The organism is Algoriphagus zhangzhouensis, from assembly GCF_900148515.1.
GTDB classification, from domain to species: Bacteria; Bacteroidota; Bacteroidia; order Cytophagales; family Cyclobacteriaceae; genus Algoriphagus; species Algoriphagus zhangzhouensis.
Genome location: NZ_FRXN01000001.1, coordinates 230,687 through 461,372, shown reverse-complemented (window position 1 = coordinate 461,372; position 230,686 = coordinate 230,687). Strand labels below are relative to the sequence as shown.

The 230,686-nt window shown below is 39.7% G+C and carries 212 protein-coding genes, 2 pseudogenes and 1 riboswitch (2 of these 215 cut by a window edge); of the genes and pseudogenes, 120 read left to right on the top strand and 94 right to left on the bottom strand.

Annotated features, from left to right (window positions below):
* Positions 1-414: the 5' portion of an electron transfer flavoprotein subunit beta/FixA family protein gene (locus BUF13_RS01995; RefSeq protein WP_073570071.1), read on the bottom strand. The gene continues 324 nt to the left of window position 1, outside the view; only the first 414 of its 738 coding nucleotides appear in the window; the start codon lies at positions 412-414; its stop codon lies beyond the left edge, outside the window.
* Positions 415-488: 74 nt separating this feature from the next.
* Between BUF13_RS01995 and BUF13_RS01990 the strand changes: the two genes are divergently transcribed.
* On the top strand, positions 489-821 hold the full coding sequence (locus BUF13_RS01990) for a tetratricopeptide repeat protein (RefSeq protein ID WP_073570070.1): 333 nt from the start codon (positions 489-491) through the stop codon (positions 819-821).
* On the opposite strand, the gene BUF13_RS01985 is transcribed toward BUF13_RS01990, so the two are convergent.
* Positions 822-1,997, bottom strand: coding sequence for a patatin-like phospholipase family protein (locus BUF13_RS01985; RefSeq protein WP_073570069.1), 1,176 nt, complete (start codon positions 1,995-1,997; stop codon positions 822-824).
* Positions 1,998-2,081: 84 nt separating this feature from the next.
* Here BUF13_RS01985 and BUF13_RS01980 point away from each other — a divergent pair, with 84 nt between their 5' ends.
* Positions 2,082-2,570, top strand: coding sequence for a hypothetical protein (locus tag BUF13_RS01980; protein WP_073570068.1), 489 nt, complete (start codon positions 2,082-2,084; stop codon positions 2,568-2,570).
* Positions 2,571-2,746: 176 nt separating this feature from the next.
* On the opposite strand, the gene BUF13_RS01975 is transcribed toward BUF13_RS01980, so the two are convergent.
* The 3 genes from BUF13_RS01975 to BUF13_RS01965 all read right to left on the bottom strand — a co-directional run bounded on the left by BUF13_RS01975 (position 2,747) and on the right by BUF13_RS01965 (position 6,101).
* Positions 2,747-3,745, bottom strand: a complete 999-nt coding sequence (locus BUF13_RS01975) for a zinc-binding dehydrogenase (RefSeq protein ID WP_073570067.1) — start codon at positions 3,743-3,745, stop codon at positions 2,747-2,749.
* Position 3,746: 1 nt separating this feature from the next.
* The gene (gene dnaB, locus BUF13_RS01970) at positions 3,747-5,330 is read right to left on the bottom strand and encodes a replicative DNA helicase (protein ID WP_073570066.1); all 1,584 of its coding nucleotides are present in this window, start codon (positions 5,328-5,330) and stop codon (positions 3,747-3,749) included.
* Between the two features lie 87 nt (positions 5,331-5,417).
* Positions 5,418-6,101, bottom strand: coding sequence for a lycopene cyclase domain-containing protein (locus BUF13_RS01965; protein WP_134204298.1), 684 nt, complete (start codon positions 6,099-6,101; stop codon positions 5,418-5,420).
* Between the two features lie 134 nt (positions 6,102-6,235).
* Here BUF13_RS01965 and BUF13_RS01960 point away from each other — a divergent pair, with 134 nt between their 5' ends.
* Positions 6,236-7,591 (top strand): UDP-N-acetylmuramate--L-alanine ligase, encoded by a 1,356-nt coding sequence (locus BUF13_RS01960; protein WP_073570064.1) that lies wholly within the window; start codon positions 6,236-6,238, stop codon positions 7,589-7,591.
* Position 7,592: 1 nt separating this feature from the next.
* Positions 7,593-8,399 (top strand): 3'-5' exonuclease, encoded by an 807-nt coding sequence (locus BUF13_RS01955; RefSeq protein WP_073570063.1) that lies wholly within the window; start codon positions 7,593-7,595, stop codon positions 8,397-8,399.
* A gap of 516 nt (positions 8,400-8,915) precedes the next feature.
* Here BUF13_RS01955 and imm31 read toward each other — a convergent pair.
* From imm31 to BUF13_RS01935, 3 genes are all read right to left on the bottom strand, one after another.
* On the bottom strand, positions 8,916-9,197 hold the full coding sequence (gene imm31, locus BUF13_RS01945) for an Imm31 family immunity protein (protein WP_073570061.1): 282 nt from the start codon (positions 9,195-9,197) through the stop codon (positions 8,916-8,918).
* A gap of 30 nt (positions 9,198-9,227) precedes the next feature.
* Entirely contained in the window at positions 9,228-9,653 is a 426-nt protein-coding gene (locus BUF13_RS01940) for a hypothetical protein (RefSeq protein WP_073570060.1), read from the bottom strand.
* A 76-nt stretch (positions 9,654-9,729) separates the two neighbouring features.
* Complete coding sequence (locus tag BUF13_RS01935) at positions 9,730-10,524, bottom strand: M48 family metallopeptidase (RefSeq protein ID WP_455423376.1); 795 nt, start codon at positions 10,522-10,524, stop codon at positions 9,730-9,732.
* 151 nt (positions 10,525-10,675) lie between these two features.
* Between BUF13_RS01935 and BUF13_RS01930 the strand changes: the two genes are divergently transcribed.
* Positions 10,676-11,122: a DUF4442 domain-containing protein gene (locus tag BUF13_RS01930; RefSeq protein ID WP_243839679.1), complete on the top strand. Its 447-nt coding sequence runs from the start codon at positions 10,676-10,678 to the stop codon at positions 11,120-11,122.
* Here the strand turns inward: BUF13_RS01930 and BUF13_RS01925 are convergent.
* Entirely contained in the window at positions 11,119-11,853 is a 735-nt protein-coding gene (locus tag BUF13_RS01925; RefSeq protein ID WP_134204296.1) for a peptidase associated/transthyretin-like domain-containing protein, read from the bottom strand. The genes BUF13_RS01930 and BUF13_RS01925 overlap by 4 nt on opposite strands.
* A gap of 67 nt (positions 11,854-11,920) precedes the next feature.
* A complete protein-coding gene (locus tag BUF13_RS01920; protein ID WP_073570056.1) occupies positions 11,921-12,592 on the bottom strand; it encodes a DUF6503 family protein in 672 nt (223 codons plus the stop codon).
* 41 nt (positions 12,593-12,633) lie between these two features.
* Between BUF13_RS01920 and BUF13_RS01915 the strand changes: the two genes are divergently transcribed.
* Positions 12,634-13,503 (top strand): glutamate--tRNA ligase family protein, encoded by an 870-nt coding sequence (locus BUF13_RS01915; protein WP_073570055.1) that lies wholly within the window; start codon positions 12,634-12,636, stop codon positions 13,501-13,503.
* Positions 13,504-14,220: 717 nt separating this feature from the next.
* Here BUF13_RS01915 and BUF13_RS01910 read toward each other — a convergent pair.
* The 4 genes from BUF13_RS01910 to BUF13_RS01895 form a co-directional block, all read right to left on the bottom strand.
* Complete coding sequence (locus BUF13_RS01910) at positions 14,221-15,702, bottom strand: S10 family peptidase (protein WP_073570054.1); 1,482 nt, start codon at positions 15,700-15,702, stop codon at positions 14,221-14,223.
* Between the two features lie 70 nt (positions 15,703-15,772).
* Complete coding sequence (locus tag BUF13_RS01905) at positions 15,773-16,471, bottom strand: potassium channel family protein (protein WP_073570053.1); 699 nt, start codon at positions 16,469-16,471, stop codon at positions 15,773-15,775.
* Position 16,472: 1 nt separating this feature from the next.
* Positions 16,473-17,270, bottom strand: a complete 798-nt coding sequence (locus BUF13_RS01900; protein WP_073570052.1) for a PhzF family phenazine biosynthesis protein — start codon at positions 17,268-17,270, stop codon at positions 16,473-16,475.
* Complete coding sequence (locus tag BUF13_RS01895) at positions 17,267-17,785, bottom strand: DinB family protein (protein ID WP_073570051.1); 519 nt, start codon at positions 17,783-17,785, stop codon at positions 17,267-17,269. The genes BUF13_RS01900 and BUF13_RS01895 overlap by 4 nt, the downstream gene beginning before the upstream one ends.
* 67 nt (positions 17,786-17,852) lie before the next feature.
* On the opposite strand from BUF13_RS01895, the gene BUF13_RS01890 reads away from it, so the two are divergent.
* The 4 genes from BUF13_RS01890 to BUF13_RS01875 all read left to right on the top strand — a co-directional run bounded on the left by BUF13_RS01890 (position 17,853) and on the right by BUF13_RS01875 (position 22,238).
* Positions 17,853-19,199, top strand: a complete 1,347-nt coding sequence (locus BUF13_RS01890) for a M28 family metallopeptidase (RefSeq protein WP_073570809.1) — start codon at positions 17,853-17,855, stop codon at positions 19,197-19,199.
* A gap of 101 nt (positions 19,200-19,300) precedes the next feature.
* Positions 19,301-19,849: a ferritin gene (locus BUF13_RS01885; RefSeq protein WP_073570050.1), complete on the top strand. Its 549-nt coding sequence runs from the start codon at positions 19,301-19,303 to the stop codon at positions 19,847-19,849.
* A 224-nt stretch (positions 19,850-20,073) separates the two neighbouring features.
* Complete coding sequence (locus BUF13_RS01880) at positions 20,074-21,063, top strand: hypothetical protein (RefSeq protein ID WP_073570049.1); 990 nt, start codon at positions 20,074-20,076, stop codon at positions 21,061-21,063.
* 80 nt (positions 21,064-21,143) lie between these two features.
* Complete coding sequence (locus BUF13_RS01875) at positions 21,144-22,238, top strand: formylglycine-generating enzyme family protein (protein WP_073570048.1); 1,095 nt, start codon at positions 21,144-21,146, stop codon at positions 22,236-22,238.
* A gap of 241 nt (positions 22,239-22,479) precedes the next feature.
* On the opposite strand, the gene BUF13_RS01870 is transcribed toward BUF13_RS01875, so the two are convergent.
* Positions 22,480-23,076: a riboflavin synthase gene (locus tag BUF13_RS01870; protein ID WP_073570047.1), complete on the bottom strand. Its 597-nt coding sequence runs from the start codon at positions 23,074-23,076 to the stop codon at positions 22,480-22,482.
* Between the two features lie 104 nt (positions 23,077-23,180).
* Here BUF13_RS01870 and BUF13_RS01865 point away from each other — a divergent pair, with 104 nt between their 5' ends.
* From BUF13_RS01865 to BUF13_RS01845, 5 genes are all read left to right on the top strand, one after another.
* Positions 23,181-23,843 carry a protein-L-isoaspartate(D-aspartate) O-methyltransferase gene (locus BUF13_RS01865; RefSeq protein ID WP_073570046.1) on the top strand — a complete coding sequence of 221 codons (663 nt, stop codon included), beginning with the start codon at positions 23,181-23,183 and terminating at the stop codon, positions 23,841-23,843.
* Positions 23,844-23,951: 108 nt separating this feature from the next.
* Entirely contained in the window at positions 23,952-24,479 is a 528-nt protein-coding gene (locus tag BUF13_RS01860) for an acyl-CoA thioesterase (protein ID WP_073570045.1), read from the top strand.
* Positions 24,480-24,546: 67 nt separating this feature from the next.
* Entirely contained in the window at positions 24,547-25,122 is a 576-nt protein-coding gene (locus BUF13_RS01855) for a hypothetical protein (protein WP_073570044.1), read from the top strand.
* Between the two features lie 12 nt (positions 25,123-25,134).
* Entirely contained in the window at positions 25,135-25,446 is a 312-nt protein-coding gene (locus BUF13_RS01850) for a DUF3817 domain-containing protein (protein WP_073570043.1), read from the top strand.
* A gap of 1 nt (position 25,447) precedes the next feature.
* The gene (locus tag BUF13_RS01845; protein ID WP_073570042.1) at positions 25,448-26,470 is read left to right on the top strand and encodes a hypothetical protein; all 1,023 of its coding nucleotides are present in this window, start codon (positions 25,448-25,450) and stop codon (positions 26,468-26,470) included.
* 2 nt (positions 26,471-26,472) lie between these two features.
* Here BUF13_RS01845 and BUF13_RS01840 read toward each other — a convergent pair whose 3' ends face one another.
* From BUF13_RS01840 to BUF13_RS20585, 4 genes are read right to left on the bottom strand one after another with little or no spacing between them, the layout of a single operon-like run.
* A complete protein-coding gene (locus BUF13_RS01840) occupies positions 26,473-27,060 on the bottom strand; it encodes a Maf family nucleotide pyrophosphatase (protein WP_073570041.1) in 588 nt (195 codons plus the stop codon).
* The gene (locus tag BUF13_RS01835; RefSeq protein WP_073570040.1) at positions 27,029-28,339 is read right to left on the bottom strand and encodes a DUF1015 domain-containing protein; all 1,311 of its coding nucleotides are present in this window, start codon (positions 28,337-28,339) and stop codon (positions 27,029-27,031) included. Before BUF13_RS01835 ends, BUF13_RS01840 begins: the two co-directional genes overlap by 32 nt.
* Positions 28,340-29,839: an acetyl-CoA carboxylase biotin carboxylase subunit gene (locus tag BUF13_RS01830; protein ID WP_073570039.1), complete on the bottom strand. Its 1,500-nt coding sequence runs from the start codon at positions 29,837-29,839 to the stop codon at positions 28,340-28,342.
* On the bottom strand, positions 29,799-29,951 hold the full coding sequence (locus BUF13_RS20585) for a hypothetical protein (protein WP_166669803.1): 153 nt from the start codon (positions 29,949-29,951) through the stop codon (positions 29,799-29,801). Before BUF13_RS20585 ends, BUF13_RS01830 begins: the two co-directional genes overlap by 41 nt.
* Positions 29,952-30,022: 71 nt before the next feature.
* Between BUF13_RS20585 and BUF13_RS01825 the strand changes: the two genes are divergently transcribed.
* Both BUF13_RS01825 and BUF13_RS01820 read left to right on the top strand, forming a co-directional pair.
* The gene (locus BUF13_RS01825; RefSeq protein ID WP_073570038.1) at positions 30,023-31,273 is read left to right on the top strand and encodes an aminotransferase class I/II-fold pyridoxal phosphate-dependent enzyme; all 1,251 of its coding nucleotides are present in this window, start codon (positions 30,023-30,025) and stop codon (positions 31,271-31,273) included.
* A gap of 102 nt (positions 31,274-31,375) precedes the next feature.
* Positions 31,376-31,552 carry a histone H1 gene (locus tag BUF13_RS01820; protein WP_073570037.1) on the top strand — a complete coding sequence of 59 codons (177 nt, stop codon included), beginning with the start codon at positions 31,376-31,378 and terminating at the stop codon, positions 31,550-31,552.
* A 73-nt stretch (positions 31,553-31,625) separates the two neighbouring features.
* Here the strand turns inward: BUF13_RS01820 and BUF13_RS01815 are convergent, their stop codons facing one another.
* Positions 31,626-33,476, bottom strand: coding sequence for a M1 family metallopeptidase (locus BUF13_RS01815; protein WP_073570036.1), 1,851 nt, complete (start codon positions 33,474-33,476; stop codon positions 31,626-31,628).
* Between the two features lie 180 nt (positions 33,477-33,656).
* Here BUF13_RS01815 and BUF13_RS01810 point away from each other — a divergent pair, with 180 nt between their 5' ends.
* The 3 genes from BUF13_RS01810 (at position 33,657) to BUF13_RS01800 (ending at position 39,339) form a co-directional block, all read left to right on the top strand.
* A complete protein-coding gene (locus tag BUF13_RS01810) occupies positions 33,657-36,785 on the top strand; it encodes a VPS10 domain-containing protein (RefSeq protein WP_073570035.1) in 3,129 nt (1,042 codons plus the stop codon).
* A 116-nt stretch (positions 36,786-36,901) separates the two neighbouring features.
* The gene (galK, locus tag BUF13_RS01805) at positions 36,902-38,071 is read left to right on the top strand and encodes a galactokinase (RefSeq protein WP_073570034.1); all 1,170 of its coding nucleotides are present in this window, start codon (positions 36,902-36,904) and stop codon (positions 38,069-38,071) included.
* Positions 38,071-39,339, top strand: coding sequence for an APC family permease (locus tag BUF13_RS01800; RefSeq protein ID WP_073570033.1), 1,269 nt, complete (start codon positions 38,071-38,073; stop codon positions 39,337-39,339). The genes galK and BUF13_RS01800 overlap by 1 nt, the downstream gene beginning before the upstream one ends.
* Before the next feature lie 11 nt (positions 39,340-39,350).
* On the opposite strand, the gene rfbB is transcribed toward BUF13_RS01800, so the two are convergent.
* The 7 genes from rfbB to BUF13_RS01765 all read right to left on the bottom strand — a co-directional run bounded on the left by rfbB (position 39,351) and on the right by BUF13_RS01765 (position 44,755).
* A complete protein-coding gene (gene rfbB, locus BUF13_RS01795; protein ID WP_073570032.1) occupies positions 39,351-40,403 on the bottom strand; it encodes a dTDP-glucose 4,6-dehydratase in 1,053 nt (350 codons plus the stop codon).
* The gene (locus BUF13_RS01790) at positions 40,396-41,460 is read right to left on the bottom strand and encodes an NAD-dependent epimerase (RefSeq protein ID WP_073570031.1); all 1,065 of its coding nucleotides are present in this window, start codon (positions 41,458-41,460) and stop codon (positions 40,396-40,398) included. The genes rfbB and BUF13_RS01790 overlap by 8 nt, the downstream gene beginning before the upstream one ends.
* Positions 41,461-41,499: 39 nt before the next feature.
* On the bottom strand, positions 41,500-42,666 hold the full coding sequence (locus BUF13_RS01785) for a glycosyltransferase family 4 protein (RefSeq protein WP_073570808.1): 1,167 nt from the start codon (positions 42,664-42,666) through the stop codon (positions 41,500-41,502).
* 85 nt (positions 42,667-42,751) lie between these two features.
* The gene (locus BUF13_RS01780; RefSeq protein ID WP_134204294.1) at positions 42,752-43,585 is read right to left on the bottom strand and encodes a hypothetical protein; all 834 of its coding nucleotides are present in this window, start codon (positions 43,583-43,585) and stop codon (positions 42,752-42,754) included.
* 90 nt (positions 43,586-43,675) lie between these two features.
* The gene (locus BUF13_RS01775; protein ID WP_073570029.1) at positions 43,676-43,876 is read right to left on the bottom strand and encodes a helix-turn-helix transcriptional regulator; all 201 of its coding nucleotides are present in this window, start codon (positions 43,874-43,876) and stop codon (positions 43,676-43,678) included.
* Positions 43,873-44,382 carry a hypothetical protein gene (locus tag BUF13_RS01770; RefSeq protein ID WP_134204292.1) on the bottom strand — a complete coding sequence of 170 codons (510 nt, stop codon included), beginning with the start codon at positions 44,380-44,382 and terminating at the stop codon, positions 43,873-43,875. The genes BUF13_RS01775 and BUF13_RS01770 overlap by 4 nt, the downstream gene beginning before the upstream one ends.
* Positions 44,336-44,755 carry a hypothetical protein gene (locus BUF13_RS01765; RefSeq protein WP_073570027.1) on the bottom strand — a complete coding sequence of 140 codons (420 nt, stop codon included), beginning with the start codon at positions 44,753-44,755 and terminating at the stop codon, positions 44,336-44,338. The genes BUF13_RS01770 and BUF13_RS01765 overlap by 47 nt, the downstream gene beginning before the upstream one ends.
* A 184-nt stretch (positions 44,756-44,939) precedes the next feature.
* Between BUF13_RS01765 and proC the strand changes: the two genes are divergently transcribed.
* Entirely contained in the window at positions 44,940-45,740 is an 801-nt protein-coding gene (gene proC / locus BUF13_RS01760) for a pyrroline-5-carboxylate reductase (protein ID WP_073570807.1), read from the top strand.
* 444 nt (positions 45,741-46,184) lie between these two features.
* Here proC and BUF13_RS01755 read toward each other — a convergent pair whose 3' ends face one another.
* From BUF13_RS01755 to alaS, 3 genes are read right to left on the bottom strand one after another with little or no spacing between them, the layout of a single operon-like run.
* Positions 46,185-47,297 carry a TlpA disulfide reductase family protein gene (locus tag BUF13_RS01755; RefSeq protein ID WP_073570026.1) on the bottom strand — a complete coding sequence of 371 codons (1,113 nt, stop codon included), beginning with the start codon at positions 47,295-47,297 and terminating at the stop codon, positions 46,185-46,187.
* 2 nt (positions 47,298-47,299) lie between these two features.
* Positions 47,300-48,760, bottom strand: coding sequence for an Asp-tRNA(Asn)/Glu-tRNA(Gln) amidotransferase subunit GatB (gene gatB / locus BUF13_RS01750; protein ID WP_073570025.1), 1,461 nt, complete (start codon positions 48,758-48,760; stop codon positions 47,300-47,302).
* 17 nt (positions 48,761-48,777) lie between these two features.
* Entirely contained in the window at positions 48,778-51,402 is a 2,625-nt protein-coding gene (gene alaS / locus BUF13_RS01745) for an alanine--tRNA ligase (protein ID WP_073570024.1), read from the bottom strand.
* Positions 51,403-51,957: 555 nt separating this feature from the next.
* Here alaS and BUF13_RS01740 point away from each other — a divergent pair.
* Positions 51,958-53,067: an alanine racemase gene (locus BUF13_RS01740; RefSeq protein WP_073570023.1), complete on the top strand. Its 1,110-nt coding sequence runs from the start codon at positions 51,958-51,960 to the stop codon at positions 53,065-53,067.
* A gap of 71 nt (positions 53,068-53,138) precedes the next feature.
* Here BUF13_RS01740 and BUF13_RS01735 read toward each other — a convergent pair whose 3' ends face one another.
* Together BUF13_RS01735 and BUF13_RS01730 are read right to left on the bottom strand one after the other, a co-directional pair.
* On the bottom strand, positions 53,139-54,539 hold the full coding sequence (locus tag BUF13_RS01735; RefSeq protein WP_073570022.1) for an arginine decarboxylase: 1,401 nt from the start codon (positions 54,537-54,539) through the stop codon (positions 53,139-53,141).
* A 128-nt stretch (positions 54,540-54,667) separates the two neighbouring features.
* On the bottom strand, positions 54,668-55,105 hold the full coding sequence (locus BUF13_RS01730) for a hypothetical protein (RefSeq protein WP_073570021.1): 438 nt from the start codon (positions 55,103-55,105) through the stop codon (positions 54,668-54,670).
* A gap of 158 nt (positions 55,106-55,263) precedes the next feature.
* Here BUF13_RS01730 and rocF point away from each other — a divergent pair, with 158 nt between their 5' ends.
* The 6 genes from rocF to BUF13_RS01700 all read left to right on the top strand — a co-directional run bounded on the left by rocF (position 55,264) and on the right by BUF13_RS01700 (position 60,944).
* The gene (rocF, locus tag BUF13_RS01725) at positions 55,264-56,214 is read left to right on the top strand and encodes an arginase (protein WP_073570020.1); all 951 of its coding nucleotides are present in this window, start codon (positions 55,264-55,266) and stop codon (positions 56,212-56,214) included.
* 100 nt (positions 56,215-56,314) lie between these two features.
* Entirely contained in the window at positions 56,315-58,105 is a 1,791-nt protein-coding gene (argS, locus tag BUF13_RS01720) for an arginine--tRNA ligase (protein ID WP_073570019.1), read from the top strand.
* A 2-nt stretch (positions 58,106-58,107) separates the two neighbouring features.
* Entirely contained in the window at positions 58,108-58,698 is a 591-nt protein-coding gene (locus BUF13_RS01715; protein WP_073570018.1) for a glutathione peroxidase, read from the top strand.
* A 12-nt stretch (positions 58,699-58,710) separates the two neighbouring features.
* On the top strand, positions 58,711-59,619 hold the full coding sequence (locus tag BUF13_RS01710) for a 1,4-dihydroxy-2-naphthoate polyprenyltransferase (protein WP_073570017.1): 909 nt from the start codon (positions 58,711-58,713) through the stop codon (positions 59,617-59,619).
* Between the two features lie 72 nt (positions 59,620-59,691).
* Positions 59,692-60,543 (top strand): universal stress protein, encoded by an 852-nt coding sequence (locus tag BUF13_RS01705; protein WP_073570016.1) that lies wholly within the window; start codon positions 59,692-59,694, stop codon positions 60,541-60,543.
* Positions 60,544-60,590: 47 nt separating this feature from the next.
* Entirely contained in the window at positions 60,591-60,944 is a 354-nt protein-coding gene (locus BUF13_RS01700) for a translation initiation factor (RefSeq protein WP_073570015.1), read from the top strand.
* Positions 60,945-61,012: 68 nt separating this feature from the next.
* Here the strand turns inward: BUF13_RS01700 and BUF13_RS01695 are convergent, their stop codons facing one another.
* On the bottom strand, positions 61,013-61,246 hold the full coding sequence (locus tag BUF13_RS01695; protein WP_073570014.1) for a DUF5808 domain-containing protein: 234 nt from the start codon (positions 61,244-61,246) through the stop codon (positions 61,013-61,015).
* Positions 61,247-61,572: 326 nt separating this feature from the next.
* Between BUF13_RS01695 and hisG the strand changes: the two genes are divergently transcribed.
* From hisG to BUF13_RS01670, 5 genes are all read left to right on the top strand, one after another.
* Positions 61,573-62,433, top strand: coding sequence for an ATP phosphoribosyltransferase (gene hisG, locus BUF13_RS01690; protein WP_073570013.1), 861 nt, complete (start codon positions 61,573-61,575; stop codon positions 62,431-62,433).
* Between the two features lie 22 nt (positions 62,434-62,455).
* A complete protein-coding gene (gene hisD, locus BUF13_RS01685) occupies positions 62,456-63,751 on the top strand; it encodes a histidinol dehydrogenase (protein WP_073570012.1) in 1,296 nt (431 codons plus the stop codon).
* A complete protein-coding gene (gene hisC / locus BUF13_RS01680) occupies positions 63,748-64,812 on the top strand; it encodes a histidinol-phosphate transaminase (protein WP_073570011.1) in 1,065 nt (354 codons plus the stop codon). The genes hisD and hisC overlap by 4 nt, the downstream gene beginning before the upstream one ends.
* Positions 64,809-65,906: a bifunctional histidinol-phosphatase/imidazoleglycerol-phosphate dehydratase HisB gene (gene hisB / locus BUF13_RS01675; protein WP_073570010.1), complete on the top strand. Its 1,098-nt coding sequence runs from the start codon at positions 64,809-64,811 to the stop codon at positions 65,904-65,906. Before hisC ends, hisB begins: the two co-directional genes overlap by 4 nt.
* Positions 65,907-65,991: 85 nt before the next feature.
* Positions 65,992-66,789 (top strand): tetratricopeptide repeat protein, encoded by a 798-nt coding sequence (locus BUF13_RS01670; RefSeq protein ID WP_073570009.1) that lies wholly within the window; start codon positions 65,992-65,994, stop codon positions 66,787-66,789.
* Here BUF13_RS01670 and BUF13_RS01665 read toward each other — a convergent pair.
* The gene (locus BUF13_RS01665) at positions 66,786-67,658 is read right to left on the bottom strand and encodes an ATP-grasp domain-containing protein (RefSeq protein ID WP_073570806.1); all 873 of its coding nucleotides are present in this window, start codon (positions 67,656-67,658) and stop codon (positions 66,786-66,788) included. The two genes, BUF13_RS01670 and BUF13_RS01665, sit on opposite strands and share 4 nt — an antisense overlap.
* 96 nt (positions 67,659-67,754) lie before the next feature.
* Between BUF13_RS01665 and BUF13_RS01660 the strand changes: the two genes are divergently transcribed.
* Entirely contained in the window at positions 67,755-68,528 is a 774-nt protein-coding gene (locus tag BUF13_RS01660; protein ID WP_073570805.1) for a polyprenol monophosphomannose synthase, read from the top strand.
* Here the strand turns inward: BUF13_RS01660 and BUF13_RS01655 are convergent.
* Positions 68,485-69,699: an ABC transporter permease gene (locus BUF13_RS01655; protein WP_073570008.1), complete on the bottom strand. Its 1,215-nt coding sequence runs from the start codon at positions 69,697-69,699 to the stop codon at positions 68,485-68,487. The genes BUF13_RS01660 and BUF13_RS01655 overlap by 44 nt on opposite strands.
* A 48-nt stretch (positions 69,700-69,747) precedes the next feature.
* Between BUF13_RS01655 and BUF13_RS01650 the strand changes: the two genes are divergently transcribed.
* From BUF13_RS01650 to BUF13_RS01620, 7 genes are all read left to right on the top strand, one after another.
* Positions 69,748-70,920: an exo-beta-N-acetylmuramidase NamZ family protein gene (locus BUF13_RS01650; protein ID WP_083586341.1), complete on the top strand. Its 1,173-nt coding sequence runs from the start codon at positions 69,748-69,750 to the stop codon at positions 70,918-70,920.
* Positions 70,921-70,963: 43 nt separating this feature from the next.
* Complete coding sequence (gene fmt, locus BUF13_RS01645) at positions 70,964-71,890, top strand: methionyl-tRNA formyltransferase (RefSeq protein ID WP_073570006.1); 927 nt, start codon at positions 70,964-70,966, stop codon at positions 71,888-71,890.
* 91 nt (positions 71,891-71,981) lie between these two features.
* On the top strand, positions 71,982-72,905 hold the full coding sequence (locus tag BUF13_RS01640) for a DUF4412 domain-containing protein (RefSeq protein ID WP_073570005.1): 924 nt from the start codon (positions 71,982-71,984) through the stop codon (positions 72,903-72,905).
* A 108-nt stretch (positions 72,906-73,013) separates the two neighbouring features.
* The gene (locus tag BUF13_RS01635; RefSeq protein ID WP_073570804.1) at positions 73,014-73,514 is read left to right on the top strand and encodes a dihydrofolate reductase; all 501 of its coding nucleotides are present in this window, start codon (positions 73,014-73,016) and stop codon (positions 73,512-73,514) included.
* Positions 73,511-74,302, top strand: coding sequence for an SDR family oxidoreductase (locus BUF13_RS01630; protein ID WP_073570004.1), 792 nt, complete (start codon positions 73,511-73,513; stop codon positions 74,300-74,302). Before BUF13_RS01635 ends, BUF13_RS01630 begins: the two co-directional genes overlap by 4 nt.
* Before the next feature lie 4 nt (positions 74,303-74,306).
* Positions 74,307-75,563, top strand: a complete 1,257-nt coding sequence (locus BUF13_RS01625; protein ID WP_073570003.1) for a competence/damage-inducible protein A — start codon at positions 74,307-74,309, stop codon at positions 75,561-75,563.
* A gap of 86 nt (positions 75,564-75,649) precedes the next feature.
* Complete coding sequence (locus BUF13_RS01620) at positions 75,650-76,954, top strand: dihydrolipoamide acetyltransferase family protein (protein ID WP_073570002.1); 1,305 nt, start codon at positions 75,650-75,652, stop codon at positions 76,952-76,954.
* A gap of 43 nt (positions 76,955-76,997) precedes the next feature.
* Here BUF13_RS01620 and BUF13_RS01615 read toward each other — a convergent pair whose 3' ends face one another.
* Genes BUF13_RS01615 through BUF13_RS01595 form a run of 5 tightly spaced genes read right to left on the bottom strand, consistent with a single transcriptional unit; the run spans position 76,998 to position 84,944 of the window.
* Entirely contained in the window at positions 76,998-79,838 is a 2,841-nt protein-coding gene (locus BUF13_RS01615; protein WP_073570001.1) for a PAS domain-containing hybrid sensor histidine kinase/response regulator, read from the bottom strand.
* Positions 79,838-80,845 carry a PDC sensor domain-containing protein gene (locus BUF13_RS01610; protein ID WP_073570000.1) on the bottom strand — a complete coding sequence of 336 codons (1,008 nt, stop codon included), beginning with the start codon at positions 80,843-80,845 and terminating at the stop codon, positions 79,838-79,840. Before BUF13_RS01610 ends, BUF13_RS01615 begins: the two co-directional genes overlap by 1 nt.
* Positions 80,846-80,865: 20 nt before the next feature.
* A complete protein-coding gene (locus BUF13_RS01605; RefSeq protein WP_073569999.1) occupies positions 80,866-81,105 on the bottom strand; it encodes a hypothetical protein in 240 nt (79 codons plus the stop codon).
* Complete coding sequence (locus BUF13_RS01600; RefSeq protein WP_073569998.1) at positions 81,102-81,515, bottom strand: OsmC family protein; 414 nt, start codon at positions 81,513-81,515, stop codon at positions 81,102-81,104. The genes BUF13_RS01605 and BUF13_RS01600 overlap by 4 nt, the downstream gene beginning before the upstream one ends.
* 51 nt (positions 81,516-81,566) lie before the next feature.
* Complete coding sequence (locus BUF13_RS01595; protein WP_073569997.1) at positions 81,567-84,944, bottom strand: methylmalonyl-CoA mutase family protein; 3,378 nt, start codon at positions 84,942-84,944, stop codon at positions 81,567-81,569.
* A gap of 221 nt (positions 84,945-85,165) precedes the next feature.
* Between BUF13_RS01595 and BUF13_RS01590 the strand changes: the two genes are divergently transcribed.
* The 5 genes from BUF13_RS01590 to BUF13_RS01570 all read left to right on the top strand — a co-directional run bounded on the left by BUF13_RS01590 (position 85,166) and on the right by BUF13_RS01570 (position 91,766).
* Positions 85,166-86,458: an acetyl-CoA hydrolase/transferase family protein gene (locus BUF13_RS01590; RefSeq protein ID WP_073569996.1), complete on the top strand. Its 1,293-nt coding sequence runs from the start codon at positions 85,166-85,168 to the stop codon at positions 86,456-86,458.
* Positions 86,459-86,518: 60 nt separating this feature from the next.
* Complete coding sequence (locus BUF13_RS01585; RefSeq protein WP_262710356.1) at positions 86,519-87,886, top strand: sugar porter family MFS transporter; 1,368 nt, start codon at positions 86,519-86,521, stop codon at positions 87,884-87,886.
* Positions 87,876-88,751 (top strand): carbohydrate kinase family protein, encoded by an 876-nt coding sequence (locus tag BUF13_RS01580; RefSeq protein WP_073569994.1) that lies wholly within the window; start codon positions 87,876-87,878, stop codon positions 88,749-88,751. The genes BUF13_RS01585 and BUF13_RS01580 overlap by 11 nt, the downstream gene beginning before the upstream one ends.
* 99 nt (positions 88,752-88,850) lie before the next feature.
* On the top strand, positions 88,851-91,157 hold the full coding sequence (locus BUF13_RS01575; protein ID WP_243839678.1) for a TonB-dependent receptor: 2,307 nt from the start codon (positions 88,851-88,853) through the stop codon (positions 91,155-91,157).
* A 6-nt stretch (positions 91,158-91,163) separates the two neighbouring features.
* Positions 91,164-91,766 (top strand): hypothetical protein, encoded by a 603-nt coding sequence (locus tag BUF13_RS01570; protein WP_073569993.1) that lies wholly within the window; start codon positions 91,164-91,166, stop codon positions 91,764-91,766.
* A 62-nt stretch (positions 91,767-91,828) separates the two neighbouring features.
* Here the strand turns inward: BUF13_RS01570 and BUF13_RS01565 are convergent, their stop codons facing one another.
* Positions 91,829-92,338, bottom strand: a complete 510-nt coding sequence (locus tag BUF13_RS01565) for a hypothetical protein (protein WP_073569992.1) — start codon at positions 92,336-92,338, stop codon at positions 91,829-91,831.
* A gap of 315 nt (positions 92,339-92,653) precedes the next feature.
* Between BUF13_RS01565 and BUF13_RS01560 the strand changes: the two genes are divergently transcribed.
* Positions 92,654-95,113 (top strand): ligase-associated DNA damage response DEXH box helicase, encoded by a 2,460-nt coding sequence (locus BUF13_RS01560; protein WP_073569991.1) that lies wholly within the window; start codon positions 92,654-92,656, stop codon positions 95,111-95,113.
* On the opposite strand, the gene BUF13_RS01555 is transcribed toward BUF13_RS01560, so the two are convergent.
* The 4 genes from BUF13_RS01555 to BUF13_RS01540 form a co-directional block, all read right to left on the bottom strand.
* The gene (locus BUF13_RS01555; RefSeq protein WP_073569990.1) at positions 95,110-96,558 is read right to left on the bottom strand and encodes a TrkH family potassium uptake protein; all 1,449 of its coding nucleotides are present in this window, start codon (positions 96,556-96,558) and stop codon (positions 95,110-95,112) included. The two genes, BUF13_RS01560 and BUF13_RS01555, sit on opposite strands and share 4 nt — an antisense overlap.
* Before the next feature lie 3 nt (positions 96,559-96,561).
* Entirely contained in the window at positions 96,562-97,908 is a 1,347-nt protein-coding gene (trkA, locus tag BUF13_RS01550) for a Trk system potassium transporter TrkA (protein WP_073569989.1), read from the bottom strand.
* Positions 97,909-98,049: 141 nt separating this feature from the next.
* Positions 98,050-99,294, bottom strand: a complete 1,245-nt coding sequence (locus BUF13_RS01545; protein ID WP_073569988.1) for a DNA recombination protein RmuC — start codon at positions 99,292-99,294, stop codon at positions 98,050-98,052.
* Positions 99,284-100,297, bottom strand: coding sequence for an alpha/beta fold hydrolase (locus tag BUF13_RS01540; RefSeq protein WP_073569987.1), 1,014 nt, complete (start codon positions 100,295-100,297; stop codon positions 99,284-99,286). The genes BUF13_RS01545 and BUF13_RS01540 overlap by 11 nt, the downstream gene beginning before the upstream one ends.
* An 81-nt stretch (positions 100,298-100,378) precedes the next feature.
* Here BUF13_RS01540 and BUF13_RS01535 point away from each other — a divergent pair, with 81 nt between their 5' ends.
* From BUF13_RS01535 to BUF13_RS01520, 4 genes are read left to right on the top strand one after another with little or no spacing between them, the layout of a single operon-like run.
* The gene (locus BUF13_RS01535; RefSeq protein WP_243839677.1) at positions 100,379-101,611 is read left to right on the top strand and encodes an Nramp family divalent metal transporter; all 1,233 of its coding nucleotides are present in this window, start codon (positions 100,379-100,381) and stop codon (positions 101,609-101,611) included.
* A 53-nt stretch (positions 101,612-101,664) separates the two neighbouring features.
* Positions 101,665-102,210, top strand: a complete 546-nt coding sequence (locus BUF13_RS01530) for an RNA polymerase sigma factor (RefSeq protein WP_073569986.1) — start codon at positions 101,665-101,667, stop codon at positions 102,208-102,210.
* Positions 102,211-102,244: 34 nt separating this feature from the next.
* Entirely contained in the window at positions 102,245-102,607 is a 363-nt protein-coding gene (locus BUF13_RS01525; RefSeq protein WP_134204290.1) for a hypothetical protein, read from the top strand.
* Positions 102,604-103,050, top strand: a complete 447-nt coding sequence (locus tag BUF13_RS01520) for a hypothetical protein (protein ID WP_073569984.1) — start codon at positions 102,604-102,606, stop codon at positions 103,048-103,050. Before BUF13_RS01525 ends, BUF13_RS01520 begins: the two co-directional genes overlap by 4 nt.
* 45 nt (positions 103,051-103,095) lie before the next feature.
* Here BUF13_RS01520 and mscL read toward each other — a convergent pair whose 3' ends face one another.
* Positions 103,096-103,521 (bottom strand): large-conductance mechanosensitive channel protein MscL, encoded by a 426-nt coding sequence (mscL, locus tag BUF13_RS01515; protein ID WP_073569983.1) that lies wholly within the window; start codon positions 103,519-103,521, stop codon positions 103,096-103,098.
* 169 nt (positions 103,522-103,690) lie between these two features.
* Between mscL and BUF13_RS01510 the strand changes: the two genes are divergently transcribed.
* The 6 genes from BUF13_RS01510 (at position 103,691) to BUF13_RS01485 (ending at position 110,391) form a co-directional block, all read left to right on the top strand.
* Positions 103,691-105,742, top strand: a complete 2,052-nt coding sequence (locus BUF13_RS01510) for a S9 family peptidase (protein WP_073569982.1) — start codon at positions 103,691-103,693, stop codon at positions 105,740-105,742.
* Positions 105,743-105,856: 114 nt separating this feature from the next.
* Complete coding sequence (locus BUF13_RS01505) at positions 105,857-106,231, top strand: methylglyoxal synthase (protein WP_073569981.1); 375 nt, start codon at positions 105,857-105,859, stop codon at positions 106,229-106,231.
* Complete coding sequence (pfkA, locus tag BUF13_RS01500; protein ID WP_073569980.1) at positions 106,231-107,217, top strand: 6-phosphofructokinase; 987 nt, start codon at positions 106,231-106,233, stop codon at positions 107,215-107,217. The genes BUF13_RS01505 and pfkA overlap by 1 nt, the downstream gene beginning before the upstream one ends.
* An 85-nt stretch (positions 107,218-107,302) precedes the next feature.
* On the top strand, positions 107,303-107,812 hold the full coding sequence (locus BUF13_RS01495; RefSeq protein ID WP_073569979.1) for a hypothetical protein: 510 nt from the start codon (positions 107,303-107,305) through the stop codon (positions 107,810-107,812).
* Positions 107,813-107,883: 71 nt separating this feature from the next.
* Positions 107,884-108,988 (top strand): peptide chain release factor 2 gene (gene prfB, locus BUF13_RS01490; RefSeq protein WP_134204288.1). Its coding sequence is split into 2 segments (ribosomal slippage): positions 107,884-107,943 and positions 107,945-108,988, totalling 1,104 coding nucleotides; the frame shifts between segments, so codons are not numbered across the junction.
* 227 nt (positions 108,989-109,215) lie between these two features.
* Entirely contained in the window at positions 109,216-110,391 is a 1,176-nt protein-coding gene (locus BUF13_RS01485) for an MFS transporter (RefSeq protein ID WP_073569977.1), read from the top strand.
* Between the two features lie 36 nt (positions 110,392-110,427).
* On the opposite strand, the gene BUF13_RS01480 is transcribed toward BUF13_RS01485, so the two are convergent.
* The 5 genes from BUF13_RS01480 to BUF13_RS01460 form a co-directional block, all read right to left on the bottom strand.
* Complete coding sequence (locus BUF13_RS01480; RefSeq protein ID WP_073569976.1) at positions 110,428-111,774, bottom strand: M24 family metallopeptidase; 1,347 nt, start codon at positions 111,772-111,774, stop codon at positions 110,428-110,430.
* A gap of 71 nt (positions 111,775-111,845) precedes the next feature.
* On the bottom strand, positions 111,846-113,189 hold the full coding sequence (locus BUF13_RS01475) for an MATE family efflux transporter (protein WP_073569975.1): 1,344 nt from the start codon (positions 113,187-113,189) through the stop codon (positions 111,846-111,848).
* A 2-nt stretch (positions 113,190-113,191) separates the two neighbouring features.
* Positions 113,192-113,734 (bottom strand): NUDIX domain-containing protein, encoded by a 543-nt coding sequence (locus tag BUF13_RS01470; protein WP_073569974.1) that lies wholly within the window; start codon positions 113,732-113,734, stop codon positions 113,192-113,194.
* Positions 113,735-113,791: 57 nt separating this feature from the next.
* Entirely contained in the window at positions 113,792-114,274 is a 483-nt protein-coding gene (locus BUF13_RS01465; RefSeq protein ID WP_073569973.1) for an Lrp/AsnC family transcriptional regulator, read from the bottom strand.
* Between the two features lie 210 nt (positions 114,275-114,484).
* Positions 114,485-115,642, bottom strand: a complete 1,158-nt coding sequence (locus tag BUF13_RS01460) for a tol-pal system protein YbgF (RefSeq protein WP_394345358.1) — start codon at positions 115,640-115,642, stop codon at positions 114,485-114,487.
* A 116-nt stretch (positions 115,643-115,758) separates the two neighbouring features.
* On the opposite strand from BUF13_RS01460, the gene BUF13_RS01455 reads away from it, so the two are divergent.
* The gene (locus tag BUF13_RS01455) at positions 115,759-116,409 is read left to right on the top strand and encodes a sulfate ABC transporter permease (RefSeq protein WP_073569971.1); all 651 of its coding nucleotides are present in this window, start codon (positions 115,759-115,761) and stop codon (positions 116,407-116,409) included.
* 62 nt (positions 116,410-116,471) lie between these two features.
* Here the strand turns inward: BUF13_RS01455 and BUF13_RS01450 are convergent, their stop codons facing one another.
* The 4 genes from BUF13_RS01450 to BUF13_RS01435 form a co-directional block, all read right to left on the bottom strand.
* Positions 116,472-116,807, bottom strand: coding sequence for a rhodanese-like domain-containing protein (locus BUF13_RS01450; RefSeq protein ID WP_073569970.1), 336 nt, complete (start codon positions 116,805-116,807; stop codon positions 116,472-116,474).
* 83 nt (positions 116,808-116,890) lie between these two features.
* On the bottom strand, positions 116,891-117,130 hold the full coding sequence (locus tag BUF13_RS01445) for a hypothetical protein (RefSeq protein ID WP_073570801.1): 240 nt from the start codon (positions 117,128-117,130) through the stop codon (positions 116,891-116,893).
* Positions 117,109-117,987 carry a sterol desaturase family protein gene (locus tag BUF13_RS01440; RefSeq protein ID WP_073569969.1) on the bottom strand — a complete coding sequence of 293 codons (879 nt, stop codon included), beginning with the start codon at positions 117,985-117,987 and terminating at the stop codon, positions 117,109-117,111. The genes BUF13_RS01445 and BUF13_RS01440 overlap by 22 nt, the downstream gene beginning before the upstream one ends.
* Positions 117,987-118,793 (bottom strand): sulfite exporter TauE/SafE family protein, encoded by an 807-nt coding sequence (locus BUF13_RS01435; protein WP_073569968.1) that lies wholly within the window; start codon positions 118,791-118,793, stop codon positions 117,987-117,989. The genes BUF13_RS01440 and BUF13_RS01435 overlap by 1 nt, the downstream gene beginning before the upstream one ends.
* 205 nt (positions 118,794-118,998) lie before the next feature.
* Here BUF13_RS01435 and BUF13_RS01430 point away from each other — a divergent pair, with 205 nt between their 5' ends.
* Entirely contained in the window at positions 118,999-119,802 is an 804-nt protein-coding gene (locus BUF13_RS01430) for a universal stress protein (protein WP_166669802.1), read from the top strand.
* 34 nt (positions 119,803-119,836) lie between these two features.
* Here BUF13_RS01430 and BUF13_RS01425 read toward each other — a convergent pair whose 3' ends face one another.
* A complete protein-coding gene (locus tag BUF13_RS01425; protein ID WP_073569966.1) occupies positions 119,837-120,493 on the bottom strand; it encodes a Crp/Fnr family transcriptional regulator in 657 nt (218 codons plus the stop codon).
* A gap of 207 nt (positions 120,494-120,700) precedes the next feature.
* On the opposite strand from BUF13_RS01425, the gene BUF13_RS01420 reads away from it, so the two are divergent.
* From BUF13_RS01420 to BUF13_RS01390, 7 genes are all read left to right on the top strand, one after another.
* The gene (locus tag BUF13_RS01420; RefSeq protein WP_073569965.1) at positions 120,701-121,963 is read left to right on the top strand and encodes an NAD(P)/FAD-dependent oxidoreductase; all 1,263 of its coding nucleotides are present in this window, start codon (positions 120,701-120,703) and stop codon (positions 121,961-121,963) included.
* A 106-nt stretch (positions 121,964-122,069) separates the two neighbouring features.
* On the top strand, positions 122,070-122,708 hold the full coding sequence (locus BUF13_RS01415) for a hypothetical protein (RefSeq protein WP_073569964.1): 639 nt from the start codon (positions 122,070-122,072) through the stop codon (positions 122,706-122,708).
* Positions 122,709-122,812: 104 nt separating this feature from the next.
* Positions 122,813-123,034 carry a FeoA family protein gene (locus tag BUF13_RS01410; protein WP_073569963.1) on the top strand — a complete coding sequence of 74 codons (222 nt, stop codon included), beginning with the start codon at positions 122,813-122,815 and terminating at the stop codon, positions 123,032-123,034.
* A gap of 4 nt (positions 123,035-123,038) precedes the next feature.
* Positions 123,039-125,174, top strand: a complete 2,136-nt coding sequence (gene feoB / locus BUF13_RS01405; protein ID WP_073570800.1) for a ferrous iron transport protein B — start codon at positions 123,039-123,041, stop codon at positions 125,172-125,174.
* Complete coding sequence (locus BUF13_RS20900) at positions 125,096-125,293, top strand: FeoB-associated Cys-rich membrane protein (RefSeq protein WP_483188885.1); 198 nt, start codon at positions 125,096-125,098, stop codon at positions 125,291-125,293. The genes feoB and BUF13_RS20900 overlap by 79 nt, the downstream gene beginning before the upstream one ends.
* Before the next feature lie 49 nt (positions 125,294-125,342).
* Entirely contained in the window at positions 125,343-126,818 is a 1,476-nt protein-coding gene (locus BUF13_RS01395; protein WP_073569961.1) for a lipopolysaccharide biosynthesis protein, read from the top strand.
* Between the two features lie 416 nt (positions 126,819-127,234).
* Positions 127,235-128,155: a universal stress protein gene (locus tag BUF13_RS01390; RefSeq protein WP_073569960.1), complete on the top strand. Its 921-nt coding sequence runs from the start codon at positions 127,235-127,237 to the stop codon at positions 128,153-128,155.
* Here BUF13_RS01390 and ypfJ read toward each other — a convergent pair.
* Positions 128,152-129,045, bottom strand: coding sequence for a KPN_02809 family neutral zinc metallopeptidase (gene ypfJ / locus BUF13_RS01385; RefSeq protein WP_073569959.1), 894 nt, complete (start codon positions 129,043-129,045; stop codon positions 128,152-128,154). The genes BUF13_RS01390 and ypfJ overlap by 4 nt on opposite strands.
* Before the next feature lie 164 nt (positions 129,046-129,209).
* Between ypfJ and BUF13_RS01380 the strand changes: the two genes are divergently transcribed.
* Positions 129,210-129,968, top strand: coding sequence for a 3-keto-disaccharide hydrolase (locus tag BUF13_RS01380; protein WP_073570799.1), 759 nt, complete (start codon positions 129,210-129,212; stop codon positions 129,966-129,968).
* A gap of 99 nt (positions 129,969-130,067) precedes the next feature.
* Here the strand turns inward: BUF13_RS01380 and BUF13_RS01375 are convergent, their stop codons facing one another.
* From BUF13_RS01375 to BUF13_RS01350, 6 genes and pseudogenes are all read right to left on the bottom strand, one after another.
* Positions 130,068-130,469 carry an energy transducer TonB gene (locus BUF13_RS01375; protein ID WP_073569958.1) on the bottom strand — a complete coding sequence of 134 codons (402 nt, stop codon included), beginning with the start codon at positions 130,467-130,469 and terminating at the stop codon, positions 130,068-130,070.
* An 85-nt stretch (positions 130,470-130,554) separates the two neighbouring features.
* Positions 130,555-130,875: pseudogene (locus BUF13_RS20780) on the bottom strand (energy transducer TonB); the annotation flags it as partial.
* A gap of 216 nt (positions 130,876-131,091) precedes the next feature.
* Positions 131,092-131,451: pseudogene (locus BUF13_RS20775) on the bottom strand (M56 family metallopeptidase); the annotation flags it as partial.
* 371 nt (positions 131,452-131,822) lie between these two features.
* Complete coding sequence (locus BUF13_RS01360) at positions 131,823-132,197, bottom strand: BlaI/MecI/CopY family transcriptional regulator (protein ID WP_073569957.1); 375 nt, start codon at positions 132,195-132,197, stop codon at positions 131,823-131,825.
* Between the two features lie 88 nt (positions 132,198-132,285).
* On the bottom strand, positions 132,286-133,113 hold the full coding sequence (locus tag BUF13_RS01355) for a DUF4249 family protein (RefSeq protein WP_073569956.1): 828 nt from the start codon (positions 133,111-133,113) through the stop codon (positions 132,286-132,288).
* Positions 133,113-135,512 carry a TonB-dependent receptor gene (locus tag BUF13_RS01350; RefSeq protein WP_073569955.1) on the bottom strand — a complete coding sequence of 800 codons (2,400 nt, stop codon included), beginning with the start codon at positions 135,510-135,512 and terminating at the stop codon, positions 133,113-133,115. The genes BUF13_RS01355 and BUF13_RS01350 overlap by 1 nt, the downstream gene beginning before the upstream one ends.
* A gap of 144 nt (positions 135,513-135,656) precedes the next feature.
* Here BUF13_RS01350 and BUF13_RS01345 point away from each other — a divergent pair, with 144 nt between their 5' ends.
* The 8 genes from BUF13_RS01345 to BUF13_RS01310 all read left to right on the top strand — a co-directional run bounded on the left by BUF13_RS01345 (position 135,657) and on the right by BUF13_RS01310 (position 142,631).
* Positions 135,657-136,622 (top strand): vWA domain-containing protein, encoded by a 966-nt coding sequence (locus tag BUF13_RS01345; RefSeq protein WP_073569954.1) that lies wholly within the window; start codon positions 135,657-135,659, stop codon positions 136,620-136,622.
* Positions 136,622-137,266, top strand: coding sequence for a hypothetical protein (locus BUF13_RS01340; RefSeq protein WP_073569953.1), 645 nt, complete (start codon positions 136,622-136,624; stop codon positions 137,264-137,266). Before BUF13_RS01345 ends, BUF13_RS01340 begins: the two co-directional genes overlap by 1 nt.
* 1 nt (position 137,267) lies before the next feature.
* A complete protein-coding gene (locus BUF13_RS01335; RefSeq protein WP_073569952.1) occupies positions 137,268-137,876 on the top strand; it encodes a hypothetical protein in 609 nt (202 codons plus the stop codon).
* Between the two features lie 129 nt (positions 137,877-138,005).
* Positions 138,006-139,184, top strand: a complete 1,179-nt coding sequence (locus BUF13_RS01330; protein ID WP_073570798.1) for an acetyl-CoA C-acyltransferase — start codon at positions 138,006-138,008, stop codon at positions 139,182-139,184.
* 48 nt (positions 139,185-139,232) lie between these two features.
* Positions 139,233-140,321 carry a toxin-antitoxin system YwqK family antitoxin gene (locus tag BUF13_RS01325; RefSeq protein ID WP_083586336.1) on the top strand — a complete coding sequence of 363 codons (1,089 nt, stop codon included), beginning with the start codon at positions 139,233-139,235 and terminating at the stop codon, positions 140,319-140,321.
* Between the two features lie 58 nt (positions 140,322-140,379).
* Entirely contained in the window at positions 140,380-141,321 is a 942-nt protein-coding gene (locus tag BUF13_RS01320) for a phosphoribosylaminoimidazolesuccinocarboxamide synthase (RefSeq protein ID WP_073569950.1), read from the top strand.
* Between the two features lie 15 nt (positions 141,322-141,336).
* Positions 141,337-141,717 (top strand): STAS domain-containing protein, encoded by a 381-nt coding sequence (locus tag BUF13_RS01315; protein ID WP_073569949.1) that lies wholly within the window; start codon positions 141,337-141,339, stop codon positions 141,715-141,717.
* A complete protein-coding gene (locus BUF13_RS01310) occupies positions 141,714-142,631 on the top strand; it encodes a ribonuclease Z (protein ID WP_083586335.1) in 918 nt (305 codons plus the stop codon). Before BUF13_RS01315 ends, BUF13_RS01310 begins: the two co-directional genes overlap by 4 nt.
* Before the next feature lie 4 nt (positions 142,632-142,635).
* Here the strand turns inward: BUF13_RS01310 and BUF13_RS01305 are convergent, their stop codons facing one another.
* From BUF13_RS01305 to BUF13_RS01295, 3 genes are read right to left on the bottom strand one after another with little or no spacing between them, the layout of a single operon-like run.
* Positions 142,636-143,745, bottom strand: coding sequence for an efflux RND transporter periplasmic adaptor subunit (locus tag BUF13_RS01305; protein ID WP_073569948.1), 1,110 nt, complete (start codon positions 143,743-143,745; stop codon positions 142,636-142,638).
* A gap of 52 nt (positions 143,746-143,797) precedes the next feature.
* A complete protein-coding gene (locus tag BUF13_RS01300) occupies positions 143,798-147,067 on the bottom strand; it encodes an efflux RND transporter permease subunit (RefSeq protein WP_073569947.1) in 3,270 nt (1,089 codons plus the stop codon).
* A gap of 9 nt (positions 147,068-147,076) precedes the next feature.
* Positions 147,077-148,456, bottom strand: coding sequence for a TolC family protein (locus BUF13_RS01295; protein WP_073569946.1), 1,380 nt, complete (start codon positions 148,454-148,456; stop codon positions 147,077-147,079).
* A gap of 361 nt (positions 148,457-148,817) precedes the next feature.
* On the opposite strand from BUF13_RS01295, the gene BUF13_RS01290 reads away from it, so the two are divergent.
* Both BUF13_RS01290 and BUF13_RS01285 read left to right on the top strand, forming a co-directional pair.
* A complete protein-coding gene (locus BUF13_RS01290) occupies positions 148,818-149,609 on the top strand; it encodes a queuosine precursor transporter (RefSeq protein WP_073569945.1) in 792 nt (263 codons plus the stop codon).
* Positions 149,610-150,055: 446 nt separating this feature from the next.
* Positions 150,056-151,813: a DEAD/DEAH box helicase gene (locus tag BUF13_RS01285; RefSeq protein ID WP_073569944.1), complete on the top strand. Its 1,758-nt coding sequence runs from the start codon at positions 150,056-150,058 to the stop codon at positions 151,811-151,813.
* Between the two features lie 212 nt (positions 151,814-152,025).
* Here BUF13_RS01285 and BUF13_RS01280 read toward each other — a convergent pair whose 3' ends face one another.
* A complete protein-coding gene (locus BUF13_RS01280) occupies positions 152,026-154,632 on the bottom strand; it encodes an FtsX-like permease family protein (protein ID WP_073569943.1) in 2,607 nt (868 codons plus the stop codon).
* Positions 154,625-154,963, bottom strand: coding sequence for a PadR family transcriptional regulator (locus BUF13_RS01275; RefSeq protein ID WP_073569942.1), 339 nt, complete (start codon positions 154,961-154,963; stop codon positions 154,625-154,627). Before BUF13_RS01275 ends, BUF13_RS01280 begins: the two co-directional genes overlap by 8 nt.
* 189 nt (positions 154,964-155,152) lie before the next feature.
* Here BUF13_RS01275 and BUF13_RS01270 point away from each other — a divergent pair, with 189 nt between their 5' ends.
* The 3 genes from BUF13_RS01270 to dprA all read left to right on the top strand — a co-directional run bounded on the left by BUF13_RS01270 (position 155,153) and on the right by dprA (position 157,396).
* Positions 155,153-155,857, top strand: a complete 705-nt coding sequence (locus BUF13_RS01270; protein ID WP_073569941.1) for a 16S rRNA (uracil(1498)-N(3))-methyltransferase — start codon at positions 155,153-155,155, stop codon at positions 155,855-155,857.
* Positions 155,858-155,943: 86 nt separating this feature from the next.
* Positions 155,944-156,297: a MerR family transcriptional regulator gene (locus BUF13_RS01265; protein WP_073569940.1), complete on the top strand. Its 354-nt coding sequence runs from the start codon at positions 155,944-155,946 to the stop codon at positions 156,295-156,297.
* Positions 156,269-157,396 carry a DNA-processing protein DprA gene (gene dprA, locus BUF13_RS01260; RefSeq protein WP_073569939.1) on the top strand — a complete coding sequence of 376 codons (1,128 nt, stop codon included), beginning with the start codon at positions 156,269-156,271 and terminating at the stop codon, positions 157,394-157,396. Before BUF13_RS01265 ends, dprA begins: the two co-directional genes overlap by 29 nt.
* Positions 157,397-157,433: 37 nt before the next feature.
* On the opposite strand, the gene BUF13_RS01255 is transcribed toward dprA, so the two are convergent.
* The 10 genes from BUF13_RS01255 to BUF13_RS01210 all read right to left on the bottom strand — a co-directional run bounded on the left by BUF13_RS01255 (position 157,434) and on the right by BUF13_RS01210 (position 172,639).
* Positions 157,434-158,969 (bottom strand): tetratricopeptide repeat protein, encoded by a 1,536-nt coding sequence (locus tag BUF13_RS01255; protein ID WP_073569938.1) that lies wholly within the window; start codon positions 158,967-158,969, stop codon positions 157,434-157,436.
* A 95-nt stretch (positions 158,970-159,064) separates the two neighbouring features.
* A complete protein-coding gene (locus BUF13_RS01250; protein WP_073569937.1) occupies positions 159,065-159,670 on the bottom strand; it encodes a Uma2 family endonuclease in 606 nt (201 codons plus the stop codon).
* A 46-nt stretch (positions 159,671-159,716) separates the two neighbouring features.
* A complete protein-coding gene (locus BUF13_RS01245) occupies positions 159,717-160,265 on the bottom strand; it encodes a PepSY-associated TM helix domain-containing protein (protein WP_073569936.1) in 549 nt (182 codons plus the stop codon).
* On the bottom strand, positions 160,262-161,119 hold the full coding sequence (locus BUF13_RS01240; protein ID WP_073569935.1) for a hydroxymethylglutaryl-CoA lyase: 858 nt from the start codon (positions 161,117-161,119) through the stop codon (positions 160,262-160,264). Before BUF13_RS01240 ends, BUF13_RS01245 begins: the two co-directional genes overlap by 4 nt.
* A 38-nt stretch (positions 161,120-161,157) precedes the next feature.
* A complete protein-coding gene (locus BUF13_RS01235) occupies positions 161,158-161,895 on the bottom strand; it encodes an energy transducer TonB (RefSeq protein ID WP_073569934.1) in 738 nt (245 codons plus the stop codon).
* Positions 161,896-161,993: 98 nt separating this feature from the next.
* The gene (metF, locus tag BUF13_RS01230) at positions 161,994-162,947 is read right to left on the bottom strand and encodes a methylenetetrahydrofolate reductase [NAD(P)H] (protein WP_073569933.1); all 954 of its coding nucleotides are present in this window, start codon (positions 162,945-162,947) and stop codon (positions 161,994-161,996) included.
* On the bottom strand, positions 162,944-165,634 hold the full coding sequence (gene metH, locus BUF13_RS01225; RefSeq protein ID WP_073569932.1) for a methionine synthase: 2,691 nt from the start codon (positions 165,632-165,634) through the stop codon (positions 162,944-162,946). The genes metF and metH overlap by 4 nt, the downstream gene beginning before the upstream one ends.
* 14 nt (positions 165,635-165,648) lie before the next feature.
* Complete coding sequence (locus tag BUF13_RS01220) at positions 165,649-166,701, bottom strand: homocysteine S-methyltransferase family protein (RefSeq protein WP_073569931.1); 1,053 nt, start codon at positions 166,699-166,701, stop codon at positions 165,649-165,651.
* Positions 166,702-166,763: 62 nt separating this feature from the next.
* A riboswitch (SAM riboswitch) is annotated at positions 166,764-166,863 on the bottom strand.
* 96 nt (positions 166,864-166,959) lie between these two features.
* Positions 166,960-168,285, bottom strand: coding sequence for a hypothetical protein (locus BUF13_RS01215; RefSeq protein WP_073569930.1), 1,326 nt, complete (start codon positions 168,283-168,285; stop codon positions 166,960-166,962).
* A gap of 64 nt (positions 168,286-168,349) precedes the next feature.
* Entirely contained in the window at positions 168,350-172,639 is a 4,290-nt protein-coding gene (locus tag BUF13_RS01210; protein ID WP_073569929.1) for a PAS domain S-box protein, read from the bottom strand.
* 206 nt (positions 172,640-172,845) lie between these two features.
* Between BUF13_RS01210 and BUF13_RS01205 the strand changes: the two genes are divergently transcribed.
* Positions 172,846-173,166 carry a YbjQ family protein gene (locus BUF13_RS01205; RefSeq protein WP_073569928.1) on the top strand — a complete coding sequence of 107 codons (321 nt, stop codon included), beginning with the start codon at positions 172,846-172,848 and terminating at the stop codon, positions 173,164-173,166.
* A gap of 1 nt (position 173,167) precedes the next feature.
* Here BUF13_RS01205 and BUF13_RS01200 read toward each other — a convergent pair whose 3' ends face one another.
* The 4 genes from BUF13_RS01200 to BUF13_RS01185 are packed head-to-tail and all read right to left on the bottom strand — an operon-like array spanning position 173,168 to position 176,040.
* Positions 173,168-173,428: a (2Fe-2S) ferredoxin domain-containing protein gene (locus tag BUF13_RS01200; protein WP_073569927.1), complete on the bottom strand. Its 261-nt coding sequence runs from the start codon at positions 173,426-173,428 to the stop codon at positions 173,168-173,170.
* Positions 173,428-174,681 (bottom strand): DUF819 family protein, encoded by a 1,254-nt coding sequence (locus BUF13_RS01195; protein ID WP_073569926.1) that lies wholly within the window; start codon positions 174,679-174,681, stop codon positions 173,428-173,430. Before BUF13_RS01195 ends, BUF13_RS01200 begins: the two co-directional genes overlap by 1 nt.
* A gap of 56 nt (positions 174,682-174,737) precedes the next feature.
* Entirely contained in the window at positions 174,738-175,373 is a 636-nt protein-coding gene (locus BUF13_RS01190; protein WP_073569925.1) for an NUDIX hydrolase, read from the bottom strand.
* 1 nt (position 175,374) lies between these two features.
* Positions 175,375-176,040 (bottom strand): hypothetical protein, encoded by a 666-nt coding sequence (locus BUF13_RS01185; protein ID WP_073569924.1) that lies wholly within the window; start codon positions 176,038-176,040, stop codon positions 175,375-175,377.
* Between the two features lie 407 nt (positions 176,041-176,447).
* Between BUF13_RS01185 and aceK the strand changes: the two genes are divergently transcribed.
* The 4 genes from aceK (at position 176,448) to BUF13_RS01165 (ending at position 182,001) form a co-directional block, all read left to right on the top strand.
* On the top strand, positions 176,448-178,172 hold the full coding sequence (gene aceK / locus BUF13_RS01180; protein WP_073569923.1) for a bifunctional isocitrate dehydrogenase kinase/phosphatase: 1,725 nt from the start codon (positions 176,448-176,450) through the stop codon (positions 178,170-178,172).
* Positions 178,173-178,251: 79 nt separating this feature from the next.
* Positions 178,252-179,355, top strand: a complete 1,104-nt coding sequence (locus BUF13_RS01175; protein ID WP_243839676.1) for an alpha/beta hydrolase — start codon at positions 178,252-178,254, stop codon at positions 179,353-179,355.
* A gap of 2 nt (positions 179,356-179,357) precedes the next feature.
* Positions 179,358-180,779, top strand: a complete 1,422-nt coding sequence (locus tag BUF13_RS01170; protein WP_073569921.1) for a leucyl aminopeptidase family protein — start codon at positions 179,358-179,360, stop codon at positions 180,777-180,779.
* A 4-nt stretch (positions 180,780-180,783) separates the two neighbouring features.
* The gene (locus BUF13_RS01165; protein WP_073569920.1) at positions 180,784-182,001 is read left to right on the top strand and encodes an ATP-grasp domain-containing protein; all 1,218 of its coding nucleotides are present in this window, start codon (positions 180,784-180,786) and stop codon (positions 181,999-182,001) included.
* On the opposite strand, the gene BUF13_RS01160 is transcribed toward BUF13_RS01165, so the two are convergent.
* From BUF13_RS01160 to BUF13_RS01145, 4 genes are all read right to left on the bottom strand, one after another.
* The gene (locus BUF13_RS01160; protein WP_073570796.1) at positions 181,998-182,765 is read right to left on the bottom strand and encodes a TIGR02757 family protein; all 768 of its coding nucleotides are present in this window, start codon (positions 182,763-182,765) and stop codon (positions 181,998-182,000) included. The two genes, BUF13_RS01165 and BUF13_RS01160, sit on opposite strands and share 4 nt — an antisense overlap.
* Positions 182,765-183,319 (bottom strand): hypothetical protein, encoded by a 555-nt coding sequence (locus tag BUF13_RS01155; RefSeq protein WP_073569919.1) that lies wholly within the window; start codon positions 183,317-183,319, stop codon positions 182,765-182,767. Before BUF13_RS01155 ends, BUF13_RS01160 begins: the two co-directional genes overlap by 1 nt.
* 638 nt (positions 183,320-183,957) lie before the next feature.
* Positions 183,958-184,560, bottom strand: coding sequence for a DUF6992 family protein (locus BUF13_RS01150; protein WP_073569918.1), 603 nt, complete (start codon positions 184,558-184,560; stop codon positions 183,958-183,960).
* Positions 184,561-184,700: 140 nt separating this feature from the next.
* Positions 184,701-185,855 carry a LysM peptidoglycan-binding domain-containing protein gene (locus BUF13_RS01145; RefSeq protein ID WP_073569917.1) on the bottom strand — a complete coding sequence of 385 codons (1,155 nt, stop codon included), beginning with the start codon at positions 185,853-185,855 and terminating at the stop codon, positions 184,701-184,703.
* Between the two features lie 214 nt (positions 185,856-186,069).
* Here BUF13_RS01145 and BUF13_RS01140 point away from each other — a divergent pair, with 214 nt between their 5' ends.
* The 8 genes from BUF13_RS01140 to BUF13_RS01105 all read left to right on the top strand — a co-directional run bounded on the left by BUF13_RS01140 (position 186,070) and on the right by BUF13_RS01105 (position 194,155).
* A complete protein-coding gene (locus BUF13_RS01140; protein ID WP_170865135.1) occupies positions 186,070-187,419 on the top strand; it encodes an NfeD family protein in 1,350 nt (449 codons plus the stop codon).
* 25 nt (positions 187,420-187,444) lie between these two features.
* Entirely contained in the window at positions 187,445-187,822 is a 378-nt protein-coding gene (locus BUF13_RS01135; protein WP_073569916.1) for a globin domain-containing protein, read from the top strand.
* Positions 187,815-188,543, top strand: a complete 729-nt coding sequence (locus BUF13_RS01130; RefSeq protein ID WP_073569915.1) for a lysophospholipid acyltransferase family protein — start codon at positions 187,815-187,817, stop codon at positions 188,541-188,543. Before BUF13_RS01135 ends, BUF13_RS01130 begins: the two co-directional genes overlap by 8 nt.
* A 4-nt stretch (positions 188,544-188,547) precedes the next feature.
* Positions 188,548-188,835: an Asp-tRNA(Asn)/Glu-tRNA(Gln) amidotransferase subunit GatC gene (gene gatC, locus BUF13_RS01125; protein ID WP_073569914.1), complete on the top strand. Its 288-nt coding sequence runs from the start codon at positions 188,548-188,550 to the stop codon at positions 188,833-188,835.
* Complete coding sequence (locus BUF13_RS01120) at positions 188,835-191,615, top strand: tetratricopeptide repeat protein (protein ID WP_073569913.1); 2,781 nt, start codon at positions 188,835-188,837, stop codon at positions 191,613-191,615. Before gatC ends, BUF13_RS01120 begins: the two co-directional genes overlap by 1 nt.
* A gap of 70 nt (positions 191,616-191,685) precedes the next feature.
* The gene (locus BUF13_RS01115; RefSeq protein WP_073569912.1) at positions 191,686-192,402 is read left to right on the top strand and encodes an ABC transporter ATP-binding protein; all 717 of its coding nucleotides are present in this window, start codon (positions 191,686-191,688) and stop codon (positions 192,400-192,402) included.
* 58 nt (positions 192,403-192,460) lie between these two features.
* A complete protein-coding gene (locus tag BUF13_RS01110) occupies positions 192,461-193,015 on the top strand; it encodes a cob(I)yrinic acid a,c-diamide adenosyltransferase (RefSeq protein WP_073569911.1) in 555 nt (184 codons plus the stop codon).
* A gap of 72 nt (positions 193,016-193,087) precedes the next feature.
* Positions 193,088-194,155 carry a branched-chain amino acid aminotransferase gene (locus tag BUF13_RS01105; RefSeq protein WP_073569910.1) on the top strand — a complete coding sequence of 356 codons (1,068 nt, stop codon included), beginning with the start codon at positions 193,088-193,090 and terminating at the stop codon, positions 194,153-194,155.
* Between the two features lie 129 nt (positions 194,156-194,284).
* Here the strand turns inward: BUF13_RS01105 and BUF13_RS01100 are convergent, their stop codons facing one another.
* Positions 194,285-195,499: an arginine deiminase gene (locus BUF13_RS01100; RefSeq protein ID WP_073570794.1), complete on the bottom strand. Its 1,215-nt coding sequence runs from the start codon at positions 195,497-195,499 to the stop codon at positions 194,285-194,287.
* Between the two features lie 232 nt (positions 195,500-195,731).
* Between BUF13_RS01100 and BUF13_RS01095 the strand changes: the two genes are divergently transcribed.
* From BUF13_RS01095 to BUF13_RS01060, 8 genes are all read left to right on the top strand, one after another.
* A complete protein-coding gene (locus BUF13_RS01095) occupies positions 195,732-196,457 on the top strand; it encodes a DUF4197 domain-containing protein (RefSeq protein WP_073569909.1) in 726 nt (241 codons plus the stop codon).
* Positions 196,458-196,633: 176 nt separating this feature from the next.
* Positions 196,634-197,611: an SAM-dependent methyltransferase gene (locus BUF13_RS01090; RefSeq protein ID WP_073569908.1), complete on the top strand. Its 978-nt coding sequence runs from the start codon at positions 196,634-196,636 to the stop codon at positions 197,609-197,611.
* A gap of 132 nt (positions 197,612-197,743) precedes the next feature.
* Positions 197,744-197,980 (top strand): putative signal transducing protein, encoded by a 237-nt coding sequence (locus BUF13_RS01085; protein WP_073569907.1) that lies wholly within the window; start codon positions 197,744-197,746, stop codon positions 197,978-197,980.
* Positions 197,970-198,470, top strand: coding sequence for an SRPBCC family protein (locus BUF13_RS01080; protein WP_073569906.1), 501 nt, complete (start codon positions 197,970-197,972; stop codon positions 198,468-198,470). Before BUF13_RS01085 ends, BUF13_RS01080 begins: the two co-directional genes overlap by 11 nt.
* Positions 198,471-198,635: 165 nt before the next feature.
* The gene (locus BUF13_RS20770) at positions 198,636-199,460 is read left to right on the top strand and encodes a cupin domain-containing protein (protein ID WP_243839675.1); all 825 of its coding nucleotides are present in this window, start codon (positions 198,636-198,638) and stop codon (positions 199,458-199,460) included.
* Entirely contained in the window at positions 199,457-201,076 is a 1,620-nt protein-coding gene (locus tag BUF13_RS01070) for a sulfatase family protein (RefSeq protein ID WP_083586333.1), read from the top strand. The genes BUF13_RS20770 and BUF13_RS01070 overlap by 4 nt, the downstream gene beginning before the upstream one ends.
* On the top strand, positions 201,073-201,585 hold the full coding sequence (locus BUF13_RS01065; protein WP_073569905.1) for a hypothetical protein: 513 nt from the start codon (positions 201,073-201,075) through the stop codon (positions 201,583-201,585). The genes BUF13_RS01070 and BUF13_RS01065 overlap by 4 nt, the downstream gene beginning before the upstream one ends.
* Before the next feature lie 107 nt (positions 201,586-201,692).
* On the top strand, positions 201,693-202,001 hold the full coding sequence (locus tag BUF13_RS01060) for a hypothetical protein (protein WP_073569904.1): 309 nt from the start codon (positions 201,693-201,695) through the stop codon (positions 201,999-202,001).
* A gap of 131 nt (positions 202,002-202,132) precedes the next feature.
* Here BUF13_RS01060 and lysS read toward each other — a convergent pair whose 3' ends face one another.
* Positions 202,133-203,839 carry a lysine--tRNA ligase gene (gene lysS, locus BUF13_RS01055; protein ID WP_073569903.1) on the bottom strand — a complete coding sequence of 569 codons (1,707 nt, stop codon included), beginning with the start codon at positions 203,837-203,839 and terminating at the stop codon, positions 202,133-202,135.
* Positions 203,840-203,975: 136 nt separating this feature from the next.
* A complete protein-coding gene (locus tag BUF13_RS01050) occupies positions 203,976-205,154 on the bottom strand; it encodes a proline dehydrogenase family protein (RefSeq protein ID WP_073569902.1) in 1,179 nt (392 codons plus the stop codon).
* Between the two features lie 593 nt (positions 205,155-205,747).
* Here BUF13_RS01050 and BUF13_RS01045 point away from each other — a divergent pair.
* From BUF13_RS01045 to BUF13_RS00970, 16 genes are all read left to right on the top strand, one after another.
* Complete coding sequence (locus BUF13_RS01045) at positions 205,748-206,845, top strand: chorismate mutase (RefSeq protein ID WP_073569901.1); 1,098 nt, start codon at positions 205,748-205,750, stop codon at positions 206,843-206,845.
* A 74-nt stretch (positions 206,846-206,919) separates the two neighbouring features.
* The gene (gene aroB, locus BUF13_RS01040; RefSeq protein ID WP_073569900.1) at positions 206,920-207,954 is read left to right on the top strand and encodes a 3-dehydroquinate synthase; all 1,035 of its coding nucleotides are present in this window, start codon (positions 206,920-206,922) and stop codon (positions 207,952-207,954) included.
* Positions 207,955-207,978: 24 nt separating this feature from the next.
* The gene (locus tag BUF13_RS01035; protein WP_073569899.1) at positions 207,979-209,208 is read left to right on the top strand and encodes a 3-phosphoshikimate 1-carboxyvinyltransferase; all 1,230 of its coding nucleotides are present in this window, start codon (positions 207,979-207,981) and stop codon (positions 209,206-209,208) included.
* Positions 209,198-210,019 carry a prephenate dehydratase gene (locus BUF13_RS01030; RefSeq protein ID WP_073569898.1) on the top strand — a complete coding sequence of 274 codons (822 nt, stop codon included), beginning with the start codon at positions 209,198-209,200 and terminating at the stop codon, positions 210,017-210,019. Before BUF13_RS01035 ends, BUF13_RS01030 begins: the two co-directional genes overlap by 11 nt.
* Positions 210,019-211,161: a pyridoxal phosphate-dependent aminotransferase gene (locus tag BUF13_RS01025; RefSeq protein ID WP_073569897.1), complete on the top strand. Its 1,143-nt coding sequence runs from the start codon at positions 210,019-210,021 to the stop codon at positions 211,159-211,161. Before BUF13_RS01030 ends, BUF13_RS01025 begins: the two co-directional genes overlap by 1 nt.
* A gap of 5 nt (positions 211,162-211,166) precedes the next feature.
* Positions 211,167-212,015, top strand: a complete 849-nt coding sequence (locus BUF13_RS01020) for a prephenate dehydrogenase (protein ID WP_073569896.1) — start codon at positions 211,167-211,169, stop codon at positions 212,013-212,015.
* A 283-nt stretch (positions 212,016-212,298) separates the two neighbouring features.
* The gene (locus BUF13_RS01015) at positions 212,299-213,264 is read left to right on the top strand and encodes a Kelch repeat-containing protein (RefSeq protein ID WP_073569895.1); all 966 of its coding nucleotides are present in this window, start codon (positions 212,299-212,301) and stop codon (positions 213,262-213,264) included.
* 115 nt (positions 213,265-213,379) lie between these two features.
* Positions 213,380-213,589, top strand: a complete 210-nt coding sequence (locus BUF13_RS01010) for a heavy-metal-associated domain-containing protein (protein WP_073569894.1) — start codon at positions 213,380-213,382, stop codon at positions 213,587-213,589.
* A gap of 111 nt (positions 213,590-213,700) precedes the next feature.
* Positions 213,701-214,114: an HYC_CC_PP family protein gene (locus tag BUF13_RS01005; RefSeq protein WP_134204284.1), complete on the top strand. Its 414-nt coding sequence runs from the start codon at positions 213,701-213,703 to the stop codon at positions 214,112-214,114.
* Positions 214,115-214,192: 78 nt separating this feature from the next.
* Positions 214,193-218,026, top strand: coding sequence for an efflux RND transporter permease subunit (locus BUF13_RS01000; protein WP_073569892.1), 3,834 nt, complete (start codon positions 214,193-214,195; stop codon positions 218,024-218,026).
* Positions 218,027-218,029: 3 nt separating this feature from the next.
* A complete protein-coding gene (locus BUF13_RS00995; RefSeq protein WP_073569891.1) occupies positions 218,030-219,316 on the top strand; it encodes a TolC family protein in 1,287 nt (428 codons plus the stop codon).
* Positions 219,317-219,328: 12 nt separating this feature from the next.
* On the top strand, positions 219,329-221,104 hold the full coding sequence (locus tag BUF13_RS00990; protein ID WP_073569890.1) for an efflux RND transporter periplasmic adaptor subunit: 1,776 nt from the start codon (positions 219,329-219,331) through the stop codon (positions 221,102-221,104).
* Positions 221,105-221,114: 10 nt separating this feature from the next.
* Positions 221,115-221,690, top strand: a complete 576-nt coding sequence (locus BUF13_RS00985; protein ID WP_073569889.1) for a DUF3347 domain-containing protein — start codon at positions 221,115-221,117, stop codon at positions 221,688-221,690.
* Positions 221,691-221,850: 160 nt separating this feature from the next.
* The gene (locus BUF13_RS00980; protein ID WP_083586332.1) at positions 221,851-222,282 is read left to right on the top strand and encodes a CHY zinc finger protein; all 432 of its coding nucleotides are present in this window, start codon (positions 221,851-221,853) and stop codon (positions 222,280-222,282) included.
* A gap of 24 nt (positions 222,283-222,306) precedes the next feature.
* A complete protein-coding gene (locus tag BUF13_RS00975) occupies positions 222,307-223,002 on the top strand; it encodes a PepSY domain-containing protein (RefSeq protein WP_073569888.1) in 696 nt (231 codons plus the stop codon).
* A gap of 101 nt (positions 223,003-223,103) precedes the next feature.
* The gene (locus BUF13_RS00970) at positions 223,104-223,940 is read left to right on the top strand and encodes a hypothetical protein (protein ID WP_073569887.1); all 837 of its coding nucleotides are present in this window, start codon (positions 223,104-223,106) and stop codon (positions 223,938-223,940) included.
* On the opposite strand, the gene BUF13_RS00965 is transcribed toward BUF13_RS00970, so the two are convergent.
* On the bottom strand, positions 223,937-226,210 hold the full coding sequence (locus BUF13_RS00965) for a TonB-dependent receptor (RefSeq protein ID WP_073569886.1): 2,274 nt from the start codon (positions 226,208-226,210) through the stop codon (positions 223,937-223,939). The genes BUF13_RS00970 and BUF13_RS00965 overlap by 4 nt on opposite strands.
* Positions 226,211-226,337: 127 nt before the next feature.
* On the opposite strand from BUF13_RS00965, the gene BUF13_RS00960 reads away from it, so the two are divergent.
* Positions 226,338-227,015 (top strand): metal-dependent transcriptional regulator, encoded by a 678-nt coding sequence (locus BUF13_RS00960; protein ID WP_073569885.1) that lies wholly within the window; start codon positions 226,338-226,340, stop codon positions 227,013-227,015.
* 41 nt (positions 227,016-227,056) lie between these two features.
* Here BUF13_RS00960 and arfB read toward each other — a convergent pair whose 3' ends face one another.
* Positions 227,057-227,482 (bottom strand): alternative ribosome rescue aminoacyl-tRNA hydrolase ArfB, encoded by a 426-nt coding sequence (gene arfB, locus BUF13_RS00955; protein WP_073569884.1) that lies wholly within the window; start codon positions 227,480-227,482, stop codon positions 227,057-227,059.
* A gap of 211 nt (positions 227,483-227,693) precedes the next feature.
* On the opposite strand from arfB, the gene BUF13_RS00950 reads away from it, so the two are divergent.
* Together BUF13_RS00950 and BUF13_RS20495 are read left to right on the top strand one after the other, a co-directional pair.
* Positions 227,694-228,719, top strand: a complete 1,026-nt coding sequence (locus BUF13_RS00950) for a sugar phosphate isomerase/epimerase family protein (RefSeq protein WP_073569883.1) — start codon at positions 227,694-227,696, stop codon at positions 228,717-228,719.
* A gap of 130 nt (positions 228,720-228,849) precedes the next feature.
* Positions 228,850-229,026: a Lacal_2735 family protein gene (locus tag BUF13_RS20495; RefSeq protein ID WP_134204282.1), complete on the top strand. Its 177-nt coding sequence runs from the start codon at positions 228,850-228,852 to the stop codon at positions 229,024-229,026.
* Positions 229,027-229,043: 17 nt separating this feature from the next.
* On the opposite strand, the gene BUF13_RS00945 is transcribed toward BUF13_RS20495, so the two are convergent.
* The 3 genes from BUF13_RS00945 to BUF13_RS00935 all read right to left on the bottom strand — a co-directional run.
* Positions 229,044-229,496 (bottom strand): COG2426 family protein, encoded by a 453-nt coding sequence (locus BUF13_RS00945; protein WP_073569882.1) that lies wholly within the window; start codon positions 229,494-229,496, stop codon positions 229,044-229,046.
* Between the two features lie 172 nt (positions 229,497-229,668).
* Positions 229,669-230,568 carry a fatty acid desaturase family protein gene (locus BUF13_RS00940; protein WP_166669801.1) on the bottom strand — a complete coding sequence of 300 codons (900 nt, stop codon included), beginning with the start codon at positions 230,566-230,568 and terminating at the stop codon, positions 229,669-229,671.
* Between the two features lie 7 nt (positions 230,569-230,575).
* Positions 230,576-230,686, bottom strand: the final stretch of a protein-coding gene (locus tag BUF13_RS00935; protein ID WP_073569880.1) for a DUF3419 family protein. It continues 993 nt past the right edge of the window; only the last 111 of its 1,104 coding nucleotides appear in the window; the start codon falls outside the window, past its right edge; the stop codon is at positions 230,576-230,578.

Sequence of the window (230,686 nt, the reverse complement as noted above, 5' to 3'; positions counted from 1 at the left end):
AAATGAAGGCATTCCCAAAATCTCTCCAACCATTCCATGGACCATTCCGCCATTGAAATCGATTGATTCTCTACCCATCAAAATCAAATCATATCCTCCTTCTTTTGCATAGTGAGCGATTTGCTCAGCTACGAAAAAAGAATCCTTTGGACTGGCATTAACTCGGATCGCCTCATCGGCACCGATTGCCAAGGCTTTTCTTAAAGTAGGTTCCGTTTCAGATTCACCTACATTCAAAACCGTTAATTTTCCACTGGTTTGATCTCTCAATTCCACAGCTCTCGCCAAGGCATAATCATCATATGGTCCAATAATGAACTGAACCCCAGTCGTATCAAATTTGGTATTGTCGGCAGTAAACTGAATCTTGGAAGTAGTGTCCGGCACATGGGTTATACAAACAAGAATCTTCATTGGTTTCGGATTAGATTATTTTAGTTTTATTTCGCGTGAAAATAACAGTCATCCCTTAATTAAAAAAACAATTCATGGGCAATTTAGACCGGATAGAGCTACTCCGACAATTTATTTCAGAAGAGCCAGAAAACCCTTTCAACATTTATGCATTGGCCCTGGAGCTTCAAGAAAGTGAACCTAAGGAGTCTCAGAATCTATTCGAGAAACTCTTGATTGAATTCCCAGAATACCTTCCAACTTACTATCCAGCAGCACATTTCTTTGCAGAATGGGATGATTTAGAAAAGGCGCAAGAAACCTTCGAAAAGGGTATCGAATTGGCTAAAACCAAGCTAGAAACCAAGACGTTACAGGAGCTAAACAATGCATATCAAAACTTCCTTTTTGAAAACGACCTAGACTGATCAAACTTTGAATTGCTCAGGAAAATGCTTTGGTTTCAATTCTTGAGCTCCAGCCTGAAATCCCAAATCAAATAACTGCTTGCAGTTCTTGGCATTATCCATTGCAGCCAGATTTTCAGCATCTTTCTGCGTATAGGGTTTCTCTGGTTTAAAGCGCTCATTCAAATCCACCGGATCCAAGAACACATTATAGCGCAGGTAGTGGATCAATCCTTTCTTTCTACCTGGTTCATCACTCAAAATATCATCTTCCAAAGCGGTGACCTCGGAATCAATTTCAACACTGGTCGGTGAATTGGAAAGCCACTGGAGTATTTGTTGGTTTTGCCAGCTTGCATCCTGCATAAACATCTCAGGAAGATTTGCAGCCCAATTCAGCAAAGTGCTTTTTCCAATATTTTTGGGAAGCTTTTTCCAGCGAGTCATTCCTGTTCCAACAGAGACGATCATCAGATTGTCCTCTCCCATTTGCCATCGGTAAGGAAATCCTTTCAAAGTCGCCACCATCAGGCATTGGAGAGCTGGATTATTGGCCATACTGACACCTCCATCCACAAAGGCAGCAAACCCGTTATCTCCTCCTACTTCAATGGATTGCGGCAAAAAGTAGGTTGGCGCTGCAGCACTGGCCCTGACACATTTCCAAATGGGAATGGCCTTGTTATTTCCATTGCCAGAATCGTAAAACTTGCCTTTTGGATGATTATTAAGTGGCCAGACTGAATTTGTATCCGCTCGTTTGGCAACAATTACCAAGGCGGTCTTGACTGCTTCCTGATCTCCCAATAAAGTATCGCCAAACACGTTTTGAAGTTCCTTCACCAATGCCTTATCATCATACTTTGCTTTCAGCAAATCATCAATTTCAAAGATCCTGTACCACTTATATTTCTTTCCAAAAATCTTGGTTCCCAATTCAAAATACTTGTCTTTGATTTCATCTACACTCATTCCTTTAGCCAAAGCCGCAGCAATAATTGACCCTGTACTTGTCCCTCCAATCATATCAAAATATTCACAAAGCAACATTTCCGGATTGTCATGTTGCTTTCTGATAATATCCTCTAGATGCTTGAGATACCCGAGTGTCAAGGCTCCCCGAATTCCGCCTCCATCCAATGCGAGAATCCTTTTCTTTCCTGTTTTTGCATCAAATTTTTCAGCCAGAGTTTTCATAAAAATTCTTTTAAATTGGTTAAAAATTATTCCTATTCAATTTAGTAAATTGAATTTCAGTACTTTAATTCAAAGCCAATTTTTATGCAAGTTTCTCAAAAACAGATGCTGGAGCACTTCCTTCCAATTTTTAAAAGTCAAGGGAAGCAATACCAAAAAACTTCTTTGATCAAAGCCAAAAAGGCGATTGAAGGTGAAACCATATTGACTAAAACTTCTGATGGTGTAGAAACCAAAAACACGGCTCGAAAGGGAGATTACTTGGTAGAAAATCAGACTAGTTCTTCTGAATTGTATTTGGTCAGAGAAAACTCTTTTGAGAAGCGCTATGAAATGAAAGAAGCTTTGGAAAAAGGTTGGGCCACTTATCAATCCAAAATCACCATCTGGGCCATTGAAATTTCAAAGGAGGATATTGCCAAATTGGGTGAAAATGAAGAAATCTGTTTTGAAGCCTCTTGGGGCGAATCAATGATCTTAAAGCCAGGTGACTTTTTGGTGACTTCACCGGATTTTGATGAAGTCTATAGAATTGCCAGAAAGGAGTTTGGAGAGACTTATAGAGTGGTTTAGTTCCTAATCTCCCTCGTTCATGCCTTCACGAACGATTTGTTACTAAACAAGGTCAGAAACCCACTTGTTTATTTGAGCTCTTTGGTCCTAAAATGATCCGTGGAGACCTACCTTCCGTAGGCAGGCACAGATCAGGACGAAGGTACTTTTTGTATTTAAAAAGTACCATAAGGTCTTTAAGGAACTAATACAATCTTACCCATTTGCTTACCATCCCTCATTTTATCAAAAGCTTCTTCAGCCTTTGCGAAAGGAAAAATGGCATCTACTATGGGCTTGATTTGATAGTTTTGAACGAAAGTCAACATATCATCAAAGTCTTGATCAGAGCCCATGGTGCTGCCCATGATTTTAATCTGATTCCAAAAAATTCTCCGAGCTTCTAAGGTACTTGGATTACCTTGAGTTGCTCCATAAATCACAATTCTACCCCCTGGCTTAGCTACTTTGATCAAATCATTCAATCCATCGCCAGAAGCACCATCGATGATTACATCAAAACCTCCAACCTCAGCATTGGCATTATCAACCCATTGGGAATCTCTGTAGTCGAAACCACCCTTTGCACCCAATGAAATTGCTTTTTCCAATTTCGCAGGACTACTGGTTGTGATATAAACTTCAGCTCCTAGCCCCAATGCAAATTGAGCTGCAAACTGGGCTACTCCTCCCCCAAATCCTGAAATCAGGACTTTTTCAGTGGCTTGGGTTTTGGCCTGGTACATTATGGCTCGATAAGCAGTCAAGCCTGCCAAAGGCAATGCTGCTGCTTCCTCAAAATTCAGATGATTGGGTTTCGCATGAACTCGGTCGGAAGCAACTACCACTTCCTCCGAAAGGGTCCCGTCATGTGGCGTACCCATGATCAAAAAATCCTTCGATTGAGCCTCTTGGTTTTCTCCCCAATTCATCGCAGGATTGATGATCACCTCCTGACCTATTTGAAATCCTTTCACATCAGATCCCAACTCAATAATTACTCCAGACCCATCCGAACCCAAAATCACTCCAATGGTCAGATTGGGATATTTCCCCTGTCTACACCATTCATCTCGGTGATTTAATGCCGCAGCTTTGATTTGGATACGAACCTGATCCGTCTCTAGAGATTTGGAAGGGACTTCCTGGTATGAAATTTTACTTTTTGAATCTAGATCGAGGACTATTCCTTTCATTTTAAAAATCAGTTGGCTTTGATTCCGAATTTAACAAATCATCCAGGTCATCATTGGCTTTAGATTGCATTTTGATGGTTCTTCCTGAGTCAAAATCTCCAGCTCCGCTGGATTGTGACGCAAATTTATTCCCATACATAGGCTCTGCTGGATTCATGGCTGGAGCTCCAAAACCACCGAAATTATCCAAATCTGTAAATCGTGTAAATCGACCGATAAAGCGAAGTTTTACTGTATCCAAAGAACCATTTCTATGCTTGGCGATGATAACTTCGCCGACTCCTTGAGTTGAGTTATGCTCTTCATCCTCAGTGATACCATAGTATTCCGGACGATAAAGGAACATTACCATATCCGCATCCTGCTCGATGGCTCCTGATTCCCTCAAATCCGATAGCTGAGGTCTCTTATCTCCTCCCCTGGTTTCTACCGCACGGGAAAGCTGAGAAAGTGCAATCACAGGAATCATCAATTCCTTGGCGATTTTCTTCAGGGCTCGGGAAATACTCGCGATTTCTTGTTCACGGTTTCCACCTCCGCTACTTTTTGAGTCTCCGGACATCAACTGCAAGTAGTCAATTACAATCATTTGAATATCGTGCTGGGCTTTTAGCTTTCTAGCCTTAGCTCTCAATTCCAAAATGGACAATGCCGGTGTATCATCAATGAAAAGCGGTGCTTTGGAAAGCTTGGCGGTTTTATGTACCAATTGAGCCCATTCATGCTCTGCCAAAGATCCTTTTTTGATTTTTTCAGAATCCAATTCAGCTTCAGATGAAATCAAACGATTCACCATCTGAACTGAGGACATTTCCAAAGAGAAGATAGCAACAGGCTTGTTGTGATCAACAGCGGCATTTCTCAAAACCGAAAGTACAAAGGCCGTTTTACCCATCGCAGGACGGGCAGCGATGATGACCAAATCTGCTTTTTGCCAACCGGAAGTCACCCTATCCAATGCAGTAAAGCCTGAAGGAACCCCTGTCAAACCATCTTTTTGATGCTTCTTGGATTCCAATTCTGCAAATGCTTCACGCATGATGGATTTCATATCCGCATAGTTTTTACGGATGTTTTTCTCAGAAATCTCAAAAAGTGACTGTTCCATTTTATCCAAAAGTTCAAAGACATCTGTGGTATCCTCGAAAGCGTCTTTTTGGATTTCGGAAGCAATACTAATCAGTTCACGCTTAATTGCCTGCTCGGTAATGATTCTTGCGTGATATTCGATATTGGCCGCTGAGGCAACTTTCGAAGTCAATTCGGTCACATAGAATGCTCCACCGGCTACCTCCAAAGTACCATTCCTTCTCAACTGTGCAGTTACAGTCAACAAATCGATCGGTTGAGATTCGGTAAAAAGGTCCAAAATGGCCCTAAAAATTACTTGGTGAGCGTCTTTATAGAAAGATTCTACCTTCAGAATATCAATTACATTGGTCAAGGCATCCTTTTCCAACATCAATGCGCCCAATACAGCTTCCTCCAAATCAACCGCTTGAGGTGGTACTTTTCCCATGCTATTGGGTGCACTGTAATTCCCTTTTTTTCTATTGTTTCTCTGAAAGTCCGTCTTCTCGCTCATACAACAAATGTATCTCCTTTAAGTCAAGAGTTTTAAACAAGTTTTACAATACTTATCAACAAAAATCAATCCGATTGATACTCAGGATCATTTATAATATACGCCATTTCGATATCCACGGAACATCGAGCACAGCATGGCCCAGCTAAAGTGCCACAACATCTCTGAAAGAGGAATATTGGCGATTTTAAAACCCAAAATAGGCTCATCCAACATTCCATATTTGTCCCAGAAATCAGGAAAAAGAATATTAAAATTGATGTAATAAATCAAAAAGGATATCGCTAGCGTAGCAAAACCTGAAATCAAGGAAAGGCCAATCAAATCAGGTCTTTGAATCCAGATATAAACAGAAAGCAAAAAGAAGGTCAAAAAGGTCACATAACCGGAATGAATCCCAAGACCGATGCTAAAAAGGGTCAAACTTCCACAACCCAATAAAAACAGGACAAAGAAATTCCAGTTTTTGGCAGGAGTTTGCTTATCGTAATTAATCTCCTTTTTAGTAAAAGAAGAATGGATATACCCTCCCACTCCAAACAAGGCAAAGCCGATGATATAATCTTCGATCCCGACCATACCTTCTCCAAACAGCGTCGGAGGTCTCCAATAATCCCTGAAATACCAAACCTCAGCTATCACTCCCATAATCCCACCAACTGCACACACTTTGATCATTCCGCTCTTCCACGGGTTTTTCCAATAAACAATCGCCCAGGCGATCATATATAAAAGTGATAAGATTAGGTAGGCGTATTTGTCTGGCAGCATTCTTGAAAAATTAAATTCGCATGCGAAAATACAGAAAATGACAAGGCCTCAAAAAATTGGGAAGCAATTCAGCTTTTTCCAAATTCGGCCGTTTATTATTTTTAAGTTTGAACCCAGAATACCAAACCAACACCATGAAAAATTTCCATTTTATCGCAATTGGAGGTGCTGTGATGCACAATCTAGCTTTGGCACTTGTCCAAAAAGGATATCATGTCACAGGATCTGACGATGAAATTTACGAACCTTCCAAAACCCGATTGAATAAGGCAGGAATTCTTCCTGAAGAATTTGGCTGGTTTCCTGTAAAAATACACGAAGGATTGGACGGGATTATTCTGGGTATGCACGCCCGAATCGACAATCCTGAATTGGTAAAAGCCAAAGAACTGGGGATTCCGGTTTATTCTTTTCCTGAATTCATCTACAATCAAAGCAAGGATAAAAAGCGCGTAGTTATTGCCGGATCACACGGTAAAACCTCCATAACTTCCATCATCTTGCATGTTCTGAAAGATCAGGGAGTGGATTTTGACTATTTGGTAGGTGCGCAGATCGAAGGTTTTGATCTGATGGTACGTCTCTCTGATGCACCTGTTATCATCATCGAAGGAGATGAATACCTAACTTCTCCCCTTGACAGACGCCCTAAATTCTTCCATTACAAGCATGATATTGCTTTGCTTTCTGGGATAGCCTGGGACCACTTCAATGTTTTCCCCGATTTTGATGAATACAAAAATCAATTCAGACAATTGATTGATATGACACCTGAAGGCGGTGAATTGATTTACTGTGAAGCAGATCCTTTGGTCAAAGAAGAATCTGAAAGCAGTGAAATGAAAGGAAAAAAGAATCCATATCAGGCTCATCCTGCTGAAATCCGAAATGGAAAAACAGTTCTATTGACTTCACAGGGAGAAATCCCGATTCAAATATTTGGAGAACACAATCTTCAAAACCTGTTGGGTGCCAAAAAAGTATGCGAAGCTTTGAGTTTGACCGAAAGTCAATTCTATGATTCAATCCAGTCTTTTAAAGGTGCTGCCAAAAGAATGGAATTGATTAAAGCGAAGGAAGACAGAGCTTTATATCGTGATTTTGCCCACGCCCCATCCAAATTGAAAGCAACAGCGAATGCTGTCAAATCCCAGTTTCCGGAACGCAGGTTAATAGCGGTTCAGGAACTCCATACCTACTCATCTTTGAACAAGGATTTCCTTCCCAATTACGAAGGCACGATGGACTCCCCGGATGAGGCAATTATCTACTTGAATCCACATGCAGCAGCCATGAAAAGATTGGAATTGATGGATGAAGAAACACTGAGAAATGGATTTAAAAGGAAGGATTTGAAGCTATTTACTGATAGTCAGGCTTTAAAATCGTACCTTTTGGAAAAAGATTATACTAACACGAATCTGCTGTTGATGAGCTCCGGAAACTATGACAACATGGACTTGGAAGGCATCAAAGCAAAATTTGAATAAAATGGATTTAAACTTAAAGAACGCAATTGCATTTTTCGATCTGGAAGCCACTGGTACCAATGTGGGAACCGACAGAATCGTCGAGATTTCCATCGTCAAGGTTCATCCAGATGGCGGACAGGAAATATATACTAGACGAATTAATCCGGGAATTCCTATCCCTCTGGAGTCCTCTTTGATCCACGGGATTTATGACAAGGACATCAAAAACGAACCTACTTTCAAGGACTTGGCCAAAGATATCCATCAATTTATCGGGGGAGCTGATTTGGCAGGTTTTAATGTCTTGAAGTACGATATCCCTTTATTAGTTGAGGAGTTCTTGAGAGCTGGAATTGATTTCGATCTGGACAAACGAAATCTTTTGGATGCCCAGAAGATTTTCCATTTGATGGAAAAAAGAAATCTGACCGCTGCCTACAAATTCTATTGTGGTAAAAAGTTGGAAAATGCCCATAGTGCAGAAGCTGACACTTTAGCTACTTTGGATGTTTTCAGAGCGCAAGTAGAGAGATATATCGGAGAAGAAGCAGAAGACTTGCAGGGAAATAAGCTTGGAGTTTTTGAAAATGATATGAAGAAAATCCATGATTTGGTCAATGAAAAAATGGTGGATTTGGCCGGTCGTTTCATCTTCAATTCAGAGGGTGTGGAAATCTTCAATTTTGGCAAGCACAAAGGCAAACCAATCGAGCAGGTTTTCAAAGAAGAACCAGGTTATTATGATTGGATGATGCGTGGCGATTTCCCATTGGATACCAAAAGAAAACTAACTCAAGTGAAGCTAAGAGGCTTTAATAACAGGTAGTTATCTTTAAGTTATTTGATATTAAGCTATAAAGTACAAAGCCGTAATCTTGATAGATTTCGGCTTTTATTTTTATAATTGCTGTTAAGGCAAATTGAGAGCTGTAGTTATTCAGGAGGAACTAAACTATTGAAAATTGCCGAGGAACAAATCATTTTAGCTAAACTCAAATTTTATTAGGTCACTCCAATATAGTGCATAACTATTGAACCTAAAATCATTAAAGCATAGAATCTTGCCCACCACACTAACCTAGAGGACTTATAATACTTATTATAAAATTGAGAAAATACCCAACCTATTAGACCAGATGCTATAAATTGAAAAACAACACCACCAAATGCTTTTGAAAGATCGTCTATATTTAAATATACTTGTACAACAATTGAAAAGAAAGTTAAAACTATTATATATCTAAATTTCTTCATTATCGATCTCTTTTTTTAAATACCCCTTTAAGAAAGATCAAATTTCCTATTTCGATAGAAAAAAACAAATTGGATGTAGTCAATTAAACTAATCATCCGTTTCGCCTTTCCCATTTTTAACTTTTACTTGGACACTATTTCCATCATAAAAATCTTCTTTTGATGAAAAATGACCTGTGCTTTCTAAAAAATCTTCGTCCAAATCCCAAACCTCTTCTAATTCAAAAAGATAAATAGCATACCCCCAAACATCATTTTCGTTCTTTGATTTTCCCAAAACTAGGCCCGTTAATCCCATAATACCTTTACTTTTAGTAAAAGAAGAATCTTTTAACAATACGATTTCATAATAATCAAATCTAGCCTTCAATTTTACTTTTCAATTTTAATAAACAAAAATCTAACTTCTCTTCTTTTTAGGCTTCAAATAATCAGGAATAGTCTCCCAACCATTCTGAGGAGGCATTACGGAAGAAGGTACCTTTATATCATAAAGAATTCCAAAAAAGGAGGGGTCATCAACAAAGTAATAACCCAATCTCCTTTCCCCTTTTTGAACTTGTTTACAATCAAATGAAAAACACACTTCTTTAATTGTTTCTCCATCTACCAAATAAAAAACTTTCATTCCAGTACCTTTACTATCATAATACTTCTCATAGAAATTAATAACAGTATATCTTATTTCCGAGGTATATCCAATGTAAGCTTTATAACAGAGATTCCCGAAAGCCCATGCTAATAACAATCCAAAAAATAAATAGGCCCATCTTAACTCTTTTTCTGGAACCTTATAATTCTGTAGGCCGTTCTGCTTTCTTATCATAACATGATTTAAAGATATAATTGAAAAGCCGAAATCTTCTCAGACTTCGGCTTTTCGCTTTGATAGGTTCATTTGATTATTGTGGATTATAGTATTTCAATGCCTTATCCATATTGGCATTCAATCTTTCGATTCTTCTATCTGGACCCGGGTGAGTAGAAAGGAATTCAGGTGGCGCTTCTCCCCCAGCTGAAGACATTCTTTCCCAGAAGATCGGTGCTTCACGAGGATCATATCCAGCCATCGCCATAAATATTAATCCCAATTCATCAGCTTCCAATTCGTGCTTTCTGGAGAAACTCAACATTCCCAACTGAGAACCCATACCCACAGATTGTAGAAAAATTTGCTGGGTCATAGTTGGATTTTGTCCCATTGCAGTAGACAAAACACTAAGCCCCATATTGGCAATCAAGCCATTTGACATACGTTCTCTAGCATGGGAAGCAACCGCGTGTGCTACCTCATGGCCCATAACCACAGCGATTCCAGTTTCATTCTGAGTTACCGGCATGATACCCGTGTAGAAGGCAACCAGACCACCAGGCATACACCAAGCATTGACCTGATCCGACTCCAAAAGGTTAAACTCCCACTCAAAGGTTTCCACCAATTCTTGGTAGCCTTCTTGGATCAAAAAGGCCTCTACGGCAGCAGAAATGCGTTTTCCTACCCTTACGACGCTTTGACCGTCTGCGGTATTTGTCACGACTTTGTTCTCTTTCAACACTTGATCATATTGCTCCTCCACCAAAGGCATGATTTCGGCATTATCCACCATAGCCAATTGATTTCTACCTGTTAAAGGAACTTTTGCACAGGAATAGACCACTAAACCTGTCAACAATAGGATGATGATTTTTTTCATGATTCTAAATTTTATTTGCTTTTAAAAATCCAAAAAGGATACCAGCTTCATGATGCCAAGCAAAAATTCGTATTTTAAATGATATTATTATTCTATGGAAACTAGCGTAACCACCACAAAATTGACAAAAGAAAGACTGGAATACCAGAAGAAAATGACAAATCCACTAATTTTTTGGTTTGCCATGCTTTTCAAACTTCCGTCAGCGGTTTTCTGGAGATTGAAAATCAAAACTTTGGATCAAAATAAGTGTGAGGTTAGCATCCCCTATTTCTGGAGAAGTCAAAATCCTTTTCGTTCGATTTACTTTGCCGCCTTGGCTGGTGCAGGTGAATTAAGTACCGGGGCCTTGTGTCAAATGGCAATTGCAGGAAAAGGAAAATTCAGCATGTTGGTAGTAGATTTTAAAGCAGAATTCCACAAGAAAGCTGATCAAAAGATATTGCTCACCTGTGATCAGGGACAAGAACTCTTTGCTTTGATCGATTCAATGGAAGTCAATGATACAGCGACGCTGACAATGGTTTCAACTGGGAGGAACCCTTCTGGTGAAATGGTTGCCAGATTCTTTATCACCTGGTCTTTTAAAAGAAAATCCTAAAAGGAGAACTCGGTTTCAAAACGAAAAAACTCATCCAAACTTTTCTTGACTTTGGCTTCTGACCAATCTAAAAATTCGTGACTCTGGTGAAACTGATTGAATTTGATCACTAAATCATCCCATTCCTGAGAATCCAAATCGTACTTTTCCATCATTTCCTGCTGAACAGAATCTGATTCAATCACCTGATAATATCCTTCACGTCTGGAATGCCAGATTTTCTTCTTTTCGTATTCCCGGGCTTGTCTAGCCTTCTTGGTGAAATAAGAAATTGGTCCACTGATCACCACCCCGCCATTGGGGTCATCCTCTTTGAATCCAGCCAAAACCTCTCCCTTTCTAGAAGGCAAATCAGCTTCGTTTTCATCTTTGAGAACCAATCGGCCATCTTTCATTCGGTAAGAATAAACATTCCCCTGAACTTCAAATGTGGGTAGAAAACGTGCCATATCCTGTAATTGGATCATGAGGAACCTCTCACTTCCCAAAACTACTTTTTGCTCAATAAAGCCCGGAAAACTCAATCTAAGTGTATCTCCTAAAGTGGCTTGGATGGAAAAATATCCTCGTCCATTGGACTTTACGGTTTCTTTTCCACCTATAACTTGCACATCTACACCTTCCAAATAGCCCTTATCACTGCTATCCAGGATATTCCCTGAATAGGTAGTTTGCCCATAAAGGCAAAACCCAAAAGTCATAAAAGCAAAGAGGAAGATGATTTTTTTCACGCTCAAAAATAGAGAATGCTGAGTTTTTGGAATTCTTTTTCAGGTTAAAAGACCTTAATCGAGAAATTTATTCGACACTTTTCAATTGATCAGTTCCTAAAAATTCTGGTTTCTCAGTTCTATACCAGGTTCTATTGCTTGGGATCTTCATTCCATTGGTTTCTGTCAATCCTTCCAAATAAATAATCTCTCCTACCTGATTGGGTTCATCTTTATAAAATTTATAGGCTTCCATTTGGAAGGTTTCTGGATCTAAATAGAAATACCAGATATCCTCTTCATAGGGAACGCGCACAACCTTATAGGTTTTGCCCTTAATTTCTTCTTCAGCGACCTCAGAATCGATTTGCGTACCCGGATCTTGCAATTTCATAGGAAGACCCCAGAGATAGGTATAGTAATTTCGCATTCTCAGTGCTCTTGCATCCTCAACCTCACCTTCAAGCACAGAAACAGAATCTTTGATCACCTCATATTCCAATCCTTCGATCCAGTATTTCATCTTTGATTTTGAGTTATCCAGAGTGACCTTATAAAATCGGGAATCTCTTCCTGGAGGTAGACTATCCTGAAAAACGAATGTTCCTTCAAAACTCCCCCAATTGCCTTTTGGGTCATGAAATTCAATAGATTTCTTGATCAACTCAGGTCCAGTCAATACTCTATCTGAGTCAGATTGGCATGAGCTAAATCCAAATGCTACTATCAATGAAAGAAATATTTTGAAGGTCTGCTTCATTGTGATGGTTGTTTTTTTTCCAATCTACTTAATTTGGCGCAATGAATCCGACCCTGACGCGTATTGCTCCTACTCCGAGTGGTTTCCTCCATTTGGGAAATGCCTATTCTTTCTTATTAACCAAAGCATTGGCAGAAAAAACGGGAGCAAAAATTTTATTGAGAATTGACGATCTGGATCAGGAGAGATATAGACCGGAATTTGTTGAGGACATTTTTGAATCTTTGGATTTTTTAGAAATACCAATCGAGAAAGGGCCCAAAAACAGGAAAGAGCTGGAAGAAGAATGGTCTCAAAAATTCCGGATGGATAGCTATGAATCCGCTTTGGACCAACTCCGAGAAAAAGGTATTCTATTCGGATGTAATTGCTCCCGAAAGAAAATCTCGCAAATGAATTCCTCCGGTTATTATTTAGGACATTGTTTGGGAAGAAATCTTTCATTGGATAAGCCAGAAATAACTTGGAGGATTAATTCCCTTGAAAGTGATTTGGTCAGTATCATTCAATACCCCGACAAAAAAGTTTGGGAAGTGATTCCTCAGGATTCTTCTTTTTTTATTGTGAGAAAAAGAGACGGGCTTCCCTCCTTTCAATTGACTTCTGTGATTGATGATTTAAGGTTTGGCGTTGATCTGATCGTTCGTGGGCAGGATTTATATGGATCCAGTTTGGCTCAGAGTTTTTTAGCCGAAACGCTAGGATTACCTGATTACCAAAAAATTCAATACTTCCACCATCCTATTCTCAAAGGGCCTAAAAAGAAAAAACTATCCAAATCCGATGGTTCTACCTCTCTTCAGTTTTTACGAAAAGAAGGAAAAAGCCTGAATGATGTCTATCAACTCATTGGAGAATTTTCAGGAAAACCCATTGAGAAGTTTGAAGATTTCCAGGAGTTGATTCCGTAAATGGGAGCTTTTTTGAATAGCGATAATCAGTCTGGCAGTGTATATCAAAATTCACTAAAATTAAACTAGTATAAGACTGGTAAAAAAATTTATTGGACTTTTGAAAGACCAAAAGTCCACAAAAGTCTTTTGCCTGAATTGGCTTGAAAATGCCTGCGGACATTTTCTGCCGAATTGGTTCAAACGCTAAAAATCGCCGGATTTCCGAACAAGTTCGGAACTAGTCGATTTTCTTAACGCTTGTTGACCTCAATCCGTCACCAGCCACTTCAAGGCATATCGTCCAGTTAATATCACGTGTTAATTTTTAGACTATTAGAGAAACGGATCAACTTAATTTAAATCGAGAACATCAATTTTAGTCTGGATCCGCCTTCCAGTTTTGGGTGTTAAAAAATCAATTGTGAGAAATGGAAATTAGGAGGCTTGTTTGACGAAAATTTTGTTACTGCAAACTTCAAGTTTAGACAAGAGTCAATGCAAAATTGAGGAGTTTGCCGACGTGTGGGGAGGAAATTGATTTTAACCCAAAAATGGACAGCGGTGGGTTTTTTGGTCCTTTTTCACCTATAGGAAAAAGGACGGAAAAATATAGTTAGATGCATGTCATTTCAAAGAATAATACCTACTGAAAAAAGTGGTAAAGGTATAGCCGTGAAACACAAAAAAAGCCCCGAATTGCTTCAGGGCTCAATTTTTTCATTTTCAGAAAGATTATTAATACTTAGCTGGCTGATCAGGCTTAACCATTGAGTTTTGGATGAATTGACGGATATCTTCATTGGAAGTAGCCAAGTCCTCTGCTCTCAAATACATCATATGACCTGAACGGTACCCTTTAAATGAAATTCTATCCTTCAACTTACCATTTGAATCGATTTGCCAAGTGCTATACTTCGCATTGAAGAAATCTGTTCCTCCATCAAAGTATCCAGACTGTACCATCAAGTTCAAGTAAGGATTTTGTCTCATAGCTGTACCCAAATCATAACCAGTTCTTTCATTAGATCTATCCCAAGGGTGAACAGGGCCGAAAAGGTTATAAGTCAAATCAGTTTCGAATCCTAAAACCTCTCTTGCATACATGTTGAAAGCTGGTGCAAAAGCGTGATTCCAACTAGTCAATGCAGGATCAAAATCGTAGCGATCACCTGCATCCATGCTATCAAAACCTTTGTATCGGCTATCCAGACGACCTACAGTCATTCCTTCATCGCGAAGCAATTCTTTCCAGAAGAAACTGGTAGGAACCATCAAATTATGAGCTAAGATTGATTCTTTGCTGATACCAGAATAACGAGCCATTTTAGCTGCAATCGCATCTTTTTCAGAATCAGAAAGGCTACCTCCTTTGGTCATCGCAGGAAGGATCTCATCAACAGCCATCTTTTCAACCACTGAAATAATATCATCTAAATCCTGACTTTGAAGGTCAGCTGGCAATTGACCATGATACCATGCTGTAGCAGCATAATAAGGCCAGTAATTTGCCATTTTCACAGGACCATCTCTATCAATACCCATATCGGTCGGAGACACTAAGATGACTCCGTTGAAGTACATCCAATGTGCATTTTGCAACTGGGAAACCAAACCAGCAACTCGAGTGGTACCATAACTTTCACCAATCAAATATTTTGGAGAAGCCCATCTACCAGCACGGGTTACAAAAGTGTTAACCCAATCAGCCAGGTATTTGATATCTGAATTGATTCCAAAGAAAGTGGATCTTGGAGTTTTCTCAGGATCCAAAATTCTTGAATAGCCAGTATTAACCGGGTCAACATAAACGATGTCAGCCACATCCAAAATGGAATTTGGATTGGATTTGTAACCATAAGGCTGCACAGGATAACCTTCATCGTCGATGTTCAAAATAACCGGTCCAGTATAAGCCAAGTGCATCCAGATAGAAGCAGATCCAGGACCTCCATTGAAGGAAATCACCAATGGTCTGGTTTCCTTATTGGACACGTCCGTTCTTTCATAATAGGTATAAAACAAAGATGCGATAGGATCTCCATTTTCATCCCAAACAGGCTGGGTTCCTGTGATTGACTTATAAGGGACTTTTTTACCCTTTATTGTCGTTTCGTGGGTTTTCTCAATCTGAGTTTCTACTGGAATCTTTCGATCTTCCTGAGCCATTGCCACAGTCATTCCAAGGAGAAACAAAGCGGATAAGTAAATTTTTCTCATACAGTTTAGTGATTTTGAGGAAAGCTAAACTGAATGCCTAAAAAATGCAGGTGCTTTTACACCAATGGGGCTAACTTTTGCTCTCTGAAACCAATCTGGCAATCACCACCGCTGGATATAGTATTCCGATGGTACTTAAAAATACAGCAAGCATTCTGGACATCACATTGACTGGGTAAAGTTCACCAAATCCAACTGTCGTCAATGAAACCAAACTGAAATAAATGTATTGACTGAAGTCCTCATCTAAGCCCTTTAAGTTCAACTCTCCTGAAATACTATGACCTACAGTCAGATGGATAATTTCAAAAACAAAAGCTCCCAGAATAGCCAAGCAGAGATAGACATTAATGGCACCGATGACCCTGTAAACATTGATTTCTCGATCCCTAAACAGGAGTCTGATATTCAAAAAAATAAACACCATCATATTGGCGATCCCCACTATCCTTTCGGTTAGGTAAAACTCCACAGGGAAATTTGAAAACCTCAAAATCCTGAGGATCAATTGCGTAACAAACAGACCCGTTGTCAGAAAAACCAAGAATTTTTCCCTCGTAGACCAGATTCCTGTGAAGAATAAGAAAAGGAAGACCATATTGACAAATACCATGTCTATATGGCCATATTCAATCATAATGGGTAAGACAAAGACTGTAAAAAGTAAAATCAATAGCAATAAACCGAAACTGGCATCTGTGAGCCAATAATCGGTAAAGTGCTTAAAATACCTTCCGTAAGTCCTCTTTTTCCCTAATCTTTCTACCATATTAATCCAATGTCATGGTACCTGTTAAAACTGAAACTGCCTTTCCTCTCAATATCACGCGATCATCCTGTTTTTCCAAATCCAACTTCCCTCCTCTATTACTAGCCTGAAATGCTTTTAAGTGAAGTTTTCCGGTTTTTTGATACCAATAATCCATCAAGGCACAATGTGCAAAACCAGTGACTGGATCTTCAGCAATACCTACATTCGGACCGAAAAATCGAGAAACTATATCAAATTCACCATCTCCAGCAGCAGTGACTATAAAGCCTTCCTCACTGTTATCGGCAATTTCCTGCATAACAGGCTCTAAGGTTTTCACAGCATCTTCTGACTCCAATTCAAAAATCCAATTCTTTCTCAATTGAGCGGCAGCAAGGATTTTCTTCCCAAATAACTCATCCTTGAAAACTGGATGTGTATCCGTGAAAGTTGGAAGCAAAGGAAAATTCATCTCCAGCTGATCTCTATGGCTTTTCACTTGAAGTTCGCCACTGAGAGTATGAAAATGGATCGTTTCACCCGACTGAGCCCAATTGTTTCGTAGCATCCAAAATGCAGAAGCAAGTGTTGCGTGTCCACAAAGATCAATTTCCAAAGTTGGAGTAAACCAACGAAGGGAAAAATGACCTGAAACTTCCTTTTTTTGCACGAATGCAGTTTCACTCAGATTCATTTCCATGGCAATTTTCTGCATGGTTTCAGCTGACAAGTCTTGTTCTAAAAGACAAACAGCTGCTGGATTTCCGCCGAAAACCTCATCGGTAAATGCATCAACTACTCCAATTTCTAGTTTCATGAGTATCTCTCTTTTAGAATATTCAAATGATGGATAAAGTGACCCGGAATAATCCAAAACAAGGCTCTAGGAGTGATTGGAGAACCATTAGCGGTTCCTTCATTGTCCAAAACATCTTCTCTCAATGTCTTAATCATCGTTACCAAGGCTTTCCTTTGAGCGGCAAAATCTTCCAAAAGCAAATCAATCTCTACCGAGCCGAATCTAGCATTTAATACATAGGGATCTTGATCAAACCCCGGTAAAGAAGAGCGTTCACCACGAGCAAAACACAAAGCTCTGAAGGTCATGATTCTCTCTGTATCTATCACGTGACCCAAAACCTCTTTCGGAGACCATTTTCCTTCTTGGTAAGGTTGATTTTCCCAATCTTCAGGTTTTTCTGCAAAGAGATCTTTCAGCTCCTGAACTTGAGAATCTATTAACTCACAATAATCGGTATCGGTGATCAAATCTAAGTAAGTGGAATAAAAGGCAGGGTAATCGCCTTTGTTGGGGGTTAAGAAGGTATTCATGTAAAAATCGAATGATTGTTAATTTGACTGGGATAAATTTAGCTTTATGCAACTAATCAACCTTACTATGCGCAAAATTTTATTCACCCTAAGTTTAGGTTTGCTCAGTCAATGGACTTTTTCTCAGACTATCATCAATAGAAACCCTGAAATTGATGCGATGGTCAAAGAAGTTTCCTCAGATTCATTGGAGTCCTATGTTCGCAAACTCGCCTCTTATAATTCCCGACATACCCTCAGTACAGATACCCAAAATGGGATGCCGGCGGCACAAGATTGGGTACTTTCTAAATTCAATCATTTTGCCCAAAGCTCCAATGGCAGAATGACTGCTGAAATCGAAAAATTCACCATTCCGGGCGATGGAAGAAGAATTGAACAAGATTCACCCGGAGCCAATGTAGTGGCCACTTTGAAAGGTACAGATCCCAATGATGACAGGATTTTCATCCTTTCTGCTCACATGGATTCCCGAAACAAAAATGTCATGGATGCGGATAATTTCTCCCCAGGAGCAAATGACGATGGAAGTGGTACGGCCGCTGTCATAGAATTAGCCAGAGTCATGGCTTCTCATTCATTCCCTGCTACCATTAAATTCGTCGCTTTTACGGGTGAGGAACAAGGATTAAAAGGAGCTACCTACATGGCTGACAAAGCCAAAGAAGAAGGATGGAATATCGCTGCAGTGCTCAACAATGACATCATAGGAAACAGTGAATCTTCAGGAACACTTCTCAAAGACAATTTGAAAATGAGAGTTTTCTCAGAAACTATCCCTGTAGCTGAAACAGAGGAAGAAGCTAGAATTCGTCGATATACTGGAGCTGACAATGATTCAAAATCCAGACAATTGGCTCGCTATATCAAAGAATTGGGTGAGCGATATGTCGATCAATTTGAAATCAAGCTGATTTACAGACCTGACCGATTCCTAAGAGGTGGTGATCAAACTTCTTTTGCCAGAAATGGATTCACGGCTGTTCGCCTTTCTGAAATGAATGAAAACTTCCCTCACCAACATGAAAATGTAAGAGTCGAAGATGGAATTCAATATGGAGATTTACCAGAATTCATGGACTTCGAATACTTGAGAAAAGTATCCGGAATCAACTTGGCCTCTTTGGCGACACTGGCTAGTTCTGCTGGTCAGCCTGAAAACGTCCGAATCGATGTGAGAGGATTGAGTAATCACTCGATTTTGAGTTGGGAAGCCCCCAAATTTGGTAAAGTAAAAGGCTATTATGTATTGATGAGAGAGACCTCCTCCCCTGTTTGGGAGAAAAAATTCTTCACAACGGATACCAACTTGACTCTTCCCTATTCCAAGGACAATTACTTCTTTTCTGTTCAATCTGTTTCAGAAAATGGATCGGAAAGTCTCTCTGTATTCCCCACACCTTTAAGTAGATAAGTGTTTCATTTTAATTAAACCTATTCTAAATTTGGTAAGAAGGGCTCCAAATCGGAACCTCTGCCCCTAGAAATAGTTATTTTGGTGTAAACACTTTTGATATGAAACAAAAAGAAATAGTCACACTTCAGAGATCTCTGTTGCATGACACCGAGGAATTATTGAATAATCAGATTGAGATGGAAGGTAAATCTTCCGCATACTATCTTTCCATGGCTTCCTGGTGTCACATGATGGGATACGAGAATGCTGCTAAATACCTCTACACCCATGCAGATGAAGAGCGTATGCACATGATGAAGATTTTCCAATATGTCAATGAAGCTGGGGGGCACGCTATCCAACCAGAAATCACAGGAATTCGACATCATTTCAATTCATTGAGAGAGGTATTTGAATTGATCTTGGAGCATGAAATTTTGGTAACCAAATCCATCAATAACATTGTTGATCATGCCTTCAGCGTAAAAGATTTTGCAACGTTTAGCTTCATGCAATGGTATGTAACCGAGCAAAGAGAGGAAGAAACCATGTCCCGAAGAGCTGTTGAATTATTCGATATTATCGGTGAAGAAGGAGTTGGACTTTGGACAATCGATCAGGAGCTTGGAAAATTACATTCAGCAGCAGGAGCTGGTGCTGGGGAATAAGTTTTAAAGAGAAAAATCATTATTAAAAGGCAGTTCGAGACTGCCTTTTTTTGTTTAACCCATTATGTGACTAAGAAAGGCTTTCAAATAAATAGATAGTAATCAGATTTTCAGCATGTTGAACCTAATTTTTTTCAACACTTGAATAAAGAATCATTCACTTTTTCTATTTATATTTAATTAACCCCAAATTGTATTTTGCCAATTTAGCTTATCGCCAATTGATGGATATTCAAGCCAACTTTTTTCAAATAATCAAATCATCTATCCCCTCCTATTCTTCCTTGGTGGATGAGATTTCTGACACTTTGAATATCAGTCAAGACAGTGCTTATAGAAGAATCCGAGGAGAAAAGTTGCTTGATTTCAAAGAAATTGAACTTTTAGCATCAAAATTCAATATTTCAATTGATCAAGTTTTGGGCTCCAATTCGAACACAATCGTTTTCCAAGGAGCCCAAAATTCCTTTGATGATGGTAATTTTTTGAATTGGATGAAGAATGTCCTGGCACAACTGGAAATGGTACAAAGCTTCTCCAAAAAACATATTTATTTTTTACTAAAAGATATCCCTCCTTGGTACCATTATTACCATCCTGAATTAGCCTCATTCAAATGTTTTTTCTGGATGAAATCCATCCTTTTTAATGAAAGTTTGAAAGGGCAACGATTTTCCATTGAGAAGTCAACCTTCCCTGGCTTGAGTGAGTTATCTCAAAAAATTCTCAAAGCTTCCAACAACATCAATACTACGGAAATTTGGAATCTGGAGGGAATTAATACCACACTGAGACAGATTGATCTTTACCATGAAATGGGGATCATTGAAAAAAAAGAGGATACTGTAAAGCTCTATCAATGCATGATTGAGGTAGTAGATCATTTGGAAAGAATGGCAGAACATGGAAAAAAATTTATGCCCAACAGCACCGTAACCGAAGAGATGGCGGATTATCATTTTTTCGTAAATGAATTTGTCCTAGGTGACAATACATTTTTTGTAGAAATAGATGGCAAAAAGATTACCTATTTAAATTACAGCGTCATCTATTTTGTAGGTACCACAGATCAAACCTTTAATGAAGGAATGCATCAAAATCTCCAAAACTTGATTCAAAAGTCAAGTCAAATTAGCAAGGTTGGCGAGAAAGATAGGAAGCAGTTTTTCAACAAACTCAGATCGAAAGTTCAACGAAGAATTGACCTCTTGTAAGCTGATATTTATCAGAATAGGACTCAAAACCTTCTTTTCTAATGGATTCTTCTTAATTTTCCTATTGAAAATAAGCGCCAATGTCTAACAATAAACACATACATATTCTTCTTGGAGCAGCTTTGCTGGTTTCAACCTTTTCATGTGAACAGAAAAATGAAACTGCTTCCGAAGAAGAAAAACTAACTGTAGCAGCTACTCCGAAGCCTGACAACCAACCAGATGGAATGGCCTGGATTCCCGGAGGTAAATTCACCATGGGAACCAATGAGGCAGATGCCTATGAAGCTGAAAAACCAGCTGTCGATCTTCAGGTGGACGGTTTTTGGATGGATACTCATGAAGTTACCAATGCAGAGTTCGCCAAATTCGTTGAGGAAACGGGTTATGTAACTGTTGCTGAAAGACCTATCGATTGGGAAGAATTGAAAAAGCAATTGCCTCCGGGCACTCCCAAGCCTGATGACTCCGTTTTGGTACCTGGATCTATGGTATTTACTCCTCCTCCCTATCAAGTTCCCCTACAGGATATTTCACTTTGGTGGTCTTGGGTCAATGGAGCTTCTTGGAGACATCCAAGTGGACCTGAGAGTGATTTAACTGGAAAAGAAAATCATCCTGTGGTTCATATTTCTTATGAAGATGCTACTGCTTTTGCAGAATGGGCTGGAAAAAGGCTTCCTACCGAAATCGAATGGGAATTTGCAGCTAGAGGTGGAATGAATGGAAAAAGATTCGCTTGGGGTGATGAATTGACTCCAAATGGACAATATTTAGCAAATACTTTCCAAGGAAATTTCCCAAATGAAAACTTGGGTGAAGATGGATTTGTAGGAACTAGTCCAGTAAAATCATTTGCACCAAATACATTCGGATTGTATGACATGATCGGAAATGTATGGGAATTGACCAGCGATTGGTATGACGCTTTGAAATTTGCTCGTTTGGCTGGTCAGGCTCCAAAATTGGATGCTAATATGAATCCTTGCTACAATCCTGACAATCCTTTCGCACAAGAACGTGTGATCAAGGGAGGTTCTTTCCTTTGCGCGGCTAATTATTGTGTGAATTACCGACCATCTGCTAGACAAGGGCAAGCATTTGATTCTGGAACTTCCAATGTCGGTTTCCGATTAGTTAAAGATCCAGAGAATAAGACTTTAAGCTTAAAATAAACACCATCCCACAACCCGAAATATGCATTAGCAATTCTATTTCATCCATTAATTACTTCAAAATCAGTCATTACATTGCTATTTTCAACTTCACCATAGCGGTGCTATGCATCAGTTTCCAAACAGCCTGATTTTCTTGCAATTAATGCCTTCATGACGAAACCTATTGCATAATCCGGGTTAAATCATAAAAAAAGCGGCAAATAAAAATTTGTCGCTTTTTTTGTTTTCGATTTTCGAATCAATCAGCTGTATACCCCCGAATGATTCTCTGAATGTATTTCCCAACAATATCAAACTCCAAATTCACTGTATCTCCAACCTGTAATTGATGGAAATTTGTATGTTCAAAAGTATAGGGAATAATTGCAACTGAGAATCTTCCATTTTTGGAATTAAAACAGGTTAAACTTGTCCCATTGATCGTAATGGAGCCTTTTTCAACCGTCACATTTCCTGATGCAGGATCAAATTCAATGTCAAAAAGCCAAGAACCGTCTTCATCGCGAATGTATTTGACCACTCCAGTTTGATCCACATGTCCCTGTACAATATGACCATCAAACCTTCCGTTTGCAGGCATGCATCGTTCCAAGTTCACTTTCTTTCCTATTTTCCAACCAGACAAATTGGTCTTTTGAATCGTTTCATCAATGGCGGTTACCCTGTAAGATTCTGGACTAGTTCTCACTACTGTCAAACAAACTCCGTCATGGGCCAAGGATTGGTCTATTTTTAATTCTCCAGCCAAACTGGATTCCAAATCAAAATGAAAATTACTTCCCTCCTGGGTGATATTTTGGATTGTTCCAAAACCTTCAATTATTCCTGTAAACATAAAATTTGCTTTCTACTGGCTTTCAAAGGATAAGCAAAAATTGCCCTTTTCAGTTTCAAATTAAGCCAAAATATCGGTTATCTTCGATCGAAATTCAATTTCTAATGCCACTCCTTAAACTCGAAGACACTTACTTACACAAGGGAAAAAGAAAAGCCCTAGTTGCCGAACTCAAAAGCAAGGGAATCCATAGCCAGAAGGTTTTGGATGCAATCAATGCACTTCCGCGACATTTCTTTTTTGATTCAGCACTGATTTCCCATGCTTACGAAGACAAAGCCTTTCCAATTGGAGAAGGGCAAACCATTTCACAACCCTATACCGTGGCTTTCCAGACACAATTGTTGGATATCCACCCAGGTGACAAGGTTTTGGAAATAGGCACCGGATCGGGTTATCAGGGAAGCATCCTACATTTATTGGGAGCAGAGGTATTTACTATCGAATACCAAAAGAAGCTGTTTGAAGGAACTTCCAAGTTTCTCAAAAGACTCGGCATAGAAATGAATCTGTTTTACGGAGATGGCACTGGAGGATTACCTGCACATGCTCCATATGACAAGATTCTGGTGACCGCAGGTGCTCCTATCATTCCAGAAGCCTTGGTTCAACAATTGAAAACTGGTGGAATTTTGGTAATCCCAGTTGGTGATAGACGAAGACAGAGCATGGTCAAAATCACCAAAAAGGCAGGTGGCAAATTGGAAAGAGAGGAATACGATAATTTCGCATTTGTGCCTCTTTTGGGAAAAGACGGTTGGAAATGATTCTTCACAACAACACTTTTTCATATTTTTCAGAATAAAATTTTGACAAAAACGACGTAAATCAAGTTTAGAAGAATTTTATTTCTATTTTTGTTCAAAATCAACAATATGGCAAAGAAGAAATTTGTAAAGGAATCTGCAACAATCATGACGGAGATGGTACTCCCAAATGATACCAATACGCTGAACAACCTAATGGGGGGACGCTTGATGCATTGGCTGGACGTAGTCGCTGCCATCGCAGCTCAAAAGCACTCCAATCGCATTGTGGTAACCGCCTCTGCAGATAGCATTTCTTTCAAACAGCCCATTTCTTTGGGAAATGTGGTTACACTTCATGCCAAAGTAACCCGGGCTTTCAATTCCTCCATGGAGGTTTTTATCGAGGTGACTGCGGAAGACATTCCTGCAAGTAAAAAGACAATCACTCACAGAGCTTTTTTCACTTTCGTAGCGGTAGATCAGAACGGGAAACCAATAGAAATCCCAGAAGCTATTCCAGAAACGGAAGAAGAAAAAGAATTGTACGATGGAGCTTTAAGAAGGAGACAACTTCGATTGGTTCTGGCAAAAAGAATGAAACCAGAAGATGCCGTGGAGCTGAAGTCAATTTTCAACATGGATATCACAAAATAATCAAAAGGGAAGGCATAAAGTCTTCCCTTTTTTTGGCTTAAGAGGAATTTTTAGGCAATTTTCAGGCATGGATAAGAGCACACTGGGTGAACTGAAATATATTCTAAATGAGGATATTTTTTTATTTGATGAGGACAAGGATTCTTTGGCTAAAGAATCAGGATTTCATGCTGGAAACACTGATTTGAACCAAGTTCAAGAGCCTGCCTCTCCAGGGCTAACTAAAATTGAAACTAAGCAAGAAACTGCGCCTGAGGTAGAATTAGAGCCAATTCAAGTTCGTGGCAAGTTCGAAAAAGGCATTTTAATCCTTCACGAAGAGGAATCGTTAAATGCTGAAATCATGGATATGCTGGTCAAAATTCTTCAGGCTGTTGGGCATTCCATGAGTGAGGTAGGTTTATTGAACTCTCAGGAATTGGAAGGAAGAAGCTTGGACGAGTTTCATGCAATCAATGCCCATGTGGTCCTTAAATTTGGAAGAATCAAACACCCTATCAATGCCTTTCCGATTTTGGATTATCACATCCATGCCGAAAACGAAACAGAGTACCTTTTTGCAGATTCTTTAACTTCAATTTTTGAAGACAGCAATTTGAAAAGGAAACTTTGGACGACCTTGAAAACGCTATTTAATATCTGATAATCAATTACCATGACCCCCGAACAACATACCTGGGCCAAACGATTCAAGTGGATCAGTTTAATAGAAGGAGCTTCCTTCTTGATTTTGTTATTCATTGCAATGCCTTTGAAATACATGTTTGATATGCCAATCGCAGTGAAATATGTAGGCTGGGCACATGGAATCTTGTTTATCCTTTACATCTACACCGTCTTCCCTACTGCCTCTAAGCTAAAGTGGAATTTTAGCAGAACTCTTTTTGCTTTGATCGCTTCTGTTTTGCCTTTTGGACCTTTTATTTTCGACAGAAATTTGAAGAAAAGCCAACATGTAGATTTCTAAAATGGCTCTGATCAGTAAAAAAAAGAAGGTTTACCCCATCAGTCCTGCACTGAGAAAATATCTCGTTGAAAATTCGCGAGAAGTCGATATTCCCATTCATTATCATGAATTGCTCCGCTATAGTAATTCGGTTGCGCTTTATGATTCCAAGGAACAAGACACTTTTTGGGAAACTGTTTTTTACGATCAATCAGACAGGGAAGAAATTCACTTGAATGTCAAAAGAATCTACGCCATTCTAAAAGCAGGAGGCGATATGAGTGTAATGGAACACTTGTATGTGGATAGGATTGACTTGTGCATTTATGGAAATACCCAACCCTTTCGTGTTCGGATTGTAAACCGGATCAACGATAACTTTGACTATTTCTACATCAAAAACGCCGATGCTTCTCGGGTTTATGGATTGGAACTGGAGCACCTTCTCTCTCCAAACAGGATCAGTTATTTGGTTCATCAAAACACCTTGATTGAAGAACATATAGCTGGGATTCCAGGTGATAAATTCATGCGGCTTCACATGTCTGACCCTCACCTGAATCCTATTCGTTTGGCAAAAGAGTTCGTCAAATTCAATGAAAGATGCTTCGTTCGATTATTGGGAGACATGCATTCCTCCAATTTTGTGATTGATGTGACACCTGACTTTGAGGAAACCCATTATCGGATTCGGGCAATCGACTTTGATCAGCAGAGTTATGAAGGGAAAAGGTCCATTTACCTTCCCCAGTTTTTCAAAGAAAACAATGTACTGATTCAGTTGGGAATGAAACATATCACACCCGAATCAATGCGTCAATATCAGAGGGAAGAAAGGGCTTTAATTGCCACAAGAGTCAGATCCTCCCATGATGAGATTCAAGGGATTTTGGATGCCATGGATCAGGACCAAATCGCACCATTAGAAAATATCGATTCTTTGAGAAAAGAGCTGGCAAGACATTATAAAAACCAGAAGTTTATGTCTTGCCAAACTATGGGGCAGATATTACGAGTAAGTCTAGAGCAACTTCTGAAGCAGTAAGCCTACCACTTTTTCAATTGCTCATATACCAAGTGAAGCGGGAAACCCATCACATTGTAGTAGGAACCTTCAATACTGGAAACGCCTATAAAACCAATCCATTCCTGGATTCCATATGCTCCTGCTTTGTCAAAGGGCTTGTATTCACGGATATAGTGCCAAATCTCTTCTTCCTCCAGAAATCTGAAAGTCACTTTTGTTTCATCTTCCAGAGTGATTCTTTTCAGACGATCCATGATGGTCACAGCGGTCATTACTTTGTGGGTGGCACCCGACAAACTTTTAATCATATCAAAAGCCTCATCCTCATTGTTTGGCTTACCCAAAACATGCCCATTTTGAACCACCACAGTGTCAGAAGTGATCAAAATCTCATTTTCCTGCAATTCATCTGGGAAAGATTCCGCCTTCAATTTGGATAAATAGGCAGCAACATAATCTGCCGGAATATCACTTGGAATAGATTCATCCACGGAATTTACTTTAACTGTAAACTCCAATTCCAATCCTTTCAAAAGCTCTTGTCTGCGAGGAGAATTGGATGCTAAAATCAATTTTTTATCCTTCAGTTTGGTTAAAAAAGGCGTCATAAGGGTAGTTAAATTCTTCTTGATTGAAACTCGCAAAAAGCAATCCACCTAATGCTTTTGGATAGAAATAAGTAGACTTTTGAGGCATTAAATGTCCGGAATGACAAACCTTCAAAACCTGCTCAATTTGAAGCTCGCGAGTGATGATAGCAAAGGTCGCCTTTTGAGAACGAACTTCCTGAATACATCGTGAAAAATTTCGCTCATATACTATTTGATTGCTATTCCTCTGATCCTGCTGGTTCAATCCCAAAATCTGGTGAAAAAGGACTTCATGCAATGCCACCAGATCCAACTCTTGTAGAGCTTTTGGTAATTCTAGATCCAATTCCTTGAATTTTTCTTCCTTTAATTTCAGAAAATAGGACTCCTCTCCTATGACCAATCCATATGTTTTGGAAACATGGAAAGCATAAGACCCCAATTCATCTGGATCTGGAAACTTCTTGATATCAAACCAATCCGAAAGCTTTTCAAGAAATTCCTCTTTTACCATTTCTAAACCATAGAAAAGTCGATGGGTGGGCAAGATCTTTAAGTCTTTTCCAAGCGCATTGGTCAAATACATCAAATGATAATCGTGAGCTTTCCATTTTGCCTCTAAAAACTCACCTTTCATAGAATTCTTATAGGCAATTGCTCCTTCGAAGCGATGATGACCATCAGCTAAAATCAGCTGTTTCTTTGCAATGAAATCTATAAATTTCTTGATGATTTGTGCATCATGAATGACTGCCAAAACTTCTCGAACACCTTGATAATCTTCCAATTCATAAATCGGAGAACCAATAGCTGCATCCATATAAGGCTCCAACTCAAACTCAGCATCTTCATACAATCCATGAGTGGGACTAGCTTGAATTTGCGCGGACTTTAAGAGTTCAACCCGATCATTGACGGCTGAAACAATCGTATTCTCATGTCTCAGAATCTGTTTTTCCTCCCAATCATAAGCTTTGACCTGAATGATAAAACCTTTTCTGCATCGCTCCTTCTGCTCTCCGGGTAGTCTGAAATACTGATAATAAACATAAATTCCAGGGATCAAATCTTGTTTGACAATCCCTTGATCTTTCCACATTTGTAGGGTTTTTCTTGCATTTTCAGCAGGAATAGGACCATTGGGAACAGATAAATGAATGCTGTTCAAGGGGTTTTCATAGAGCTTTTCTCTCTGCTTTTCAGAAACCACATCAAAAAGCGGCGCTGTCAATTCCTCTATCTGAGGGCTTAGGTAATCAGCATATCTCCATGCTTTTAGAGGTAATATTTCCGCCATTTATTTCAAACGATTTCTCCAAGCTCCAGAAGTTGTAGGCGCAGCAGCTGAAACAGAACCGGTTTTCTTTCCTTTTTGGGAATGAAAAAACTCCACGGCCAATACCGCCAAAAGCTCCTCTTCTTCTTTCGAAAGGCTTTGATCTAATACCTCAGGTTTGAAATACTTCTCAACGAATTTAGTATCAAAATTACCACTGGTGAAAGCTTCGTGTTTTAAGGCAAATCGACAAAAATCCAAAGTCGTCTGAATCCCTGTGATCTCATAATCATCAATGGCCCGAAGCATTCTATTGATCGCATCCTCACGGGTTTCAGCATGCGTGATCAACTTGGCAATCATTGGATCATAATAAATCGGGATATCCATTCCTTCTTCAAATCCATCGTCCACTCGAATTCCAGGTCCTTGAGGCCTTCTATAAGTAATCAATCGTCCAATGTCTGGAAGGAAATTGGTTCGAGGATCTTCGGCATATACACGAACTTCTAATGAGTGTCCATTAATTTTCAAATCCTCTTGGAAAAAGCTCAAAGCTTTCCCCTCAGCAACCCAAATCTGTTCTTTCACCAAGTCTTTACCTGTAATCATTTCAGTGACTGGATGTTCTACCTGAAGACGGGTATTCATTTCCAAGAAATAGAAGTTCAGCTTGTCATCTACGATAAACTCCACAGTACCGGCACCATAATAATTACAAGCTTTTGCAACTCCCACTGCAGCCTCTCCCATTGCTTTTCGCATTTCTGGACTTACTACAGCTGACGGAGCTTCTTCTATGACTTTTTGATGTCTCCTTTGGATGGAGCATTCTCTTTCAAACAGATAAACAGTATTCCCTTGTTGGTCTCCTAGAATCTGAATCTCAATATGACGAGGAGAAGTAATAAATTTTTCAATAAATACCGCTCCATCTCCAAAAGCAGATTTCGCTTCAGATACTGCTCGCTGCATTTGCTCTTCAAATTCAGCTTCGGATTCTACGATCCGCATTCCCTTTCCTCCTCCTCCAGCACTGGCTTTGATGAGAATAGGATAACCGATTTCTGCAGCTTTTTTCTTTGCTGCCTCAATGTCAGAAATCGCTTCTTCAGTCCCTGGAACCAAAGGAATATCATATTGAGAAACGGCCTGTTTAGCAGCTAATTTACTACCCATAACCTCGATGGCATGGGGCGATGGACCAACGAAAATCAACCCAGCATCAGTTACTTTCTTAGAGAAATCTGCATTCTCAGAAAGAAATCCATAACCAGGGTGAATAGCATCTACATTTAAATCTTTACAAACTTCAATGATTTTATCCCCCAACAAATAAGATTGACTAGAAGGTGGTGGTCCCAAACAAACAGCTTCATCTGCAAATTTGACATGGGGAGAAAGTCGATCTGCTTCAGAATAGACAGCCACTGTCCTGATTCCTAGCTCTTTGGCAGATCTCATGATTCTCAGGGCGATTTCACCCCTGTTGGCTACTAAAAGTTTGTTGATTTTTGCCATCCTCTATCGTTTCTTTTGGGTCTTTTAATTTGTACTTCCCTAAATAAGGAAAATATTCTGAGGATTGGGAAAGAACCATCATCCTTCCTTCTGTTTTTTGCTTGGTAGCCATTTAAGTTTTATTTTTGGCGGATTTTCAAATACTAATTTTCGAAAATCGCATTCACTTAAATTCATTAAGCTTTGGATCTATTTGCAAAACTCCACACGAACCTAGGCCCCTTGGGCAAACACTCTCAGTATTCAGATGGATATTATATGTTCCCAAAACTCGAAGGAGAAATTTCTCCTCGTATGCAGTTTCAGGGAAGAGAAGTGTTGACTTGGTCATTGAATAACTACCTAGGTCTCGCCAATCACCCAGAAGTAAGAAAAACTGATGCAGAAGCAGCAGCAAAATGGGGAGCAGCATATCCAATGGGAGCCAGAATGATGACTGGACAAACATCCCTTCATGAGAAGTTGGAAGACGAACTAGCTGAATTTGTAGGCAAAGAGAAAGCTTACTTGTTGAACTATGGATATCAAGGGATCATGTCTGTGATCGATGCGCTATTGGATAGAAAAGACGTAGTAGTTTACGACTCAGAATGTCATGCTTGTATCATTGATGCACTTCGCATGCACATGGGTAAGCGTTACGTTTTCCCTCATAATGATATTGAAAATTGCGAAAAGCAATTGGAAAGAGCTACCAAATTGGCAGCTGAAACTGGAGGTGGTATCCTAGTAATTACTGAAGGTGTATTCGGTATGACAGGTGACCAAGGAAAGTTGAAAGAGATCTGTGATCTTAAAGAGAAATTCGAATTCCGTCTTTTGGTTGATGATGCTCATGGTTTCGGTACTTTGGGAAAAACCGGTGCTGGTACTGCTGAAGAGCAAGGCGTAACCAAAGAGGTGGATTTGTACTTCTCTACTTTTGCGAAATCTATGGCTTCTATCGGAGCATTTATCGCAGGTGATGAGAAAGTAGTTCACTATTTAAGATTCAACATGCGTTCTCAAATCTTCGCTAAATCTCTTCCGATGCTACTAGTAGAAGGTGCATTGAAGCGTTTGGAGCTATTGAAAACACAACCAGAATTAAAGGATAACCTTTGGAAAATCGTGAATGCATTGAGAAATGGCCTTCATGAAAACGGTTTTAGCACGGGTGCCTCCAACTCCCCTGTAACCCCAGTTGTATTGAATGGAACTGTTGGTGAAGCAGCGGCACTTTCTCACGATTTGAGAGAGAACTATAACATTTTCTGTTCAGTAGTGATTTACCCAGTGGTACCTAAAGGCATGATTATCTTGCGTTTAATCCCGACTGCTGTCCACACCTTAGAAGATGTTCAAGAAACCTTGACAGCATTTGCTGCCGTGAAAGACAAGTTGACCTCTGGTCAATACAGAAATTCAGAATTGGCAGTAGCCTTTGGCGAATAAAAAAAAATCCAAAAAAAAGGCCCTCAGGATTGAATTAGCAAGTATTTGGGCTATATTGGATCAAAATAAACTTATCATCAACCTAAAAAACGCACTTTTACTATGAGCAGATTTAGTGAAGTTAAAGATCTTGTATTGGGACTAGAGGAAGATTTCGTAAAGTTCTATGAAAAAGGAAATCAAGCCGCTGGTACGAGAGTAAGAAAAGGAATGCAAGACCTTAAAAACATTGCGCAAGATATCCGTAAAGAAGTACAGGATAAGAAAAACGCTGGTTGATCCAACGACACAACAAATTAAAAAAGGTGGCCTTAAGCCACCTTTTTTTTGTCTTTAGAATAAAAGTGGAGTCTCAAAACTCCACTTTATTATTTTCTTCATTGACATCAGCCAATCGCTTACTTGGATCGATTTCAATGGACTTGATTGTTTCCATTTTTCTATCCAATACAATTGTCTTCTCAAGATTTACCCAAGGCCAATCCTGAGTCAAGATTCTTATAGGCATTCCAGCTTCTTCAGCTTTTTCGCCTCTCATAATCACAAGAGGAAGGTATACTAATTCTTTGCTTCCATCCTTGTATGTAATTACAACATCCACAGGCATTGGCATCAAGCCAATTCTTTTCAAAGAAATAGTCGTTTGATCGCCACTTGGATGTACTTCTCCGATGGCATAATCGATGGTTTTGGTTGAATAAACCCAGTATTCTTTATACCAGTCAAGCTCAAGCCCACTCTCCTTTTCCATAATTCTCACCACATCATTCACATTAGGGCTCTTGAATTTCCAAGTATTGAAATATCTCAATAAGCCTCTATCTCTAACCTCATCGCCAATGATATACCCCATTTGAGCCATGAAAACAGCTCCTTTAGAATATGCTGCAGAACTATAGGCTCTATTGGTGTGGTAATGATCAGAATGAGTAGACATAGGTTCTTCCAAACCTGACTTAGCCAAGCTGAAATAGCCTCTATAGCTCCCAAAGTGAACATTCGGGTTTTGGTTTTCTCTTGGGAAAATACTAGCCATCGTTAAGCTAGAGGCATAACTTGTAAATCCTTCATCCATCCAAGGATAAAGAGACTCGTTAGTTCCCAAGACACCTTGATACCAACTGTGAGCTAATTCGTGAGCCATTACACCAACCAAACTAGGAAGACTTCTTCCACCAGTCACCAAGGTAGACATAGGATATTCCATACCTCCATCACCTCCTTGAATAACTGAAAACTGCTTGTAAGGATACTGACCAAAGTGCTCAGACATATATTCGATAGCCTTTGGAGTATATTCTTTTAATAGGCCCCAGTTTTTAGAAGTTTCCTCACTTGGGACAAATAAATGGTGAACTGTGATCCCATTGTCCATTTGGATTTTATCATGCTGATAATTTGGATCTGCAGCCCACATAAAGTCGTGAACCATTGGAGCTTTGAAATGCCAAGTCAAGGTATTTCCAGTAGGAGCTTGTACTGAAACTCCCTCATCTTCATAACCATGACCGATTTCATTTGGATTTTGAACATATCCAGTACCACCAAGTGTATAGGTTTTATCAATTGTGATTTTCACATCGAAATCACCCCAAATTCCATAAAATTCTCTTCCGATATAAGGATTTGCATGCCATCCTTGCTCATCATAGTTAGCCATCTTAGGATACCACTGAGACATTGAATAGCGAACACCATCTTGAGAATCTCTTCCAGATCTTCTGATTTGAACAGGAACTTGACCTTCAAACTCCATCGCAAAGGATGCAGAAGAATGGGGAAGGATTGGTTCATCCAATTTCACTTCTAGGATCGTTCCTTGTTCCATAAACTGGACATCACTTCCATTTTGAGTCAAAGATTTGACATGCATATAGCCAATCTCATCTGGTCCCAAATTGGAAATTCTATCACCTACTCTTCTATCTGGATCAGCGATGGTTCTAGAACGAACGTCCATCATACTGCCAGGTTGGAATGCATTATAATAGAGGTGATAGAACACCTTGTCCAAGGTATCCGGAGAATTATTGGTATAAGTCAACAACTGAGTACCTGTGTACTTGTTTGTTTTGACATCCATGGAAACATCCATTTGATAATTGACGGACTGCTGGAATCTACCAGTCTGAGCTGATGCAAAATTTGCAGCGATCAGACAAAGAAAAAGCCCTGCGACAGGCTTTAAATACTGACTCAACATAGGTATTTAATTTTTTTGCCAAAGAAAGCCAAAATGACCTGCCTTGACAAACCATCGGTCAAATTTTAAGAATACCAGAATCTTAACTTTTTACGGATTTTCTTATCCATTCCCATAAAAAAGACCCCTCACTTTAAAGAATTCCCGTAGTTTCAGAGCATAAATGTCAATCACACTCTTATGAAAAAAATCTACTCACTGATCTTGTTGGTGCTTTTGGGCTTTTCTGCCCATTCCCAACAAGTCGACATGGACTTATTCAAGTCTATGAAAACCAGAAATGTAGGCCCATCTGGCATGAGTGGAAGAATCACAGCCATTGATGCGGTGGATGCTGAGCCTTCTATTATTTATGCCGGTTCTGCTTCGGGAGGTTTATGGAAATCCACCTCTGGAGGAATCAATTGGGAGCCCATTTTTGATGAACAAAAAGTTCACTCTATTGGAGCAATTTCTATTTATCAGAAAAACCCAAATGTCATCTGGGTTGGAACTGGAGAAGGAAACCCTAGAAACTCTTTGAGTTTGGGATATGGTGTCTACCGTTCCTTAGATGCCGGAAAAACTTGGGAATTAATGGGATTGGAAAACACCCGAGCTATCCACAGAATTATCGTTCATCCAGATGATCCCAACACAGTATATGTAGGGGCAATCGGATCTCCTTGGGGAGAGCAGGAAGATCGTGGGTTGTATAAGACTTCAGATGGTGGTAAAACATGGGAGAAAATCCTCTACATAGATACCAAAACGGGTGTTGGGGAAATGATCATGGATCCCAACAATCCTAACAAATTGTTTGTCAATATGTGGCAACATAGACGCTATCCATGGTTTTTCGAATCAGGAGGTGAATCAAGCGGATTGTATGTCACTTATGATGGTGGAGACAATTGGAAAAAACTTGATGAAACCAATGGTCTTCCAAAAGGTAATTTGGGAAGAATGGGATTAACCATTTCCGCTGCTAACAGTAATAAAATCTATGCACTAGTAGAATCCAGTAGAAATGCCCTTTATGTTTCTGAAGACGGAGGTGAAAAATTCTCAATGATCAATGCAGGTGGAGATATCGGAGACAGACCATTCTACTATTTTGAGATTCATGCAGATCCTCAAAATGAAAACAGACTGTATACACTTTACTCAAGGGTTGGTATGTCTGAAGACGGAGGAAAGTCTTTTCGACAAATCCTTCAATATGCTGGTGTTCACCCAGATCACCATGCATTTTATGTAAACCCTTTTGATCCAAAGCTTTTGATAGATGGAAATGATGGTGGATTGAATATTTCTCGAGATGGTGGAAAAACTTGGTATTTCGCAGAAAAACTGCCGGTTGGTCAGTTTTATCATGTAAACGTAGACAATGAGCTTCCTTATAATATCTATGGAGGAATGCAGGATAATGGTTCTTGGACAGGACCTGCATACGTTTGGAGAAGAGACGGAATTCGAAACAGCTATTGGCAAGAAGTATCTTTTGGTGATGGTTTCGATGTAGTTTCCCACCCTGCGGATTCTCGCTATGGATACACCATGTCCCAGGCTGGTAATCTTTCACGATTTGATAAGGAAACCGGTCACAACAGAAATATTAAACCAACCCATCCTGACAAAGACGTATTCCTAAGATTTAACTGGAATGCAGCTATTGCTCAAGATCCGCATGATGCTAACACTGTCTACTATGGATCACAGTTTCTTCATAAATCCACAGACAGTGGCGAAACTTGGGAGATCATTTCACCAGATTTGACTACGAATGATTCTACCAAACAAAGACAACAGGAAACTGGTGGTTTGACCTTTGATATCACTGGTGCCGAAAATCATACGACAATCATTGCTATTGCACCTAGTCCAATTGATCCTAATGTCATTTGGGTTGGAACAGATGATGGCAACCTTCAAGTGACAGAAGATGGCGGTGAAACTTGGACCAATTTAGCATCCAAACTACCAGGCCTTCCAAAAGCTAGTTGGATTCCACAGATCCAAGCTTCAACTTATGATGCTGGTGAGGTTTGGGTCATTGCTAATAATTATAGAAACAATGATTTTACTCCATATGCCTATCACAGCAAAGATTTTGGAAAATCATTCACCAGAATCGTAGACGACTCTAAAGTTTGGGGATATACCCTATCCATCAAACAAGATACTGAGGAACCTAATTTGGTTTTCTTAGGTACTGAGTACGGTCTTTATGTTTCCTTTGACAAAGCAAAAACCTGGAACAAGTGGGAAAATGGCTATCCAAAGGCCGTTTCCACATACGACATGGCCATTCAAGAAAGAGAAGCTGATTTGGTGATAGGAACATTTGGACGATCCATGTGGGTGTTGGATGATATTCGTCCACTTCGAATTTTTGCTGCAAACTTTGGGGAAGCTCCAGAAGCAAAAATTACCGCTGTTCCTGCTCCAGACGCTTATCAGGTAGAAATCCAACAACCATCAGGGGAAAGATTCCCTGCCGACGGGAAATATGCTGGTGAAAATAGAGAAACAGGAGGCCGATTGAGCTTTATCATCAATGATGACAAAGAAAAACTAGACACGGTTACGGTCAATATTTATGATGCTAACGGAGAACAAATCAGAACTTTGAAAACCGTTCCAGAAAATGGTGTCAATCGAATCAATTGGAGATTGGACAGAAAATCTACTGCTGAGACATCTGGTGGAAATCGCGGAAGACGAAATGGATTCTTTGAAGCGGGTGGAAATGATGCATTGCCTGGAACTTACAAAGTTGAATTCGTCTATGGTGATGAAAAAGCCGAAACAAGTATCAAGGTATTTAGCGACCCTAGAATCGAAACTACTTTGGCGGACCTGAAAGCTAGAGATGATTTCATGAAACAAATGGAGGCTATGCAGACAGAAATGAGCAAAGCAACAGAACAGATGTCCGATGTTGAGAAAACAATTCAAAAAGTAGAAAGCATTACCAAAGATGTGGATACTGAAGAAGTTAAAGAACTTCAAAAAGCGACAAAAGACATCAAGAAAAAGCTAGATAAGGTTAAGGAAGCCTTTAATGGACCTGAAAGAGAAGGTCAGGGAATCATCCGAAACCTTTACCCTACTACTATGACCATGCAATTTGCTCCTAGAAGATATGTCAATTCCTCATATAAAGCACCGGGAGATACAGAAAAGCGTCTTTTAGAACATGCAAAACAAGCTGCTGATGAAGCTTATGCAGTTTTGAATGAGTTTATCAATGGAGATTGGAAAACCTATGAAGAAAAGGTAAAAAGCACTCCTATCGACTTATTTGAAGCAGTGAAGAAAGACTGATCCTTTAGAATTCTAAGTTATAGGCTGGCTTTAATCAAGTCAGCCTTTCTTTTTTCTCACTTTCTCTATCACATTCTCTATATTCAGGTTCTTTTTCTCAAACCTCAACCTTATCAATGAATACCCCCAATTATAGCCTCAAGGCAGTTGAAGAATTTCAATCACGATTTCAAAAAAAGCCCCAAGTTTACCGTTCTCCAGGAAGAATCAATTTGATCGGTGAACATATAGATTATAATAATGGATGGGTGATGCCAGCTGGAATCGATAAGGAAACGACTTTTTGTTTTTTGGAGAATGGGAATGATACATTCAGGATTTACTCCATCAATCAGCAGGAACAGGTTTCTTTTACCTTGGAAAACTATAGTAGTATTACTACTTCCTGGGCTAAGTTTATCATTGGAGTGATCGACGAGTTTTTGAAAAAAGGAGCCAAAATCTCTGCATTTGATGCTGTATTGGAAGGAAATGTTCCTTTTGGTTCAGGACTCTCCTCCTCTGCTTCTCTGGAATGTGCTGTAGCTTTCGGTCTCAACGATCAATTTGACTTGGGGTTTTCACGTGTTGAATTGGCACAATTGGCTCAGGCAGCTGAAAACAATTATGTAGGAGTCAATTGTGGGATCATGGATCAATTTGCTTCAGTTTTTTCCAAAGAAAACCACGTTTTTAAATTGGATTGTGATACGCTGACTTTTGAGTATTTCCCATGTGACTTGGGTCAATACACCTTGGTTTTGGCGAATAGTCTGGTTCATCACAGTCTCGCGGATTCTGAATACAATACCCGTAGAATGGAATGTGAATCGGCTCTACAAAAGCTAGGAAATGGGAAAAAGATCAATTTCCGTGATTTAAAAAAAGCAGAATTAGAAGAATACAGAAAGCATTTAACCTCTATAGAATTCAATCGTATTCAATTCGTTTTGGAAGAAATTGATAGAGTTCACGAAGCTGCGAAAGCATTACAAAACCAAGATTTTGAGCATTTGGGGCAATTGCTTTATGGATCTCATGACGGACTACAGTATTTGTATGAAGTAAGTTGTCCTGAGCTAGATTTCATGGTGGATTTTGCCAGAGGATATGAAGGAATATTAGGATCAAGGATGATGGGAGGTGGTTTTGGAGGCTGCACTATCAATTTGATCGAGGAATCTCTGTCAGAGAAGTTTATGGATCAACTCTCCAAAGCTTACCAAGCCCAATTTGGAATCAAGCCAGAGTTTTACCCAGTTAAAATCGGTGAAGGAAGTTCTAAAGTAGAATTAGAATCTCTCTAATGAAGAAAATCTCCTGGATCACAGCTGCAAGCCTTGTTGTCGCCAATATGATTGGCACAGGAGTTTTTACTAGTTTAGGTTTCCAGCTCCTGGAAGTTCAGAATACCTGGACCATTCTGATTTTATGGATTGTTGGTGGAATCATGGCTTTAATTGGGGCTTTGGTTTATGCTGAACTGGGCACCTACTTCCGCAAAACTGGTGGTGATTATATTTTCCTTTCGGAAACTCTTCATCCATCTATTGGATATCTCTATGCCTGGATTTCATTAACTGTAGGTTTCTCGGCTCCTATTGCCATTGCGGCAATGGCGATGAACGATTACATGAACCCGATTTTCAATGCCGGGATCTTTCCTGGACTAATATTTTTAGTATTGATTCCAATGGTTCATATGGTTTCTGTCCATCGCTCTGGACAATTCCAGAATCTGTTTACCCTTTTTAAAATCCTCTTTTTACTTTTTCTAATTGGATTGGGATTCTTCTTTTCCTCTTCAGTTGAAAATCCTTCATTTGATTTTTCGGACACCTGGAAATCAGAAATTTTGCTACCCGGATTTTCTGTATCCTTGATTTATGTATTCTATGCCTATACGGGATGGAATTCTGCAGCCTATATTCTAGAGGAAATCAAAAATCCTCAAAAAGACCTTCCAAAAGCTTTGATTGGAGCTACTTCGCTAGTTTTGATTCTCTATGTTTTATTTCAATGGGTAGTCTTAAAGCATGCAAGTGTTGATGAACTATCAGGCCAAGTGCAGATAGCCGAGATTGCTTTTCACAACTTATTAGGATCTGAATGGGGCAAATGGATCGGCATCTTGATCGGGTTCCAATTGATCGCGACCATTTCTGGATATGCATGGATTGGTCCAAGAATCACCTACGCTATGGCCAAAGATTTCAAATTTTGGAGTCCTTTGGCAAAGCTGAATTCTAACCAAATTCCTGTTAGAGCTATTCTATTAAATACCTTGGTAAGCTTAATCTTATTCCTTTCAGGTTCTTTTGAACAGGTGATGATCTATGCAGGTTTTGTATTGCAAGTTATGGGTACTATCACTGTTTACTCTTCTTTGAAAGTGAAGGAAACTTCAGGTTTTAGGACGCCCTTCAAGCCTTACCTCCAATACATTTACATCATTTTTAGCACAGCTATTTCCATTTATATCTTTTGGGACAAACCCATGGAAAGCTTGGCAGGAATCGGATTGATGGTTTTGGGATTGGTGATTTATTATTTTGATAAAAAAAACCAGCGCTAGGCTGGTTTCATTTAAGCATTATAAAGCTCTTTGTAATATTCTTGGTAAGATCCGGATGTGACATGATCCAACCAGTCTTGATTAGACAAATACCAATCTATGGTCAGCTCAATTCCTTCTTCAAACTGTAAGCTTGGCTCCCAGCCCAATTCATTTTTGATTTTGGAAGAATCAATCGCGTAACGAAGATCATGACCCGCTCTATCCTTCACAAATGTGATCAATTGCTCTGAAGTACCAGCTTCACGTCCTAATTTCTCATCCATCTTTTGACATAAAAGTCGGACGATATCAATGTTTTTCCATTCATTAAAGCCACCGATATTGTAGGTTTCACCAGCTTTTCCTTTGTGAAAAACGGTATCAATAGCTCTTGCATGGTCTTTTACAAACAACCAATCTCTCACATTCTCCCCTTTTCCATAGATAGGAAGCGGTTTGTTGTTTTTGATATTGTTGATGCAAAGCGGAATCAACTTCTCTGGAAAATGATTCGGCCCATAATTGTTGGAGCAATTGGAAACAACCGTTCTCATCTTATAAGTATTTGCATACGCTCTTACAAAATGGTCAGAAGCTGCCTTGGATGCAGAATACGGGGATTGTGGATCATAAGGAGTGGTTTCCACAAAGAAACCTCCATCATGCAAGGAACCATACACCTCATCTGTCGAAACATGATAAAAAAGATGATCCTGAAGGTTTTCCTTCCAGAATTCCTTTGCCACATTCAACAGGTTTACTGTCCCAAACACATTTGTTTTCACAAAAGCCAAGGGATCAGTGATCGATCTATCCACATGAGATTCAGCAGCCAAATGGATTACATCTGTAATTTGATGCTTTTCAAAAATTTCTTTTAATAAATCAGCATCTTGGATATCCGCCTTTTCAAAGAAATAATTGGAAGCCTCTTGTACAGATTTCAAATTTTCCAGATTCCCTGCATAAGTCAAAGCATCCAGATTGATGATTTTATAATCAGGATATTTATCTACAAAAAGCTGAACCACATGGCTTCCGATAAAACCGGCACCTCCTGTGATAAGGATTGATTTATGCATCGAGATTTACTTTATAATAATCAGAATACCAATCTGTAAAAGCTTTAACACCATCTTCGATTTTTGTGTCGGGCTTATATCCTGTGTCTCGGATCAAATCACTTACTTCTGCATGCGAGGCAGGCACATCACCTGGCTGTAGCGGAAGCAGTTCCATTTCGGCTTTTTTTCCTAATCCTTTTTCTATCGCATGGATATAGTCCATCAATAGAACAGGAGAAGAATTTCCAATATTGTAAACTTTATAAGGTGCTCTTCCGCTTCCTGGATCAGGATTCATTGGATCAAATTCAGCATTTGGTTGAGCTGGCCTATCGGCAACTTTGATAATTCCTTCCACAATATCATCTATGTACGTGAAATCCCGTTTCATTTCACCATAATTGAAAACCTTGATAGGTTCACCTTTTAAAATAGCTTCTGTAAATAGGAAAAGAGCCATATCTGGTCTACCCCAAGGTCCATAAACTGTAAAGAAACGAAGTCCAGTAGTCGGAATATTAAACAAATGGCTATAGGTGTGGGCCATCAGTTCGTTTGATTTTTTTGAAGCTGCGTAAAGCGAAATTGGATGATCTACAGAGTCAGATGTCGAAAATGGCATCTTTTCATTTGCTCCGTAAACAGAGCTAGAAGATGCGTAAACCAAATGTTTTACCGGATTGAATCTGCAGCATTCCAAAATATTCAAAAATGCGATAATATTACTCTGGATATAAACCTCAGGATTCGACAGTGAATATCTAACACCTGCTTGTGCTGCCAAATGAACTACAACATCAAATTTTTCATTTTGAAATAGCTCAGATAGCGCCTCTTTATTTACTAAATCCAGTTGAATAAAAGAATAAGAAGGAATCGTGGTAGACTGAGTCAATTTCCCCATACTGATCGAATCTTTGGCAATTCCCATTGATTCAAGTCGGGCATACTTCAAATTGATATCGTAATAATCATTGATTACATCCAGCCCAACTACCTCATCTCCTCTTTCTAATAATTTTTTTGCCAGGTGGAATCCAATAAATCCGGCAGTACCGGTCACAAGGTATTTCATAATGAAAAGTAAGGGTTATTTACTCGCCCCAAATATAAGCTATTCACCCTTGCCAGCCTCATCCAAAAGCCGTTGATAATTGGAAAAAATCTCTTTCTGAATAGTTTCTCTCTGGTAAAACTCTGTAACAATCTCATATAAAGCTGCAGCCAGCTTCAACATGGCGTCTCTTTTTACAAATGCAAATTCCATCGCTTCCTTGAGAACTCCTTCATCTTTAACAGGGAAAATCAAACCTGTCTGTTGTTGGGAAATCAAATCAGTATTCCCAGGAATGTCTGAGCAAATCACTGGTAAATTCATGGCTCCTGCCTCCAATAGCACATTCGGGAAACCTTCTCTATGCGATGGATGAACCAAAACATCAGCTAAGGCCATGTAATGAGCCACATGATCTGACCAGTCAATCTGAACGATTCTTGGGTGATCTTGGATAGTTTGGATCGTCTCCGGGGATAAAGGATCCAACTCTTGCTCAAAAGCTCCCAAAAGCACCAATTTGGATTGATTGACAATCTTGGAATTTAAAAAAGCGCTGACTAACTCCTCAATACCTTTGTCCTTGACAAGCCTACCAACGGACAAAATGATGAAATCGTCCTCACCCGGAAGAATTCTCATAGTAGCAGCTACCAGATGATTTTCTTTCAGCGCATTGCGATTGAATTTCGATAAATCGATCCCATTTGATGATCCATGGGCGATAACTTTCAATTTTTCTTTGGGACAAAAACCTTGCTCTAAGACAAATTTTTCTAAACCAAATGAATTGGGCCAAACCTCGGTAGCATTGTTATAGGTCCACTTTTCAGCAGCCTCCAACATTCCCTTTTTACTTCCTTCTGCAGCCATCGCTGGCATTCCTGCCAACGTATGAACACGAGTATTTACTCCTGCAAGATTTGCGGCGATCATCCCCAGCAAACCGGCCTTTGGTGTATGTGTATGGACTATATCAGGTTTTTCACGCTTCAAAAGTTTGTACAACTTCCAAATACAAATCAAGTCCTGAAAAGGTGTAATTTTTCTAGTAAAAGGAATGACCTCATGTCTCACTCCTTCGGCCTTCATGATTTTGGGAACCTCTCTCCCATCAGCACTTACCATGACCACTTCCCAACCTTGCTCTTTCACATATCTCATTTGCCCAGCAAGCAATTGTTTCAATGAAAGTGGTACAGTGGTTATTCTAATCAGTTTGGGCATCAGCAAATTTCTATTAAAAACGCAAAGGTAATTTATTCCCTTCAAAGCACATGGCATTAAAGGCAATAGCTGGACCAAAAAACGACTAGAGTAACTCCAAAGTTCTAACTTCTACCTTTGTTTTTTGAGCAGAACTGGTAATTCTTTCTTCTCGAGAACAAATTGGCCAACCAGCATCATTGATTTTGGACTCATTTTTCAATGAAAAGTTTACAAGCGTGGTTTCATCAGTTCCCTCCAGTTTGTTGGAGTTTATCAAATCGAAATCACAATTAGAGCTAAAAGACATTTCATTTGTTTTTTGATTTAGTTCATGAAAATGGACTTTCAATTTTTCTCCCTCCCTATTTTGTCCCAAACTAACAGGAATTTCTACTTCCTTATTTATCTCATAGCTTCCGCCATGCAGGCGAAAAAAAGTATGGAAATCATCATAATCATTAGATGAAAATGGATTTAAAGCTCCCTTGGCAATTCCAAGTGCCATTCCTGAATTTGTACGAACTTGATAATTGTTGACCATATGCTCTTTGATTTTTTCAAAAATATTGGCTTCAAATTCTGCGATTTCCTCCTCATTTTTCAAACCTAAATACGCACCAGATTTGTCAATTTCAAATTGAATTTGATTCCCATCTAAAAGATCAAAAATCTCCCCAAATATGTCCGAAAATGAATGTTTGGGTTCCGAAATTTCATTCACAAAATTTTTATAAGTCCACTGAAGAAGTAAATCATTGGAAGTGTTATCCAGAACTTTCATTTCTACTTGATAAGAAACTTTGTTTCTAGAAATAGTATCACCATCAAAAAGCTCAAAACTCTCACTTATGAATTGATAGCTCTTTTCTTCATTTATTTCCCATTTTGGAAGAATCTGGACTTTGGAATCGGGCTCTAAACTTTGATTAAGGTTCATCGTCATGAAAAGACAAAAAAGGAAATTGAAAAAGATCACTTGCATGTCTCAAAATAATAAAAATCAGAACTAAATTCTTCAAATAAGAAATTAATCCCCTTCCTCCAATTCAAATATTTCCTCCAAGGCAATTTCAAAGACTTTGGCGATTTTCAGCGCCAATACGGTTGAAGGCACATATTTCCCTGCTTCAATGGAATTGATCGTCTGCCTAGATACCTGAACTTTTTCTGCCAAATCCTGCTGAGTCAGATTATGCCTGGCTCTTTCTACTTTAATCGTGTTTTTCATCCTTCAGCCAGATTTACAAATTTATTCTGTTGCCAAAGAACCCATCTAAATCGAATGATGAATATTACCTGTATTGTAAACATATTATATCCCATAAACTCCAGATAGGCGAAGCCATATAAAAATATAGTACCTATGATCAGAATGAATGTATTGAAATAACAGGCTATCAATAGGGAATCCAATCTGAGTTTCTGAATATACTCATCTTCATTTTTTTCCTTTGAAAATGCAATGAAAAATAGGGATATGAAAATTCCGATCAATGCGATTTCATCAGTGAAATTCTCACCTAAAAAATCAAACAACTTACCCGTTTCAAATTGGAAGTTTAGAATCTCGGGGCTGAAGTCAAAATAAGTATTGAGAATAAGTAAAAAAGAAAATGGTAAAATCATCCACCATCCTATTTTTTGAAACCGATGTGGCAATAGTAATTTGGTCACCTGCGAAGTCATATCAATTTTCTTTTCGGGATTTATATAGCTGCAACTGAAATGCTGCATAGATGTAAAGATTCAAAAGGAACAAGACCAAATAGGCTGTAAAGATCTCTGAAGTAAGACGATCATACCTTACATAATTAATCAGCATCAGGGCTGCTAGACCCCAAATCAGCCAATAGAACCCTGTTTGAAAAGCCTGAAGACGAAATCTTTGAATCATTTCATCCTCTTCTTTTTCCTTGGTCAGATTTAATATTCCAAAAGCTATAGCCCAAAAGCCATAGATTACCTGTGCCGCTTCATTAGGATCGATGCCTGTTCTGGCAAAAGCCAATCCAATGACAAGAATTGCTGGCAATGGAAATAAAGCTATTGCTACAAATCTCCATCCTCTGGCCAGCAAAGGAACTTTTAAGATTGAATCATTTTCCATAAGTCAAATTATTTTTACCAAATGTAAAGCAAACTTTACTTTATGTCAAAATATTTTTCCAATTATTTCATATTTAGACATTTGATCAATTTGAATTTTACGTTTTGAGGATTTCAATAATTCAAAAAAAAACTTCCTTTTCTTTACCTTTATTCAATTGACTTTCAAACCTTTTAGAAAATTGATGATTACTGACTCAAAAATTGCAATTATCGGATGCGGCAACCTAGGCACATCTATCGCCAATGGTTTGCTTTCCATTCCTGGCTTTGACCCAAAAAACCTAACCTTAACCAAGCGTAATACAAAATCCCTAGCCAGCTATGAAGCACAGGGAGTTCATGTGCATCCCGATAACCTTTTGGCTGCACAATACGCTGATTTAGTTATTCTGGGAGTAAAACCATACAACGTCACTCCTATCCTTAATGAAATTAAGCCGGCGCTTGAGGCTTCAAAGCAAATAATCATATCTCTTGCCACAGGAGTTACTTTAGAAGAAATGTATCAGGTTTTAGAGCCAGATACCGTTGCGTTTCGGGCTATGCCAAACATCGCAGCAGACATTCAAGAATCCATTACTTGTATCTGCTCCAAGAACGCTGTTCCTCAGCAGGTAGAAACTATTCAAGAACTTTTCGATTCAATAGGTTTTACCATTCCAATTGATGAAAGCTTGATGGAGGCGGCCACTGTCTTAGGTGCCTGCGGAATTGCCTATGTCTTGCGTTTTATGAGAGCAATGATCCAAGGGGGAATTCAAATTGGATTCGATTCGGTGACAGCAAGTAAAATCGTAAACCAAACAGTCAAAGGAGCCGCTGAATTGATGATTCAAAAAAACATGCACCCTGAGGCTGCTATAGACAAAGTAACAACTCCAAAAGGATGCACAATTGTTGGATTAAACGAAATGGAACACCAGGGATTCAGCTCTGCAATGGTCCGAGGAGTGATAGCCAGTTATGAAAAAATCGAGAAATAAATTCAACTTCACTAAAATTTTAAGCCAAGGTAAATACCTTGGCTTTTTTATTACCGGCAATTTTCGTCAAAATGGATTTTAACAAAAAAATAATGCATTTCAGAAAAAGCCCTTCCATTTGCTCTAAAACGATTTTTTTAAATTAAAGTACAATTATTTCTAGGTATTTTCTTATTACTTGGAAATAGAATTATTTAAGGGTTGTTTTTCTTTTGAATCTTTTTATTAGTTTTGTCTCGGGTGATAAACAACTTTTGCTATTCCTTTTTAACTGAAACGACTTTTAAAGGAAGGACTGTTTGGTACTTTTTCTTCCTTCCTTTTATTATTTGCAAAAAATTTCTGCTCATAAAACCTCTTGACTGAAAAGTCGGAGGTTTTTTTATGAACGAAAAAACCCCGCCTTTTTCAAGACGGGGTTCTTTAATTTATCTTCCTTAGAACTTAATCGAAAATCTCAGCAAGCTTCCTTTCTAAGCTTGGGCCACGTAAATCTTTGGCAAGAATATTTCCATCAGGATCTATCAAATAGGTAGCAGGAATAGCATTGATTTGGTATAGCTCCGCTGCCTCCGAATTGAAGTATTTCAAATCGGAAACCTGAGGCCAAAGCAGACCATCATCTTGGATAGCTTTAACCCAGTCCTCTCTTGTTCTATCCAAAGAAACACCTAGCACTTCAAAACCCTTAGGATTGTATTCCTTATAAAGACGAACAACGTTTGGATTCTCCTGTCTACAAGGCTTACACCAAGCAGCCCAGAAGTCAATCATCACATACTTTCCTTTAAAGTCTGATAATTTGATCAATTCACCATTTGGATTGGTCAAAGCGATCTCAGGAGCAGGTTGCCCAACAGATAAAACTCTCAACTCATCCAATTGCTGCTTCAATTGCATGATAGACTTAGTATTTGGATAATTGGTATTCAATCGAGCCACTAACTCATCCATGAAAGGAAAATCTGTCTTTGGATTCAATAAACCAATGGCTGCCAAAGACGCAAAGCTATCCCCCATGCTAGTGATCATATCTTTCACTTTTTCAGCCTGATTTGCTTCCAATTCCAATGCTTTGGTTTGTATTGCCTTGATTTCACCAGAATTGTTATTGCTCATCGCCTCATAATAAGCCTCATTCAATTGATTAACTTCCTCTTGGTAAGCATTCATCAATTCCTCCAATTTGAGCATCTCTTTAGAGTCCTGTGATCCTTCAATTGTAACCTTGTCTGGATCATTGAAATCATAATTGACTTCTACATCCTCGTCTAACAAGGCTAAACGGACCGCCTTTTCTCCATATAAATACAATTGATAGAAAGTAGGCTCATTGACTTCCAAATCATAGGAAAACTCGCCATTGGGAGCGATATCCAAGGTATCAATGATCTTGGGTCTACTATCAGTAAATTGTGAAAGTACTACTACTCCTTCAGGAGCATTTGAAATCTTTCCGCTTACATGGACTTTTCCATCTTCTACTTTTTCGGTTCCTCCACAGGAGAAAAGAAGTAACAGTGATAATGAGAATAGTCCTGTCATTGGGTTTTTCATATTTATTGGTTTAGTAATTCTGTGAGAAGCTTGGTCGCAACTTTTGGATCAGCTTTTCCTTGGGACTTTTGCATGACTTTACCCATAAACATCCCAATCAGGCCTTTTTTGCCTGATTTATACTCGGCAACCTTAGCTTGGTTTTCTGCCAAAACACTTTCTATAATTGGTTTGAGTGAAGAAGCATCACTTTCCTGAATCAAATTCAATCGCTGGGCTACCTGTAAAGGTGTCTCATGATTTCCTTTGAGCATTTCAGGATAAATTTTTTGAGAAGCTATGGAAAAACTCACTTTTCCATCATCGACCAATTGAATCAAACCTGCCAATTCTTCCGGGGTGATCGGAAATTCATTGATTTCAATGCTTGAGTCATTCAAATAGGACTTAACCGGCCCCATCAACCAATTAGACGCAGCTTTATAGTTTTTGGTTTTCTCGCAGAGGGAATTAAAATACAAAGCCATTTCTTTTGCCTCGGTCAAAACCCCTGCATCATAATCAGGAAGACCAAATTCAGTAATGAATTTCGCTTTTAATTCTCTTGGAAGAAGAGGCATAGTCTTCTGCACGGAATTCAACCATTCATCAGAAATGACAACCGGGCTCAAATCAGGCTCTGGGAAGTACCGATAATCGTTCAAATCTTCCTTGGTACGCATACTGGCGGTTTTACCTGTATTGGCATCAAATGTCCTTGTTTCAGAAATCACTTCTTTCCCCGCTTCCAATAATTTGATAATGCGATTATGTTCGTGCTCGATGGCTCGCCCTACATTTCGGAAAGAGTTCATGTTTTTGACCTCTACCTTCTTTCCATACTCTTTGGCGCCTTTGAGCATGACAGAGACGTTGGCATCACAACGCATGGACCCTTCTTCCATGTTCCCGTCACAGATATCCAAGTATTTGACCAGTTTCTTAATTTCTGCCAAAAAGACCATGGCCTCTTCAGCAGTTCTCAAATCCGGATCAGTTACGATTTCAATTAAAGGAGTACCTGCTCTATTAAAATCCACCAAAGTATCTGTTTCACCAGCTAGGTGAATGGATTTACCAGCATCTTCTTCCATGTGAACTCTGTTCAAATGGATTTCCTTTTTCGTGCCGTCACTCAATTGAATCGGAACGATTCCTCCCACACAAATTGGCCCCTTATCTTGGGTAATCTGATAACCTTTTGGAAGGTCAGGATAGAAATAGTTCTTTCTGGAAAAGATATTCACTCGAGTAATTTCAGAATTACAGGCCAATCCCATTTTAATGGCATATTCCACAGCCTTTTTGTTCACCTTAGGCAAAGTGCCAGGATGACCCAGTGTAATTACTGAAATCTGTGTATTGGGATCATTCCCAAACACGGTTGAATCAGAGGCAAAAATTTTACTCTCAGTTGCTAATTGGGCATGGACTTCCAGGCCAATTACCAACTGATACTTACTTTTAATTTCTTCGCTTACCATTCTATGCAATTCAGCGATTATAAAAACATTTCTTTTGCCTTGGCAACCACATTATCTAAGCCAGCCAAATTCTTTCCACCTGCGGTAGCAAAGAATGGTTGACCTCCTCCACCACCTTGGATTTCTTTCGCCAAATCTCTAACAATCTGACCGGCGTTTAAGTTTTTGGACTGAACCAATCCCTCATCCAAAATCACAGCAATCTGTGGCTTTCCATCAATTTCTGCAGCCAAAATAGCAAAAGCTGAATCCACTTCGTTTTTCAACTCGTAAGCCAACTTCTTCAAAGAATCAGAATTTGGCAATGTCACTTTCGCAATCAAAGTATTCACTCCGTCCCCAGAAACAAACTGATTCAATAGCTCAGTTTTCACTCCAGCGGCTTTCTCAAGATGAAGTCCTTCGATTTCTTTCTTCAAGTCATTTCTTTCCTGAAGCAAAGTTTCAACAGCCTTTTTCAAATCTTTAGGATTCTTCAACAAATCCTGAATCTCCTTCAAAAGACTTTCTTGTTCCTTCAAATATTTTTCTGCTTCCACAGAAGTGATCGCCTCAATTCTTCTAACTCCTGACGCTACAGATCCCTCAGAGGTGATTTTGAATAATCCTATTTGAGCAGTAGAAGGAACGTGTGTACCTCCGCAAAGCTCAACAGAATAGTTGGGATCAAAAGTGATCACGCGCACATAGTCGCCATATTTCTCTCCGAAAAGGGCGGTTGCACCCATTTTCTTAGCATCCTCGATTGGCACATTTCTCTTTTCTATCAAAGGAATATTTTCGCGGATTTTCGCATTCACGATATCCTCTACTTTGGAGATGTCCTCCTCAGTCATTTTAGAGAAGTGTGAAAAATCAAATCTCAAGACATGATCATTTACCAAAGAACCTCTTTGCTGCACATGGTCACCCAAAACTTCTTTCAAAGCAGATTGTAGCAAGTGAGTAGCCGTATGGTTATTCATGGTCAAGTTTCTTTTCACTTGATCCACCTCAGCAGAGAATCTCGCTTCAGGATTTGAAGGAATTTTCTCCACAAAATGAACAATCAGATCATTCTCTTTTTTGGTGTCGATCACTCTGATTTTCTCAGAATCAGAAACCAAATATCCAGTGTCTCCTACCTGTCCACCACTTTCTGCATAGAATGGAGTCTTGTCCAACACCAGCTGGAACTTATCTCCTTTCTTATCCTTTACAACACGGTACTTAATGATATGAGAATAGGATTCTAAGAAATCATATCCGATGAATTCAACTCCTTCATCTTCATGAACAAATACCCAGTCTCCTGTTTCAGATTCAGAAGCAGCTCTAGACCTGGATTTTTGCTTTTCCATCTCCTCAGCAAAGCTTTTCTCATCCAAAGAAAATCCGTTTTCACGGGCAATCAAAGAAGTTAAATCCAATGGAAAACCATAGGTATCATATAAATCAAAGGCAGTTTTTCCAGAGATAACTGTCTCATTCTTGGCTTTCAACTCTTCCTTAATCTGATCAAGCATTTTCAAACCATTATCCAAGGTTCTTAAGAAAGAAGCTTCTTCCTCTTGAATTACTTTGGCAATGAAGTCTTGTTGTTGCTGAACTTCAGGGAAAATCTGCCCAAAGTTCTCTGCAATCAATGGAGTCAACTCATACAAGAAAGGCTCGGTAAAGCCCAAGAAGGTATATCCGTAACGCACAGCTCTTCTCAAGATTCTACGAATCACATAACCTGCTTTATTATTGGATGGCAACTGGCCGTCTGCAATCGTAAAGGAAATAGCGCGGATATGATCGACAATCACTCGGAAAGCGATATCTGTTTCCTCTGATTTCCCATAACTTTTACCGGACTTTCCTTCCAAGTATTGGATAAAAGGCTGGAACAAATCGGTATCGTAGTTAGAATGCTTGTGCTGGATCGCACGAACCAATCGCTCAAAACCCATCCCTGTATCCACATGCTTGGCTGGTAGCTCTTTCAAGCTTCCATCTGCTAAGCGATTGAATTGCATAAATACGAGGTTCCAAATCTCAATCACCTGCGGATGGTCCATATTTACCAAATCCTTACCAGCGACAGTATTTCTCTCTTCTGATGAACGTAAGTCAATATGAATTTCTGAGCAGGGTCCACAAGGTCCTGTATCACCCATTTCCCAGAAATTATCCTTTTTGGATCCCATGATGATGCGATCTTCAGGAACGATAGCTTTCCAGAAATCATAGGCTTCTTGATCCAAACCAAGATTATCTCCTTTGTCTCCTTCAAAAACAGAAACATACAATCTGTCCTTATCCAATTTGTAAACTTCAGTCAAAAGCTCCCATGCCCATGCGATTGCCTCTTTCTTGAAATAATCTCCAAAAGACCAGTTCCCCAACATCTCAAACATGGTATGGTGGTAGGTATCAACCCCTACTTCTTCCAAATCATTGTGTTTTCCACTCACACGAAGACATTTCTGAGAATTGGCTACACGTGAATATTTGGCCACCTCATTTCCCAAAAATGCATCCTTGAACTGATTCATACCTGCATTGGTAAACATCAAGGTTGGATCATTTTTGACCACAATTGGTGAAGAAGGAACGTAATGGTGTTGCTTGGATTGGAAAAACTCAATGAAGGTACTCCGGATTTTCTTTGCTTCCATGAAGTGTATACTGCGCTTTATTTATTCTATAGGTCGATTTTGGCTGCTAAAATCAGCCTTTTTTATCGGGACACAAAATTAGCAGATTTGGTGGCAAAAAGGCATTCAAAGTAAGAAATTCTGGAGCTTGCAAGGGTTCAGGCAAACAATTCTATTGAAAAGGAAAGCAAATACATCCTCAGAAAGCATTCATTCAACATTTCATCCACTCAATCCGACTAGATTCCTCTCAAAATGGAAGGGGATTCATAATTCTTTGTTACTTTTCAAAAAATTTAAAGGAAGTTTTCTTTATAAGTCTGCAAAGTCATAAAGACCATATTTAAAGAAAACTTGTCCATAGTTGAAAGTCCATAGTCCATGGTAGGAATATTTGGATAACAGTATCAACAAAAATCTTACTTTGGTAGATTATTGGATTGAATTTGAGGACTCCCTTTGAAGTTTGAATGAAGCAAGCTTCGGCCATCCGTCATCGGTCTTCCATCCAATTGTTCAATTATGGTTTTTCCTCAAAAAATAAACATTCACTAAATATTATATCACTTTTAATCTATGTCATATTTATCCCAAATCACCTCTCCCACTTTACTAATCGATGAAAAAATCTGTCGCGCCAATATCAAGAGAATGAGCGATAAGGCTGCTAGACATGATATGAAACTCGTTCCTCACTGGAAAACTGCGCAGTCACATATCATCGGAGATTGGGCCAAAGAGTATGGAATCAAAGAAGTAACGGCCTCTTCCATCAAAATGGCAGAATATCTCTGTGGACAAGGTTGGGATAACATCCACATCGCTTTTCCATTCAATACTCTTGAAATCCCGAAATTGAATGAATTGGCAAAAACCCAGTCTTTATCAGTTCAGGTGATCAATCCTGTCACTGCTCAAAAATTGGTAGACGGGTTGACTGAAAAAGTGGGATTTTTTATTGAAATCGATGCAGGGTATGGCCGAACGGGAGTTCATGTATCTGATTTCGGATTGATTGAAGAGATACTTTTGACTGCTAAAAAGTCCGATAAATTGTATTTCAAAGGATTCTACCTTCATGCTGGACATTCCTATTACATGCCAGATATTCCTGCCCTTTATGAGCAAACTCGAGACGCGTTGGGAATGTTGAAAGCCAAGTATCAATCCGAATATCCCGAATTGGTGACTAGAACCGGTGACACTCCAGGCTGTGCCGTGATGGAGGATTTTGGAGATATTGATGAAATGGGGCCGGGAAACTTCGTCTTCTTTGATTTGATGCAAGCAAATTTGGGCGGATGTGAGAAATCTGAAATCGCTGTTGCATTAGCTGTTCCTGTAGTAGATATCAACAGAGACAGAGGTGAAATCCTCGTCCATGGTGGCGGTGTTCACCTTGCAAAAGATGTTTTGGTGGATGAAAATGGAAATAAAAACTTTGGAGAAATCGTCTATCTGAACGAATACGGTTGGACGATCCCAGATCATGAAGATCGTTCCTATTTGAAAAGTATTTCTCAAGAACACGGAATTGTCAAAGCTTCTAAATCACTTTTGAATTCAGTTCAAATCGGAGATTTACTGGGTGTTCTTCCTGTGCATTCTTGTATGACTGCTGATTGTATGGGAGCCTATTTAAGTCTTGATGGAAAATGGATTGATCATGCCGAGGGCTGCCATTGATCGATTTAGACCTAAAAAGAAAAGGAGTGAGATTGAATCCCACTCCTTTTTTATTTCAGTTTTATCAAGGTTTACTTTTTATACCCCAAGGTTTTCAACATGCTCTCTTCAGTTTGGTCCTCTGCAAAAAGCCAATGCTTAATGCTTCCGTCAGGATTTCTATCTATCAGCACATGCTTTGGTGCAGGAATCAAGCAGTGTTGAATTCCTCCATATCCTCCCAAAGATTCCTGATATGCTCCTGTGTGGAAGAAACCGATGTATTGCTGCTTTTTCTTCTCTTTTTCAACTTTAGGTAGATAAATATTGAATTGATGCGCTTCTGAATTATAGTAATCCATACTATCGCATGTCAATCCACCTAAGTTGATATTGTGGTATTCTTCATCCCAATTGTTAACCGCAAGCATGATATACTTTTGGTTCAACCCCCAGCTATCTGGCAATTGGGTAATAAAAGATCCATCGATCATATACCAAAGCTCTTTGTCATTTTGCAGTTTTTCCTCCAAAATAGAATACAATACAGCTCCACTCTCTCCTACTGTATAGCTTCCAAACTCGGTGAAGATATTGGGCTCCGTTGTATTGTTTTTAGCACACATCCATTTGATATTCTTCACGATTTGATCAGCCATATACTGGTAATCGTAATCAAAGAACACGTTGGTTTTAATCGGCCAACCACCGCCAATATCCATGGTATCTAAGCTTGGAGCGATCTTTTTCAAATCCACATACTTCTGGATAAATCGGGTCAATTCAGACCAATAATAGGCTGTGTCACGAATACCAGAATTGATGAAGAAATGAAGCATCTTCAAACTTACATTCGGATTGTTTTTGATTTTTTCCTCATAAAGTTTGATGATATCATTATATCTCACTCCTAACCTGGAAGTATAAAAACCGAATTTAGGTTCTTCGTCAGCTGCGATTCTAATCCCAACTTGGAAGGGAACATTTACATGCTCCAAATAATAATCAATCTCACTTAGGTTATCCAAAATTGGAACGCAGTTTCTAAAACCGTCATTCAACAATTCGGAAATATATTGTTTGTAAAGATCTCTTTTGAAACCGTTGCAAATGATATAGGTGTCCTTGGTAATCTTTCCTTCTGCATACAGACTTCTCACCAATGGAATATCAAAGGTGGACGAGGTCTCAATATGGATATCATTCTTTAGCGCCTCATTCAAAACAAAGCTGAAATGGGAGGATTTTGTACAATAACAATAGGTGTATTTCCCCTTGTAATCATGCGCCTCCATTGCATTGCCAAAATAGGTCTTTGCGTTTTGGATACTTTCAGAAATCTTGGGCAAATAGGTCAATTTCAAAGGTGTTCCATAAGTCTCGATGATTTCCATCAAGTTGACACCATTGAATAAAAGTTCGTTGTTTTCAACACGAAACTCTTTGGTTGGAAAATCAAAGGTCTGTTGAATTAGATCAATGTATCGATTCATTGGCCGATGCTGTTTTTGAATGAGTTGAAAGTACTTGCAAAAATTGAACAATAATGGCGGATTTCAAATGAAAAAAGGACAAAACCTGATGGCTTTGTCCTTTCATTTTAATTCAATTCCTGATTTTCTTAACTCCTGGCCTTGATGCCCAAAGATGCGCTCAATAATGCTTGCTCTGCTAAGAATCGCTTTTTATTAGTAATCAATTGATTAAGGGAGGACTTAAACTGGAGTTCTTTATCTAACAATTCATGAATGGAATTCAATAGTTTATCGACATTATCCACCTCATCTTTTGGAAAAAGAAAATAGAATGATTTTTCATCTTGGGAATAATTCACCACTAACCAAGATTTAGTTCCTAATCGAACCAAAGAATTGAACAAAGGCATCAAAAAACCATAAGAAGGCTCGAAACGACATATTCCCTGCATGTACTCTCCGGACTCCTGAAAATAGAATTTCATCAATTCTTTGGAAGGAATGGATTGTTGAACTTCTGGGTCAGACTGTACGGTCCAAACACCAAATGTCGAAGCTTGAGATAGGGAATTCAATGCGCTCATTTTCTTTTTGGTTTTGATTAACGGCTTCAAAGGTAAGTCAATTTTTTACATTTCCTATATTCCCTATCTTTTTTATAGGGTTTAAGTAATAATTTTTTCCACAGTCTCTTTTAATTAGTTTTGTTCACATTAAACCCAATTCAATTTTTAGAATACCAATGAGAAATATCAAACTCGTAGAAGTAAGATCGGAACTAGCTGCAGGAACCAGAGGAGCCAGCATGGGAGTAGATGCCATGAAGGTAGCTTCATTGGATAAAAAGTCAGATTTCTTCACCCAATTCGAGCCAATAAGTGTCCAAGATGCCAATAACTATCTATGGAAAGGCAATAAGTTCACACACGCAAAATACATTGATGGTGTCTATCAGGTACTAAAGAATGTGTACAGTACAGTTGAATCTCTTCGATTGGAAAAGAAGTTCCCCATCATCCTGGCCGGAGATCATTCTACTGCGGCTGGCACAATCATGGGAATCAAGGCCGCAGACCCTCAATTAAGATTGGGAGTAATTTGGATTGATGCCCATGCTGATTTGCATACCCCGTATACAACTCCTTCTGGTAACATGCATGGAATGCCTTTGGCCATGGTTTCTCAGTTGGACAACCTGGATTGTCTACAAAATCAACCGGATGAGGAGACGATTTTGTATTGGGAAAGAATTAAAAAAATCGGTGGAGATAATCCTAAAATTGATCCAAAAGACATAGTTTTTATCTCCGTCAGAGATACCGAAAAGCCTGAAGATTACCTGATCCAGAAATATGGAATTACCAATTTCAAAACTAATCAGGTTCGAAAAGATGGAATGGCTTCTATTGCTAGGCAAACTTTGGAAATTTTAAAGGATTGCGATCAAATCTATATTTCATTCGATGTAGATAGCATGGATAGTTCGATCTCAGTGGGTACAGGAACTCCAGTTCCTAATGGCTTGACAGTCCAGGAGGCAATTGACTTAAATGCTGAATTGATCAAAGACAAAAGAGTTTGCTGCTGGGAGATCGTAGAGGTCAACCCTACTCTGGACACCGAAAACACCATGGCTGAAAATGCATTCGAAGTACTGGAAGTCACCACCAAATCGCTTGTAGACAACTTCTGATTTTGAAGGAAACCTCCATGTAATTACTAATCCTAAAGGCCCCCATTCTCTCTAAAAATAAATCTTTGCGTATCTTTGCGCCCTTTGTGGTTTATATATAATGAATATTCAAGAAAACATCATCCAAGGCATCCAATTAGCCTTTCAAAATATCTTTAATCAAGATCTTTCCTTAGATCAAATCAGTCTTTCTCCTACCAGAAAAGAATTCGAAGGAACTTACACCTTTGTTGTTTTTCCTTTTCTAAAAGTATCGAGAACTACTCCAGAAAATACAGCCAATCAAATTGGTGAATATCTAAAGGAGAATGTTGCAGAGGTTGCAGATTTCAATGTGGTCAAAGGCTTTTTGAATCTGGTTTTGAATGAGAATTCCTGGCTGGATGTTTTTGCCAAGATTTATACAAACCCAAATTTTGGCCAGCTGCCAGCAAATGGCCAGAAAGTAATGGTGGAATATTCTTCCCCTAATACCAACAAGCCATTGCATCTAGGTCATCTAAGAAATAACTTTTTGGGTTATTCGGTTGCTGAAATCCTGAAAGCAAATGGCTACGAAGTTACCAAAGCCAACTTGGTCAATGACCGTGGAATTCACATTTGTAAATCCATGGTGGCATACCAGCATTTTGCAAATGGAGAAACTCCAGAATCTTCAGGTTTGAAAGGAGATCATTTGGCTGGAAAGTATTATGTGCTTTTTGACCAAGAATATAAAAAGCAGATCAAGGAATTGATGGCTGATGGTCAAAGCGAGGAGGAAGCTAAGAAAAATGCCCCTATCCTATTGGAAGCACAGGAAATGCTTAGAAAATGGGAAGCTAACGATGAGGCTACCGTTTCTCTTTGGAAGCAAATGAACGGATGGGTTTATGAAGGTTTCGATGCGAGTTATAAGCGTATGGGAGTTGACTTTGACAAAACCTATTACGAATCCAACACCTATTTATTAGGAAAAGACATTGTAGAAGAAGGATTGAAGAAAGAGGTCTTCTTTAAGAAAGACAATGGTTCTGTTTGGGTAGATCTTACCCCAGATGGATTGGATGAAAAACTGGTTCTTCGTGGAGATGGAACCTCGGTCTATATCACTCAGGACATGGGAACTGCCGATTTGAAATATGATGATTTCAAAATCGACAAGTCAGTTTATGTAGTTGGAAATGAGCAAGATTATCACTTTGATGTTTTGTTCAAAATCATGCAAAAACTGGGTCGTCCCTATGGTCCGGGTTTGTATCACCTTTCCTACGGAATGGTAGATTTGCCAACTGGTAAAATGAAATCTCGTGAGGGCACCGTAGTGGATGCCGATGATTTGATGCAAGAGATGGTAGATACAGCTGCTGCTCACACCAAAGAATTAGGAAAAATTGAAGGATTCACTCCTGAGCAAGCCACTGAATTGTATGAAATATTGGGGTTAGGCGCCCTGAAATACTTCCTGTTGAAAGTGGACCCTAAAAAGAGAATGCTTTTCAATCCACAGGAATCCATCGAATTCCAAGGAAACACAGGACCATTCATTCAGTATTCACATGCACGTATTGCATCCATTTTGAGAAAAGCCGATCAATTGGGTGTGGATTACTCCAACTTTGATGGTAAGGGAATCGAAAAAATAGAAGAATCTGAGTCTTCTTTGATTTTCCTACTCAATGATTTAGAAAAGAAAATCAAGCAAGCCGGAGATGATTACTCTCCGTCCATTTTGGCTCAATACCTCTTCGATTTGGCTAAGGAATACAATCGTTTTTATGCAGATTTGCCTATCTTCAATGAAAATGATCCTGCGATTCTCGCATTCCGAGTTGCTCTTTCTGCCCTAACTGCCAAAACAATCAAGAAAGGAATGAGTTTGCTAGGTATCGCAGTACCTGAACGTATGTAAGCATGAAAAATCTAGCCTTTTTAGCACTTCTTTTAGTTTCATTTGCCTGTGGCAAAACCTTGGAAAGACCAGAACATTTGGAAGCTGGTATGTTTTCTTTAACCTCAAACAAAATGGAAAGCAGCTTTTATGATTTCAAAATGAAGGACTTGGATGGGAAAGAAATTGATTTCAGCCAATACAAAGGAAAGAAAGTCCTTTTAGTAAATGTTGCCTCCAAATGTGGTTATACCCCACAGTACAAAGCCTTACAGGAATTGTATGAGAATTATGGAGACAAGATGGAAATCCTTGCCTTCCCTGCTAATAATTTTGGGGGGCAGGAACCGGGTTCCAATGAAGAAATCAAAGAATTCTGTACCGCAAACTATGGTGTTACTTTCCCTGTGTTTGAAAAAATCTCCGTGAAAGGATTTGATAAACATCCTTTGTACAGATGGCTTTCTGATGAAAAGTTGAACGGCTGGAACAATCAGGAACCTACCTGGAATTTCTGTAAATATTATGTGAATGAAAATGGGGAATTGATGAAATTCTTCCCATCTGCAGTAGCTCCATTGGATGAAGAAATCCTGGAGATTGTAGGAGCATAAATTATTCTTTTAGTGAAACAAGAAATAGCAACAAAAAAAGAAGCCTGGCTGCACGCAGTCAGGCTTCGTACTTTGCCTCTAGCTTTAGCGAGCATTTTTGCAGGATCTTTCCTAGCTGCCTGGATGGGTGAATTCAGATGGGAAATATTGCTTTTGGCATCGCTGACTACCATTTTTCTTCAGATTCTTTCCAATCTTTCCAATGATTATGGAGACACAGTCCATGGAGCTGATTCAGCTGAAAGACAAGGTCCTGTCAGAGCCGTTCAGTCTGGTTTGATTTCCTTAAAAGAAATGAAAAATGGCATGTATCTTTTTGGTGCCCTCTCTTTAGTTTCCGGTTTACTTTTGCTTTTTGTAGCCGTTCAGGATTGGGTTCTATTTGGCGTTTTCTTGATATTGGGACTTGCTGCGATTTGGGCATCTATTTCTTATACCTCCGGTAAAAACCCCTATGGTTATGCTGGTTTAGGTGATATTTCAGTGTTTATATTCTTTGGACTACTTGGTGTTTTGGGCACCTATTTCTTGCATACACTAAGCTTTGAACCTTTAGCTTTAGGAATTGCGGTTTCTTTGGGCCTTTTCAGTGCCGCAGTTCTGAATATCAATAATATCCGAGATATTGAATCGGATGTAAAAGCAGGTAAAAGATCTATTCCAGTTCGAATTGGAAGAGCAAAAGCTGTGCAATACAACTGGACCCTAATACTTGGAGGAAATGCTATACTTCTTGGTTTCGCGATCTATACCGGAAATTATTTTACTTTAATGGCTTTGATTCCTGCCATCTTGATGATTCAGGTTGGCAAAGGGGTACAAGGAGCAAAAAGTTCTCAAGAAACTGACCCTTTCCTTAAAAAAATGGCCATGAGTACTTTGCTTTGGGTGATCCTTTTTGGAGTTGGATTGCTTCTTTGAGCAAAAGGTGATAAAAGTCCTTTTTTGGTCTGTATTTTATGCTAATTTGCCATAAGCAAAAACATTTTTACCATGACAAAAGTATTAGTCCCTTTCGATTTCTCAGAACAGGCACAATATGCGCTTGATTTTACAACTGCACTAGCGGAAACTGTTGACAACGTTCAAATTGAAGTTCTCCATGTATTGGAAATCCCACCTTTGGATACTATGGGTACCATGGGAGGCGGAGTCGAGTATCCTGACTACGAAAATCAGATTTACTTTATCGAGCTGACCAAGGTCAAGAAAAAGCAAATGGCGGAGCTTGAGGAAAAATATGCTGACAAGAATTTTACCTTGAGTACTAAAGTGGTCTTTGGTAATGCTTATCAAGGTATCAGTACCTTCATTTCTGAAGAGGATCCTGACATCGTTGTCATGGGTTCCAAAGGAGCTTCTGGAATCGAGGAAGTATTGATCGGGTCGAATACTGAAAAAGTGGTTAGAAACTCAAAATGCCCTGTATTGACTATCAAATCTCCTGTTAAGCCGGAGGAAGTAGATAAGATCGTTTTTGCAAGTGATTTCAGAGATGACTCTGATGAAACAGTCAAAAACATCAAAAGCCTTCAGAAGTTGTTTAACGCTGAGCTATACTTGGTGAATGTTAACACTCCTGGAAGCTTTGAAACTACAAGAGATTCTATTTCTAGAATCAAACACTTCGTGAAAAAATATGCCTTTGAAAATGTTAAGGCAGAAATCTATAATTCTACTTCAGAGGAATCTGGAATCATTGAATTTGCAGAAGATATAGACGCGGAAATGATCGCGATGGCAACACACGGACATACTGGCTTCTTGCATTTGATCACAGGAAGTATCGCCGAAGATGTCGTCAACCATGCCAAAAGGATGGTCTGGACTTTCCGAGCCAAGTAAATCTCCTTAAATTGCCTGCCGAACGCAGGCTTTTTTATTTAAAAACCATGGGAAGAAAAAATAACGATTGGAAGAAAAGAGATGGGGTGGTTTATTCCACCAGTGATGAATTTGATTATAGCTATGACTCAGATGAAGACCAAGAGACTCTCCCTCCTTCTCAGCAAAAGCTTAAAGTGATGCTGGACAAAAAAGCCCGAGGTGGAAAGCAAGTGACTTTGGTGGATGGTTTTATCGGAACTGAAGATGATTTAAAAGAACTGGGTAAAATGCTCAAGACTAAATGCGGTGTGGGCGGTTCGGCTAAAGATGGAGAAATCCTGATTCAAGGTGATCACCGAGACAAGGTCGTTCAGGTTCTCCAAAGTGCCGGATATCAGGCAAAAAAATCTGGTGGTTAATTCTCTGAAGAAACATAAAAAAGGCTGTCAGTTTTATTCTGACAGCCTTTTTTATGTTAAAGGTTGACTTATTTCGAGTTTTTCAGAAGAAAACTAATTCCGATAATACCACCCAAAATCAAAACAAAAAGACCAATTGAAAAAGGATTGGCAAAATTAATTGTCCAGCCCATCATCCTGTTTCTTTTGGGTGGCATCAGCCTTTTATCCTCATGATTGAAGTAAAAAATCCCCCAGATCCAATTATCCGGATCCTGATTCCATTTTCTGAGTTGCTCTTTGCTTGGGTTTTGAGATTCCATTATTTTCAAAAAAAGACATTCTATTAAATATAGTAAAATTGAATGGAGTGCCTCAATTCAATCAAAACCAAATAAATTATCGTAAAAAGAAAGTTAAGCTTGGATGTTTTATTTCACTTGTTAACTTTGTCGCAAGAAATGAAAAACAACGCACTACATAGTATTTTTTCTACAACAGGCCATCAAAGGCATTTGTTGCATCATTTCCATCATTCCTCTTGAGAGGAATATTTTTACACACCCATCCGGTGACGCCGATGACAGGGATTCGGCCTTTCACCAAAATTTCATTCAGCCTTTATTACTTCTTAGCGTAACTTGCTATCATGGAAAAAATAATCCGTATTGCCGTCCAAAAAAGCGGTAGACTATCCGATGACTCACTTAGCCTAATCAAGGAATGTGGCATCAAATTTTACAATGGAACAGGGAAACTCAAATCCACTTCCACTAACTTCCCCATTGAGTTTTTATTTCTCAGAGATGATGATATTCCTGGCTATGTAGCCGATGGAGTAGCTGATTTGGGAATTGTTGGGGAAAATGAACTGGTCGAAAAAGACAAGGATGTTCAAGTATTGAAAAAGCTTGGATTCTCCAAATGTCGCCTTTCTTTGGCTATCCCAAAAGGTCAAAATTATCCAGGAATCGAGTATTTTGAAGGTAAAAACATAGCTACCTCCTATCCAAAAATCCTTGGTGACTATCTCAAATCCCAAAACATCAATGCCGAAATCCATGAGATTTCAGGTTCTGTGGAGATTGCTCCAAGCATTGGTCTCGCAGAGGGAATTTGTGATATCGTCAGTTCAGGTTCCACCTTGATGATGAACGGATTGAAAGAAGTCGAAGAGATTTTCAAATCTGAGGCTGTTTTGATCTCCAATCAAGAATTAGAAGACTGGAAAAAGGAGATTGTAGAAAAGCTTTTATTCAGAATGAATGCTGTTCAAAAAGGAAAAAGCAATAAATACGTCCTTTTGAATGCTCCCAATGAATCCATTGAGAAAATCATTAGCTTGATCCCTGGAATGAGAAGCCCTACTATCCTCCCATTGGCGCAGGAAGGCTGGTCTTCGGTACATTCAGTACTGAGCGAAGATCAATTCTGGGAAAATATTGAAGAATTGAGAGCGGCTGGAGCGGAAGGAATTTTAGTGATCCCTATTGAAAAAATGGTGATTTGATAGACCCTAAAAGCAAAGAATCATGAAAATGCTTGTCAACCCAGGGGAATCATCCTGGAAAAAAGAACTGGCTAGACCAGTTTTCAAAACCAAGGCAATCAATAAAATTGTCAAGCCCATCCTTCGAAAAGTCAAAAAGAACGGCGATAAGGCACTTTTTAAATTTGCTCATGAATACGATCATGTAGATTTGGATTCTCTTTTGGTAGAAGAAGTTGAAATTCAGGCTGCGGCGGCTGCTTTGTCTCCTGAATTGAGAGAAGCTATCCAAACTGCTAAAAACAACATAGAAAAATTCCATGCTGCCCAAGCCACTCCCGAACTGATCGAAGAGGTCATGCCAGGAGTAGTTTGCCGTAGGAAAAGCATGCCTATTCAAAAGATAGGGCTATATATTCCTGGAGGAACCGCTCCCCTTTTCAGTACAGTTTTGATGCTGGGAGTTCCTGCAAAACTGGCAGGATGCAAAGAGATCGTTCTCTGTACGCCTCCAAATCGTGAAGGAAAAATCCACCCAGCTATTCTGTACACTGCCGAATTGATTGGCATTACTAAAATCATCAAATCAGGCGGTGCTCAGGCTGTTGCTGCATTGACATTTGGAACCGAATCAGTTCCTGCTGTGGATAAAATCTTTGGCCCGGGAAACCAATTTGTTACCGCAGCCAAGCAAATGGCAACCAAATATGGTGTTGCCATCGATATGCCAGCAGGACCTTCAGAGGTTTTGGTGTATGCTGATGAAACCGCCAATCCGTCTTTCGTGGCAGCTGATTTACTTTCTCAAGCGGAACACGGAGTTGATTCCCAAGTGGTTTTGGTTAGTCCTACAGAAAAAGTGGCAAGGAAGGTTAAAAAGGAAGTAGAGAAGCAATTGGAAGAGCTTCCTCGAAAAGACATTGCCCATAAAGCCCTGAAAAACTCAGTAGCGGTTGTGATGGAGGATCCCCAATTGGCAATTGATCTAATCAACTTCTACGCACCTGAGCACCTGATTATTAGTGTAGCAAATGAGGAGGATGTGGTTGATCAAATCGTAAATGCTGGTTCTGTATTCATCGGTAATTTCACTCCAGAATCTGCAGGGGATTACGCTTCTGGAACCAACCACACCTTGCCTACCTATGGTTATGCTAGAAATTACTCTGGGGTGTCTCTAGACTCCTTTGTCAAGAAAATCACCTACCAAAAAATCTCCCCTGAAGGTTTAAAAACCTTGGGACCTGTCGTTGAGATTATGGCAGAAAATGAACTTCTGGAAGCTCACAAAAACGCAGTAACTGTCCGTCTTAATTATCTGAAAAAGAACAAAATATGAGCTTTGATCTAAATTCATTATTAAGACCTCATATCGCTCAGCTCCAACCTTACACTTCGGCGAGAGATGAGTATACCGGCAAAGAAGGAGTATTCTTGGATGCCAATGAAAACCCTTATGGATCAGTTACCGATGCAGATTTCAATCGTTACCCAGATCCCTATCAAAGTGCTTTGAAAGAAAAGATTGCTTTGATCAAAAAAGTAAGACCCAGCCAAATCTTTTTGGGTAATGGATCTGATGAGGCAATCGATCTTTTGTATCGTGCATTTTGCAGGCCCGGAATAGATAATGTGATTCTGCTACCTCCTACTTACGGGATGTATGAGGTGAGCGCATCCATCAATGACGTGGAGACTAGAAAAGTCTCTTTGACTTCGGACTTTCAACTACAGCCGGAGAAAATCTTTGATCAAATCGATTCAAATACCAAAATCATCTTTGTTTGTACTCCAAATAATCCAAGTGGAAACAAAGTAAACAGAGCTGATGTGCTTTTACTTTTAAAGCATTTTAAAGGCTTGGTGGTGGTAGATGAGGCATACATAGATTTCAATGACGAGCCTAGCTTTACCACACATTTGGACGAATATCCAAACCTCTTGGTGATGCAGACCTTTTCCAAAGCTTGGGGCTTGGCGTCTTTGCGTTTGGGGATGGCTTTTGCCTCCGAAGAGTTGATCAAGATTTTAAACAAAATCAAGCCTCCCTACAATATTTCCGGGCTGACCCAAGAAACAGTTCTTGCTGCTTTGGGAAACCAGGAAAAGGTTGAAAAAATGATTCTAGAGATTCTAAAGGAAAGAGAATTCCTCAAATCAGAATTGGAAAAGCTGGATTTTGTCAAGAAAATTCATCCTTCTCAAGCCAATTTCCTTTTGGTTCAGGTTCCTCAAGCTACTCAGATCTACAATGATTTGATTGATCAAAAAATCATCGTCCGAAACAGAGCAAAAGTTCTTCTCTGTGAAGATTGCCTGAGAATCACTGTTGGGACCAGAGAGGAAAACACAGCCTTTTTAAAAGCTTTACAAGCTGTAGTCAAACCTATTCAATCATGAAAAAGAAAGTATTATTTATAGATCGTGACGGAACGATCATCAAAGAACCACCTACTGATTATCAGGTAGATAGCCTAGAAAAACTAGAATTTATCCCTAAAGCAATTTCAAACCTAAGAAAGATTGCAGAAGAGTTAGAATATGAGTTGGTGATGGTAACCAATCAAGATGGATTGGGAACAGATTCATTTCCTGAAAAAGACTTTTGGCCTGCACAGTTCAAAATGTTGAAAACCCTAGAGCAGGAAAACATTTTCTTCACTGAAATCCACATTGATAAGACTTTCGAGCATGAAAATGCTGAAACCAGAAAACCTCGAACAGGTCTTTTGACTCAATATTTTTCAGAAGAATATGATTTGGCCAATTCATTTGTAATCGGCGATAGAGTGACTGACATTCAATTGGCAGACAATCTCGGTTCTAAAGCGATTTTTATTGGTGATTTTCAGGAAACCGCCAGCCTTTCTACCAAGGATTGGGACGAGATCTACACATTTCTAAAAATGCCTCCTCGAAAAGCAGAGGTGAAAAGAACTACTTCTGAAACTGACATCCATATCAAATTGAATCTGGACGGATCAGGGCAGTGCAAAATCAAAACAGGATTGCACTTCTTTGATCATATGCTGGAGCAATTGGGCAAACATGGATCAACAGATCTGGAAATCACTGTCAACGGTGATCTGCATATCGATGAGCATCATACCATAGAGGATACTGCTTTGGCATTGGGTGAAGCCTATTTGAAAGCTTTGGGAGATAAAAAAGGAATCTATCGCTATGGATTCTTACTTCCAATGGACGATGTCTTGGCTCAGGTTGCCATTGACTTTGGTGGAAGACCTTGGTTGATGTGGGAAGCAGATTTTAAGCGTGAAAAAGTTGGTGACATGCCTACTGAAATGTTTTATCATTTCTTCAAATCATTCTCTGATACTGCTAAATGCAATTTAAATATCAAAGCTGAAGGGGATAACGAGCATCATAAAATAGAGGCTATTTTCAAGGCTTTGGCGCGTGCAATCAAGATGGCAGTCCAAAGAGATCCACGAAATATCAATCAGCTACCAAGCACCAAGGGAGTTCTTTAACTCTTAAAGTTTGTTAAATCAGGGGTTTAGGAAGTTTTTGAAGGAAAACATTTCCTTTACCCCTTATTTTTTTGTTTATTTAGGTATGCTACGAAAAATAAGTAAACCGACTTTTATCCTCCTATTTTTTTGGATAACCTCTTGTGCCTCTGATCTTTTTCAAGCCGAAGACCTATTTTATCAAAAACAATATGAAGCAGCTATTTCAGAGCTCAATAAATATTTGTTTTTGCATGTCACAGATGTGAAGGCTCTCCATCTTAGAGCTCGTTCTTATGAAGAATTGGGAAAAATGGATGAAGCAATCGAAGACTACGAAAAAATCCTTTCAATAGATGGCAATTATGCTCAAGCAATGGCGGGAATAGGCAAAATCTATTTTAATGAAAAGGAATTTGAAAAAGCCGAATTAATTTTATTAAGGGCAGCTAAAACAGATCCTGAAGATTATGAAATTCTTTTTCTAACAGGAAGAGCTCTCCTTCAGAACCAGGATTATAAACTAGCGAACAATTTCTTCGAGAGAGCGAAAGAAATCAATGATGATGACCCTGAAATATACTTTTATCAAGGAATGGCCCGGGCATATATTGGTGATGCTTATGGTTGTGCTGGTTCCTTCAATATGTACGTAAGCAAACAACCAGACAATATGGTAGCAGTTTACAATCGAGGTTTTGCCTACATGCATTTGGGATATCTGGAATGGGCCCTTGAAGATTTTGACAACGTGTTAAAGAAAAACCCAACTCACATGGAAGCCTTAGCCAAAAAAGGCATCTGCATGGCAAAATTGGGTGATACGGATGGCTGTAATTACATTCAAAGAGCTGCAAATATGGGGTCTGACTACGCTCAGAGCAATTTGGACATCTGTTCTTAAAGCAACCTTACTTTGAGAGCCTGCTTGTAATTGGGGATAGCATTTTGGCTAAGACCAAGAAACAAATATGGCTCGATCAGTTCCAATTCCATCAAATGGAAAATCCCATTAATTACAACACCGTCTACTCTGGCGTAAAGCGTATTTCCAGCAAATTCTCTCATGATCCTTTTCGCAGATTCAAGCATAGAATCAGAAGGCTTAACTTCTTGTATGGTTCCTCCAAAATAATGCTGAACTCTAAAATCCTCTTGGGCTGGAGTTTTCAAAACTGCATGCGAAAAAACTCCATTAAAGAATAGAAGAGAGTACTCTCCTACTTCTGCGACCTCAGAGACAAAAGGCTGGACCAAAAATGCCTCATCTTCCAATAATTTAGAGATTTTTTCCTCATATTGGGACAGTTCAGAAATGTGGATTTTAAAGGTATTCTTCGCTCCCCCACTCACTAAAGGCTTGACAACAACCGTATCAGATTCTAGGCTGATCGCAGCTTTATTAAGATCACCTTTTTTGGTGATTATTTTTCCAGCAATTGTGGGAATCCCTCGCTCCTGAACCTCCAACAAATAAGCTTTGGTGCTATTCCAACGAATTGTATCCAGATCATTTAATGCAGGAATCCCCAATTCTTTCATTTTTTCGATCCACTCCAAAAATTGAGGATAATAATCAAAGTAATCCCAAACTGACTTAATCAATAAGCAAGAAAACCCCTCCCAATCGACCTTTGGGTCCGACCACGCTACAACCTGGTTTTCTATGCCTAATTCAGTAAGGATATTGGATAAGATTTCATCTTCATTGATCGAGTTGGCATCATAGGCTCCAACAGAAAAATACGAAACGATGGCTACTCTAGGGTTCATATCAAATTTTTCCCAAAAGTACTCTTTCGCTAAAAATTGCAAAGCCATTCTTCAAATACCATCAGGAAACCTTACTTTTGGGCTTTCACCCAAAATATGGACCACAGAAAACTCGTTATCATCCCCACCTACAATGAGATCGAAAACATCTCAGACATGATCCAAACTGTGATGGATCTGGAGGGTAATTTTGAACTTTTGATCATAGATGACGGATCTCCTGATGGTACAGCCAAAGTTGTCATCGATCTCCAGGACAAGTTTCCTGAAAGACTTCATTTAGTTCAAAGAAAGGGCAAATTAGGATTAGGAACAGCCTATATCAACGGTTTCAAATGGGCTTTAAGAAAAGGCTATGATTACATTTTTGAAATGGATGCCGACTTTTCCCATAATCCCAATGACTTGATCAGTCTATATAAAGCTTGCGCTGAGGAAGGCTTTGACATGAGTATAGGTTCGCGCTATATCACGGGTGTCAATGTTGTAAACTGGCCAATGGGACGTGTTTTGATGTCTTATTTTGCCTCTGTTTATGTGAAATTCATAACTGGACTTCCTATCAAAGATGCGACAGCAGGTTTCAAATGCTATCACAAATCAGTCCTTCAAGGCATCAATTTGGATGAAATCCGATTTATTGGTTATGCTTTCCAAATTGAGATGAAATTCACCGCCTGGAAATTGGGATTCCAGATCAAAGAAGTTCCGATTATTTTTACCGATCGAACCAAGGGAACTTCAAAAATGAGCAAAGGAATCTTTAAGGAGGCTGTTTTTGGAGTGATTTGGATGAAAGTCAAAAGTATCTTCTCCCCTTACCGAATCAATCAAACCGAATCGATTGAATTGGATTCACCCTTGAAATAACCAAGACAGGGATCCATAGCACTGCCGCTGTCAATGCTGCAATTCCTATATTAATTGCAATAAAAATTGGCCAATTCCAATCTATGGGAACATAGCTCATATAGTAGCTTTCTGGATCCAAAGGAATCAAATGGAATAAGTCTTGAAAAATCCCAAAACCAAGCCCTATCGCATTTCCGATTAACAAACCTCTTCCAAGGATTCGCATTCCATTCCAGAAGAAAATCTTACGAATCTGCTGATTTCTTGCGCCTAGAGCCTTCAAAAGGCCTATCATTTGGGTTCGCTCCATGATGAGGATAAATAGGATTGCCGCCATATTGAAAATGGCAACAAAACCGATCAATCCTATAAATACATAGACATTGGTATCCAAAAGTTTGAGCCAATCGAAGATCTCCAGAAATTTATCTTGCGAATCGATCAGCTTAAGGTCCAGGTCCAAATTTTCTTCAATGGTCTCAAAAACCTTTCTGGTTGGCTTTTTATTTACAAAAATCTCTAAGCCACCGATTTCATCTTTTGCCCAACCATTCAGGTTGCGGATAGTCTGTAGTTCCCCGATGATGATTTTTTCATCAAAATTTTCGAGATAGGTCTCATAAATCCCTACAAGTTCTACTCTTCTGTATCGGGGTGGATCCTGTACGAAATAGAGAATAATCCGATCACCGACTTTCAGTTGAAGTCGATTTGCAATCACCGAACTAACCATTAATTCATTGGATGTTCCTTCCTCTGGAATCCGGATCAACCTTCCTTCCTTGAGGTAATTTTTAAAAGTCAGAGTATCAAAGTCTTGCCCCACTCCTTTCATCAACACTCCTTCCACTTCCTGGTCTCCTTTGATCAGAGCGGCCTTATGGGCAAAAGATTGAACCCGATCGATCACGGGAATTTGGCTATAATTTTGTGCAAAGTCGCTCTGAAGGGAAAAAGGGCTCTCCTCAAAAGCATTGCTCATGGTAAAACGCTGCACCTGATATTGACCGGTAAAGCCATATACTTTGTTTGCAACAGTCTTTTGAAACCCTCCCAACACCATAAAAGAAAGTATTGACACTGCCAGGCCTAAAGCCAAACTGCCAACAGCAATCAAGTGGATCGTTGATGAAAATCCACCTGTTTTTCTAAAACTGATTCTTTTGGCTATGAAATAGGAAAGGTTCAATGGAGTGATTTAATTTGTCCAATTACTGCGCAAAATAGCATGAAGCACATGAAAAACTTATTCTTAGTCATTTTTTTGAGCGCCTTTTTAGGTCTCTTTGGATTGTTTAATTCTCAAACACAAGGCCAAATCATTATGGGTGATGAGAGACCTGAGCTCTATCTCCCTATGCTTCAAGGGAAAAGAGTCGGAATCGTAGCCAATCAAACTTCCATTATGCCCCAAAAGGAAAATAAACACATTGTGGACTTTTTGTTGGAGCAGGGAGTTGATCTCAAAAAAGTATTCGTTCCCGAGCATGGGTTCCGTGGCACTGCAGATGCCGGAGAAAAAGTAGATAATAGCGTAGATCAAAAAACTGGATTGCCGATCGTTTCACTTTATGGTAAAAACAGAAAGCCCACGGCAGCTCAGGTTCAGGATTTAGATGTCATACTTTTTGACTTGCAGGATGTCGGAGTCAGGTTTTATACCTACATCTCCACAATGCATTATATCATGGAGGCTGCTGCCGAAAATGGTAAAAAAGTGATCATTTTTGATCGGCCTAATCCAAATGGAGATTACATCGCTGGACCGATTTTAAAGGCAGGTTTCGAGAGTTTCGTTGGAATGCATCCAATCCCGATTGTGCATGCCTTGACTGTTGGAGAGTTGGCACAAATGATCAATGGAGAAAAGTGGCTTAAAGGAGCAAAAACCTGTGAATTGGATATCATTCCGATGGAAAACTGGACTCATACCACTTCCTATGCAATTCCCGTAAAACCTTCTCCAAACCTTCCAAACGATCTTTCTATCAGATTATATCCAAGTACCTGCCTATTTGAAGGAACCGTCATTTCTTTGGGAAGGGGAACCTATTTTCCTTTCGAGGTATACGGATACCCAGACCCCAAATTCGGCGATTTCACATTCACTCCTGTTAGTATTGATGGGATGTCCAAAACCCCTCCTCATCAAGATAAACTTTGTTACGGTAGAGATTTGAGAGGTGAATCGATGGACCATCACTTCACCTTGGAGTATCTGATGGAAGCTTATCAAAAGTCTGGGATGAAAGAGAAGTTCTTCAACAACTATTTCAATACGCTTTTGGGAACTGATGAAATCAAAAAAGCCATGCTTGCCGGTAAATCAGGTCAGGAAATAGAGCAATCTTGGAAATCCGGAATTGAGGCTTACAAAGTCATGAGGAAAAACTACTTGATTTATCCTTAATCTTCTGATTACAAAAGTTTTACCCCCTTAGAATTACACCATTATGTCAAATAAAGATTTGAAAATCATATACATGGGAACTCCTGAGTTTGCGGTTCCTTCCTTGGATAAATTAGTAGAAAACGGCTGGAATGTCGTAGCAGTGATCACTGCTCCTGACAAACCAAAAGGAAGAGGTCAAAAACTTATTCCTTCTCCAGTCAAAGAAGCCGCTTTGAAGCATGAGATTCCCGTCTTACAACCTACCAATTTAAAGTCCCCAGAATTTCTGGAAGAACTGAAGTCTTACCAGGCAGACCTTCAGATTGTAGTTGCTTTTAGGATGCTACCAGAAGTGGTTTGGAGCATGCCTCCTCTGGGCACTTTCAACCTTCACGCATCATTGCTACCAAATTATAGAGGTGCAGCTCCTATCAATTGGGCGATTATTAATGGTGAAAAAGAAACGGGAGTTACTACCTTTTTCTTAAAGCATGAAATTGATACTGGATCAATTATTCATCAGGAAAAAACTCCGATCCTTCCGGAAGAAAGTTTGGGTGAGGTATATGAAAAATTGATGAATATCGGCTCGGAATTGGTTGTCAAAACAGTTGAAGACATTGCCAAAGGAGAAGTCAATCCACTTCCTCAAGACGAAAGCAAGGCGCTTCATCACGCTCCGAAGATATTCAAAGAGACATGTAAAATAGATTGGGAAAACTCTGCTGAATCAATACATAATTTGGTAAGAGGACTTTCTCCCTATCCTGCAGCTTGGACTGAATTGGAAGGAAAAGTCTGTAAAATCTACCAATCCAAAGTATTTAAGACTGACCTTTCAAGTATCCCAGGAAAGATCTATACCGACGAAAAAACCTATTTGAGAATGGGAACCTCAGCCGGACAGTTGGAAATTTTGGAACTTCAATTGGAAGGTAAGAAAAGGATGAAAACTGAAGATTTTCTACGTGGCTATAAGTTCAGCTAATCTTTTAAAATACATATTTTTGCACTTTATATTTTTGACTGTTCTCTATTTTTTTAGAACTTGTCTCCTGACTTACAAACTTTTACACTCTATGAAAAAGATAAACACTTTGATATTGCTTCTACTTTTTTCTTTAACCTTTGAGGCAGAAGCACAATTCATCAAAAAAATCCAAAAAGCAGCTGAGAGAGGGGCGCAAAATGCGATAGAAAAACGCGCAGAAAAAGAAGCTGAGAAGATGGTCCAAAAGCAACTTGAAAAACAGTTGGGTAGTATCTATGGAACAGATGATGACGGAAACCCTATAAATATTGATATGGAGTCCATTCTATCTGGAATGGGTGAAGATGTCGCAATTGCAGATGAGTATAATTTCCTTGGGTTTATGGTTCTTCAATTAGATGCCACTGAAAAAAATGGAAAGAAAGACGATCCAGTTTTCATCAAATCATTGATGGGTTCAAGTACTGATTTCACAGGTATGGAAATTCAGGATCCTAAAAATCCGCAAGTAGTTACCACCATGGTTTTTGATACACCAAATCAAGCCAGTGTATTATTTATGGATAATGATGGTGAGAAAAGCTCATTTGCATACAAACTTGACCTAGATGGTATGACAGATATGACCGATGAGGAGATTGATCAAAACATTGAAGAAAAAGATGTGGTTTTAGAAAAAACCGGAAACACAAAAGACATCCTTGGTTATACCTGCGAAGAGTATCATGTAAAAAGTGAAGATGGAGAAGGCTATTATTGGACTACTACTGAACCTATAGATGGAGTAAATTCATTTTGGGGTATGAATAGCCCATTCATGAAGCAAGGAGCACAGGAAAAATATCAAAAGCATTTCAAAGACATTCCTAATGGGAATTTTATGGAAATGACCTATACATCCACTGATGGATCCAAGGTAGACATGAAAGTCATTGAAATAGAACCTGATAGTCCCAAATCATTTACTTCGGCGGATTATCCCAACGTCATGCAAGCCATGAAACAGCAATAAAAACGAAAAAAGGAGGTTCAAACACCTCCTTTTTTTATATCCAACTTATCAAACAAAAGCTTTTTTTAACCATCATACCCCAGTAAATTCAGGCTCAGCTATACAATGATGGAAATAATATTAATCGCTGCAGTCGCTAAGAATAGAGTTATTGGAAAAGGCAATGACCTTGTGTGGAAGCTCCCTGAGGATTTCAAGAGATTCAAGGCTATCACTTCGGGAAACTATATTCTGATGGGAAGAAAGACCTTTGAATCACTAGGTAAACCTCTACCCAACCGAACTCACCTAGTCATCACTCGAGATTCAAGCTATTCGGTGCCTGAAGGTCACCACACTTTCTCCTCCATAGAGGATGCAGTTACTTATGCTCAAAAAGCAGATGCTGGCAAATTATACGTCATCGGAGGGGGAGAAATCTACAAACAATCTCTTCAGATAGCTGATAAAATGAACCTGACTGAAGTTGATGCAGAGCCAGAAGGCGACACCTATTTCCCTGAATTCAGCAAAGAAAATTGGAAGGAAACCTTTAGAGAGTTTCACCCAGCAGACGAAAGGCATGAGTATTCATTTTCCTTTGTAGACTACGAAAAAGTGAAAAAATGAACACTTCCAAAGAGGTAATCTGGATTACTGGGGCATCTTCTGGAATCGGTGAAGCATGTGTTTATCTTTTTAATTCCAAAGGATATAAAGTCATTCTTTCGGCTAGAAATGAAAAAGAGTTGACTAGAGTTAAAGAAGCTTGCTCAAATCCCCAAAACGCTAAGATTTTACCTTTAGATCTTTCTCAAACTGATAAAGCAACTGAATTAGTCCACGAGGCTGTTCAGCTTTTCGGAAAAGTCGATATTCTATTTCAAAACGGAGGAATAAGCCAACGATCCTTGGTGACAGAAACTCAATTGGAAGTTGACAGAAAACTTATGGAAGTCAATTTCTTTGGCACTGTAGCTTTGACTAAGGCCATTCTCCCTTATTTCATAGAAAATAAAAAGGGTCATTTTGGAGTTGTAACTAGTCTAGTAGGAAAATTTGGAACCCCTTACCGATCTTCCTATGCCGCTTCCAAACATGCCCTTCATGGCTTTTTTGAATCATTAAGAGCTGAATGCTATGAAGATGGGATATTGGTAACGATGATTTGCCCAGGCTTTATCAAGACACAGGTTTCAGTCAATGCCTTGACCGGAGATGGCACTGCTCTGAACCAAATGGATGATGCACAAGCGAATGGGATGGAAGCGAAAGAATGCGCGGAGCAAATTTTTTCAGCAATTCGCAAACAAAAAGAGGAAGTATTGATTGGAGGTAAGGAGATCTTTGGTGTTTATATCAAAAGATTCTTCCCTTCATTATTTACCAAATACTTAAAAAAAGCAAAAGTCAGATAATCATATGAAACTGATCAAAGCAGAAATCATAGCCATTGGAGACGAGCTCCTATATGGACAAATCATGGATACCAATAGCCACTGGATCTCCCAACAATTGGATTTGAAAGGCGTAAAAGTCGCACATAAAACAACAGTCGGAGACAATAGGAATGATATCCTAGATGCTTTTTCGCAAGCTGAAAAGAGAGTCGATTTGATTCTAATCACAGGAGGTTTGGGTCCAACTCAAGATGATTTGACCAAACCCCTAATGGCTGAATATTTTGGCTGTCCCATCGTGGAAGTTCCGGAAGCGGTCTCCGCAATTACCGAGTTTTTCAAAAAAAGAGGAAGAGAAATGACCCCTTTGAATACGCTTCAAGGTCACCTTCCTGCTTGTTGTGAATATGTACCAAATCCAGCTGGAACAGCCCCAGGAATGTGGTTTGAAAGAAATGGAACCTATTGGATGTCTATGCCAGGGGTTCCTCATGAGATGAAGCGATTGATGAATGATTTTGTTCTACCGAAACTTCCTGAGATTTTTGAGCTTCCTGTGATTTATCACAAAGTGGTCAAAACTGTAGGAATTGGTGAGAGCTGGTTAGCAGACTTAATTGCAGACTGGGAAAATGCATTGCCAGATCATATTCGTTTGGCATATTTGCCCTCTCTAGGACAGGTGAAATTAAGGCTAACAGCTTTTGGAACTAATCTCATTGAACTTCAGGAACAGGTAGAGCAACAGATCAGCTTAATTTTCCCAAGAATTGGTAAATATGTTTTCGGATACAATGAAGAAACCCTCGAAACAGCCATTGGAAAGCTTTTGAAGAAAAGCGGGAAAACCCTAGCTTTGGCAGAGAGCTGTTCCGGAGGATATATTTCCCATTTGATTACCTCAGTCCCTGGAAGCAGCAATTATTTCCAAGGTTCTATCGTCCCATATCACAATCAATTCAAGCAGGAAATATTGGGAGTAAAGGCCGAAACATTGGAAAAATATGGAGCTGTCAGTGAAGAAACGGTTCATGAAATGTCTGAAGGGGTTCGTAAAATTTTCCATTCAGATTTTGGACTAGCTTCAAGTGGAGTCGCAGGACCTGATGGTGGATCAGAAGAAAAACCTGTCGGTACAGTCTGGATTGCTTGTGCAGGAGAGAATGGAACGGTTACAAAAAAACTCCAATTGACCCAAGATAGATTGCTGAATATTCAATTAACTGGCGTTGCTGTTTTAAATTTATTAAGAGTTCAGCTTTCCAGTGATGACAAATAAAATTTTAAACCATAGGTTTGTTTGATAGTTTTATAAAATTTAATTTTAAAACTTAAACATTAACCCAATTAAATACCAAAGATAGTATGGCAAGTGTAGAAATGCTTATGCCCAAAATGGGAGAAAGTATCATAGAAGGGACCATTCTCACCTGGTTGAAAAAAGAGGGAGACAGCATCGAGCAGGATGAATCTGTCTTGGAAGTAGCTACTGATAAGGTAGATACGGAAGTTCCTGCCACACATGCAGGTGTCCTCAAAAAGATCTTGGTGAAAGAAGGCGACGTCGTCGCTGTGGGTGCTCCTATTGCCATTATCGAAGCGGAAAATGGAAGTGTAGAAGCTTTACCGGCATCAAAGCCTGAAGAAAGCGCTAACACACCAAAAGAAGAATTAATTGCTTCAGCTCCAGCAAACACATCTGCTATCTTGGAAGAAGCTCATGCTTCTCCAGCTTCAAACGACTCTAGGTTCTATTCGCCTCTTGTTAAAAGCATAGCTAAAGAGGAAGGAATTGATGCCAATGAACTGGCTAAAATTCCTGGAACTGGGAAAGAAGGTCGAGTGACCAAGCAGGATATGTTGAATTACTTGGATAACAGATCACAAAAAACGGTTGCTGCTCCAGTAAATACACCCGCACCTTCCATTGCAGAACCAAAAGTTCAAGTCAGTATCTCAGCAACTGATGAGATCATCGAAATGGACAGAATGCGTAAGATGATTGCTCAAAGAATGGTCGATTCCAAGCGTATTTCTGCACATGTGACTTCTTTTGTAGAAGCCGACATGACGAATATTGTTCTTTGGAGAGAAAAGAGCAAAACTGCTTATCGCGCTAAATATGGTGAGTCCATTACCTATACTCCATTTTTCATTGAAGCAATAGCTCGTGCTATTCGTGACTTCCCAATGATCAATATCTCAATAGACGGAGATAAAATCATCAAGAAGAAAGATATCAATGTGGGAATGGCAGTGGCATTACCATCCGGAAATCTAATCGTTCCTGTGATCAAAAATGCAGACCAACTGAACCTGGTTGGAGTATCCAAAAAAGTAAATGACCTGGCTAATAGAGCTAGAAACAATAAATTGACTGCAGATGATTTAGCAGGTGGAACATACACCGTTTCAAATGTCGGTTCATTTGGTAACGTCATGGGTACACCTATTATCCCACAGCCTCAAGTAGCGATCATGGCTGTTGGTGCAATCGTGAAAAAGCCAGCAGTTGTCGAAACTCCAACTGGAGATGTAATTGCGATCCGCCATAAAATGTTCTTATCTCATTCCTATGATCACCGAGTAGTGGATGGATCATTGGGAGGTATGTTTGTAAGGCGTGTGGCCGATTATCTCGAAGCATTTGACATGAACTCAACGTTCTAAAAAATGAAAGCCCTCAAATGAGGGCTTTTTTATTGCTCTTTCCTTAGGCTCTTTCCCTGATTTTTTTGGAATAGAAATTCAACCTATCTGCCAATACTGCTAGTCGAATCGGTTTGGTCAAATAATCATCCATTCCGGCCTCAATAGCTTTCATATAATCATCATCAAAGACATTTGCTGAAAGCCCAATGATGATCAAATCCCTTTTATTTGGGAGTTTTCTGATTTCTGTAGATGCCTCAAGTCCATTCATGACAGGCATCTGAACATCCATAAGAACTATATCGAATTCGCTTGCTTTGACTTTTTCCAAAGCGTCTTTTCCATTCCTCGCAACTTCATGTTTGAAACCTAGCTGATCCAACATCAACAGCATCAATTGAAGATTGAGATCATTATCTTCTGTCAATAATATTTTCAAAGGATTATTCTTTCCACTTTCTTTTATCTCAGCCCACGAAGGCTCTTTAGAAACTGGTGAAATATCATTCTCATTAACTTTTTGAACTAAAATAGAAAATTGAAAAACAGAACCGACCCCTTCTTCACTTTGGATTTCCAATTCACCTCCCATCATTTCCAAAAGCTTCTTGGCAATTGCCAAACCTAAACCAGTTCCTTGATAATTCCTTGTTGCGGAACTATCAATCTGGTAAAATGGATCACTCAATTTTTCTATCAGGTCGTTAGAAATACCTATTCCGGTATCTTTGACTGAGCAATTCAAAAAGTAACTATCACCATTAACCTGATCGATTGATAACTCCACATCCACTTTCCCATTCTCTGGAGTAAACTTAATCGCATTCCCGACTAAATTCAAAAAGATCTGGTTCAGCTTTATTTTATCACCTTCTATTAAAAATGGGGATTCAGAAGGTTTTTTGAAGGAAAATTCAATTTGCTTTTGGGAAGCTAAGCCAAGAAGAGTTTGAGATTGACTTTCCAATTCCTTTATCGGGTCAAATACTTCTTTCAGAATCTCTATTTTACCAGCTTCAATTTTGGAGTAATCTAAAATATCCTTGATAATACCTAAAAGAGTATTTCCTGAGTTTTTGACAATATCAACATACTGTTTCTGGATTTTACTCAAATTGGTTTGTTCCAATAAATCGATGATCCCCAATAAACCATTCATTGGAGTACGGATTTCATGACTCATATTGGCCAAGAATTCTGATTTAGCCTTAGAAGCTTGATCTGCCGCGTTCATTGCATCCATCAGTCCTTTTTCCCAAATCTTTTGGCCAGTAATATCTTTGGAAATGGACATCATTCGCTCAGAATCCAAAGGAAAAAATCTCATTTCATAATGCTTTTCCCTTGATGAAGTAGCCCACTTTACATTGATAGTCTGTATAGTTTTACTTTCTCTGGCATCATTGAAAGTATTTCTTATCGAATCAGTAAGTGAAGGCTGAACAAAATCCTCCAATTTTTTCCCTAAAGGATCCTTACCGATATCATCTATATTTTCCTTCTCAATACCATGATAATCAATCACAACACCTTGATTATCATATATAAAAATAGGATCTGGAATATTACCGATTAAAGTTCTAAGGCGAGTTTCACTTTCTTGAAGATGAATCCTAGATTGGTATTGCTCAGTGATATCCGTACAGATACCCATTCCTCCATTGAATCGGCCTATCTTATCAAAAAGCAGTTTTTCAAATAGTTTAAGCCTAATTTTCTTTCCGTTTGGTTTTACAAAATCATATTCCAGATCGATCAAATCTCGACCTTCTTGAAGGGCAGCTAAAATTTTCTCTTTGACATCAATCGCTCCTGGGTGTGAAAATTCATTTTGGAAGACAGCCATAAATTCTTGCTGAGAATGGCCTAATGTTTCTTCAACCTCTTTACTAACACGAGTCATATTTCCTTTATAATCATGAAAGAAAAAGAAGCCCCTCAATTCATGCAGCAACAACCCTTGCTGATCAAATAAATCCTGAATTTCTTTAATGTTTTTATCCTGAACTCGTTGGAAATCCAGGCTATTTTTGAGCGATACTACAAAGAACCCAATAGTCGCAACTAATAAGAAAACAAAGCCTAGAAATAGAAAAAAGTAGGTTTTATAGATACCGCTGGTAAGGCCCTCTGTAGGAACAGCAAAAATCAAGGTACCACTCCTATTTGAAAGAATAAAGCTAAAAGGATATTGTGCTATTATTCCAGTAATTTCCTCCCCCTTATTTTTCCAAGAGGCTTCATAGAATCCTTTTAAGCCCAAAGCCATATCCTCGATCAAAGGCTCTATTTGTTCATGATTTAACTCAATGGAGGTATTGCTTAGAGGGACAAGCTCCTCATCAAAAATCATAAACTTCCCACCACCGGGATTAACGTAATAATTGGATATATAGCTTTTGGTATATGAGATCAAATCTAGCGAATACAGCACCCTAAAGCCTTTTTTTCCAAGAATCAGGTTTGAAAACTCTTTATTTTCTGACATCGGAAATGACTCTTCCGACTGGGTTCTAAAAAAGTCATTTCGCTCATTCATGGTAAAAACCAAAACCGAATCCTGCATATCTACCCAGATGGAATCCAGTAAATTAGGGAAGGCATAAAAGAGTCTCCGTGCAGTGTAAGTAAACTCTTCATCATAGTCATCCAACTCATGCCCGGGATCTTCGAGGTAAGTAATGATTTCTTTGGACTCATCCTCAAACCTTCTTACTTCCAACTCAAGCCCTCTTGCAGCTAGCTCTGTTTGTTTGTTCAAAAAGTCTTTTCTGGAATCTATTTGGGTATTGAATATTGCGGTGAAAAAGCTCAATCCCAAAATGATAACCAAGAGAACCAAAACTGAACCTATGACCAAGGTCAGCCAAAAATCATTTCTTATGGAATAACTTTTCCTCATTAATTGTCAAAATTGATTTTTATGGCATACCAATCTATTAGACTAAATCGCATACACATGGCATTCGTCAAGAACCCTTCCTCTATAAATTCAAAATTATCCTGATTCTCCAATAGGAAAGCCTTCGCCATTGCCCTTACTTCTTTGCTTTTGCTGCTGAATAGGTTAAAATCAGAAATTCTAAAATTATCAGATTGAATGGTCTCTCTATAAACATGATTTTTAAGAGGAGGCATACTTAAAGCCTCGATTGCCGTAGCATTGCCTCCAACAATGTCCCCCTTTCCAGTTACTATTAAATAATCACCATTTAAATCCTCTAAAAATTCCTGAATAAAATTATCAATGGTAATATCTAAGCCAACAACAGCTGAAAGGAAATCTTGGTCATATATAGGATGCACTAAAGACAATATCCAACCTTTTCCGGCAGGGTCAACATAAGGATCTAATATCCATTTAGAGCCTTTGCTGGGGTTATGTTCTAAATCTGCCTCATAGAAAAAATTAAAGGCTGTCACATCCAAATCTGGATCCAAAATATTGGCAACATCATACGCGGGAAAAACCCTAGAAATTTGGCTTGCAGAATTGGAATAGAGCTGAGTTATTAAATCGTATTTATAATATAGGTCTGCAAAAGCACTATCTAAACCGTTGGTATATCGGACCTCATCTCTCGCTTTATTAAAATCAGGCGTAGTTGTCAGGATTATAACAGAACTTAATAATGAATCTGAGTCTGGTGTATTGTTAGAATACACTCCTGAAAACTGGTATTTATCCTTTGTTATTTTCTGTAGGATATTCTCCTTATTAAGGACCAACGAATCATAAAAATCTGCAAGTAAATCCATCTCTTCCATTAAAACATTGCCTTGTTTTTCTATGGAAGAAATTAATACTGTCAATTTTTCTTTGTCTTCAGATAATGAATGAGTTTTATCCTCAGAACAAGAAAAAATTAAAAGAAGAAAAATAATAAATGGGATTAATCCGGGTTTCATTGCCAGTGCTTTGGTGGAAATTAAAGATTTTCCACCTGAGCACGAAATGAATTCCCCATTTCATCAAATCTTTGTTTCACTTTTTGAAAAAATTCACCTTCCAAAAAGGCATCTAATTCACTCTCTTCTATTACGTCCAATTCATTCAATTTGAATGTTTGTTCCATTGGACCCAATTCATATTTGATGATGTATTTATTGTTCCAGGAGAAAATGCTCACACGCACTTCCCCCTGAATCAATTCCTTGACGACTCTCATGGTCTTTGAATCTCTGAGCTATAAGTGATATTTGACTTCAAAGATGAAGCTACAGAGCAATATTTATCAACCGAAAGCGCCACTACTTTGGCAAACTCTTCCTCTTTGGAATCTGGAGAGACCAAGATGAATTTCAAATGAATATCTGTGTAAAAAGCAGGAACTCCATCATTTCTATCTCCCTCTACCTCCACTTTCATATCCACTACTTCACGTCTTTTCTTTTTCATCATCAACACAGCGTCAACAGAGGCACAGCTTCCCAAAGCAGTAAGTAGCAAATCCATCGGGGACTGAGCTTTCTTTTCAGCTGGATCATACATGTCGATTTGAACAACATTTCCCTGAGGATTCACTGATTCATACTCATAATCCGCCTTCATTGTGACGGTCACATTTCTTTTTGCCATTTCTTGATTTAATTAATTTATCACTAAGCCATTTCGGCCTAATAAAGTTCATTACATATTTCTTCTATATTGCCCACCAACCTCATACAAGGCATTCGTAATCTGTCCCAAAGAGCAATATTTCGCTGCATCCATTAGTTTTTCAAAAACATTTTCATTGGAAACTGCTGCTTTCTTCAAAGCCATCAATTGTGCTTCTTCTTTGCCTTTGTAAGCCTGATGAAGACTATTTAATGTTTGAATTTGGGCTTCTTTCTCTTCTTGGGTTGCACGGATCACTTCACCAGGAATGATTGTAGGCGATCCTTCACTAGAGAGGAATGTATTCACACCAATTATCGGATATTCCCCTGTATGTTTTAGCATTTCATAGTGAAGGCTTTCTTCCTGGATTTTTCCACGCTGATACATGGTTTCCATAGCACCTAACACTCCACCTCTTTCAGTGATTCTATCGAATTCAGCATAAACAGCTTCCTCCACCAAATCTGTCAATTCTTCAATAATAAAGGCCCCTTGAAGCGGGTTTTCATTTTTCGCCAATCCCAATTCCTTATTGATAATCAACTGAATTGCCATCGCCCTTCTAACCGAAGCTTCGGTCGGAGTTGTAATCGCTTCATCATAAGCATTGGTATGAAGAGAGTTACAGTTGTCATAAATCGCATACAACGCCTGAAGCGTGGTACGGATATCATTGAAATCAATCTCCTGAGCGTGTAATGATCTACCAGAAGTCTGAATATGGTATTTCAGCATCTGGGATCTTTCATTCGCTCCATATTTCAACTTCATTGCCTTCGCCCAGATTCTTCTTGCCACTCGACCGATCACAGCGTATTCAGGATCGATACCATTTGAGAAAAAGAAAGAAAGATTTGGCGCAAAATCATTCACATCCATTCCTCTGGAAACATAGTACTCTACATAGGTAAAGCCATTGGAAAGAGTTAATGCCAACTGGGTAATTGGATTGGCTCCAGCCTCTGCGATGTGATATCCAGAAATAGAAACTGAATAGAAATTTCTGACTTTGTTATCAATAAAATATTGCTGCACATCCCCCATCAATCGTAGAGAGAACTCAGTGGAGAAAATACAAGTATTCTGCGCCTGATCTTCTTTCAAAATATCAGCCTGAACGGTTCCTCTTACTTTGGCGATTGTCTCATGCTTGATTTTGGAATAAACATCAGCAGGCAAAACCTGATCTCCTGTCACTCCCAAAAGCATCAAACCCAAACCATTATTTCCTTCAGGAATAACTCCTTGATAAGTTGGTCTTGGAGTGCCTTTTTCTTTATAAATAGCCTCAATTTTGGCTTCAACTTCTTCAACCAACCCATTTTCTTTGATGTAAACTTCGCATTGTTGATCAATAGCAGCATTTAAGAAAAAGGCTGTCATGGTTGCTGCAGGACCATTAATGGTCATGGATACGGATGTCAATGGATCTACCAAATTGAAACCTGAATAAAGCTTTTTGGCATCATCCAGACAACAAACGTTCACTCCGGAGTTTCCTATCTTACCATAGATATCAGGTCTATAATCTGGATCTTCACCATAAAGAGTCACTGAGTCAAAAGCAGTAGAGAGACGCTTTGCAGGCATGTCTTTAGAGACATAGTGAAAACGTTTATTGGTACGCTCCGGACCACCTTCACCGGCAAACATCCTAGTTGGGTCCTCTCCTTCTCTTTTGAATGGAAAAACACCTGCTGTAAACGGAAATTTACCAGGAACATTTTCTCTCAAGCCCCACTTCAACAATTCACCCCAAGCTTCATATTTTGGAAGTGAAACCTTCGGAATTCTGCTTTCAGAAAGGGAAGTATGGTAAGTTTTGATTTTGATTTCCTTGTCACGAACTTTGAAAACATAATAATCCTCAGAATACCTAGCTGCTTCCTCAGACCAGTCCTCTAGCCATTTTTTATTCTTTGGATCCAAATTCAACTCTACTTGAGCATAAACTTCATCCAATTCTTTAATCAAACGATCCTTATCCGCCACAGCGGTATTCAAAATTGCCTCTTTGGACTTTTTGATTGAATACAATTGCTGGGCTATTTCCTTTTGCTCTTCAACCCAACGATCGTAGCTTCTGTTATTTTCAGTGATTTCACTGAGGTAGCGTGTTCGAGCTGGTGGGATGATATAGATTTTCTCAGAAGTTCCCCCAGACAATTCAAATGAAGACTCCCAACCACCAAACTTAGAATCAACTTCCGCGATGATAGCTCGATAAAGCTGATTCATTCCAGGATCATTGAACTGAGATGCGATGGTACCAAATACTGGCAAATCCTCTTCTTTGGCATCCCAAAGATTATGGTTTCGTTTGTATTGCTTTTTGACATCACGAATTGCATCCAAAGCTCCTCTCTTGTCAAACTTGTTTAGAGCAATAATATCAGCAAAGTCTAGCATGTCGATCTTCTCCAATTGAGAAGCCGCTCCATATTCTGGAGTCATGACATACAAGGAAAGGTCAGAATGCTCAATGATTTCTGTATCAGATTGACCGATTCCAGAAGTTTCCAAAATCACCAAATCAAAACCTGATGCTTTTACAGTATCTACTGCATCCTGAACATATCTGGAAAGAGCCAAATTTGATTGACGAGTTGCCAATGAACGCATGAAAACCCGAGGATGATGAATAGAATTCATTCGGATTCTATCTCCCAAAAGTGCTCCACCCGTTTTTCTTTTTGACGGATCTACTGAAATAATAGCTAGCGATTTATCCTCAAAATCCAACAAAAACCTTCTCACCAATTCATCTACCAAAGAGGATTTCCCTGCTCCACCTGTTCCTGTAATTCCAAGGATTGGTGTTTTAGAAGCTTTGGATTTATCTCTTACAGACTCCAATAGCTGAGCAGACTCTTCAGGGAAGTTTTCAAAAGATGAAATCAATCTAGCTACGCCTTTTTTGTCATCTTTGGAATATTCTAGATCCAAAGGAGTATCTTTTCCAACAGGAAAATCAGCTCGGCCCACCAAATCGTTGATCATGCCTTGAAGTCCCATAGATCTTCCATCATCTGGAGAATAAATTCTGGAAATCCCATAGTCATGAAGTTCTTGAATTTCCTCTGGAAGAATCGTTCCTCCTCCTCCACCAAAGATCTTGATATGCTCAGCCCCTTTCTCTTTCAAAAGGTCAAACATGTATTTGAAAAACTCCACATGGCCACCTTGATATGAAGTAATGGCAATAGCCTGTACATCTTCCTGAATAGCACAATCGACAATTTCCTGAACTGACCTATTATGCCCCAAATGGATCACCTCACATCCAGTGGACTGAATGATCCTTCTCATAATATTAATAGCAGCATCATGCCCGTCAAAAAGGGATGCAGCTGTTACGATTCTAATGTGGTTTTTGGGTTTATAGATCTCCGCTTGGGTAGTCATACTTAAGGGTTTACACTTTCCATCATTTCTGCCCTAGGGCTTTCCAGAGGGCATTTTTACACCTGCGAATATAGCAAAATAAAAGGTGGGCAAACTCATTTATTCTACACAAAACAAAATATTCTTTGGCAAGCAATCAGAGAAATCAATCTGGCACTTGATTTTTGTCAGGTTTATTTCTGAACTTAAGAAGGATCTTTGAAAAAAATAACGCTACCACCATGATCAACTATACCAGTCCTGAAGAAGCTGTAAAAATAATTGAAAGTCACCAGCGAGTCTTTATCCATGGAAGTGCTGCCACACCAACCACCTGTATCAATGCTTTGGCTGCGCGGAAAGACGAACTGAAAAATGTAGAGATTGTAGCCATCACCACTTTAGGCGATATGCCTCTGGTCGCTCCCGAATGCAAAGGGAGTTTTTTCATGAATTCTCTGTTCGTTTCTGCCAATGTCAGAGAAGCGGTCAACTCTGATCAAGGTGGCTATGTTCCTATCTTTTTGAGTGAAATTGGGCATTTGTTTAGAAACAAGATTCTATCGGTAGATGTAGCCATCATTCAAGTTTCTGAGCCTGATGCTCATGGGTTTTGCTCTTTAGGAACATCAGTGGACATCGCTCGACCAGCAGTTGACACTGCTAGATTTATCATCGCCCAAGTCAACAAGCAAATGCCAAGAACTCATGGTGACGGTCATGTCCATTGTTCCAAATTCACCTGCGCAGTTTATGTGGATGAGCCGCTGCCGGAAGTAAATTATGCGGAGAAAATCACCGAAAAAGAAATTCAAATTGGGAGACACATCGCCTCATTAATTGAAGATCGGTCCACCCTCCAAATGGGAATTGGGGCAATTCCAGATGCAGTTTTAAATTCCCTTCATCATCATAAGGATTTGGGGGTCCATACAGAAATGTTTTCCAATGGAATTCTAGACCTGATGAAATCCGGTGCAGTAACCAACGCTTTTAAGAAAAAACATCCGGGAAAAGTTGTATCAGCTTTTACAGCAGGTTCCCAACAACTCTATCGGGAAATCCATGACAATCCGGAATTCTCTTTTCATGAGGCTGCTTATGTCAATGATACTGCAGTCATACGTAAAAATCCGAAAGTAGTCTCCATCAACTCCTGTGTCGAAATGGATTTAACTGGACAGGTTTGTGCTGATTCTATTGGCAGTTATCACTATTCAGGAGTAGGCGGACAAATGGACTTTATGAGAGGTGCAGCTCTTTCTGTAGGTGGAAAACCGATTATGGCATTGACTTCTACAACCAAGAGAGGCGCATCCAAAATAGTCCCTTTCCTAAAAGAAGGTGCTGGAGTCGTAACCACAAGGGCTCACATGCAGTATGTAGTCACCGAATTCGGAATAGCCAATCTTTATGGGAAAAACCTCCGTCAACGTTCTTATGAACTGATGCGAATCGCCCATCCTGACCATCAGGAGATGTTGGAAAGGGCCATAGTCGAACGCTACGGAAGCTTTATCTATCCTTTTAGATGATTCTTTGGCTTTTTTAATTTTTGGATTTTGAAATATTCTCCTTCTCATTAGTTTAGCAGAATATTCAAACCCAAAAAACCTATGTCTTCTAATAGATACGTCTTTTTCATCTCCATCACGGCTGCACTTGGTGGCTTCTTATTCGGCTTTGATACAGCTGTAATTTCAGGTGCAGAGCGCGCCATCCAGGAAGTTTGGCAACTCAGCGATTGGATGCATGGACTTGCAATTGCTTCGGCTTTGTATGGAACAGTAATCGGAGCTTTATTGGGAGGAATTCCGGCAGATAAATTTGGGAGAAAGAAAAGCTTACTTTGGATTGGGATTTTTTATCTTATTTCAGCCGTTGGTTCAGGGCTTGCTTGGGATGTGACCTCATTCACTATGTTCCGATTTATCGGAGGTTTGGGAGTTGGAGCTTCCTCGGTGGTGGCTCCTATGTATATCTCTGAAATAGCTCCAGCCAAAAATCGTGGTTTACTGGTAGCTCTTTACCAATTCAACATCGTTTTTGGAATTGTGATTGCCTATCTATCTAACTTTTTGATAGGAACTGCTGATTTGCCAGAAGATTGGAGATGGATGCTAGCCGTGGAAGGAATTCCGGCTTTGATTTATTCTGCGATGATATTTAGAATCCCAGAAAGTCCACGCTACTTAATTGCCAAACTCAATCAGGAAGCTGAAGCTAGGGCCATTTTGATGCGAACAGATCCTGAGGGTGTCGAGGAAGCTATTCAATTGGCAATTGAAGAAGAAAAGCAGGTCAAAGCCAAAGCTGGTTTTGGTGTATTATTCAATAAAAAATACCTATCCAGTACCATGCTGGCAGTTATGATTGCCTTTTTCAATCAAGTTTCGGGAATCAATGCGATCATTTACTTTGCTCCACGGGTTTTTGAAATGGCTGGAATTTCTACAGAAAACGCTCTGATTTCAACAATTGGGATTGGCTTGGTCAACCTTGCAGGAACATTTTTGGGCCTCTATCTAATCGATAGATTAGGCAGGAAGAAACTCATGTACATCGGATCTGTAGGATATATCATTTCCCTTTCCCTGATGGCTTATAATTTCTTGGGACCTGGCATTCCGACCTTTTGGTTACCTATTTTCGTCTTTGGATTTATCCTATCCCATGCAATTGGACAAGGCTCTGTGATTTGGGTATTCATTTCTGAAATGTTCCCCAATGAACTTCGAGCCTATGGGCAATCTTTAGGTTCATTTACGCATTGGATTTTAGCTGCTGTCATTGCCAATGTTTTCCCATTCTTCGCAAACCAATTTGGTCCAGGTTACATTTTCGCATTCTTCATGCTCATGATGGTTTGGCAGCTACTTTGGGTTAAATTTAAAATGCCAGAAACCAAAGGAAGATCTCTAGAGGAAATTCAAAAAGAACTACACCAAAACTATGGCACATAAAGTAATTGTATTTGGGGAAATGCTTTGGGATTGCCTTCCCTCGGGTGCAAAACCCGGAGGGGCTCCTATGAATGTCGCGCTTAATCTTCATCAGTTAGGGATAGATACTCGGCTGATATCTGCAATCGGAAATGATGAGAATGGTAAAAAGCTCCTATCTTATTATAAAAGCTTTGGAATAAGTGAAGAACTCATTCAAATCAATCCAGATCATGCCACTTCCCAAGTATTGGTGGATAGTTCGGATCCAGAAAACATCAAGTACACGATTCTTCCTGATGTTGCCTGGGATTACATTACAATAAAAGAAGATGCTAAAACAGCTGTAGGATCCTCTGAAGCGTTTGTTTTTGGAACGCTTGGTGTTAGAAATAAAACCAGCCTTCAAACACTTTTAGAGCTACTGCATCAAGCAAACCTAAAAGTCTTTGATGCCAACTTACGGCCTCCTTTTTATGACTTCGAGATCATAGAAACTCTTCTTGGTTTCACTGATATTCTAAAAATCAATGAGGATGAGCTGGAAATATTTGCTGACTATTTTAACACTGATCCTGAACCAAAAAGCCTTTGTCAGTTCCTCGACAAGAACTTTCCAATAGATATCATCTGCATCACTCTTGGTTCCAAAGGCGCGTTGATTTATCAAAACGGATCTATTTTTCACCACAAGGGGTATAAAATTCAAGTTAAAGACACCATTGGTGCGGGAGACGCATTCCTAAGTGGTTTTATTTGGAGCCTCCTAGAAAAGAAAAGTCCTGAACAAATTTTGGATTTCGCATGCAAAATCGGAGCTTATATGGCAACTCAAGAAGGTGGTGCTCCTAAATACAAAAGATCAGATATCGAAAAAATTACCTAAAGCAATCCCACTTCTTCAAGGATATTACCATTTATCCCTTTTTGCAACTTTGTTTCACTTTTTCTAGTTTAATGCTCTGAAGGACTCTATTTTTGTGTCGTGAAGAAAATTAAACACCCTTTTCTACTCCTACTCATCGCCATTGGACTATCGAATGTCTTAATGGCTCAAAATTGTAATCTATCCATCCGTGGGAAGGTGATTCATTTGGAAAACAATGAGTCAATTCCCGGAGCCTATATATGGATAGAGGAAATCAAAAATGGAGCAGTCACCGATCTAGACGGAAACTTTCAGGTGAAAAACCTATGTCCAGGAACCTATACCATCAGAATACAATACCTTGGACATGAAGACATTAACGACACCATAAATATTCAAAACAATTCTTTCAACAAAACTTACCGTATGAAAGAAGGTTCCTTGGATTTATCTGGTGTTGAAGTCCACGGCCACAAGGATGCAGTACAAACCACAACAGCTATCACCGCTCTTTATGGAGAAGATCTTCTTGAAGCACGTGGCGAATCTCTTGGAGAAAGTTTGAAAAGAGTGGCTGGTGTCACCACTTTTTCAACAGGAAACAGCATCGCAAAGCCCGTGATCCACGGTATGCACTCCAACAGAATTATGATCTTGAATAATGGGGTAAGATTGGAAGGTCAGCAATGGGGTGCCGAACATGCTCCTGAAATTGATCCATTCTTAGCCGATGAAATCACTGTGATCAAAGGAGCTGAAACGGTCCGATTTGGTCCTGAGGCTATGGGAGGAGTTATTTTAGTAAATCCTGGTGCTTTACCTACCAAAAAGGAAAGCACAACAGACCTATACCTGGTTGGTGCAACCAATGGAAGAATGGGGAATATTTCTGTCAAACATCAAGGTGGATCTGGGAAAATTCAAGGACTGGGCTATAGAATCCAAGGTTCTGCCAAGCGAGCTGGAAATATCCAAAGCCCTGAATATTATCAAAGAAATACCGGTTTAAGCGAATTGAATTTCTCTGGAACTTTGGGATATACTGGTAAAAATCTCGGAACTGAACTCTATTACAGTTATTTCAATACCGAATTGGGAATCCTAAGTGATGCACACACTGGAAACCTAACTGATTTGGAAGCAATCATTGCCAATGGAAGGCCATTTGTTGAAGGAGATTTTACCTACGATATCATCAATCCCAAGCAAAAAGTATCTCATCAACTTCTCAAATTCAAATCTCACTACCATATCAATTCCAACTGGAAAGCAAACCTTCAATATGGTTTTCAATCCAATCATAGACAGGAATTTGACAAAAGAAGAGGTGATTTGAATGAGCAGGCTAGTCTGGACTTGGAGTTATTCACCAACACCCTGGATCTTTTTGTAGATCATACGCATGAAAATAATTTCAGTGGTACCTGGGGTGTCAATTTGATTCAACAAGCCAATAGTAATGTTCCCGGAACCGGTGTGACTCCATTGATTCCAAATTACGATATGCTCAATGCAGGAATCTATGGAATGGAGAAGCTTTCCAAAGGTCCTTTGGAGGTGGAAGCTGGTGCCCGATTTGATTATAGAACAGTATCTACAGCCAGATACATTGGAAATGATCTGCAGCAAAGTGATTTAACCTATAAAAACTTTACAGCATTCCTCGGGGCCTATTATCAGATCAGCAATAGCTTCACCATTTCTTCCAATTTAGGTTCTGCCTGGAGACCACCTAATGTTAATGAGCTTTTCTCTCAGGGACTACATCACGGAGCAGCTGCTGTGGAAATAGGTGATGAAAACTTATTGTCAGAAAAGTCTCTGAAATGGGTCAATTCATTAGAGTTTTCAGATCAAAAAGCGAGTTTTGAGTTAACCGGATACCTGAACCGGATTCAAAATTACATTTACCTGAATCCTACAGGTGATACCTATGTAAGCTTAAGAGGCACATTTAATGTCTATGAATATTTACAGGCCAATGCCTTTTTCTACGGAGTTGATTTCTCTGGAAGCTATGAATTCAACAAGAAATTCAGTGGCTATTTGAAAGGCTCCATTATCCGAGCCAGAAATACTGAAGACGACACTTATTTCCCTTTTATTCCATCAGACCGAATGGACTGGGGATTGGCTTACAAAGTCGGTGAGGATGGCAAATCTCATAAATTCACCTTGAGCAATATGTTAGTGGCCAAGCAAACCAGAGTTCCTGATTTTGATTTGGCCCCAGCCCCACCAGCTTATGCGCTATTTAACTTTAGTTATCTAAAAGCTATGCCTGTTGGTGAAAACAAATTGAATCTAGGCTTACAGGTCCAAAACCTACTGAATACCAACTATAAAGAATATATGAATCGCTTCCGTTACTTCACTGATGATATCGGAAGAAACATCACAATTAAAATCAATTATCAATTTTAACACTCTATGAAAACTTACCAAAAACTACCTTTTTTAGCCCTTTCTGCTGCAGTTATCTCAATGAGTTCTTGTTCTTCTGAAGATCCGGTTCCTGAAAATGACGGTGAAGTGATTACCGATGTGACACTTGTATTCACAGAATTAGATGAATCAGGAGCTACTGTTGGAAGCCCATTTAGCTTTTCGGCATCTGATTCTGAAGGAATCGAAGTGGGCACTTCACCTGAGGTCGATGATGTGACTTTGGAGGCAGGAAAAACCTACCAAATGGAAATCGAAGTAGGGAACTCCATCGCTGGTGAAGACATCACAGAAGAAATCCTTGAAGAGTCTGACGAGCATCAATTCTTTTTCTTAGGTTCTGCATTTGTAGGTACCACAGCTCCACTTTCCTACAGCTATGATGACGAAGGCGGTATCAACCTGGGAGTAAAAGGGATTGTCGTTGTAGAAGCTAGCCCTGCATTAAATACAGGAAACCTTAGAATAGTCTTAAGACATGATTTGAATAAAGACTTTGAAGGTGCTGACAATCCAAGTTTCGAGAATTTTGTCAATGCAGGCGGAGAAACTGATTTAGATATCACTTTCCCTTTGATATTAAACTAAGCCAACCAATCACAAAAAAGGGGGATGAAATAATTCATCCCCCTTTTTTTATGTTTTTTTCTTTAAAAGTCCTTTCCACAAATAGCCATTTGCTCCCGATCAAACTCCATGGAATGTCCCAAAGCTCCGATATTTCCTGCAACAAGAATAGTCTCATAATCTGGGCCATCACTTGCAAGGTGAACTTTAACATGGCCTTTGAAACCTAAAATTTCATCATATAACAACCTGTTCCCATCTGTTAGTTGTTCCAATACCGTGGTACTTTCCAGATCATGGGCATCTACTGGATTTAGCATAAATGCTATTTGAGCATTGGGAGTATCATAACCTCCAAAATGTAAATGGGCAGGATATTGAGTATCGCGATCTCCTCTTTCACCTTCCATTCGGATACTAAGCTCCAAATTCCCTCCTATCAATTCTTTGATCGTGACTAAACCAGTATAATTAAAGTCAGAAGCCTGAAACAACTGATATTGTACCTGGTTGCCCGTATATTTATCTGAAGCTGTATCGGTGCAGGAAAAGAATCCTATTGCAACGATCAGCCCAAGCAACAACTTTTTCATGGTTTTGGTAGATTTCTGACGTATAGGCTATTATTTATATTTCTCTAAGATTAATATTCAAAAGCGATGAAACTAATCTTTTGATATTTTTCTACAAAATAATTCATTATAAGCACTAAATCATTGAATTTCCAATAATTAACATTTAGCGCATAAACATGTTTTATTTTTTAAACTATAGTTTAGTCGTATATGTGATGCTTATTTAATACTCCATTAACGAAAGAAATTGTCAATTTGCGACAATCTTATGTAGGTTTCTATATTCCACTTTATCTTCAACAATAGCTTCATAAAATTGTATACTTCCAATCAATGTTGGACCCAAGATTACAAATAGGACTTTCTTATTTTCAGAATAAAGGCTGGGAAGCATTCCCATTCCAAATTCAAGCTTGGAATGATTATCTAGATGGAAAATCTGGTCTTTTAAATGCTCCTACCGGTTCTGGAAAAACCTTCGCTCTTTGGTTTCCGGTCCTCATGGATTTTATCAATCAAAATCCTCAATATTGGAAAACAAAGAAGAACAATGGGCTTCAACTAATTTGGGTGACTCCTCTTAGAGCTTTGGCTCAGGATATCCAAAAAGCCATGCAAGAAGTCTGCGATCAGATTGGTTTACCTTGGCGAGTGGCCGTTAGGAATGGAGATACAGATGCAAAAACGAGAGCCGCATTAAAGGCAAGACCACCCGAAGTTTTGATCACCACTCCGGAAACATTGCATATTCTGATCTCACAAAAAGGGCATCAAGATTTGTTTCAAACTCTCCAAACAGTAGTGGTGGATGAATGGCATGAATTGATTGGAAACAAACGAGGTGTTCAGGTTCAATTAGCCCTAGAATACATTCAAGACCTCTGTCCAAATCAATTTAGACGCTGGGCTATTTCTGCAACGATTGGCAATTTGGAAGAAGCTGCAAAAGCCCTTTTAGGAAAAGATCTTCCCATTCATATCATCAAAGCAGATCTGGGTAAGGAGATTTTAATAGAGTCAGTATTTCCTGATGAAATTGAAAAGTATCCATGGTCAGGACATTTGGGAATTCGGCTTTTGGACAAAGTGATTCCTATTATAGAATCGGCTAAAACAGTTTTGCTTTTTACAAACACTCGGTCCCAGACAGAGATTTGGTACCAAAAAATTCTGGAAGCAAGACCTGATTGGGCCGGCTGGATTGCCATGCATCACGGATCCTTGGATATGACAGTAAGAAGCTGGGTTGAACAATCGCTTCATGAAGGCAAACTGAAACTGGTGGTTTGTACATCAAGTTTGGATTTAGGGGTGGATTTTCGTCCTGTAGACAAGGTGATCCAAGTAGGAAGTCCCAAAGGAGTAGCTCGATTCATTCAACGTGCCGGACGGGCAGGTCATCAGCCGGGTTTACCCTCCAAAATCTACTTTGTCCCCACCAATTCCTTAGAATTGATTGAGGCAGCTGCACTTCGAAAAGCAGTTGAAAAAGGAGAAATGGAATCTCAATTTGCCCCCCTCCTTTCTTATGATGTCTTGATCCAGTTTTTAGTCACTCTCGCAGTTGGTGAGGGTTTTACGCCGGATCATATTTTCCCTATCGTTCAAAGGACTTATTCTTATTCAGAACTAAAAGTGGAAGAAATGAATTGGGTTATGGAATTTATAACTGTGGGTGGTAGCACATTGGGAAATTATGAAGATTTCCTGAAAGTGATTTTGGATGAAGATGGAATCAACCGGGTAAAAAACAAGAAGATCGCCATGAAGCATCGGCTTTCAATGGGAACCATCGTTTCCGAGGCCATGATGAAGGTCAAGTTTAAAAACGGGGCCTATCTGGGAAGTGTAGAGGAATATTTTATTTCTAAAATGAAAATTGGAGATCGCTTCTTCTTTGCTGGAAGATCATTGGAGCTTTTACAAATCCGGGACATGAATGCCATAGTCAAAGTCAGTGAAAAGCAATCTAAAAATGTAGTCTCTTGGATGGGGGCACGAATGTCTCTTTCTTCCATGCTTTCTGAACAAATCCTAAAAATTCTAGAGGCCTACAATTTGGGGATTCATGATTCAGAAGAAGTCACTCGAATCCTTCCCATTCTGGATCTTCAAAGCAAGCTTTCGATTGTGCCAGATCGAAATACTTTCCTGATAGAGTCGCATCAAAGCCAACAGGGATATCATCTTTTCTTTTATCCCTTTGAAGGAAGAATGATGCATGAATTGATGAGTGCATTGATTGCTTATCGGATATCCCAAAGTCAGCCTATTTCTTTTAATATGGCAATGAATGACTATGGTTTTGAACTGCTTTCTGATGTTCCAATTGCTATTGAGGAAATTTTGGAAGAGGATATTTTCTCACTGAAAAATCTAGAAAATGATGTCCTTCAATGTGTCAATGAAAGCGAAATGACTAGAAGAAAATTTAGAGAAATAGCCAGTATCGCTGGATTGGTTTTTCAAGGATATCCTGGCAAACCGACGACTTTCAAGCACATTCAGGCAAATTCCAGCCTACTCTTTCAAGTTTTCGAACAGTATGATCCACAAAATCTGTTGCTCAAACAGGCCCACAATGAGGCTTTGAACCAACAGATGGATCAGGATAAATTTATCAAGGCAATCCAGAAGATCAATAGAAATCGAATTGTGGTCAATCGGCCGGTTCAGTTCACTCCGTTTTCATTCCCAATCATGGTGGATAGATTGAGTAGAACCAGTATCACCTCAGAAAGCTTAGAGGACCGAATAGTAAAAATTCAGGCCCAATTCGCAGTTCAGGATTAATTGGCTCTCCAGAAGAAAGGAGTAAATAAAATCAGGATTGTAAACAGCTCCAATCTTCCCAAAAGCATGATAAATGATAGGAATACTTTAGCAGAGCCTGAGAAAAAGGCAAAATTATCGACAGGACCAACATTTCCTATTGCCGGACCGACATTCCCCAAACAGGTAGCAACAGCTCCCAAGGAAGTTGGTAAATCATATCCCATCAAGGAAAGTACCAAAGCCCCAATCACAAATGTTAGCAAGTAGATCAACAGGAAGTTCATTATGTGTGTGATGATTCTTCCAGTAACTCTGTCACCGTTGATAATCAATGGAACCACCGCCCTAGGGTGAACCAATCGCTTAAATTCAAGCCAGGAATTCTTCACGAAAGTCAGATGTCTTACAAACTTGATCCCACCTGCAGTAGATCCAGCAGATCCCCCCAAAAAGAGAAGCATAAAAAACACGAAAGTAGCCCCTTGACCATATTGGGTATAATCGTCTGTCACAAACCCAGTGGTAGTAACCAGAGACACAACTTGGAACATGGACTTTCGGAAGGCCAGCTCATAATCTACGCCTCCTTTGTTGATGATCGGATAAAACAAAATGACTGAAAATGCCAACAAGGCAAAAGCGTAGGTTTTAAACTCATCACTTTGTAAAACCCTTTTGAATTTCCCGATCAATCCAAAATAAATGACTGTAAAATTTGTACCGGCCAAGAACATAAAGAATATGGCCACATACTGGATAAATGCCGAATCATAATAGGCCATGGATGAGTTTTTGGTTGAAAACCCTCCAGTAGCCATTGTCGTCAATGCATGATTGATCGCATCAAAGAAAGTCATTCCCCCTACCCAATAAAGCAATGTTGCAGCTACTGTCAAGCCTACATACAAATACCAAAGCCTTTTAGCTGTTTCTGAAATTCTTGGATGAACTTTATCGGAAGTTGGTCCAGGAGATTCTGCAACAAAAAGCTCAATCCCACCGATTCCCAACAATGGAAAAATAGCAACGGTCAAAACGATAATTCCCAAGCCTCCAATCCACTGAGTCATACTTCTCCAAAAGAGAAGCCCCTTGTCCATTGCCTCAATATCAGTTAGAATACTCGCACCAGTAGTAGTCAAACCTGACATCGTCTCAAAAAGAGCGTCTTGAAAGGATTTGATCTCAGCACTCAAAATAAATGGCAACATCCCAAAAAGGGTCATAAATACCCAACTGAGCGCCACAATAAGATATCCTTCTCTTTTACGGATATTCTGATCTTGCTTGGAAAAGGAGAAAAAGAAAATACCACCAACCACTGAGGAAATACACATGGATACCAATATTGGCCATGGATCTTCCCCAAAATAGATTGAGAAAATAACAGCAGGAACCATCAAAACCGCGATGAGCAACAAGAGTGCTCCCATGATTTTTGCTATCTCCTTGAAGTGAATCATATACTAGTGAAAAAGTTTTTCCAAAGGCCCTTTGGCTTGTGGAAGTGCCAGAACAATTGCTTTATCATTCATTTGAAGCTCAAAATCTCCATCAGGAATAAACACATCCTCTCCACGGATTACCCCCGCTACAATGGCTGTATCCGGGAAATGAAGATCCTTCAAAGCATATTTGGTCAGTCTATTGTTTTTGCAAACTGAGTATTGAATGAATTCTGCATCTACACCGTAAATTCCAGATACAGCTTCCACTGTTCCTTTCTTCAAATATCTTGAGATCTCATTTGCTGCAACCAACTTCTTGTTGATCAAAGAATCGACTCCGATACTGTGGGAAATATGAATGTATTCACGAGTATCCACATGGGCGATCGTTTTATAAACCCCATGATTTTTAGCAGACAAACTCGTAATAATATTGGTTTCGGAGGATTCTGTCAAAGCCAAAAAGGCATCCATCTGCTCCAAGCCTTCCTCAATCAGCAATTCAATGTTTTTATAATCACCATTGATAATCAATGTATTAGGAAGATTCTCAGCCAACCACTTACATCTTTCCTTATCCTTATTGACCAAGGTAACACGGAAATGATCTTCCAACTTCAAGGCAGTGGTCAAAGCCATATCATCTCCACCGATGATCATGATATTTTTGATAGTTCGCTTCTTTTGACCTATCAAATCCAAGATACTTTCTGTATGCTTCTTATTAGAGATAAAGAATACATGGTCATGATTTCTAATGATGGTGGAGCCTCGAGGAATGATTGTTTTCAGATCCCTCAGGATTGCGATGATTCGGATATCCTCAAAAATCGGATTGAGTTTCATATCCATAATCCTTTGATTCACCAAAGGATTGGTTTGATCCAAAGTCACTCCAACAATATTCAACTTCCCTCCTTCGAAATCGAATACCTCAGTAAAAGAGGAGTTTTGAATCATATTGAAGATCTCACGACTACAAAGCATAGTCGGTGAAATCAAATTGTCGATTCCTAAATTCTGAAAGTAATTGATGTTTTCATTGTTCAGGTAAGAGTGGTTCCTTACCCGGGCCATCACTCTTTTTGCACCTAATTGTTTGGCCAAAACTGCCGCAACAATATTAGTCTTTTCAGAGGTCGTAACAGCCAAGACCATGCTTGCACTTGAAACATTGGCTCTTTGAAGGATATCAATAGATGTGGCATCTCCTAAAACTGTCAATACATCCAGCTTGGAAGAAACATAATCCAAAACTTCACGCTCTGTATCAATCAGCGTAATGTCTTTATTATCATAACTTAATTGCTCGGCAAGGTGGTAACCCATATCCCCTGCTCCTGCAATTACAATGTGCATCCCCATAGGTATTGTTCTGGTGATAAAACAAGCTACAAAAGTAATATCTTTCTAAATGGTAATCAGCATTTAAGAATATTCTTTTGCGAAGCTAGGCTAAGTTAGCAAAGGGCAATGGGATTTAAGAAGATTTCTTTTGATTTTTAACTAATCATCCAAGACTTGTCTACTCTTAATTGCCGGAAGCTCTTCTACATCCTTCAACTTCCTTTGTATGGCTCTTGTTCGAACCCCCACTAACTTATCCAATTCGGAATTGGCCTCATTAAGTTTCTTCTGGGTCTTTTCTATTAAGTCTCCGAATTTGCCAAATTCAGTCTTAATAGCACCTAAAATTTGCCAGACCTCAGAACTTCTTTTTTGAATTGCCAAGGTTCTGAAGCCCATTTGAAGGCTATTTAGAATGGCAGAAAGCGTCGTAGGGCCTGTGACTAAGACTTTGTAATCCTGTTGAATTTGCTGGGCAAGTCCCGGTTCACGAAGGATTTCAGCATATAGACTTTCAACAGGTAAAAATAAAATTGCAAAATCTGTCGTATACGGTGGATGGATGTATTTATTCTGAATGTCAGAAGCCGCCTTTTTTACCGCTTTGATCAATTCAATTCGATTGGCTTCAATGGCCACTTTATCTACTGATTCGTAAGCATCAACTAATCTTAGAAATGATTCCTGAGGGAATTTGGAGTCCATTGGCAATAAAACAGGAGCATCCTGACCTGGCATTTTCACTGCAAATTCCACTCGCTCACGGTTTCCTTTTCCTACATCCGCATTGAACACGTATTGATCAGGGGCCAATTGGTTTTCCAAAATTGCCTGTAGTTGGTATTCGCCCAAAACTCCTCGACTCTTCACATTGCTCAACACTCTTTTCAGATCTCCAACTCCATTTGCTAGGCTTTGCATTTCTCCCAACCCTTTTTGAACGGCTTGCAATTGATTGCTGACCATTTCAAAGGACTGCCCCAGACGAGTTTCAAGAGTCTTTTGGAGTTTTTCATCTACCGTTTCACGAATTCTTTCCAGCTTCAATTCTGTAGCTTTCATCAATTCTTCCTGACGGCGATTGAGTTCACCCAACTTTTCTCTTTGCACACCATTAAAATCCTGAACATTTTGGCGAAAGACCTCACCAAATGACTTGAGGGCTTCTTTTTGATCCAAAGCACTAGATCTCAAAGAATTGAAAACCAATTGAAATTGAGAGTTCAAACTCTCTCTGGATTCTTTTCTTGCCATTGCCAGACCTGATTCCAATTCTCTTTTTAACTCAATGAGCTGTCTTTGAAGCTGCTCTGAACCTGAATTCCTTTTTCTATCCAAAAGAAAAACAACCAGGAAAATCACCTGGATCAATAAGACTAGTCCAATTAAAATTTCAATCTGCATAGGTCACGAATTTGGGTTGCTGAAGGTAGTCTTTCCTAATCTCCACTCCCAGAAAGGATAAGTACTCCGCGACAGATTCCGTCGGAATTTCTTCCATAGGCACATGTCCTGCTCCTTCAAAAACCACCAAATGAGCTTCTGGCATTACTTTTTTAAATTCTAGAGCATTAGAAATCGGTATCCATCGATCCCTGTCTCCCCATTGAATCAAAACAGGCATAGTAATCCTTGAGAATTCTTTGACATAATCTCTTGGCAACGCAAACCTTTCCAAGGTAGCCTGGCGATTTCCTTCACGGAGCATCAAATCGAAATAGCGATCAATAGTTTTTTCGTGCACCTTTTCCGGGTCGCCATATACCTCTTGTATATTCTTGGTAAATAAGAACTTTGGAGTGCATTTTAGCAGAATCTTGGAGAAGACTGGATTCTTAATCAAATCAAAAATTAAGGGATTACTTTTCGTACTTGTAGAATCTGAATCCAATTGCCTTGGTTGAATCTGGGGGGCTCCAGCAGCATCTATCAAATTCAAAGAAAGCACTTTATCAGGTCTAGTATCTGCAATTTTCAAAGCCACTGCCCCTCCCATCGAATTCCCTGCTAAATGAAATTTGTTAATATTTAGTTTTTCAGAAAGCCTTAGGACAAATTGGCTATAATCTCCAATGGTATATCTCTGGAGTGGATCAGGCCCTGTCAATCCATGTCCCGGTAAATCCACTGATATGGTCAAAAAATAAGGACTCATCTCTCTTTGCCATTCATCCCAAGTATGCAATGAAGAAAAGCTTCCATGCAGCAAAATCACAGGCTCACCACTTCCAACGAGCCTCACATGCAGCGTTACACCATCAATTTCTATAAAATGGGATTCTGGATAACTGTACTTTGCAAGCAATTCCTCTTGAGGAATATCACTTTTAAATAGCAGCAAAAGAAAAAACACCAATGACAAAAGTATCACCAATACTATTTTCCCAATTCGGCGCATAATTGCCATAGGTATGATTTTTTGAAAATGGAACCGCTTCGAAGTAGCAAAAATTCTTCCCAAAACCTTATTTTGGCAAAAAACTACCTCTTGAATCTAATAAAACTCTTTCAAAATATCGGTCCTGGTCCCATTGTAGCAGCAGCTTTTATTGGTCCGGGAACAGTCATGGTTTGCACCTTGGCTGGCTTCAATTTCGGCTTTTCACTTATTTGGGGAATGGGGCTTTCCATCCTTGCCACCATTATTCTTCAGGAAATGAGCGGTCGAATCGGGTTGGCAACAGGCAAAGATTTGAGTCAGTTGATCCGAAATCAGAATACTGGATTATTCTTCAAGATCATCCAGATTCTATTGGTGCTTTCTGCCATCGTTTTGGGAAATATTGCCTACGAATCTGGTAATATCACAGGAGCAAACCTGGGATTGGGGGTATTTATCGAACTACCGGTCTTCAATCTTGGGCCACTAACAATTGATTCTGGAAATTTATTATTGGGCTCTTTGGCCTTCTTAATTCTTTGGATAGGGAATTCCAAAGTCCTAGAAAAAGTACTAGTTGGTTTGGTCATTTTTATGTCATTGGCATTTTTGCTTACCGCCATTTTGGTTCAACCTGATTGGGGTATGGTCTTCAAGGGATTTATCCCTAGTCTATCTTCAGAGCAGATTCCAACTTTAGTTGCTTTGGTCGGTACTACCGTAGTGCCTTATAATCTTTTTCTTTACGCTAGTTTGGCAAAGAAAAAATGGAAAAGTCCCGACTCTATTCCTGCGATGCGTAGAGACATTATCTTATCGGTACTTCTGGGAGGATTAGTTTCAATGGCAATCGTGATTGTCGGTTCTGTGAATGAGAGTTTGAGTATTTCCTCAGCCAAAGATGTAGCAGCTGGGCTAGAGGGAGTATTTGGAAAAGCAGGAACCTATATGATGGGATTTGGGCTTTTGGCCGCAGGATTGACTTCGTCGATTACCGCTCCTTTGGCTGGAGCTTTGGTTATTTGTGGGATCATGAATTGGAGTCAAGATCATCAATCTAAGCCGATGAGGTTATCATTTCTGGTAATTGTTGGTTCTGGGTTGATTTTTGCCTCTTTTGGAATCAAGCCAGTTCAATTGATTTCTTTGGCTCAATTGGCCAACGGGACTCTCCTACCTCTGATTAGTGCTTGGTTAATCTGGGTTGCCAATCAAAAATCCTGGATGGGGGAACATAAAAACCCACTTATCATAAATCTTATTTCAATAGGAATTTGGGTAATCACCTTAGGATTAGGACTTAAGAGTATTGGCAATGTTTTGGATTTTCAAATTTTCTAGAAAATTCCGCAAATTCACTAAACCCTTCGCGCCTATCGGAGTCTAAGAAAACAATGCATAGTAGTGATCAGGAAATCCTTCAACTCATTCAAAGTCCTCTCGGAAAAGAGATGGGGTTTCGTAAACTGATTGAAAAATACCAAAGCCGTGTTTATCAAGTCATCCGAAGAATGGTATTGATTCATGAGGATGCCGATGACCTGACTCAAAGCACCTTCATCAAAGCCTTTCAGCATATTGGCAAGTTTCAGGGGAATTCAAGTTTATTTACCTGGCTGTATCGAATAGCCACCAATGAAACGCTGACATTTTTGGATAAAAAGAAAAAGCGGTATTTCTTCTCTATTGATGATCATCAAGAGAAAATGGAATCCTATTTGGATCAATCTGGAAGTATGGATGGAGATGAAATCCAAAAAAAGCTTCAAAAAGCCCTTTTGACTTTGCCCGAAAAACAACGCTTGGTCTTTCATATGAAATATCAAGATGATTTGACCTATGATGCTATATCAGAAATCACTGGAACTAGCGTAGGCGCTTTAAAGGCATCTTATCATCATGCAGTAAAAAAAATTGAAGATTTTCTAAAAGAAGAATAAACCTATCTATCTCAACTTAGTCTAATTAATAGCTATGTCACCCATACCAAAAATAAAGCCCTTTAAAGAACCAGATGGTTATTTTGATTCCTTGCCGGATCAAATTATGGCCAAAGTTCAACCTAAGCGTCAAATTGCTTGGGGAAGGTGGGCTGCAGCAGCAGTGATCATTATTTCAGTAGGGATCTACCGTTTCTATCCAAGCAATTCAGAAGATGAATTGCTTGTAATGGATGAACAGGTGAATCTCATGATTGATGCAAATTACTGGACAGCAGAGGATATTTTGGGAATGAGTGACAATCCAGATGAGCTATTGGATGGAATAATCGAAGAGGAACTTCCTATCGTCGATGAACTTTGGATCCAAGAAGACCCTTATCTAATAGAACTATGAAAAAATCTATCTATTCCTTGTTGATTCTAATTTTCTTTAGTCAAATAGCTTTTGCTCAAAGAGAGGGTTCATTTGATAAAGAAAAGCTAAAAGATGCTAGAATCGCCTTTATCACAGATCGATTGGATCTAAGCAGCCAACAGGCAGAAAGATTTTGGCCTATTTTCAATAAATACTCAGAAAGTAGAGAAGCCAATTTAAGAAAAATGGCAAGTCTCAATCCAAGAAGAGAAGAAGGAGAGATCAGTGATTCACAGGCAAAAACCATGATCACTGAAAGATTTAAACTCCAAAGACAAATGGTAGCAGACGAAGAAAAATTCGTACAGGAAGTATCTTCAGTGATCTCCTACTCCCAGATTCTTCAACTTAATGGGATTGCAAGAGATTTCACCCGAATGATCTACCAAAGACATAGAAGGCGTGATGATCAGAAACCATAAAAAAGAAAGCTCTCCATTAGGAAAGCTTTTTTATTTGAAGACCAATTAATCTTTCTTCAGCAAATCTCTGATTTCTTCCAAAAGAACTTCAGATTTTGGTGGTGGAGGTGGTGGAGCAGCAGCTTCTTTCTTCTCCTCTTTTTTGTTCATTTTGTTGATTCCTTTAATAGCAAGGAAAATCACAAAGGCGACAATTGCAAAATCAACTACGTTTTGGATAAACATCCCGTAATTGATTGTAACTGCATTAGTAACAACCTCTCCGGCAGCATCCAATTCAGCTTCTTTTAGCACATAGGCCAGTTTTTTAAAATCCATACCGCCCAATGCAAGTCCGATTGGAGGCATGATTACATCATTTACCAAGGAAGCTACAATTTTACCAAAAGCTCCGCCGATGATGACGCCGACCGCCATATCAACGACATTGCCTTTGACAGCAAACTCCTTGAATTCTTTAATCATTCCCATAATTAAAAGGTTAATGGTTGAAAATTCTTAGTGAATATTTAGATAATTATCTGTTTTAACAATAGACTTAGTCCAAATCTTTGAATTTTATTCAAGTTTTCTCCATTTCGACCGATTGCATACGTTTCCAATGGCTTTTTAGTAACATTGCAGCCAAATTCTGAATTTCATGAAAGCCCCTATAGCAGCAAAAAGAGATCATATTATTGAAACTCACGGACATTCCCGACAGGATCCATACTATTGGATGAATGATCGTGAAAATCCTGAAGTCATCAATTACCTGAATGAGGAAAATGACTTTACCAAAGAGGTCATGAAGTCAACAGAGACTTTCCAAGAGGATCTTTTCCAAGAAATGAAAGGTAGAATCAAGGAAGATGATCAATCTGTCCCCTATTTCAAATCTGGTTATTTCTGGTATTCCAGATATGAAAAAGGCAGCGAATACCCTCTTTATTGCCGCAAAAAGGAAAGCTTAGAAAACACTGAAGAAATCATTCTTGATGTCAATGAATTGGCTGAGGGGAAATCCTTTTTCCAAGTCGGAGGAATTGCGGTAAGTAGTGACCAAAACATACTGGCTTTCGCTTTTGATGAGGTAGGAAGAAGAATTTACTCTATCAAATTCAAAAACTTGGAGACTGGAGAAATTCTCGATTTTGAGATTCCAAAAACCACTGGAAACATGACCTGGGCAACGGATTCCCATGTTATTTTTTATTCCAAACAAGACGCTGAAACACTTAGATCCAACCAGATTTATCGCCATCAATTAGGTGATTCTTTGAATCTATCGACTTTGGTTTTTGAAGAAAAAGATGAAGAATTCACCTGTCATGTCCATAAATCCAAATCCCAAGAAATTGTTTTTATTCATTCTGAGAGCACAATCTCATCAGAAATGAGATTTATCGATGCCAAAAAACCATTTTCTGATTTCAAGGTGCTGCAGGAACGTATTCCCAATTTGGAATACGCTGCAGATCATTATCAAGATCATTTTTGGATCAGAACCAATAAAGATGCTCAAAACTTCCAAGTTGTAAAGGCCCCTGTTTCTGCACCACAGCTTGAAAATTGGGAGGATTTTATTCCGCATAGAGAAAATGTTCTCTTTGAGGATTTTGACATATTTCAAGACTTTTTCGTCTCTCAGGAAAGAAGCAACGGTTTAACTCAAATCAGAATCCAACCTTGGGATGGTAGCCAGGCACATGAACTGGAATTTGATGAAGAGACTTATACGGCTTGGATTGGAAACAATCCTGAGTTTGATTCAGAAATCCTTCGATTCGGTTACAATTCATTGGTTTCTCCTTCCTCTACCTACGATTATCATATGGTAACTAGAGAGAAGACTTTGCTCAAGCAACAGGAAGTTTTGGGAGGATACAATCAAGAGGAATACCAGTCAGCGAGAGTTTGGGCCAAAGCATCAGACGGAGTGATGGTTCCTATTTCTTTGGTCTATAAGAAGGATCTATTTGAGCCAAATGGAGAAAATCCCTTACTACTTTATGCCTACGGCTCCTATGGATACAGCATGGATGCTTACTTCTCCAGCACAAGATTGAGTTTATTGGATAGAGGATTTGTCTATGCCATAGCTCATATCCGTGGCGGTGAAGATCTCGGTAGACATTGGTATGAGGATGGAAAACTTTTGAAGAAAAGAAACACCTTTACTGACTTCATTGCATGCGCTGAACATCTTGTTGAGGAAAAATATACCAGTCCAAAGCACCTCTACGCAATGGGGGGAAGTGCCGGCGGGCTCTTGATGGGAGCTGTGATGAATATGAGACCGGATCTTTTCAATGGAATGGTTGCCGCTGTTCCTTTTGTGGATGTGGTGACGACTATGTTGGATGAAAGTATTCCTTTGACAACAGGTGAATTCAAAGAATGGGGAAATCCAAAGGATCAAGAATACTATGATTACATGCTTTCCTACTCCCCTTATGACAATGTGGAAGCGAAGAATTATCCTAATTTATTGGTCACTTCCGGCCTTCATGATTCGCAAGTTCAGTACTGGGAACCAACCAAATGGGTTGCTAAACTTCGTGATATCAAAACCGATTCCAACCTACTTCTTTTGTACACAAATATGGAAGCAGGACATGGAGGAGCCTCAGGCAGATTTAATGCTTTGAAGGAACTCGCCTTAGAGTATTCATTCCTTTTTAAATTGGAAAATTTAGTCCCTGAAAAATGAACGTGATTTTCACTTCATTTTATTCATGGAAAAATAAACTACAAATCAAGGCGTAAAAAGAGCGAAAAATGGAATTTTTTCTAACTTTGGCGCCAACCTATTAACTCACTATTCATGAAAATTGCGCTAATCGCCCATGATGGTAAAAAAGCCGACATGGTACATTTTTTAAGTGGCTTCAAAGACCGTCTTCACCAAAAAGATGTGGAATTGGTAGCTACCGGAACTACTGGTTCTCATATTGAGAGAGCTGGGTTCGATGTACAGAAGCTTCTATCTGGCCCAATAGGTGGCGATGCGCAGATAGCTGCAATGGCTGCACAAAAGGAATTGGACATGGTAATCTTTTTTAGAGATCCACTGGACAAGCACCCACATGAACCTGATGTGCAAATGTTGATGAGAATTTGTGATGTTCACAATATCCCATTGGCGACAAACCCCGCCTCTGCAGATTTAATGTTTAAGGCTTTAACTCAAACCCTATAATGGAACCTAAAACCATCAAAAAAATCGGAGTATTGACTTCAGGAGGAGATTCTCCTGGTATGAATGCTGCCATTCGAGCAGCAGTCCGAGCAGGATTTTATTACAACCTTGAAATGTACGGAATCTACCGTGGCTACGAGGGAATGATCCAAAACGACATTAAAAAACTCGATTCCAAAAATATCACTCACGTTTTGGAAAGAGGCGGTACCTTTTTGAAATCAGCTAGAAGTGCGGAATTCCGTACTCCTGAGGGACGTCAAAAGGCATATGACAATTTGAAAAGCCATGGAATCGATGCATTGGTTGTGATCGGAGGAGATGGTTCATTGACTGGAGCCCATTTATTCTACAAAGAATTTGGTGTACCGGCAATCGGTCTTCCTGGAACAATTGACAATGACCTTTCTGGAACAGATTCTACCATCGGATTTGATACCGCTTGTAATACTGCCATCGAAGCAATTGATAAAATCCGCGATACAGCAACTTCTCATGACAGACTATTCTTCGTAGAAGTAATGGGTCGTGATGCCGGTTTTATTGCTATCAATGCTGGAATTGGATCTGCAGCCGCGGCTATTTTGATCCCTGAGAAGAAAATGCCGATCGAAGAATTGGTTGATAAATTGAAAGTACGTAGCAAAGCCAAAAAGTCTTCCAACATTGTAATTGTTGCAGAAGGAGGAAAAAGTGGAGGAGCTGCTGAAATCGCTGAGAAGGTGAAAAAATTCCTTCCAACCTATGACATCAAAGTAACCATCTTGGGTCACTTGCAGCGTGGTGGAGCCCCTAGCTCTTATGACAGACTACTTTCTTCCAAATTAGGGGTTGCTGCTATCGAAGGATTAATTCAAGGCAAATACGATGTGATGGCGGGTTTAATTAACCACAAGGTGGTTTACACCCCTATCAAACGAGCCATCGTTGATGATAAAACCTTAGATGAAGATGATTTCAGAGTCGCAAAAATTTTATCGACTTAAATAAATCTTAAAAACGGGTTGGAAATTAATTTCCAGCCCGTTTTTGTTTAATATTACTTAAGATTCCCGCAACCCAATTTGGCCGATGAAATCAACCATTATATTTTTATTTCTGTTTCCAATTTCCATTTTCACTTTTGCTCAGTCAAAGGATTTCTTACTTCTAAAAAGAGGTGCCAACGTTCGTTCTCAAATTCGATTTTATCCTGGAGAACAGATCACTTACAAAAGCGCCAAACTCGGGTATTATGTGACTGATGTGATCAAGGAATTCAGTGATGATTACGTTTATTTGAGTGAGAACATCCTCTCTTTGAATGACATAGAGGCTATTGCAATTCGGAAAAAAGACAGAAGAAACGGCACTTTAACTGCATTCAACAGTCTAATTTTGGGCGCTGGCGTGATTCTTTTGACCGTGGACGGATTAAATTCAGTATACCATGAAGGAGAATTTTCCATAGATAAGGGCGTAGGAATAACAGGTGGTATTTTGGTCGCCACCGGCATTGCCATGCTTCCATTGCGGTATAAAACTTTTAAAAATCAAGGGAGAAACAAATTGCAGATCATCCGCATGAGGATGCCTGACTGATTCCCCAAATACTTAGCAAATCCAGATTTTTTTTCGGACTTTTGCAGCTTAATTTTCACAAACATAACATCATGACTTCGGACCAACTGAAAGACTTGAAAGCTCGCACCTCGGCTTTAAGGAGGTATCTTTGACTACGATCGGAAGAAAGCAGAAATCGAAGATCTAGAGGCTGTTTCAGCCCAGCCTGAATTCTGGAATGATCCAGAAGAGGCAGAAAAAACAATGAAACAAATCCAGGTTCGTAAAGGATGGACCAGTTCATTTGAAAGCTTGGATCAGATTATCCAAGACTTGGAGGTTTTGTATGAATTCTACTCGATGGATGAAGTCGGGGAAGATGAAATCAAAACTGAATACGAAAAAGCCAAAACAACTGTCGAGGAGCTTGAATTGAAGAAAATGCTTTCTTCAGAAGAAGATCAACTCAATGCTGTATTGGAAATCAACCCTGGTGCCGGTGGTACTGAAAGTAATGACTGGGCATCTATCTTGATGAGGATGTACATCATGTGGGGAGAGAAAAACGGTTATAAGGTGAAGGAAGTTGACGTTCAACCAGGTGAAGTTGCAGGTATTAAATCTGCCACTTTGGAATTTGAAGGTCCTTTGGCATATGGATTCTTGAAATCCGAAACCGGAGTTCACCGTTTGGTTAGAATCTCACCGTTTGACTCTGGAGGAAGACGCCATACCTCATTTGCATCAGTATATGCTTATCCTGAAGTTGATGATACGATTGAGATCGAAATCAATCCTGCCGATGTGGAACTTCAAACTTCCAGATCAGGTGGTGCGGGTGGACAGAACGTAAACAAGGTGGAAACCAAAGTTCAATTGACTCACAAGCCAACAGGAATAGTGGTTGTTTGTCAAATTGAACGTTCTCAGCTTGCCAACCGTGAGAAAGCCATGCAGATGTTGAAATCTCGATTGTACCAGATGGAATTGGAAAAGAGAAATGCTGAATTGGCAAAAATCGAATCTTCCAAATTGCGTGTGGATTTCGGATCTCAAATCAGAAACTACGTCCTTCACCCTTACAAGCTTGTCAAGGATAACCGAACGGGCTTCGAGACATCTGATACACAACATGTGTTGGATGGAGGCTTGAACGAATTTATGAAAGCCTTCTTACTTGCCCAGAGCGAGGAAGAAGCAAATAAAGACCAGTAAGCTATCCACGGTGATCAGTTTGCAGTGGTCACCATCAGAATTTCAAAAAGCCAGGATTTGATCCTGGCTTTTTTTGTGGTTGATCATTAGCATTCCGATTTTCCATCGATTTGGGAATTCAAAGCCATTTCTTCAACTCCTTTCCTTTTGGATCTTGACTCTTGATTCTTGGTTCTCGAATCTTGATACTAGATACTTAAATCTGATTAATTATTTTTGCATCATTCATGCGACTACTCCCCTCCTTTTTCAGTCTCAATTTCTTCCTTTTGTGCCTGAGCTCCTTTTTGTTTTTCTCATCATTCAATATGATCATTCCTGAGCTTCCAGCTTACCTGACTTCTTTGGGAGGTGAGGAATATAAAGGATTGATTATTTCTCTTTTTACCCTTTCGGCAGGACTTTCAAGACCCTTTAGCGGAAAGTTGGCTGATAAAATCGGAAGGATTCCAGTAATGATAGTGGGAACTTCCATTTGCTTCATTGTTGGCCTACTATACCCAATTCTCAACTTTGTCAGTGGCTTTCTGTTTCTTCGATTCATCCATGGATTTTCTACAGGATTCAAACCGACTGGAACTTCTGCCTACGTTGCTGATATCGTGCCTTTCCAAAAACGTGGTGAAGCCATGGGAATCCAATCTCTTTTTGGTTCACTCGGAATGGCCGCTGGGCCAGCTATTGGTGGTTGGATTGCGACGCATTGGGAGTTGAATGTGCTCTTCTACACCTCAGCATTTACTTCAATCTTTTCTATTTTGATTTTAGTCCGGCTCAAAGAAACACTTCCAAATAAAGAGAAGTTTTCATTGAATCTCTTTCGCCTAAAGAAAAATGAAATCATCGAAAAAAGAGTTTTGGTACCATCAACTATCCTCTTCCTGGCCGTTTTCTCTTTTGGAGTAGTTCTGACCATTATACCAGATTTATCTGAGCATTTAGGGATAGAAAACAAAGGGCTTTTCTTTGCCGTTTTCACCCTTTCCTCTTTAGGAATCCGATTATTGGCAGGCAAAGCCTCTGACAAGTATGGGAGAGTTCCTGTATTGAGAGTGGCTATTTTCTGTTTGATTTTGGCTATGATAACAATAGCCTCTGCTCAATCCAAATCAACATTATTGGCTGCTGGTGTTTTGTTTGGTTCAGCTGTTGGCATGTATAGTCCTACCACATCTGCCTGGGTAGTCGACCTTTCCTTAAATGATTTTAGAGGAAGAGCTTTGGCAACTATGTATATTTTCCTGGAGGCTGGAATTGGCTTTGGAGCCTTGGTTTCTGGCTGGATTTATGGAAATAATCCAGACAATTTCAGGTGGGTTTTCTTGACCAGTGCTGGAATGGCTTCTTTGGCTTTTATCTACCTCATTTTTATCAAAAAAGGAAAATATCAGGTAAGTCATTAAAAAAGGGTCTGAAAATTCAGACCCTTTGTTTAGAATTTAATTCCCTAAATACTCGCTCGTTCGAGGTATGGCAAATAATTTCTTTTGACGGCCATTGTAATAAGTTACTTTTTTCCCATCGAAATAAGCACCTTCCTCCAACATGATTCTGACATCTTTGTTCCATTCTTTGACGTGGACAACGGCATTTAGCTCAATTGCATATCCTGTACTAGCATGAAGTGGGAAGTCACCAGCTCCAGGAGTATCTCCCTGATTATCCCACATCCCAATAGTTGGGCCGGCAGAGTGACCATAAAAACCCAATGGATGGGTATAGATACTTCCATTGATTCCTTCAGATTGCATTTGGGTTCTTGATGCTTTTAGGATCTCATTACCAGTTTTCCCTGCAACATAATTGGAGGTCAAAATATCCTGCAATCTATTTCCTACTTCAAATGCTTTTTGCAGATATTCAGGCACTTCAGTTTCACCTGGTTTAAGAACATAAGCCATTTCCTGAGTATCGGTATTCAATCTCAAATAGGTGATCCCGAAATCAATATGGAGCAAATCACCAGGCATAATGGTCGCATCCGATGGTCGGGAAGCAAAAGATCTCTTGGAAGCCTCAGAATCAGCATCTGCTCTTTGAATATCTACTGATGGATGAAACCAAGTATCCAGTTTCAATTCTTTTATCTTCTCTCTATACCACCAAACCACATCGTCGGTTGTAGTGACTCCAGGAGTGATTACAGCAGAAGAAAGACCTTCCTGTACAATTTGATGAGCAATTTCCTGAATATGGCGATAGGTTGCCATTTCTGAAGGTGTACGGGTTTCAATCCATCTTACAGCTAGAGTTTGAGCTGAAACCACATTTTTCTGAAGGTTCTCAGGCAAATAATCCATAAAAACTCCATATTCATTATGAGTCAATCCGTCTGCATGACCATAATCTTTGGCAAAATCCAATCCGATCTTTTTCGGGTTTTTAGAAGCGATTAACTTCATCAAAGCATCCCATTGATCTGGTTGTTCTTCAGGATTCCAGGCTCTTTTAAATGATTTACCTACGTCATACCTAGCCACAGCATAAGTCTCTACAGCTTCATTTGGACTTGGTTGATACATAACTAGAATCGTCCTTCTCCTTGCAGCCATCCATGTGGCGGGCAACATCGTGCGGATAATAGGATCCTCGTTGTATTCTCTAGAAATGACCACCCACATATCGATTCCTGTTTCAGTCATCAATTCGGGTAGTAAATTCTCAATTCTGTCCTCTAGCCAAGAATCTATGACTTTGGCTTGGTCTCGCAAGGGCAAAACCGCCAAGTCCTGAGCATAGGAAATGGAGGAAATAAAGAGAAAAAGAATAGGTAGTAGTTTTTTCATAAGGGAAGGGGGTGGTTTTAAACCTTGAATATAAGCTTCCTCTCCTCAACCAATACCTATTTTGTTTGAAACTAGATTCTTTTTTCTTGAATGGCTTTTTTGCTAAGAATATGAAAGCGATAAAATAAAACCACAGCAGTGATAGTCAGACCTATCAAAAGTCCATACCATATTCCTCTTTCAGCCATTCCCATCTCAAAAGCAAGGAAATAGCCCAATGGCAATCCCAAAACCCAATAGGCAATTAAGGTGATCAAAGTAGGAAATTTGACATCCTCCATACCACGTAAAACACCCAAACCAGCCACCTGCACTCCATCGGATAACTGGAACATTCCAGCTATAATCAATAAAGTAGCTGAAGTCGCAATCACCTCAGGATCGTCGATATAAAGAGATGGAAGGAAATTTCTAAAGCTGACAAAAAGCAATGCTGTAATGGCCATAAATATCAGAACCATTGCAAAAACAACCATTCCGGCTTCTCTCATCGCTTTAAAGTTTCCTTTACCTATTTGATTACTCACCCGGATCATACCAGCGGTACTCAATCCAGCTGCCATCATATAACTAATGGACGCCAAATTCAAGGCGATCTGGTGACCCGCTAAAGCATTTACTCCGATCCAACCCATCATAATAGCCGCCGATCCAAAGGCACTTACTTCAAAAATGTATTGAAACCCTGTTGGTATCCCTACTTTCAAAATCCGATTGATCATGGGAAAACTGAATTTCTTAAGGCCTAAAGAAAGTTTGAACTTTGTATATCTCTTTGACCCCAGAATATACCACCCCAATAAAATCGGCATCATTATCCTGGAAATCAAAGTTGCAAGGCCTGCCCCTACCAATCCCATTTCTGGAGCTCCCAAATTCCCGAAAATCAACACCCAGTTTAGAAAAACATTCACAAGGTTGGATAAAATGGTCACCCCCATTGCTTGCTTCGTCTGAGAAAGTCCTTCTGCCAATTGCTTGAATGTTTGGAAAAACATAAAAGGAAAAAGCGAAGCAGTAATGATGAACAGATAAGGAATCGCCAATTCAACGACTTCTTCTGGTTGGTTCAGAAAATGTAAACCTTGGGATAATCCCAAGATAATCATGGTCAAAATCACAGCCGTACCCATATTAATCCAAAGCCCATGTTGAAAAAGTCTTCCAATCCTATTTAACTTCCCTTTCCCTTCGGCCATGGAAACCAATGGAGTAATACCCATGGAAACTCCCATTCCAAACATCAAAAGCACAAAAAAGATAGAATTGGCCAAAGAAGCTGCTGCCAAAGGAACAGCCCCTAACCTACCTACCATCATACTATCGGCCACACCCACCATTACTTGTCCCAACTGACTCAGAACAACCGGATAGGCCAATTTGTATGTAATCTGAAAATGATCTTTAATCGTCATCGCTATAAGCCCAAAATTCGGGCAACTTTTAAAATTCCTGCAATACTGATAGAATCGGTAATTTCGCCACGCATTACCATCTCTACCACTTCCGAAAATGGAAGCTTTTTAATTTGGAGAACTTCTGTTTCTTCAAACTCTGTTTCTCCTTGAGTTAAATCTTGGGCTAAATACACAAACCCCTCTTCGTCGGTAACTGAATTGGAAGTATGAATCCGAAGAACTTCAGTCCATTTGGCTGCTGTAAGCCCTGTTTCCTCTTTCAGTTCCCTTTTGGCACTTTCTAGTAAATCCAGTCCAATTGGTCCTCCACCCATTGGAATTTCCCATGAATACTCATCCAAAGCATAGCGATATTGCCCCACCAACCAGGTATTTCCTTCTTCATCTACAGGGACGATAGCCATGGCTTTATTCTTAAAATGAAGCTTTCCATAAATCCCTTCTTTTCCGGCAGGAGTTAACACATCATGTTCCTCCAAATGGATCCAAGGGTTTTGATAGATTGATTTTTTACGAAGGGTTTTCCAGGGATTTTCAAACATAACACACAAAAAAAAGGGGTGACATTGCCACCCCTTTCGATTTTAATATAAAATAGTTTATGCCGGGATAGGCAATACTTTAGAATCTTTGAATGTGGACAAAATTACCATGGATTGCATAGAGTCTACCTCTTTAATCTCAGAAACTTTTTCCAACATCAGCTTTTGGTAAGCCGTGATATCTTTTGCAATGATTTTCAAAATGAAATCACCTGTACCAGTGATGTGGTGACATTCGATCACTTCAGGAATGCCATTGATTTCTTTCATAAAAGCATCGATGTTTGCTTTGTTGTGGCCAATCAAACTAACCAATACAAATGTGCTTACACCCAATCCGATTTTTTCAGGATCAAGCTTCGCATGGTAGCTTTTGATGATTCCAGACTGTTCTAATTTCTTCACACGTTCCAAGGTTGGAGCTGGAGAAAGTCCTATATCTTTAGAGAGTTGAGCGTTTGTAATTTTCGCATTTCCCTGAAGAATTTCGAGAATCCTGCGATCAATTTTATCAAATTTAATTCTTACGCTATTATCCATGATTTCTTGCTTTTACAAAATTTTCTGTGGTGCAAATTTATAATAATTAAGGAAAGTTTTAAAACTATTAAAGATATTTTAATAGACTAAAATCAAAATAATCTTTAGAAATGAAGGGTGTTTAGCAAAGATTCCTTTCAATTTAGCTTTCTCAATTCCCAAATTTCAAATTATCTCCTGTATTGATTGCTAAAAACGTAAACTTTTCGCTTAAAGTTTATTCTTTTTGATAAAATCTCTTGCCGCCTGATGAGCGGGGTGTTTTCGCTTTGCGTATTTCTTTACTTTCTTAAAATATTCTTTTGCCAGAGGTTTATTATTCTCGTCCATGGCGATTTTGCCAAGTTCAACTAAAGAGAAAAGATAATATCCACTTTCTTGGGACTCTGATTCTTCACCGTAAGAAAGCGTTTTCAAATAATATCGCTTGGCTTGAGCCTGATCTCCGATACGGTCATTATACTGAGCCAAGTAAAAAGCAGCATACCTTCCGCTGTTGGCTTCATAACCTTCTTGCTTGGCATCGATTCGATCCAATATCTGCTTGGACTGCTCCATAGACTCGGTCCATCTGCCCACTGTATATAAATGGCGGGCATAAGATCTATGGAAATAGGGATTGTCAGGAAACTTTCCGTGTAGATATTCGGAGATTCTAAGGGCTTCATAGGGTTTCTTTTCTTCCGATGCATACAATCGGAATAAAAAGTACATCGCCTCTATCCTTGTGTAAAAAGCATTTTCAGCCACTTGTTCCAGCTGCTGCAATCCTAGCTCTTTATCACCTTTTGGAAATAGTGCCATTACAGGTTTCAACAGTGGATAATTTTCCGGTATCCATTCGGAAAAATAATTGAACAAGGCATCTCCCAACAACAATTCAGGATTAAACTCCTCTTCTCCCCTACTTTTCTCCATGTATTTCAGAGCATTCTTTCCAGCCCAAGCAGCTTTTGTCCAGCTTTTTCTTTCTGAAAGCAATCGACCTTGAAATCCATAGCCAGCAGCTAAAAAGAAAGCTGCCTCCTTATTATCTTCACCCTCATCATACATCTTTTCGGCCTTTTCATTGGCTCTGTCAATGTAGGCTAGAAAAATATCATCATACTTTTCATTGGTAACATCCACTTCAATCCTCCACCAATAACTCAAGGCCATCAAAAAATCAGGTAATGGATGATCGGGGTATTGATAACTCAACACTGCAAAATCATGTTCTGCAGTCTTGAAATCAAAATTATACATGCTATTGATGGACTTGGTCACGCGGTATTGTAAGCCGCGATCCAAAAGCAGATAGGGAGACGATTTTACAGTCAGACTATCTGCAGGCAAAGATTGAGCATCCAAAGGACGAATACTCATCATCAATAGCGTGAAAATATATATCAGGGTCTTTTTATTCATAGTTATACTCCAATTCTATACAAAATTATACCATATCTCTCACTTTCGATTAGATTTGAATAAGATTGATAAGAAACATGCCCAAAGAACTCAGTACAATAGCTCAACGTGTAAAAAGCCTTTTGGATTTCGATAAGAGACTCTATTTTTTCTTAATTCTGATGTTGTTTTGGGTGATTCGCTATTTGACTAACACAGTTATCATCCAAGCAATTCCCGACGGGGAAAATTTAGATGCTCGTGGTGATTTGATGATCTTCCACGTATTCAACACTTTAAACTATATCTGGACACCATTTGCACTCCTTTGGAAATTTACAGTGATCTCTTTTTTGTTTTGGCTGGGTGGCTTTTTTCTGGGATACAAACTTCCCTTTAAAGAATTATGGAAATTCGCTTTAGTGGCAGAAGGCGTATTTATTCTCCCAGAACTGATCCGGTTTTTAGTCTTTTTAAAACCAAGTTCCTCTACCACTTTTTTGGAAATCCAAGAGTATCAACCTTTCTCAGTTTTATCATTCCTTGGATTCAATTCGGTACCAGAGCGATGGTGGTATCCATTAGGCACCTTGAATATCTTTGAGGTGATCTATGCTGTTCTATGGATTTACGGCTTTCACGCTATTAGCAATAGAAGTATGAAAGAATCCGTGATAGCAGTTTTGGTTTGCTATGTATTCCCATTAATCGTTTGGTTGACGTGGTTTGTGATGGTTTATAGAGACTAGCAATAAAAAACGCGGGCTGAAACAACCCGCGTTTTTTATTTAAACACACCTATTCTAATTCATTATACTACTTCGAAAGGCCATCTTCCGATACCTCCCGACATATTTTTCAAATTGGTAAATCCCATATTCGCCATTACTTCGCAAGCTTGCCCACTTCTATTACCACTTCTGCAGTAAACTAAGTAGGTTTTATCTTTTGGAAGGTTTTGAATTTGAGTTACAAAATCTCTAGACATAATGTCTATGTTTCTTGCTCCTCTCAATTTTCCACCTGAGAATTCTCCGGCAGTTCTAACGTCCAATACAACAGTATTGGGTTGAAGCATAAGATCATGAAACTCTCCAACTGGGATATCTTCGTAATTTTTTGGTTTTGCTTTTAGGAAATCAAACATGGTCGTTCTGGTTTAAATTAGTATTACAAATTTACCAACCTTCACATCCTCAATCAGTACTTCTTGTCACACAAGAAACTTGATTATATTTTTCCCATTATCTTCAAAACGATCAATCTGACCAATAAAACCCATGGAAATCCATGAAGTGCCAGATCGAACCAATCCATCATTTGCATCCCATGCGCCCCTCCTGCTACCCATTTGATTTTTCCCCAAATGTGTGGTTCTGGCGTAAAGGGCATCAAACCCAGTGTTAAACAGATCAAAATCACAGGGCCCAAACTCAAATTGGACCTGTTTATTTCTTTTTTTTCAGCCATGGATAAGTGATTTGTGACCAAAAGCTATGCGGGAATTCTTCAATATTTTCAAAACCCAACGGCTCGTCTTTTCCATCATTTGGGATATACGCCGTTCCAAAAAGGTAATCCCATAAACTCAGGGAAATTCCATAATTCACACCATGACTACCCTCAGGAAGATGCTTGGCATGGTGCCAAGTATGCATGATAGGGTTATTCAAAATGTATTTTAGGGGACCATAAGAAATCTTCACATTGGCATGATTCAAGTGACCGATCAATATGGTTACGATGTGCAATACAAAAAAATCATCCAGCCCAAAACCGATCATCGCCAACGGAATATACTGAATGGACTTATAGACGATCGTTTCCATCCAATGGTATCGTAAATGCGCCGCAAAGCCCATTTGCTCCACCGAATGATGAACCTTATGAAATTCCCAAAGCCATGGAACATAATGGAGCAATCTGTGGACATTCCATTGGATAAAGTCAGCCACAAGGAACATCAATAGGAATTGACCCCAAACGGGCCAGGAATTCACTTCTATAGCCACGAGATTGGTAACCCCAAACAATCCCAGAAAATCATTAAATGCCTCTACAAACACATTTGAAATGGAATTATAGAGGATTAAGGAAAAGAGAAAGAAGTTGAAAAACATATAAAATGCATCCAACCAAAAATCTTTCCGAAATAAAGGCCGGTCTTTTCTCCAAGGGAAGATGATTTCTAGTAACCAAACTCCTATAGAAAGTCCCAAAAGCCAATAAAAATAATTGTGCCATGATGGGTACAGAATCTCTGAAGTCAGATAATTCCAGTACCCATAATAGCCATCTAGAAATATTTTAAAATACTTTTCAAGCATTATGCACCGAATAATTCTTTACCGATGATGTAAATACCCATAATCAATACAAACCATCCGAAGCCTTTCTTCAAAGCTTTATCATTGATCTTCTTAGAAAGTGCAGATCCGATGAATATACCAACTACAGAAAGTCCCGTGAAGATCAACAACATGTTCCAATCAATAGTTTGATTACTGACGTCTCCCAAGAATCCAATCAAGGATTTTGCTGCAATGATCAAAAGAGAGGTCCCTACAGCTAGTTTCATAGGAAGTTTAGCCAAAATCACCAAAGCCGGAATAATCAAGAATCCACCACCGGCTCCTACGATCCCAGTGATCAAACCGACAACTGAACCTTCTAATGCGATCATTGGAATATTGAACTTCACTTCACTTTCTTCGTCACAATCTTTACACTTCTTGCTACGAATCATAGAAAATGATGCTGCTAACATGATAAGCGCGAAGAAAACCATGATCCCCATATTTTTGCTGACTATCGTTTCTCCTACTGTAAACAACGGATCAGGAAGCCATGGAACTAGGAATTTTCTAGTCAAGAACACCGCAATAAAAGAAGGGATTGCAAATACAAGGGCCGTCTTATAATCTACCAAACCTTGTCTCATGTAATTTCCCGCCCCTACCAAAGAAGTGGAACCTACGACAAATAAAGAATAAGCCGTTGCCAAAACTGGATCTACACCTAAAATGTAAACCAAAACAGGAACGGTCAAAATAGAGCCGCCCCCACCGATAAGTCCTAAACTCACACCAATTATAATTGCTGCTGCATATCCGATAAGGATTAATACATCCATAATTTCAATTTTTTAAGTTTTACCCTACAAAAGTAGCTTGGCGAGCTCCCGGTAAGCAGTAACAATTGTCACATGCGTTATTCACTTTTAGAAAATTAATTCCAACTGCTTCATTTACTGCCTGATTAAATTAGTGAAGAGATTGATTTTTATCATGGTTTTCTGTTTTTCTTTCCAATAAATTGAAATCGATAAATAAATGACCATGAAAATCCTCATCCCAATTGATTTCTCAGACAATTCCATCAAGGCACTAGAATATGCTATTGGACTTGCAGGCCCTAAAAAGTATAGCATCACTTTGGTGCATGTCGTAGAGATGGTTTATGATTTTGCTGCACAAACAGCTGTGGCAATTGATGGCATGCATCAAGATGCAAGAGAATCTTTGATCAAACTGATTCATAAGTATGATCATACCAATATTGACTTTCATTCCAAAACCTTAGAAGGAACCCCGTCCATTCTTCTTGCAAAACTGGCCGAAGAGGAAGATGCAGATTTGATCATCATGGGAACTCATGGAGTCTCTGGAATCAAAAAAGTGATGCTTGGATCTACAGCAGTTGAGGTAGTCAAAGAATCTACCAAACCGGTTTTATTGGTTCCAGTAGAAGGAAATATCACCTTCACATCCAAAATCACTCTGGCCTTAGAAATAGCCAATCATGAGGAGCCTTTCATTGAAAGAGTGATCAAAATGGCTGAATTCTGGGATCTGGATTTGGAAATTTTACACCTTCAAAGCAAAATAGATTTCAAAGAAAAGCTATCTGTATTGGGGTTACAGGCTTATCTCAAGGAGAAATTCCCTAAACTAATCAGCGAAGTAATTACCATTCCTACCATAGAAATAGGGAAAGGACTAGATGCCTATTTTGAAGATAATGAAGATGCGATTTTGACCATGTGCCACCATCATAAGACTTTCTGGCAACAGATTACAAGCAAAAGCAGATCGCTTGAAATGGCCTATCATACAAAAGTGCCTCTCTTGATTATGCTATAAATCTAGAGAGGCACAATTTAAATTCTTAAGGTTTTTATTTACTCATCAATTCCTCGAAATCATCGCGGATGTAAATCACATTTCTACCTAATTCAATCCACTTTTTCTTCTCTAGCTGTTTTAAAAGTCTAGAAATCACCTCGCGAGAGGTCCCCAATTCTGTGGCTATTTCCTGATGGGTTGTATGCAGCTCGTTGGTTTTGTGCTGCTTCATTTTGGTTACTATGTAGCGCATCAATCGCTCATCCATTCTTTTGAAAGCCACTGCATCCAGTGCAATTAGCATTTCTTGAAATCTACTTTGATAGGTGGAAGAGACAAAATCTTTCCATTGCTTAAACTCATCGGATAATTGCTCGTGAAAGGCAATTGGAACACTCAACATCACAGTGGGCTCTTCTACAACTGCCTTGATTTCACTTGGTTTGGAAGCCGAGCAGCAAGTCAAGGATAAAGCACAAGTTTCCCCTGCATCCAAGTAATACAAAAACAGCTCTTTGCCATCTTCATCCATTCTCATTATTTTAATAGAGCCTTCCAAGACTACTGGGACCATTTTGATGAATTTACCTGGTTCCATTAAGACTTTTCCAGGTTCCAAATGCATGATTTGTCCTTTATCCAAAAGGATTTCCAAGAGTTTAGGATCTGTGAAATTGGGAAGTGCTGATTTGAGTTCTTCTATTGTCATGATTCTTTTAAAAGCTGCAAAAGTATTTTTTGGTTCCTCTGCAATAAGTGATAATTATCACAAGGAAGCAATCAAAAAATGAGCATGTAAAGGCAATATTTTCTATTAATTTTTTAGTGAATACAAATTTAATACTGAGAAGTGACGTAAGTCACAAAATTTTATTTTAATTAATAATACCTTTTGACCAATAAAAAGATCCAAACTATGAACCATTTTGAAATAGTAATTATTGGAGGTGGCACTGCAGGAATAACCGTAGCAGCACAATTGAAGAGAAAAGATAAAAACCTTCAAATCGCGATAATCGAGCCTTCAGAAAAGCATTATTACCAACCAGCTTGGACTTTGGTTGGGGCAGGTACTTTTGATTTTAAGGACACCGAAAGAGATGAGGCGGATTACATCCCGCACGGTGTGGAATGGATAAAAGATAAAGCCACGGGAATTGACCCAGCAAAAAATGAGGTAAGCACAGAATCATCTGGTCCAGTCACTTATGATTATTTAGTGGTAGCCCCTGGATTGGTTATGGCCCCTGAGTTATTGCCAGGCCTTCAGGAAGCCATGGACAAAAAGGTGGTTTGTAGTAATTATACTGACCCAGAGCATACTTGGGAGGTTTTGAAAAACTTCAAAGGTGGAAATGCAGTATTTACCCAGCCCACTACTCCAATCAAATGCGGTGGAGCACCACAAAAAATCATGTATCTAGCTGAAGATTATTTTAGAAAGGCAGGTATTAGAGATAAAACAAATGTAGTATTTGCCACACCTGGAACAGTGATATTCGGTGTGCCGGATTTTGCAAAAACTTTGAATAAAATTATTCATGATAGAAATATCATATTCAAACCTTTCTATGCTCCGGTTCGGATAGATCCCGAAAATCAAATCATTTATTTCAAATATGCCAAACCAGGTGAAAGCAATTGTACGATCATGGAAGGAAATGTGATTGGCGAAGAATTAAGTGGAGATACTGAAATCAAAATTCATTTTGACATGCTTCACTTGGCACCACCTCAAGCAGCGCCAAAATTCATCCAGGATAGCATAGTTTCCATTCAAGAAGGTCCAGGCAAAGGTTGGGTTGATGTTGATATACATACACTTCAACATAAGCGTTTTCCAAATATTTTCTCTTTAGGCGATGTAGCCCATCTCCCAACAGCAAAAACCGGTGCAGCGATCAGAAAACAAGCTCCAGTTGTAGTAGCAAACTTATTGAAACTGATTCAAACTCAAGAAGCGGGAAAAGAATCCTATTCCGGATATTCCTCCTGTCCATTGGTAACTGGATATGGAAAAATGGTCTTGGCAGAATTCAAATATGATAATGTCAGAGATAGTGATCCATTGATTTCCAAATTTGTAGATACGACTAAAGAGCAATACAGCATGTGGCTACTGAAAAAATATGGTTTACCATTTATGTATTGGAATCTGATGCTGAAAGGAAAAGCGTAGCATTTTTTCTTCATAGACTGGGAGCCCAAGCCGAATATTGGTTTGGGCTTTTTTGTAGCATATCCAATTACCTTTTCGTTGGGTAAAAAAAGGCTATTTTTATACCATGCAGTTCAATTCGAAAAAGACACTTCTTACACTCGCAATTTTTTCCGGGATGGCCTTGCTTCCCTTAAGTTGTAATATTGTGGATCCTTTTTGCAATAGCTCATGTGGCTGTGGATCTACTCCTACTGTCACTGATTTTCTCATTCAAGATTTTGAAATACAAACTCTGCAATCCAATGGAAATGAGGCAGATTCAGAAAGTTTTTATCCCTTTGATCAACTTTCTAAAGTAATCACTTTGGGAGAAGTTGAGTATCTAGCTTTGGAAACTTCCTCAAGTTCAAACGGAATTCCGGGCCTTGCATTTGCTTGTAGTATTGCTCCGCCAAAATCTGCTAACAAATTGAAAAACATCCAGATTTTCAATACAGAAGAAGTTAAGTTGGAAAGTGGCGAAGTCCTAAAGGTCGGTGATAACATCAGCCATCTATTTGGGCTTAATTATTACCACAATCAAGGGCTGGAAAGTATTGCCGATTTCATTGAAAATGGAGTGGAAATTTACTTGGATGATTCCTTCAAACTCCAGTTTCAAAACGATCCAAAAAAGGAGCTGAAACTATCTTTTAGCATCCAAATCCAACTCGATGGAGGGCAAGAATTTAACTATCAAAACGAGGTTTTGAGGATTAATTAACAAGGATCATTTTAAAACCTGATAAAAATCTTTTTTATTTTTCTTTAGATTCATTCCAAATAAATTATTTTTGCATTCCGAGAATAGAAATTACCGGAATCCTTATGACTGCAGACCTAATTCCCTTATCAAAAAGTGCGATAATTAAAGACATCGCAAATTCCCCTTTAAAGATCAATTTGATGGAGTTGGGATTCCTGCCAGGTAAAACGATCACCCTCCAACACATCGCTCCTATGAACGGCCCTATGGCTTTTCGTTTGGATGAAACGATTCTTGCTCTTCGAAAGACTGAAGCAGCTCTTTTGGATGTACAAATCCTCTGATTACATGTCTGAACCAACTCAAACTCCCCTAGTAAAACCATTGAAGATCGCCATTATTGGAAATCCAAATGTGGGGAAGTCAACCATATTCAACCAATTAACTGGCCTCAATCAGAAAATTGGAAATTATCCTGGAGTGACTGTCGATAAGAAAACCGGGGTGATGACTCACCAAGGCAGCACTTACGAGATAATCGATCTTCCGGGAACCTATTCTCTTTATCCAAACTCTGAAGATGAAATCATCGCTCATAGAGTTTTGAATCAATTGAGTGAAGTGGAGCGTCCGGATTACGTATTGATGGTCGTGGATTCACTCCAAGTCTCAAGAGGTCTCTTTCTCGCTTCGCAGCTGATTGATTTGGGATTAAACTTGGCTTTGGTATTGAACATGGCCGACATGGCCGAAAAGCAAAGGTTGGAGATCAAAGGTTATGAGCTTTTCAAGTCATTGGGAGTTCCGATCTTGAGTACTGATGCCAGGGGAGCAAAAGGCATCGAACAGATTCGTGAGCTAATTCATCAGAAGAATTTTTCAAAATCCAGTGAATTCCTTTCTGTCAGCGAATATCTGGACACACAGATCCTATCTGATGTCAAAGAAAAATTCGAGGTTAAAAATGATTATCAAGCCTACCAAATTCTTCGATTTGGATTGAAAGACAAAGGTCTTTCTCAGGAAAAAAGAGATTGGATTGCTAATAAATTAAAATCGATTCACGTGGATCTTCCAGCAGCTCAGTTGGAAGAGACCAAATTGAGATATAGGAAAATCACAGGGATCATTGAAAAAGCCCTGAATAAGAAAGAAATAAAGGAAAGAAGATCTTCTGCGATCGATAAAATCATCCTACACCCTGTTTTCGGATATTTGATTTTTGCTGCAATCCTATTGGTGATGTTCCAGGCTATTTTCGCATGGGCATCCGTACCAATGGACTTGATCGATGGATTCTTCGCTGATTTAGGAGCTTGGGTAAGCACGAGTCTCCCTGATGGCCCATTGACAAGCTTATTGGCAGATGGAATTATTCCAGGCATTGGTGGTGTGGTAATCTTTATCCCTCAAATCGCCATGTTATTCGGCTTCTTAGCCATTTTGGAGGACACGGGATACATGTCACGTGTAGTTTTCCTAATGGATCGCTGGATGAGACCATTTGGTCTTCATGGCAAAAGTATCGTTCCTCTTGTTTCCGGTGTTGCTTGTGCCATTCCTGGAGTCATGGCGGCAAGAAATATTGGAAACTGGAAAGAAAAGATTATCACCATCATGGTCACTCCTTTGATGAGTTGTTCTGCCAGGCTTCCAGTTTATATTATTTTGATTGGATTGGTAGTACCAAATGAAACGGTTCTTGGCTTTGTCAATATGCAAGCATTAGCCTTGTTGGCCCTTTATTTATTGGGAGTTGTTGGCGTTTTGGTAACTGCTTTTGGATTGAAAAACATCCTAAAAACTGCTGAAAAGAGCTTCTTGATGGTAGAATTGCCTAGTTATAGAACACCAAGATGGAAGGACGTGGTTATCACCATGTACAACAAATCCAAAACATTTGTAACTGAAGCAGGAAAAGTCATTTTAGCGATTTCTGTTATTCTTTGGGTTTTGGGTTCCTATGGACCACCTTCCAAAATGGATGAAATCCGTGCCGCTAGCGAATTGAGATTGGCCGAGGTAAATTCGGATGAAGAAATCGAAACTATTGAAGCAGAAACTTCTTCACTTTTGTTAGAAAATTCCTTCATCGGAATCATGGGAAGAGCAATCGAGCCTGCGATCAGACCTTTGGGTTATGATTGGAAAATTGGAATCGCATTGATCACTTCATTTGCTGCAAGAGAGGTTTTCGTATCAACTATCGCAACTATCTACAGTATCGGAGGAGATCCGGAGGACGATTCTACGATACGGGAAAAGTTGGATTCACAGATCAATCCAGTAACTGGAGATAAGGTCTTTAATAAAGCTACCGCATTCTCATTAATGGTTTTCTATGCCTTTGCTATGCAATGCATGAGTACGCTGGCTGTGGTTTACAGGGAAACTAAAGGTTGGAAATGGCCGTTAATTCAAACAGTATACATGACTGTTTTGGCCTATGTATCTGCACTGATTACTTATCAAATATTCTCCTGATTATGTGGCAAGAAATTATCGTTGGAATAATCGTATTGGCGGCCTTGGCCTATTTGGGAAGAAGATTCTTCTTCCCTGCTAAAACCCAGCCTGGGTGTGACAAGTGTGCCAAACCTTGATTGTTAAATCAAGTCATTGATTTTCCTGATTTTTTGATAATTTCAACGCATGGGCAAAGTTGCCAGCCAAAGTATTCAGACCACCATTTTTTCCTACATCGGAGTAGTCATTGGCTATTTCAATGTGCTTTGGCTTTATCCCTATGCCTTAGAGGCAGCACAATTGGGTACTTTCCGCACCATTCAGGACCTAGGGTTACTTTTTGTTCCTTTTGCACAGTTAGGCTTGGGACATGGAATCACTAGGTATTTTCCCAAGCTAAAAAATGGTCAATCGGCTTTTCTAAGCTTCAGTTTGCTCTTGGCATTTATTGGTTTTCTGATCGTCAGTTCGATGTTTTATATCTTTCGGGAACAGGTCATCGGGCTATTTTCAAAAAATTCACCTGAGGTCATCAACTACCTTTGGATAGTGCTGATGATCACTTTTTTGGCATTGGCAAATTCCATTTTGGATGCCTATAGTCGCTCTTACCTGAAAGTGGCAATTCCTGCTTTTTTCAGGGAGGTTTTACTTCGTCTATTGACAGGACTATGGATTTTATCTTTCCTGGGTGGTTGGATCAATTTTGACCAGTTGATGGCTGGATTGATTCTAGTCTATGGAATACCACTTGTCGGGATGCTTGTCTACCTGATTTGGTTAAAAGTACTCCGTTTAGATTTCAATTGGAATTCATTTCCGGAAGGTTTTCGTTCTTCTTTTTTGAAATTCAGCCTGATAACTTTTTTAGCAACAGCTGCTTCTACTTTGATTTTGAAGATCGATAGCATCATGGTCAGCTCCATGGTCAGTTTGGAGGCTAATGCCATTTATACCATTGCTTTTAGCATGGCCTTGGTCATAGAAATGCCCCGAAGAGCCATATCACAAGTGGTTATGCCAGTGATTGCCGATCACTTTTCAAAAAATGAAATATCAGAAATCAACACTCTTTACAAGCAAGTATCTCGAAGACAACTATATATCTGCCTCTTACTTTTCATTGGCATTTGGGCAAATATTGATTCGATTTATCATTTCATACCAAACCGGGAGATCTATGAAAGCGGCAAATGGGTGGTATTATTTATTGGAGTGGGAAAGCTTTTTGATGTGGCATTTTCAATCAATGGCGAAATTTTAGTTTTCTCAAACTATTATCGATTCAATCTGATTGCCACCGTCATCATGAGCGGGATGATTATTCTATTTAATTATCTGCTGATACCTATTTACGGAATCGAAGGAGCAGCCATCGCATCAGCTCTAGTGATGTTGCTTTTCAACTTGGTGAAATTCATTTATTTGAAAATCAACTTAAAGCTCAACCCTTTTGATCTGCACAGCTTAAAAATTTTAGGGGCCGGCTTACTTGTTTTATCATTGGCTAGCTTCCTACCAGTCATGGAAAATCCATTGATCAATATGGGAATTAGATCAATTTTAATAGTAGTATTATATTGGATGATCGCTTTGTCAGGATTCTCTGGAAAAGAAGAGCTGGAATGGATTAGGCAAAAAATTAAAAAGCCCGGATCTTAGAGTGTTACAAACCTCCTTATAGACAAGATTTGAGCTGCCTGAGAACCGCAAACTTCCACTGTTATCCTGCCGAATGGCGAGGCCCCAATAGCTATCGGGGTGAGGCCTGTTTTTGGAAAGGGCTTCACTCGGTATTTTGTTAAATTGTGAAGTTTGAACATGTCAGCGACCCGGACTCCTGCAAATATACGATATATTCATCGAGGGGTTAAGGATACTGAAAGAAATTAAAATAAAATGTTAATCCTGTTTTTAAACAGATCATGAAATAGAATTTTATTTGGATATTAATTGCAATAATTCAATACCTAAATAAATATTAGATTAAAACTAAATAAAATCAAAATTTTATACCGATACAGAACTTTAAATTTCCTTTTTAACTTTAACTTTGCGAATCCAAATCCAGGAAGACTATGTACTTGATTAAAAAACTGATTGTTTGTCTTGATCAGACCACTTTGGATAAAACTCTGATCCAATATGCCTCTTTTGTTGCAAAAGTAAACCAGACTAAAAAGGTTTATTTCGTCAACGTAATCAAGAATTTATCGGTACCTAAAGAAGTCCTGGAGGAGTTTCCAAATTTGGTCGAAAACATGATCAATGAAAGACAAGAAGCCATGGAAACTGTCGTTAAAGAGAACTTTGGAAATACGAAAAACATTTCATTAAACTACATCGTCAAAGAAGGTTCGCTTTCAAAGAAGGTCCTCAAATTAGCAGAAGAAAAATCTGCTGACATGATCATAATCGGTAGAAAAGTTGATTTACCTGGAACTGGAGTCGCTTCCCTGCGATTGGCAAGAAGAGCTTCCTGCTCTTTGATGATTGTTCCTGAGAACTCAGTTGCCAAGTTGAGCAAAATCTTAGTTCCTTCAGATTTTTCAGAATACTCCAAAGATGCCCTTGAAGAAGCAATCATGATTGCCAATAAGCACGGAAATGTTGAAATCGTCTGTCAAAACGTATTCACCGTACCATCAGGTTATCACTTCACAGGCAAAAGTTACGAGGAGTTTACTCAGATCATGCAAATGCATGCTGAGATCAATTACAAGAAGTTCATCCGTAAAATAGATACAAAAGGAGTCAAAATCACTCCTATCTATACCAAAGACGAGGATGATGATCCAGTACAAGAAATTGTCTCCAAGGCTATGGAAATCGAAGCTGACGGAATCATCATTGGCGCTAAAGGCCGTACCGCAGCAACAGCTCTTTTCATTGGAAGTATGGCAGAAAGATTAATCCAATACAATGACAGCATGCCTCTTTTGGTAACTAGACCAAAAGGAAAGAATGCCGGAATTCTGGATTATATTCTTGAAATCTAAAGTGTCTCTGCACTGAAGGTATCTCCCTGTCTTAAATCTCCAGTATCAAATCCTTTCTTAAACCATCTCATACGCTGAGCGGAAGTTCCGTGCGTAAATGAATCAGGAACTACCCTACCAGTGGCTTGTTTTTGAAGTCGGTCATCGCCAATGGCATTTGCAGCATTGAGTGCTTCTTCCAAATCTCCTCTTTCCATCATTCCACTGGTTTTTTGACTATGATGAGCCCAAACACCTGCTAAAAAGTCTGCCTGCAGTTCCAATTTGACAGAATACTGATTGTATTCCTTTTCGCTGACTTGACCTCGGAGATTGTGGACTTCATCAGTTATTCCCATGATTTTTTGAATATGGTGCCCTACTTCATGGGCAATTACATAAGCTTGAGCAAAATCTCCGGGAGCATTCAATCGGTTTTCCATCTCTTCAAAAAAGCTTAGATCAATGTATAACTTTTCATCGCCAGGGCAGTAAAAAGGTCCGGTTGAAGCACTAGCATTCCCACAGGCAGAAGAAACAGAGCCCGTAAAAAGAACAAGAGTTGGTTCTCGATAATTTTCGATTAACTGGTTCCAGACGATTTCAGTATCACCTAAAATGATTGTACTAAATTCGGCCAAACGATCTTCCTCAGCCGTTGGCGTATAATTGGTTTCTGTGGTAAAACCCTGGCTTCCTCCTCCTAAGAATCCACCGATGAAATTCAAGGGATTTGTACCGGTTACCACAGAGAAAACAATCACAATCCCAACGATGATTAGACCAGTTTTGGAAAATAAGATTTTCAGCAAAGGACCAATCAGCAAAGGATTGAATCCTCCACCTCCGCCTCCACTTTGTCCCCTTCTATCTTCAACATTTTGACTTTTTCTACGGCCTTCCCATTTCATAATTATTCGTATTAGTGTAAAAATCCTAGCCTTTTAGGGCATTCCATGGAAAATAAATTTTTCGCTTTCCTAAAATTAACCAAATTGACAAAAAAGTATCGAATACTTACTAAATCTTTCTTTAAACCCTTAAACCTATGAATCGCAATTTTTCCCAGATAAAAATGAAATCAATTTTAGTAGCCCTGTTTCTAATCGGAAGTTACTCTTTCTCTAATGCCCAAGTTGGTGTTGGAACTCCACCTATTGAGGGTGCAGAACTGATGCTTGACGGCAGTAAAAAAATGCTTTTGGACAAATGGGAGTATTGGAAAGGCCCTCGATTCAAAGCTGAAGATCCAATCAAATGGGCTGAAGTAAAAGATCCTGTTACCGGAGGAAAAGCAATCAGTTCCAATGACCCATCAGCAGCTGGAGGCCTTTATGGTGCAGCAGATATAGTAACAAAGAAAAAATTAAAAGACTTCAGAGCTCATGTAGAGTTTTTGATCGAAAAAGAAGGAGGTAACAGCGGTGTTTATCTTCAAAATAGATATGAAATCCAAGTTCTTGATGGAGATTATGGACTTCATGGCATGGCTGCAGTGATTAATGAACACCTTCCAAAAGAAGAAGCCTATAATGGAATTGGAAAATGGAATTCTTACGATATCGTATTCAAAGCAGCACGTTTTGAAAATGGAAAATTGGTTGAACAACCCAAAGTGACCATTTATTTCAATGGCAAAAAGATCCATGAAGACGTGAGTATCCAACAAGTTTGGGGTGGTCCCAACTCAGGACTTGATGGTGGAAATGAAGGCGGAAAAGGAATTACAGATACTCCAGGTGGTCTAAAACTTCAAGCTGAAGGACATGATGTCCTGTATCGAAATGTCTGGATCAAGGATTTGAATTTGGATGGTAAGTCTACAGATTTTTAATGATTGAAAAAGCAGGCTTTTGGCCTGCTTTACTTTTTTATCGAAATAAAAAACTCCACTAAAAAATGGAGTCTTTAAAAAATTGAATAATCTAAAAAATCAACTTAATTTAAAATTAATAGGGAGCCTCATTTCAGTTCGGACTTTCTTCCCATCTTTTTCTCCTGGAGTCCAATCTTTTGATTCTTTTATTACCCGCAAAGCCTCTTGATCGCAGCCGGCTCCAATTCCTCTGAGAATCTCCACATTAGAAACCGAACCGTCAAGTTCTACTACAAACTTCACAGCCACAGTCCCTTCAATTCCTTTTTCTTTCGCAGCTTCAGGGTATTTTAGATTTGTAGACAAATAAGTAATCAATCCATCCATCCCTCCTTTGAATTGAGGAATTTTATCCAATTCCTGAACCTCATTTGCTTTAATTGTTTCTTGAGCTAAAGAGATTTGAGATAGGCCTATAGTTAGGAATAGGACCAAAGAAAGTACACTTAATTTTTTCATGTTATTTTATGGTTTAGTTTTCAAAAAAGGGCAAAAAAAGACTCCCCTGAAACCGGGGAGTTTTTCAAATAATCACCCCTAGATTTTAGCTTAATTTAAATCGGATTGGAAGTCGCATTCTTGTTCTTACCTCTCGATTTCTCTGTTTTCCAGGTTCCCAATTAGGTGCATTTTGAATCACCCTTACAGCTTCTGCATCACATCCTGCTCCAACCCCTCTTAATATTTCAACATCTTGAATGGAACCATCTGTATTAATGACGAAAGCTACAATCACAGTACCTTCTATTCCCATTTGTCTAGCTTGAGCTGGATAAGTCAGGTTGGAGGCCAAATATGCATTCCATCCTTCCATTCCACCAGGTGGTAGCGGTTGAACTTCTACAATATCAAAAATTTCATCTGCAGAAATTTCAGTAACACGGCCATTGACTAATCCTTTCAAGTCAGTAGAACCATCTTCATTGACAACTTCTACAATTTGATCGGGCTTGATTGGTTCATCATCCAAATTCTGCTCACAAGCAAATACAAATACCATCAATGCCAACATCGGCACTACGAGCAGAAATCTACTCTTCTGCGCCTCATTAGATTTTGTTTTGTTCATCATCACAATTCGTTTTTTGGTTTGAAACTGGTTGAAAGAATTCATCAACTGCCATCCTTGGTCCTGAGCGACCAGTTTTACAAGCAATCTTGAATAATCAATCTGGGAATACGATTGAGTCACCCCCTGATCTGCCTGATATTCATGCACTTCTCGAAGCGATTTTTCAAAGCTGTAAACCAGTGGATTGAACCAAAAAACAGCTTTACATAATTGGATCAAAATCAAGTCCCAGGTATGCTTTTTGGACACATGGATAGACTCATGCAATAAAATTTGCTTCTGATCTGGATCTTCTGGATCATACTTTGGCAAAAGAATATAATTGAAAAAAGAAGCTGGCTCAAAGCTTGGATGCACTGCCAGTTTCATCCCTTTGTAATCGTATTTTTCGACCAGCTGCAATTGAAAAATCGGCTTTGCAAGACCTAATGAAAATTTCACCAAGCCCACAAACAAGCCTACCAAATAGACTCCCAAAAGTGCCTCTTGCCAGGTAATACCCGATTCGGTTTGTACACCTTGCCCTACTTGAAAAGTTGGCATGGTATATTCCAACATAGCGGAATCAGGATTATTTAATTTGAAGGATAAAAACGGGAGAACAAGAACCATTGTCAATAGGCTCAATAAGACTGTCCTATTCCAATCAAAAAATGTCAGTCTTTCCAAAACAAGTTTAAAAAAGACCCAGCCTATCGCCAAGATCAAACTCCCTTCTAGGAGAAAATTGAAGAGGATTTTCATTTCTTACCTTTCTTTTCGTAGTCATCAATCAACTTTTGTAAGTCTTCCACTTCATCTTTGGAGATCTTTTTTTCTTTGACCATAAAAGAGAGGAAATTTCCAACAGAACCTTCAAAGAAATGCTTCACCATATGGTTAATGCTTGACTTTGAGTACTCTTCCTGGCTCACTGTGGGAATATACATGTGAGTCGTACCATAAACTTTATGAGTTAAATACCCCTTTTTCTCCAATAATCTAATCGTAGAAGCCAAAGTGGTATAAGGTGGCTTAGGTTCTGGCAATTCATCCAAAACATCTCTAACCAAAGCTTGTCCTTTTTTCCAAAACAAACGCATGACGCGTTCTTCCTGCTGCGATAATTCTTTCATATCTCTAATGTAAAATGAATTTTTTAAACTTCCTATTAAATTTTCGTAGATCTACTTCAAAAAAATAAGAAGAGTAATCAAACTCCTCTTATTCTCGTATCAAAACAGTCTCTGAAAGCACTGGACTAACCATGAAATACCCCAATACATCTCCTCCGCCTTGCTGGATTCGAATATTGTTATCTGGATTTTGAGGTGGCGGGCTAAATAAACCTCCATCATTATACAGGAGTCCGACTAGTTCGGTGAAATAGTTATAAACATCCCGATTCATCCGAAACAATTCCATTCTCACCCTATCCCCTTCATCAAATGCATAACCAAGTTCCAATCCTTCTTCAAAGAACTTTAGGCCAAAAGTGTCATCAAATAACAAATAATCATCCCTGCTATTTTTCAAGGAATCATTTTCGATAACCCGAATTCGATAATAATTATCGTCTTCAAAAGGGATTTTGCCATAGGCTTTAATAAAATAACCCTCATCAAAAAAAAGACGCTCCTCTTTAAATTCATAAGTCAAACTATCCAAAATTGGCGGAGCGAGCATAGTGCCTGAAGAGACAAAATATTTATCCTGCCACGCAACATGAAGCTCATAGGTTCTTCCTATTTCAGCGACCACTTGATTGTCCGAGCTTTTATAGGACTCCGTTTCTGGATAATAGGTCAATTTTATAACCATATCCCTTTCTGGAGTCATCACAAATACTTCTGCGTCAGAAATAATCGGTCGGGCTGTAGTATCAAAATAGTTCTTGGCCAGGGTAATTTTCACTTCATTATAATAGTCTTTGTCAGTCCACACTCCTTCGATGACGGGAATCGCTTCATCTATGGTCGCCAAAGGCAAATCCACCTCCTCCTGACAGGAAAACAATGCAATCAATACCAAAAAGGAAAAGTATCTTTTCATCAAAACTGGAAATTATAGGTTACTGAAGGGAGGAATGTAAATAGATAAGTCATGACGATCCCCTGTTTGGTAGATGTGATTGGTCCATCGTCTGCACCGTAACGGAAATCATCATTATAAATCTCTCTAAACTCATAAGCGAATGGATTTTTTCGTCCATATAAATTGTAGACGCTGAAATTCCAGCTTCCTCTCCACTTTCTACCCTTATTTGGGTTCTTTAAAGTGACCGAGGCATCCATCCGATGATAATCTGGGAATCTATCTTGATTTCTATATTTGGAATAAAGGGGCAATTCTTGATTATCCACTGGATAAGTGCCTATTGGAAAAGAAACCGCTTGACCTGTCGAATAAACAAAAGTCACCCCAGCAGACCATTTGGCATTAAACTCATGATTCAGCACCAAAGTGACATCATGAGGCCTATCGTATCTAGGATTATACTTTTCGCCCTCAGAAATCCCTTCAATTTGTCTCCAGGTTCTTGACCAGGTATAGGCTAGCCAACCCGTGGTATTCCCCACATTTTTCCTTAATAAAGCTTCAACCCCATAGGCCCAGCCTTTTCCAGTCAAGATTTCCGTTTCTACATTGTCTGAAAACAAAACTTGGGCACCATTCCTTAAATCAATGATATTTTGAAGGTCTTTGTAATAAGTTTCTATGGAAAGCTCCCAACGGTTTTCATCAAAATTCTTAAACACACCAACTGAGACCTGATCGGATCGGATAGGCGGAACATATGTCCCTGCCAAAATCCATCTGTCAATCGGAAGTCCCGCAGAGCTGTTGGAGGCAATTTGAACATATTGGTAGTTGCGGTTATAGGCTGTTTTGATGGACAATTCCTCATTGATCAAGTAACGAAAAGCAACTCTTGGCTCCAATCCCTGATAAAACTGCATATTTTCGAATCTACTGTATTGAATAGAATCAAGCACCTCAGCCTCTGGTGTAGGAATTCCTCCTTCATAAATATAGTCCGTGCCTGCCCCCATCTGATTGTACAAACCCCATCGTAGGCCGACTTCCGTACTCAGTTTGGGAGTAAAGTGATACGTAGCTCCAGCGAAAACATTGTTCAACAAACCATTTTTAGAACTGGTAGTAATCGCTTCAAGACCGCTATTCTCCAAGGGTAAAAGCTCAATCGGTGTAAACCGATATAATTGACTATGAAAACCCCAATATGTCTGCAAATTGGAGCTTTTAGAGAAATTCCATTGGGCCTTCATTCCCGATTCAGAAAGTTTATTTTTCCACTCAAATCCATTATCTGGATCGTTGATTTCTATCTTGTAATTGTAATTGGAGTGATAGGCATCCAAGTCAAAGAAAAGCTGATCTGAAATATTTCTGGACCACTTGGCAGCTGTCACCCAATTACTCCATCCCAATCCAAATTCATCATTGACTCCCAAAAAGTCCCTGCCTTGATAGCTTGAAATGGTGATCTTATCTCTGTCAGAAAGTCTAAAGGACAACTTTCCACTCAAATCATGAAAATTCAATTGATTGTCGCGGATATCCTCATTACCAAAAACTTTGAGAAAAACGTCAGCATAGGTTCTTCGTGCAGAGATCACAAAAGTGGACTTGTCTGAAAACAAGGGGCCATCTAAAGTAACTCGGGAAGAAATAGTCCCGATCCCTCCTTCTCCATGGATTTGATCCGTATTTCCCTCCTTCAGCGATACATCAATCAATGAAGACAATCTACCTCCAAACGATGCTGGCATATTACCTTTGTACATCTCTACCTGATCCAGGGCATCTGGATTGAAAACAGAGAAGAATCCAAAAAAGTGAGAGGGGTTATAAACAGGTGCGCCATCAATCTGAACTAGATTTTGATCAGCCGATCCACCCCTTACAAATAAGCCAGTCGTTCCCTCTCCTGCAGTTTGCACCCCAGGTAAAAGCTGAAGACTTCGCAGCAAATCCACTTCTCCGAATAGGGCTGGAATATTTTTGATCGTCTCTATAGGAACCCGAGCTTTTCCAGTTTCCAAATTTCTCACATTTTCATCGGGTCTTCTTTCCTGAATAATCACCTCCTGAAGGGACATTTCTTCAGGGTTCAAAAAGAATTTCAAGTCTTTATCCAGGTCCTTTTGGGTGATATCCCGAATGGAGGTTTCATACCCTATAAAGGAAATCACCAGCCTGGCAGGTAAATCTAAAACTGCGATAGAAAAAGTACCATCAGTTTGAGTTACAACACCTGATTGTGGATTCTTTTCCCAATAAACATTGGCTCCAGGAAGTGGTGAAGAGTTTTCAACATCAATGACGAGTCCCTTAAAAACTCCCTTTTCTTGGGCAAAAAGGTTTTGGAACAAAAACGAAGAGAAAAGAAATAGAAAAGCAAAAAATGCCTTGGTAGAAAATCTCATGGATTGAAATTAGACCCTGTAATTTATAGCCTACACGTGATCTAAAAATTAATGTTTGTTAATTCTTTGAATAAGCTTTCTTTACAGCTTGACCGTTGGTGGTAATTTTCTTTTAAAGTAAGCTTTATTTTATAATTTCAAGCCATGATTTGGGCCTATCCTGATTACAAGTTAATAGCATTACTCAGCGGAGTTTTTATTCTCCTCTATCTCATTTATTTATACCGTTATTGGTCGATCAATAGACGTCTGAAAGTTCAAAAAAGACGCCTTTTCACCAAAATGGTATTGAGAACCCTGTATTTCATTCTGTTCCTGATTGCTTTCGCAGGACCGTCTATCGGCTCCTCTACCAAGGAAATCAAAGAAGAAGGAAAAGACATTTTCATTGCCGTGGACCTTTCCCAGTCCATGAATGCTCAGGACATAGGGCCCAATAGACTTCAGCGTGTAAAGTTTGAATTGAAAAACCTGATCAAAAGCTTTCCTTCTGACAGAATAGGATTGATCATTTTCTCTTCTGAGGCCTATATGCAATGTCCTTTGACCTTTGATCAAAATGTTCTTCAATTATATATCGATGGCTTGAATACCGGTTTGGTGCCCAATTCAGGAACTGATTTGAACGGACCTTTGAGAATGGCTTTGGATAGATTTGAAAATGAAGAAAGCCAGGAAGTCAAGTCCAAATCAATCATTTTGATTTCTGATGGAGAAAACTTCGGTGATGATCTGGAAGAAATTGGTTCTCAGCTTAATGATTTGGGAGTAAAAGTATTTTCCCTTGGAATTGGTACGGATCAAGGAGCTACTATCCCAAGAGGAAATGGGGTCATCATTGATCCTGACACGGGAAAACCAGCTGAAACCTATTTGGACAGAGCTCCACTTCAGCAGATCGCTTCAGAAACCAATGGGCAATATTTCGAGATTTCGAATGAAGCCCAGGAATTGGGTGATTTGACTGCTGCTTTGGAAAGATTGGAAGGCGGAACTGTTGGAACTCGCCAAATCGAAACCTCCTCTAATAAGTACTTCTATTTTCTTTTAGCAGGATTGGTTTTATCTTTATTAGATATGATTTTACCCATCAAAACCATCAAATTGTAATGAGCTGGAGCAAAGTCATTCTATCCGTACTTCTATTGATCCCAGCTTCTTGGACTCGAGATTCCAGAATGAATTCAGCTATTGATGTGGCAGCTGAAAGCTATGCAAAGGGAGAATATGAGCAATCTATTAAGGACCATTTAGCCATCGTAGAACAATTCCAGGTTCAAAGTCCAGAACTAGATTATGATTTGGGACTATCCTATCATTATGCAAAGCAAGATGATGAGGCAGCAAGCTATTTTGATAAAGCCACTATAGCTCCCAATAAGGTATTGTCTTCTTTTGGGTTTAATCAGGGAGGAGTTATTCTTGGTAACAAGAAAGAATATGAGGCTGCTTTAAGCAAATTCAAATCTGCCCTTATTCAAGATCCATTCAATGAGGTAGCACGCCATAATTACGAGCTGCTCGCCAGATGGATGCAAAGAGATCAGGAGCGTCAAAATGAAGATCAAAACAAGCCTGAACCATCAGAATTTGCGAAGCGTAAAAAGGCCGAAGCAGATAGACTAGTTGAACAATTTAGGTTCCAAGATGCGTTACAGGTAATGTCGGAGGCCCTTCAGCAGGATGAAACTGTCGCTGCTTATCAAGAATTTATCGGAAGCCTCCAGGAGATCACCGAAATAGACAAACAATAACATGAAATACTTATTCAGCCTCTTATTGATGCTTGCTGCCTGGACTGTTCAGGCACAATCCGCTGGGGATTATTTCAACCGAGCGGCCCGCTCCTACGTCAAAACTGAGAAAGAGGATGCGCTGAAGACTGTGAACGACGGCCTCACCAAATATCCTCAGGATAATAAGCTAAAAGCTCTGAAGGAAAAACTGGAGCAAGAGCAGGAACAGGAGCAAAACCAAAATCAACAGCAGCAAAACCAAGAAAATCAAGAGCAACAAAAACAGGAGCAGGAAAATCAAAGCCAAGGTGAAGAGGGAGAGCAACAAGACTCCAAAGATCAAGGCGAAAAAACTGAAGAGGATAAAGCCAAAGAATCCCAATCTGGAGATCCTCAGGACAAAAGTGAAGATCCTGCTGATGAAAATGCCAATGATCAGATGGATGCAAACCTAGCCGAAAGACAAAAGGCTATGGAAGAGTTCAAGGAAAAATTGAAAGCCATGAATTTGACACCGGAACAAGCTGCTCAGATTCTAGAAAGCATGAATGCTGCAGAGCTCAGGTACATTCAGCAAAACAAAAAGAAGCCAACACAAAGACCAAAAAGAGGGATTCCTGATTGGTAAAATCGGTTGAAAGTTGGAGGTTCGGATGAAGCAAGATCGGTTTCCTCTCATTTAAGAAAAAACTCTTTGTATATGGTATTTTGGACATAGTGCTTTGTACAATTGTAAAAATAAACCCAAATACACATGATTAAAGAAGTATATATCGTTTCCGCTGTCAGAACACCACTCGGAAGCTTTGGAGGTAAACTCTCCGGGCTTACAGCAGTTGAATTAGGAAGTACAGCCATCAAAGGAGCCTTAAACAAAGGCGGTGTGAAAGCCGAATCTGTTCAAGAAGTCTTCATGGGCAATGTTATTTCTGCAAACCTTGGACAAGCTCCAGCTAGACAAGCTGCAATCGGAGCCGGAATCGGATACCAAGTTCCTTGTACAACTGTCAACAAGGTATGTGCTTCTGGTATGAAAGCTGTCATGTTCGCGGCTCAATCCATTATGTTAGGCATCAACGATGTGGTAGTGGCTGGAGGAATGGAAAGCATGTCCAATGTTCCTTTTTATGTCCCTAAAGCTAGATTTGGATACAAATACGGCAATGCTGAATTCGTCGATGGCTTAGTAAAAGACGGACTATTCGAAGTTTATTATAAGTTCCCAATGGGAAACTGTGCAGATAATACTGCGAAGGAAATGAATATTTCCAGAGAGGAACAAGATGCATATGCCATCCAATCCTATCAGCGTTCTGCTGACGCATGGGCTAAGGGAAATTTCAAAGAGGAAGTAGTTCCTGTTGAGATGAAAGGTCGCAAGGGAGAAACCATTGTGATCGATGAAGATGAGGAATACAAGAATGTAATGTTTGAAAAAATCCCATCTCTTCGTCCTGTTTTCGATAAAGAAGGAACCGTTACTGCAGCGAATGCATCTACCATGAATGACGGTGCTTCCGCATTAGTTTTAGTAAGCAAAGAAAAATTGGAAGAATTAGGCCTGAAACCGATAGCAAAAATCCGAGGATTTGCAGATGCAGCGACTGATCCACTTTGGTTTACAACCGCTCCTGCCCTAGCCATTCCAAAAGCTATCAAACATGCCGGAATCACTGCTGCTGATGTTGATTTCTACGAAATAAATGAAGCCTTCTCAGCCGTTGCTTTAGCAAATCAAAAGGAACTGAATCTCGATCCAGAAAAATTAAACGTATATGGAGGAGCCGTTTCTTTGGGTCACCCACTAGGCGCCTCTGGAGCCCGAATCATTGCAACCTTAAATTCAGTACTTCATCAGGAATCTGGCTCAATTGGAGTAGCAGGAATCTGCAATGGAGGTGGCGGAGCCTCTGCAATGGTTATAGAAAAAGTCTGATAAAGCTATTATCTTGATCTGCGGTGAAACCCACCGCGGATCCATTTTATGAAACAAACCCTACTTTTAGCTTCATTCATGCTAGCGGCATTTTTCTCAAATGCCCAAGACACCATCAGAACTTATTATGATGAGGAAGAAACTCTTATGAAAGAGTTGTATTTCCGAGTAAATGGATTGGCTGAGGGTGAAATCAAACGTTTCGATGAAGAGGGTAATTTGATTCAAATTGGTCATTTGAAAAATGATCAGCGCAATGGAGTCTTTTTAGATCTAGATCCCAAAACTGGAGACACACTACGAATCACCAACTTTCTAAATAATGAAAGGCAAGGCTTGAGCAAAAGCTATTTCGCTGGAGGAAATCTTCAGCAAGAGCTTTATTTCGACCAAAATAAAATTGAAGGTAAAGTCACCACTTATTTTCCTTCAGGTCAAGTACAGGATATTACTGAATTTCATAATGATAGACCAAATGGTCCCGGTGAGTCCTATTATGAAAATGGAAAACTTGAATTCCGTGGTGCATTCCAAGACGGTGAATACGAAGGGCTGCAAGAAGAATTTGCTGAGGACGGACAATTAATAAGGTCGGCAACCTTTTCCAAAGGAACGTTAGACGGAATTGAGACTACCTATTTCCCGAATGGATCTCTTCAATCCTCAATTGGATACAAGAAAGGGCTCTTGGATGGAGAGTATATTTCAAATTTCGAGGGAGAAAAACCCCAACGAAGAGGTCTGTATAAAAATGGACTTGCAGAAGGAGAGCAATTGGAATACTTCGAAGATGGAAGCATTCGATCCAAAATCACCTACAAAAAAGGAATTCCTATCACCCCTCTCCTTACTTATTACAATGATGGAACTCTCGCTTTCAAACGGGAGTTTGTTCCCAAAAGTAATTTTCCATTGACCGAGACTACCTTTTTCAGAAATGGACAAGTAAATTTGATGGTCAATTATGAAGATGGGGAGGCTGTGGGTGAAGTAAAGGTCTATCGTGAGGATGGTACCTTATCTGAAATCAGAAACTTTTCAGCAGGGAAACTCCATGGAAAAAGGGAGTTTTATGACGAGTCGGAAAAGTTGATAAAGACTGAATTTTACGAGAAAGGAAAGTTAAACGACAAATAATCTATTTTAGAAAAGCATTAAGGAAAAGCTTTTTCTATTTTTGCCAAAAATCAAAAGCATGAGTCAAGCGATCAAAGAAACACACTTTTCTTTCCCTGGTCAGCAGGGGTTCTACAAAGGAAAGGTTCGAGATGTATATATTTTTGAAAAAGAGCTGGTTGTAGTCGCTTCTGACAGAATATCGGCTTTCGATGTGGTTTTGCCACGGCCGATCCCCTTCAAAGGACAGGTTTTGAATCAGATTGCTTCCAAGTTTTTGGCAGCAACTTCAGATATCGTCCCAAACTGGGTGAGCGCTACTCCTGATCCGAACGTAACGATCGGAAAGAGATGCGAGCCTTTCAAAGTTGAGATGGTAATCAGAGGCTATATGTCTGGACATGCAGCCAGAGAATACAAAACTGGAAAACGATTGCTTTGTGGAGTACCTATGCCGGAGGGAATGAAAGAAAATGACGCTTTCCCAACTCCTATCATCACTCCTACTACCAAAGCGATGGATGGCGCACATGATGAAGATATTTCCAAAGAAGATATTCTTGCAAAAGGAATTGTCACTCCTGAGGATTATGCGGTTCTAGAAAAATATACGAGAGCACTTTTCCAAAGAGGACAGGAAATGGCTCAAGAAATGGGATTGATATTGGTGGACACCAAGTATGAATTTGGTAAGTTTGGAGACGAGATTTATCTAATTGATGAGATTCATACTCCAGACTCTTCCCGATATTTCTATGCAGATGGCTATGAAGAAAATCAGGCCCAAGGATTGCCACAAAAACAACTCTCCAAAGAGTTTGTAAGACAATGGTTGATCGCCAATGGATTCCAAGGAAAAGAAGGACAGACAGTGCCTGAAATGTCTGATGAAATTGTAGAAAGTATCTCAGATCGCTATATTGAGCTCTTCGAAAAGATCACCGGAGAAAAATTCCAAAAAGCAGCAACAGACCAATTGGAAAGCAGAATCGAACAGGCAGTTCTTTCTTACCTTTCCTAAAAACCAACACAGACTATGAAATACAGTATCGATAAAAAAGAACAATACGTAATATTCACTCCATTGGAGGATAAATTGGATTCTCTATTGGCTCCAGTTTTGAAATCAGAATTGTTAACCGTTCACGCTGAAGGTTATGAAAACCTAGTTTTGGACATGAGTGAAGTAAAATACGTTGATTCAAGCGGATTGAGTGCCCTTTTGGTAGGAGATCGTGAATTTGGTAAAAACGGTGGAATCTTCTTGATTTCAGGTGTACAGGATCACGTGATGAAATTGTTGAAAATCTCCATGTTGGACAAAAAACTCAACTTGGTCAACTCTCTGGAAGAAGCTTCTGAAGCTATCTTCATCCATGCAATCGAAAACGGAGCTGAAGAAGAAGAGGAAGATTGATTAGAGATTTTGAAGTAACCGTACTCGGAAACACCTCTTCCATTCCAGCGCATGGAAGAAATCATACATCACAGGTGATCCGAATAGGTCAGGATTTAGTACTTCTGGACTGTGGGGAAGGAACGCAGATTCAACTCCGCAGATTCAAGGTCAAAACTTCAAAAATCTCCCATATTTTCATTTCGCATTTACATGGGGACCATTACCTGGGACTGGTTGGATTGCTTTCGAGCTATAACCTGTCCCGGCGTAAAAGTCCCCTTTTTTTATATGGTCCTCCTGGATTGGATGATATAATCACCACCCATTTCAGACATAGTCACACCGAATTATCTTATTCTCTTCATTTTACTGCCACTGATCCAAGTGGCATGATTCAGCTGGTAGATCATCCTAATTTTAAGGTATTCAGCTTTCCTTTGCTTCACAGGCTCCCGACGACTGGTTTTCTGATTAGAGAAAAACAAGGGTATAGAAACCTGATCAAGGAAAAACTCCAAAAGCAAAAGCTTCCATTGGAAGCCATTCATTCATTGAGAAAGGGAGTGGATTATGTGGGTGCTGATGGAGATTTTTACTCAGTAAGGGAATATTGTCATCCTGCTCCACCTGTAAGATCCTATGCTTATTGTTCGGATACAATATACCATCCAGAAATCATCAAATATTTCCAAAATGTAGATTTACTCTATCATGAGTCGACCTTCTTGGAAGCAGATAATGCCCGGGCAGCTGTTACCTTTCATAGCACAGCCAAGCAAGCAGCAGACATAGCAATGCAATCAGGTGCTAAAAAGTTGTTGTTGGGACACTTTTCCTCCAGATATGGGAATTTGGAACCTCTTTTGGAAGAGGCCCAAACTGTCTTCCCAGAAAGTATCTTAAGCGTGGAAGGCGACACCTACCCTATTTAAAAGACTATTCAGCTAGTTTGACATTTAAAGCAGATTGATTTCTGATCTCTTCACTTGGATGAACCAAAATCGTATCTCCAGCAGCAATCTTTCCAAAGATCTCAATTTGATCCAGACTTTTCTTACCTAAAGAAACATCGATCCAATCTGCTTTATCTCCAGACTTTTTGATCACATAAGTCCCAGTAGTTGAATACAAAACTGAAGCTGCAGGAATCACTAAAGACTTTTCGCCTGATTCAATCGGTAAAGTAACTTCAGCGACCATTCCGGGTAGGAACAGACCATCAGGGTTGGGAACATCCATTTCTATATACTCTGCTCGAAGCCTGTCATCCAAAGCACCGGCTTTTCTGGAAATCTTGGCTGCAAACTCTTTTCCTGGAAGGGATTGAACAGTGAAGGTCGCCAAATCCTCACTTTTCAAATTTGCAGCATACAATTCAGGAACTTTCACTACTAACCGCAATAGGCCCAATTCTTTAAGGGTAAAAATCGGAAACTCAGACCCCTTACCAGAAGGTCCAACATATGCTCCCAAGCTGACATTTCTCTCTGTAATCACACCGGCAAATGGTGCCCTAATCTCCAAATAACCCTTGGTATCCATGATTTCTTTAAAAGCAGCTTTGGCCGATTCCCAATTAGCCAAATCCGACTCTTGCTTGGCATAGGCCATTTCCAGGTCATTTTCACTGACTGTTCCGGGAGTTTCACTGGTTCGTTTCAATCGGTCATAACTGGCTTTGCTTGCCAAATAAATTGCCTCAAAGGATTTCAATCTAGATTCAGCACCAGCTAATCTGCTGCTGATTTCAGGTGCCTCAAGCGTAGCCAACAATTCTCCTTTTTTGACTTGAGATCCGACATCTACCCGTAGCTTTTCAACAAAGCTACTGACCTTGGCATACAGATCCACTTCTTGGTAGGCAATCAATTCTCCAGGAATCCTAAAATCTGTCGCAAGAGTTTCATTTCCTATAATCATTCCCGCTTGGGTGATCTCCTCTGATGTTGGGTTTCCTTCAGAATGAACTTCTTCTGATTTGGTTTCACAGCCATAAATCAAGGCTGCAGCAATACAGGGCATCCATATTTTTTTGGAAATGAACATCTTATTTTTTGAGTTGATTGAGTTATAAAAAGAAAACATAACGGGTCGAATTTTAAGAATGTGCATGGGAATGAGGGACATAGTGGATACTTTCTTCGTCCTCAGGATCCAAGGACACACTTTGAGTACTTGTCTTCCCTTGCGCCCATGAAAATGTCAAAGGAAGAATAAATAAAGCTGCAATAGTAGAGGCTGCAAGTCCCCCTACCACTGCCCTACCCAATGGGGAGGTCTGATCTCCGGCTTCTCCAAAACCGATTGCCATTGGAATCATCCCTACAATCATCGCCAAAGCAGTCATCACTATCGGTCTCATTCTTAAGGATGCAGCTTCTTTTGCAGAAAGCAAGGCATTGCCATTTCTGATTCTAAGTTCTTCTGCATTGGTGATCAAAAGAACCGCGTTGGAAATAGAAACACCTACTGACATGATAATCCCCATGTAAGATTGAAGGTTCAACGTAGATCCTACAGAAACCAACAAAACAAGAGATCCTAATAACACGGCAGGAACAGTTACAAGGACTACTCCTGAGACTTTGAATGATTGGAAATTGGCAGCCAGCATCAGGAAAATCACAATAATTGCCACAACCAAACCACTTTCTAGACTTGCCAGAGTTTCTATTAATGTAGAGCTCATTCCGATCAAATCCACGCTCAATCCTCTTGGTAATTCACCCAGATCGGCAATCGCTTTGTCCACTTCGGCTGCAGCCGTTGCCAAATCAACACCATGAAGATTGGCTGTAACGGTTAACATAGGCATAGTCCCCAAGTTATTGATCTCCCCTTCAGTGACTCCTTCCTTAAATGTGGCAATATCACTAAGAATCGGACGTGCTTGATTTCTGACCAAAGGAATTTCTCCCAATTCATGAAGGCTATTCATGGTTCCTTCTGGTACTTGAATTTGAACACTATAGGTATTTCCTATTTTTTGATCTATCCAAGTATTTTTCTCAACCAATCGGGAGGATGAAATAGAGGCTATTAGTGATCTAGAAACATTTTGTACGTCTATTCCCAAGCGTGCTGCTTTTTGTCTATCAATATTGATTTTGATGGTCGGATAATTCACAGATTGTCCCAATTGTACATCTCGGAGAATCGGCAGTTCTTTCAATCGGTCAATCAATTTTTGAGCATATTCTCGGTTGTTCGCTTTATTTCTTCCCGATAGCCTTACTTCAATTGGAGTTGGAGATCCCTGACTCAAGATCTTATCCGTTAATTCAATCGGCTCAAATGAAAGTCTCATTTGGGGATTTATCTGCTTGGCTTTGGCCCTAATCTGATCTTTCAGCTCATCCAGATCAAAATCCACTTCTCCCTCCATGGCAACCATCATCGCCGCTTCATGAGGCCCCTGCATCCACAGGAATACCGGGTTGATTGAATAAGTCTGAGGATGCAAACCGATGTAAGTCGAAGAAACTACTTTCACATCGTCTCCCACCAATTCCTGAATCCCATCCAATAATTTGATAGTCTCCAATTCGGTTTTTTCCATTCGAGTTCCATCCGGCAATCTCATTCTCAACTGAAATTGGCTACCATCTACTTTTGGTAATACATCTCTTCCTATTCCAGCTACCAAAAGCCCGACTAAAAGAATACTTACTACCAAATAGATACTGACGATAGGCTTTTTATAAGGCATCATCTTATCCAAGGTGGATAAATATCGCTGCCTCATTCGTTCAAACATATCAATCTTTCCATCCTGATTGATATCCTCACGAGTTGCCATTTCTTCTTTCTGATGCCAGGTTTCCTCTTCTTCCTCCTCTAAGGTTGGAGGTTCGGAAGTGATGCTATTCTTCTTTTCTTCAGGATGATGATGGGTTTTCATGATCCAGTTTGCCAGAACAGGAACGAAAGTCTGGGACAAGAAATAAGAAGCCACCATACTGAACCCAATTGCTAAAGCCAAAGGCAAAAACAAAGAACCAGGAATGCCTACCATACTGAATGCTGGCGCAAAAACAGCCAAAATACAGAGTAGGATCAATAATTTAGGAAAGGCAATTTCCTTACAGGCATGCCATATAGCCAAAGCTTTGGGCTTGCCCATATCAAAATGCTGGTGGATATTTTCTATGGTCACCGTACTCTCATCCACCAGAATCCCGATTGCCAGAGCCAATCCACTCAAGGTCATGATATTGATGGTCTGACCAAAGAGATTGAGGAACAGCACTGAAATAATGATAGAAGTAGGAATGGTCAGAATCACAATTAAAGCGCCTCTCACATCACCTAGGAAAAGGAATACCATCAAGCCTGTTAAAATGGCTCCAATGATTCCTTCGTGAACCAAACTTTCGACTGAGTTTACCACATATTGAGATTGGTCAAATTCCAAAGTCAATTTGACATCCTCTGGCAATTGTTCCTGAATGCCCGGAATATTTTTCTTCAGATTTTGAAGCACATCCCAAGTAGAAGCATCGGCACTTTTCGCAATGTTCAGGTAGGCAGATCTTCTCCCATTCACTAAGGCGTAGCCGGTCACGATATCTGCTCCGTCTTCCACTTTGGCTACATCCTTCATATACAAATTATGAACGTCTCCTTCTTTGAAAAGAGGAATATTTTCAAAATCCTCAACTTTTTCTAAAATGGTATTGGATGGCGTAATGTAATTTTTATCGCCTATCCTGATATTTCCGGAGGGTGTCGTGATATTATTGACCCGCATAGCCTCGACCAACTGATCCGGGGATAGGTTGTATTCCCTGAGCTTTTTGGGATCCACACTGATAACCACTGTCCTGCTACTACCTCCATTGGGTGGAGAAGAAACCAATCCGGGAATAGAAGTAAATGTAGATCGAACATAAATATTTGCGATATCCAGCAACTCATTGTTTGTTCTTCGATCACTACTCAAAACCAACTGAGCCACCGGTAAGGTCGACGCATCAAACCTAATGATAAAAGGTGGGTTGGAACCAGGGGGAAAAACTACCTGAATCCTGTTGGAAAAAGCTGAAACTTCGGCAGCGGCCTGAGCCATGTCTGTTCCCGGATAAAACTCAATTTTCATCAGCATTAAGCCCTGAATATTCTTGGTCGTGATTTGTTTGATCCCGTTGACAAACAAGAAAATATTCACATAAGGCTTTGCATAAAAAGCCTCCATTTGCTCTGGCATGTAACCCCCATGTGGGTGGGAAACATAAAGAACAGGCAAATCCAATTGGGGAAAGATGTCAATTTTAATAGAATTGACAGCTTTTATTCCAAAGAACAGCAAACCCAAAACTAATACTAGTATGGTGATGGGTTTCCGTAATGCAAATCGTATTAATTCCATGAAAGGAGGTTAAAGTTCGTTTTCGAAAATGTCAAAATCACCCACTGCAGCGGATTGGTAGAGCAGAGCCTGCCAAACATTGTTCTGAGCAATCGCCTGGTCAGTTTCTGCTCTGATCAGTAAATACAAGGCTTGGGTTACATTGACTAAATCTGATAATCCGTTTTCATACATGACTACTTGGCGCTGGTATGCCTCAGTGGCTGCTTTCACCTGTATGGGAGCTTCCAAGGCATTGGAAATGGCATTTTCCATTTTGGTCTTTGCCAAACTCGCATTTTGGCTTAATTCCAAATAAGCCTGATCATACTCTTTCTGGAGTCCCAAAACCACTTCATTTTGTGCTGAAGTTTGCTTTGATATTCTGAGCAAATCAGTCAGATTCCAAGTCAATCCAAACCCAAAAAGGTAATTGGAACGAGTAGGTTTGACACCTTGTAAATAGTCGTGAGAGTAATCTGTTGGGTCTTGATTAAAATTGCTTCCAAAGCCTGATGCCCGAGATTGAAAAACCCCCACAAGTGTCAAAGCTGGAAATTTTAGCGTGCTGATATAGGCCCTTTGTTGCTCTCCGGTAATAATTCTTTGCTGTCTCCATGCCAAGGTAGGGTGACTAGACAGCGTTTCTCGGGGATCAACAACTCTAGGAAACTGGGAAACAAATAAGGTATCAGGAACAAATTCCCCAATGGTTGTTCCAGTAAGGATGGTCAATAAATTCTGGGCTTCCTGCTTTCTATTAAGTGCATTGGTCCAAGCTATTTTCGCATTGGAAAGTTCTGCATCCGCCTGAGATGAATCAGCACCGGGAATCAAACCATTTCTAGCTCGGGTCTTCACTATTTGCTGGAAGGTTTCTGCCCTTTCTAGATTTTTCTCAAATGACTCAGTTAACTGATGGGCCGCCAACAGATTTAAATAGGCACTGGCAACTTTTACTTTATGCTGAAAAACCTCTTGCTGCAAATCTCCTTCACCCTCAATTGCTCTGGAGTTTGCTAGAGCAATCTTTCGATTACTTCTTCCAAAGGCAAAAACATTCCAGTTAACATTGGCCAAATACAAAGCTCCAAAAGCTGCTTCCCAAGTCTGGGAATCGCGCGGTAAACCCGAAGAGGCTGCATTGAGCCCAAAACCATACATGGGACCAAGCTGACCATTGACTGTACCATAGGTTTGCTGGGCACCCAAGTTAAAATTGGGCAAGTAATCTCTTCTGGCCTGATCTGAGAGTAATTGAAATGATTGGGCATAGTGTTCCTTGGAAGTGATGGATCCGTAATTGGAAACTGCCAAACTTAAAGCCTCTTGAAGGGTCAAGGTTTCTTGGGCCTGAAGGCCACTCCCAATCCATCCAATGGCAATAAGTACTAAAAGAAGTTTTCGCATAAACCTAAACTGAATAACAAATATGATCTTCCATCTGAGCTTCCTCATTAGAGAAATAAACAGATAGAAAAAGGCCAGTTTGGGTTGTGGGATTTTAAAGAGTTGAATGAAAAATCTAAATGGTAAGCTTTTACATTCCCATGCATATTACTTCATTAGACTGATCATTTCCTATGTATATACATGATAGTCGTATACTTGTTATTAATGGAAAATGACTTACAGGAAAGAATATTAGCGCTATCGATCTAATTCCCTCCAAAGAATTATCAAGTAAATATCCTTTTAATTGGGTTATTTTAAATTGCAAAAATCAAACAATCCTCTCCTTTTTCAGCTTTTATAGTCTATTTTCGAACTTATGAACCAAAGTCAGCAAGCCAAAAAAACCAATCTTTTCCTTGTATTAGGATCCATCTTTTTGACCAATGCCATCTTGGCCGAAATCATTGGGGTGAAAATCTTCTCTGCTGAAAAAACCTTGGGTTTCGATCCGGCCAATATCAATATCTTGGGTGACTACGTCCTGGATTTCAATTTGACTGCTGGAGCAGTGATTTGGCCAATTGTATTTATCACTACCGATATTATCAATGAGTATTTTGGAAAAAAAGGGGTAAAAAAAATAAGTTTTATTACAGCCGGGTTGATCGCTTATGTGTTTTTGGTGATTGGTGTTGTAACTGTTTTGACACCGGCAGATTTTTGGTTGGATGTCAATTCTCAAGGTCCGGATGGAAGTCCATTCGATATCAGTTTCGCATTTAATACCATATTCAGACAAGGTCTCGGGATTATTATCGGTTCCTTGACAGCCTTTCTTTTGGGTCAATTGATTGATGTCTATGTTTTTCAAAAGCTCAGGTCCCTCACAGGAGCCAAAATGATCTGGTTAAGAGCTACTGGATCCACATTGGTTTCCCAGTTTATTGATTCATTTGTTGTTTTAGGGATCGCATTTTATGTTTTTGGCAATTGGGATTTGAGCCAAATCATAGCTGTGGGTATCATTAATTACATCTATAAGTTTACCGTAGCCATCCTGCTGACTCCTCTGCTTTATGTAGGCCATGGAATCATTGATAAATATTTGGGAAAAGAATTAGCTGAAGAAATGATTGAAGAAGCTTCGGATAATGAAGCTTTTCAATGATCTGAAAAGAGAAAGAAGGCAAAAGAATTGGAGATTCGTGATTTGGAGATTTGAAATTGGGAGAATAGAGATTAAGAGATTGGAGAATAGAGAATGAAGACAGGAGATGGAAGGCAGGAGACAGTATAAAATTTAAAGCATGCAAAATCGTCCATCCCAACCTAATGATCAAGGATGTTAAGTATCAGGTTTAGATCTAACAAATTGGAGATGTTACTGTCAAAACCTCGATTATTCGAGTTCAACCAAATATATTTTTATCAAACAGCAGATTTTTTAAAGAATATTCTAAAAACTTTTGAATAGTATTTGGTTTCCAAATAAATTACTTCTACTTTTGCACCGTCAATAAGACGAAGAACATTTTTCTGAGCCGTGAAATCCTTTACTGTCGCTTGTCGTGGGATAACACTTGGAGTACATGGCAAGAAAAGTAAGGAAACATCATGGAAAACAACACAAAATTCTCAGACCTGGGGATTTCAGCAGAAATCTTACAGGCCGTGGAAGAGATGGGCTTTACCCAACCTTCCCCTATTCAAGAACAAGCTATTCCTTTCGTACTAGAAGGTAGAGATGTCATCGGACAGGCTCAGACCGGTACTGGAAAAACAGCTGCTTTTGCTATTCCAATCATTGAACTGGTTGATCCAGACTTCAACAGACCTCAAGCAATCATTCTTTGCCCTACTCGTGAACTTGCTGTTCAAGTGGAAGGTGAAATCCAGAAACTAGCCAAATTCCACAGAAAAATCAATTCTGTTGCCATCTACGGTGGTGAGTCTATTGATAAGCAGATCCGTGTTTTGAGAAAAGGCGTTCAGATTGTAGTAGGTACTCCTGGTCGTGTGCAAGATCACATCAACAGAGGTACTTTGAAGTTGGAAGATGCTGGAATCATCGTATTGGATGAGGCAGATGAAATGCTAGACATGGGCTTCAGAGATGATATCGAAGCCATCTTGCAGGAAATGCCTGAAGAAAGACAAACTGTATTCTTCTCTGCTACTATGGCTAAGCCTATCATGGACTTGACCAGAAAATACCAGAATGATCCTCATATCATCAAGGTAGCTAAGAAAGAATTGACTGTAGATAGAATCGAGCAGGTATTTTATGAAGTGAAGCCTTCCTTGAAAATGGAATTGATGGCTCGCTTGATGACTGTAAACAACTACGCTCTTTCTGTGGTGTTCTGTAACACCAAGAGAATGACAGATGAGGCTACTGAAGCTTTGGGCTCTAGAGGAATTGTCGCTGAAGCACTTCACGGTGATCTATCTCAGGCTCAAAGAGATAAAGTAATGAACAAATTCCGTAAAGGACTTTGTACTGTCCTAGTAGCTACTGACGTAGCAGCAAGAGGTATCGACGTGGATAATGTGGAAGCAGTATTCAACTTTGATTTGCCTTTGGACGAAGAATATTACGTACATAGAATCGGTAGAACAGGTCGTGCGGGTAAATCCGGAACTGCGATCAACTTTGTGACTGGCAGAAGAGATTTCATGAAAATCAGAGATCTTGAAAGATACACCAAAGCTACCATCACCAAAATGGCTCCTCCTTCAGTTTCTGAACTGATCGACTTGAAAAAAGCACAATTGGTGAAAGATGTGAACAGACAATTGAGCAAAGAAGATGACAATCAGATCTTCGAAGACACCATTGGCCAAATGTTGGCTGAAGGCATGAGCTTGGAGCAGATTGCATTGGGATTGCTTAAAATGAATATGGGTGAGGCAGTGAAAGAAATGAGAGATCAGGACTTCGGATTGCCATCATTCAACGAAAGAAGAAGAGAAAGAGACGGAGGTCGTGGTGACAGAGATGGAGGCCGTGGAGACCGAGGTGGAAGATTCGACAGAGGTGGAAGATTCGAGAGAGGCGAAGGAAGAAGAGACAGACGCGAAGGTGGAAGAGGTGACAGAGATGGAGGCAGAAGACCAGAAAGAGGTCGTGATGCAAACATGGCTCGTCTATTCTTGAACTTAGGTAAGAAAGACAGAATCCGTCCAAATGATATCGTAGGAGCTATCGCTGGTGAAGCTGGAATCTCCGGAAGAAACATCGGAAGTATCGATATCTATGACAACTTCTCATTTGTGGATGTGCCTAAAGGTGATGCAGATCAAGTCATCAAGGCAATGAAAAACAACACCATCAAAGGGAAGCCTGTCAATTTAGAACATTCAAAAGGTTAAGGTTTTAGTTTATAGGTTAATTTGGTTATTAAAGGCGCACTTCCACAGGGAGTGTGCTTTTTTTATGCCATATTCTAGAATTGATTTTTATGTTCACTCCAAATTGATCCGTGGAGACACGGATCAGGACAGTGCACCAATGTTCGTGTCTCTACGAACATTTTTAATTAAACTAGAATTTCTATATATCGAGGTTGAATGTTTAAAAGCCCCTACTCCGACTTCAAAATCACAGCCGGATTGGCTTTGATGACTTTCCAGATCTGAGAGGCTACGGTTCCGATGATCAGTCCAAATAAAACCAAAAGTGCCGAACCAATTGGAACTATCCCTACCCCGGAATGGAAGGCAAAAAAGCTATCAAGAAAGGTGGAAATCAAGAAACTGGATACTACTGTTCCAACTACAGCCGCCGCTCCCCAAATGATCACATACCTTTTGAGTAGCTTTTTGGAAAGATCACCAACATTGGCCCCAAAGACCTTTCTAATGCAATAATCCTTGATATGAGCAGCCATATTCAAAGAAACCAAACCAAAGAGTCCAAGTAAAGCAAGGATCACAGACAAAGTAGCTGAAAAAAGAATCAAGCGAGTGATTCCATTGACATCGGCGATTTCTCTTTCAAAGACTTCAGTTTGCAGCTTTCCATCGAAAAATCCTCTAGGAACCGTTTCATGCCATATTTTCTTGACTGATTCCATAGACCCTTCCGCAGAACCTGGATTCATTCTCAAAGTCAAATAGTTAAAGGTCGTATCCGGAGATGCACGAATCACCATGGGTTCAATAGAATTGCTAAAAAAAGTGGTATGAAAATCATCTACCACTCCCACTACCCGAAAATCCACACTGTCGATACTAACTTCTTGCTCGAACGGAAAGTCCAATCCCACCTGATCCAAAAAAGTTTGATTGACCAAAATGGATTCTTGGGTATCGGTGATGAGTTCCGGATTAAACATCCTCCCCTGCTTCAGCTCCAAATCCATCATTTCTGGATAGTTGGCCTCCGCTGTCAAAAAGTTTACTTCGTATTTATCATCTCCCAGAAACACTTCTTTTTCTCGGATCCAGCTCCCTACATAATCCTGACTTCCACTCACTTCTACCACCGAGGAAAGGGCTGAAAGCTTATTTTTAAGCGGAATATAATCTTTGGATTCCGGTACATTCACGATGATCTTATCATCTGAACTATAACCCCAATCCCTTTGGGCATTGATATAATTGGTTTGGACGAAGGCGATACCCGCAACCATGCTGATAATGGCCAAGGTAAATTGGAAAGAAAGTAAAACGCTGGTAAATCCACTTTTGCTTCCGATTTTTTGATTCCCCTTGAGAATGCTGATCGGTTTGAATGAAGACAAATAAGTGGCAGGGTACAAACCTGAAATCAGAGTGATCGCCAGCAGCATTCCTCCTAGGAAAATCCAGATATTTTTATCCCTCAACAAATCGATTTGGAGGTTTTTGGAAGCTATTTCATTGAAGCCTGGAAGGAATATAAATCCTGCCATCAGACAACCTAGAAATATGGCAAAAAAGCAGATCAGCAGGTTTTCACTTAGAAATTGGAAAATCAATTGGCCTCTTTTACTCCCGATCACTTTTCTCACACCGATCTCTTTGAGTCTTTTGGAAGCCATCAATACGGACAGGTTGATATAATTAAAAACAGCCAAAAGCAGGATAAACAATCCAATTGTACCTAATAGGATTTGAGGTCCAATACCCAAGAAATCCCTTACTCCTCTTTGGATTTTGCCCACGTTATAAATGATCTCCGGATAAGGAATCAGGCCCATTTTTGCATAGGGTTTGTCTGGATTGACTTGATTTTGAATTTGTGTAAACTCAGCCAATTCTGAATCAATTCGAGCCAAATCAGCCTCTCCTTCCACCTGAATAAAAGTCCACAATTCCCTACTCCAGGTATCTTTCAAAGGGATATCAGGCTTGATATTCGGATGTGATTCCAAATTGACCAGCAGGTCAAAGGTAAACATGTCCATATCCTTCAAATCCGCCAATACTCCCCCAACCTTATAAAGTCTTTCTTCTCCATTCACTACAAGAGCCAGCTCCTGCCCGATTGGATGCATATCTCCAAAAAGCTTTTCAGAAAGCTGCTTGGTTAAAATCACCTGATCTGACTCATTCAAAGCTCCTGGATATCCGAAGTCCATCCTATACTCAAACATTTCCATATAAGAAGGATCGACATACAAAGAGCGCTGGTAAAAGCTTTCATTATTTTGAATCAGCAAAGGAAACTCAAGCAATACCTGAGTTTGATTTTTGACTTGGTTCAGATTATCAGGAATAAGTTCGGCAATGGGTTCTGCAACCGTCCCATAAGTCACCATTCCCTCTGCCTCTTCTGCACTATAAACCAACTGATAGATTTCATCTTTATGGGGTTGATTCAAGCCTTTGAACCAGATATTGGCTATAAACAAATAAGCAACAATGCAGCAACCCACAGCACAAGAGAGCCCAAAAACTGAAATAAAGGTGGTGCCTTTTTGCTTGAGGATATTTCTCCAACCGATTTTAAAATAACTTTTGATCATAGCTCCATTTGTTGATTTCTGATTCATGAATTTGCTTAAGCCTATGTTTCTCCATTTGAAAAAACTGAACACATGGAAAATATATCTCCATCGAGCATAAGCCAGACCTTTTCCTTCCAAATCCATGTAAAAAATCTCGTAGGCATCACCTTGGATCTGCTCCAAAAGCTCTGGCAGGCAGTAAAACTCCAAAAAGCGATCTGCTAGCTTAGGTGGATAATATGTTCGATTCTTATCCATGAGAAAAATCTAAAGCCAATGGAGGCAACTGATCATAAAGTCGATTCCTCACTTCTTTCACCTCATTGATTGCAGCTCTTCCACTTGCTGAAAGACTAAACAGGCGTTTTCTCCTTCCTCCTCTTTCTTCGGTAGCTCCTCCCATCGCAGAAGTAAGTAGGCCCTTTTCTTCCAAGCGATTCAATACTGTATGAATAGCGCTAATATTTACTTTTCTACCGGTTTGACCTTTGATTTCTTCTACAACCGAAACTCCGTACGCCTCTTGATTTAGAATTCCCACAATCAATAAAACCAGCTCCTCCAACTCCCCTAGATGATAGCCTTTCATACCCAAATTATTACATTTACAAATATGAATCTAATGTATTTATTTCACATTTGTAAATTAAATACAGATTTCTTTTTTACAGAGATGAAATGAAAACCATCCGATTCAATCATCCAATCCTATCCTAATTGATTAGAAATTGATTTCAGGAGTGCTTTGTCAAAGAATAAATTTTAATTTTGGACCTTCATGCAGCTCTTTTTTCAACAACATATCAGTCCTCCAACGATCACCTTGGAGCCAGAGGAATCCAAGCATTTGACTCGAGTACTTCGAAAGCGTGAAGGAGACACCATTCATATCACGGATGGAGAAGGTAATTTGTATGAATGCAAGTTGACAGATGCTAACCCTAAGAAGTCCATTCTCCAGGTTGTTTCAAGTGAGCAAGTGCCAGCAGATGATTTTTATATCCACTTAGCCATAGCTCCTACCAAAAGTCCTGATCGTATGGAATGGATGATTGAAAAAATCACAGAAATCGGTTTTCATGAGTTGACTTTGCTTTCAACTATGAACTCGGAAAGAAGCTTTTTGAAGACCGAAAGACTGCATAAAAAGATGATCTCTGCTTGCAAGCAAAGCTTAAAGTATCACACCCCAAAAATCAATCAAACTATTGATTTTAAATCACTTATAAATAATTCTGAATTTGATGATTTTGAGAAATTCATCGCTTATGTAGATGAAAACCATGATCATCATTTATTGGACTTAGCAAAGCCGAAAGGAAAATATGTGATCTTAATTGGTCCTGAAGGAGATTTTGATCCCAAAGAAATTCAGGAAGCAATGGATCAAAACTTCCAGCCCATTTCCCTTGGGAAAAGCCGTTTGAGAACTGAAACAGCCGGATTGGCTGCTATTCAGATGCTTCAAATACTGAATCGATAAATTTTTCGTTGAAAACCAAAAGACCTCAAGTTTTACTTTAGGAGAAAGCTATATTTTCATTAATTTAGAGTAATAAAGAAAATCCAGTGCCGTACAAAGAGAGAGAAATAGAGAAGAAATATTATTCCATTGGGGAAGTAGCTCAGCAGTTTAAAGTTGCACCTTCATTGATTAGATATTGGGAGGGAGAATTTGATATCATTCGGCCGAAAAAGGATAAAAAAGGAAATCGTCGCTACACCAAAGACGATATCCAAAAGATTAAATATATTTTTCACCTAGTCAAAGAAAAAGGTTACACCTTGGAGGGCGCCAGAGAGGTCATTGCTCAAGGAAAAGAGCAAGGATTCAATAAGGTTGAGGCGGTTCAAAAACTCCAGGAGATCAAAGACTTTTTAATCAATTTGAGGGATGAGTTCCAGTCCAAATCCCAATCATGAGTCCTTTAGATACTTTTTAGCTTTAGCATTAGCCCCAAAAGTCGGCCCGAGTATCTTCAAAGCCATCGTAGCTTACGCTGGTTCTGCGGAAGGATTTTTCCAAATCACCAAAGGAAAAGCCTCCAAAATCCCCAGAATTGGCTCCCGTTTGCTTGAAATCCGAAATTCAGAGGAGACTTTGCTTCGAAAGGCAGATGAATTGATCCAATCTGCAGAAAAGAAGCAATTCAGGATCCTGACTCTTTTTGATCCAAACTTCCCACAGAGACTCAAAGCTCAGGAAGACGGGCCAGTTCTGCTTTTTGTCAAAGGAAATGCCGATTTCAACCCTGAAAAAACCATTGGAGTAGTCGGTACACGAAGTGCCACTACTTATGGCAAGGCAGCTACCAAAAAATTGATTACAGATTCTTCCATTTACAAACCGACCATTGTTTCAGGACTGGCTTATGGAATAGACATAGAAGCCCATCGGGAGAGTTTGACAGCAAACCTGCCTACCATAGGAGTCTTGGGCTCTCCTATCGATCAAATCTATCCAGCTACTCACAGAAAAACAGCAGAACAAATGATGGAAAATGGAGCCATCATCAGCGAATATGCTCCGGGATCTAGGATGGTTCCCGGTAATTTCCCTGCTAGAAACAGAATCATTGCTGGATTTTCAGATGCATTGGTAGTCGTGGAAGCTGCCGCGAAAGGTGGAGCCTTGATCACGGCAGAAATAGCCTACAGCTATGACAAGGAGGTCTTTGCAGTACCCGGAAACTTGCAATCCCAATACAGTGAGGGCTGTAATCACCTGATCCGAAAAATGAAAGCAAATATCTACACAGGTCCTGAGGATATCGCTGAGGCACTTTTCTGGAGCAAAGAGGGAGAAAAAACTATTCCCAAACCAAAATTGGACATTTACCAAAGAGATGAAGAAGAGAAGGCAATCCTAAATCTGCTTTTGGAGAAAAAGGAAATGGAAATCGATCAGATATCCTATCAGACAGAGATTCCTTTAGGGGTACTTTCTTCTAAACTTTTGGCAATGGAATTTGAGGGAATTATTAAGTCACTGCCAGGAAAGAAGTATAGATTGTTGGTTTGATCCTTTCCACCGTTATCCTGATTCTCCAGAAGCCGGGTCAATTCTCTAACTCTTTTAGTCTCTGAATTGCATTCTGATTCTCAGGATAAAGTTTTAATGACTTCTTAAAGCTTTCAATGGCCTTTTCTTTTTCCCCCATATAGTAGTAGCCTTCCCCTAAACTGTCATATAGATTCGCTGAATTGGGAAAAAGCTTTGTTCCAAATAAAAACAGATTAATACCCTTTTGGGATGTTTCTGGATTGAAAACCAATTGCAAAGCCATTTGATTTAAGCTTCCTTCCGGGATCTCAAAATCAGGGTGGTCCTTTACCACGGACTCATACAAAGTGAAAAGGCCGTCATATTTTTGTTCGGAAGCCAAATCGTTGAAATCCTGAAAAGTAAAAGCTCTCTCCTCTGCCTTTTTGGTTTTGAAGCTGATCAAATTTTCTAGAATCCCATTTTCAACTGGATTAGCGGAGAGGAATTCTGTCGCAGTCGTATCCTTTTCCAATGTTGATCTCAAGAAATTTAATACATATTTGGAAACAAGCTGATAGGATTCCATGATCTCCAAATCACTTTTATCTTGCCTCAAATCCCTATTCTCAAAGAGAACACCAAGAGTACTAAAGTAGCTATGAGATAGATTGTTCATCTTGAGTTGATAGGCTTCACTTCTAGTCAGGCTATCATACAATTGAAAAATGGAATTCAATTCTGGATCAATTTCATCTTCCTTCAAGACTTGATCAGGGAAATCTTTTTGTGCAAAATGGATGTATGGAACGTCTACCTTATCTGGATTAAAAAACGGGGACTTTTCGAGCAATTGATATTGGTATCTCTCAGTACCATCCAAACTTACAACCGCTTTGACTCGATCATTTCGATTTTGGACAATGATATTGGCGAGTCCTCCGAAACTAAAACCCATCAAAGCAATTTTATCCAAATCAGCATTTGCAATTTTATTCGCCTCATTCATCAAAAACTCCACATCTCTAACTTGAGTTTCTATTTCCATGGGGAAGTTCCCAGTAAACCAACGAGTCTTTGTTCCACGGCTGGGACTGGAGATCACCACAAATCCATGACTGGCCAAATATTCAAAAAGAGCAAAATTTTCAATGGAAGATGCTTGAAAGCTAGAAGCATAAATAATCAGAGGAAACTTTCCTTTTCGGAAAGGGGCATTCGGAAAAGCAGAAGTGATTTCTTCAAGGTGTTTCTGATTTTCAGGAGTATTGGAATAATAAAACCAATTCAGGATCTGATCATCAGGTAAGTGCTCCCACTCTTCTTCTTGTGTAAGAATTCTCATATAATCCAATATATCTAAAGCTTCAGATCCATCTATTGATTCGGCTGGATACCATATACTTATAGGAATAGGCCTTGCAGTTTTCCGAGTAGAAAAATCATAGAATTTGCTGTAAGTTCTACTACTATCAAAAGTAGCGTAGTGCTTAAAACCTACTGGATTAGGTCCATTTTCAATATCTATTTCTGGTAAGGAAGTTTGCGAACTAGCTAAAAAAACATTCCCAAAAATCAGGGATAAAATTACGAACACTTTCAATTTCATCATGCTTACAAAAGATATCAGAAGCATGAAATACAAAAAACTGCCCCTATACTAAACAGATGAAGGATCGTGGAAAAAGGTTGCATGTGGGAGAATAATCAGCTCTCAAAGATTTCTACCAGATTCACTTCGAAACCTTCAATACAGTCTGATTTAACAATATCTCCCGAGACAAATAATCTCGAAGCCTGATATTTCCCATCAATTAGGCGGTAAATCAACAGAGTCTGTTCTACAGGATGGATTACCCAATATTCTTGAACTCCAGACTCCTCATACACCTCATATTTCAGTCGAAGTTCTTTTTTATTATTTCCAGGAGAAAGAATCTCTACTACCAAATCCGGGGCTCCCAAACATCCATCTTCGTCTAATTTGCTTTCATCACAAATCACAGAAATATCTGGTTGTAATACGGTATGAATCTGGTTGTTTTTATTGGACTTTATGGGTAGTCTAACATCAAATGGAGCATGAAAAACCTGGCAAGGCTTTCCTTTCAAATAATCAAAAATTTTATTGGTTAACCTAACTGAAACCTTTTGATGACTCAATCCAGGAGCAGCAGCAGCCCATTTATAAACTTTGCCACGAATCAACTCGACCATATCGTCGATTTGCCAAGTCAAATAGTCTGCATAGGAGTAGTTTCCATACTCCATATCAGGTTCTTTCACCAAATTAGATTTCTCCTCTCCTTTCATAGTTAAAATTTAGCGATTAATCGACTAAATAAATAATCAATGAGCACTAAGCCTTCTTCAATCTTCTGATCAACTTGGGATAATACCACAAGTAAAAACCACTGAAGGCTAAGAAAAGTAAACCCAAAGCTGTCAAAGTAGAATAGGTCAACTTCGCGCCTTCTTCTCCAGTCCAATAAAAATCGATAATGCTACCATCGTGAACCTTTTCGATCCAATCCGAATGACGCGTTGAAACAGAAAGTACCTCACCGGAATATCCATCTACCTGCACTTCGGTAAAATGAGTTTTGAAAGTCACTTTAGCAATGCCTTTATCAGGTCGAATATCCAATCGATCTACTTCCGGATCCTCTCCGATCTTGACCATTTCTTCCTCTCCGATCTTGACCATTTCAGATGGCAAAATCCAGGTTCCATTTTCAACTTTTGTTTTCTGGGTTGGAGGCAAAAGCTCCACCTTCTTCTTCCAAGCCAACAAAATGGAGGTCACTCCCACTACCAAAAAGAAAATAATCAAAGGAACCCCGATCCATTTATGAAGGGTCCTGTATAAGCGCAGGGCTTTTACTTTTGATTGAACTGATTTACTCATAAAGGTGATTGAAAAACGTAATTAGCCAATTTCACCGCCTCAATCAATTCTCTTTTATTCAGGTCAAGCTGATATCCTTTGGACTCTAGAGTATCTATCATGATCTCTGTATCCATATTCCCAACCAATTCATCCTTGGCCATGGGACATCCCCCAAAACCTTTCAAAGCGCCATCAAATCTCCTGCATCCTCCCTCCAAAGCTGCTTCTACTTTTTCAGAAATACTTTCTGGTCTACTATGCAAATGCGCTCCGAATTCTATCTCCGGAAAAGCTTCAAATTGCACTTTAAACAATTCTTTAATCAACTTATTATCAGCAAGTCCTACTGTATCACTTAAAGAAATTATTTTAATTTCTAAATCATCCAATTTTTGAACAAACTCCGCTACCAATTCTGGAGAATAAGGATCCCCATACGGATTCCCAAAGCCCATGCTTAAGTAAACCACCATCTCTTTTCCTTTGGTCTGACAAAGGTTCTGGATAGTCTCCACTGTCTCCAAAGCCTGAGCAATACTAGCATTGGTATTCCTTTGTTGGAAAGTCTCAGAAACAGAAAGTGGAAACCCTAAATAATCAATCTCGGGAAAATGAAAAGCATCCTCTGCTCCTCTTAGATTGGCAACAATGGCAAGCAGTTTTGACTTTGATCTATGCAAATCCAACAAACTCAACACCTCCTCTGTATCTCGCATTTGAGGGATGGCTTTTGGACTGACAAAGCTTCCAAAATCAACTGTGTCAAATCCGATCTCCAATAATTGATTGATATAGGCAGCTTTGATAGCAGTGTCAATAAAATCCGGCATCCCCTGCATGGCATCTCGGGGACATTCGATGAGTTTAATCATACTCGAAGGTAGGGAGATCTTAGATAAAAGAGGAACCGCTAGGATAATTTGAAGCGAACTGGAAATCTAAAAAATGATTCTACCACTTCTCCATCTTCCATCGCTGGAGTAAATTGATCCGGATATTTTTCGATTAACATTATTGCCTCTTTTTCAAGAGATGGATGGTATTCTCCTTTATTAATTATTTGAGGATCTTTAAGATTGCCCTCTTTATCCACCAAACAAATCACGATGATGGTTCCTTCGGCTCTTGCGGATCTAGCAGCTTGAGGATATGAAAGATTCTTAATCATATAATTTGTCCACCCTTCCTTACCATCCTCAGGAATCGCTTCTCTACTTTCTAGATATGATATACTTTGCCCCTCTTTATCAAAATAAGCCTCATTTACGAGCTGGCCATCCCGAAAAAATTTCTGGCTTTTGACATCACCACTTTCATAATATCTGATTTTTTCGATTTCCCTTTTGGATTTGTCTTCTGAATAAACAAACTCGCTTTTCCCAGATTCAAACAAGTCCCTTTTTCTAAATCCTTTTACATTTCCCAGACTATCAAATAGAGTTGTTGATTCCGAAACTTTGACTGAATCCTTTCTAAAGCGTTCAATTTTTACTGCTTGACCAAACTCCCGAATTATCTCGAAATATGTAAAACTAGTCCCTGTAGTGTCAGTGACTTCCAAATCGTACCGATCCACAAAACGGACATATTGGGCGTTACAGAAATCATAAATGAATAAAAAAGCAAAAAGCAATAATAGGGGTCTCATTTCAACAAGGTAAAATAATTCAACTAAGATAGTGTTTTAAAAAAATTAGGCTCAACTCTATAAAAAGAATTGAGCCTTTAACTTGAACCATGGTAGGTTTAAAACACCTCTTTCGCTATGGCATAAGTAGCACTTGCTTTACTCATTGTATAAAAATGAAGGGAAGGCACATTGGCTTTTACCAGCTCTTTGCATTGCTGAATCGCCCATTCGATCCCAACTTCTTTCACTTCTGCATTGGTCTTGCACTTTTCAAGTTCATCCATTAATGGATCTGGAAGATCCAGGAAGAATGTTCTTGGAAGCATGGTGATTTGATTAACAGAGGTTATTGGTTTGATTCCAGGAATAACTGGAACGTCTAAACCCGCTTCTCTTACTTTGTCTACAAATTCAAAATATTTCTGATTGTCAAAAAACATCTGAGTGACAATGTATTCCGCACCTTTATCTACTTTTTCCTTCAAGTATTTCAAGTCAAATTTCATACTTGGAGCTTCAAAATGCTTCTCTGGATAACCTGCTACACCCACACAAAAATCTGTATGGAAACTAGTTTCAGTTTCTTCATGTAGGTATTTCCCATTGTTCATCCCTACGATTTGCTCCACCAATTCACTGGCATAATGATGCCCATCCAATTCAGGCACAAACTTTCCTTCAGTTTTTGGAGCATCTCCTCTCAACGCCAAAACATTGTCCACGCCAATGAAATTGAGGTCAATCAGTGCATTTTCAGTTTCCTCCTTATTAAATCCTCCACATAACAAATGAGGCACAGCATCAATGTGAAACTTGTTCATGATCGCTGCACAAATCCCTACTGTTCCCGGACGTTTTTTGGTAGAGATTTTCTCCAAAAGTCCATTCGGATGCTTCTTATAAATAAACTCCTCTCTGTGATAAGTCACATCTACAAAAGGAGGCTTGAATTCCATCAAAGGCTCTATCCCTTCCAAAAGGTCTTTCAAACTTTGGCCCTTCAAAGGCGGAAGGATCTCAAACGAAAACAGGGTTTTGTCTGCGTTGGATAGATGTTCGGTTATTTTCATGAGTTTTCTACTTCTTTCGATTTATTAGGTTGATAGGCAAGATTTGGGGAAAGCAAACGTTCTGCTTTCTCTAAAGTGATTCCTTTTCTTTCTGCGTAACTGGCAACTTGATCTTCAGCGATTTTACCCAGACCAAAGTATTTGGATTCGGGATGACCGAAGAAGAAACCAGAAACGGAACTCGTAGGAATCATGGCATAACTGGAAGTCAATTTGATACCTGCAGTGTTTTCCATATCCAAAAGCTCAGAAATCATCTCCTTCTCGGAGTGTTCTGGACATGCTGGATATCCTGGAGCAGGACGAATCCCAGCATACTCTTCACGGATCAGGGAATCATTCTTCAAACTTTCATTTTTGGCATATCCCCAGTCCTCCTTCCTTACTTTTTCATGAAGATATTCAGCTGCGGCTTCTGCCAATCGATCCGCCAGAGCCTTGAAAAGGATATCATTGTAATCATCTCCAATTTTCTGGAATTCGGCCAACTTAGCTTCCATGTTCAATCCTGCTGTCACCGCAAAACATCCCAAATAATCAGTTTTATCCGGATGAAGGTAATCTGCTAGTGATCTATTTGGCACCCCTTTTCCTTTTTTACCTTGCTGGCGCAAAAAGTGAAATTTTCCTATCTGTATATTCTCATCATTTGGTTCAAAAACCTCCGCGTCGTCTTCGGTCCTTTTGACAGGATATAGTCCAAAAACTGCTTTAGCTTCTAACCATTTTTCTGAAATGATCCGATCCAGCATAGTGTTAGCGTCTGCAAAAAGCTTTTTCGCTTCATTTCCGACCACTTCATCTTCTAGAATCTTCGGGTATTTTCCGCTTAGCATCCAAGTTTGGAAAAATGGAGTCCAGTCAATGTATTTTCTCAAGACATCAAGATCCAAATCTAATACTTGTCTTCCCAAAACTTCTGGAACTGCCGGCTCATAACCTTCCCATTCGATCTCAACTGGATTTCCTTTTGCTTCCAAATAAGAAACCATCTGCTTTACAGCTTGCTTGGCCTCATGTTCTTCTCTAAGCTTTTGATAGGTTTCCTTGATCTGTAAGTGATAGCTAGCTTTGGTTTCCTCAGAAATAGCCTCTCCTGCGATTGGAACAGACTTACTCGCATCAGTCACATGAACGACTGTTCCAGAATAAACTGGATCAATCTTCACAGCTGTATGAATTCGAGAAGTTGTGGCACCACCGATCAACAAAGGAATCTTCAATCCTTGTCTCTCCATTTCAGAGGCTACATTGACCATTTCATCCAATGATGGAGTGATCAATCCACTCAAGCCGATGATGTCTACTTTATTTTTGATGGCCTCATCTATGATCACCTGAGCATCCACCATCACACCCAAATCAATGATTTGGTAAGAATTACAAGCCAAAACCACTCCCACGATATTCTTTCCAATATCATGGACGTCTCCTTTGACAGTTGCAAGCAATATTTTCTTCAGATTAGAACCTTCCTGACCTTCTTCCGGAAGTGGCATAAACGGTTCCAAATAGGCAACAGCCTTTTTCATCACCCTTGCGGATTTTACTACCTGAGGAAGGAACATTTTCCCTTCACCAAATAGATCCCCAACCACATTCATTCCATCCATCAATGGCCCTTCGATCACCTTCAAGGGGTTCTCCAACTCCAATCTAGCCTCCTCAGTATCCTCGACAATAAAGTCCAAAACACCCTTCACAAGCGCATGTTCTATTCTTTTGGAAACAGGTTCATTTCTCCACGCTTCACTGACAGCTTCTTTTTTACCAGAACTTTTTACGGTTTCTGCGAAATCAAGCAATCTTTCAGTTGCATCATCTCTTCTATCAAAAAGCACATCTTCCACACGTTCCAAAAGGTCTTTTGGGATATCATCATAGACTTCCAACATTGTCGGATTCACGATACCCATATCCATTCCATGATGGATTGCATGGTATAGGAATGCAGCATGCATGGCCTCTCTCACAGGATTATTTCCCCTGAAAGAGAAGGACACATTACTTACTCCACCACTAACTTTAGCTCCTGGAAGGTTTTCTTTAATCCATTTTGTACCCAAGAAAAAATCCAACGCATTTCTTCTGTGCTCTTCCATCCCTGTCGCAACCGGGAAGATATTGGGGTCAAAAATGATATCCTGAGGATTGAATTTGACCTGATCGACTAATATTCTATAAGATCTTTCACAGATTTCAACACGACGATCATAGGTGTCTGCTTGGCCCTTTTCATCAAAAGCCATGACAACTACCGCTGCCCCAAATTTCTTGATGGTCTTGGCTTGAGAAATAAACTCCTCTTCCCCATTCTTCAATGAAATGGAATTCACTATTCCTTTCCCTTGAATACACTTCAAGCCCGCCAAAATGATACTCCACTTGGAGCTGTCAACCATTATGGGAATACGGCTAATCTCAGGCTCAGAAGCAATCAGGTTCAGGAAACGAACCATCGCTGCTTCCCCATCTAGCATCCCCTCATCCATGCAGACATCCAGCACCTGGGCCCCACCTCTTACTTGGTCAAGTGCCACTTCCAATGCTTCATCGTATTGCCCATTAAGGATCAGTCGGGCGAATTTTTTCGATCCTGTGATATTGGTTCGCTCTCCAATGTTGACAAAATTCAAATTGGGAGTAAACACCAAAGGCTCTAGGCCTGATAATTTCAAATTGTCCATGATTTTATCCTTCCTCAGTCTGCAGTTTCGATTACTTCTTCACTTTCAGTCTTTCTAGGCTGAAATTCTGAAGCCATTTTTGCCAAAGCCTTGATGTGATCTGGTGTAGTTCCACAGCATCCACCGACAATATTGAGCATCCCTTCTTTCATAAAGTCTCTTACCTGATCTGCCATTTCATTGGCTCCTTGATCATAAGCGCCAAATTCATTTGGAAGGCCTGCATTAGGGTATGCAGAAACAAAGAATGGAGCTTTATTGGACAATACTTTTAGATATGGTCTCAGTTCTTTGGCTCCCAAAGCACAATTCAATCCAACAGAAAGTAAAGGAACGTGAGAAACAGAAATTAAAAATGCCTCAGTGGTTTGTCCTGAAAGTGTTCTTCCAGAAGCATCGGTTATGGTTCCAGAAATCATAATTGGAATACCTCCTTCTCTTGGGTCCAAAGGAAGTCCTCTCTCTTCGAATACATCCTGAATCGCATATAAAGCAGCCTTTGCATTCAAGGTATCGAAGATGGTTTCTACCAGAAGAATATCCACTCCGCCATCCAACAAGCCTCGAACTTGCTCGGCATAGGCCGTAGCTAGCTCATCAAAAGTCACAGCTCTATAACCTGGATCATTGACATCAGGAGAAATAGATGCTGTACGGTTAGTTGGTCCCATCGCACCTGCTACAAAGCGAGGTTTTTCAGGGTTCTTGGCTGTAAATTCATCAGCCACTTCTCTTGCCAATTTCGCAGACTCAAAATTGATGGCATAGGCCAATTTTTCCAATCCGTAATCTGCTTGGGCGATAGTAGTTCCCGAGAAAGTGTTGGTTTCAATGATATCTGCTCCAGCTTCAAAATATTCAGCATGAATTGCCTTGATAATATCTGGGCGACTTAGAGAAAGTAAATCGTTATTGCCTTTGAGAGCTTTTGGGTGATCTTTTAATTCAGGAGTTCTGAAATCCTCTTCGGTCAGGGTATACCGTTGGATCATGGTACCCATAGCACCATCCAGTATCAATATACGTTCCTGAAGTAATTTGAGAAGAGTTTCCGTTCTGTTTTGCATAATTGTAATTTTCAAAAAGCTAATCGAGCAAAACCACGGAGGAAAGTACAAAGTACCTATTCCGCTCATCTGTTTCCGGTTTTTCCAGAATGGGAGTTAGCACCTTGAGGACAGGTTGCTAAGACGTCTTTGGGCCCTTCCCTCGGTCTTTCTCGATAAGCAGACCAAAGGTAACAGCTATTTTAGAATAAAACAGCCCGTAGATTGGAATTTTCAATCAATATTATCAAAAGAATCAACTGAAATTGGCTCAAATAATCAAGGTCTCACTCCAATGCCAAACATCAGGTAAGGAGCAGTCATATAATCCGCCATATCCAATTCGCCCAATCGATAATTTGCCAAGGCTAATTCATACCCAGCAGCGGCAGTAAAAACAAGATCAAAAAGCTTCATTTTAGTCATTGGAATCGCATATTCCACAAAAACTTCAGGCTTAGCCATTAGTCCCGAATTTTTTAAATAGCCATCAAATTTTCTCTGTTCGAAAAGCTCAGGAAAGTCTGGTTTATCATTTTTCAAAATAGTATAACGCAGGTTTCCATATCCAATTCCTCCTGTGGCACCCAATCCGAAGTTTTTATACTGGAGAGCCTTATATCCCAGATTTCCATAAACTCTCAAGCTGTTTAAGGAGTGAGTTTGGGTACTGGATGCATCTCCTTTCATTGACAAATTATAAACCTCTGCACCGTAAAGCAGCTTTTCATTCTCACCTTGGATTTTCAATCCCAAATTTGAAGGCATTCCATCCAACTCATCATATCCATGATCAGACAAAATAGAATTGAATTTTTTTGGAGAAGTAAAATGAAAACCTGTAATCAGATGGGCAGAAATAGAAGCGTCTTTGTAAAAGAAATTTCTATCCGGAAGTGAGATTCCTGCTCCAACTCTGAAAAAAGCACCACTTTGTGTATTATCAAAAGAAAGCCCATTCATTTGCCATTTTCCTTCAAACGGACTAAAAGAATAACCCATTTTTGCGATTACAGAAACAACCTCTTCCCTACCTGGCACATCAAAATCATAACTCAACTGAAACCCGATTTCAGTCAAAAAATCTCCATAGTTTGTCGTGCCTTTTTGAATATCATTTTTTCTTAGGATAAATCCCCTTTCAGGATCCTCCAGAAAAGATTCCAGACCGGGCGGTTTTTCAGATGGAAGCATTTGAAAATTCAAAAAGCCGACACCTAAGGACATGTAGTGAATCAATTGAAACTTAGATTCCTCTGTGAACGCATAGCCGATGTTTACCAAAGCCCTAGATGTTCTAAAGCCCATTTTGTAGCCGTCAAATTCGCTGTAGGAACCTCGATTGTGGATCAGTTCCATTCCAATCACAAAATCATTGATTCTACTCTGGTAACCTAAGCCTACAGAATGGTATTTATTCCTCAACTCTGAAAGTCCCCTATCCTCCAGCATTTGATTAAACTGGTTCAATTTTGCTCCACTCACACCCATATAGGTATAAAGCGTTGACCTTTTCGAATAGAGCTTTTGGGAAAACGCTTGATTTCCCAGCACCAGAAATAGGAATAAAACGAAAGGAATTCTGAAAAAATCAGCTTTTATCATGGTAGGACTCGAGGCAATTGGCTTTTATTCCTGCCTCTCAGGCAAAATTAATGCTAAACATGCTTTAGGTCTTTTCTTTTAGCCCTAGAAATTTCACCATTTTGGAATAAAGTACCTCTGGAGTAAATGGTTTTGGTACATATCCATCTATACCCGACTCTATCAAACTTTCTTTTACTTCATGAAAAGATGACGCAGTCAAGGCCAAAATTGGAACCCGCTTTTTATGAATATCAGGAAACTCCCTGATCATCTTTGCAACAGTAAACCCATCATAAATAGGCATTTGCAAATCCAACAAAATCAAATCAAAATGTTCTTTTTCAAAACATTCTAAAGTCTCTTGTCCATCAGAAGCTACTACTACCTTTCCGGTTTCCCATTTTTTGAGAAATTTCTTGATCAAAATCTGATTGACCATGTTATCCTCTGCCACTAATACAGAGGCGCCACTCAAAGACTTTGGAGCAGGCTTTCCGTTTTCTTGGAGTTGATCTATTTGCTCTTTTTCAACCTCAAACTCCAATGTAAACTCAAAAATACTTCCTCCTAAAGGGTTGGCCTTGTATTTAATTTCTCCTCCATGCAACTCAATCAATCGCTTGACAATCGCCAAGCCCAATCCAGTCCCTCCATATTTCCTTGTTGTTTCGGATGAGGCCTGAGTAAATGCTTCAAAGATGGTTTCCAGCTTTTCATCAGGTATACCTATTCCTGTATCCTCAAATCCAAATTGAATAGAAGTAATACCATCCTGAGGTTTCGATTTTTTGGAAAGTTTGATTTTCACAAAGCCCTTTTCGGTAAACTTGATGGCGTTGGAAAGTAGGTTATTCACGATCTGACCGATCCTTACAGAATCTCCCAAAATACCCTTTGGAATCGTTTCATCAATCTCAATAAATAGCTCCAGAGACTTTTCATTAGCCTGGAAACTATGCGAATGTACGATCCTCCTGATCAGATTTTTGAGATCAAAAGGCATTTTTTCCAACTCTACTTTACCAGAGTCAATTTTATTATAATCCAAAATATCATTGATCAGAGCCATCAAACTCTCAGCGGAGAATTGAAGAGTTTTCAGATTCTCCAATTGATCAGCCCGAGGATTATCCTCCATGAGAAAATGAGCCAATCCAATCACCGCGTTCATCGGAGTTCGAATTTCATGGCTCATCACAGATAGAAACTGAGACTTAATCAAAGATGCTTGTTCAGCGCGCTCTTTTGCTTTGACCAATTCATTTTGGGCCTCCTTGAGTTTGGAAATATCTCTTGCAATCCCGGTATACATTCTAGTTTTGCCATCCTTATCCAAGACCATCTGTCCGTTGGTATTGAATACTCGGTATTCTCCATTCTTATGCCTCAGTCGGAATTCTAGGTATTGGTTTTTGGCCAAAAAGTCTGTGTTTTCCTCTAAAATTCCCTGAAAAACTTCCAGATCATCTGGATTAATGAATTCAAAAATGTTTTTCCCAATTACCTCGGAAGCCTCATACCCCAAAAACTGATTGATATTTGGCGAGAGGTAATCTAGAATAAATGATTCAGACAAAGAGAAAATCACCTCAGTGGAGCTTTCTACAAGCGTTCTAAACTTCTCCTCAGAGTTTTTAAGATCCTCTTTGGCTTGATGTTCCTCTGTAATATCTCGAATGATACTCAAGGCATATTCCACTTTACCAAATTCTAGAATCGGTCGAATCACCCGATGATATCTTCTTTCCTTTATAAAGAATTCTGTCTCCACAATTTCCAGATCATTGTAGACTTTGTCCAGAATTTCGGAAACTACTTGTTGATCTGTCAAGGAGATATCACTTAAGTACTTCCCTTCAAAATCTTCTGGAGTCATTTCCCAATATTCGAAATTGGTTCCTTCTGCGACGATGTACTTTCTGTCTTTATCAATTAGAAAAACATTGGTTCCAGGGATATTGGAGGCCAAAACTCGGTATTGCTTTTCTTTCTCCTCTTTGAAAGCTTCAAAGTTTTTACGATCAGTAATATCCTGAAACAAGCCTTGGTGAAGGACAATATCTCCTGATTCATTTTTTACATCACTCGTCTTATCTTCCACCCAAACCACGACTCCATCTGGAGTTACAATTCTAAATTCTCCTGAAAAGGCTACTACTCCATTTTTTCTCCTGGATTTGGTCTGTTTCTCTCTAATCACATCGGCATCTTCAGGATGTAAGAGGTCCAAGAAAGAAACCTTATTCTTCATGAGCTCATTTGACTCATAACCAAACTGGCTGATGTTTTCTGAAATGTAGTATATCCTATAATCATCATTTGGATCTACCTGAAAAAGGACTGCAGGGCTATTCTCAACAATCATCCTGGCCCTACTTGCCAATCTTTCATTTTCATATTTATCAGTCAGATCTCTAAAAATGATTGAATAGCCAATCTTATCTACTCCATCAGCATGAATCCCCTGAATTGACACCTCAAATGGAATCTTCTTACCATCGGAATCATGAACAAAAACTTCATTTTTCCAGACCTCACCTACTTTAAGCTTTTCGGCGACAGTTTGGAATTTGGCCCTTCTAGGAAGATTCCAATCGATTAAAGTTTCAACATTTTTTGAAAGGCAGCTCCCTTTTTCAGCATCACAAAATCGCAATGCTGAAGCATTTAAGTAGATCACCTCATACTCCAGGTTGGCTACAATTATCGGGTCATTTACCTGCGTCAAAATTTGCGACTGAAGCCTCAAATATTCCTCAGCAGCTCTTTTATGACTGATATCGGTACAAAATCCGTTTACCTCCAGCCCCTGACTAAAATAGTCCTGTTTACTTTCGATTTCATAGGCTATATAGGTAGTTTTCCCTTCCTTATTTTTAATGGTAAACTCCCCTGACACTTTGGATTGATTAGCAATACTTTGCTTGAGTTTTTTCACAAACTCTTCTCGATGTGGCTTTTCAATTTTTAGAATCAAAGAGGAAAACTCAGCTGTCACCGGTTGATCTCCCAAACCAAAAAGTTTCGCCAACCCACCTGAAACATAAAAGATGTCCTTGGCATTACTATACCTCCAAGAGCCTGATTTGGAAAGGTGCTCAGCAGTAGTCAAAAGGTTCTCATTCCTTTCGATCTTTCGAGTCATCAGATTCCCAATGTATGCGCTGGCCAAAATATCTCCTACTTGACGAAATATCTGCAACTCCTTTTCAATCAATTCGAAGTTTTCAGCTTCGATTTCAAAGAAAATCACACCCAAAAGTTTGGAAACAGAAACCATGGGAATCAGTAGAACTTTTGAAGGAAATTCACTTTCCTCATGATCCAACAACTTGACAATCCCAGCTTCTAATCGCCTCTTTCGTCCAGAGATGATCTGCTCCAGCTCTAAAGCTGAGAAAATATCACCCTTATCCAAGCTCCAGGTATTGAGCACCTCAAGCCCTTCAGTTTCTCTATTAAAAACAGAGATCGAGGATTTTTTTGCTTGTAGAAAAATGCTAAAACGACGTAGAAACTCCTGAAAATTATCCTCTAAATTCTGAAGTCGACTATTGATAAAACGAGATGAGATTTGATTAATCAGGTTCTCTATTTCATACCTCTTTTGAAGAGATTTATCTGTTTCTATAAAATCGGTTATGTCTCGACTTGAAAAAAGAATCCCTTGTATTTCTGGATGATCTAGGAGGTTTTTAGCATAGCTCTCAAGATAAACATTCTCACCCCTAGAACTATGGATCCAAAAATCAATTGGAACTTCATCTTCAGATTTCAACACGTCATCAAAATCCCCTTTAACAAGTTCAATTATTCCGGCCTCCTGAAATTCTTTGAAGTTCCTACCGATAATGTCATCCACCTCAAAACCGAGCTTTTCCCCCACTGATTCAGATATGAACTTATAGTTTCCTTTTTCATCCAAAATAGCGATTAGATCATGACTATGATGGATGATGCTTTGCATGTATCCTAGCTGTTGATTGGCCTCACTTTCACTTTTGAGGATGGAGAAATCAGAATTGAAACCATTGGAATTCCTGATTTTATTGGCTTTTACGATCAAAAACTTGGAACTATAAGAAGAAGGAAGGTTAACAAAACCCCATTCATATCGCTCCTGTTCCCCATTTTTCTTTTGCAAAGAGTGGAAATAATAAACATCAGGAACAACACCATTAGCAAAAAACTCATTGAGCATTTCGATCAGCTCAGGATTAGAAAACCAAGTTTTCCAGTCCTCTGAAAGGTCTGAGTAATTTTCTTTTGCATAATCATTCCAAAAAATAATTTCCTCGGAGTCCATCAAGAATAATGGCTCCTTGACTTCATTGAAAAAATCGGAAATATCAAATTGATTAAAATCACTCATCGGTTGAAAAGCAAATTCTTTTTTGGACTCAGTTTAGTTCTCCTAAGCAAAGAAAGGAATATAATCTCAGTAATCTTTTTTGTGATCGATTTATCAGGTTGGTCACTGACAACTCATCATCTAAATGAAAATATTTTTATCACATCAAAGCAACCTCTATTCGATTCCTTCGTGATAATTGATAGTTTTAATTTAACCTATTTCAAATGATTATTTCAACCACCAACAATTTAGAAGGCCACAAAATCGAAGAATATTTGGGAATTGTCTCCGGGGAAACCATCATCGGTGCCAATGTTTTCAAAGATTTCTTTGCTAGCATCACCGATATCGTAGGCGGTAGAGCGGGTGCATATGAGCAGGTATTAAGAGAGGCAAAAGCCACTGCTCTGGCAGAAATGGAAATGCAAGCGCGTTCGTTTGGAGCCAATGCAATTATAGGAATTGACCTAGACTACGAAACAATCCGTGATGGAATGCTGATGGTTACCGCAGCAGGAACTGCAGTCAAAACTTCCAAATTATAATTTACGAGCCCTGTTTATCCAGGGCTTTTTTAATGGCCAAAGTTACCTTGGATTGGTCAGCCTTTTTGATAAAATGATTATCCACAATTGCTAAAGGGGAAGATTTGCACATATCCATGCATTTGGTGGAAATCAATTTGCAACAACCCTTCCAAGGGCCATCAGATAATTCTTTTTTAAGGCCTTTTTTCAATTGCTTTGAGCCCGCCTTTTTACAGTCTGAGCCAGAACAAACAAATACCAACTCCCTCTTATGTTTCATTATCCTCCTGAAACTGCCTGTAACATTAAACCACACAAATAAGCTCCATAAGTTCCCACTGCATATCCCAATACAGCAAGTAAAACCCCAACAGGAGCCAAAGAAGCATCAAACGCCGAAGCCACAATCGGTGCAGAAGCAGCTCCTCCAACATTCGCCTGGGATCCAACGGCCACATAGAAGAATGGAGCCTTAATAATCCAAGCAACGATCAACATGATGATGATATGGAAAACCATCCATAGAATCCCGATCAGGAACAAAATTGGATTGTCCAAAACTGCACCTAAATCCATTTGCATCCCGATAGTAGCTACCAATACATATAAAAATACGGAACCAAATCGGGAGGCGCCAGCCCCTTCCAAATTTCTTACTTTGGTAAAAGAAAGCAGCAAGCCAGCTGTGGTAGCAATCACTACGATCCAGAAAAATGAAGAGTCCAGAGAGTATTGCTTTAGTGCTGGATAATTTTCAGAGATAAAAGGTGCCACAAAATCTGCGATCAAGTGAGAAATACCCGTGATTCCAAACCCAATCCCCATGATTGTCATAGTATCTGAAAGAGTCGGAATCTTCATGATTTTATCTCTGAAATCGGCGATTTTATCTCTTAACTCATAAATAGCAGTGGTATCAGCTTTGAAAGCCTTGTCTATTTTTTCAGGTTTGGCAGCCCAATAAAGCAAAAATGCCATCCATAAGTTTGCCACTAAAACATCTACGGCAATCATTTGCGCAAACAGGTCAGAACTTGCCCCAAAAACTTCCAACATGGCAGTCTGATTGGCTCCTCCACCAATCCAAGAACCAGCAATAGTTGCCAATCCTCTCCAGATTGCATCAGGCCCTGTGGCTCCCAATAAATCCGGCTGAATAAATCCAACTGTCATCAAAGCCAATGGGCCTCCTACCATAATTCCCAAAGTACCTGCTAGGAACATAGTCAAAGCTTTGGGACCCAATTTCAAAATAGCCTTTAAATCAATACTGATTGTAAAAAGCACTAAGGACGCTGGTAACAGATAACGAGAAGAAACAAAATACAAGTTGGAATCTTCCCCTGAGATGATCCCAAAAGAATTGAATAATGCTGGAATAAAATAACAAAGAAGAACGCTTGGAACTACCCTATAGAATTTCTGAAAAAAGGTGTTTTTGCTAGCCGAGGTATAAAAAATCAATGCCAAAATCGTCATCAATAATCCAAATACCACTGCATCGTTGGTAATTAAAGGGCCGTGTTCTTCCATAGTCTGTATTTACTCAATTGCAACATTACCAACAAAAGCTAAGAAGCCCAAAGAGATTATTTCCCCTTTTCCAATAACTGAATGAATTCTCCCAAAATCATAGCAGTAGCTCCCCACACCATTTCCTGATCTATTTCAAAATAAGGAGTGTCCAATTTGATCTGATCATTGATTTCCAGAATTGTGGTTTTATTGATTTCAGGAGATATCAATTGAGAAACTTGTGTAGGGATGATTCGCTGAACTTCCCTTATTTCTGGGACAAAATCTGGGATTTCATTTGAAATTCCGACAATGGGACTTACCAAAAAATTACTAGCTGGAACAAATAAATCCGTGATTTTCCCGAGGATTTCCACTTTAGAAGGATCGATAGACACTTCTTCTTGGGCTTCTCTTAATGCCGTATAGGTCAAACTTTCATCATCCTCTTCCATTTTCCCTCCTGGGAAGGCGATCTGACCACTATGAACTCCTGGATATTCCGGTCTTTTGATCAATGGAAAAAAAGCCTGACCATTTTGAGGATAGATTAGAATCAATACTGCTCCTTTTCGGTGATTTGGAGGAAGTTTGGGGTCAAATCGACTCAAATTCACAGGCCTAGGAGACATTCTCATCTGAGCTTCTTTCCCCGGCAAGGGTTGATTGATCGAATATTTTAATCGTTGAACTACCTCCTCAAACTCCATTTTAGCTCAATTCCAATTTTTTGATTTTTTGATTGAGGTAGGACTCTTTCTCGTAGTCTTTAGTCACTCGCTTCATTCTGAACTGCTCCAAAATCTGCTTGTTTACGTTGATTAGCCAGGCCATAGGTCTATAGCCTTCCTCTTCCATAAAATAACCCAAAACCAGAAATTCGTCTTCATTCAACCACATTCCTTCTTCAAACATTCCAGAAGGTCCCATGAAAAGCAACCTTTCTTTCATTCCGTCGGCCTTATACCACGCAACCTCTGAATCGGGATTAAGGTAAGGATTTCCGTTTTCATCCTGTTCCTCTACCTTGTAAGAATAGATATCTACAGTCCCATTTCCTCCGGGATGTTTGATCTGATAGGGAAACAAAGGGTCATTTTCCAGAATCGGGTTTTTCTCGGGCATTTCAAAACCATCCAAGGAATCCGCAAACATCAATTCGAAATCAACTCCAGTAAACCTACCAGTTTTGGAAACCCAATGCTCATACCAATCCTTTTTTGAGGCCAAAGCTAAATCCAATCGGGTAGCAAAATCATCCACTTGTTCTCCAACTACAGATTCAACAGATTCTCCTTCTGTTTCGCTTGAGTTTTGGCATCCAAAGGCAAACAAAATAAAAACTCCAATAAAGAGATATGAAATGGATCTTCCCATGAAATTAAGGTTGCAAAATATGAAGCTAAATCAAGAGCCCTAAAAAAACAAAAAAGGCCGGAATATAACTCCGACCTTTTCCTGCTCTCAAACCTATTAAACCTATTGTAGATATTCAATTCATGAATACGGCCGAAAAGTAGAAAATGTTTTTATATACACCAAACAATCGATTGCGAAACTTTTTCAAAATTTTCTTTCCCACATTATTTTCTTCTTAAATAGCTCAGAATCAACACTATTTTAGAATATTTTTTTTCAAACTTTTTTTTGAAGGATTTTAAGTTGATTTGGATCAAAAACTATCCAACGTTTTCTTCCCCATTCTTGAAAAATCACCTTCCTATTATTTTAGTAATTCCTACCAAACTAGCGTTTGAAAAAGGATCTTTTTACTAATTTTCAGAATGCCTCATTCAACTCATTCTTTTGCAGAAAGAATTTTCCAAGGATTCCTTAGCTATGTAGTTTCATTTAAAACTTATACTAGGCTTGCTCCGCGATATTTTCGAGAAAGAAATTGGACCGCAACCCAGCTGAATCATAGACAAAGGCTGAGACTTTACAAGGACTTGCTCTTTCCTTTGATAGATGAACTCAAAGAAGTTTTGGGAGATGAAAATACCAATAGAGGAATCTGGAAAGAAATCAGGAATCATTACAATCATCTAATTCAATCTCGACAAGACATTGAATTGGCTGAAACTTTTTTCAACTCGGTAATAAGAAAAGTCTATACTGGATTAGCTGCAGATGAAGAGCTAATGTACCTCATGGAAGGCCACAATACGTGTGAAGTCTATGCACTTGAAGATTTGATCAACATCTACCCATCCTCTTTGGGTTTGGAACCTATTCTGAGGAAAATGCTGGATGATTATGACTTTGGGGCTCCATTTATGGATAAAGAAGCAGATATCCAGTTTTTGGTAAATAGTGTTAGAAAAGTCATCCTAACTCGGTATAGACCTAGCCCGGATACTACGACACAAATCCTGAAATCAGTTTTCTATAGAAATAAAGCAGCCTACCTGATTGGGAGAACCTACGTAGGGCATAAATGGATGCCTTTTATCATACCAATTCTCCATGGGCCTAGAGGAATTTTTGTGGACACACTCATTTTCGATCCAAATATGATGAGTAGCATGTTCAGCTTTACTCGCTCATACTTTATGGTGGAAGCGGACATTCCTTCGCAAGTGGTTTCTTTTCTAAGTTCTGTGATTCCGCACAAAAAAACGCATGAACTCTATAATGCTATTGGGTTTAATAAGCACGGAAAAACGCTTTTTTACCGAGATTACTTATTACAACTAGAGCAAAGTCAAGATCAATTTATTGTGGCTCCGGGGATCAAGGGAATGGTGATGACTGTATTCACCTTACCATCTCTCAATGTGGTTTTCAAACTAATCAAAGATCACTTTGAGCCACCCAAGAATATGACCAGACAGGAAGTTAGAGACAAATACAAGCTTGTCTCTCTGCATGATCGCGTTGGTCGAATGGCAGATACCCATGAATTTGAATATTTCAAACTTCCTCTAAAAAGGGTAAGTCCTGAATTATTGCAAGAGTTGAGGAATACCACCAACTCACTATTAAGAATAGAAGGGGATTCATTGATCATTAAGCATCTTTATACAGAGAGAAAAATGGTCCCACTCAACATTTATTTGGATGATTGTAGCACTGAGGAAGGAAATAATGTAACTGAAGATTATGGAAGAGCTATTCTCCAATTAGCTCAGGCAAATATTTTTCCCGGGGATATGATGACCAAAAATTTCGGGTTGACGCGCCAGAAAAGAGTGATTTTCTATGACTACGATGAAATCGAGTTTTTGACAGATATGAATTTCAGAGCAAAACCCAAAGCGGAAACCTACGAACAAATCTATGCTTCTGAACCTTGGTATGACATTGCAAAAAATGATGTTTTTCCAGAGGATTTTAGACGCTGGATGATTGGAAGAGCTGATTTGAAGCAACATTTTCTGGAATACAACAAAAACCTATTTGATCCAGAATATTGGCAAAAAATCCAGGAAAAAATCCTGAAAGGCGAGTTTATCCATGCATTTCCTTATCCAAATGAAATCCGTTTTCGCCCTGAGGAGAAAGTTTAAGTTTCCCAATTCGCTCAGAAGCAGTATTTTTGCAAATCCTAAAAGTCTTTCTTGACCCCACATATCACCTTATTACCCTTTGAAAGAGACTGCCATTTCCACCCGAAAACTTATCCTCAAAACCACCGAAGACGATGATCGCCCTGTCTATATTTCAGGGGATTTCAACGATTGGGCTACCCAGGATTTCCGTTTCAAAATGGATAAAATCGAAACTGGAAAGTATGAGTTTGAATTTCCAGATCAGGAAAAATTCAAGGGAAAACTGACCTACAAATTCACCAAAGGCGACTGGTCTGAAGTGGAAATTGATCGCTATGGAAATCGTACTCCCAACCGTATTTGGGACGATAGCAAAGATTCTCGAACTGAAAAAGTGGCCAAATGGAGAAAAAACTGGCTTCCCTATAGACCCAGTCAGCTTCCCCAGATCCATTTGATCTCCGAGGAATTCGAAATCCCTCAACTCAATAAGACCCGCAAAGTATGGGCATTGCTTCCACATGACTACGATACAAGTACGGAGAAATATCCAGTGCTTTATCTTCAGGATGCCCAAAATCTTTTCAATGAAAATGCAGATTATGGAAACTGGCAGATTGACAAGAAACTTGCGGTCATGTCTGACTATGGGATCGGAAAAATAATCATCATAGCCATCGAACATGGCGAAACTGAAAGGCTTCAGGAATACAATGTTGGAAGGACGGTTCTTGGAAAAGGAGAAGGAAAACAATACATCCGTTTTATAACCGACACACTTAAACCTTTTGTAGATCAAAAATTCAGGACGAAACCCGAAAGAGAATTCACAGGAATCGGAGGAAGTTCTATGGGAGGACTCGTCAGTATTTTTGCAGGCTTGATCTACCCGGAAGTTTTTGGCAAATTGATGGTCTTCTCCCCTTCTCTTTGGGTGATTCCCAAAATCAAACTGGGCTTTTTGGACTTCTTTGATCCTCAAGAAACCAGATTATATCTCTATGCCGGAGGAGATGAAAGCGAAACTATGGTCAAGCATGTGACCAAATTCCGAAAGAGATTACTAAAGAGAGAAAGCCTTCAGGGAAAAATGAAGGTCCGACTTTCCATCAACGAACAAGGAAAACACAATGAAAGCTATTGGAGCGATGAGTTCCCCAAAGCAATAGAATGGCTTTTTTTCAGTGATAAATCAGAATAAATATGAATATTCAAATCAATCCCAATCAAGTACCAGCCGATTCAGTGCACGTACTTCCATTTTTAGAAGCTCCAAGTATTCAATTCACCAATTCTAAAGGTGAAATCACTTCAGTCAACTCTTCTCTCTTTTCAGGGAAAAAGGACTCATTCTACACATTGGAGTCAGCTGGTCAACTCTTTTTACTAGTAGGATTGGGAGAAAAGCCTGACTACAAATCCGTAGAAACGAGTTTTCGAAAAATCCTTTCCAAAAATGGTCAAATTATCTCGGATCAACTGATTTTGAACCTAGGTCAAACTCTAACAAAGGAGCTTTTGGAAGCCGCATTGGTGGGATTTTTCTTGGGTAATTACCATTTGGATCATTACAAAAAGGATAGAAAAAAGACCTTCAATGAGCTTAATCTCAGCATTAATTCAGAGGACAATTCCATCGAATCCATTTTGGAAAGGGCTCAAAAGATCGCTGCTGCAAAAATTGAGGCCTTTGAATTGGTCGACTTGCCTCCCAACAAAATCATTCCTGAATACCTAGCTGATTGGGCAAAGAATTTAGAGAAGAATTCAGGTGTGACAGTGCAGGTTTTTGATGCTAAAAAAGCTCAAAAATTGGGTCTGAAGTCCTTTTTGGCAGTAGGTCGTGGTTCTGCTAAACCACCCCAATTCATCGTTATTGAATATAGAAACGCCCAAGCTTCCAAACATCTGGGATTGGTCGGCAAAGGAGTCACTTTTGATACAGGTGGACTCAATATCAAAACGCAAGGCATGCATTACATGAAGTCCGATATGGGAGGAGCAGCCACAGTTTTGGGAGCCACCAAACTGATCACTGACCTACAGATTCCCATCAATTTGACTACGATTGTTCCCGCTGTGGAGAATGCTGTTGATAAAGATGCTTTTCTACCTTCTGAAATCATCGGTTCCCATGCCGGTCTATCCATTGAAGTGGTCGATACAGATGCCGAAGGCAGATTGATTTTGGCAGATGGACTTTCCTATTTGATAGAAACATATCAACCAGGTCAGGTGATTGATTTTGCTACCCTGACAGGAAGTGCTGTGGGAACTTTCGGCTATGAATGTGCGGCCTTATTCTCCAATAATGAGGCCTTTCAGAAATCAATACAAGATGCCGGAATGGCCATGGGAGAAAAATCTTGGCCTTTACCACTTTGGGGATCTTATGGAAAAGAGATGGATTCTGAGGTAGCAGACATCCGAAATTACCATGGAAAACCATTGGCTGGAGCCATTACAGCGGCCAAATTTTTACAGGCCTTTACCCATGACCACCCTTCTTGGGCACATTTGGATATCGCCGGTGTGGCCTATGCCGATACTGAATTTGCAAAAACCAAAGCTGGAACCGCATTTGGTGTGGGATTATTACTTAAATTCATCGAAAATCAACTTTAGTTTTATGGGGCATTCTGGCAAAACTTTTTTGTGTATTTCCAATTTTTTCAAGGGAAATGCATTTTTAACTTCTCTCAAAAAACAAGGAAACAGAGTCTTTTTGGTGACTTCTGAAAACCTGAAAGACAAACCTTGGGCATTTGATTCCATTGATGAGGTATTCTATATGCCTGGTCAGGATCTTGATTGGGATTTGCAAGTCTTGCTTCAGGGTGTAGGCGGATTGATGAAAGACAATAAAATTGACTCCATCATTTCTTTGGATGACTACGATGTGGAAAAAGCCACCTTCTTAAGGGAGAATTTGAGAATTCCGGGAATGGGCCAAACCACGGGAAGGTATTTCAGGGATAAACTAGCTATGCGAATCAAAGCCCAGGATTCCGGAATCAAGGTTCCTGCCTTCTCTCCTCTTTTCAACAATGAGGACATCAATCAATTTGCAGATCATATTCCTGCTCCATGGGTACTGAAACCACGTTCTGAGGCATCTGCTCATGGGATCATCAAAGTTTACAACAAAGGAGAACTCTGGAAGCACATCAATGAATTGGGAGACAATCGTCTCTATTATTTAGTGGAGCAATTCAAGCCAGGTGATGTATATCATGCTGATGGGCTATTGCTTTATGGCAAAAGTTTGTTTTTGACTGTTTCAAAATACCTGACCACTCCGATGGAAATCTCCCAAGGCGGTGGAATCTTCCGTTCTGCCAATCTGCCTTATGGTTCTGCAGATGACAAAGCAATCAAAAAGGCAAATTTGGCCATCATGAAGGCTTTTGGGATGCAATCCGGAGCTACACATACCGAGTTTATCAAATGCCATGAAGATGGAGAAATCTACTTTTTAGAAACCTCCTCTCGGGTTGGTGGAGCACATTTGGCCGAAATGGTCGAAGCGGCCACCGATATCAATTTATGGGCTGAGTGGGCTAAAATCGAGGATTCTTTGGCAAAGGAAACGACTTATGAATTACCAAAAGTTGCTAAGAACTATGCGGGAATCATCCTGACTTTGTCTAAATACGAGTATCCTGACCTGAGTTCCTTTGATGATGCAGAGGTCTGCTTTCGAGTTCTTTTGGAATACCATGCAGGCTTGATTGTCAAAAGCAAAAAACAAGAGCGTGTCATGGAACTATTGGATAATTATGCAGCACGCTTTGCCTCTGAACTGTCCACATCAGCTGCTGCTCCTGAAGTGAAGAAATTTCATTAAAACTTCTCCTCTATCCCCAATCCAAAAAGGGCAAAATCGTATTTGACTGGATCAAGGGGATCAAATTCAATTAGTCTGTCTGTTAGTTCTAACGCGGTTAGCCAATCGGTCTGCTTTCTGGTGATCAATCCCAACTTTCTTCCTACCCGATCCACATGCAGGTCACAGGGACAGATTAACTGGGACGGTTGAATCTTGTTCCAAATCCCAAAATCCACTCCTTTGTCATCCTTCCTTACCATCCATCGCAAGAACATATTGATACGCTTACAGGCGGCCTTTCTTGCTGGAGTGGCAATATGTTTTCGGGTTCTTTGAGGTGCATCTGGCAAGGAAAAAAAGAACTCATGAAAGCTGATCAGCAATTTTTCCATTGGAGCATCTCCCGACTTTTTTTCTATTAAAAAGGCTTCCTCTAAAGAGTCATGATTTTGGTAAAACCAAGAAAGAAAATGAATAAAATAGAGGGTATCTATATCATTGAAAGTACGGTGTTTGAAGCTTAAAAAAGTCTGTAAATCAGACTCCTGTTGATTCATCAAAAAGTCATGGGGAGCATTATCCATTCTCTCGAAAAGCTCGATGCACTTATTGATGATGGTCTTTCTCTGACCCCAGGCCAAGATGGATGCAAAAAAACCGGTTATCTCTATGTCCTGCTTCTTGGAATAGCGGTGTGGAATGGAAATAGGATCATTGGGAATAAATCCCGGCTGATTGTATTGCTCTACTTTTTCGTCCAGAAAATCTTTCAGATCCATCATCAAAGAGCAACTTTCACTTCTCCCCCTTGAGTTCCATCAAACCATTTGAAGGAAAGTTCATTTTCAACCTTATCCGACACATGCCAATCAAAACATTTGATATTGGTCAGAGGTCTTAAAGAGTCCTCATCAGGGTTGTAAAGGCAAATATCAAAGTCAGGCAAATCTTTGGATTCGGTACTGTTCCATTTTTCCAAAATAAAGCCCTCTTCAATCACTCTGACTTTGTTTCCAAAAACATGATCAGACAAAACTGTTGGAACTCCATCAATTCTTCTCAATACGAAACCCGAGGGACCGAACATGATTTGTTTAACCAATTTTGCTTCCAGTAAATCATTGGAATATGGAAGGGGCTCCCAATCACTTTCTTTGATCACTACTTTGGATCCTTCCGGCCTTAATCGGGTCAGCAATTGTGATAATTTGGAAAACAGCCAGGTCAAGCCGATAAAAATCAAACCAAAACTCGCCAATATCGGATAGGAAATGACAAATATGGCATTCCAGATAAAGCGGAAAATGTGATGAAAGAATAGTTGGACCTTGTTCATTACCTGAATTTCCCTGCAAAGGTACCTTGGAAGTGGAAGAAAGGCAAACTAATGTCAAACTGAGCGTTATTGCTTTCCGTCGAGGCCAATATACTCTGTGTGAAAAACATTAAATATCAATTGATGAAATACGGGCATCAAGATTAAGCCAACCGTGGATTTAATATCGAACATCGAATGAAGAATGTTGAATATAGAAATTTGGGTAACAGTTGGAATACATTGTCACGATTAGAAAAAAGTTCGAATTACGAAAGACGAAATACGGCACCAAATGATCCACTTGACCAAGATTTTAGAAATACGAAAGACGAAATACGAGCTTCAAGATTAAACGAACCGAGATTTGAAAGAAATACGAATTACGAAAAATGGGAATCAAGATTATGCGAAGCGAGGATATAATATCGAACATCGAATGACGAATGGTGAATATCGAAGTTTGGGTACCAGTTGGAATACATTGTCACGATTAAAAAGAAGTTCGAATTACGAAAGACGAAATACGGCACCAAATGATCCACTTGACCAAGATTTTAGAAATACGAAAGACGAAATACGGGCATCAAGATCATCCAAACCGTGGATTTAATATCGAACGTCGAACATCGAATGCTGAATTTCGAAGTTTTGGCACTTTACTTTAAAGGAATTGTAAATGAAAAACTTTGGGGACCCAATGAAATATGCTGCGATATTTCAGGAAGTTGCCTGGCATGGGAATGATGGAACCCATACATAATTCCATCGAAAACCATCAAAAATGCTCCCTGTAGGATAATGGACTTTCCAAATCCAATCAAACGATCATTGGATTTTCGCAAACCTCTTTCTTTGAGATATAATCCGCCTCCCATATAGGCCAGATCCAATGCGGCATTCACTAAAAGGATTTTCTCAATAGACTGCTGGGCATCCATTGTCGCCCAAAAATCAGAAGATGGTACTTCTTTGCTGGCCAGCCAATAGCCCAAGCCGGCAATGAGCAAATTCACTGAATTCCAATACAGATTCATTTGATGAAAGGCCTTGGTTTCCCCGTAGGTTCGGCTTGCTCCTACTCCTCCCCAGACCATATTCCCAACAGCCCATGTTCCTAAAATCAACATTCCTTTTTGGTTGTAATTGAGCCGGGTTTCATTGAAAGATTCCAGTGCAGGTATTTGTTGAGAAAAGCTTCCAAAAGCCAAAAACACGAAGAATATTAAGCACAAAACCTTAAATAGAGAGGATGAATTCATGAGAGATAAACTTGCTGGAAATGAAATAGTTTATATAAAAAAAAGAAAGCCCTGAATTCCTTCAGGGCTTTCTAATGGTTTTATTGCTTATGGAAATCTCTAAATCTCCATTCTCAATTCTCTTGATATCATGGTCTGAATCAATACATCACTTCTACCGGGAAGCGACCATTCACAGCTTTTAGCTGATCAAATGCTGCTTGAGAAAGTTTAATAACCAATTTCGAATTATCGCCTGTTTCTGGAAGAGTCCCTACTACACGGGCGAAAATTGTTGCGTCATTTTCTTCGTTTTTCACTCTCATGATGGTACCAACAGGTGCTGTTCTATGCAAGACCAGATACTTTTTATGTCCACCTGTACCCTCAATCAGCTCAGCTTGGCCTACTTCTTTGATATTTTTAAAACCTCCAGAGCTAGCTCCATCTGGAACAACATGCATATCTTCCGCTTGAGTCACTACTCTAGGCTCACCAACGATAGGCACCTGAGAAGGTCCTGGTTCTGCTCTACCCACTTTCAAAACTTGTCCGACACGTAGGTTATTGGAAGTCAATCCATTCCAATTGATTATATCCTCTACCTTGGCATTGTATTGTCCTGAAATTGAGAATAATGTCTGGCCTGTTTTAACTTCATGAGAAATCCAGTCACCCGGTACGATAGGCTCACCAGTTGGCTGTGCAGGAGTAGCCGTTTTTGTTTCAGCTTTCGGTTGAACCTTTTCTTCTTTTACTGGACTTGGCGTCGACTTTGGAGTTTCTACCACAGCAATAGTTTTTTCAACCACCTCTTTTTTAGGCTCTACAGGTGTAGGTGCTGGTTCAGAAACTTTGGTTTCGGCAACAGTAGGCTGGGTCACTGTTTGAGGAGCCTGAATTACCAAGGCCTGCCCTACACTTAGATCGTTTCCTTTCAAACCATTCCAACTCATGATTTCGGAAACCGATACATTGTATTTTTTGGAAATCGCAAATAAGGTCTCTCCAGGAGATACTTTATGCAAAGTAGAACCAGAAGGCACTTCGGCTTTGGTTACATAAGGCACACGGATCTGCTGCCCAACTTTCAACCCTGATTTCAAAGCCGCATTGGCTTCCACAATCTCTCCTACCGGGGTTTGATACCTTCTGGAAATCCCAAACAGGGTTTCCTTGGCATCCACATTATGTAAAATAAAAGTTTTGTCTCCTACTTTCTCAACTCCCACAGAATCCATCTCAGTGATGGCGAAACTGGAAACAGAAATCAAAAACGCTGGAACAAAATAGAACGTTCTCTTATTGAAAATCATAGTAATAGCTTAATTAGGTGCGTTCGAAGAATCAATTCTCCCTTAGTTTTATCAATAATTATGCTAAAGAATCCTCTTTAGAAAATAAGTTGAAATGAGAACCTGATCCTTTCAAAGGAAAACCCTTGAATTCAAGAAAAATTGCCCTGAAAGCTTAAAAATTGAGGTGAAGATGGAATTCATCCGTATCTTATCTTATCGAATTTTATTGACTATGCCCAGAATCCAATTCTTCCTTCTTTCCTTTTTGATTTTAGTTTCTGTCCAGCTTTCAGCTCAAGAGCAAAAAGTAGAAAAAGTATTCACTTTTAAAATTGACAGAGACATTGATCCTGCGATGAACAGAAGAGTAAAACTGGCTTTGGAAGATGCCGCCGAACAAAAAGCGGATTTGATTATCATAGAAATGGACACTTATGGAGGGGCTGTCAATGATGCAGATGATATCCGAACCATGCTTTTGGAGTCCCCTATTCCGGTATATACCTTCATCAATAAAGATGCGGCATCTGCCGGAGCTTTGATCTCCATTGCCAGTGACAGTATCTACATGGCTCCGGGAGCCAGTATAGGTGCAGCGACAGTAGTCAACGGAACGGATGGAATGGCCGCTCCTGATAAATACCAGTCCTATATGCGATCCATGATGAGAAGTACTGCTGAAGCAAGGGGAAGAGATCCAAAAATTGCCGAAGCCATGGTGGATGAGAACATTGCCATTGAGGGAATAACAACCGAAGGATCGGTATTAACTTTTTCAGTTTCTGAAGCTAAAAAATATGGGTTTTGCGAAGGTGAATATGCTTCAGTAGATGCCATTCTGAAGGCAAAAGGTCTAGAAAATGCTGAAATTTCCAGCTATGAGGTTTCTTATACTGAAACCATTATTTCTTATTTTCTCAATCCGGCTATCAGTGGGATTTTGATATTGGTAATTATCGGTGGGATTTATTTCGAGTTGCAAACTCCTGGAGTAGGCTTTCCGCTTTTTGCTTCCATCATAGCCACCATCCTCTATTTCATCCCCTATTACCTGAATGGATTGGCTGAAAACTGGGAAATGATAGTCTTTATAGTCGGGATCATATTACTGGCAATAGAGCTCTTTGTCATCCCCGGATTTGGGATTTTTGGAGTCATGGGAATCGTCTGTATTCTGGCCGGATTGGTTTTGGGGATGCTCCCTAATCAGAATTTTGACTTCCAATATGTGGCTTCCGCGGACCTTTTTGCAGCCTTACTCACGGTCATATTATCTTCCATCATCGCCGTTGCACTCATCTTTTGGCTTACTCCCAAAGTCAATGAATGGGGGGCTTTTAAGACCATTACTTTGGCGGAAACCCAGCAGAGATCAGAGGGATATACCTCAAGTTTCTATCAAAATGAATTGTTGGGAAAGGTCGGCGTTGTCCATTCCAGATTAAGACCCAGTGGCAGAGTGGAAATAGACGGAGACATTTATGACGCTTATTCCCGCGGCGAATTCATTGATCAGGGAGAAGAAATCATCGTCATTTCTACTGAAGGAACCTCCCTGAAAGTCAAAAAACACCAAGCTTAATCAAAGCTTTTGCTAAGTTTGGGCCATGAATCCGTTTCAGAGCATTTATGAAGCTATTGGAGAGGAAAAAATCCAACAGCTCACCCACTATTTCTATCAGGAAGTTGCCCAAAATGAAGAACTGCGAAAGCTCTATCCCGAGGAGGATTTGAAGCCCGCCGAAAGACGACTGTTTCTGTTTTTGCTTCAGGTTTTTGGTGGACCCCAAACCTATTCTGAAGAAAGAGGTCATCCTCGCCTGAGAATGCGTCATCTGAATTGGAAGATTGATGGCAAATTTAGAAATCACTGGATGAATGCCATGCTTTCTGCCATGGATCAAATTGACCTGGAACCTGAAGTTCGTGAATTGATGCTGGGCTACTTTGTCAAAGTTGCAAACCACATGGTCAATCATGAGTAAGCTTTTGCGCAAAATCTATACAGCTTACGCAGGGGTTTTATTTATATTGAGCTTCCTGTTGATTTTTCCTTTTTTCCTGATCTGTATCTGGGTCCCGGGATGGAAGCGTTTTGGAAGAAAAATCAATCAATACTGGGCAAGAATCTATTTCACCCTGATTTTCATGCCCGTCCACAGGGAGATTCGAGGAAAAATCGAAAAGGGGAAACCCTATTTGTTTCTTGCCAATCATTTTTCCTATCTGGATGTAGCCATGATGGGTTTTATTCCGGGGGATGCTCAATTTGTGGGAAAAGCCTCTATTAGAAAAGTCCCTCTTTTTGGCTACTATTTCAAAAGCCTCCACATCGCAGTGGACCGGTCCAGAATGAGAAGCCGTGCAGAAACGATGAGAAGAGCAGCACTGGCTTTGGAGCAAAACTCCAGCATTGTCCTTTTTCCGGAAGGAGGCATCTACACCCAAAATCCACCTCAGATGGTTCCCTTTAAAAATGGGGCCTTCCGCCTGGCCTTGTTCAAACAAATCCCGATTATCCCTGTCACATTATCCTATAATCATCTAATTTTGCCTGAAGACGGAAAATTGCTCTTAAATTTGAAAAGAGCGAAGATGGTTTTGCACGAACCCATCGTTCCTACAGATCAAGACGATGAGGAAAGTCTGAAAAAAGCTTGCTTTGAAATCATTCAAAAACAGTTGGATTTGGACAATTCAAAATAGAATTATGAAAATCGATAAAGAAGCGATCAAGAAAATAGCCCACTTGGCGAGATTGGAATTTGACGAAAATGGAGCTGAGAAGCTATCCAAAGAAATGAGTCAGATTTTGGATTGGGTGGAGCAATTGAATGAAATAGACACTGAAAATGTAGAGCCTTTGACCACCATGTCCTCTGAGGTGAATGACATGAGAGAGGATAAAGTTGGCAAGCATTTGGACCATGAAGCTGGCCTAAAAAATGCTCCCAAAAGAGATGCTGACTACTTCCGTGTTCCCAAGGTACTTGAATAATGAATCAAGAATATTTAGAAAAACTCAATCTTAAAGCAATTATCCCGGCCCTCCTACTGATCATCACGGGAGGGCTTTTTGCGTATTATTACTTGCTCTTCGATCCATCTCCTTATCGAGATATTGAAGCGGGTTATTTTTTGGATACCATTCCTATTCCTTTTGATTTCGCACAATTTGGTCCCATATCTTTTCCTATTTGGGTGGACAATTACCTAGTATTTCAAGAATTCAAGGACTTTACTCCCCTTCATTTCATTCAGGAAAGTATTTGGTTCGGTCTAATCGTTTGGTTGGTAATTTCCACTTTACTCACCTTGGTTTCAGAGTTCAAAAAACTCTATTTCTTGGGATTTGGAATCATCTGGATAGTCCTTCTCACCTTTTCCAACCTCAATGGATTAAATATAGGTGGCTTAAACACCAATTACCCCTTAATCATTTTCATAGTGGGAACTCTGGCTGTTCCTGTATTTTTTCACATTTCTGGAAAAAAAGTCCGATTTGAACTGAGGTTACTTTTGAACCTTTTGAGTTCAGGTCTTGCAGGATATGCCTTGATCAGCTTAGCTGAAAGCCCAGAGCCGGTTTTGTTTTTGGTAGAACATTTGACAATTCCAGCCATTGCTCTTTCAATTGCTTGGATTTTCTGGAATGGACACGGAGTCCTTTCAGGAATTTACATTTTGCTTGCAAAGGCCGGAAGAAACCTCAATCTGAAGATATCCCTTCAAATCAGCCTGATTGCGCTAGTGTATTTGCTTTTGCTTTTCAACATCCTGCTGGATCTTACCGGAAGCCCACTGCAATTTATTCCTGTCTTCGATCCAATCTTATTATTAATCCCAATGGGGGTTTTGGGATGGTTTACCATCCGGGAAAAGGCTGAGGCTGACTTAGATTTAGTCGCATCTCCAAGAGTCATCAAGGGACTTTATTTATTGGGGTTTGGCATATCTCTTTGGTTAGCCTGGAAGCTTCAACTTTCCGGAAATCAACCTGCAAAAGAATTACTCAAACACCTGATTACTTATTCCCAAATTGGATTCAGTCTCTTTTTCCTGATTTACATTCTATCCAACTTTATGAATGTTATGAATACCGGAAAGGCGATTGAAAAAGTGCTTTTCAAACCTTATTCTCTTCCTTATTATCATTTGAGAATTGGTGGGGTCATCGCTATGCTCGTTTTGATGGCTTATGCCGATGGGATTGTTGGTGTTCAAGTGAATTCTCTGAGCAATCATGTTTTGGGAGATTATTATTACAACAGCGATCAAAAGCTGGAGGCCAGTATCATTTATGAAAACACCTGGTTTCGCTATCGAAATAATCCAAAAGCTAAAAATGCCACTGCTCAGCTGCTCTTTGAATTGAACCAGCCTACTTTGGCCAAGCAACATCTGGAAGAAAGCTTTGCTGAGGCTCCTCAAGTGGATAATATTATCTTGTTGGCAGAGCGACTTCATCGTGAAAACAAGATTCTGGAGTCCATTTATTACCTAGAGGAAGGCCTCAAATGGTTTCCCGGTAATCCTTACCTGATTAACAATCTAGCACTATTCTATATCAAAGTGAATCGGAATCAGGATGCTCTTGCTCTGATGGAATTATCCAAAGAAGAGAGTTCTGGGAATTTTGCTGCAATCCAACTGAAGCTTGGAAATCTAACTTTCGACTCTTCATCCCCTGAAACTATTTCTGATCTGATCAATGAATTGGCCAAGCAAAATGCCTTAGGCAATTACCCCGAAGAAGGGACTGTTGAAGAATTAAAAGCAGACTTGCAAAAAGAATTGACTCCCATGCTTGTACAAGCAGGATATAGAAATCTGTTTTCTATCAAAGATTTCAGTTCAGTTTCTCAGGATTTGGCAATGCTGGATAGTCTATGGAAAGACAGTACAAATGTGCAATACATCATGCCATTACAGGAAACAGGTGTGATTCGTAGTCTGGGAGCTGGCAGAGTGACTGAAGCGGTCAAGAATCTGAATGGTTTGGCTTTTAGAAATCCCGGTGACGCGGGTTATTTTCTTCAGCTTTCATCTACCATCATGGCACAGCAAATGGGCTTTGAAAAGGCAGCAAGAGAATTGATTGCCGCCGAAGAAAAAGGTTATCAGGCCATTGCTGCTCATCATTGGAGTATCTTAACGATGGGAGGCTATTATGAAAAAGCTGAAGAATTTCGGGTAAATTATGGATTAAAAATTCCTTCCTATCTGCTCCAGCCCGAAGCGAATACACTCTCCTATTTAGAAATCATTGAAAAATTCAACCGAACGCTTCCCAAACCCCTTTTTGATGCTTGGAAAGAGTTGGAGGAATCAGAGCTTAAAACAGATTTAGCCGTTCGCTTAGTGGCATACAAAGCTCATGGACTGGATGAATCTGATTTGAGAACTTTGGGAGAAAATATTCAAAAAGCCCGTGGCGAAAATGAGTACCTGAGCAAATTCTTGGAAAAGCCGGATTTGAAAAATAAGGAAACGATTGAAGCTTTGATGTCCTGGTTAGGTATAGGTGATGAATTGACTGCAAATCCTTATTTAAATCCTTTGATCTGGTCTGCAGTTGCTATCAGCCAAGATGATGTCGCCAGTTATGAAATCCTCAATACAGCTACAGAATTCAGTCTGGATCCGATCATTTGGATCAAAAAAGTGAACCTTGCAAGGAAAATCGGATTGTCTAATTATGCCACCGATGCATTGGTGCAAATGCAGGAATGGGTAGATGCAAAAGATTTGGAAAGACTTCAATTGGCCAACTATTAGTATGAATTCTCGTATTTTCACAGAAATCCTTTATTTTTAACAGGAAACTAAAACCACTAACCCAATTACTATGAGTAGAGTAATCGAAACCCACGATATCAATAGAACTTATAAAATGGGAGCTGAAATCATTCAGGCTCTAAAATCTGTTTCGATTAATGTCGATAGAGGGGAATATGTGGCTTTTATGGGGCCTTCAGGATCTGGGAAATCTACCTTGATGAATATCATTGGCTGTCTGGACACTCCTACTGCAGGAACTTATATTCTCAACAACAAGGATGTCAGTGACATGACTGAGAATGAATTGGCCGATATCAGAAACAAAGAAATTGGATTTGTTTTCCAGACTTTCAACTTGCTTCCAAGAGCTAGCTGTCTTGAAAATGTGGCACTTCCTTTAGTTTATGCAGGATATAGCAAAGCAGAGAGAGAAGAAATGGCTTTCAAAGCCTTGGACAATGTGGGATTGGGAGAGCGTACCAAGCACAGACCCAATGAACTTTCCGGAGGTCAAAGACAAAGGGTTGCTATTGCAAGAGCTTTGGTCAATGACCCAAGTATCATTCTTGCCGATGAACCGACAGGAAACTTGGATACGAAGACTTCATACGACATCATGGAACTCTTCCATGAACTGCATTCCAAAGGCAATACCATCATCATGGTAACACACGAAGATGACATTGCTCACTATGCCCACCGAATCGTCAGATTGAGAGATGGTTTGGTCGAAACAGACACAATTAACCCAAACCCCACTAGAGGAGTTGCAATGCCAGTCTAATTCTTCAAAAAGAATCAAATAGATTCTTATTTTTGTCGGAGAATTACAGCCAATTGCAATGAAAATCTATACCAAGACTGGAGATCAGGGAAAAACCTCACTTTTAGGCGGTGAAAGAGTCCCAAAATCCCACCTTCGAATAGATGCCTATGGCACAGTTGATGAATTGAATTCTTTTGTAGGTTTACTTCGTGATCAGGAAATCAATCAATCTAGAAGTGAGATTCTTAAAGAAATTCAAGATCGACTTTTCACCATAGGTGCAGATTTGGCAACTCCTGCAGGAAAAGACAAGGTCAAAAAGCCAGACCTTCTCCCTGAAGACATTGAATTATTGGAAAAAGAAATGGATCATATGGAAGATGAACTGCCGCCATTGAAGGCTTTTATTCTTCCAGGAGGACATCAAGCAGTTTCTTTTGCACATTTGGCAAGGACAGTATGCAGAAGGGCTGAAAGAAGGGCGGTAGAATTGGGATTTGAAGAGGAAGTAAATTCTTTGGTCATCCAATACCTTAACAGGCTCTCCGATTATTTCTTTGTTTTGGGCAGAAAAATGGCCCAAGATCTTCAGGTAGAAGAAGTCACCTGGAGTCCAAGATTAAAAAAATAACCTAGAAATTGCCTTTGAGCATTTCAAGCATAATAAATTATCCATTTAGGCTTTGCCTTAACCAGCTTTGGCATGAAAACATCGCTAGCAATCCCGGTAACTAAGACGCAATCGTCTCGACTTTCACAAACCGATTTTTCGAATTTGGTCTTCGGAAAAACTATTTCCGATCACATGTTTGTGGCAGATTACAAGAACGGCGAATGGACCGATCTAAGAATCGAACCTTATGCGCCACTTGATTTATCTCCTTCCAATGCAACTTTGCATTATGGACAATCCATTTTTGAAGGCCTCAAGGCTTACAGAAATGATGCTGGTGAAATCCTCGTCTTTAGAGCAGATGCCAACTGGAAAAGAATGAATGAGTCTGCGGAGAGAATGTGTATGCCTTCTCTTCCTGAAGAAGTATTCATGGATGGTTTAACTCAATTGGTTGAACTGGACAAAGACTGGGTTCCTTCTGCTAAAGGTGCATCCCTTTACATTCGTCCTTTCATGTTTGCCATGGATGAATACATCGGAGTAAAACCTTCAGATACTTATAAATTCATCATTTTCACTTGCCCTGTAGGGAATTATTATTCCAAGCCAGTAAGTGTAAAAGTGGAAACCAAGTTTACCAGAGCAAATGAAGGTGGTACTGGCGCCGCTAAAACAGCAGGTAACTACGCCGCTTCCCTTTACCCTGCTCTTCAAGCTCAAAAAGCGGGATATGATCAGCTTCTTTGGACTGATGGCAAAAGCCACAGCAAAATCGAAGAAAGTGGTACTATGAACGTAATGTTCAAGATCAACGGGAAAATTATTACAGCCCCAATTGATGGAGGAACTATACTGAAAGGGATTACTAGAAACTCGGTCATTCAATTAGCCAATGATTGGAATGAGGAACTGGAAGAAAGATTTTTGACAGTTACAGAGCTAAAAGAAGCTTTAGAGGCTGGAACTTTGGAAGAAGCTTTTGGAACAGGTACCGCTGCTACTATTGCCCATATCTTCAAGATCAATATTGATGGAACCGATTATATCCTTCCTGAAAAATCCGAAAATGCATTCTCCCACAGAGTATTGGCTGCTCTGGACGGGATCAAATATGGCACCGAAGCAGATCCACATGAATGGATCATCAAAATTTAATAAGAGTCTGATTTTATAAAGAGCCCCCAATAAGGTTGATACTTATTGGGGGTATTTTTTTTAATATTGAATCTACAGCCCAAACACTCCAATCGTCTTTACTTAATTCTCGGCTCTGGTTTCTCCTAATCAAACCCTTGCCCTACTCAATGGCATAGTCATACATCGTGGGCCTCCCAGTCCGCGGGAAAGTTCTGAAGAAGGGATTTCAAGTACTTCTACTCCCATTTCTCTTAAAGCACGATTCGTATGAACGTTTCGATTATAAGAGATGACTCTTCTTGGTCCGATTGCAAAGACATTTGCTCCATCAAACCATTGCTCTCTCATCGAATAATCCGGATTGCCATCTGCTGTGGCCAACACTTCAAGATGTGGTATTTCTCTTTCTAAGACTTTCACTAATGATTCATTCAGAACCTCTCTACGGATGTGTACTTTATCATCCTTGATTTCTTTCAAGGTATATAGAGAAGTTTGGAACACCGAGTTCATTGCATCCGGATAGGTCAAAACCAGATTTTCATCCAACACGGTAAATACAGTATCCAAATGCATGTATTGACGCTTTTTAGGCAAATGAACCTCATATACCCTTTGAACGGAACCTTCAGCTAACAAAGCTTTTGCTGCATGGTAGATTGCTTTCTCGTCGGTTCTTTCTGAATTTCCTATAGCAACTGCTTCATGGGAAAGCACGATCACATCTCCACCTTCTATACTTGGAGGATTGTCATGTCCATTTACCGGATAGATTTTATTGACATTATCCTTAAACTCAGGATGGTTTTCAAATATTGTTCTCAACAAATCTGCTTCACGCTGTCTTCCTTCCATTTTCATTGAAGAAAAGACAATTCCACCAGGAGTTAGGGCCATTGGGTCACGTTGGAAATACAAATTGGGACAGGGAGCTATGGCAAAAGCGAAATCCATAATTTCTCCTGCATCCAAATTGGGAATTTTTCTTTTCAGCTCATGGACTTTGAGACCTCCAGTCAAAATCCCTGCACATTCGGCTGTGGAATAACGCTCCACTATGTCTTCTGCCAAGTGAGTCAATCCTGATCGCTTCAATGAATCTCGAATCAATCCGAGAAGCATTTTCTCATCGTATAATACTCTGATGAGCAATTCCCTCAACTGATAAACTTTAGCTCCTGAAGCATCTTTAATCAAATTCGAAAAGGCATCATGCTCACGCTGAAGCGCATCCAGGTATGGTACATCTTCAAACAATAAAAATTCTTTGTTATAGGGAGTTAATCTGTCTATTTCTTTCCCCGGTCTGTGCATTAATACCGCACGTAAAGTTCCAAATTCCGAATTGAGTCTTAGGTTCATATAGGTATAGGCTTCTTCATCTAGTTTAACCATTTATCGACAGAAGAGCAATTTTTTACTAACCATTGAAAAAATTGTGCTTTTAGGAAAATTTAGGATGGAATTAAGGATTGAAACCTCTTTCTTCGCCTAAAGTTATATTAGTTCAATTCCTCAATTCACATGAACAAAATAAACGAGGAACTATTCTTGCACTGTTACTAATTGAACTTTAAGAAATCAACCAACTATTATGAGAAAACTACACATTTTAACCCTTGGACTTTTATTCACTTTCTTTTCCAGCTGCGATACAGTCAATCAAATTGCTGGACAAATGGGATTGGGAACTCCAACTGATGCTGAAATCAACTCTGGACTGAAACAGGCATTGGAATTAGGAACAGGATATGCCTCAGAAAGACTTGCCCAGGAAGATGGATACCTAGGAAATCAATTGATCAAAATCACTTTCCCAGAGGAGGCTAAAAAGATTGAAAATACACTTCGCTCAATCGGCTTAGGTAGCCTTTGTGATCAAGTAATCACCTCTGTCAACCGTGCTGCTGAAGATGCGGCAATTGAAGCAAAACCGATCTTTGTTGCTGCCATTAAAGAAATGACAATACAAGATGTCAAAAACATCCTTTTAGGTGCTGACAATGCGGCTACGGTTTATTTCGAAGGAAAAACTACTTCTCAGTTGGAAGGAAAGTTTGAACCAATTATTTCCAACAGTTTGGATAAAGTGGGCGCTACCAAATATTGGGGGGATGTCATCAACCGATACAACCAAGTTCCATTGGTTACTAAGGTAAATCCTGACCTTTCTGCCTATGTCACACAAAAAGCAATTGATGGATTGTTTTATGAAATTGCGAAAGAGGAACTCAAAATCCGAGAAAATGTAGCAGCGAGAAGTACTGTACTACTTCAAAAGGTATTTGGCTATGCAGATAGTCAACAGACTGGCAGTTAATTTTATTCAAAATCTTTTCTATAATTTCGCTTTTGGCACCCTCCAAAAGGGATTTTTTATATACCCAATTTTCACTGGTTTTGAAATACCTATGTAACTTAATGTAAGGAACTTTCCTAAAAGGAATATATGCCTAACTTCGATTTATAATTTTGGTAAAAATCATTTTTAAATCTATGGCTGATTCACCCGAACAGAATTTCATTTTCCAACCCATCAATTCACTTTTAAACCCCAAACTTCCATTCGAAGAAATAAAAGAAATCATCGATTCAATTCATGCCCTTTTCCATCAAAAAACCCAGATCAGCGGCTTTGAAGTATCTATTGAAAATCTTGCAGCTGTTTCCGCATCAAAAGGAAAAGCTGTTGGCTTAAATCATGCCGCCCAATGCCTGCTTGATTACCAAAGAACTCATCGGTTTGTTTTGGCTATTCATCAGGCCATTCTGGATCAGCAGAAATCAAACCTGGGAAAAACAATCCAGCTATTTTATGCAGGATGTGGTCCCTATGCAACGTTAATGACTCTGATTGCTCCTCTTTTTCGGCCAGATGAAATCCAATTTTCACTTTTGGAAATCAATAAAAACTCAATTGATTCTGCCAAAAAGCTGATTAAAGAAATGGGGTTAGATGGATACGTTTCCAATATATATTTAGGAGACGCCACCACTTTCCAAATCCCAGATGCAAAGTCCTACGATATTCTAATTTCGGAAACATTGGATGCCCTGCTATACAGAGAATGTTATGTTCCGATCCTGATAAATATGCTTCCTCAGTTAAGAAAAGAGGCCATTTTGATTCCTGATAATGTATCTATTGAATTGCTTTTAAAAACAGGTGAAAATGAAACCAAACTGGGAATAATTATAGACGTGAGAAAGGTGCTTTCTGATTTGACCGAAAAGCATGATCAACTTTCAAAATTCCCAGAGAAGGTATTTAAGCTTAGCCTTATACCTGATAAGGATTCTCCCCTTCTACTTTTGGAAACCAAAGTTCATATTTATAAGGATTATGAATTGAATCGAAACGAATCATCATTGACTGTTATATATGAAATATCCTACCCAAAAACAGACTCAATTTCATTTACTTATTATTTAGAACCGGAGGTAGAATTGAAATATCAAACCGGTATGTCCTAATTCTTTTTTTTACAAAAAATCAACTCTGAATACATGGAATGAAGAGCCATCCGAATCTTAACCAAACCATGATTCGGGTGAATAACGAATGGAATGAAAAGCAGTTTCAATTGAATTGATTAAATTAAGAATATGTCTGCGAGAGAAACCTATCTTTTCCATCATTCCTGTTTTGACAGGGAGCAATATTTGAAGGAATTGAATCTGCTTGCTGAACATGAAATCAAGTTTCAGGTAAATGACCACTCCGGCCCCATTCAATTTAAATCCCCTGCCTGTGGGTATTTTGAGGCTGAAATCCTGATTAATGAAACAGATTTTGATCGAGCCAATGATTTACTAGAAAGCCTTAATACTTATGGAAACTGAAGAAAAATCCAGCTGGAGAAGTTTTACAGTAAATATGCCTTTGAATGTCCCAAAAGAGATGATTTCTGAGGCTCTAACATCTCAGGAAGGCTTGGAAAGCTGGTTTCTAAGATCTGCTAAATTTCAAAGCCCGGAAGGAAATGATAGAGGAATAGATGAAAAATTCCAGGTTGGCGATAGCTATCAATGGATGTGGCATGGATGGAATGATGAGGTCAAAGAAAAAGGAGAAATTCTTGAACCAAAGTCTGATGAAATCATCCGATTTACTTTTGGAAAGGCTGGAATTGTAAGCCTAAAGACTTACCAAGATGGCGATGAAACAATCCTACATCTTGTTCAAGAAAACATTCCACTTGAGGAAGACGCTAAACTGAACTTCCATGTAGGTTGCAAAACAGGTTGGACCTTTTACCTTTTGAATATGAAATCCATTCTTTTGGGAGGACTGGATTTGAGGAATAAAAACAATGAGTTGAATATGGATTAGCGGATATTTTTCTGATAATGAGGTCAATTTGAAGTTTAAAGGTTTTGAAGGACAATTTGTTTTCTAAAACCACAAAGAATATCTTAGGTAAAAACCTGATCTAACTGAATATTTCCTTTTTATTCGGCTTAAGTCAAAAAGAATTTCAAAATTTCCATTCCCTCCATGATCGAATACTTCCTTCCAATTTTGGGGATTTTAGTAACTGCTGTAGGTATCCCAATTTTGTACCTTCAATTAAGGGACTTAAAAGCCTCACTTCGGAGTAGTACTCATGCCTCCATCTACTCGCAAGCTGAATCTATTCGGGGTTATTTGATTGAATATCCCGAGTTACGGAAATACTTCTTCGACAATTGCCTGATAAATCAGGAAAACAAAGATTACAATCGGGTACTCAGTATTGCTGAAGTTTATCTTAATTATCTGGAACAAATTGCCGTTTTGAGGAAAAGCTTAGGCGAAGAAAATCTAACATCTTTGAAGCTGTTTTTGGATACTGCTTTGTCGAAAAGCCCTATTCTCAAGCAGCATCTAAGAGAAAATGCCAGCCTTTATTCCCAAGCTCTTCATGAAATGGTGGAAAATCCCCTTTCTTATAGCCAAACATCCTCGAATTCAATAAATCCCAATACCATGACTGAATCAATGAAAAATTACATTACCTCCAGTGAATCTATTGCGTGGAAGCCCTTAGTCGAAGAAGGGGTAGACACCCAAGGACTTTATGTAAAGGTTCTTCGATATGATGAGCAGCAAAAAAGGGCACCTACTTTTTTATTAAAATTTGAATCTGGGTCCTCCTACCCTTATCACAATCATCCGGCAGGAGAAGAAGCTTTTATTTTAGAAGGAGAAGCCTATTTCAACGATCAAAAACTTGTCAAAGGTGATTATCTCTATACCCCACCCACTTTTAAGCATTCCGTAAAATCGGAAAAGGGCTGTGTGATTCTGTTTCGTGTTCCTCAAGAAGTGGAAATCCAATGAATAAACGATACGCGTTTAATAAAATCAAATACTCCTTTTGGGTTGCCACCCTTTTCTTTAGTTTTTCTTCTAATTTATTTGCCCAAAAACGTCCCAATATACTTTTTGCAATCAGTGATGACCAATCCTTTTTTCACACTAGTTTTGAAGGTTCGGGTTTTGTAAAGACGCCTGCCTTTGACCGGGTGGCTAGAGAAGGGATCTACTTCAAAAATATGTATGCAGGTTCGCCTGGCTGCGCGCCATCCAGAAGTGCGATTATAACAGGTAGACACCATTGGCAGAATGAACAAGCAGGTCAACACGCCTCTGCTTGGTTAAAGAAATTCATCCCCTTTACGGATTTACTGGAGCAGAACGGCTATGCTGTTGGCAGAACCGGAAAAGGGGTTGGACCATTTCAATATGCGCGAAATGAACAAGATTCCCTTTGGCGAAAGACTGATGTTGCCGGCATCGAGCATACGGACATTCGATACAATTCAGCCGATGATGAGCGCTTTGCAAAAGGCATTTCTCCTACCAATTACTTTGAAAATTTTAAGGTTTTCTTAGAAAACAACCCTCAAGATCAACCCTTCTTCTTCTGGTATGGAGGCAAAGAACCTCATCGGGCTTACGAGAAAGGATCTTGGAAAAAAATGGGTAAGAAACTAGAGGATGTAGAAGTTCCTGGGTTCCTTCCTGACAACGATGAAATCCGGGGTGATTTATTGGACTATGCTGTAGAAATTGAATGGTTTGATCTCCATTTGGAGCGGATGCTGAATTACCTGGATGAAATCGGAGAATTGGAAAATACGATAGTCATTGTCACCGCTGACAATGGAATGCCTTTCCCAAGGGCCAAGGCAAATAGTTATGAATTTGGGGTCCATGTGCCTTTTGCGGTTCGATATCCGAAAGAATTCCCTGGAAACAGGATTGTACAAGATGCCATCGGTTTTGCAGATATTGCTCCTACCCTGCTTGAAATCAGTCAGACCCCCGCAAATGGAATGCTTCCCATCAGTGGAAAGAGCTTTCTGGACATTTTAAAATCCAAAAAAGAAGGAAAGATATCCGCTGATCAACGAGTAGCCTATTCCGGAAGAGAGCGGCATTCTTCCTCCCGATATCTCAATTGGGGCTATCCTCAAAGAGCCATACGAAAGGGCGATTATCTCCTAGTTTGGAATATGAAACCGAAAAGATGGCCCTCAGGAGCTCCCCAGAAATTCTCCAAGGAAGATAGCACGGTTCTGCTCCCGATGTATGGATTGAATAGCCAAAATCAGTATATCCCGGAAAGTGCTTTTACAGACATCGATGACGGTCCAAGCAAAACCTTTCTGATTGAACACCATGCCGAAGAGGATATCAGCTCTTTCTTTGAACTTTCGATGGCAAAAAGACCAGAATTCGAGCTTTTCAATGTGACTGAAGATCCTTCCTGCATTCAAAACTTGGCAGAAACTCCTGAATATAGTGAGGTTAAAAATGACCTGGAATCAGAATTGAAGACGGAATTAAGCAGATCACAAGATCCCAGAGTAGTCGGACCGGAAAAGGAGATTTTTGACAGTTATCAGCGCTATTCTCCTATTCGGAAATTTCCTAAACCTGAGAATCAATGAGTGAATTCAATTTTAAAAACCGCAATCTTTTTTCTGGAGTCCATTTATTAGGAATTCTTCTACTAGTTGCGGGACTATTTGCCTTAGTTAGTCCCTTATTTTTGAGCAGTGGAAGCTCCATGACAAAAATTATATCAGTCGGTACGGGCTCTTGTTTCATTGGCCTTTTGATCATCTTCACATATAGTGGAACTTTGATTGATACTTCAAAGAATAGATTCAAAGAGTATGTTTCAATTATTGGGTTTCGAATGGGTTCTTGGCAAGATTTAACCGAAATCAGAGAAATAAAAGTTGTTTCAACTACTAGGATCCAAAGAAATATTCCCAATGGAATCAGCCCAACTTTATCGGGAAAAGTGACTGAACATCGCATACTCTTATATTCAGATTCCGACCGACCTGTATTCTCATTTAACTATTCAAATCAAACGAAAGCAATTGAGAAAGCGAGGTTTTTAGCAGATGGGGCGAATTCTGAATTGATTCTTGATAATGTGTCCTCCTGATCGGCTAAGATTGAAATTAATGAAAGGTCAATCGCCGTCAATTGAATTTCAAAAGAATAAACCTGACAAGGCCATGTAAAAAAACAGGTTCTGACTAACTTAGGAATATGAAAAAAAACCTTTCCATTTTATCGATCTTCTTTTTGACCTATTGTACCAATCCTAGAACTGGAGTTATCGATATAGGTTTCACCAATGAATTAACCCAGAAAGACTTGGATGATATCCAAATGGATTTAAAGTCTCAAAATGTAGAACTTGAGTATACTTACTTGGAATTTGACTCAGTTGGACATCTTAAAAAAATAAGCGCTTCTATTGATTATAAGGATGGTCATAAAGGAAGCTTCAAATCCCAAGTCCTTCAGGATGGAGATCGCCCCGGTTTTAGAAGAGAGTTTTCAATAGACGATTAATGCCTAGCTATCAAGCCTTTGTCAAGGATTGAAATTTTAGGTGCTTTCTCTAATCCAAAAAAAATAATAAACTAAAAAACCGGACCTATCAGCCCGGTTTTTCTATGTCATTTGATTTATTGAAAACCTTTCTAATCCACCACAGAAACCATCAAAGTCTCTCCTTCTTTAGCAACTTTCAAAGCTCCTTTTTTGGTCAGGCCTTTGATAGCTACATCCCATTTTTTATTGCTTAATCCAGCCTGGTCCTTGATCACCAATAGTTCTGCAGGATTGCTTTTCACCACTAGCTCAAATACCATTTTCTCCTCTTCAGTCATTTCCACCTGCTTTTTCTCAGGTCTCATTTGAGGGAAAAACAATACTTCCTGAATCGTAGTCTTATTGGTCATCAACATAGTCAATCGGTCAATTCCGATTCCCAATCCCGATGTAGGAGGCATACCATATTCCAAGGCTCTTAAGAAATCCTCATCCATTGCCATCGCCTCATCATCTCCTCTAGCTGCCAATTTCAACTGATCTTCAAATCTCTCACGTTGATCGATTGGATCGTTCAATTCGGTATATGCATTGGCAATTTCTTTACCATTGACGAACAACTCAAATCGCTCCACCAAACCTTCCTCAGTTCTGTGTTTTTTAGCCAAAGGAGTCATTTCAATCGGATAATCAGTGATATAGGTAGGCTGAATCAAATTCGCTTCCACTTTCTCACCAAAGATCTCATCAATCAATTTGCCTTTGCCCATGGTTTCATCTGTTTCGATTCCCATGTCTTTACAAACCTGACGAAGTTCAGACTCATCCATTTTGCTCACATCGATACCTGCATATTCTTTAATAGAATCATACATCGTCAATCTTCTGTAAGGACCAGCAAAATCAATCACATTCTCCCCTACAGTAACTTTTGTATCATCATGAAGTGCCAAGGTTACTTTCTCAAGTAAGTCCTCTACCATCTCCATCATCCAGATATAGTCCTTGTAGGCCACATAGATTTCCATGGAAGTAAACTCTGGATTGTGAGTTCTGTCCATTCCTTCATTTCGGAACATTTTCCCAAACTCATAAACCCCATCAAAACCACCTACGATCAATCTTTTCAGATAAAGCTCATTGGCAATTCTCAAGAAAAGAGGCATATCCAATGTATTGTGATGGGTTTCAAAAGGTCTTGCTGCAGCTCCACCATGAACAGCTTGAAGAATTGGAGTTTCAACTTCCAGCCAGTTATGATCATCAAAATACCTTCTCATGGTAGAGATGATCTTAGAACGGGTAAAGAAGGTCTGCTTCACCTCTGGGTTAACCGTCAGATCCACATAGCGTTGTCTGTATCTTAATTCTGGATCAGTGAATCCATCAAATACGTTTCCTTCTTCATCTCTTTTCACCACAGGAAGCGGCTTCACAGATTTGGAAAGAACTTTCAATTCAGTCACATGCAATGAAATCTCACCAGTCTGTGTAGTGAAAATATAGCCTTTTACACCGATGAAATCACCGATTCCCAAAAGCTTCTTGAAAACTGAATTATATAAGGTTTTATCGTCTTCAGGACAGATATCATCCCTTCTGACATAAATCTGCAAACGTCCGGTGGAATCCTGAATTTCCGCAAAGGAAGCAGAACCCATGATCCTTCTGGACATCAATCTTCCGGCAATAGAAATGTTTTTGTAATCGGTCTTTCGGTTTTCATAATTTCTATGAATGTCCTCAGCCGTCACATTGATTGGAAAAGCCTCTGCAGGATATGGGTTCACACCCAATCGCATCAGTTCTTCCCGATCTTTTCTTCTTTCTATTTCCTGTTCGCTCAAAAGTTGCATTGTATTGGTTTGAGATTTTTAAATTTTCTGTTTTATGTCCGATGTCCGCTGTCCGATGATTCCGCTCTATCTCACTCCAAACATCAAGAATCTACTTCGTAATTTTTGTTTGTACTCTGAAAACTGATCCCGATAGCTATCGGGATGACTTCCTTCTCTTCATTTCACGCTTGACTAGTTCAAACTCTCTTGAACTTTGTCCTGCAATGGATGTGTTCTCAGCAGCTCTTCTGGTCAGATAAGGCATTACCTTTTCTACTGGTCCATAAGGCACATATTTCACCACATTGTAGCCGGCATTTGCCAAATTGAATGAAATATTATCACTCATCCCATAAAGCTGAGAGAAAAATACCCTATCACTTTTTGGATCAATGCCATTGATATTCATTAGTTCAGTCAGCTGGAGACTGCTTTTCTCATTATGAGTGGCACAGACCAGATAAACCCCATTTTCAACCGCAAATTTGATGGCCTCATCGTAGTCACGATCGGTTGCGGCTTTATTGGGTTGAATTGGGTCCTGATAACCCATTTCTTCAGCTCTCTCCCTCTCCTTTTCCATGTAGGCACCACGAACCGGTTTTGCTCCTAACAAATACCCTTTGTCCGCAGCTACAGCTTGGGCCTTTTTCAATCTCTCCAATGAATCATGACGATACATCTGATAGGTATTATACACCACACATCTCTCGGTATTGTATTTCTCCATCATCTCATAGGTCAGATCATCGATGACATCCTGAAACCAGGTTTCTTCCGCATCTGAAAGAATCTTGATTCCCAAATCATGAGCAGCCTTGCAAAGCTTGTCCACTCTTCCTCTCAATCTTTCGAAAGCCAACTCCTCATCAGTATTCAATTTTTCCCCTGCTTGAATCTTGGTCATGATATGGTAATCTCCCAAACCAGTGACTTTAAATACACCAAATGGCATATAGTCTGTTTTGGCTGATTCCACCAAAGTTTCCAGAATCTCTGCGGTGGTCCTTTCAAAACTTTCCTCATCTCCTTTTCCTTCTATGGAAAGGTCCAGGATAGACTTCACTCCATAATCAGCCAATTTCTGGCAGGCCTGGATCGTTTCAGCAATGGTTTCCCCACCACAGAAGTGTCCAAACATGGTTTTTTTCATGATTCCTTTCACTGGAAGCTTCAGTTTAAAAGCCAAATTGGCCAGACCAATTCCCAGGTCAGAAATCAAATTATTATTCAGCGTTGCAAAAATCAAATACATTTTGCGCAGCTCAGCATCACTCTTAGAAGCGAATGCAACTTTAAGATTCTCGAAAGATATTTGGGGTTTTACAGGCATCTTGCTCAAATAAAGGTGCAAAGATATTAATAAAAAGCTTTTTGCTTATGTTTTGTTAGGGATTTTGCTTGATCTATACCTTATAATAAAAAGTGACTTTCTCCATCGATAACAAGCTTTGGTTTTTGCTTAATTTCCAAGATTATCAAATCCATTTTTTATCGTGAAAATAGAATCTAGAAGTACTGAATTCCCGGAGCCATATTTCATTTGCCCAAAATCATTAAGGGAGAGATAAAATTTCAAGCAAGTTTTACAGAATAATATTCTGAATTGAATTCAATTTTAAACATGAATTAATGAATTCACGATAAATTAACCTGAATTTTAAAAGAATTATAAATCCAGCTTACTAACATTGTGTATTCATTAATTAAAATTTGAAAAAAATATTTTGCAATTAGAATTTACCAGCTTACATTTACGGCATGTTAATCACAGCCGCGATTTATTTTACTTTCTTTTACTTTTACTTTCGAAGCAAAAATCGAATCGGAGCTGTGTATTGTCTAGCCAAAAACTAAAAGAACATAAACAACTAAAAGCCCGATTCGAAAGAGTCGGGCTTTTTTCATTTAAACACGCTCAGCCGTATGAAATCTCACAAACAAATTAAAGACTGGGGTCTAGGACTCACCACCCCACTGATTATCGCAGGACCTTGCTCCGCTGAAACTCCAGAGCAGATCGAGCAGATCTGTAAGGAAATGAAAGAAGAAAACATGGTTCCTCAGCTTTTCAGAGCTGGTATTTGGAAGCCAAGAACCAGACCAGGGTCTTTCGAAGGAATCGGTGAAGAAGGTTTGAAGTGGATGGAGATCGTAAGACACAATCTGAATATCCCTATCACTGTGGAAGTTGGTAATGCAGCTCACGCTGAATTAGCTTTGAAACACAATGTAGATGTGATCTGGGTAGGCGCGAGAACTACAGTAAACCCATTCGCTGTTCAAGAAATCGCAGAAGCTCTTCGTGGTTCTGACGTACCGGTAATGGTGAAAAACCCAATGAACCCAGATTTGGATCTATGGGTAGGTGCATTGGAAAGAATGCATGCAGTAGGTTTGGATAAATTGGCAGCCATCCACCGTGGATTCTCTGATGCTTATGACAAGCGATTCAGAAACAAGCCAAACTGGTCTATGCCTATCCACTTGAAGAGAGTATGGAAAGGAATGGAAGTCATCAACGATCCTTCACACATTGCCGGTAGAAGAGATGGTATTTTGGAGATCTCTCAAAGAGCCATGAACTTCGGTTTAGACGGTTTGATGATCGAAACTCACCACAACCCGGACAAAGCATGGTCTGATGCCAAGCAGCAAGTGACTCCAAAAGCATTGAAAGAAATCTTGACAGCAATCGACTTTAAAGAGCCTTTGGAAGCTATGGCTCCAGACGAAAAACTTCAGGATTTAAGAAGAGCAGTCGATCATTTGGATGATCAGTTATTGGATATTTTGCAAGAAAGATTCGCTGTGATCGATCAGATCGGAGCTCATAAAAGAGAGCATCACCTGACTGTTTTTCAATCTGACAGATGGAAAGATGTAATGGAGAGCAGAACCAAAAAGGGAGTTGATAAGCACCTGAGCGAGAAGTTTATGAAGGAGTTGCTTTATTGTATTCACGAAGAGTCCGTGAAGAGACAAGAAAAACAACTCCGTGAAGCTGAAGCTTTGAAAAAATAATACAATTGGCTGAGTAAAATTAGAAAGGGAGACATCTTCTCCCTTTCTTTATCACTCCAATTATTGAACCTACTGTGAATCCTGTTTATATAAGTACCTCACCTATCCTGAAGCTTTCCGAATTGCTGGAGGGTTTAAATTTTTCTTCTCTCTTCGTGTTGACAGATGAAAATACCCATCAACATTGCTACCCACTGATTCAGAAGGCTCTTCCCAAAGAACATCACCTATTTACTTTCCCTGCGGGGGAATCCCACAAGAATCTGGAAACCTGTGCTTCCATTTGGTCAGAAATGACCGAGGCCGGACTGGATCGAAAGGCGCTTTGCCTCAACATCGGAGGTGGAGTATTGGGAGATATGGGGGGATTTTGTGCCAGTATTTATAAAAGAGGAATCCGATTCATCAATATGCCCACCACCCTTCTTTCCCAAGTTGATGCCAGCGTAGGAGGAAAATTGGGGATTGATTTCGAAGGATTAAAAAATCATCTGGGAGTTTTCAACGAACCGGAATTTGTTCTGATCAGTCCAGATTTTCTAAAAACCCTTCCTGAAAATGAATTAAGGTCCGGTTTTGCGGAAATCATCAAGCATGGACTGATTAAGGATCATACCTATTTTGAAATGCTCAATTTTGAGGACTGGAAGAAGAATGATTGGGAATACCTGATCGAGCATTCTGTAGCTATCAAAAAAGCAGTAGTGCAGGAAGATCCCAAAGAAGCAGGACTGCGTAAAATCCTAAATTTTGGTCATACCATCGGACATGCATTGGAAACCCATTTTCTAGATGGCCCCAACCATTTGCTACATGGGGAAGCGATCGCTGCAGGCATGATCTGTGAAGCTTGGCTTTCTGTTCAAAAAACAGGCTTATCCCAAGAAGATTTGAGTCAGATTCAAGAAAAACTTTTAAAGGTCTATGGCAAAATTCAGATATCCAAAGATGACTTTGGAGCAGCCTTGGATCTTTGCCTCCAGGACAAAAAGAATGAAGGAAAAGAAATCCTCTTTTCTCTTCTTGAAAACATCGGGACTTGTACATACAACATCCCTGTCAGCAGAAAAGAAATTGAAGCTGCCTTAACCTATTATTGTACTATTTAATTTTCAACCTTGTCTACAGAAACCATGGAGATTTTAGAACTGAGTCAAAAATCAGCCTTTGCTCCTACCACCATACCTCTTCCTTCCTCCAAAAGTGAATCTAACAGGGTTCTGATCATTGATGCTTTGACTGAAGGCAAAAATGAAATCTCCAACCTCGCTGAGGCCCGAGATACCCAGACCATGATTCGATTGCTTGGAAAGAATCCTCCAGTTTATGATGTATTGGATGCGGGGACGACTATGCGTTTTTTGACCGCCTATGCAGCCATTACCAACCAAAACAAAGTGATGACTGGTACTGCTAGAATGTGTCAGAGACCCATTGGAATTTTGGTGGATGCATTAAGAGAAATTGGAGCAGAAATTCACTACATGAATGTAGAAGGCTATCCTCCTTTGGCCATCCATGGATTGGCAGAACAAACTTCAGATAAAGTAAAAATCAGAGGAGATGTTTCCAGCCAATATATTTCTGCTATGCTGATGATCGCCCCGATCCTTCCAAAAGGTCTGGAAATCGAACTGGAAGGTAAAGTTGGCAGTAGAACTTACATTGAAATGACTCTGGAATTGATGGCCAAATTTGGCATTACCTATTCCTGGGAAGAAAATATTATTAAAGTAGCCCACCAAAGCTATCAAGCTACTGAATTCATGGTAGAAAGTGACTGGTCTGGTGCAAGTTACTGGTTTAGCTTATTGGCCTGTGCTGATTCGGGAGAGCTATTTTTAAAAGGACTAAAGGAGGATAGTTTACAAGGCGATTCCAAAATCGTTGAAATCATGTCCCATTTGGGAATCAAAAGCACCTTTAATAAGGAAGGCGTGCTCTTGGAAAAAATCCCGGTAACGGGTTTGAAAGAATTTGATTTCACCCACTGCCCTGACCTCGCTCAAACGGTTGCCGTGACTTGTGCAATTTTGGGACAGGATGCCAAATTCACAGGTTTGGAGAGCTTGAGAATCAAGGAAACTGATCGTATTTATGCCTTGCAGCAGGAATTAGCAAAATTCAATGCTGAATTCAATGAAGTAGAACCTGAAGTCTTTCAGGTGATTCCATCGGTTACTATGCCTCATGAAGTTCGAATCCATACCTATGATGATCATAGAATGGGAATGGCTTTCATGCCACTTTTAACCAAAACCAAAGTCTTGATGGAAGACCCTGAGGTAGTTAACAAGTCATATCCGAGTTTCTGGAAACATTGTCAATTGGCTGGAATCAGCTGCACCAACCATGAGTCATAAAATCGCAATACAGGGAGTCCCTGGCTCCTTTCACCATCAGGTCAGCCTAAATCTTTTTGGGGAAGACACTACGGTATTGCCTTTCAATACCTTTGAGGGAGTAGCCAAGTCGGTTGCCAGTGGTGAGGCTGATTACGGAGTAATGGCCATTGAAAACTCCATTGCAGGAGCTATTCTACCCAATTATGAAATAATCGACCGCAATGGTCTTTTCGTCCGTGGCGAATATTACCTGCCTATTGCCCATCAATTGATGGCATTGCCAGGACAGAAAATTGAAGATATTCAGGAGGTTCGCTCCCATCCTATGGCGATCCTGCAATGCAAGCCTTTTTTGGCTAAATATCCTCATTTGGATGCCAAAGATGATGTGGATACTGCCGCAGTAGCTCAAAGAATTGCCGAAAATCAGCTCAAAGGAATTGCCGGAATTGCATCGAAAATCGCAGCTGAAATCTATGGATTGGAAATTATCGCAGCCGATATTCAGACTGTAAAGAACAATTTCACACGATTCATCATTTTAGAAAAAGAATCAAGCGAAAAGTCCAAAGACGTCAATAAGGTTTCTTTCAAAGTAACCATTCAAAATGAAAAAGGAGGATTGGCCCAATTGCTGACCATGCTGGCTGAAAAAGGACTGGATTTAAGCAAAATCCAATCTATTCCGGTTATTCAGAAACCCTGGGAATATGCGTTTTTCATTGATGCAGTCTTTAGCAATTACGATTCCTACCAAGAAGCCATGAAGCTGGTCCAGGAGAATTTTGGAGAGTTGAAAATATTCGGAGAATACAAAAGCCAGAAATAATGAAAGGTTTTGCAAAACGCATTGAAACCGTCCAAGAATACTACTTTTCTGCCAAATTAAGAGAAGTTGCCCAGCTGGTTGCATCAGGAAAACCAGTCATCAATTTAGGGATTGGAAGCCCAGACCTTCCTCCGGCCCCTGAGGTGATTCAGGCTTTGAAAAGTACTGCCGAGAATTCTCAGTCTCATGGATATCAATCTTACCAAGGGATTCCAGAATTGAGAATTTCCATGGCTGATTTTTATCAAAGAGAATATGGAGTTGAGCTAAACCCGCAGAAAGAAATTCTTCCGCTCATGGGATCCAAAGAAGGTATTTTGCATATCAGCATGACCTTTTTGAATCCCGGAGACCAAGTTTTGATACCTAACCCGGGCTACCCGACCTATAGTTCTGTCACCAGTTTGGTGGAAGCAGAACCGGTTTACTATTCCCTGAAGGAATCCGGTGAGCCGGATTGGGAAGAATTGGCTGGGCTGGATTTATCCCGTGTCAAACTCATGTGGATCAATTATCCCCATATGCCGACAGGGGTATTGGGAAGCAAGACTTTGTTTCAAAAGCTAGTCAATTTCGCTAAAAGCAAGGATTTGGTTCTTATCAATGATAATCCCTACAGCCATATTCTAAACCCAGAACCCTTTAGCATTTTGGGAATAGAAGGCGCCAAGGATGTTGCTTTGGAACTGAATTCACTAAGCAAATCATTCAATATGCCGGGTTGGAGAGTGGGCATGCTTTCAGGACGAGAAGACTGGATAGCTGCAGTTCTGAAAGTCAAATCCAATATGGATTCAGGAATGTTCCTAGGAATCCAAAAAGGAGCCATTGCAGCTCTGAAACTATCAAAGAGCTGGTTCCAGGACATGAATGAGCATTACGAAAACCGAAGAAAACTCATCTGGAAGCTAGCTGATCTTTTGAATTTAACCTATCAAAAGAGTTCGGGTGGGCTTTTTGTTTGGTGCAAAGTACCAGAGGGACAATCCGCTGAGGAATTGGTAGACTTTCTTCTTTACGAAAAAAATATTTTTATCACTCCAGGAAAGATCTTTGGATCGGTTGGGAATCAATATGTAAGATTCTCCCTTTGCATGCCTGAATTCAGAATCCTGGAAGCAATCAACAGAATCAAAAAATAAGAATCATGAAAAAAATTCATATTGTTGGACTGGGCCTATTAGGAGGTTCATTTGGCCTGGGTGCCTTGAGCAAATTCCCAGAGCTTCAGGTAACCGGCACTGATATTTCTGAACAAAACCTTAAAGATGCCTTGACCTTGGGAATCATCACTGAGGCGAAAGAAAAACCTGATTCTGATACAGATTTGGTGATTTTGGCCACTCCTGCCGATACCTTGGGGGCTTTGTTGAAAGAGACTTTAGATCAAATCGGTGAAAATACACTCGTTATTGATTTAGGATCCACCAAGGCAAAGCTTTGCCGTGAAATTGCAGATCATCCTAAAAGGAAACAATACCTGGCCGGCCATCCCATTGCAGGTACCGAATACTCTGGTCCCAAAGCTGCTTTTGCCGATCTTTTGGACAGAAAAGTGATGATCATCTGTGATTTGGAGAAAACCGATCTGACATTAAAAGAAAAGGCATACGAGCTTTTTGATGCCTTGAATTTGAAATTGCGGTTTATGGATCCAGAAGAGCATGACAGGCATTTGGCATTTGTCTCCCACTTATCTCACATCACTTCTTTCATGTTGGGCAAAACTGTTCTTCAAAAAATGGAGGATGAGAAAAACATATTTGATATGGCGGGTTCTGGATTTGCCTCTACAGTTCGACTGGCCAAATCCTCTCCTGCCATGTGGGCTCCAATTTTGACCGAAAACAAGGAGAATATCTTGGCCTCTTTGGATGGCTATATCTCCAATTTGACAGCCATGCGTGAAAAAATAGCAAATTCTGATTCAGAAGGCATTTATCAGGAATTTGCAGAAATCAATAAAATCCGGGACATCTTGGATTTAGGGAAATAATTAGACCCAATCGATAACCTAAGACCACGGAGCAATTCGTGGTTTTTTTTTCTTTTAATCCCCCTAACCCCCTTTTCAAGGGGGAATTAAAAGTTCAAATCACCCGAATTATCGACTCCAATTTTTAAAAAGACTAAAAACTGTGGTTAGATGTTAAATTTAATCGTGACAAGTCCCCCTTTTTTAAAGAGGGTTAGGGGGATTTACCATTTTGACTCTTTGAACTCAATGGTTTTCAACCTGAAGATTCGTAATTTCAGGAAAGATCAAACCTACATAACCCATGAAATCACTGACTTTTATTTTCTGCCTGATTTTCTCTTTTCCGCTCTTAGCCCAGGACGGTTGGCAGGTAATCGATGCCAAAGGCGAAGCCATGAAACGCCATGAAAACTCATTTGTGGAATGCAATGGGAAATTTTATGCTCTGGGAGGAAGAGGAGATCGATCTGTAGACGAATTTGATCCCAACACTAATACGTGGCAAAAAGTAGCCGACGCCCCGATGGAAATCAGCCATTTTCAGGCGGTCAGCTATAACAATGAAATCTGGGTTGTTGGCGCTTTCACTGGTGGATATCCCCATGAAACCCCCATTGAGGATCTTTGGATCTTCAACCCCCAAACCAAAGCTTGGAGAAAAGGTCCCAAACTTCCTGAAGGCAGATACAGAGGATCCGCTGGTGTAGCTGTCAAGGGTGATAAAATCTATTTGGTCTGTGGCATTCAAGACGGACATTATGAAGGTTTTGTGACTTGGTTTGACGTGCTCGATCCAAAAACCGGAACTTGGACTCCCCTTCCTGATGCCCCAAGAGCCCGCGATCATGTAAGTGCCGCCATCGTGGGAAACAGATTGTATCTAGCTGGAGGAAGAACTTCCCATGCGGCAATCGGAAAAGTTATTGAAACAACCATTTCTGAGGTGGACTATTACGACTTTGAAACAGGAAAATGGGAAACGATCGATGCAGCTATCCCTACCCAAAGAGCCGGCAATTCTAATTTAGGGATCGGACCATATTTGGTGGTCATGAACGGAGAGAGTGGAGTTCAGGAATCGGCCCATGCAGAGGTGGAAGTATTGGACACCAGAGATAATACCTGGAAAATCTTGGCTCCTTTGAATCAGGGAAGACATGGAACAGGAACCGTTTTCTTCAAGGGAAAAATTTATGTTGCTGCCGGTTCAGCTAACCGAGGAGGTGGCCCTGAATTAAATTCAATAGAGGTCATGGAGTTTAAATAAGCCTCTCCCCTTGCAAAATCTTGTAAAAACCATCCAATAAATTGTAAATCTTGCAGAGCTATTTCCCCCAACTTTGTTACAGTACAAAATCCAAGATTTATAAATAGCAAATACCATGAAGACCTTAACCTTCAAAACCAATATCAACTGCGGAAACTGCCTTGCCAAAGTGACTCCGGTTCTCAATGCAGAATCCAACATCGAGTCCTGGAAAGTAGATTTAGAAGACCCGGAAAGAACCTTGACAGTGGAAACAGATACGCTTTCTGCTGAGGAAGTGAAAAAGACAGTCTTGAAATCAGGTTTTTTGGCAACCCCAAAATAAAATTTGAAATCAGAATTTAGAAAGCTGAACATTCAGAGCTTAAACTACTGATATTCAGTTTTCTAAATTTTAATAAAAACATTCAAAAAATTTATCCGTAGATTTGAGTTGTTGAAAAAATTGATCTCCATAGTGCTATCCTTGATGGTTCTGTTCTCCTCGGTGGGAATGGCCAAGACAACCCATATCTGCATGGGAGAGGAAATGGAAAGTGCTTTGGGATTTGTAGCAACCCATTTGGATTGTGGAATGGAGACATCCTCTTCTCATTCCAATGAGGATGGAAAAGCGCATTTGGAAAAAAGCAAATGCTGTGAAAACCAAAGTCAACAAATTCAACTCGACGACGAAACCTCTCTAAAAAAGCAGCAAAGCCAATTGGATTTCAATTTCGCGGTAGCTTTCGTTCAGGTTTTTATTTTTGGATTGGACCAGGAATCTGACGCTGATCCCACCTTCTCACCATACTATTCCCCTCCACTTGATCAGGATTTATGTGTCCTGCATCAAAGCTTTTTGATCTAAAATCATTCTGATGGCTTCGGCCAAACGTGCCCGGATACGCTGTATCCAAGCTTTTCTTTTGCACCATCAGAATGAATCATGCTCAATTCAATTATAAAATATTTCTTAGAAAACAAGTTAGTCACTGTTCTGTTGCTACTATTTATTGTAGCCTGGGGCATTGCCACAGCTCCGTTTAACTGGGAAACGGGATTGATCCCTCGCGACCCTGTGCCAGTGGATGCGATTCCAGATATTGGTGAAAACCAACAAATCGTCTTTACCGAATGGATGGGAAGATCTCCTCAAGACGTGGAAGATCAAATCACCTATCCGCTGACCACTTCCCTTTTGGGACTTCCGGGAGTCAAAAGTGTCAGAAGCAGTTCAGCCTTTGGCTTCTCCAGTATCTACATCATATTTGATGAGGACATTGAATTCTATTGGAGCAGATCCCGTGTCCTTGAAAAACTGAACTCCCTTCCATCTGGCCTTTTACCTGAAGGAGTCCAACCGAAACTAGGTCCGGATGCCACCGCCTTGGGTCAAGTCTATTGGTATACTCTGGAAGGAAGGGATCCAGAAGGAAATCCTGCAGGTGGTTGGGACCTACATGAACTGCGCTCCATTCAGGATTATTATGTACGCTATTCCCTAACCGCTGTGGATGGGGTGAGTGAAGTGGCCTCAGTCGGTGGATATATCAAAGAATATCAAGTAGATGTGGATCCTGCCGCACTGAAGGCCAATGGAGTAACCCTTATGGATGTGATGGCTGCGGTTCAAAAATCCAATCTGGACGTTTCTGCCAACACCATCGAGGTCAATAAAGTTGATTACTTCGTCCGAGGTCTGGGCTATGTTGAAAACCTTAGTGATTTGGATCAGGCAGTCGTCAAAGTCGCCAACAATGTTCCTATCCGGATTCAGGATGTAGCCAAAGTCAATATCGGCCCTCAGCCCAGAAATATGGGTGGAATTCTGGATAAATCCGGAGCTGAAGCGGTTGGCGGTGTGGTTATCGCCCGATATGGAGACAATCCTCTCCAAGTGATTGAGGGAGTAAAAGCTGAAATCGAAAAGATTTCTGATGGACTTCCCAGCAAAACTTTAGCTGACGGGACTGTTTCCAAGGTAACTATCGTCCCATTTTACGATAGAACCAACCTGATTTACGAGACCTTAGGAACCCTATACGAAGCAATTTCCCTACAGATTTTGATCACCATCATCGTGATTATTGTGATGGTCTATAATCTAAGAGCGTCGCTTTTGATTTCTGCCCTCCTGCCTTTGGCGGTTTTGATGTGCTTTATCTTTATGAAGTACTTTGGTGTGGATGCCAATATTGTGGCCCTTTCAGGGATAGCCATCGCCATTGGAACCATGGTGGACTTGGGGATTATTTTGAATGAAAACATTCTCCGCCATCTGGAAATGCCAAATGATAGCAAATCCAAACTTCAAATTGTCTATGAAGCTACCACAGAAGTCGGAGGAGCAATCCTGACAGCAGTCAGTACGACGATCGTCAGTTTCCTTCCTGTATTTACCCTTCAGGCTGCTGAAGGAAAGCTATTCGGCCCTTTGGCTTACACCAAATCCTTTGCCTTGATCTCAGCGGTCATCTTCACCTTGTTGATTATGCCTGCCTTTTCCCACTGGTTTTTCTCATTCAAAAGCTATAAAGGAAAATTCTCCCGCTTTGGAAACTATGCATTAGTGGTCTTTGGATTGGTTATCGCCTTTACAGTTTGGTCATGGGCCGGTTGGGTTTTGGTTGGCTATGGACTGATCCATTCTTTGGCTTTTCATTTCCCTGAAAAACTGGAATCCAGAAAGAATGCACTCATCATTGTTGTAACCTTATTGGCAGTTGCCTCCCTCCTGACCTCCGAATGGATGCCCTTGGGTGTTTCCAACAGTTACCTGATCAACTTTGGATTTATAGCGCTTTTGTTGACACTGGTGCTGGGTGGTTTTACCATATTCATCCGAGTTTATCCCCAGATTCTAAACTGGTGTCTTAACAATAAAAAGACCTTTCTGGCATTCCCTATTGTGGTCTTGCTTTTGGGAGCTTCGGTTTGGTTGGGATTCAATTCGGTTTTCGGATTTATCCCCAAGACCCTCGATAAAATCGGTTTGAACATCCGAACCACCTCCTTTTGGTCCGGATTGTCCCATACATTTCCGGGACTGGGTGAGGAATTTATGCCATCGCTTAATGAAGGTTCATTTCTCTTGATGCCGACTACGATGCCTCATGCCGGAGTTCAGGAAAACAGGGAAGTACTTCGAAAGCTAGATATGCTAGTCACAGCAATCCCGGAAGTAGAATTGGTTGTAGGGAAAGCAGGAAGAGCGGAAACTGCGATTGACCCTGCTCCTTTGACAATGTTTGAAAATACCATCAATTACAAAAGCGAGTATCTGACTGATGGGAATGGCAGTCGAATCCGTTTCAAAGTGAATGGAGACGGACAGTTTGAATTGAAAAACGGGACCTACTTTGATCCGGCTACAATGGAGCCCCATTTGGTGGATACTTCACAATTGCTAGAAGATTCAGACGGAGAATATTTCCGTCAATGGAGGTCTCATATCCAGAGTCCTGACGATATCTGGAATGAAATTGTAGGGGTTATCCAAATCCCGGGTGTGACTTCTTCTCCCAAACTTCAGCCCATTGAAACCCGATTGGTCATGCTACAAACAGGCATGCGAGCCCCTATGGGAATCAAAGTATATGGACCTGATTTACAAACCATTGAAGACTTCGGCTTAAAGCTTGAAAAATACCTCAAAGAGGTTCCTTCGGTGAAGAGAGAAGCAGTCTTTGCAGATCGGATTGTTGGAAAGCCCTATCTGGAGCTTGAGATAAAAAGGGATGAAATTTCCCGCTATGGGATGAACGTGGTCGATGTCCAGGATTTCATCGAAACTGCCATTGGTGGGATGCAATTGAGTACAACCGTGGAAGGCAGAGAGCGCTATCCGATTCGAGTGCGCTATGCACGAGAATTCCGCGATGACCCCGGAGCCATTGAAAGCATTCAGGTTCCAACCCCTTTAGGCAATTACATTCCTTTGGGGCAATTGGCGGATATCACTTATAGACCGGGACCCGACATGATCCGGGGCGAAAACAGTTTCTTGGTAGGGTATGTTTTGCTGGATAAGCAGGACGGTTTTGCAGAGGTTTCGGTGGTAGAAGATGCTCAAAACTACCTTCAGTCCAAGATCGACTCGGGGGAACTGGTAGTTCCTAAAGGAGTCAGATATGTCTTTTCGGGCAGCTATGAAAATCAGATCCGGGCAGAAAAAAGACTTTCCATCGTGGTTCCCCTCTCCTTAATCGTTATTTTCTTGATCCTTTACTTTCAGTTTAGGGCCGTATCTACCACCCTGTTTGTATTTACAGGCATTGCCATGGCCTTTTCAGGAGGATTTTTGATGCTTTGGTTATACGGTCAGGATTGGTTTATGAACTTCTCCCTGTTTGATATTCCGATGAGAGAGCTCTTCCAGATGAAGGACATCAATCTTTCTGTCGCTGTTTGGGTTGGTTTTATCGCCCTTTTTGGAATTGCGACAGATGACGGAGTGGTCGTTGCTTCCTATCTGGATCAAAGCTTCAAAGCGCATCAACCTACCTCAGTTCAAGAAGTTCGTACCGCAGTAATTGAGGCGGGAAAAAGAAGGGTTCTTCCTTGTTTGATGACCACAGCCACTACCCTTTTGGCCTTGGTTCCAATCCTTACCTCAACGGGAAGAGGATCGGATATAATGATTCCTATGGCTATTCCATCTTTGGGAGGAATGGTGCTGGAGCTGACCACCGTATTCATTGTGCCGACCCTTTATTGCTGGTGGGCTGAAAGAAAATTAAAACAGAACGCTGCTGTATTTACAACAGATCAAAATCAATAGGCCATGAGAAAAATTTCATTTCTATTCTTCCTACTAACGGCCATCACTACTTTCTCTTGGGGCCAAAATCTGGATGATTACCTGATTCAGGCAGGAGAAAAAAATCCTGAACTACAGGCATATTACCATGAATATCTGGCTTCTTTGGAAAAAGCTCCTCAAGTGGGAAATTTGCCTGATCCTGAGCTGACAATGGGTGTATTCTTTTCCCCCATGCAAAGATGGATGGGTAATCAGGTCGCTGATTTTAAACTGATGCAGATGTTTCCATGGTTTGGAACTTTGGGAGAGAAAAAAGAAGAGGCTAATCTCCTTTCCCATGCGAGGTATCAACTGTTTCTGGATGCCAAAAACAAGCTCTTTTATCAAGTAAAATCAACCTATTTTGAAATTTACCAAACTCAAAAAGAGATTCAGATTCAGAAACAGTTTTTGGAACATTTGGAGCAATTTGAGCGCTTGGCTTTGGCAAAATTCAAATCCGGATCCAATGAAAAATCAACTGGAATGCCTGGTATGGGGTCTTCAGAATCTGGAATGTCTGGAGTTTTGGATATCCGAATCCAATACCTTGAAAAGGAAAATGAAATCCTGACTTTGAAAGAAAATCTAAAACCACTTCAAATAAAATTCAACCAATTGCTCAATAGGGAAATCAACGAACAAATATCAAGTTTGGATTCTCTCGAACCTTCCCAATTGCTTTGGGACAAAAATGTCCTTTTGGACAGTATACATAGTCAAAACCCCATGCTAGCAAGTTTTGATACACAAATGGCCGCTTTGGATCAGCAAGAACAGATTGCAAAGCTGCAGGGAAGACCGATGCTTGGTGCAGGCATAGAATATATGCCCTTTCAACCAAGACCTGAAAGTGGAATGATGATGGGAGGAAAAGATATGGTGATGCCTATGGTCAGCCTAAGCCTTCCTATTTATCGCAAAAAGACAAATTCAAGAATCAAAGAAACAGAATACCTGCGAGAAGCAACTCTTTTGAAAAAAGAAAAGGAGGAGAATATGCTTGCAATGGAATGGGCCAATGCCATCCGGGATTTTGAGGACGCAAGTCGAAAAATCGATCTTTATCAAGAACAAATGGAATTGGTACACCAAAACAACAGGCTACAGCTCAGCTATTTTCAAACCAATTCTAAATCAATCGAATCGGTGGTAAGCTCGCATCATCAAATGCTACAAATTCAATTAAGTCAGCTCAGAATGATCGTCCAGCAGCATAAAAGTCTGGCACTTTTAGAATCCTTAGGAACTGGGACTCCGATCAATTAAAACATCAAAAGCATGCAAAAGCTATTAGAAAATAAATGGATCAAATTCGGGGCTTTACTCTTGGCAGGAATTGTCATTGGTTGGATTGTAAAACCAAGCTCCTCTACCACCTCTGAAGACGAGCACGATCATTCGGAGTCTTTGGCAGATCAGCTGTGGACTTGCTCCATGCACCCACAAATCAAACTAAATGAACCAGGATCCTGTCCTATTTGTGGAATGGATCTGATTCCAGTTTCCAGCAATTCTTCTTCTGGAAATTCCAATCCTTTGGTTTATGAGATGACTCAGGATGCTGTGGCCTTGGCAAATATCCATACGACTAAAGTGGGTGGTTCCGCTTCCGGAAATCAGGTCACCCTGACTGGAAAAATCCAAACCGATGAGCGGGAAAATGCTGCTATTACTGCCAAATTCCCCGGAAGAATTGAAAAACTATATGTTTCCTTCACAGGAGAACAGGTCCGTTCCGGGCAAAAACTGGCAAGTATCTATTCCCCTGAATTGATGACTGCCCAGCAGGAATTATTGGAAGCCTCAAAATCCAAAACCACTTTCCCTGAACTTTATCAGGCAGCCAAAGAAAAGCTGAAACTATGGAAATTGAGCGATGCACAAATCGCTTCCATTGAAGCGGGAGGAAAAATCAAAGAGCAAATGGACTTGATCGCTGAACATGGAGGCGTAGTAACGCAGCGAAACATTGCAGTCGGCGATTATGTAAGCACAGGATCCGTTTTATTCAATGTAGTCAACCTTTCCAAGCTTTGGGTTCTGATGGATGCTTATGAATCAGATTTGCCCTTTTTGAAGGTTGGTAATGAAATATCATTCACCGCTGCAGGGATTCCCGGAGAAACTTTCAAAGCCAAAGTCAGCTTTATTGATCCCTTAATCAATCCGACAACTCGTGCAGCCTCGATCAGAGCAGAAATTTCCAATTCCCAAGGGAAGTTGAAGCCGGAAATGTTTGTGACGGGCACGATTTCATCGAACTCATCTTTAGCCAATACCGAGCTCTCAATTCCCAGAACAGCCCTACTTTGGACAGGAAAAAGATCCATTGTCTATGTGAAAGTGCCTAATTCTGAAGTTCCTGCATTCGAAATGCGTGAAGTAAACCTAGGCTCCAAAGTAGGTGATAATTACCTAATAGAATCTGGAATCATGCCCGGAGAGGAAATCGTCACAAATGGAGTCTTTGCAGTGGATGCAGCAGCTCAATTATCTGGGAGCTACAGCATGATGAACAGACCTGAATCCAAATCTATGGAAGTTTCTGAGGAATTTAGATCTCAGATCACAGCTTTGGCAGATGCCTATTTTGAGATCAAAAACAGCTTGGTTTCTGATGATTTGACCCAAAGTCAAAAAAGTGTGAAAAATGCTCAAAATAGCCTAGCTGGTGTAGATATGAAGCTTTTGGAAGGAATGGCCCACGAGCATTGGATGCAACTAATGAAGCAAATTTCAGCAAGTTTAAATCAATTGGAAGCATCATCGGATCTGGAATCATCTAGAAAATATTTCTCAGATCTTTCTACTGCAGTATTGGATATGACAGAGCGCTTTGGACTAAACAAAGAAGTAGTCTACAAAGATTACTGCCCAATGGCTTTCGGAGATCAGGGAGCATTTTGGCTTTCTGAGCAAAAGGACATTACCAACCCCTACTTTGGAGCATCCATGCTTACCTGTGGAGAAGTCAAACAGACCTATTTAAAGGGTCAAACCGTATTTGAAACAGAATTACCGACGACAACAATATCAACAACTCATAATCATTAATTTAAAAACTATGAAAAAGACCAGTTTATTTGCCCTAGCCCTTGGAATCGCTTTGTATTCTTGCTCAGGTTCCAAAACAGAAGATCATTCCATGCACGAAGGCCATGAAATGGGAGCTGATGCCAAATCAGAACATTCTGAAATGGCCATGTCCAATGCCTCCACTCCCGTAATTGATGCCTATCTTTCTATTAAAGATGCCTTTGTAAATGACAATTCATCTGAAGCAGCATCAAAAGCACCTCAGCTGATTGAGGCAATCAAAGGATTTGATATCAATGCTTATGAAGGTGAGGATTTTGTGAAATTGGAAGAACTTCAAATGGAAGCAGCTATGGTAGCCGAGAACCTAACTTCTGAAGATATCGCAGCACAAAGAGAGAGTTTTCAGGCATTGAGTGTCCTAATGACCGATTTTATCAAAATCGCTGGCACAGACAGAACATTATATCAGCAGTATTGCCCGATGTACAAAAACAACACTGGCGGAATTTGGTTGAGTGCTTCCGAGGACATCAAAAACCCGCTTTTCGGAAGTTCTATGTTGACTTGTGGAAGAGTTGAGGAGACTTTGGCACTAAATTAAAGAAATTAGATTTAGAAAAATATTGTCACGCAAAGAGTCCTCGATAACAATTGGGATCGAGGACCCTTCGACTTCTCTCAGGTTGACGTGAATTTTGAAAAATTCAGAATTTTCATCACCAAATACCTATTTAAAAGAATCCCACTAGCCTTATTTAACCATGAAAAAACAACTCATACTTCTATTCTTCTTAGGGCTATTAGGCACCTCCATTCAAGCTCAGGAAAAAGTACTGGAACCATTGAAAGTTTCCCAAATACGAGGTATCAATGTTTTTGGAAAACCGGTTGACAATCAAACCCGCTGTGTTCATTGGCACTCCGAATTGGATATAATAGCCATCAAATTCAAATGCTGCGATAAATACTACCCCTGCTATTCCTGTCATGAGGAGGATGCTGAACATGAACCGAAAGTTTGGCCCAAAGCGGAATTTGATCAGAAAGCGATTCTTTGTGGAGTATGCGGCACTGAGTTGAGCATTGCTGATTACATGGCATCAAATAATACCTGCCCATCTTGTAAATCATCATTTAACCCTGGATGCAGTAAGCATTACCACCTCTATTTTGAAACTGAACCTACGAAGTAAGGTTTCCTTTTTTCACCCACCAGCATGAGAAAAAACAATCAATACTATATCCGTAGAATTCACCGGTTTTTGGGAGTTTTTATCGGAATTCAATTCTTCTTTTGGACACTTTCGGGACTTTATTTCTCTTGGACAGACATCGATGAAATCCATGGAGACCATTTCCACCGGGATCATATGATGCATATGACGGCGACCGATTTGGTAGAACCAAGTTCATTAGATTCTACATTGGAAATTTCCTCATTGGAGCTTCGCTTTGTTCTTCACCAACCTTATTACTGGGTAAATGGAGAGAAACTTTACAATGCACAAACGGGTAAACTAAAGCCAGAAATCACGGAAGAAGAAGCTAAGGAAATCGCTCAGGTCTATATCAAAGGAGACTATGGAATTGAGTCTGCAGAATTTTTGACGGAAACCGGTGCTCACCATGAATTCAGAGAAAAACCCCTGCCGGTTTGGGCTGTCAAATATGATCATCCGGAAAAATTGATCGCCTACATCGATGCAAAAAGCGGTTCATTCCAAACTGTAAGACACCGAAGTTGGAGATGGTTTGACTTCCTTTGGATGTTTCATACCATGGATTATGCAGGCAGAGACAACTTCAATAATCTTCTATTAAGAGCCTTTTCACTCTTCGGGTTATTGACCATTGGTTCTGGATTTACTCTGTATTTTGTAACCATCCCTAAGAAAAGAAAATCTAAAAACTGAGGCTTATAGTCTCAGTTTATTTTTTTATATTTAATTACACTTATTATCAGTGTCTTATGAGGTTTATTTCAAGTATACTGTTCTACTTAACTTTTACTCTTATGGCACATTCACAAGAATCCAATCGGATCAATTACGAGCAATTGGGAATATCTTTTTTAGTTCCTAATGGATGGCAAGGCCAGGAAACCAGCAATGGAGTTTTATTACAAAACCAAAGTTTGGGAGGGATCATTCTAATATCTACTCACAATCAAAACATCAGTCAAATCAAGGCTGAAGCCCTCAAACCAATTCAGGATGAACAAGGAACCTACCTGACCCTAATTGGTTCTTTGGAAGACCTATCACCCACTGCCGTTGCTGGGACTTTTGATGGGTACCTGCAAGGAGCCATGGCCAAAGCCTATATCATCGGGGTGGAAAATCCTTATAAAGGATTGGGTGTAACCATTTCAATAGCTGCAAATTCTGACCGGTTTACAGATGAACTCAAAAATGCAGGCCTAGAACTGTATCAATCTTTTGAATTCAAGGAAGTAGACCGAAGCAAGGAATTCGAAGAATGGAAAGCGTTTCTGGCAGGATATAGATTGACTTACATGAGTTCATACTATTCGCCCAGCGCCACTGAGGGTGGAATTTCTGGGGGAATGTCTCAGAAAAGAGTTATTGACCTCTGCCCAGAGGGTTATTTTACTATGAACAATTCCAGCAGTTTCCAGATGGATGGTTTGGGAATGAACAATGACAAAGGGAAAGGAAACGGAAGCTGGGAAATAGGAATGGGAGAAGACGGCTCACCAGCTTTGCTTTTAAAATCATATACAGGTGAAAACTGGTCCTACAGCTTATCATTTGCAGAAAACAAGCTTTATTTGAACGGAGAACACTATTTCAGAACCAATAGTGGAGAAAATGCTCCAAATTGCTATTAATCCAAAATTGTGAACCTTACTCCGACAAAACCTCGTATTCCTTGATTTGGAGCAAACATATAAGTCGGATCAAAGGTCAATGCCTGCGGGTTTTCCGGTGTGGGTACCACAGAACCATCTGAGGCAAATTCCACTCCTTTGTCAAAAGGATCAAAAGCCCTTGCAATGCTATTGGCAGGCGGAGTATAATTCAGAAGGTTCTTAATCCCTCCAAAAATCTCCCATCTCTCTCCCAAACCTTGAGTCAACTGGATATTTTGAATACTCCACCAAGGAGAATACTCCGATCTTTCATCCAATTCACCCAAAAGTGGAAGTCGCATTGGACTATAAATATTCCCTGTATAATCGATTTTAAGATTCCAACCAGGTATGTTGTAGGCAATATTCCAAACTCCGGAGAAACGCTCCGAAAGCAATTGTCTTATCATGACGCCATCCTCTTCAAAACTTACATCCATCAAAGTGGCTCCAAGGCTTCCCTCCCAACCTGAAGGAAATGCAAAGCTGGAATTCAAGGAAATACCTTTGGAAATTGCATGCCCGTCCAAATTGGCATAAATAATCTGATTTGGGTTGGTCTCATAATCCGGAATGATCCTATTGGTAAAATAAGTGTAGAAAACCGATCCATCCAGATTGAAGAAAGTACCTTTATCGGTATAGAAATTCTTCACCAAGTTGGCATTGACATTCCAGGATTTTTCAGGTTTCAACTCTTCGGCAAAAACCACTTCTCTCGCCCCTGTCAAAGCAGCATGATCCTCCGTAAAAACATTGGCTACCCGAAAGCCATTTCCCACAGAAAACCTAAATACAGTTGTTTGATCCAAGGAGGACAGTTTGTAATTGAGGCGCGGTGAAAGGATCGTCCCGTGAATGGAATTATAATCGGATCTGGCTCCCAAAAGCAAACTTTGGGTTGGAGAGATCCTGATTTCATCTTGAATAAAAATGCCCGGTAAATGGATTTCTGAAGGTTTATTTTCATCCAAGCTTATTCCTGCCGTCGCAGGGGTATTATCATCGTAATAGGTATAACGATAGGCCAAACCGGTCAACAACTGATGATTCCCAGCATCTTTTGCCCAGGTAAACTGCCCAAATCCAATGGTTTGTTGTCCTAAGTATTCGACATTTCCATACACCGAGTTTTGATCATGACCATTTGCAGAAAATTGGAAATTGAAGTTTTCTGCTCCAGGCAACTGGTAATTGCCAAATAACTCCCAGCGACTGGTATAAATGCTTTCTCCATAAACTTCTGAACCGCCCCGATAGGTTTTATCCCAATTCATCTGACCTCCCCATCTATCCTCGTAGAGATAGCGAATCCCGATGTTCATGCTTTTCCGGCTCTTTCTTTCAAAGCTGAGTTTTTCAAAGACAGAAATCCGCTTGGCCAAAGTCAAATCAGTCATCCCATCCCCATTATTATCGATGGGATGGTCGTAATAAAAGGCATTGATACCAGTCAAAGACTGAATGGATTTTCCCCATTGGGTTTTCAATCCCAGATCCAGATTCAGTTCTCCCCATCCGGTTCCAAATACATCAACATTGAAGACAGGAGCCAAATCCGGTTTTTTTGTGATGATATTGATCAAACCTCCTACAGCTTCAGAGCCATACAAAGTAGAGGCAGGTCCTTTGACCACTTCGATTCTATCTATTAATGCCTGAGGAATTCCTGTCAGCCCGTATACCGTGGACAAACCACTAACGATCGGCATTCCATCAATCAAAACCATGGTATAAGGACCTTCCAGGCCATTGATGTGAATATCTCCTGTATTGCAAATATTGCAATTGATCTGGGGGCGGACTCCATTGACATTTTGAAGGGACTCGAATAAGGAAGGCGTTGGATTAGCCTTGAAAAACCCATCCTTATACACCTCAACCGGAACCGGACTATTCAATCTTGAAACCTCTTGCATGGTTCCACTAACCACTACCTCATCTAGACTATTATCAAGAGGATCCAAAGAAATTTGGATTGGTTCAGATTGTGGAATCACAACTTCAATCACCGCCTTTCTATATCCCAGTAAACTTACCTCTAATTTGAATTTCCCTTTATTGAGTTGATCCATTTGGAAATTCCCCAAAGAATCAGTCACCACTCCCCTTCCCAGTTCTGCTATAAACACATTGGCAAACTCCAAGCCTTGGGATTTGGATTCCACTTTACCATAGATCTTCTCTTGTCCTAAAGAGAATTGAATAATAGTCAAGAAAAAAACAAGAACCGCAAATAGCTGTTTCATAGACTTTTCAGAGGAGATTTTTAGTCTTTAATTTTTTATTATTACCACAAAAGTATAATGTTAGATTATTCTAACAAATTTATTATGAAGAAATAATTTTGCATATTTGATTAATCAAATAGTTCAAATGGCCTCGACAACTGAAGAAAATTACCTGAAAGCTCTTTTTAACCTAGCCAATGAAAAAGGTGAGGTAAACATCTCAGAATTAGCACATCAGCTCGAAGTGAGTATGCCTACCGCAAACAGCATGGTGAAGACTTTGCAAAAATCTGGCTCCTGTATTTATGAGAAATACAAGCCGGTTGTATTGACTCCCAAGGGTAAAAAGGAAGCTGCATTGATAGTTAGAAAACACAGGCTGACTGAGATGTTTTTGGTGACCAAAATGGGATTTGGCTGGGAAGAAGTCCATGAAATAGCCGAACAAGTCGAGCACATACATGCAAGCAAGTTTTTTGAGAGAATGGATGAAATGATGGGCTATCCGACGGTTGATCCACATGGATCCCCTATTCCGGATAAGCAGGGAAGAATTCAAGATTTGCAGTTTAAAAGTTTATCTGAGGCAAAGCCAGGCCAAGAAGTGATTTTGGCAGCGTTATCAGATTCTTCCACTGAGTTTTTGGAATATTTGAATAGCCGAAAGTTGACCTTGGGAACCGAGTTAAAAATCATTTCCAAGGAAGCCTTTGATCAAAGTATTGTGGTTAATTATCTGGATTCTGAAAAGGAAACTCTCAGCCAAAAAGTCTGCGAAAAATTACTGGTTAAAATTTATGAGTCAAAGAACAGCTCCCAGTGATCGCTTTCTGCCCTTTTCTGTCAATGAGAACAAATAAATACTCAAAGGTCTTTCTTCCAGTTTCTAGCTTTCTTTTTCTCAGAATGCTGTTTTTTGGATTTTAGACGTTTTTCAATGGCTCCCTTACTGGGTTTGCTGGCCTTTCTGATTTTCTTTTTTTCAAAAGCCTTTCGAAGCAGATCATAAAACTTTCCGATGACTAGGTCCTTGTTTTGGATTTGGGAACGTTTTTCCTGACTCTGTAATTGAAGGACGCCAGTTTGATCCACTTTATTGGAAAACTTGGATAGTACTTTCTCCTTTTCTTCCTCAGTTAGAATCTGGGAATTTGAGATATCAAAAAACAACAAAACCTTGGTCTCCACTTTGTTGACATTTTGCCCTCCAGGACCACTACTTCGGGCAGTCTGAAAAGTCAATTCTTTCAAAAAATCCCCACGTACAATCCGTACTTCTAATTGATTCATGTTCTAAAGTTAGATGAAATAAATCCTTTGACACCAAACCTTATTTTCTATGTGAAATTTTCAATACTGAAATTTTTCAATTCTCCACTTTTCCATAAACGGTTCACTAAAACTCCTTTTTTCAGCGGAAATTCAAGGAATTTGAAATCAAGCATTAAATTGGCTTTCCAATAATCAATTACTCAAACCTCATTAACAAGACCCAAAAACCATGAAAAACAGAAGAGAATTTCTCATCAAATCCACTTTAGGAGTAGCTGGCCTTGCTTTAGCTCCTACTTGGCTGAAAGGTGCTCCAGCAATTATCAAGAATTTCAACAAGCCTGATAGCAATATCAATGGAGTACAAATCGGATGTATTACCTATTCATTCCGGTCTCTACCTGATCAAAGCGCAGAGGCTACCTTAAAATATGTAATCGACTCTGGTTTGAGCGCAATTGAATTAATGGGAGATCCAGCCGAATCTTTTGCAGGAATGCCAACGCCAACGTTTGAAAGAGGAAAAATGTGGCAACTAGGGAGAAAAGCCAGAGATGGGCAATTGACCGATGATGAAAAGAAAGAATGGGAAGAACTTCAAAAAGAAGTTACTGCCTATTCACAAGCTGTAGCAACTTGGAGAGCCAATGCGGATATGAAGCCTTTTGAGCAGGTTCGCAAAATGTATAAGGATGCTGGAGTAAGCATTTATGCATTTAAGCCTTCCGCTTTCGGGGCCAATAATACAGATGCTGAAATTGCCTACGGAATGAAAGCTGCTAAAGCTCTAGGTGCTAGTCATGTAACTTTAGAACATCCAGCAAATGATGCCCAGACTTTGAAACTTGGAAAAATGGGAGAACGATATGGTATGTCAGTTGCTTATCATGGTCATGAGCAGCAAACCTTTGATTTTTGGGATACAGCTCTTGCGCAAAGTCCAAAAAATGCCTTGAACTTGGATATGGGACATTACATCGCAGCAGGAAATACAGATTTGTTTCCTCTGTTGGAAAAGCAACATGGGAGAATCCTGAGCATGCATACCAAAGACAGACAAACTCCAGCGCATGGAAAAGGAAATGTAGTTTGGGGTGAAGGAGATACTCCAATTGGAGATGTTTTGAAAACAATTCAAAAAAATAAATACAAATTCCCAGCAACGATTGAACTGGAATATCAGGTTCCTGAAAATTCAGATCCAGTCAAAGAAGTTCAGAAATGCGTGGAGTTCTGTAGAAAGAGTTTAGCATAATTACCTGATTACTTAACACCGATAAAGGCAGCAAATTTTAAAGCTGCCTTTTTTTGTTTAGAGGAAGGACACCTCTTAAAATGATCTAAACAAATCTTGAAATTTGAAGTTTCTACTTTAAATTTCTGCCATGTTCAATTTATTCAAAAAGAAGTCTGAGCTCGAAAAATTGGAAATCCAGTATAAGAAGTTACTCGATGAGTCCTATAAACTTTCTCATTCAAACAGAAAGCTAAGCGATCAAAAGAGCGCCGAAGCGAATGAAATCTCGAACCGAATAGAGAAAATTAAAAAGGGGATTAACTAGATTTATCGAATTTTAAATCAGAGTTTCATCGCTGTCAATGTAGCTACCCAAACGATCAAACAGGAAATCAAAATTCCGATCGCGTTTGCAATAAATGCCTTTCTCCTATCCAAGCCAAATAGATAACCTGCAATGGTTCCAGCATAGACACCTGTTCCCGGTACCGGCATTGCCACAAAAAACATCAGTCCCCAGAATCCATATTTTTCAACATTCTTACCCGCACCTGACTTTGCTCTTCTCCCGACAAAAATTGCTGCCTTTTTGTAATAATAGTATTTCAGGAAGTAGCGGTTGAAGACGTCAAAAAAGAAATTCATAATGGGAAACACCAACAGGTTTGCCAAAAAGCTAAATATCAAAGCCAGATAAATATCTACGCCATTCAACAAAGCATATGGAATCCCAACTTTGGCTTCGCCAAGCGGAGACATGCTCCAAAGCATGGCAGTAAGAAGATCTAAAAACATTTAATAGGAATTGAACGCGGGCGTAAATAACCAGTTTTGAAATGTAAATAACGTGGAAATTGGTTTTGAGTTTTTATTAAATTCAGAAAAAAACTCCCCTATTTTCTTTCTTTTTTCATCGTTCTCTGTTGCTAGAAAACTTAGACCTTATTATTCAAGCACTTAAGTTACATTAAGATTTCGGGTTAGATTCTTTAGTTAGTTTAGGCCCTTTCCAAAGTCGGATGTAATTTTTAAAAAAGGAGATTCTTCCTTCTTCAGATTCGATGTATTTGGGTAAATGTATCCAAGGGATATTTGGGTTTTGATGATGAGCCAGATGAATATTGAAATTCAAGTAAATAATATTCAAAAATCTAGGGACCTTAAGATTATGGGCTCCATTGATGATTTTTCTTGGGCTAAAAGCGTGATTTACATAGTTCTGCGAGGACCAAACAAAACCATTCACCATATACAGAATAATCCACGTAAGAAAATCCCAATCAATCAACCAAAGACAAAACACTTGAAATAAAATGATTATCAATGATTCATTTCTAGTTATTTTGAGCTTAAAGGGATGATCACTTCCTTGTAAAAAGCCCCTGATTTCTGTATGGCTTTTGAAAAATCTAGTATACACCAAAGAAGGGGCTAGGGCAAATAAGATCACGCTCAACCACAAAGCAAAATAACCAAATCCAATCATCATCAGGTAAAGATTCCCATATCTCAACCATTTATTTTGATGTTCGTAATACAGGTCCCACATCTCTTCATCGGTTCTGTTTTTTTTATGATGCTTTAGATGGCAATGTCTAAAAAAATGGAAGGAAACCCCGAACAGTGTACTTAGAAATTGTCCTAAAAAAATGTTCAATTTGGGTTTAGGATGCAAAGCATTATGGGCAGCTTCATGCATCAATGAATAGACTGGGATTAACGTGACACCAAAAGCCAACCCTATCAAAAATTTAAATCCAATATTTTGAGTTTCAGAACCGAGGTATAACAAAAAGAAATAAAGTATAGTACAGCAAACTAATATCAAGCAATTAAGCTTCACCGGAATTGAATACGAATCTTTCATGCACCATCTATTTAAGTATTGAATAAGCCGAAACCTTTCCATATACAAATGAGCGATCCATTTTAAATATTTCCTCGCTCAATAAGTCATCCTTCACTATCGAATTCTTCAACTCTTC

What these genes read in the sequence shown, in the direction of transcription:
- BUF13_RS01555 (WP_073569990.1), bottom strand. Translation starts at nt 96,558, where the DNA reads ATGATTCACTTCAAGGAGATAGCAAAAATCATGGGAGCACTCTTGTTG.
- BUF13_RS01630 (WP_073570004.1), top strand. Translation starts at nt 73,511, where the DNA reads ATGAACACTTCCAAAGAGGTAATCTGGATTACTGGGGCATCTTCTGGA.
- BUF13_RS01205 (WP_073569928.1), top strand. Translation starts at nt 172,846, where the DNA reads ATGATTATTTCAACCACCAACAATTTAGAAGGCCACAAAATCGAAGAA.
- BUF13_RS01625 (WP_073570003.1), top strand. Translation starts at nt 74,307, where the DNA reads ATGAAACTGATCAAAGCAGAAATCATAGCCATTGGAGACGAGCTCCTA.
- BUF13_RS01895 (WP_073570051.1), bottom strand. Translation starts at nt 17,785, where the DNA reads ATGAATACCTTCTTAACCCCCAACAAAGGCGATTACCCTGCCTTTTAT.
- BUF13_RS01280 (WP_073569943.1), bottom strand. Translation starts at nt 154,632, where the DNA reads ATGGATAAGAATCGAACATATTATCCACCTAAGCTAGCAGATCGCTTT.
- BUF13_RS01705 (WP_073570016.1), top strand. Translation starts at nt 59,692, where the DNA reads ATGACAAAAGTATTAGTCCCTTTCGATTTCTCAGAACAGGCACAATAT.
- BUF13_RS01905 (WP_073570053.1), bottom strand. Translation starts at nt 16,471, where the DNA reads ATGGTAGAAAGATTAGGGAAAAAGAGGACTTACGGAAGGTATTTTAAG.
- ypfJ (WP_073569959.1), bottom strand. Translation starts at nt 129,045, where the DNA reads ATGAAATGGGAAGGCCGTAGAAAAAGTCAAAATGTTGAAGATAGAAGG.
- BUF13_RS01285 (WP_073569944.1), top strand. Translation starts at nt 150,056, where the DNA reads ATGGAAAACAACACAAAATTCTCAGACCTGGGGATTTCAGCAGAAATC.
- BUF13_RS00985 (WP_073569889.1), top strand. Translation starts at nt 221,115, where the DNA reads ATGAAAAAGACCAGTTTATTTGCCCTAGCCCTTGGAATCGCTTTGTAT.
- BUF13_RS01200 (WP_073569927.1), bottom strand. Translation starts at nt 173,428, where the DNA reads ATGAAACATAAGAGGGAGTTGGTATTTGTTTGTTCTGGCTCAGACTGT.
- BUF13_RS01150 (WP_073569918.1), bottom strand. Translation starts at nt 184,560, where the DNA reads ATGAATTCATCCTCTCTATTTAAGGTTTTGTGCTTAATATTCTTCGTG.
- rfbB (WP_073570032.1), bottom strand. Translation starts at nt 40,403, where the DNA reads ATGCATAAATCAATCCTTATCACAGGAGGTGCCGGTTTTATCGGAAGC.
- BUF13_RS01565 (WP_073569992.1), bottom strand. Translation starts at nt 92,338, where the DNA reads ATGAAAAAGTTGTTGCTTGGGCTGATCGTTGCAATAGGATTCTTTTCC.
- hisC (WP_073570011.1), top strand. Translation starts at nt 63,748, where the DNA reads ATGAGCTTTGATCTAAATTCATTATTAAGACCTCATATCGCTCAGCTC.
- BUF13_RS01865 (WP_073570046.1), top strand. Translation starts at nt 23,181, where the DNA reads ATGCCACTCCTTAAACTCGAAGACACTTACTTACACAAGGGAAAAAGA.
- BUF13_RS01990 (WP_073570070.1), top strand. Translation starts at nt 489, where the DNA reads ATGGGCAATTTAGACCGGATAGAGCTACTCCGACAATTTATTTCAGAA.
- BUF13_RS01090 (WP_073569908.1), top strand. Translation starts at nt 196,634, where the DNA reads ATGGCTGATTCACCCGAACAGAATTTCATTTTCCAACCCATCAATTCA.
- BUF13_RS20770 (WP_243839675.1), top strand. Translation starts at nt 198,636, where the DNA reads ATGATCGAATACTTCCTTCCAATTTTGGGGATTTTAGTAACTGCTGTA.
- feoB (WP_073570800.1), top strand. Translation starts at nt 123,039, where the DNA reads ATGTCTGAACCAACTCAAACTCCCCTAGTAAAACCATTGAAGATCGCC.
- BUF13_RS00975 (WP_073569888.1), top strand. Translation starts at nt 222,307, where the DNA reads ATGAGAAAAAACAATCAATACTATATCCGTAGAATTCACCGGTTTTTG.
- BUF13_RS01080 (WP_073569906.1), top strand. Translation starts at nt 197,970, where the DNA reads ATGGAAACTGAAGAAAAATCCAGCTGGAGAAGTTTTACAGTAAATATG.
- BUF13_RS01635 (WP_073570804.1), top strand. Translation starts at nt 73,014, where the DNA reads ATGGAAATAATATTAATCGCTGCAGTCGCTAAGAATAGAGTTATTGGA.
- BUF13_RS01540 (WP_073569987.1), bottom strand. Translation starts at nt 100,297, where the DNA reads ATGGCAATTATGCGCCGAATTGGGAAAATAGTATTGGTGATACTTTTG.
- BUF13_RS01735 (WP_073570022.1), bottom strand. Translation starts at nt 54,539, where the DNA reads ATGAATCGATACATTGATCTAATTCAACAGACCTTTGATTTTCCAACC.
- rocF (WP_073570020.1), top strand. Translation starts at nt 55,264, where the DNA reads ATGAGAAATATCAAACTCGTAGAAGTAAGATCGGAACTAGCTGCAGGA.
- BUF13_RS01315 (WP_073569949.1), top strand. Translation starts at nt 141,337, where the DNA reads ATGAAATACAGTATCGATAAAAAAGAACAATACGTAATATTCACTCCA.
- BUF13_RS01985 (WP_073570069.1), bottom strand. Translation starts at nt 1,997, where the DNA reads ATGAAAACTCTGGCTGAAAAATTTGATGCAAAAACAGGAAAGAAAAGG.
- BUF13_RS01305 (WP_073569948.1), bottom strand. Translation starts at nt 143,745, where the DNA reads ATGTTCATTTCCAAAAAAATATGGATGCCCTGTATTGCTGCAGCCTTG.
- BUF13_RS01600 (WP_073569998.1), bottom strand. Translation starts at nt 81,515, where the DNA reads ATGGCAAAAAGAAATGTGACCGTCACAATGAAGGCGGATTATGAGTAT.
- BUF13_RS01840 (WP_073570041.1), bottom strand. Translation starts at nt 27,060, where the DNA reads ATGACGCCTTTTTTAACCAAACTGAAGGATAAAAAATTGATTTTAGCA.
- BUF13_RS01940 (WP_073570060.1), bottom strand. Translation starts at nt 9,653, where the DNA reads ATGATAAGAAAGCAGAACGGCCTACAGAATTATAAGGTTCCAGAAAAA.
- BUF13_RS01095 (WP_073569909.1), top strand. Translation starts at nt 195,732, where the DNA reads ATGAGAAAACTACACATTTTAACCCTTGGACTTTTATTCACTTTCTTT.
- arfB (WP_073569884.1), bottom strand. Translation starts at nt 227,482, where the DNA reads ATGAATCAATTAGAAGTACGGATTGTACGTGGGGATTTTTTGAAAGAA.
- mscL (WP_073569983.1), bottom strand. Translation starts at nt 103,521, where the DNA reads ATGGGAATGATTAAAGAATTCAAGGAGTTTGCTGTCAAAGGCAATGTC.
- BUF13_RS01885 (WP_073570050.1), top strand. Translation starts at nt 19,301, where the DNA reads ATGAAACAAAAAGAAATAGTCACACTTCAGAGATCTCTGTTGCATGAC.
- BUF13_RS01290 (WP_073569945.1), top strand. Translation starts at nt 148,818, where the DNA reads ATGAACCAAAGTCAGCAAGCCAAAAAAACCAATCTTTTCCTTGTATTA.
- BUF13_RS01170 (WP_073569921.1), top strand. Translation starts at nt 179,358, where the DNA reads ATGAATATTCAAATCAATCCCAATCAAGTACCAGCCGATTCAGTGCAC.
- BUF13_RS01755 (WP_073570026.1), bottom strand. Translation starts at nt 47,297, where the DNA reads ATGAAAAACCCAATGACAGGACTATTCTCATTATCACTGTTACTTCTT.
- BUF13_RS01660 (WP_073570805.1), top strand. Translation starts at nt 67,755, where the DNA reads ATGGACCACAGAAAACTCGTTATCATCCCCACCTACAATGAGATCGAA.
- BUF13_RS01420 (WP_073569965.1), top strand. Translation starts at nt 120,701, where the DNA reads ATGAACCATTTTGAAATAGTAATTATTGGAGGTGGCACTGCAGGAATA.
- BUF13_RS01410 (WP_073569963.1), top strand. Translation starts at nt 122,813, where the DNA reads ATGACTGCAGACCTAATTCCCTTATCAAAAAGTGCGATAATTAAAGAC.
- BUF13_RS00950 (WP_073569883.1), top strand. Translation starts at nt 227,694, where the DNA reads ATGAAAAACAGAAGAGAATTTCTCATCAAATCCACTTTAGGAGTAGCT.
- BUF13_RS01350 (WP_073569955.1), bottom strand. Translation starts at nt 135,512, where the DNA reads ATGAGATTTTCTACCAAGGCATTTTTTGCTTTTCTATTTCTTTTCTCT.
- BUF13_RS01815 (WP_073570036.1), bottom strand. Translation starts at nt 33,476, where the DNA reads ATGTTGAGTCAGTATTTAAAGCCTGTCGCAGGGCTTTTTCTTTGTCTG.
- BUF13_RS01780 (WP_134204294.1), bottom strand. Translation starts at nt 43,585, where the DNA reads ATGAACCTTAATCAAAGTTTAGAGCCCGATTCCAAAGTCCAGATTCTT.
- dnaB (WP_073570066.1), bottom strand. Translation starts at nt 5,330, where the DNA reads ATGAGCGAGAAGACGGACTTTCAGAGAAACAATAGAAAAAAAGGGAAT.
- BUF13_RS01035 (WP_073569899.1), top strand. Translation starts at nt 207,979, where the DNA reads ATGGAGATTTTAGAACTGAGTCAAAAATCAGCCTTTGCTCCTACCACC.
- BUF13_RS01800 (WP_073570033.1), top strand. Translation starts at nt 38,071, where the DNA reads ATGAAGAAAATCTCCTGGATCACAGCTGCAAGCCTTGTTGTCGCCAAT.
- BUF13_RS01255 (WP_073569938.1), bottom strand. Translation starts at nt 158,969, where the DNA reads ATGATGAAATTGAAAGTGTTCGTAATTTTATCCCTGATTTTTGGGAAT.
- pfkA (WP_073569980.1), top strand. Translation starts at nt 106,231, where the DNA reads ATGGAACCTAAAACCATCAAAAAAATCGGAGTATTGACTTCAGGAGGA.
- BUF13_RS01165 (WP_073569920.1), top strand. Translation starts at nt 180,784, where the DNA reads ATGGGGCATTCTGGCAAAACTTTTTTGTGTATTTCCAATTTTTTCAAG.
- BUF13_RS01360 (WP_073569957.1), bottom strand. Translation starts at nt 132,197, where the DNA reads ATGAAAGAATTATCGCAGCAGGAAGAACGCGTCATGCGTTTGTTTTGG.
- BUF13_RS01415 (WP_073569964.1), top strand. Translation starts at nt 122,070, where the DNA reads ATGCAGTTCAATTCGAAAAAGACACTTCTTACACTCGCAATTTTTTCC.
- BUF13_RS01025 (WP_073569897.1), top strand. Translation starts at nt 210,019, where the DNA reads ATGAAAGGTTTTGCAAAACGCATTGAAACCGTCCAAGAATACTACTTT.
- BUF13_RS01890 (WP_073570809.1), top strand. Translation starts at nt 17,853, where the DNA reads ATGCGCAAAATTTTATTCACCCTAAGTTTAGGTTTGCTCAGTCAATGG.
- BUF13_RS01505 (WP_073569981.1), top strand. Translation starts at nt 105,857, where the DNA reads ATGAAAATTGCGCTAATCGCCCATGATGGTAAAAAAGCCGACATGGTA.
- BUF13_RS01790 (WP_073570031.1), bottom strand. Translation starts at nt 41,460, where the DNA reads ATGAAATACCTTGTGACCGGTACTGCCGGATTTATTGGATTCCACCTG.
- BUF13_RS01235 (WP_073569934.1), bottom strand. Translation starts at nt 161,895, where the DNA reads ATGAGACCCCTATTATTGCTTTTTGCTTTTTTATTCATTTATGATTTC.
- BUF13_RS01445 (WP_073570801.1), bottom strand. Translation starts at nt 117,130, where the DNA reads ATGGCTGAAAAAAAAGAAATAAACAGGTCCAATTTGAGTTTGGGCCCT.
- BUF13_RS01275 (WP_073569942.1), bottom strand. Translation starts at nt 154,963, where the DNA reads ATGAAAGGCTATCATCTAGGGGAGTTGGAGGAGCTGGTTTTATTGATT.
- BUF13_RS20495 (WP_134204282.1), top strand. Translation starts at nt 228,850, where the DNA reads ATGTTCAATTTATTCAAAAAGAAGTCTGAGCTCGAAAAATTGGAAATC.
- BUF13_RS00990 (WP_073569890.1), top strand. Translation starts at nt 219,329, where the DNA reads ATGCAAAAGCTATTAGAAAATAAATGGATCAAATTCGGGGCTTTACTC.
- BUF13_RS01105 (WP_073569910.1), top strand. Translation starts at nt 193,088, where the DNA reads ATGAAAACATCGCTAGCAATCCCGGTAACTAAGACGCAATCGTCTCGA.
- BUF13_RS01100 (WP_073570794.1), bottom strand. Translation starts at nt 195,499, where the DNA reads ATGAACCTAAGACTCAATTCGGAATTTGGAACTTTACGTGCGGTATTA.
- BUF13_RS01960 (WP_073570064.1), top strand. Translation starts at nt 6,236, where the DNA reads ATGAAAAATTTCCATTTTATCGCAATTGGAGGTGCTGTGATGCACAAT.
- BUF13_RS01155 (WP_073569919.1), bottom strand. Translation starts at nt 183,319, where the DNA reads ATGAACAAGGTCCAACTATTCTTTCATCACATTTTCCGCTTTATCTGG.
- BUF13_RS01185 (WP_073569924.1), bottom strand. Translation starts at nt 176,040, where the DNA reads ATGGGAAGATCCATTTCATATCTCTTTATTGGAGTTTTTATTTTGTTT.
- BUF13_RS01580 (WP_073569994.1), top strand. Translation starts at nt 87,876, where the DNA reads ATGGCACATAAAGTAATTGTATTTGGGGAAATGCTTTGGGATTGCCTT.
- BUF13_RS01620 (WP_073570002.1), top strand. Translation starts at nt 75,650, where the DNA reads ATGGCAAGTGTAGAAATGCTTATGCCCAAAATGGGAGAAAGTATCATA.
- BUF13_RS01355 (WP_073569956.1), bottom strand. Translation starts at nt 133,113, where the DNA reads ATGAAAAGATACTTTTCCTTTTTGGTATTGATTGCATTGTTTTCCTGT.
- BUF13_RS01640 (WP_073570005.1), top strand. Translation starts at nt 71,982, where the DNA reads ATGAAAAAGATAAACACTTTGATATTGCTTCTACTTTTTTCTTTAACC.
- BUF13_RS01615 (WP_073570001.1), bottom strand. Translation starts at nt 79,838, where the DNA reads ATGAGGAAAAGTTATTCCATAAGAAATGATTTTTGGCTGACCTTGGTC.
- BUF13_RS01140 (WP_170865135.1), top strand. Translation starts at nt 186,070, where the DNA reads ATGCCCAGAATCCAATTCTTCCTTCTTTCCTTTTTGATTTTAGTTTCT.
- BUF13_RS01465 (WP_073569973.1), bottom strand. Translation starts at nt 114,274, where the DNA reads ATGGATAATAGCGTAAGAATTAAATTTGATAAAATTGATCGCAGGATT.
- BUF13_RS01830 (WP_073570039.1), bottom strand. Translation starts at nt 29,839, where the DNA reads ATGGCAAAAATCAACAAACTTTTAGTAGCCAACAGGGGTGAAATCGCC.
- BUF13_RS00945 (WP_073569882.1), bottom strand. Translation starts at nt 229,496, where the DNA reads ATGTTTTTAGATCTTCTTACTGCCATGCTTTGGAGCATGTCTCCGCTT.
- BUF13_RS01910 (WP_073570054.1), bottom strand. Translation starts at nt 15,702, where the DNA reads ATGAGAAAAATTTACTTATCCGCTTTGTTTCTCCTTGGAATGACTGTG.
- BUF13_RS01135 (WP_073569916.1), top strand. Translation starts at nt 187,445, where the DNA reads ATGAATCCGTTTCAGAGCATTTATGAAGCTATTGGAGAGGAAAAAATC.
- BUF13_RS01820 (WP_073570037.1), top strand. Translation starts at nt 31,376, where the DNA reads ATGAGCAGATTTAGTGAAGTTAAAGATCTTGTATTGGGACTAGAGGAA.
- BUF13_RS01855 (WP_073570044.1), top strand. Translation starts at nt 24,547, where the DNA reads ATGGATAAGAGCACACTGGGTGAACTGAAATATATTCTAAATGAGGAT.
- galK (WP_073570034.1), top strand. Translation starts at nt 36,902, where the DNA reads ATGAATACCCCCAATTATAGCCTCAAGGCAGTTGAAGAATTTCAATCA.
- hisG (WP_073570013.1), top strand. Translation starts at nt 61,573, where the DNA reads ATGGAAAAAATAATCCGTATTGCCGTCCAAAAAAGCGGTAGACTATCC.
- BUF13_RS01650 (WP_083586341.1), top strand. Translation starts at nt 69,748, where the DNA reads ATGAAAAACTTATTCTTAGTCATTTTTTTGAGCGCCTTTTTAGGTCTC.
- BUF13_RS00960 (WP_073569885.1), top strand. Translation starts at nt 226,338, where the DNA reads ATGGCCTCGACAACTGAAGAAAATTACCTGAAAGCTCTTTTTAACCTA.
- BUF13_RS01050 (WP_073569902.1), bottom strand. Translation starts at nt 205,154, where the DNA reads ATGCCTGTAAAACCCCAAATATCTTTCGAGAATCTTAAAGTTGCATTC.
- BUF13_RS01920 (WP_073570056.1), bottom strand. Translation starts at nt 12,592, where the DNA reads ATGAAGCAGACCTTCAAAATATTTCTTTCATTGATAGTAGCATTTGGA.
- BUF13_RS01610 (WP_073570000.1), bottom strand. Translation starts at nt 80,845, where the DNA reads ATGAAACCCGGATTAATCCCATTTATTATTTTTCTTCTTTTAATTTTT.
- BUF13_RS01775 (WP_073570029.1), bottom strand. Translation starts at nt 43,876, where the DNA reads ATGAAAAACACGATTAAAGTAGAAAGAGCCAGGCATAATCTGACTCAG.
- metH (WP_073569932.1), bottom strand. Translation starts at nt 165,634, where the DNA reads ATGGACAATTTGAAATTATCAGGCCTAGAGCCTTTGGTGTTTACTCCC.
- BUF13_RS01395 (WP_073569961.1), top strand. Translation starts at nt 125,343, where the DNA reads ATGGGCAAAGTTGCCAGCCAAAGTATTCAGACCACCATTTTTTCCTAC.
- BUF13_RS01375 (WP_073569958.1), bottom strand. Translation starts at nt 130,469, where the DNA reads ATGAAAAAATTAAGTGTACTTTCTTTGGTCCTATTCCTAACTATAGGC.
- dprA (WP_073569939.1), top strand. Translation starts at nt 156,269, where the DNA reads ATGAGTTCCAGTCCAAATCCCAATCATGAGTCCTTTAGATACTTTTTA.
- BUF13_RS01295 (WP_073569946.1), bottom strand. Translation starts at nt 148,456, where the DNA reads ATGCGAAAACTTCTTTTAGTACTTATTGCCATTGGATGGATTGGGAGT.
- BUF13_RS00970 (WP_073569887.1), top strand. Translation starts at nt 223,104, where the DNA reads ATGGCACATTCACAAGAATCCAATCGGATCAATTACGAGCAATTGGGA.
- BUF13_RS01460 (WP_394345358.1), bottom strand. Translation starts at nt 115,642, where the DNA reads ATGATGAGTATTCGTCCTTTGGATGCTCAATCTTTGCCTGCAGATAGT.
- BUF13_RS01010 (WP_073569894.1), top strand. Translation starts at nt 213,380, where the DNA reads ATGAAGACCTTAACCTTCAAAACCAATATCAACTGCGGAAACTGCCTT.
- BUF13_RS01670 (WP_073570009.1), top strand. Translation starts at nt 65,992, where the DNA reads ATGCTACGAAAAATAAGTAAACCGACTTTTATCCTCCTATTTTTTTGG.
- BUF13_RS01525 (WP_134204290.1), top strand. Translation starts at nt 102,245, where the DNA reads ATGTCACCCATACCAAAAATAAAGCCCTTTAAAGAACCAGATGGTTAT.
- BUF13_RS01210 (WP_073569929.1), bottom strand. Translation starts at nt 172,639, where the DNA reads ATGAGTGATTTTAATCAATTTGATATTTCCGATTTTTTCAATGAAGTC.
- BUF13_RS01480 (WP_073569976.1), bottom strand. Translation starts at nt 111,774, where the DNA reads ATGAAAAAACTACTACCTATTCTTTTTCTCTTTATTTCCTCCATTTCC.
- BUF13_RS01030 (WP_073569898.1), top strand. Translation starts at nt 209,198, where the DNA reads ATGAGTCATAAAATCGCAATACAGGGAGTCCCTGGCTCCTTTCACCAT.
- BUF13_RS01595 (WP_073569997.1), bottom strand. Translation starts at nt 84,944, where the DNA reads ATGACTACCCAAGCGGAGATCTATAAACCCAAAAACCACATTAGAATC.
- BUF13_RS01470 (WP_073569974.1), bottom strand. Translation starts at nt 113,734, where the DNA reads ATGTTTGAAAATCCCTGGAAAACCCTTCGTAAAAAATCAATCTATCAA.
- BUF13_RS01510 (WP_073569982.1), top strand. Translation starts at nt 103,691, where the DNA reads ATGAAAGCCCCTATAGCAGCAAAAAGAGATCATATTATTGAAACTCAC.
- BUF13_RS01530 (WP_073569986.1), top strand. Translation starts at nt 101,665, where the DNA reads ATGCATAGTAGTGATCAGGAAATCCTTCAACTCATTCAAAGTCCTCTC.
- BUF13_RS01545 (WP_073569988.1), bottom strand. Translation starts at nt 99,294, where the DNA reads ATGCAGATTGAAATTTTAATTGGACTAGTCTTATTGATCCAGGTGATT.
- BUF13_RS01435 (WP_073569968.1), bottom strand. Translation starts at nt 118,793, where the DNA reads ATGGATGTATTAATCCTTATCGGATATGCAGCAGCAATTATAATTGGT.
- BUF13_RS01835 (WP_073570040.1), bottom strand. Translation starts at nt 28,339, where the DNA reads ATGGCGGAAATATTACCTCTAAAAGCATGGAGATATGCTGATTACCTA.
- BUF13_RS01955 (WP_073570063.1), top strand. Translation starts at nt 7,593, where the DNA reads ATGGATTTAAACTTAAAGAACGCAATTGCATTTTTCGATCTGGAAGCC.
- proC (WP_073570807.1), top strand. Translation starts at nt 44,940, where the DNA reads ATGATTACTGACTCAAAAATTGCAATTATCGGATGCGGCAACCTAGGC.
- BUF13_RS01115 (WP_073569912.1), top strand. Translation starts at nt 191,686, where the DNA reads ATGAGTAGAGTAATCGAAACCCACGATATCAATAGAACTTATAAAATG.
- BUF13_RS01060 (WP_073569904.1), top strand. Translation starts at nt 201,693, where the DNA reads ATGAAAAAAAACCTTTCCATTTTATCGATCTTCTTTTTGACCTATTGT.
- aceK (WP_073569923.1), top strand. Translation starts at nt 176,448, where the DNA reads ATGCCTCATTCAACTCATTCTTTTGCAGAAAGAATTTTCCAAGGATTC.
- BUF13_RS01485 (WP_073569977.1), top strand. Translation starts at nt 109,216, where the DNA reads ATGCGACTACTCCCCTCCTTTTTCAGTCTCAATTTCTTCCTTTTGTGC.
- BUF13_RS01520 (WP_073569984.1), top strand. Translation starts at nt 102,604, where the DNA reads ATGAAAAAATCTATCTATTCCTTGTTGATTCTAATTTTCTTTAGTCAA.
- gatC (WP_073569914.1), top strand. Translation starts at nt 188,548, where the DNA reads ATGAAAATCGATAAAGAAGCGATCAAGAAAATAGCCCACTTGGCGAGA.
- argS (WP_073570019.1), top strand. Translation starts at nt 56,315, where the DNA reads ATGAATATTCAAGAAAACATCATCCAAGGCATCCAATTAGCCTTTCAA.
- hisD (WP_073570012.1), top strand. Translation starts at nt 62,456, where the DNA reads ATGAAAATGCTTGTCAACCCAGGGGAATCATCCTGGAAAAAAGAACTG.
- BUF13_RS01195 (WP_073569926.1), bottom strand. Translation starts at nt 174,681, where the DNA reads ATGGAAGAACACGGCCCTTTAATTACCAACGATGCAGTGGTATTTGGA.
- BUF13_RS01455 (WP_073569971.1), top strand. Translation starts at nt 115,759, where the DNA reads ATGCCCAAAGAACTCAGTACAATAGCTCAACGTGTAAAAAGCCTTTTG.
- gatB (WP_073570025.1), bottom strand. Translation starts at nt 48,760, where the DNA reads ATGGTAAGCGAAGAAATTAAAAGTAAGTATCAGTTGGTAATTGGCCTG.
- BUF13_RS01450 (WP_073569970.1), bottom strand. Translation starts at nt 116,807, where the DNA reads ATGTTTGATTTCCTAAAAGCAAAACCAAAAAATTACGAAGATATCCCA.
- BUF13_RS01590 (WP_073569996.1), top strand. Translation starts at nt 85,166, where the DNA reads ATGATCAACTATACCAGTCCTGAAGAAGCTGTAAAAATAATTGAAAGT.
- BUF13_RS01380 (WP_073570799.1), top strand. Translation starts at nt 129,210, where the DNA reads ATGAAATCAATTTTAGTAGCCCTGTTTCTAATCGGAAGTTACTCTTTC.
- BUF13_RS01695 (WP_073570014.1), bottom strand. Translation starts at nt 61,246, where the DNA reads ATGGAATCTCAAAACCCAAGCAAAGAGCAACTCAGAAAATGGAATCAG.
- BUF13_RS01160 (WP_073570796.1), bottom strand. Translation starts at nt 182,765, where the DNA reads ATGATGGATCTGAAAGATTTTCTGGACGAAAAAGTAGAGCAATACAAT.
- BUF13_RS01345 (WP_073569954.1), top strand. Translation starts at nt 135,657, where the DNA reads ATGATTTGGGCCTATCCTGATTACAAGTTAATAGCATTACTCAGCGGA.
- BUF13_RS01570 (WP_073569993.1), top strand. Translation starts at nt 91,164, where the DNA reads ATGAAAACTTACCAAAAACTACCTTTTTTAGCCCTTTCTGCTGCAGTT.
- BUF13_RS01340 (WP_073569953.1), top strand. Translation starts at nt 136,622, where the DNA reads ATGAGCTGGAGCAAAGTCATTCTATCCGTACTTCTATTGATCCCAGCT.
- BUF13_RS01215 (WP_073569930.1), bottom strand. Translation starts at nt 168,285, where the DNA reads ATGATAAAAGCTGATTTTTTCAGAATTCCTTTCGTTTTATTCCTATTT.
- BUF13_RS01270 (WP_073569941.1), top strand. Translation starts at nt 155,153, where the DNA reads ATGCAGCTCTTTTTTCAACAACATATCAGTCCTCCAACGATCACCTTG.
- BUF13_RS01335 (WP_073569952.1), top strand. Translation starts at nt 137,268, where the DNA reads ATGAAATACTTATTCAGCCTCTTATTGATGCTTGCTGCCTGGACTGTT.
- BUF13_RS01765 (WP_073570027.1), bottom strand. Translation starts at nt 44,755, where the DNA reads ATGGAAAATGATTCAATCTTAAAAGTTCCTTTGCTGGCCAGAGGATGG.
- BUF13_RS01700 (WP_073570015.1), top strand. Translation starts at nt 60,591, where the DNA reads ATGGGAAGAAAAAATAACGATTGGAAGAAAAGAGATGGGGTGGTTTAT.
- metF (WP_073569933.1), bottom strand. Translation starts at nt 162,947, where the DNA reads ATGAAAATAACCGAACATCTATCCAACGCAGACAAAACCCTGTTTTCG.
- BUF13_RS01145 (WP_073569917.1), bottom strand. Translation starts at nt 185,855, where the DNA reads ATGATTTTCAATAAGAGAACGTTCTATTTTGTTCCAGCGTTTTTGATT.
- BUF13_RS01975 (WP_073570067.1), bottom strand. Translation starts at nt 3,745, where the DNA reads ATGAAAGGAATAGTCCTCGATCTAGATTCAAAAAGTAAAATTTCATAC.
- BUF13_RS01070 (WP_083586333.1), top strand. Translation starts at nt 199,457, where the DNA reads ATGAATAAACGATACGCGTTTAATAAAATCAAATACTCCTTTTGGGTT.
- BUF13_RS01085 (WP_073569907.1), top strand. Translation starts at nt 197,744, where the DNA reads ATGTCTGCGAGAGAAACCTATCTTTTCCATCATTCCTGTTTTGACAGG.
- BUF13_RS01240 (WP_073569935.1), bottom strand. Translation starts at nt 161,119, where the DNA reads ATGATTAAACTCATCGAATGTCCCCGAGATGCCATGCAGGGGATGCCG.
- BUF13_RS01875 (WP_073570048.1), top strand. Translation starts at nt 21,144, where the DNA reads ATGTCTAACAATAAACACATACATATTCTTCTTGGAGCAGCTTTGCTG.
- BUF13_RS00995 (WP_073569891.1), top strand. Translation starts at nt 218,030, where the DNA reads ATGAGAAAAATTTCATTTCTATTCTTCCTACTAACGGCCATCACTACT.
- BUF13_RS00940 (WP_166669801.1), bottom strand. Translation starts at nt 230,568, where the DNA reads ATGAAAGATTCGTATTCAATTCCGGTGAAGCTTAATTGCTTGATATTA.
- BUF13_RS01130 (WP_073569915.1), top strand. Translation starts at nt 187,815, where the DNA reads ATGAGTAAGCTTTTGCGCAAAATCTATACAGCTTACGCAGGGGTTTTA.
- BUF13_RS01425 (WP_073569966.1), bottom strand. Translation starts at nt 120,493, where the DNA reads ATGACAATAGAAGAACTCAAATCAGCACTTCCCAATTTCACAGATCCT.
- BUF13_RS01930 (WP_243839679.1), top strand. Translation starts at nt 10,676, where the DNA reads ATGACAAATCCACTAATTTTTTGGTTTGCCATGCTTTTCAAACTTCCG.
- BUF13_RS20585 (WP_166669803.1), bottom strand. Translation starts at nt 29,951, where the DNA reads ATGGCTACCAAGCAAAAAACAGAAGGAAGGATGATGGTTCTTTCCCAA.
- BUF13_RS01325 (WP_083586336.1), top strand. Translation starts at nt 139,233, where the DNA reads ATGAAACAAACCCTACTTTTAGCTTCATTCATGCTAGCGGCATTTTTC.
- BUF13_RS01665 (WP_073570806.1), bottom strand. Translation starts at nt 67,658, where the DNA reads ATGAACCCTAGAGTAGCCATCGTTTCGTATTTTTCTGTTGGAGCCTAT.
- BUF13_RS01320 (WP_073569950.1), top strand. Translation starts at nt 140,380, where the DNA reads ATGAGTCAAGCGATCAAAGAAACACACTTTTCTTTCCCTGGTCAGCAG.
- alaS (WP_073570024.1), bottom strand. Translation starts at nt 51,402, where the DNA reads ATGGAAGCAAAGAAAATCCGGAGTACCTTCATTGAGTTTTTCCAATCC.
- BUF13_RS01220 (WP_073569931.1), bottom strand. Translation starts at nt 166,701, where the DNA reads ATGCAAAACAGAACGGAAACTCTTCTCAAATTACTTCAGGAACGTATA.
- BUF13_RS01880 (WP_073570049.1), top strand. Translation starts at nt 20,074, where the DNA reads ATGGATATTCAAGCCAACTTTTTTCAAATAATCAAATCATCTATCCCC.
- BUF13_RS01020 (WP_073569896.1), top strand. Translation starts at nt 211,167, where the DNA reads ATGAAAAAAATTCATATTGTTGGACTGGGCCTATTAGGAGGTTCATTT.
- BUF13_RS00980 (WP_083586332.1), top strand. Translation starts at nt 221,851, where the DNA reads ATGAAAAAACAACTCATACTTCTATTCTTCTTAGGGCTATTAGGCACC.
- BUF13_RS20900 (WP_483188885.1), top strand. Translation starts at nt 125,096, where the DNA reads ATGGCCGTTAATTCAAACAGTATACATGACTGTTTTGGCCTATGTATC.
- BUF13_RS01730 (WP_073570021.1), bottom strand. Translation starts at nt 55,105, where the DNA reads ATGAGCGCATTGAATTCCCTATCTCAAGCTTCGACATTTGGTGTTTGG.
- BUF13_RS01190 (WP_073569925.1), bottom strand. Translation starts at nt 175,373, where the DNA reads ATGGAGTTTGAGGAGGTAGTTCAACGATTAAAATATTCGATCAATCAA.
- BUF13_RS01390 (WP_073569960.1), top strand. Translation starts at nt 127,235, where the DNA reads ATGTACTTGATTAAAAAACTGATTGTTTGTCTTGATCAGACCACTTTG.
- BUF13_RS01785 (WP_073570808.1), bottom strand. Translation starts at nt 42,666, where the DNA reads ATGCCCAAACTGATTAGAATAACCACTGTACCACTTTCATTGAAACAA.
- BUF13_RS01980 (WP_073570068.1), top strand. Translation starts at nt 2,082, where the DNA reads ATGCAAGTTTCTCAAAAACAGATGCTGGAGCACTTCCTTCCAATTTTT.
- BUF13_RS01870 (WP_073570047.1), bottom strand. Translation starts at nt 23,076, where the DNA reads ATGTTTACAGGAATAATTGAAGGTTTTGGAACAATCCAAAATATCACC.
- BUF13_RS01430 (WP_166669802.1), top strand. Translation starts at nt 118,999, where the DNA reads ATGAAAATCCTCATCCCAATTGATTTCTCAGACAATTCCATCAAGGCA.
- BUF13_RS01000 (WP_073569892.1), top strand. Translation starts at nt 214,193, where the DNA reads ATGCTCAATTCAATTATAAAATATTTCTTAGAAAACAAGTTAGTCACT.
- BUF13_RS01475 (WP_073569975.1), bottom strand. Translation starts at nt 113,189, where the DNA reads ATGACGATTAAAGATCATTTTCAGATTACATACAAATTGGCCTATCCG.
- trkA (WP_073569989.1), bottom strand. Translation starts at nt 97,908, where the DNA reads ATGGGGATGCACATTGTAATTGCAGGAGCAGGGGATATGGGTTACCAC.
- BUF13_RS01120 (WP_073569913.1), top strand. Translation starts at nt 188,835, where the DNA reads ATGAATCAAGAATATTTAGAAAAACTCAATCTTAAAGCAATTATCCCG.
- BUF13_RS01740 (WP_073570023.1), top strand. Translation starts at nt 51,958, where the DNA reads ATGTCATATTTATCCCAAATCACCTCTCCCACTTTACTAATCGATGAA.
- BUF13_RS01440 (WP_073569969.1), bottom strand. Translation starts at nt 117,987, where the DNA reads ATGCTTGAAAAGTATTTTAAAATATTTCTAGATGGCTATTATGGGTAC.
- BUF13_RS01560 (WP_073569991.1), top strand. Translation starts at nt 92,654, where the DNA reads ATGTTGGACCCAAGATTACAAATAGGACTTTCTTATTTTCAGAATAAA.
- BUF13_RS01015 (WP_073569895.1), top strand. Translation starts at nt 212,299, where the DNA reads ATGAAATCACTGACTTTTATTTTCTGCCTGATTTTCTCTTTTCCGCTC.
- BUF13_RS01110 (WP_073569911.1), top strand. Translation starts at nt 192,461, where the DNA reads ATGAAAATCTATACCAAGACTGGAGATCAGGGAAAAACCTCACTTTTA.
- hisB (WP_073570010.1), top strand. Translation starts at nt 64,809, where the DNA reads ATGAAAAAGAAAGTATTATTTATAGATCGTGACGGAACGATCATCAAA.
- BUF13_RS01965 (WP_134204298.1), bottom strand. Translation starts at nt 6,101, where the DNA reads ATGCTGCCAGACAAATACGCCTACCTAATCTTATCACTTTTATATATG.
- BUF13_RS01715 (WP_073570018.1), top strand. Translation starts at nt 58,108, where the DNA reads ATGAAAAATCTAGCCTTTTTAGCACTTCTTTTAGTTTCATTTGCCTGT.
- BUF13_RS01860 (WP_073570045.1), top strand. Translation starts at nt 23,952, where the DNA reads ATGGCAAAGAAGAAATTTGTAAAGGAATCTGCAACAATCATGACGGAG.
- BUF13_RS01495 (WP_073569979.1), top strand. Translation starts at nt 107,303, where the DNA reads ATGAAATCAACCATTATATTTTTATTTCTGTTTCCAATTTCCATTTTC.
- BUF13_RS01300 (WP_073569947.1), bottom strand. Translation starts at nt 147,067, where the DNA reads ATGGAATTAATACGATTTGCATTACGGAAACCCATCACCATACTAGTA.
- BUF13_RS01770 (WP_134204292.1), bottom strand. Translation starts at nt 44,382, where the DNA reads ATGCAGCATTTCAGTTGCAGCTATATAAATCCCGAAAAGAAAATTGAT.
- BUF13_RS01915 (WP_073570055.1), top strand. Translation starts at nt 12,634, where the DNA reads ATGAATCCGACCCTGACGCGTATTGCTCCTACTCCGAGTGGTTTCCTC.
- fmt (WP_073570006.1), top strand. Translation starts at nt 70,964, where the DNA reads ATGTCAAATAAAGATTTGAAAATCATATACATGGGAACTCCTGAGTTT.
- BUF13_RS01900 (WP_073570052.1), bottom strand. Translation starts at nt 17,270, where the DNA reads ATGAAACTAGAAATTGGAGTAGTTGATGCATTTACCGATGAGGTTTTC.
- BUF13_RS01250 (WP_073569937.1), bottom strand. Translation starts at nt 159,670, where the DNA reads ATGAAAGGAGAGGAGAAATCTAATTTGGTGAAAGAACCTGATATGGAG.
- BUF13_RS01045 (WP_073569901.1), top strand. Translation starts at nt 205,748, where the DNA reads ATGAAATCTCACAAACAAATTAAAGACTGGGGTCTAGGACTCACCACC.
- BUF13_RS00965 (WP_073569886.1), bottom strand. Translation starts at nt 226,210, where the DNA reads ATGAAACAGCTATTTGCGGTTCTTGTTTTTTTCTTGACTATTATTCAA.
- lysS (WP_073569903.1), bottom strand. Translation starts at nt 203,839, where the DNA reads ATGCAACTTTTGAGCGAACAGGAAATAGAAAGAAGAAAAGATCGGGAA.
- BUF13_RS01850 (WP_073570043.1), top strand. Translation starts at nt 25,135, where the DNA reads ATGACCCCCGAACAACATACCTGGGCCAAACGATTCAAGTGGATCAGT.
- BUF13_RS01065 (WP_073569905.1), top strand. Translation starts at nt 201,073, where the DNA reads ATGAGTGAATTCAATTTTAAAAACCGCAATCTTTTTTCTGGAGTCCAT.
- BUF13_RS01245 (WP_073569936.1), bottom strand. Translation starts at nt 160,265, where the DNA reads ATGAGTAAATCAGTTCAATCAAAAGTAAAAGCCCTGCGCTTATACAGG.
- BUF13_RS01605 (WP_073569999.1), bottom strand. Translation starts at nt 81,105, where the DNA reads ATGAGAGTCGTCAAGGAATTGATTCAGGGGGAAGTGCGTGTGAGCATT.
- BUF13_RS01810 (WP_073570035.1), top strand. Translation starts at nt 33,657, where the DNA reads ATGAAAAAAATCTACTCACTGATCTTGTTGGTGCTTTTGGGCTTTTCT.
- BUF13_RS01845 (WP_073570042.1), top strand. Translation starts at nt 25,448, where the DNA reads ATGGCTCTGATCAGTAAAAAAAAGAAGGTTTACCCCATCAGTCCTGCA.